This is a genomic window from Sediminibacillus sp. JSM 1682029 (assembly GCF_041366435.1).
Classification (GTDB): domain Bacteria; phylum Bacillota; class Bacilli; order Bacillales; family Amphibacillaceae; genus Sediminibacillus; species Sediminibacillus terrae.
Map to the genome: position 1 here is coordinate 57672 of NZ_JBEWYY010000005.1, position 224387 is coordinate 282058.

General features: G+C 43.0%; 225 protein-coding genes, 1 other RNA gene, 2 pseudogenes, 1 riboswitch and 1 other annotated feature (1 of these 230 only partly in view). Of the genes and pseudogenes, 108 read left to right on the forward strand and 120 right to left on the reverse strand.

The features are described 5' to 3' along the window. Window positions 1-1113: the 3' portion of a terminase large subunit gene (locus ABVF09_RS09975; protein WP_371069131.1), read on the forward strand. 606 nt of this gene lie to the left of the window's left edge; 1113 of the gene's 1719 nt are visible here — the last part of the coding sequence; its start codon lies beyond the left edge, outside the window; the stop codon is at window positions 1111-1113. 23 nt (window positions 1114-1136) lie between these two features. Here ABVF09_RS09975 and ABVF09_RS09980 read toward each other — a convergent pair whose 3' ends face one another. Next, the gene (locus ABVF09_RS09980) at window positions 1137-1517 is read right to left on the reverse strand and encodes a DUF2513 domain-containing protein (protein WP_371069132.1); all 381 of its coding nucleotides are present in this window, start codon (window positions 1515-1517) and stop codon (window positions 1137-1139) included. Window positions 1518-1573: 56 nt separating this feature from the next. Between ABVF09_RS09980 and ABVF09_RS09985 the strand changes: the two genes are divergently transcribed. From ABVF09_RS09985 to ABVF09_RS10070, 18 genes are all read left to right on the forward strand, one after another. Further along, window positions 1574-2791 (forward strand): phage portal protein, encoded by a 1218-nt coding sequence (locus ABVF09_RS09985; RefSeq protein ID WP_371069133.1) that lies wholly within the window; start codon window positions 1574-1576, stop codon window positions 2789-2791. Beyond that, the gene (locus ABVF09_RS09990; RefSeq protein WP_371069134.1) at window positions 2748-3338 is read left to right on the forward strand and encodes an HK97 family phage prohead protease; all 591 of its coding nucleotides are present in this window, start codon (window positions 2748-2750) and stop codon (window positions 3336-3338) included. Before ABVF09_RS09985 ends, ABVF09_RS09990 begins: the two co-directional genes overlap by 44 nt. 11 nt (window positions 3339-3349) lie before the next feature. After that, window positions 3350-4657, forward strand: coding sequence for a phage major capsid protein (locus ABVF09_RS09995; RefSeq protein WP_371069135.1), 1308 nt, complete (start codon window positions 3350-3352; stop codon window positions 4655-4657). Window positions 4658-4670: 13 nt separating this feature from the next. Beyond that, entirely contained in the window at window positions 4671-4946 is a 276-nt protein-coding gene (locus ABVF09_RS10000; protein ID WP_371069136.1) for a head-tail connector protein, read from the forward strand. Then, complete coding sequence (locus ABVF09_RS10005; protein WP_371069137.1) at window positions 4918-5250, forward strand: hypothetical protein; 333 nt, start codon at window positions 4918-4920, stop codon at window positions 5248-5250. The genes ABVF09_RS10000 and ABVF09_RS10005 overlap by 29 nt, the downstream gene beginning before the upstream one ends. Next, entirely contained in the window at window positions 5240-5572 is a 333-nt protein-coding gene (locus ABVF09_RS10010; protein ID WP_371069138.1) for a hypothetical protein, read from the forward strand. The genes ABVF09_RS10005 and ABVF09_RS10010 overlap by 11 nt, the downstream gene beginning before the upstream one ends. After that, window positions 5565-5945, forward strand: coding sequence for an HK97-gp10 family putative phage morphogenesis protein (locus tag ABVF09_RS10015; RefSeq protein WP_371069139.1), 381 nt, complete (start codon window positions 5565-5567; stop codon window positions 5943-5945). The genes ABVF09_RS10010 and ABVF09_RS10015 overlap by 8 nt, the downstream gene beginning before the upstream one ends. A 6-nt stretch (window positions 5946-5951) precedes the next feature. Then, the gene (locus tag ABVF09_RS10020; RefSeq protein ID WP_371069140.1) at window positions 5952-6827 is read left to right on the forward strand and encodes a major tail protein; all 876 of its coding nucleotides are present in this window, start codon (window positions 5952-5954) and stop codon (window positions 6825-6827) included. A gap of 13 nt (window positions 6828-6840) precedes the next feature. Further along, window positions 6841-7233 (forward strand): hypothetical protein, encoded by a 393-nt coding sequence (locus tag ABVF09_RS10025; RefSeq protein WP_371069141.1) that lies wholly within the window; start codon window positions 6841-6843, stop codon window positions 7231-7233. A gap of 239 nt (window positions 7234-7472) precedes the next feature. Continuing rightward, window positions 7473-10412 (forward strand): phage tail tape measure protein, encoded by a 2940-nt coding sequence (locus ABVF09_RS10030; protein ID WP_371069142.1) that lies wholly within the window; start codon window positions 7473-7475, stop codon window positions 10410-10412. Continuing rightward, window positions 10402-11115, forward strand: coding sequence for a distal tail protein Dit (locus ABVF09_RS10035; RefSeq protein ID WP_371069143.1), 714 nt, complete (start codon window positions 10402-10404; stop codon window positions 11113-11115). Before ABVF09_RS10030 ends, ABVF09_RS10035 begins: the two co-directional genes overlap by 11 nt. Before the next feature lie 26 nt (window positions 11116-11141). After that, complete coding sequence (locus ABVF09_RS10040; protein ID WP_371069144.1) at window positions 11142-14828, forward strand: phage tail spike protein; 3687 nt, start codon at window positions 11142-11144, stop codon at window positions 14826-14828. 19 nt (window positions 14829-14847) lie between these two features. Then, complete coding sequence (locus ABVF09_RS10045) at window positions 14848-15393, forward strand: DUF4376 domain-containing protein (protein ID WP_371069145.1); 546 nt, start codon at window positions 14848-14850, stop codon at window positions 15391-15393. 56 nt (window positions 15394-15449) lie between these two features. Next, the gene (locus ABVF09_RS10050) at window positions 15450-15686 is read left to right on the forward strand and encodes a hypothetical protein (protein ID WP_371069146.1); all 237 of its coding nucleotides are present in this window, start codon (window positions 15450-15452) and stop codon (window positions 15684-15686) included. Between the two features lie 89 nt (window positions 15687-15775). After that, window positions 15776-15997 (forward strand): hypothetical protein, encoded by a 222-nt coding sequence (locus ABVF09_RS10055; protein ID WP_371069147.1) that lies wholly within the window; start codon window positions 15776-15778, stop codon window positions 15995-15997. Window positions 15998-16071: 74 nt separating this feature from the next. Then, window positions 16072-16281: a BhlA/UviB family holin-like peptide gene (locus tag ABVF09_RS10060; RefSeq protein ID WP_153465151.1), complete on the forward strand. Its 210-nt coding sequence runs from the start codon at window positions 16072-16074 to the stop codon at window positions 16279-16281. Window positions 16282-16317: 36 nt separating this feature from the next. Next, window positions 16318-16578, forward strand: a complete 261-nt coding sequence (locus ABVF09_RS10065; RefSeq protein WP_371069148.1) for a holin — start codon at window positions 16318-16320, stop codon at window positions 16576-16578. Window positions 16579-16592: 14 nt separating this feature from the next. Beyond that, entirely contained in the window at window positions 16593-17603 is a 1011-nt protein-coding gene (locus ABVF09_RS10070; RefSeq protein ID WP_371069149.1) for an N-acetylmuramoyl-L-alanine amidase family protein, read from the forward strand. 214 nt (window positions 17604-17817) lie between these two features. Here ABVF09_RS10070 and ABVF09_RS10075 read toward each other — a convergent pair whose 3' ends face one another. Further along, the gene (locus tag ABVF09_RS10075) at window positions 17818-18264 is read right to left on the reverse strand and encodes a hypothetical protein (protein WP_371069150.1); all 447 of its coding nucleotides are present in this window, start codon (window positions 18262-18264) and stop codon (window positions 17818-17820) included. 460 nt (window positions 18265-18724) lie between these two features. On the opposite strand from ABVF09_RS10075, the gene ABVF09_RS10080 reads away from it, so the two are divergent. Next, entirely contained in the window at window positions 18725-18994 is a 270-nt protein-coding gene (locus tag ABVF09_RS10080) for a holin (RefSeq protein WP_026570278.1), read from the forward strand. Between the two features lie 417 nt (window positions 18995-19411). On the opposite strand, the gene lexA is transcribed toward ABVF09_RS10080, so the two are convergent. Continuing rightward, window positions 19412-20035, reverse strand: coding sequence for a transcriptional repressor LexA (lexA, locus tag ABVF09_RS10085; RefSeq protein WP_026570276.1), 624 nt, complete (start codon window positions 20033-20035; stop codon window positions 19412-19414). Window positions 20036-20329: 294 nt separating this feature from the next. Here lexA and ABVF09_RS10090 point away from each other — a divergent pair, with 294 nt between their 5' ends. From ABVF09_RS10090 to ABVF09_RS10130, 9 genes are all read left to right on the forward strand, one after another. Beyond that, window positions 20330-21001, forward strand: coding sequence for a YneB family resolvase-like protein (locus tag ABVF09_RS10090; protein ID WP_153462609.1), 672 nt, complete (start codon window positions 20330-20332; stop codon window positions 20999-21001). A 110-nt stretch (window positions 21002-21111) separates the two neighbouring features. Then, window positions 21112-21348, forward strand: a complete 237-nt coding sequence (locus tag ABVF09_RS10095; protein WP_026570274.1) for a DUF896 domain-containing protein — start codon at window positions 21112-21114, stop codon at window positions 21346-21348. Between the two features lie 134 nt (window positions 21349-21482). Beyond that, entirely contained in the window at window positions 21483-23489 is a 2007-nt protein-coding gene (tkt, locus tag ABVF09_RS10100) for a transketolase (RefSeq protein ID WP_026570273.1), read from the forward strand. Beyond that, entirely contained in the window at window positions 23489-24106 is a 618-nt protein-coding gene (gene sirA, locus ABVF09_RS10105; protein ID WP_081718100.1) for a sporulation inhibitor of replication protein SirA, read from the forward strand. The genes tkt and sirA overlap by 1 nt, the downstream gene beginning before the upstream one ends. Before the next feature lie 45 nt (window positions 24107-24151). Next, the gene (locus tag ABVF09_RS10110; RefSeq protein ID WP_026570271.1) at window positions 24152-24370 is read left to right on the forward strand and encodes a YneF family protein; all 219 of its coding nucleotides are present in this window, start codon (window positions 24152-24154) and stop codon (window positions 24368-24370) included. Window positions 24371-24782: 412 nt separating this feature from the next. Next, window positions 24783-25490, forward strand: a complete 708-nt coding sequence (locus tag ABVF09_RS10115) for a cytochrome c biogenesis CcdA family protein (RefSeq protein ID WP_026570269.1) — start codon at window positions 24783-24785, stop codon at window positions 25488-25490. A 59-nt stretch (window positions 25491-25549) separates the two neighbouring features. Continuing rightward, window positions 25550-25984, forward strand: coding sequence for a Na(+)/H(+) antiporter subunit B (locus ABVF09_RS10120; RefSeq protein ID WP_026570268.1), 435 nt, complete (start codon window positions 25550-25552; stop codon window positions 25982-25984). A 14-nt stretch (window positions 25985-25998) separates the two neighbouring features. After that, complete coding sequence (locus ABVF09_RS10125; RefSeq protein ID WP_026771319.1) at window positions 25999-26358, forward strand: response regulator; 360 nt, start codon at window positions 25999-26001, stop codon at window positions 26356-26358. Between the two features lie 45 nt (window positions 26359-26403). Continuing rightward, window positions 26404-26880 (forward strand): CcdC family protein, encoded by a 477-nt coding sequence (locus tag ABVF09_RS10130; RefSeq protein ID WP_026570266.1) that lies wholly within the window; start codon window positions 26404-26406, stop codon window positions 26878-26880. A 31-nt stretch (window positions 26881-26911) separates the two neighbouring features. Here ABVF09_RS10130 and ABVF09_RS10135 read toward each other — a convergent pair whose 3' ends face one another. Continuing rightward, window positions 26912-27379 (reverse strand): DUF2621 domain-containing protein, encoded by a 468-nt coding sequence (locus tag ABVF09_RS10135; protein ID WP_051382032.1) that lies wholly within the window; start codon window positions 27377-27379, stop codon window positions 26912-26914. Between the two features lie 329 nt (window positions 27380-27708). Between ABVF09_RS10135 and ABVF09_RS10140 the strand changes: the two genes are divergently transcribed. The 9 genes from ABVF09_RS10140 to ABVF09_RS10180 all read left to right on the forward strand — a co-directional run bounded on the left by ABVF09_RS10140 (window position 27709) and on the right by ABVF09_RS10180 (window position 36665). Continuing rightward, the gene (locus ABVF09_RS10140) at window positions 27709-28839 is read left to right on the forward strand and encodes an ATP-binding protein (protein WP_371069151.1); all 1131 of its coding nucleotides are present in this window, start codon (window positions 27709-27711) and stop codon (window positions 28837-28839) included. Between the two features lie 337 nt (window positions 28840-29176). Continuing rightward, window positions 29177-31885, forward strand: coding sequence for an aconitate hydratase AcnA (acnA, locus tag ABVF09_RS10145; RefSeq protein ID WP_026570265.1), 2709 nt, complete (start codon window positions 29177-29179; stop codon window positions 31883-31885). Between the two features lie 346 nt (window positions 31886-32231). Further along, window positions 32232-32786 (forward strand): TlpA family protein disulfide reductase, encoded by a 555-nt coding sequence (locus ABVF09_RS10150; RefSeq protein ID WP_153462611.1) that lies wholly within the window; start codon window positions 32232-32234, stop codon window positions 32784-32786. Between the two features lie 37 nt (window positions 32787-32823). Further along, window positions 32824-32991 carry an FbpB family small basic protein gene (locus ABVF09_RS10155; protein ID WP_152525537.1) on the forward strand — a complete coding sequence of 56 codons (168 nt, stop codon included), beginning with the start codon at window positions 32824-32826 and terminating at the stop codon, window positions 32989-32991. Window positions 32992-33070: 79 nt separating this feature from the next. Further along, window positions 33071-33214, forward strand: coding sequence for an acid-soluble spore protein N (locus ABVF09_RS10160; RefSeq protein ID WP_026570263.1), 144 nt, complete (start codon window positions 33071-33073; stop codon window positions 33212-33214). A 12-nt stretch (window positions 33215-33226) separates the two neighbouring features. Beyond that, window positions 33227-33460: a small acid-soluble spore protein Tlp gene (gene tlp / locus ABVF09_RS10165; RefSeq protein ID WP_026570262.1), complete on the forward strand. Its 234-nt coding sequence runs from the start codon at window positions 33227-33229 to the stop codon at window positions 33458-33460. A 184-nt stretch (window positions 33461-33644) separates the two neighbouring features. Next, entirely contained in the window at window positions 33645-35942 is a 2298-nt protein-coding gene (locus ABVF09_RS10170; RefSeq protein ID WP_051382031.1) for an AAA family ATPase, read from the forward strand. Next, window positions 35939-36361, forward strand: a complete 423-nt coding sequence (locus tag ABVF09_RS10175) for an acyl-CoA thioesterase (protein WP_026570260.1) — start codon at window positions 35939-35941, stop codon at window positions 36359-36361. The genes ABVF09_RS10170 and ABVF09_RS10175 overlap by 4 nt, the downstream gene beginning before the upstream one ends. A 4-nt stretch (window positions 36362-36365) precedes the next feature. Then, window positions 36366-36665, forward strand: a complete 300-nt coding sequence (locus ABVF09_RS10180) for a hypothetical protein (RefSeq protein ID WP_026570259.1) — start codon at window positions 36366-36368, stop codon at window positions 36663-36665. A 183-nt stretch (window positions 36666-36848) separates the two neighbouring features. On the opposite strand, the gene ABVF09_RS10185 is transcribed toward ABVF09_RS10180, so the two are convergent. Then, the gene (locus ABVF09_RS10185; RefSeq protein WP_026570258.1) at window positions 36849-37136 is read right to left on the reverse strand and encodes a HesB/YadR/YfhF family protein; all 288 of its coding nucleotides are present in this window, start codon (window positions 37134-37136) and stop codon (window positions 36849-36851) included. A 227-nt stretch (window positions 37137-37363) separates the two neighbouring features. Here ABVF09_RS10185 and ABVF09_RS10190 point away from each other — a divergent pair, with 227 nt between their 5' ends. Beyond that, complete coding sequence (locus ABVF09_RS10190; RefSeq protein WP_035426719.1) at window positions 37364-38116, forward strand: TSUP family transporter; 753 nt, start codon at window positions 37364-37366, stop codon at window positions 38114-38116. Between the two features lie 38 nt (window positions 38117-38154). Then, complete coding sequence (locus ABVF09_RS10195) at window positions 38155-39078, forward strand: alpha/beta hydrolase (RefSeq protein ID WP_081704515.1); 924 nt, start codon at window positions 38155-38157, stop codon at window positions 39076-39078. Between the two features lie 371 nt (window positions 39079-39449). Here the strand turns inward: ABVF09_RS10195 and ABVF09_RS10200 are convergent, their stop codons facing one another. The 4 genes from ABVF09_RS10200 to plsY all read right to left on the reverse strand — a co-directional run bounded on the left by ABVF09_RS10200 (window position 39450) and on the right by plsY (window position 42429). Beyond that, window positions 39450-40325 (reverse strand): manganese catalase, encoded by an 876-nt coding sequence (locus tag ABVF09_RS10200; RefSeq protein WP_026570256.1) that lies wholly within the window; start codon window positions 40323-40325, stop codon window positions 39450-39452. Window positions 40326-40495: 170 nt separating this feature from the next. Then, window positions 40496-40729 carry a membrane protein insertion efficiency factor YidD gene (yidD, locus tag ABVF09_RS10205; RefSeq protein ID WP_081704514.1) on the reverse strand — a complete coding sequence of 78 codons (234 nt, stop codon included), beginning with the start codon at window positions 40727-40729 and terminating at the stop codon, window positions 40496-40498. A gap of 9 nt (window positions 40730-40738) precedes the next feature. Beyond that, a complete protein-coding gene (gene folE2 / locus ABVF09_RS10210; protein ID WP_026771313.1) occupies window positions 40739-41668 on the reverse strand; it encodes a GTP cyclohydrolase FolE2 in 930 nt (309 codons plus the stop codon). A gap of 179 nt (window positions 41669-41847) precedes the next feature. Then, window positions 41848-42429, reverse strand: a complete 582-nt coding sequence (gene plsY, locus ABVF09_RS10215) for a glycerol-3-phosphate 1-O-acyltransferase PlsY (protein WP_026570253.1) — start codon at window positions 42427-42429, stop codon at window positions 41848-41850. 279 nt (window positions 42430-42708) lie between these two features. Between plsY and ABVF09_RS10220 the strand changes: the two genes are divergently transcribed. From ABVF09_RS10220 to ABVF09_RS10270, 11 genes are all read left to right on the forward strand, one after another. Next, complete coding sequence (locus ABVF09_RS10220; protein WP_026771312.1) at window positions 42709-43776, forward strand: ABC transporter ATP-binding protein; 1068 nt, start codon at window positions 42709-42711, stop codon at window positions 43774-43776. Beyond that, entirely contained in the window at window positions 43773-45296 is a 1524-nt protein-coding gene (locus ABVF09_RS10225) for an ABC transporter permease/substrate-binding protein (RefSeq protein ID WP_153462617.1), read from the forward strand. The genes ABVF09_RS10220 and ABVF09_RS10225 overlap by 4 nt, the downstream gene beginning before the upstream one ends. Before the next feature lie 16 nt (window positions 45297-45312). Further along, window positions 45313-45732, forward strand: coding sequence for a CoA-binding protein (locus ABVF09_RS10230; protein WP_026771311.1), 420 nt, complete (start codon window positions 45313-45315; stop codon window positions 45730-45732). 825 nt (window positions 45733-46557) lie between these two features. Continuing rightward, window positions 46558-48495, forward strand: a complete 1938-nt coding sequence (gene parE / locus ABVF09_RS10235; protein ID WP_035426810.1) for a DNA topoisomerase IV subunit B — start codon at window positions 46558-46560, stop codon at window positions 48493-48495. A gap of 30 nt (window positions 48496-48525) precedes the next feature. Beyond that, window positions 48526-50979 (forward strand): DNA topoisomerase IV subunit A, encoded by a 2454-nt coding sequence (gene parC, locus ABVF09_RS10240; protein ID WP_026771310.1) that lies wholly within the window; start codon window positions 48526-48528, stop codon window positions 50977-50979. A 410-nt stretch (window positions 50980-51389) separates the two neighbouring features. Next, complete coding sequence (locus tag ABVF09_RS10245) at window positions 51390-52532, forward strand: acyl-CoA dehydrogenase family protein (RefSeq protein WP_371069152.1); 1143 nt, start codon at window positions 51390-51392, stop codon at window positions 52530-52532. Between the two features lie 26 nt (window positions 52533-52558). Then, entirely contained in the window at window positions 52559-53926 is a 1368-nt protein-coding gene (locus ABVF09_RS10250; RefSeq protein ID WP_026771308.1) for an acetyl-CoA carboxylase biotin carboxylase subunit, read from the forward strand. After that, the gene (locus tag ABVF09_RS10255; RefSeq protein WP_026570245.1) at window positions 53923-54135 is read left to right on the forward strand and encodes an acetyl-CoA carboxylase biotin carboxyl carrier protein subunit; all 213 of its coding nucleotides are present in this window, start codon (window positions 53923-53925) and stop codon (window positions 54133-54135) included. The genes ABVF09_RS10250 and ABVF09_RS10255 overlap by 4 nt, the downstream gene beginning before the upstream one ends. Before the next feature lie 25 nt (window positions 54136-54160). Then, a complete protein-coding gene (locus ABVF09_RS10260; protein WP_153462619.1) occupies window positions 54161-55087 on the forward strand; it encodes a hydroxymethylglutaryl-CoA lyase in 927 nt (308 codons plus the stop codon). Next, window positions 55077-55862, forward strand: a complete 786-nt coding sequence (locus ABVF09_RS10265) for an enoyl-CoA hydratase-related protein (protein ID WP_268744586.1) — start codon at window positions 55077-55079, stop codon at window positions 55860-55862. Before ABVF09_RS10260 ends, ABVF09_RS10265 begins: the two co-directional genes overlap by 11 nt. 18 nt (window positions 55863-55880) lie before the next feature. Next, window positions 55881-57416 (forward strand): acyl-CoA carboxylase subunit beta, encoded by a 1536-nt coding sequence (locus ABVF09_RS10270; protein WP_371069153.1) that lies wholly within the window; start codon window positions 55881-55883, stop codon window positions 57414-57416. Window positions 57417-57601: 185 nt separating this feature from the next. On the opposite strand, the gene ABVF09_RS10275 is transcribed toward ABVF09_RS10270, so the two are convergent. Continuing rightward, the gene (locus ABVF09_RS10275) at window positions 57602-59554 is read right to left on the reverse strand and encodes an AMP-binding protein (RefSeq protein ID WP_371069154.1); all 1953 of its coding nucleotides are present in this window, start codon (window positions 59552-59554) and stop codon (window positions 57602-57604) included. A 249-nt stretch (window positions 59555-59803) separates the two neighbouring features. On the opposite strand from ABVF09_RS10275, the gene ABVF09_RS10280 reads away from it, so the two are divergent. The 4 genes and pseudogenes from ABVF09_RS10280 to ABVF09_RS10295 all read left to right on the forward strand — a co-directional run bounded on the left by ABVF09_RS10280 (window position 59804) and on the right by ABVF09_RS10295 (window position 65806). Next, window positions 59804-60271, forward strand: coding sequence for a CBS domain-containing protein (locus ABVF09_RS10280; protein WP_026570240.1), 468 nt, complete (start codon window positions 59804-59806; stop codon window positions 60269-60271). An 86-nt stretch (window positions 60272-60357) separates the two neighbouring features. Next, window positions 60358-61400, forward strand: a pseudogene (locus ABVF09_RS10285) (C45 family autoproteolytic acyltransferase/hydrolase). A gap of 491 nt (window positions 61401-61891) precedes the next feature. Beyond that, a complete protein-coding gene (locus ABVF09_RS10290; protein WP_371069155.1) occupies window positions 61892-65527 on the forward strand; it encodes a dynamin family protein in 3636 nt (1211 codons plus the stop codon). A gap of 87 nt (window positions 65528-65614) precedes the next feature. Then, window positions 65615-65806: a DUF4025 domain-containing protein gene (locus ABVF09_RS10295; protein WP_371069156.1), complete on the forward strand. Its 192-nt coding sequence runs from the start codon at window positions 65615-65617 to the stop codon at window positions 65804-65806. A 104-nt stretch (window positions 65807-65910) separates the two neighbouring features. Here ABVF09_RS10295 and hisJ read toward each other — a convergent pair whose 3' ends face one another. Further along, complete coding sequence (gene hisJ / locus ABVF09_RS10300) at window positions 65911-66744, reverse strand: histidinol-phosphatase HisJ (protein WP_371069157.1); 834 nt, start codon at window positions 66742-66744, stop codon at window positions 65911-65913. A gap of 196 nt (window positions 66745-66940) precedes the next feature. Between hisJ and ABVF09_RS10305 the strand changes: the two genes are divergently transcribed. The 10 genes from ABVF09_RS10305 to ABVF09_RS10350 all read left to right on the forward strand — a co-directional run bounded on the left by ABVF09_RS10305 (window position 66941) and on the right by ABVF09_RS10350 (window position 74849). Further along, complete coding sequence (locus ABVF09_RS10305) at window positions 66941-68071, forward strand: ATP phosphoribosyltransferase regulatory subunit (RefSeq protein WP_026771301.1); 1131 nt, start codon at window positions 66941-66943, stop codon at window positions 68069-68071. Beyond that, window positions 68068-68688, forward strand: a complete 621-nt coding sequence (gene hisG / locus ABVF09_RS10310; protein ID WP_371069158.1) for an ATP phosphoribosyltransferase — start codon at window positions 68068-68070, stop codon at window positions 68686-68688. The genes ABVF09_RS10305 and hisG overlap by 4 nt, the downstream gene beginning before the upstream one ends. Continuing rightward, window positions 68685-69998: a histidinol dehydrogenase gene (gene hisD, locus ABVF09_RS10315; RefSeq protein WP_371069159.1), complete on the forward strand. Its 1314-nt coding sequence runs from the start codon at window positions 68685-68687 to the stop codon at window positions 69996-69998. Before hisG ends, hisD begins: the two co-directional genes overlap by 4 nt. Then, on the forward strand, window positions 69982-70569 hold the full coding sequence (gene hisB / locus ABVF09_RS10320) for an imidazoleglycerol-phosphate dehydratase HisB (RefSeq protein ID WP_153462631.1): 588 nt from the start codon (window positions 69982-69984) through the stop codon (window positions 70567-70569). Before hisD ends, hisB begins: the two co-directional genes overlap by 17 nt. Next, window positions 70566-71165: an imidazole glycerol phosphate synthase subunit HisH gene (gene hisH, locus ABVF09_RS10325; RefSeq protein WP_026570231.1), complete on the forward strand. Its 600-nt coding sequence runs from the start codon at window positions 70566-70568 to the stop codon at window positions 71163-71165. Before hisB ends, hisH begins: the two co-directional genes overlap by 4 nt. Further along, window positions 71162-71866 (forward strand): 1-(5-phosphoribosyl)-5-[(5-phosphoribosylamino)methylideneamino]imidazole-4-carboxamide isomerase, encoded by a 705-nt coding sequence (gene hisA / locus ABVF09_RS10330; RefSeq protein WP_026570230.1) that lies wholly within the window; start codon window positions 71162-71164, stop codon window positions 71864-71866. The genes hisH and hisA overlap by 4 nt, the downstream gene beginning before the upstream one ends. After that, complete coding sequence (hisF, locus tag ABVF09_RS10335; protein ID WP_026570229.1) at window positions 71863-72630, forward strand: imidazole glycerol phosphate synthase subunit HisF; 768 nt, start codon at window positions 71863-71865, stop codon at window positions 72628-72630. The genes hisA and hisF overlap by 4 nt, the downstream gene beginning before the upstream one ends. Then, window positions 72611-73276, forward strand: coding sequence for a bifunctional phosphoribosyl-AMP cyclohydrolase/phosphoribosyl-ATP diphosphatase HisIE (gene hisIE, locus ABVF09_RS10340; protein ID WP_026570228.1), 666 nt, complete (start codon window positions 72611-72613; stop codon window positions 73274-73276). The genes hisF and hisIE overlap by 20 nt, the downstream gene beginning before the upstream one ends. A 122-nt stretch (window positions 73277-73398) precedes the next feature. Next, window positions 73399-73812 carry a GNAT family N-acetyltransferase gene (locus ABVF09_RS10345; protein ID WP_371069160.1) on the forward strand — a complete coding sequence of 138 codons (414 nt, stop codon included), beginning with the start codon at window positions 73399-73401 and terminating at the stop codon, window positions 73810-73812. A 35-nt stretch (window positions 73813-73847) separates the two neighbouring features. Continuing rightward, window positions 73848-74849, forward strand: coding sequence for an LLM class flavin-dependent oxidoreductase (locus ABVF09_RS10350; protein ID WP_371069161.1), 1002 nt, complete (start codon window positions 73848-73850; stop codon window positions 74847-74849). 359 nt (window positions 74850-75208) lie between these two features. Here ABVF09_RS10350 and msrA read toward each other — a convergent pair whose 3' ends face one another. Next, on the reverse strand, window positions 75209-75736 hold the full coding sequence (gene msrA, locus ABVF09_RS10355; protein WP_026570225.1) for a peptide-methionine (S)-S-oxide reductase MsrA: 528 nt from the start codon (window positions 75734-75736) through the stop codon (window positions 75209-75211). Window positions 75737-75901: 165 nt separating this feature from the next. Here msrA and ABVF09_RS10360 point away from each other — a divergent pair, with 165 nt between their 5' ends. The 3 genes from ABVF09_RS10360 to sspL are packed head-to-tail and all read left to right on the forward strand — an operon-like array spanning window position 75902 to window position 77327. Beyond that, the gene (locus tag ABVF09_RS10360; protein ID WP_026771296.1) at window positions 75902-76780 is read left to right on the forward strand and encodes a 5'-3' exonuclease; all 879 of its coding nucleotides are present in this window, start codon (window positions 75902-75904) and stop codon (window positions 76778-76780) included. A gap of 45 nt (window positions 76781-76825) precedes the next feature. Further along, window positions 76826-77146 carry a CHY zinc finger protein gene (locus tag ABVF09_RS10365; protein ID WP_371069162.1) on the forward strand — a complete coding sequence of 107 codons (321 nt, stop codon included), beginning with the start codon at window positions 76826-76828 and terminating at the stop codon, window positions 77144-77146. Window positions 77147-77189: 43 nt separating this feature from the next. Continuing rightward, window positions 77190-77327: a small, acid-soluble spore protein L gene (gene sspL / locus ABVF09_RS10370; RefSeq protein WP_081704512.1), complete on the forward strand. Its 138-nt coding sequence runs from the start codon at window positions 77190-77192 to the stop codon at window positions 77325-77327. 357 nt (window positions 77328-77684) lie between these two features. On the opposite strand, the gene gltC is transcribed toward sspL, so the two are convergent. Next, window positions 77685-78587: a glutamate biosynthesis transcriptional regulator GltC gene (gene gltC, locus ABVF09_RS10375; protein WP_026570223.1), complete on the reverse strand. Its 903-nt coding sequence runs from the start codon at window positions 78585-78587 to the stop codon at window positions 77685-77687. A gap of 132 nt (window positions 78588-78719) precedes the next feature. Here gltC and gltB point away from each other — a divergent pair, with 132 nt between their 5' ends. The 12 genes from gltB (at window position 78720) to ABVF09_RS10435 (ending at window position 96138) form a co-directional block, all read left to right on the forward strand. After that, window positions 78720-83282 (forward strand): glutamate synthase large subunit, encoded by a 4563-nt coding sequence (gltB, locus tag ABVF09_RS10380; protein WP_371069163.1) that lies wholly within the window; start codon window positions 78720-78722, stop codon window positions 83280-83282. A gap of 16 nt (window positions 83283-83298) precedes the next feature. Continuing rightward, the gene (locus ABVF09_RS10385) at window positions 83299-84795 is read left to right on the forward strand and encodes a glutamate synthase subunit beta (RefSeq protein ID WP_026570221.1); all 1497 of its coding nucleotides are present in this window, start codon (window positions 83299-83301) and stop codon (window positions 84793-84795) included. 388 nt (window positions 84796-85183) lie between these two features. Continuing rightward, window positions 85184-86251: a branched-chain amino acid aminotransferase gene (locus ABVF09_RS10390; protein ID WP_371069164.1), complete on the forward strand. Its 1068-nt coding sequence runs from the start codon at window positions 85184-85186 to the stop codon at window positions 86249-86251. A 57-nt stretch (window positions 86252-86308) separates the two neighbouring features. Beyond that, window positions 86309-87289, forward strand: coding sequence for an LLM class flavin-dependent oxidoreductase (locus ABVF09_RS10395; protein ID WP_371069165.1), 981 nt, complete (start codon window positions 86309-86311; stop codon window positions 87287-87289). A gap of 1116 nt (window positions 87290-88405) precedes the next feature. After that, complete coding sequence (locus ABVF09_RS10400; RefSeq protein ID WP_026570218.1) at window positions 88406-89167, forward strand: gluconate 2-dehydrogenase subunit 3 family protein; 762 nt, start codon at window positions 88406-88408, stop codon at window positions 89165-89167. 20 nt (window positions 89168-89187) lie between these two features. After that, on the forward strand, window positions 89188-90924 hold the full coding sequence (locus ABVF09_RS10405; protein WP_026570217.1) for a GMC family oxidoreductase: 1737 nt from the start codon (window positions 89188-89190) through the stop codon (window positions 90922-90924). Between the two features lie 42 nt (window positions 90925-90966). Then, window positions 90967-91191 carry a twin-arginine translocase TatA/TatE family subunit gene (gene tatA / locus ABVF09_RS10410; protein WP_026570216.1) on the forward strand — a complete coding sequence of 75 codons (225 nt, stop codon included), beginning with the start codon at window positions 90967-90969 and terminating at the stop codon, window positions 91189-91191. 21 nt (window positions 91192-91212) lie between these two features. Continuing rightward, window positions 91213-91947 carry a twin-arginine translocase subunit TatC gene (gene tatC, locus ABVF09_RS10415; RefSeq protein WP_026570215.1) on the forward strand — a complete coding sequence of 245 codons (735 nt, stop codon included), beginning with the start codon at window positions 91213-91215 and terminating at the stop codon, window positions 91945-91947. Between the two features lie 56 nt (window positions 91948-92003). Then, window positions 92004-92378 (forward strand): c-type cytochrome, encoded by a 375-nt coding sequence (locus tag ABVF09_RS10420; RefSeq protein ID WP_026570214.1) that lies wholly within the window; start codon window positions 92004-92006, stop codon window positions 92376-92378. Window positions 92379-92627: 249 nt separating this feature from the next. Next, window positions 92628-93824 carry an MFS transporter gene (locus ABVF09_RS10425; protein WP_152525535.1) on the forward strand — a complete coding sequence of 399 codons (1197 nt, stop codon included), beginning with the start codon at window positions 92628-92630 and terminating at the stop codon, window positions 93822-93824. A gap of 24 nt (window positions 93825-93848) precedes the next feature. After that, window positions 93849-94130 (forward strand): hypothetical protein, encoded by a 282-nt coding sequence (locus ABVF09_RS10430; RefSeq protein ID WP_026570212.1) that lies wholly within the window; start codon window positions 93849-93851, stop codon window positions 94128-94130. A gap of 58 nt (window positions 94131-94188) precedes the next feature. Beyond that, window positions 94189-96138, forward strand: coding sequence for a tripartite tricarboxylate transporter permease (locus tag ABVF09_RS10435; RefSeq protein ID WP_371069166.1), 1950 nt, complete (start codon window positions 94189-94191; stop codon window positions 96136-96138). 5 nt (window positions 96139-96143) lie between these two features. Here the strand turns inward: ABVF09_RS10435 and ABVF09_RS10440 are convergent, their stop codons facing one another. The 3 genes from ABVF09_RS10440 to ABVF09_RS10450 all read right to left on the reverse strand — a co-directional run bounded on the left by ABVF09_RS10440 (window position 96144) and on the right by ABVF09_RS10450 (window position 98503). Next, window positions 96144-97034 (reverse strand): tripartite tricarboxylate transporter substrate binding protein, encoded by an 891-nt coding sequence (locus ABVF09_RS10440; RefSeq protein ID WP_051382028.1) that lies wholly within the window; start codon window positions 97032-97034, stop codon window positions 96144-96146. Between the two features lie 280 nt (window positions 97035-97314). Further along, the gene (locus ABVF09_RS10445; RefSeq protein WP_371069167.1) at window positions 97315-97932 is read right to left on the reverse strand and encodes a YitT family protein; all 618 of its coding nucleotides are present in this window, start codon (window positions 97930-97932) and stop codon (window positions 97315-97317) included. Between the two features lie 253 nt (window positions 97933-98185). Beyond that, window positions 98186-98503, reverse strand: a complete 318-nt coding sequence (locus tag ABVF09_RS10450; RefSeq protein WP_371069168.1) for a hypothetical protein — start codon at window positions 98501-98503, stop codon at window positions 98186-98188. Between the two features lie 124 nt (window positions 98504-98627). On the opposite strand from ABVF09_RS10450, the gene uvsE reads away from it, so the two are divergent. The 10 genes from uvsE to ABVF09_RS10500 all read left to right on the forward strand — a co-directional run bounded on the left by uvsE (window position 98628) and on the right by ABVF09_RS10500 (window position 109191). After that, complete coding sequence (uvsE, locus tag ABVF09_RS10455; RefSeq protein WP_371069169.1) at window positions 98628-99593, forward strand: UV DNA damage repair endonuclease UvsE; 966 nt, start codon at window positions 98628-98630, stop codon at window positions 99591-99593. 91 nt (window positions 99594-99684) lie between these two features. Next, on the forward strand, window positions 99685-99843 hold the full coding sequence (locus tag ABVF09_RS10460; RefSeq protein WP_371069170.1) for a hypothetical protein: 159 nt from the start codon (window positions 99685-99687) through the stop codon (window positions 99841-99843). A 46-nt stretch (window positions 99844-99889) separates the two neighbouring features. Next, window positions 99890-100101, forward strand: a binding site (T-box leader). A 109-nt stretch (window positions 100102-100210) separates the two neighbouring features. Continuing rightward, on the forward strand, window positions 100211-101332 hold the full coding sequence (gene proB / locus ABVF09_RS10465) for a glutamate 5-kinase (protein WP_026771290.1): 1122 nt from the start codon (window positions 100211-100213) through the stop codon (window positions 101330-101332). After that, window positions 101325-102575, forward strand: coding sequence for a glutamate-5-semialdehyde dehydrogenase (locus tag ABVF09_RS10470; protein WP_153462655.1), 1251 nt, complete (start codon window positions 101325-101327; stop codon window positions 102573-102575). Before proB ends, ABVF09_RS10470 begins: the two co-directional genes overlap by 8 nt. Window positions 102576-102706: 131 nt before the next feature. Next, window positions 102707-103600 carry a gamma-glutamylcyclotransferase family protein gene (locus ABVF09_RS10475; protein ID WP_153462657.1) on the forward strand — a complete coding sequence of 298 codons (894 nt, stop codon included), beginning with the start codon at window positions 102707-102709 and terminating at the stop codon, window positions 103598-103600. Between the two features lie 143 nt (window positions 103601-103743). Next, window positions 103744-105348, forward strand: a complete 1605-nt coding sequence (locus ABVF09_RS10480; RefSeq protein ID WP_153462659.1) for a fatty acyl-CoA synthetase — start codon at window positions 103744-103746, stop codon at window positions 105346-105348. A 35-nt stretch (window positions 105349-105383) separates the two neighbouring features. Next, complete coding sequence (locus ABVF09_RS10485) at window positions 105384-106160, forward strand: enoyl-CoA hydratase/isomerase family protein (RefSeq protein WP_153462661.1); 777 nt, start codon at window positions 105384-105386, stop codon at window positions 106158-106160. 154 nt (window positions 106161-106314) lie between these two features. After that, window positions 106315-107235 (forward strand): DMT family transporter, encoded by a 921-nt coding sequence (locus ABVF09_RS10490; RefSeq protein ID WP_153462663.1) that lies wholly within the window; start codon window positions 106315-106317, stop codon window positions 107233-107235. 162 nt (window positions 107236-107397) lie between these two features. After that, a complete protein-coding gene (gene ilvA, locus ABVF09_RS10495; protein WP_026570202.1) occupies window positions 107398-108657 on the forward strand; it encodes a threonine ammonia-lyase IlvA in 1260 nt (419 codons plus the stop codon). 165 nt (window positions 108658-108822) lie between these two features. Beyond that, a complete protein-coding gene (locus tag ABVF09_RS10500; protein WP_153462665.1) occupies window positions 108823-109191 on the forward strand; it encodes a replication termination protein in 369 nt (122 codons plus the stop codon). A gap of 323 nt (window positions 109192-109514) precedes the next feature. Here the strand turns inward: ABVF09_RS10500 and ABVF09_RS10505 are convergent, their stop codons facing one another. After that, window positions 109515-110012 (reverse strand): hypothetical protein, encoded by a 498-nt coding sequence (locus ABVF09_RS10505; RefSeq protein WP_051382025.1) that lies wholly within the window; start codon window positions 110010-110012, stop codon window positions 109515-109517. A 23-nt stretch (window positions 110013-110035) separates the two neighbouring features. Next, the gene (locus ABVF09_RS10510) at window positions 110036-110656 is read right to left on the reverse strand and encodes a DUF4879 domain-containing protein (RefSeq protein WP_235162446.1); all 621 of its coding nucleotides are present in this window, start codon (window positions 110654-110656) and stop codon (window positions 110036-110038) included. A 376-nt stretch (window positions 110657-111032) separates the two neighbouring features. On the opposite strand from ABVF09_RS10510, the gene ABVF09_RS10515 reads away from it, so the two are divergent. Beyond that, window positions 111033-112580, forward strand: coding sequence for a UDP-N-acetylmuramoyl-L-alanyl-D-glutamate--2,6-diaminopimelate ligase (locus tag ABVF09_RS10515; RefSeq protein ID WP_371069171.1), 1548 nt, complete (start codon window positions 111033-111035; stop codon window positions 112578-112580). Between the two features lie 24 nt (window positions 112581-112604). Here the strand turns inward: ABVF09_RS10515 and dapA are convergent, their stop codons facing one another. The 4 genes from dapA to ABVF09_RS10535 all read right to left on the reverse strand — a co-directional run bounded on the left by dapA (window position 112605) and on the right by ABVF09_RS10535 (window position 115101). Beyond that, a complete protein-coding gene (dapA, locus tag ABVF09_RS10520; protein ID WP_371069172.1) occupies window positions 112605-113498 on the reverse strand; it encodes a 4-hydroxy-tetrahydrodipicolinate synthase in 894 nt (297 codons plus the stop codon). 167 nt (window positions 113499-113665) lie between these two features. Beyond that, window positions 113666-113848, reverse strand: a riboswitch (Lysine riboswitch). Window positions 113849-113949: 101 nt separating this feature from the next. Then, on the reverse strand, window positions 113950-114246 hold the full coding sequence (locus ABVF09_RS10525) for a hypothetical protein (protein WP_235162445.1): 297 nt from the start codon (window positions 114244-114246) through the stop codon (window positions 113950-113952). A 132-nt stretch (window positions 114247-114378) separates the two neighbouring features. Further along, a complete protein-coding gene (locus tag ABVF09_RS10530) occupies window positions 114379-114831 on the reverse strand; it encodes a YaiI/YqxD family protein (protein WP_371069173.1) in 453 nt (150 codons plus the stop codon). Between the two features lie 123 nt (window positions 114832-114954). Beyond that, window positions 114955-115101, reverse strand: coding sequence for a BH0509 family protein (locus ABVF09_RS10535; protein ID WP_152525512.1), 147 nt, complete (start codon window positions 115099-115101; stop codon window positions 114955-114957). Between the two features lie 261 nt (window positions 115102-115362). Between ABVF09_RS10535 and ABVF09_RS10540 the strand changes: the two genes are divergently transcribed. From ABVF09_RS10540 to ABVF09_RS10570, 7 genes and pseudogenes are all read left to right on the forward strand, one after another. After that, the gene (locus tag ABVF09_RS10540) at window positions 115363-116211 is read left to right on the forward strand and encodes a CvfB family protein (protein ID WP_371069174.1); all 849 of its coding nucleotides are present in this window, start codon (window positions 115363-115365) and stop codon (window positions 116209-116211) included. Between the two features lie 446 nt (window positions 116212-116657). Further along, on the forward strand, window positions 116658-118289 hold the full coding sequence (locus ABVF09_RS10545; protein ID WP_371069175.1) for an ATP-binding protein: 1632 nt from the start codon (window positions 116658-116660) through the stop codon (window positions 118287-118289). Continuing rightward, window positions 118282-119940: a thiamine pyrophosphate-binding protein gene (locus ABVF09_RS10550; RefSeq protein WP_371069176.1), complete on the forward strand. Its 1659-nt coding sequence runs from the start codon at window positions 118282-118284 to the stop codon at window positions 119938-119940. Before ABVF09_RS10545 ends, ABVF09_RS10550 begins: the two co-directional genes overlap by 8 nt. A gap of 203 nt (window positions 119941-120143) precedes the next feature. Continuing rightward, a pseudogene (locus ABVF09_RS10555) lies at window positions 120144-120311 on the forward strand (transposase); the annotation flags it as partial. A gap of 297 nt (window positions 120312-120608) precedes the next feature. Then, window positions 120609-122027 (forward strand): YfcC family protein, encoded by a 1419-nt coding sequence (locus ABVF09_RS10560; protein WP_371069177.1) that lies wholly within the window; start codon window positions 120609-120611, stop codon window positions 122025-122027. Between the two features lie 194 nt (window positions 122028-122221). Continuing rightward, a complete protein-coding gene (locus ABVF09_RS10565; protein ID WP_153462677.1) occupies window positions 122222-123388 on the forward strand; it encodes a TraB/GumN family protein in 1167 nt (388 codons plus the stop codon). A gap of 217 nt (window positions 123389-123605) precedes the next feature. Then, on the forward strand, window positions 123606-124592 hold the full coding sequence (locus ABVF09_RS10570; RefSeq protein WP_371069202.1) for an LAGLIDADG family homing endonuclease: 987 nt from the start codon (window positions 123606-123608) through the stop codon (window positions 124590-124592). Between the two features lie 180 nt (window positions 124593-124772). Here the strand turns inward: ABVF09_RS10570 and ABVF09_RS10575 are convergent, their stop codons facing one another. From ABVF09_RS10575 to ABVF09_RS10585, 3 genes are all read right to left on the reverse strand, one after another. Further along, window positions 124773-125933 carry a glycosyltransferase family 4 protein gene (locus tag ABVF09_RS10575; protein WP_051390409.1) on the reverse strand — a complete coding sequence of 387 codons (1161 nt, stop codon included), beginning with the start codon at window positions 125931-125933 and terminating at the stop codon, window positions 124773-124775. A 16-nt stretch (window positions 125934-125949) separates the two neighbouring features. After that, window positions 125950-127098, reverse strand: a complete 1149-nt coding sequence (locus ABVF09_RS10580) for an NAD-dependent epimerase/dehydratase family protein (protein ID WP_371069178.1) — start codon at window positions 127096-127098, stop codon at window positions 125950-125952. 217 nt (window positions 127099-127315) lie between these two features. Then, window positions 127316-128854: an FAD-dependent oxidoreductase gene (locus tag ABVF09_RS10585; protein WP_371069179.1), complete on the reverse strand. Its 1539-nt coding sequence runs from the start codon at window positions 128852-128854 to the stop codon at window positions 127316-127318. 195 nt (window positions 128855-129049) lie between these two features. On the opposite strand from ABVF09_RS10585, the gene ABVF09_RS10590 reads away from it, so the two are divergent. After that, window positions 129050-129334, forward strand: a complete 285-nt coding sequence (locus ABVF09_RS10590) for an acylphosphatase (protein WP_026570190.1) — start codon at window positions 129050-129052, stop codon at window positions 129332-129334. An 84-nt stretch (window positions 129335-129418) separates the two neighbouring features. Here the strand turns inward: ABVF09_RS10590 and ABVF09_RS10595 are convergent, their stop codons facing one another. From ABVF09_RS10595 to ABVF09_RS10690, 20 genes are all read right to left on the reverse strand, one after another. Then, the gene (locus ABVF09_RS10595; protein ID WP_026570189.1) at window positions 129419-129658 is read right to left on the reverse strand and encodes a ferredoxin family protein; all 240 of its coding nucleotides are present in this window, start codon (window positions 129656-129658) and stop codon (window positions 129419-129421) included. A gap of 388 nt (window positions 129659-130046) precedes the next feature. Further along, complete coding sequence (locus ABVF09_RS10600; protein ID WP_026771281.1) at window positions 130047-130616, reverse strand: histidine phosphatase family protein; 570 nt, start codon at window positions 130614-130616, stop codon at window positions 130047-130049. A gap of 238 nt (window positions 130617-130854) precedes the next feature. Next, the gene (locus ABVF09_RS10605) at window positions 130855-131058 is read right to left on the reverse strand and encodes a DUF6501 family protein (RefSeq protein ID WP_026771280.1); all 204 of its coding nucleotides are present in this window, start codon (window positions 131056-131058) and stop codon (window positions 130855-130857) included. Window positions 131059-131170: 112 nt separating this feature from the next. Next, on the reverse strand, window positions 131171-131542 hold the full coding sequence (locus tag ABVF09_RS10610; RefSeq protein ID WP_026570187.1) for a VOC family protein: 372 nt from the start codon (window positions 131540-131542) through the stop codon (window positions 131171-131173). Between the two features lie 83 nt (window positions 131543-131625). Further along, entirely contained in the window at window positions 131626-132231 is a 606-nt protein-coding gene (locus tag ABVF09_RS10615) for an alpha/beta hydrolase (RefSeq protein ID WP_371069203.1), read from the reverse strand. Window positions 132232-132364: 133 nt separating this feature from the next. Further along, window positions 132365-133414 (reverse strand): AbrB family transcriptional regulator, encoded by a 1050-nt coding sequence (locus ABVF09_RS10620; RefSeq protein WP_371069180.1) that lies wholly within the window; start codon window positions 133412-133414, stop codon window positions 132365-132367. A 21-nt stretch (window positions 133415-133435) separates the two neighbouring features. Then, the gene (locus ABVF09_RS10625; RefSeq protein WP_026570184.1) at window positions 133436-134209 is read right to left on the reverse strand and encodes a TerC family protein; all 774 of its coding nucleotides are present in this window, start codon (window positions 134207-134209) and stop codon (window positions 133436-133438) included. A 250-nt stretch (window positions 134210-134459) separates the two neighbouring features. After that, complete coding sequence (gene msrB / locus ABVF09_RS10630; protein WP_026570183.1) at window positions 134460-135410, reverse strand: peptide-methionine (R)-S-oxide reductase MsrB; 951 nt, start codon at window positions 135408-135410, stop codon at window positions 134460-134462. Between the two features lie 158 nt (window positions 135411-135568). Further along, a complete protein-coding gene (locus ABVF09_RS10635) occupies window positions 135569-135973 on the reverse strand; it encodes a YqfQ family protein (RefSeq protein WP_235162443.1) in 405 nt (134 codons plus the stop codon). 363 nt (window positions 135974-136336) lie between these two features. Then, window positions 136337-136585 carry a DUF2584 family protein gene (locus ABVF09_RS10640; RefSeq protein ID WP_026570182.1) on the reverse strand — a complete coding sequence of 83 codons (249 nt, stop codon included), beginning with the start codon at window positions 136583-136585 and terminating at the stop codon, window positions 136337-136339. Window positions 136586-136661: 76 nt separating this feature from the next. Then, entirely contained in the window at window positions 136662-137009 is a 348-nt protein-coding gene (locus tag ABVF09_RS10645) for a DUF5365 family protein (protein ID WP_371069181.1), read from the reverse strand. 160 nt (window positions 137010-137169) lie between these two features. Continuing rightward, window positions 137170-140280 (reverse strand): AAA family ATPase, encoded by a 3111-nt coding sequence (locus tag ABVF09_RS10650; RefSeq protein ID WP_371069182.1) that lies wholly within the window; start codon window positions 140278-140280, stop codon window positions 137170-137172. Window position 140281: 1 nt separating this feature from the next. After that, entirely contained in the window at window positions 140282-141436 is a 1155-nt protein-coding gene (locus ABVF09_RS10655) for an exonuclease SbcCD subunit D (protein ID WP_371069183.1), read from the reverse strand. A 110-nt stretch (window positions 141437-141546) separates the two neighbouring features. Continuing rightward, entirely contained in the window at window positions 141547-141765 is a 219-nt protein-coding gene (locus tag ABVF09_RS10660; protein WP_026570178.1) for a YozE family protein, read from the reverse strand. A 20-nt stretch (window positions 141766-141785) separates the two neighbouring features. Beyond that, window positions 141786-142517, reverse strand: a complete 732-nt coding sequence (gene tatC, locus ABVF09_RS10665) for a twin-arginine translocase subunit TatC (protein WP_051382111.1) — start codon at window positions 142515-142517, stop codon at window positions 141786-141788. A 164-nt stretch (window positions 142518-142681) separates the two neighbouring features. Beyond that, window positions 142682-142867: a twin-arginine translocase TatA/TatE family subunit gene (locus ABVF09_RS10670; protein WP_026570176.1), complete on the reverse strand. Its 186-nt coding sequence runs from the start codon at window positions 142865-142867 to the stop codon at window positions 142682-142684. An 18-nt stretch (window positions 142868-142885) separates the two neighbouring features. Next, window positions 142886-143086, reverse strand: coding sequence for a twin-arginine translocase TatA/TatE family subunit (gene tatA / locus ABVF09_RS10675; protein ID WP_026570175.1), 201 nt, complete (start codon window positions 143084-143086; stop codon window positions 142886-142888). 126 nt (window positions 143087-143212) lie between these two features. Then, window positions 143213-143749 (reverse strand): dihydrofolate reductase, encoded by a 537-nt coding sequence (locus ABVF09_RS10680; protein WP_371069184.1) that lies wholly within the window; start codon window positions 143747-143749, stop codon window positions 143213-143215. A gap of 18 nt (window positions 143750-143767) precedes the next feature. Beyond that, entirely contained in the window at window positions 143768-144727 is a 960-nt protein-coding gene (locus ABVF09_RS10685; RefSeq protein WP_026771274.1) for a thymidylate synthase, read from the reverse strand. 19 nt (window positions 144728-144746) lie between these two features. Further along, window positions 144747-145499 carry an anthrax toxin lethal factor-related metalloendopeptidase gene (locus tag ABVF09_RS10690; RefSeq protein WP_371069185.1) on the reverse strand — a complete coding sequence of 251 codons (753 nt, stop codon included), beginning with the start codon at window positions 145497-145499 and terminating at the stop codon, window positions 144747-144749. Window positions 145500-145662: 163 nt separating this feature from the next. Here ABVF09_RS10690 and ABVF09_RS10695 point away from each other — a divergent pair, with 163 nt between their 5' ends. After that, the gene (locus ABVF09_RS10695) at window positions 145663-146742 is read left to right on the forward strand and encodes a C40 family peptidase (RefSeq protein WP_026771273.1); all 1080 of its coding nucleotides are present in this window, start codon (window positions 145663-145665) and stop codon (window positions 146740-146742) included. A 188-nt stretch (window positions 146743-146930) separates the two neighbouring features. On the opposite strand, the gene ABVF09_RS10700 is transcribed toward ABVF09_RS10695, so the two are convergent. Further along, on the reverse strand, window positions 146931-147539 hold the full coding sequence (locus tag ABVF09_RS10700) for an HD domain-containing protein (RefSeq protein ID WP_237648620.1): 609 nt from the start codon (window positions 147537-147539) through the stop codon (window positions 146931-146933). A 17-nt stretch (window positions 147540-147556) separates the two neighbouring features. Further along, complete coding sequence (locus ABVF09_RS10705; RefSeq protein ID WP_153462689.1) at window positions 147557-148411, reverse strand: DUF72 domain-containing protein; 855 nt, start codon at window positions 148409-148411, stop codon at window positions 147557-147559. Between the two features lie 308 nt (window positions 148412-148719). Here ABVF09_RS10705 and ABVF09_RS10710 point away from each other — a divergent pair, with 308 nt between their 5' ends. The 3 genes from ABVF09_RS10710 (at window position 148720) to ABVF09_RS10720 (ending at window position 150372) form a co-directional block, all read left to right on the forward strand. After that, on the forward strand, window positions 148720-148920 hold the full coding sequence (locus ABVF09_RS10710; RefSeq protein ID WP_026570171.1) for a cold-shock protein: 201 nt from the start codon (window positions 148720-148722) through the stop codon (window positions 148918-148920). A gap of 202 nt (window positions 148921-149122) precedes the next feature. Beyond that, on the forward strand, window positions 149123-149818 hold the full coding sequence (locus tag ABVF09_RS10715; RefSeq protein ID WP_026570170.1) for a queuosine precursor transporter: 696 nt from the start codon (window positions 149123-149125) through the stop codon (window positions 149816-149818). A 164-nt stretch (window positions 149819-149982) separates the two neighbouring features. Beyond that, window positions 149983-150372, forward strand: a complete 390-nt coding sequence (locus ABVF09_RS10720; protein WP_153462691.1) for a ribonuclease HI family protein — start codon at window positions 149983-149985, stop codon at window positions 150370-150372. A 370-nt stretch (window positions 150373-150742) separates the two neighbouring features. Here ABVF09_RS10720 and ABVF09_RS10725 read toward each other — a convergent pair whose 3' ends face one another. The 4 genes from ABVF09_RS10725 to ABVF09_RS10740 all read right to left on the reverse strand — a co-directional run bounded on the left by ABVF09_RS10725 (window position 150743) and on the right by ABVF09_RS10740 (window position 153071). After that, entirely contained in the window at window positions 150743-151060 is a 318-nt protein-coding gene (locus ABVF09_RS10725; RefSeq protein WP_037329022.1) for a DUF6123 family protein, read from the reverse strand. A 96-nt stretch (window positions 151061-151156) separates the two neighbouring features. Continuing rightward, window positions 151157-151678, reverse strand: coding sequence for an isoprenylcysteine carboxyl methyltransferase family protein (locus tag ABVF09_RS10730; protein ID WP_371069186.1), 522 nt, complete (start codon window positions 151676-151678; stop codon window positions 151157-151159). Then, entirely contained in the window at window positions 151675-152763 is a 1089-nt protein-coding gene (locus tag ABVF09_RS10735) for a type III polyketide synthase (RefSeq protein ID WP_026570166.1), read from the reverse strand. The genes ABVF09_RS10730 and ABVF09_RS10735 overlap by 4 nt, the downstream gene beginning before the upstream one ends. A 101-nt stretch (window positions 152764-152864) precedes the next feature. Further along, window positions 152865-153071, reverse strand: a complete 207-nt coding sequence (locus tag ABVF09_RS10740) for an SDR family oxidoreductase (protein ID WP_371069187.1) — start codon at window positions 153069-153071, stop codon at window positions 152865-152867. 563 nt (window positions 153072-153634) lie between these two features. Here ABVF09_RS10740 and ABVF09_RS10745 point away from each other — a divergent pair. After that, window positions 153635-154195, forward strand: coding sequence for a hypothetical protein (locus tag ABVF09_RS10745; protein WP_371069188.1), 561 nt, complete (start codon window positions 153635-153637; stop codon window positions 154193-154195). A 401-nt stretch (window positions 154196-154596) separates the two neighbouring features. On the opposite strand, the gene ABVF09_RS10750 is transcribed toward ABVF09_RS10745, so the two are convergent. The 10 genes from ABVF09_RS10750 to ABVF09_RS10795 form a co-directional block, all read right to left on the reverse strand. Then, window positions 154597-156096: a carboxypeptidase M32 gene (locus ABVF09_RS10750; protein WP_371069189.1), complete on the reverse strand. Its 1500-nt coding sequence runs from the start codon at window positions 156094-156096 to the stop codon at window positions 154597-154599. Window positions 156097-156108: 12 nt separating this feature from the next. Beyond that, window positions 156109-157239, reverse strand: a complete 1131-nt coding sequence (locus ABVF09_RS10755; protein WP_026570163.1) for a THUMP domain-containing class I SAM-dependent RNA methyltransferase — start codon at window positions 157237-157239, stop codon at window positions 156109-156111. 119 nt (window positions 157240-157358) lie between these two features. After that, window positions 157359-157740, reverse strand: an RNA gene (rnpB, locus tag ABVF09_RS10760) — RNase P RNA component class B. Between the two features lie 109 nt (window positions 157741-157849). Next, window positions 157850-158161: a cell division regulator GpsB gene (gene gpsB / locus ABVF09_RS10765; protein WP_026570162.1), complete on the reverse strand. Its 312-nt coding sequence runs from the start codon at window positions 158159-158161 to the stop codon at window positions 157850-157852. 116 nt (window positions 158162-158277) lie between these two features. Next, the gene (locus ABVF09_RS10770) at window positions 158278-158838 is read right to left on the reverse strand and encodes an SLOG family protein (protein WP_026570161.1); all 561 of its coding nucleotides are present in this window, start codon (window positions 158836-158838) and stop codon (window positions 158278-158280) included. A gap of 86 nt (window positions 158839-158924) precedes the next feature. Next, a complete protein-coding gene (locus tag ABVF09_RS10775; RefSeq protein WP_026570160.1) occupies window positions 158925-159302 on the reverse strand; it encodes a spore coat protein in 378 nt (125 codons plus the stop codon). Between the two features lie 751 nt (window positions 159303-160053). Beyond that, entirely contained in the window at window positions 160054-160461 is a 408-nt protein-coding gene (locus tag ABVF09_RS10780) for a cytidine deaminase (protein ID WP_026570159.1), read from the reverse strand. 87 nt (window positions 160462-160548) lie between these two features. Next, on the reverse strand, window positions 160549-160920 hold the full coding sequence (locus ABVF09_RS10785; RefSeq protein ID WP_026570158.1) for a DUF1798 family protein: 372 nt from the start codon (window positions 160918-160920) through the stop codon (window positions 160549-160551). Between the two features lie 35 nt (window positions 160921-160955). Then, window positions 160956-161273 carry a hypothetical protein gene (locus ABVF09_RS10790; RefSeq protein ID WP_026570157.1) on the reverse strand — a complete coding sequence of 106 codons (318 nt, stop codon included), beginning with the start codon at window positions 161271-161273 and terminating at the stop codon, window positions 160956-160958. Window positions 161274-161588: 315 nt separating this feature from the next. Beyond that, on the reverse strand, window positions 161589-162545 hold the full coding sequence (locus ABVF09_RS10795; protein ID WP_371069190.1) for a DUF2515 family protein: 957 nt from the start codon (window positions 162543-162545) through the stop codon (window positions 161589-161591). A 131-nt stretch (window positions 162546-162676) separates the two neighbouring features. On the opposite strand from ABVF09_RS10795, the gene recU reads away from it, so the two are divergent. Beyond that, entirely contained in the window at window positions 162677-163264 is a 588-nt protein-coding gene (gene recU, locus ABVF09_RS10800; protein WP_026570155.1) for a Holliday junction resolvase RecU, read from the forward strand. 18 nt (window positions 163265-163282) lie between these two features. Beyond that, the gene (locus ABVF09_RS10805) at window positions 163283-166000 is read left to right on the forward strand and encodes a penicillin-binding protein 1A (RefSeq protein ID WP_153462706.1); all 2718 of its coding nucleotides are present in this window, start codon (window positions 163283-163285) and stop codon (window positions 165998-166000) included. A 401-nt stretch (window positions 166001-166401) separates the two neighbouring features. Here ABVF09_RS10805 and nth read toward each other — a convergent pair whose 3' ends face one another. From nth to ABVF09_RS10890, 17 genes are all read right to left on the reverse strand, one after another. Then, window positions 166402-167070: an endonuclease III gene (gene nth / locus ABVF09_RS10810; protein WP_153462708.1), complete on the reverse strand. Its 669-nt coding sequence runs from the start codon at window positions 167068-167070 to the stop codon at window positions 166402-166404. Between the two features lie 10 nt (window positions 167071-167080). Next, window positions 167081-167773: a DnaD domain-containing protein gene (locus ABVF09_RS10815; RefSeq protein ID WP_026570153.1), complete on the reverse strand. Its 693-nt coding sequence runs from the start codon at window positions 167771-167773 to the stop codon at window positions 167081-167083. A gap of 126 nt (window positions 167774-167899) precedes the next feature. Further along, complete coding sequence (gene asnS, locus ABVF09_RS10820) at window positions 167900-169192, reverse strand: asparagine--tRNA ligase (RefSeq protein ID WP_026771264.1); 1293 nt, start codon at window positions 169190-169192, stop codon at window positions 167900-167902. Window positions 169193-169213: 21 nt separating this feature from the next. Then, a complete protein-coding gene (locus ABVF09_RS10825; RefSeq protein WP_026570151.1) occupies window positions 169214-170395 on the reverse strand; it encodes a pyridoxal phosphate-dependent aminotransferase in 1182 nt (393 codons plus the stop codon). Between the two features lie 27 nt (window positions 170396-170422). Next, the gene (locus tag ABVF09_RS10830; protein ID WP_161993064.1) at window positions 170423-170950 is read right to left on the reverse strand and encodes a cell wall elongation regulator TseB-like domain-containing protein; all 528 of its coding nucleotides are present in this window, start codon (window positions 170948-170950) and stop codon (window positions 170423-170425) included. Then, a complete protein-coding gene (locus tag ABVF09_RS10835; RefSeq protein WP_081704507.1) occupies window positions 170913-171083 on the reverse strand; it encodes a YpmA family protein in 171 nt (56 codons plus the stop codon). The genes ABVF09_RS10830 and ABVF09_RS10835 overlap by 38 nt, the downstream gene beginning before the upstream one ends. A 416-nt stretch (window positions 171084-171499) precedes the next feature. Further along, a complete protein-coding gene (locus ABVF09_RS10840) occupies window positions 171500-172288 on the reverse strand; it encodes a ComEC/Rec2 family competence protein (protein WP_153462712.1) in 789 nt (262 codons plus the stop codon). Between the two features lie 59 nt (window positions 172289-172347). Continuing rightward, window positions 172348-175146, reverse strand: coding sequence for an ATP-dependent DNA helicase DinG (gene dinG, locus ABVF09_RS10845; RefSeq protein ID WP_371069191.1), 2799 nt, complete (start codon window positions 175144-175146; stop codon window positions 172348-172350). A gap of 342 nt (window positions 175147-175488) precedes the next feature. Next, entirely contained in the window at window positions 175489-175872 is a 384-nt protein-coding gene (gene panD, locus ABVF09_RS10850; RefSeq protein WP_026570148.1) for an aspartate 1-decarboxylase, read from the reverse strand. Between the two features lie 11 nt (window positions 175873-175883). Then, window positions 175884-176753, reverse strand: coding sequence for a pantoate--beta-alanine ligase (panC, locus tag ABVF09_RS10855; protein ID WP_371069192.1), 870 nt, complete (start codon window positions 176751-176753; stop codon window positions 175884-175886). Then, window positions 176754-177596, reverse strand: coding sequence for a 3-methyl-2-oxobutanoate hydroxymethyltransferase (gene panB, locus ABVF09_RS10860; RefSeq protein ID WP_026570146.1), 843 nt, complete (start codon window positions 177594-177596; stop codon window positions 176754-176756). A 15-nt stretch (window positions 177597-177611) separates the two neighbouring features. After that, a complete protein-coding gene (locus ABVF09_RS10865) occupies window positions 177612-178586 on the reverse strand; it encodes a biotin--[acetyl-CoA-carboxylase] ligase (protein ID WP_026771259.1) in 975 nt (324 codons plus the stop codon). Next, on the reverse strand, window positions 178558-179760 hold the full coding sequence (locus ABVF09_RS10870; protein WP_026570144.1) for a CCA tRNA nucleotidyltransferase: 1203 nt from the start codon (window positions 179758-179760) through the stop codon (window positions 178558-178560). Before ABVF09_RS10870 ends, ABVF09_RS10865 begins: the two co-directional genes overlap by 29 nt. Beyond that, a complete protein-coding gene (gene bshA / locus ABVF09_RS10875; RefSeq protein ID WP_153462720.1) occupies window positions 179757-180890 on the reverse strand; it encodes an N-acetyl-alpha-D-glucosaminyl L-malate synthase BshA in 1134 nt (377 codons plus the stop codon). The genes ABVF09_RS10870 and bshA overlap by 4 nt, the downstream gene beginning before the upstream one ends. 19 nt (window positions 180891-180909) lie before the next feature. After that, window positions 180910-181311: a methylglyoxal synthase gene (mgsA, locus tag ABVF09_RS10880; protein WP_026570142.1), complete on the reverse strand. Its 402-nt coding sequence runs from the start codon at window positions 181309-181311 to the stop codon at window positions 180910-180912. A 10-nt stretch (window positions 181312-181321) separates the two neighbouring features. Continuing rightward, window positions 181322-182122, reverse strand: coding sequence for a 4-hydroxy-tetrahydrodipicolinate reductase (gene dapB, locus ABVF09_RS10885; RefSeq protein WP_026570141.1), 801 nt, complete (start codon window positions 182120-182122; stop codon window positions 181322-181324). Then, window positions 182115-182471 carry a nucleotide pyrophosphohydrolase gene (locus ABVF09_RS10890; protein WP_371069193.1) on the reverse strand — a complete coding sequence of 119 codons (357 nt, stop codon included), beginning with the start codon at window positions 182469-182471 and terminating at the stop codon, window positions 182115-182117. Before ABVF09_RS10890 ends, dapB begins: the two co-directional genes overlap by 8 nt. A gap of 186 nt (window positions 182472-182657) precedes the next feature. Here ABVF09_RS10890 and ABVF09_RS10895 point away from each other — a divergent pair, with 186 nt between their 5' ends. Then, the gene (locus tag ABVF09_RS10895; protein WP_035426708.1) at window positions 182658-183533 is read left to right on the forward strand and encodes a YitT family protein; all 876 of its coding nucleotides are present in this window, start codon (window positions 182658-182660) and stop codon (window positions 183531-183533) included. 209 nt (window positions 183534-183742) lie between these two features. Here ABVF09_RS10895 and ABVF09_RS10900 read toward each other — a convergent pair whose 3' ends face one another. The 39 genes from ABVF09_RS10900 to prsW form a co-directional block, all read right to left on the reverse strand. Next, window positions 183743-184432 (reverse strand): zinc metallopeptidase, encoded by a 690-nt coding sequence (locus ABVF09_RS10900; RefSeq protein WP_026570138.1) that lies wholly within the window; start codon window positions 184430-184432, stop codon window positions 183743-183745. Window positions 184433-184502: 70 nt separating this feature from the next. Beyond that, complete coding sequence (locus ABVF09_RS10905) at window positions 184503-185270, reverse strand: sporulation protein YpjB (protein WP_026771254.1); 768 nt, start codon at window positions 185268-185270, stop codon at window positions 184503-184505. Between the two features lie 205 nt (window positions 185271-185475). Continuing rightward, window positions 185476-186063: a lipoprotein heptaprenylglyceryl N-acetyltransferase LhaT gene (gene lhaT / locus ABVF09_RS10910; RefSeq protein WP_026570136.1), complete on the reverse strand. Its 588-nt coding sequence runs from the start codon at window positions 186061-186063 to the stop codon at window positions 185476-185478. A 66-nt stretch (window positions 186064-186129) separates the two neighbouring features. Then, on the reverse strand, window positions 186130-186909 hold the full coding sequence (locus ABVF09_RS10915) for a menaquinol-cytochrome c reductase cytochrome b/c subunit (protein ID WP_026570135.1): 780 nt from the start codon (window positions 186907-186909) through the stop codon (window positions 186130-186132). Window positions 186910-186942: 33 nt separating this feature from the next. Beyond that, entirely contained in the window at window positions 186943-187617 is a 675-nt protein-coding gene (gene qcrB / locus ABVF09_RS10920; protein WP_026570134.1) for a menaquinol-cytochrome c reductase cytochrome b subunit, read from the reverse strand. Window positions 187618-187620: 3 nt separating this feature from the next. Beyond that, complete coding sequence (locus ABVF09_RS10925; RefSeq protein WP_026570133.1) at window positions 187621-188130, reverse strand: QcrA and Rieske domain-containing protein; 510 nt, start codon at window positions 188128-188130, stop codon at window positions 187621-187623. A gap of 245 nt (window positions 188131-188375) precedes the next feature. Next, window positions 188376-188834 carry a DUF2487 family protein gene (locus tag ABVF09_RS10930; RefSeq protein WP_026570132.1) on the reverse strand — a complete coding sequence of 153 codons (459 nt, stop codon included), beginning with the start codon at window positions 188832-188834 and terminating at the stop codon, window positions 188376-188378. Window positions 188835-188953: 119 nt separating this feature from the next. Further along, on the reverse strand, window positions 188954-189520 hold the full coding sequence (locus ABVF09_RS10935; RefSeq protein WP_026570131.1) for a ReoY family proteolytic degradation factor: 567 nt from the start codon (window positions 189518-189520) through the stop codon (window positions 188954-188956). Between the two features lie 23 nt (window positions 189521-189543). Next, window positions 189544-190806: a tetratricopeptide repeat protein gene (locus ABVF09_RS10940; RefSeq protein ID WP_153462724.1), complete on the reverse strand. Its 1263-nt coding sequence runs from the start codon at window positions 190804-190806 to the stop codon at window positions 189544-189546. Window positions 190807-190840: 34 nt separating this feature from the next. Next, entirely contained in the window at window positions 190841-191716 is an 876-nt protein-coding gene (locus ABVF09_RS10945) for a hypothetical protein (RefSeq protein WP_026771252.1), read from the reverse strand. Window positions 191717-191767: 51 nt separating this feature from the next. After that, the gene (gene aroA / locus ABVF09_RS10950) at window positions 191768-193066 is read right to left on the reverse strand and encodes a 3-phosphoshikimate 1-carboxyvinyltransferase (protein ID WP_371069194.1); all 1299 of its coding nucleotides are present in this window, start codon (window positions 193064-193066) and stop codon (window positions 191768-191770) included. Window positions 193067-193080: 14 nt separating this feature from the next. Then, window positions 193081-194181: a prephenate dehydrogenase gene (locus tag ABVF09_RS10955; protein ID WP_026570129.1), complete on the reverse strand. Its 1101-nt coding sequence runs from the start codon at window positions 194179-194181 to the stop codon at window positions 193081-193083. Next, window positions 194178-195284: a histidinol-phosphate transaminase gene (hisC, locus tag ABVF09_RS10960; protein ID WP_371069195.1), complete on the reverse strand. Its 1107-nt coding sequence runs from the start codon at window positions 195282-195284 to the stop codon at window positions 194178-194180. The genes ABVF09_RS10955 and hisC overlap by 4 nt, the downstream gene beginning before the upstream one ends. A 15-nt stretch (window positions 195285-195299) precedes the next feature. Next, complete coding sequence (aroH, locus tag ABVF09_RS10965; protein WP_026570127.1) at window positions 195300-195662, reverse strand: chorismate mutase; 363 nt, start codon at window positions 195660-195662, stop codon at window positions 195300-195302. Beyond that, window positions 195659-196738, reverse strand: a complete 1080-nt coding sequence (aroB, locus tag ABVF09_RS10970) for a 3-dehydroquinate synthase (protein WP_371069196.1) — start codon at window positions 196736-196738, stop codon at window positions 195659-195661. The genes aroH and aroB overlap by 4 nt, the downstream gene beginning before the upstream one ends. Next, window positions 196739-197905 (reverse strand): chorismate synthase, encoded by a 1167-nt coding sequence (gene aroC, locus ABVF09_RS10975; protein WP_026570126.1) that lies wholly within the window; start codon window positions 197903-197905, stop codon window positions 196739-196741. It abuts the gene before it with no gap. A 428-nt stretch (window positions 197906-198333) separates the two neighbouring features. Then, entirely contained in the window at window positions 198334-199104 is a 771-nt protein-coding gene (locus ABVF09_RS10980; RefSeq protein ID WP_026570125.1) for a CheR family methyltransferase, read from the reverse strand. A gap of 452 nt (window positions 199105-199556) precedes the next feature. Further along, on the reverse strand, window positions 199557-200003 hold the full coding sequence (ndk, locus tag ABVF09_RS10985) for a nucleoside-diphosphate kinase (RefSeq protein WP_026570124.1): 447 nt from the start codon (window positions 200001-200003) through the stop codon (window positions 199557-199559). 88 nt (window positions 200004-200091) lie between these two features. Continuing rightward, window positions 200092-201063 (reverse strand): heptaprenyl diphosphate synthase component II, encoded by a 972-nt coding sequence (hepT, locus tag ABVF09_RS10990; RefSeq protein WP_026570123.1) that lies wholly within the window; start codon window positions 201061-201063, stop codon window positions 200092-200094. Window positions 201064-201079: 16 nt separating this feature from the next. After that, window positions 201080-201796: a demethylmenaquinone methyltransferase gene (menG, locus tag ABVF09_RS10995; RefSeq protein ID WP_026771247.1), complete on the reverse strand. Its 717-nt coding sequence runs from the start codon at window positions 201794-201796 to the stop codon at window positions 201080-201082. 5 nt (window positions 201797-201801) lie between these two features. Further along, on the reverse strand, window positions 201802-202611 hold the full coding sequence (locus ABVF09_RS11000) for a heptaprenyl diphosphate synthase component 1 (protein ID WP_026570121.1): 810 nt from the start codon (window positions 202609-202611) through the stop codon (window positions 201802-201804). Window positions 202612-202785: 174 nt separating this feature from the next. Beyond that, the gene (locus tag ABVF09_RS11005; protein ID WP_035426707.1) at window positions 202786-203058 is read right to left on the reverse strand and encodes an HU family DNA-binding protein; all 273 of its coding nucleotides are present in this window, start codon (window positions 203056-203058) and stop codon (window positions 202786-202788) included. Window positions 203059-203485: 427 nt separating this feature from the next. Continuing rightward, window positions 203486-204964 (reverse strand): stage IV sporulation protein A, encoded by a 1479-nt coding sequence (gene spoIVA / locus ABVF09_RS11010; protein WP_026570119.1) that lies wholly within the window; start codon window positions 204962-204964, stop codon window positions 203486-203488. A gap of 374 nt (window positions 204965-205338) precedes the next feature. Next, window positions 205339-206070 carry a hypothetical protein gene (locus ABVF09_RS11015; protein ID WP_371069197.1) on the reverse strand — a complete coding sequence of 244 codons (732 nt, stop codon included), beginning with the start codon at window positions 206068-206070 and terminating at the stop codon, window positions 205339-205341. Window positions 206071-206132: 62 nt separating this feature from the next. Further along, window positions 206133-206330: a DUF2768 domain-containing protein gene (locus ABVF09_RS11020; RefSeq protein WP_026570117.1), complete on the reverse strand. Its 198-nt coding sequence runs from the start codon at window positions 206328-206330 to the stop codon at window positions 206133-206135. 652 nt (window positions 206331-206982) lie between these two features. Beyond that, window positions 206983-207243, reverse strand: coding sequence for a stage VI sporulation protein F (locus ABVF09_RS11025; protein ID WP_026570116.1), 261 nt, complete (start codon window positions 207241-207243; stop codon window positions 206983-206985). A gap of 58 nt (window positions 207244-207301) precedes the next feature. Beyond that, a complete protein-coding gene (locus ABVF09_RS11030) occupies window positions 207302-208342 on the reverse strand; it encodes an NAD(P)H-dependent glycerol-3-phosphate dehydrogenase (protein ID WP_026771245.1) in 1041 nt (346 codons plus the stop codon). Between the two features lie 12 nt (window positions 208343-208354). Then, complete coding sequence (gene der / locus ABVF09_RS11035; protein WP_026771244.1) at window positions 208355-209665, reverse strand: ribosome biogenesis GTPase Der; 1311 nt, start codon at window positions 209663-209665, stop codon at window positions 208355-208357. A gap of 154 nt (window positions 209666-209819) precedes the next feature. Next, window positions 209820-210005 carry a capping complex subunit for YIEGIA gene (locus ABVF09_RS11040; protein WP_026570113.1) on the reverse strand — a complete coding sequence of 62 codons (186 nt, stop codon included), beginning with the start codon at window positions 210003-210005 and terminating at the stop codon, window positions 209820-209822. Beyond that, window positions 210002-210898, reverse strand: a complete 897-nt coding sequence (locus ABVF09_RS11045; protein WP_153462738.1) for a YIEGIA family protein — start codon at window positions 210896-210898, stop codon at window positions 210002-210004. Before ABVF09_RS11045 ends, ABVF09_RS11040 begins: the two co-directional genes overlap by 4 nt. Next, window positions 210891-211499: a YphA family membrane protein gene (locus ABVF09_RS11050; protein ID WP_026771243.1), complete on the reverse strand. Its 609-nt coding sequence runs from the start codon at window positions 211497-211499 to the stop codon at window positions 210891-210893. The genes ABVF09_RS11045 and ABVF09_RS11050 overlap by 8 nt, the downstream gene beginning before the upstream one ends. A 589-nt stretch (window positions 211500-212088) precedes the next feature. Beyond that, entirely contained in the window at window positions 212089-213114 is a 1026-nt protein-coding gene (gene fni, locus ABVF09_RS11055) for a type 2 isopentenyl-diphosphate Delta-isomerase (protein ID WP_371069198.1), read from the reverse strand. A 13-nt stretch (window positions 213115-213127) separates the two neighbouring features. Further along, window positions 213128-214267 (reverse strand): 30S ribosomal protein S1, encoded by a 1140-nt coding sequence (gene rpsA, locus ABVF09_RS11060; protein WP_026570110.1) that lies wholly within the window; start codon window positions 214265-214267, stop codon window positions 213128-213130. Window positions 214268-214369: 102 nt separating this feature from the next. Beyond that, a complete protein-coding gene (locus ABVF09_RS11065; protein ID WP_026570109.1) occupies window positions 214370-214951 on the reverse strand; it encodes a lysophospholipid acyltransferase family protein in 582 nt (193 codons plus the stop codon). Between the two features lie 15 nt (window positions 214952-214966). Continuing rightward, window positions 214967-215647, reverse strand: coding sequence for a (d)CMP kinase (gene cmk / locus ABVF09_RS11070; RefSeq protein ID WP_153462742.1), 681 nt, complete (start codon window positions 215645-215647; stop codon window positions 214967-214969). A 55-nt stretch (window positions 215648-215702) separates the two neighbouring features. Beyond that, window positions 215703-216383, reverse strand: coding sequence for a flagellar brake protein (locus ABVF09_RS11075; RefSeq protein WP_026570107.1), 681 nt, complete (start codon window positions 216381-216383; stop codon window positions 215703-215705). An 82-nt stretch (window positions 216384-216465) separates the two neighbouring features. Beyond that, on the reverse strand, window positions 216466-217809 hold the full coding sequence (ypeB, locus tag ABVF09_RS11080; protein WP_026570106.1) for a germination protein YpeB: 1344 nt from the start codon (window positions 217807-217809) through the stop codon (window positions 216466-216468). Window positions 217810-217826: 17 nt separating this feature from the next. Beyond that, on the reverse strand, window positions 217827-218615 hold the full coding sequence (gene sleB / locus ABVF09_RS11085; RefSeq protein WP_235162466.1) for a spore cortex-lytic enzyme: 789 nt from the start codon (window positions 218613-218615) through the stop codon (window positions 217827-217829). Between the two features lie 279 nt (window positions 218616-218894). Next, window positions 218895-219581: a glutamic-type intramembrane protease PrsW gene (gene prsW, locus ABVF09_RS11090; RefSeq protein ID WP_035426705.1), complete on the reverse strand. Its 687-nt coding sequence runs from the start codon at window positions 219579-219581 to the stop codon at window positions 218895-218897. Window positions 219582-219668: 87 nt separating this feature from the next. On the opposite strand from prsW, the gene ABVF09_RS11095 reads away from it, so the two are divergent. Beyond that, window positions 219669-220637 (forward strand): asparaginase, encoded by a 969-nt coding sequence (locus tag ABVF09_RS11095; protein WP_371069199.1) that lies wholly within the window; start codon window positions 219669-219671, stop codon window positions 220635-220637. A 64-nt stretch (window positions 220638-220701) separates the two neighbouring features. Here the strand turns inward: ABVF09_RS11095 and ABVF09_RS11100 are convergent, their stop codons facing one another. From ABVF09_RS11100 to ABVF09_RS11110, 3 genes are all read right to left on the reverse strand, one after another. Continuing rightward, on the reverse strand, window positions 220702-221682 hold the full coding sequence (locus ABVF09_RS11100; RefSeq protein ID WP_026771238.1) for a YpdA family putative bacillithiol disulfide reductase: 981 nt from the start codon (window positions 221680-221682) through the stop codon (window positions 220702-220704). A gap of 126 nt (window positions 221683-221808) precedes the next feature. Then, window positions 221809-223092: a Glu/Leu/Phe/Val family dehydrogenase gene (locus tag ABVF09_RS11105; RefSeq protein WP_026570102.1), complete on the reverse strand. Its 1284-nt coding sequence runs from the start codon at window positions 223090-223092 to the stop codon at window positions 221809-221811. Window positions 223093-223213: 121 nt separating this feature from the next. Next, window positions 223214-224146, reverse strand: a complete 933-nt coding sequence (locus tag ABVF09_RS11110) for a D-alanine--D-alanine ligase (protein WP_153462750.1) — start codon at window positions 224144-224146, stop codon at window positions 223214-223216. Between the last annotated feature and the right edge of the window lie 241 nt (window positions 224147-224387).

Genomic DNA, 224387 nt, shown 5'->3' on the forward strand with positions numbered 1-224387 from the left:
AATGCCGGGAATGAAGGTAAAAACCCGTATATCAATTACTTTGATGAGGTCCATGCTCAAATGGACCGCGAACAATATGACAACTTACGGTCAGCGCAGATCGCCCAAGAAGAACCGTTGAATATTATTACCTCAACAGCTGGTAAACAGAGCGGATCCTTAGGTGCGCAAATTTATGGGTATGCAAAAGAAGTCGTAGAAAATGATAATGATGATTCCTGGTTTGGTATGATCTATGAGCCTAATAAGAAGTTTGATTGGGAAGACCGTAAAGTTTGGTTGATGGTCAATCCCAATATGGGCGTATCTGTTAACATGGAGTTCTTGGAGAACGCCTTTAAAGAAGCCCAAAATAATAGCTTTAATAAGGCGGAGTTTATGTCCAAGCATTTAGATGTTTTTGTTAATTATGCGGAAACCTATTTTGAGAAAGACCAACTGGACAAAATGCTTGTTGATGATTTAGGAGATGTTTTGGGTGAGACTGCAGTAATTGGAGTAGACTTATCCAGACGGACCGACTTGACCTGTGTATCTATTAATATTCCAACTTTTGATGAAAATGGGGAACCGATGTTAAAAGTTAAGCAAAAATATTTCATTCCGGAGTTTGGAATTGAGGAAAAGGAGCTGCAACGGAATGTTCCCTATCGAGCACTAGCTGAAGCTGGGTTTGTTACGTTGTGTCCTGGGAAGACAGTGGATGAGGATTTGGTAAGTGAGTATGTCGAATGGGTATTTGAGAATTTTAACCTGGTCCAAATAAATTATGACCCTGCTCTTGCTGAAAAATTAGTAGAGCGGTGGGAAATGTTAGGTATCCAGTGTATAGAAGTTCCCCAATATCCAACACATATGAATGAGCCATTCGATGATTTTGAAGTGCTTTTGTTACAGGAGAGAGTAGTGACGGATAACCCACTGCTCATTTTTTGTGCCTCCAATGCAAAAATCATCACGAACATAAACAACTTGAAAACACCATCAAAGCGAAAATCTCCAGAGCATATTGATGGCTTTGTGGCCATGCTCATCGCTCATAAAGAAACATTAAATATGATGGGTGAAAGTACGGATGGACTGGATGATTTGATTGGGGATATTTTTAGATAAGAAAAAGAGTGGATTTTATCCACTCATGATAAACCAAGTTTGGATTTTAAAAATGCACTACCTAATTCAAATAATACTGGGACAGATGCGCCTGATACTGTAGATGCGGCTTGTTTAGTATCTTTCCAGATACCTTCATCTCTGACTGTATCTAAAAATGTATGGCCGTCATAAGTTAAAGAGCTAATTGCGATATAAGGTCTATTGTCTAAGTAATAGTCTAAGCTCCCTTTCAAATAACCAGCTTCATTCAATTTTTGAGCTGTATAAATGATAGTGTCATTATCATATTGCTCTAATTCTGAGAGAGATAATAATTTATCATGGTATAGGTGATCATCTATATTAGTATGTTTTTCTACAGCCAATAGTAAATCTCTTATACAATCATGGTTTAGTTGCAAAACTTCCACCTCCCTTCTTAGGGGAATTATACCATATATTGAAAGGTGGTGATCGATTGGGATTAAGAGATAGATTCTCAAATTTTTTATACCGTCAAGTTGAAAAACGCGGCTCAACGGAAGATGTGCCCAGTGGTACTGTCCGTTTTCCTTCCATATTTTCAAATGATGAAAATATTCTGGAGTCCTCGGATGTCTATGAGTTATTGCAAGACATATCTAATCAGTTAATGTTGGCGGAAGTTGTGGTAGAGGATGGGGCCGGAAATGAAGTCAGAAACAATCGGGCATTAAGAGTTCTTCGTAATCCAAATGATTACTTAACACAATCTGAGTTTATGAAGCTCATGACAAACAGTTATTTATTGTATGGTGAGGTTTATCCGTTGCTTAATAATAATCAGCTACATCTTCCAGATGGGGTTCATACTGAACTAGATGAAAACCTGAAAGAACATTTCAAAATTGGGGAAACAGAAATTCCTTCTGCCATGATCAGACATATTAAAAATATTGGCACTAATCATCTGACTGGCGTTGGAATCTTAAATCTTGGTAAAAGAACATTGGAAGGGGTAATGAACGCGGAAAAAGTATTAACGGACAAATACATTAAAGGCGGTTTGTTAGCTTTTCTGTTGAAATTAGATGCTCATATCAATCCCCAGAATGGCGCACAATCAAAAATGATTAAAGCCATTCTTGATCAGTTGGAGCAAATTGATGATTCTAGGACCGTCAAAATGATACCACTTGGAAAAGGTTATTCGATTGATAGTTTGGATAGTCCGATTGATGATGAAAAAACACTTTCCTTTTTAAATGTCTACAAAAAGGATTTAGGTAAATTCCTAAATATTAATGTAGACACTTATCAATCGCTTGTAAAAAATGATTTTGAGAAAGCAATGATGTATTTACACAATAAAGCAGTGAAACCGATCATGCGAAACTTTGAAGACCATTTGAGTCTTCTTTTTTTCGGTCCAAATTCCAAGCAACGAATTAAATTTAAGATTAATGTCCTTGATTTTGTTACTTACAGTACGAAAACCAATATTGGATATAACATTGTGCGGACTGGAATCACCTCACCGGATAATGTGGCTGACATGCTTGGTTTCCCTAAGCAAAACAAACCTGAAACTCAAGCGGTTTATATATCAAATGACCTATCCAAAATTGGAGAGAAAAAAGCAACTGATGACTCTTTGAAAGGTGGTGATGCAAATGGACAAAATGGAAATGAGGGAAATAGTAACGGAGAAGATTGAGATCCGTGAAGACGAAGATGGAAAGAGGACTTTAAGCGGATATGCTGTAAAGTGGGAAAAGAAATCTCATGTGTTAGGTATGTTTTTTAAGTTCCGTGAACAATTCAAAAAAGGTGCTTTCGCTGATTCATTGAAAAATGACGATCAGCGTTTTTTATGGTCGCATGATGTATCGAAAGTGTTGGGAAGGACTAAAAACGAAACATTGCGCCTTAATGAAGATGATATTGGTTTGCGATTTGAACTTGACTTACCCAACACATCACTTGGAAATGACACTTATGAAAGTATTCAGCGTGGAGATGTTGACGGTGTCAGTTTCGGGTTCCGGAAAGAGGATGACGAAATTGAAGAACCTGAAGACGATTTACCTCTAAGGACAGTAAAGAAAGCCAAACTATTAGAGGTATCTGCAGTGGCATTTCCAGCTTATCCTGATTCGGAAGTTAGTGCCAGAGGTTTTGACAGAATGAAGCAATATGATGAGGAACTGAAGGAATACCGGGATGAAAAAGCAGCAAAAATAAAAATTTTAACAATATTATAGGAGTGATTTAGATGGATAGAATCAAAGAAATCGAACAAAGACTTGCAGAAATTCGTGCAATGATGGATGACGAAGAAAAACGCGGTGATGTCAAATTTACTGATTTAGAAAAGGAAGTACGTGAACTGAAGGAAGAAAAAGCTGAACTAGAAGCACGGCAGCGTATGCAGAAAGAAAATGAGGAAGAAGAGCGTGACAATGAAAATCCTGAAGAAGAGCATGAGGAAGAGGAGGAAGAAGCTCGCGGAGAAGAAATCGATGATGAAACGCGTGAGAAAGTAGATGATGCAGTTGGTAAAGGACTATCTTCCCGTGGCCATAAATCATCTAAAGCTAAGGAAAAAGAAATCCGTCAAGCGTTTGGTCGATACGTTGCTGGTCAAATAACTGAATCAGAAGCTCGTTCTCTTGGCATTGAAACTGGTAACGGGGCTGTAACTGTACCAAAGGAAATTGCAAGAGAGGTCATTGCTTATGCTCAAGAAGAGAACCCTTTACGGAGATATGGTAAGAGGCACAGAACCAAAACAACTCAAGGGTTCCCCGTCTTGGTTAAAAAGGCAGAAGCGCAAGGTCATAAAAATGAACGTACTAAAGATAATCCTATGCCAGACACAAGTATTGAGTTTGATGAAATTGAACTTGAACCGTCTGAATTTGATGCCCTTGCGACTGTCACTAAGAAACTACTAAAACGGTCTGATATCGCAATTGAAGACATTGTGATTGAAGAATTGAAAAAAGCTTATGTACGAAAAGAGGCTCAGTACTTCTTCCGTGGAGATGAGACAGGAAATATTAATGACGGTGCTCTTGCTAAAAAAGCAGTTGCATTTACACCAGCTTCGGCTCCTAATCTATCCAGTGGACAGGCAGTATATGATACATTGGTTAAGTTTAAAAACACTGTTAAAACAAGCGTTCGTAAACGTAGCATGTTCATGATCAATGACGCTGCACTAACTCTTATTGAAACTATGAAAACAGATGATGGTTTTCCTTTGTTTAAACCATTTGAACAAGCCGCAAATGGATTCGATGGTAAAATTCTTGGTTACAATGCTGTTGTAACTGAATTCGCTGATAAATCTGAGGCCGACGCAGACACGCCGATTTTATATTTTGGTGATTTCAAATCTTTCCATTATCAAGACGTAATTGGCAGTATGGAAGTTAACCGTTTGAAAGAACTGTTTGCTCAATCTAACCTTGTGGGTCTTCAAATCTACAATATAGTGGATGGACAGTTGATTTACAGCCCACTAGAACCAACAATGTATAAGTATGAGGTCGTTGGTGCTGATACTACAACCTCATAAGGAGTGATTCCACGTGACTGATCAAGAACTTGTCACCAAATTAAAAAGTCACTTGCACTGGGAAGAGGGTATGGATGATTCCATGCTCTCTTTTTATGTTACCCGTGCTAAAAAATATGTAAAAAAGGCAACTGGTGGTCAGGACGACTGGCTGATTATTATGGTTGCTGGAATTATGTACGAGTATCGTGTATCTGAAAAGGAACTTGGCGAGGCGTTAGATGCAATGACACCTTTCTTTATTCAGGAGGCGTTCGACGATGCCGAAACGACAGACGAACAATCGTAAATGGAATGCTGATTTGCTGAAGATTGGTGAAACCATTGGCCCGGATACGGACCGAGTGGTTATTGATTATTTGTTTCATCGAATCTTGAAGTATAACAACATAGGTGTCACAGCTGCAGATAAATTCACCTTCAAGGATGCCCAGGAGATCATGAAGAAAATTGAAGTTCGCTTAGATCGGGAGGTAGAAAAGAACCAGAATGATTACCGAGTGAAAATTGGCGAACGAATTTATGACATCGAGCGGATTTACGTCCGGGAAGAGGACCGTATCATGGAGGTGTCTCTATCTTATGCAGATTAACTTTCAGCAATTAAGAAGCATTATGAAAGAGTCCGGTTTGCCGGTGTATCGTGATAGTGAACCAAGCGCTGCCACTTACCCTTATATTGTGTATGAGTTTGTCAACGAGCAGCATAAAAGGTCTTCAAGCAAAGTAATTGCTGACATGCCTTTATATCAAATTGCGGTTATTACAAATGGTACCGAATCTGATTATGAACCATTAAAGGATGTGTTCAACAAATATGGTGTCTCATATAGCCAATTTGAAGGTTTTCCTTATGACGAGAACGATTCCACCATAACGCAGTTTATCACAAATGTGAGGTGTGTAAATGGCTAAAAACAACAATGGTTTTGCTGAAGCTTTAGAGGACATAAATACTTTGCTCAAAGTTGATAAAAAAGTTGAAATTGATGTCTTGGAAGAAGCTGCCGAGTACTTTGTGCAGAAATTAAAGCCCAGAATTCCCAAATCTAATTTCAATAAAGAGCACATGAGGGATAGCTTGAAAGTAGTTGTTAAAGATGATCGCGTGTCAGTTGAGTTTGATGATACGGCCTGGTATTGGTTTCTGGTCGAGCATGGGCATAAAAAGGCTAGCGGCCGCGGGCGTGTAAAAGGAGCACATTTTGTTCAAAACACTTGGGATGCAGACGCGGACAAAATCAACGATATCATGGCCGACAAAATTATCAAGAAAATGGGAGGATGAATGTAAATGACAAAAGCACAAGAACTGCTATATGTGGTTACGATTGAGTCGCTATATATGGCTTTTATGACAAATCAAAAAGACAGTAGCGATGCAATTCCGGAATATGATAGCAAAATATACACTTTCCCCAATATCGTGGAGCTTGGGATTGCCGGTAATCCGACTACCGTTACGAAGTGGGCTTCGGGGAAGATGTTCGTTAATGCTTCTAAGAACACGAACTTTACCCTGAGCTTAACTCATGTAGCGCTGCCGCAAGAGGTTAAAGACAAGATCGATGGCGTAACTCCGGAAAAAGGCGTGGCGTTTGAAACTGCAGACGCTAAAGAATATCCAATGTTTGCAATGGGATTCACAGCAAGACTATCTGACGGATCCCGAATCGCTCGTTGGTACCCACGTGTTCAGAAATCGCCTTCTGAAGAAACGTTTGCCACTTCAACAAATGAAGAAGAAGTTAGGGATGTCTCTGCAACATTTACCGCGACACCGCTATTGTTTAACAACGTAACAAAAGTTGACTTTTCGGAAGTACGTGAAAGTGCTGCAGGTATTAAAGCTTTCGACTTTATGAACCAGGTCATTGCCGACAAATCTCAACTAGCAAACTTCTTTCCTGGTGAAGGGATAACAGTTGATACGAGCCCAGCTAACGCAACAAGCCCGGCAGGAGAAACAAAACAATTTACGGCAACAGTAACCGGAGCAACTGACCAATCTGTAACTTGGTCTTCGAGTGATGAAACAGTAGCAACAATCGATGAAAATGGATTAGCGACAGTAGCGGCTGATGCTGCAGTTGATGATTCAGTGACGATCACGGCAACTTCTGTAGAAGATCCGACTGTAACGGGTACATCAACACTGACTGTAGTATAGGAGGAACAATAAAATGGCCAAACTCAGTGAATTAGTTAACGTAAATGCAAATAGGGACACCATTAAGATACAAGGCGTGGATATCCCTGTCATTTTTACTTTTAAATCTTTTCCATATGTTGAAGAAGCATATGGGAAATCCTATGAGGTATTTGAAAAAGATATTAACCGCATGCTTAAACAGGGAAAGATAACGCTTGGTAAAAAAGAAATCAAGTTAATGAACGCGCTAATCTATGCCATGGTTAAAAGTGCCGGAACGGATTGCACCCCTTATGAAATAGAAAATGCAATACCAATTGATGATTTACCGGACATATTTACAGTGGCATTTGATTTGTTTCAGGGTCAAAGCTTTCAAAATTCTGATATGGAAAAGCTAAAAACAGAAAAAAAAAATCAGTAGCAGCAACTTCTGACGAAGAGTCCCAGTCCGAGGAATTGGATTGGGACTTTTATTTTTATGTAGGCAATACCTTACTGGGATTAAGCATGGATGACTTCTTTAACATAACGCCCAACCACTTGTTAAAGCAATACATCATGCATTTGAAATATACCCAGCCTGATGCCCTAGTACAGGAAAAATCTAAGCAAGTCTATACACTTGATCAAACGCCTTTTTTATAGAAACGAGGTGAGGAAATGGCAGACAAAGAAAAGAATGTCGTTCTCAACTTTAAAATGGATGGCCAGGTGCAATATGCCCAGACACTTAAAGATATTAATAGGGTCATGAATACAGCGGCAAAAGAGTATAAAAACCATATTGCTGCTATGGGGAAGGATGCCAATGCCACTGATAAATTGAGAGCTGAGAAGAAAAAGTTAGAGATCCAGATGGAAGGTGCTCAAAAGCGTACAAAAATGTTGCGTGATGAATATGAGGCTATGTCAAAGGACACCAATACCTCTTCCAAAGAACTGGATAAAATGTATGGTAAATTGCTAGATTCTGAACGAGCTGAAATTCAGCTGCAAAAGTCTCTGGACCGTGTAAACGATGGATTATCAGATCAAGCACAGGAAGCGCGTGCTGCACAAGATAATCTGGATAAGCTGAAAGCAGAAAGTAAGCTGCTTGAGTCAGAGCAAAAATCATTAACTAGTTCATTTAAACTTCAGACCGCAGAACTAGGTGATAATGCCACAGAAGCTGAGAAGGCTGAACTTGCTCAAAAACAGCTGCAAGCTCAAATGAAATTAACCGATCGCACGGTCGAAAATTTAGAGCGGCAGCTGGAAGAAACAAAAAAGGTTTACGGTGAAAATTCTGTAGAAGTAAATCAACTAGAAACAAAAATGAATGATGCCAGAACGACGATGAAAAAGTTTGAAAAGTCTTTGGATGGCGTTGAGGATAGTACTGCCGACGCCGGGGATGGATTGGAAGAATTAAACGGCAAGATGGACTTGAACAACCTCCTGGAAGCAGTTGAACTGCTTGAAGGTGTATCGGACGCCTTGTTCGATGTAGGAAAATCCGCTACCGATTCATATTTGGAATTTGGAGACTCTCAAACGTATTTGCAAGCTAATTTGGGTTTGACTGCTGATGAAGCATCAAAGTTAAATGAGGTTGTCAATGATGTTTTTCGGCATGGTGTAGTGGGCTCCATGGAAGAAGCATCGGAAGCAGTAATGCTGGTAAAACAATCATTTGGCAATTTAAATGATGCAGAACTAGAAAAATTAACAAATAATATTACTACTATAGCAAAAAGAACAGGCACAGATGTTAATGAAAATGTACTTGCTGCTAGTAGATTAATGGAAGAGTTCGGACTTACCGGCGAAGAAGCTATGGATTTAATTGCAGCAGGTTATCAAAACGGGTTAAACAAGACAGATGATTTTTTAGAGACATTAAACGAGTTTAGTCCTCATTTTGAATCTGCAGGTTACAGTGCCAATGAAATGCTTCAAATTCTAAGTAATGGGTTAGAAAATGGATCGATGAATGCCAATAAGGCTGCAGATGCAGTTAAAGAGTTTCAAGTAAAACTTGGAGACGGATCAGTTGAAAAGATAATAGGAAATTATTCAAAAGAAACACAGGAAATGTTTAATAAATGGAAAGAGGGTAAAGCAACAACAGCAGATGTTGCCACCTCAATTTCTAAAGATCTGAATAAAATGTCCCCGAATGAACAGCAGGTTGCTATATCAGAGTTAGCAAGTCAATTTGAAGATTTAGGTGTAGACGGCGCAGCTGCTCTGTTCACTATAGGTGAAGGGTTTGACGATGTAAATGGTAAGGCTGATGAAATGTCTCAGAGAGCGCCTGGTGAGAAGTTAATAGGTGGTCTTAGAGATATAGGTATTCAACTCCTGCCTGTTGGGCAACAATTAGCTGATCTTGCTGAGGACGTACTACCACCAGTCGTGGCTGGCCTTCAAAAATTGAACGATTGGTTTACAAATTTACCTGGACCACTCCAAACGTTCATCACTGTATTTGGCGGATTGATGGCCGTAGCGATAGCATTAACACCAGTTATCATCGCTCTGGCAGTTGCTATAGGCTCACTGGAAGTGGCTTTATTACCTATCATAGCGGTTGTGCTGTTGGTGGCCGCAGCCATAGCCGGAATTGTGGTGGCCATTCAAAACTGGGGATCGATTACAGATTGGTTTAGCGAAAAGTGGAATCAATTTACCGCCTGGCTGACAGAAGTTGTGCCAAAATTAGCAGCCGACTTTATTTCCTGGTTTTTAGACATGAAAAATGGTGCTGTCCAAAAGTTCAATGAATTAAAAGATGGTGCTATTGGAAAAGTAAAGGATTTGAAAGATGGTGGAATAAAATTACTGAAAGGCTTTAAAGATGGAGCAATCGATAAAGCTAAACAGATGAAAGACGACTTTGTGAACAAAGCTAATGAACTGAAAGATGGTGCTGTAGACAAATTCAACGACCTGAAAAAACGAGGTACCGATGCAGTCATCGGCTTTAAAGATAATGTATTTGGAAAAGTGTCTGATTTGAAATCCGCTTTTGTTGATAGAGTAAGTTCTTTGAAGGATGGAGCCATAGACAAATTCAATAATTTAAAAGATAGAGCTGGCCAAGTAATGCAATCCGCGAAAGATAAAATACTGTCACCAATTGAAACAGCTCGGGATAAGGTTAGTGGAATCGTAGATAAAATAACAGGTTTCTTTTCCGACATGAGATTAAAAATCCCCAAACCTTCCCTGCCAAGTCTGCCTCATTTCAGTCTTGAATGGGGAAGCAGGACAATTATGGGCAAAACTATTTCTTACCCATCTGGAATAGATGTAGATTGGTGGGCAAAAGGCGGTATTTTCACGCAGCCGACGATTTTTGGAGCATCCGGTGGAAGATTACAAGGAGCAGGTGAAGCTGGACCGGAAGCCGTATTACCATTAAACGATAAGACGCTTGGTTCCATTGGTGAAGGTATTGCCAAAACAATGAATCAACAAGAACAAAAACAGCCTCTTATTGTACAAATGATAACACCTGATAAGCGTGTACTTGCTGAAATGGTCGTTGATGATGTATCTGATATGCAGGCTCGCAAACAAAGCCGAAAGAGGAGGAGACCTCGTGGCTCATAGAAGTATGACATTTAATGGTATAAGAAAACCCTATATTTATTTGCCGGAGGGGCGTGAAAAAGCTCCCTTTTCCCCTTTAAACCGAAATGTTGTAAAGTATCCTGGTGGATATAGATTGAAAGATACAGAAGCAGACTTACTGTCTATTACTCAACCCATTGAATATATCGTGAGGAATGACGAAGAAGATTTGGAACTTAAAGATGATATTGCATCCTGGTTAGTAACAGAAGATTTAGCTCCATTGACTTTTGATGATGAGCCTGGGCGGACTTATTATGCTGAGGTACGGCAAATAAGAAATTTTTCAAAAGAAATTGACCTGGTTAGAAGTGGGTTGATTGAATTTGTAAGCTATTACGCTAGCGGGGCAGAACATGATCTAATTATTTCCACCGAGTACTCCACTAAAAATATAGAGGGGCAAAAAAAGGTACCGTGGACTAGCAAGACCACATTTGATGTAGATGCAAGTCAATATGTATTGGAAACGAATAAAGGCGGACGGGTTGTTCTGAACTTTGACTTTATAGCTACTGATTTATTGGAATTTGATTATCATAAGCGGAAAGTAACTTTAAACGGAGAAAATTTAGCAGAGGCAATTGACCTACAGACAAACTGGTTTAAATTGGAACCAGGCGAAATGAGCATTAGAGCCAGTCATCAAACAACTATTACTTATACCGAGAGATACCATTAACGTTGAAAGAGGGAAGAGGTGAAATCATGGCAGAAATATACGTGTTCAGTCCAGACGATAAACTACTAACCGTGTTAGCACCTGAAACTGGTCTTATTTCAGCTCCATTCCGTGAAAAGATTAACCAATTGCCGGATAAACCTTTCTCTTTTACCGTTGAGGCAGACACTGCAGAAGCGCAACATGTTAAAAATGAGAACCAAGTTGTCTTTCGTGATAAAGACGGGGATTTGCGTTTATATGTGATTAAAGAGCTTGATGATATTGATAATGAAGAAGGCCCTATGACAACCGCTATATGTGAACCTGCTTTTATGGAACTTAAAGAACATCTAGTATTGGACAGGCGATTTGTTGATAAAGAAGCCCAGGAAGCACTAAATGCAGCATTAGAAGGAACACGTTGGGAAGGAATAGTGGAAGTTTCCCTTGGTTTACAAACAACTAATTTTTATCATATAACCAGTGTTGATGGAGTCTGGGAGATTATCCATACTTGGGGTGGAGAGTTCAAGGATGTTGTAGAGTTTAGTGGAAATAAAATTACTCGTCGGTTGATAAAGATTGTACAGCGGCTAGGTACCGACAATGGTCATCGCTGGGAAATTGACCATAACATAAAAGAAATACAGCGAACGGTGCTATCTTATCCGAAAACCGCCATGTATGGCTGGGGTGCATCACTTCAAACTGAAGGGGGAGGTAACACCCGGTACATTGACTTTGCTGATGTTGAATGGTCGGTAGCGAATGGAGATCCGGTTGATAAGCCGTTGGGACAAAAATGGGTTGGCGATCCGGAAGCATTAGAGCAATATGGTCGATTGTATGATGGCCGGTTGTTGCACCGAGAAGGTGAATATTCAAACCAGAATATTGATGATCCAGAAGAATTACTTAAGGCGGCGTGGCAATCAATCCAAGATAACAAAAAGCCACAAATCAATTACGGATTGACGGTCCATTTATATGAGCAGTTGGCAGGATACGAACACGAAAAAGTAAGTCTGGGTGATACATCACGAGCGATTGATAGGCGCTTTTCCCGTCCAATCGAAATTCAGGCTCGTGTTATTTATTTGGAATATGACTTGCTTGATATAGAAGGAACAGCTGATGTGGAGATCGGCGATTTCTTGGATTTTGACGATGACCGACTAGATGAAATTGAAAAGGATATTGAAAAAATTAGAAAGCGTCCTGTAGTGATATCTGACGATAGTTTTCCCGATATAGTGCCGCCAGTACCTGAAAACCTTAAAGCCACTGGATTATTCAAAACAGTTAAGGTTAGTTGGGATTACAATGCTTCAGCAAGTATTGCAAGCTACGAAGTTTACGGGAGTCAGGTTAAAAACTTCGAACCATCAGAAGCCCAGTTGATTTGGAAAGGAAAAGCTGGTGGGTTCATTCATGAAGTTGATGTCAATGAAACGTGGTATTATCGTGTCCGAGCAGTTAACTACCATGAAACTCCAAGTGACTACACTAACCAGGTACAGGCAACTACCCTTCGAATCATACCGGAAGATTTCAATCAGGACTTAGTGCCGGAATTTATTGATTCGGGCATAATTAAGCAAACAACCGAGCCAACAGGAACAGATTTCAAACCCGGACAGTTTTGGATTAAAACGACTAGTGAAGGGCCGGATGTATGGTATAGATGGACCGGTACTTCATGGAAAAAGCTAACCAGCACAAGCGCAGAAGAGGTAGGAGCGTACACCAAAACAGAAGTTAACACGGCGCTGGAAGGTAAGGTTTCTGTAACTAACTATGTAACGGATCAACAAGGGATTATAGAGAGGTTCGAGCAGAACGAATCAGCGATCGAACAAACAGAGGAAGCGATTAGCAGCACCGTTTCTAAAACGGAATTCGAAACAAGCGTGGACGAACTAACACAAAAAACATGGGGTACAATCTTATATCAAGATTTTAACGAAGAAGATCTACGCCATTGGAACCATTCGAGCATGTGGGAGCCGACGGACGACAAAAGGGCAGGGGCTAACGCGATAATAATGACTGGAGGAACCGCGGATGAGGATCCGGTGTTTGGAAAAGTACCTAAAAACGGATTGGAAAAAGCAGTTCATAAAAGTATTGCGGGGCGTAGAATTCGGATAGAATTATGGGCAAAGCAACCAGACACAAACGCAAGCCAGGAATTTGCAGTGAACTACTATAAATACGACCCCATGAACTACACCGGATGGCAAAGGTTCCAACCGACAACAGAGTGGACAAAATTCTCATTCGAATGGGACGTACCTGCGGAGATAGGACCAGACGATTCCGGAGGGGTGATGATTTGGCCCGATACCAGCGGGAATGGCGGGAGCGTAATCATAGATGAGCTAACCATTAAAGCAGACGCAGAAAACATTGATTTCCGCATGGCTGGAACTTCAGCAAAGATGACAGATATGCAGAGTCAAATATATCAACAAGCGGATGAAATCAGATTACGCGTTGAAAAAAATGGTGTCATTTCATCCATAAACCAAACAGCGGAAGAGGTAAAAATAGACGTAGCGAAACTAGCTATTAACGGAGCCCTAACAGTAATAAACGGACAACTGCAGGTTAAAGATGGCGTGATAACCAACAGCATGATAGCCGGAGACATAAGCGCAGACAAGATCCAAACAGGGAAATTAACTTCAATTGATATAGAATCAGTCAATATATATGGATCCACCATAGAAGGAACAATACTGCGGAGTTCCGATACACAAGATTATTTTGATCCCGACTTCACGCTGCGAGCGGAAATATCAAACGGCGAGCTAACTATCCAAAATCAAGTATTTGGACGTATCACGGATTTAGAATTGGGAGCAAACGGTATGAAGGTAGCGTTTGGCCCAGACGACGCCATTTATGTGCCGCCAGGGTACGAGGATAATAACAAGCATACATTTTACCAGGATGGACGAATAAGCGCCGTTGCTAATACTAACGGTGAATCTACTATGTTGATATCCGCGAGCAGAGTAGGCTTTGGCGAAGGGGGCATAGTAGGGGAATTCTACACCAACGAAGGTGCAGACAACATCATGGACCTGGGGAGATCACGTTTTAACGCATTACATGATATGGATCTATCCGGAAACGATTTAGAGATACGACGATCGGACAACAATGAGTTAGCCACTGTAAAGCTAGGAGAATTGCGATATAGCAGCATGGAATCTTCTGACGCTTCCGGAAGCTATTTCGATCATTTTGGAAATCTTCATGCCAAGTACTCCGTATCTAGTGGGGCATATTGGAATATAAAAGACTATGTCGGAGACGTAATATTGAAGGTTCCGTGGGGAAGCAACGGCGGCGACTTGGAGTACAGGGGCATGAACTTAACAGGTATAAACAAGCTATGGAGCGGGGCCATATACATGCAAGCCGGACAGGAATGCAATCCAAGCAAAAATTTGGACGAATGCGCGCACGGATGGATGCTTTTATGGTCTGACTATAATGCAGGAGACGGAGCCCAGGATTATAACTATGTAGCTACATTTATTCCGAAATCATACCATGAGACGGCTTCCAATGGATCCGGCTTGTACCAAGTAACACCACACGCTTTCGCGGCTTCGTATGCTAAATATGTTTACGTATATAACGCGTTTTTCAAAGGGAACGACGATAACAAAACATCACCGTTGGACGATGTGGTTTTAGTAGCTGTATATGAATACTAGAAAAGGAGATGTAAGGAAAATGCCTAAGATTCATATAGAAGTGGACGAGAACGGAACCATAATCGGATTTGCGAGCAGCCCTTTTTCTGAAGATAGTTTCGAGGTGGAAATAGAAAATGAAAATGAAATTCTCCATGGATCCCACCGACCGGAAATTTTCGAGTATAAGAATGGAAATATTGTAAAATCAACCGAAAAAGAACTGAAAACAGCTAAAAGATCTAAAAAGAAATGGTTATCCAATAGATGCGAGAGGGAAATATTAGGTTATTTCAATGTTGAAATAGACGGAACGGTTTATCAGTTTTCCAATGACGAAAAGGCACAGAACAACAGGAACACCGATTTAATGCTCATGGATAGAGGAGTAACCACCCAAACGGAATGGACAGCGCACTATAACGGAGAAGATGTCCGTATCACATTAAATCAAACGCAGCTTCTGCAAGTAGCCGCGGCTGCAAATTCCCACACTAAGAAAATCATTTCGCGTTTTCGTGACGAGCTAAAACCAAAAGTGGACGCTGCGGAGACATTAGAAGAAATAAACGCCATAGATTGGTAACGTTCGATAAAATAGGACGCAGCAGAATAAAAGAAACCCTAAATGGAGGTAGGAAAATGGCGGATAACGAGAAATTAAAGGTTAACTACGAGATGCAGGATGTATTAAATTTCACAGCTGATGAAGCGGCAGTCCAAACAAAGCAACTTCTTCAGCAACTTGGCCATGCGAAGGCCGCTAACAAGGCGTATGCTGCACGTCTAAAACAGCAAGTGGAAGAAAACGAAACGATTGAGAAGGAAAATAAAGAGTTACGAAAAAAGATAAAAGAATTGCAAAACAGCGCCGAATAGGCGTATTTTTATGTCGATAATTGACGAACGAAAAACATAGGAAATCCCTTCCTTTTTGTCGAAATTAATCGATGGAGGGAGGTGATAAGGTGAGCGTGGAAATATCGGAAATTGTCTCCTTGCTAGAAAGCGGTGACTACGTGATTGAGATATTTGTAGATGATCTTGTGAAGGATGATGTAGTATTGGCCGGGGCTATTTACCCGAAAAATAATAAAACTGGACTAAATCGCCAAGAATTTGCCTTCAGAAAAGAAAGTGATAAAGAAACACTTATGAATCAATTATCTAAAGTTTTCACTCAATTTTAAAAAGGAGCATCCCCGCTGGGGATGCTTTTTTATGGATTAGATAGAGATAAATGTTGGGGGGAGGGCCAATAGAAATGGAGGAGATTACAGTGGATACTGTACTACAATATTTTTTAACTCAAGGGCCTTTTGCGGCTCTTTTTGTTTGGTTGTTGATATATGTCATGAAGGCTAATCAGGCAAGAGAAATGCGATTGCAAAGCTTATTAGAAAAGTTCAGTGAGAAGTACGATGTCGTTATAAATGAATTAAAGGATATCAAAGACCGATTGCCCCCCAGGTAGTCGGTTTTTTAATAGGCTAATAAGGAGGTGAGAAACATGGAAGACGTATTGATTTTTGCAACTGTCATTTTGCCAATCGTGACAGCCTTGGTAGAACTGGCTAAACGAACAGTGACTATCCCGAAAAACATTGTCCCAGCTGTTAGCTTTGTTGTCGGAATCGCTATTGGTGCAGCTGCTTACCCGTTTACTGACTTGGAGCTTGTACTGCGACTGTGGGCCGGTGGCTTTGCAGGTCTTGCTGGTACAGGTTTGTTTGAGCTGGCGGTAAATAAACGAGAAGGAACAACAAAATAAAGGAGTGTGTAAGTATGGTAAAAGTAGCAATTGACATCGGGCATGGAGCTGACACATATGATCGTACTGGCGGCAAAGGTGTAGTCGTTGATGGCAAGGTGTACGAGGAGCACGACTTCAATTCTCTCGTCGGGCAAGAACTAGACAAGTTGCTACGAGCAAACAACATTGACACCTTGATGATCCAGGAACCATTCTCTCCAGAGGTTGGCTTAACACAGCGCACCAACTATTACAACAAGCAGGACGTTGACCTGGTGTGGTCTATTCATGCAAATGCCAGTTCATCTAAAGACGCTAGCGGCCGTTGTGCATTTTACTGGCACACTGCAGAGGACTCTAAACGATTAGCAAAGTTGTTTGTCGAAGAAGTAAAGGCTGCAGGTTATAGTACACATGGAAACGGACTACATGCATCTAAGCCGGGCAGCTGGACTAACCTTCATATATGCCGTGAAACGAACATGACAGCTGTTCTGACGGAGAACGGCTTTATGACAAACAGTAAAGAATTTAAACTGATTTTCGGCAGCAAGCAAAATGAATATGTTAAAGCGGTAGCGCGGATCCATGCGAAAGCAATCACGCGCTATTTTAATGTCGATTTTAAAGACCAGGAGACTGGCGAAGTTGTTAAGCACAAACCGGCCAAGAAGCATAAAACCAAGTCATCTAGTGTATCGAAACCGAAAAAGCAAAAATTGGTCGTTGATGGTGTATGGGGCGAGCAAACCACCAAGGCTTTGCAAGAGGTGCTAGGTACGGTTGTCGATGGTGTAATCAGCAACCAGCTGCATAACAGTGTTACCAAGATGATTGTTAGTGGCATTACCTTTGGCAAGGGTGGCAGTATGGTTATCGAGGCTCTGCAAAGACTTATCGGCGCTACAGTTGATGGTTACCTTGGACCTAACACAGTGAGGAAGCTGCAGCAATATCTTGGCACGCCGGTCGATGGTGTGATCAGTGATCCGTCCATGATGGTGAAAGCATTACAGCGGCAGCTTAATACAGGTAAGTTGTAAAAAAGGAAGTTAACTCCACAAAATAGTGGAGCGATAGCAATTAAAAAAAAGCCCCTCTAATAAGAGGGGGAGAGACTAGAGAGGTAGAATCTCTGTTGGCAATATCAGTATTTGTTACAAATCGAAAAATATACTTGAAATAAATGTAAATGTGCAATACAATTAATGTAAATCGACAAGTATTTAAAAGCCCCTCACTGATTGAGGGGCTTTTTTATTTGATTTCAAAAGACATATCATTAGGATTCTCATTTCCAACTAATACTTGCCCGTCAAAGGTATATGAAATGTTAGCAGTGGCCATTAAATCACCAAACTTCTTATCATTATCCTTTTTATGAATATAAAGCCACATACCATCCACGTCTTTTTTCTCGTATTCTTTTTTGACTTCTTCTGCAACCAACTCTAATTCCTTTTCTTTAGTTGACTCTGTAGTAACACGGATAGATAACGTATTAGTGTTTGCAGATCCCGTTTCTTCCTCTACCACTTCATAATCAACCGAGGGTGTGATAACAATCCCCACAATAAATAAGATTAACGACAGTATAGTTACAATACCACCACGATATTTCTTCTTTTTAATGAAACCTAAAATTATCAATACGATCCCAGCCACAAAACCCACTAGGCCGATCGCACCCAAAAAAGCTCCCATAAATTTATTCCCCCTTATTTTGTCCAGTTAAATATTAGCACAATTTGCCAATGTAAAAAAGCACTTACTGTTCAGGTAAGTGCTAAAAATAAGAGAGTAAATTCACCCACGAACGCACCCACGACACACCCACGGATTTTTAAAATAGTTGGTTTAAATTGATTTAAGCATTGATAATAAAGGTTGTTTTACTAATCATTTGAAGTGTTTTTACCGAGTTTCTACCTATTAAATCGTAGTCCGTACACAAGTACACCCTTGGGAACGCGAACAGTATCTGCAAACTTATTAATCTTACAGCCTTCCGGCACTTTTACGCCGGGAGGCTTTTCCTTTAAAATTCCTACGCAAAAGGGCGGCCGGCAGCATTCTCCACATTGATTACCACGGTTTAATAGTTATTTCTTCGCACTTCTAAAAGGCCTGAAACGTCATATAAATAATGATGGGGTGCTTCTAATTGGAGAATGTATTAATGTTTGCTACTGTTTTATTTCCGATTGTATCTGCCTTGGTTGAATTGGTGAAAAAGACATTTGCGCTGCCTAAAAATATCATTCCAGCCATTAGCTTGGTGATCGGCATGATAATTGGAGGAATCGCATATCCTTTTACGGAAATGGATATCGTTCTGCGCCTTTGGGCGGGAGGGATAGCAGGACTGGCAGGAACAGGTCTGTTCGAGTTAGTCAAAACAAGAGACGGGAACACCAAACAAGACGCTCCCTGAGCGTCTTGTTTGGTGTCAAATATTTCGTTTTCAAAGATGACACAATCCAGCCATTGGGGGTTGAGGTCAGGTATTAAAGGGAAAAAACTTTGGACATTTTCTTGGAAATTTAATAAAATCATAAAAGGGAGGTGTTATTTATCAAGTATGTAGGTTTTGTACTGATAGCCGCTTTGGTTTTGGCCGTCACAAAGAATTTTCAAGAAATATATGATTTTTCATCCATATGGTTATTTGTTTTCAATGTTTTACTGTTGGGGTATTTCGCATTCTTGGTAGTATTTCCGCTTCCTGAAAACAAAAAGCGAAACACTGCTAACTAAATTTATGGATATCGGTAAAAACATATAGATGGTAGTTCAAGTAGACAGAAAAAACCAAATCCTAGGATTTGGTTTTTTCTGTCTACTTGATATTTTATTGGATATGTCGATATAAACCTACCACTTTCCCTAAAATTGATACATTATTGAGGATAATCGGTTCCATTGTTGCATTTTCGGGCTGGAGTCTGATATGGTCTTTTTCTTTGAAGAAACGTTTGACGGTAGCTTCTCCTTCTTCTGTCATGGCTACGACAATTTCCCCGTTTTGAGCAGTTTGTTGTTGTTTGACTATGACCATATCTCCATCCAATATACCAGCTTCCACCATGCTTTCACCTTCGATGATCAACACGAAAATATTTTCATCTGGATTGGCTATCGTGCCAGGGAGCGGCACATATTCTTCTATGTTTTCCACAGCTGTAATAGGTATACCTGCGGTGACCTTTCCGATAACCGGGGCGAAAGTCGCTTCACCGGCAGGAATTTCAGGAGTCTCTTCTAAATTAAGCACTTCAATGGCACGGGGTTTCGTAGGATCTCTTCTGATAAATCCTTTCTTTTCCAGTCTCGATAAATGGCCGTGGACGGTTGAACTCGATGCTAGTCCTACAGCCTCTCCTATTTCCCTCACAGAAGGTGGATAACCTTTATCCAAAACCTGCTCTTTAATATATTCTAAAATTGCCTGCTGCCTTTTTGATAGTTTTGTCATTTGTGTAACACCTCGGACATAGTATTTATTGTGAATATTATATCATGGTTGACATGCAGATACAAACACTCGTTCGAAAAAAACATTGACAAGAACCTATGTTCGTATATAATAGTAATATAAAAGCGAACATAAGTTCTAATTGTTTAGGAGGCGGACAATATGTTTCAAAAACTTTCGAAACTAGACCTTTTCTATTTAACTCTATTTATTTTCACTTTAGGATTAATGTATTATGCGATGGTCACCATCTGAATAAATGGCGATGAAAAGGAACATAAGAGGTGTCAGCTTGTGAAGACAACAAAACAGCAAAAAGTAGTAATATATTGTAGAGTTAGCACGGTTAAAGAAGAGCAGGAAACCTCTTTGCAGCGACAGAAGCAGGAGTTAACAGATATGGCTGCCAATCATGAATTAGACGTTGTATCGATTATAGAAGAACAAAAAAGCGGCTACGAGATAGACCGGGAAGGCGTGTTCCAGATGCTCGATTTATTTTCCTCAAAAAAAGCCGACTGTCTTCTCGTTCAGGATGAAACACGGCTTGGGAGAGGCAATACAAAGATCGCTTTGTTTCATCAGCTCAACAAATTGCAAATCCCTGTATATTCACTGACGCATCGAGGACAGTTGGAATTATCCGAGTCCGATTCCATGGTTCTGCAAATCGTCGGCATTGTAGAGGAATATCAAAGAAAAATCCATAATTTGAAAATTAAACGCGGAATGCGTAAAGCAATGGAACGTGGGTATGATCCAGGGAAAAACCTGGCGAATCAGCATCAAGCCTCAGGAAGAGATAGAATAGAGTTCCCGATTGACGAGGTGGTCAGGCTAAGGGCGAATAAGCTGACTTTCGAAGAAATAGCGGCTACTTTGAAGGGGCTTGGATATCCTGTTTCGAAAGCGACCGTCCATCGTAGGTTTCAAGAGTATGTTTCACTTGATTCCGATCCGGAGTAGCGATAAGATATGTACAAGACAAGTTCGGTTCTGTCAGGACTTGTTTTTTTGTTTCAAAAAACTGTTTTATGGCAAAACAAGAACTATAAATTATTTTAAAGGAGTTTCTTATGCTTTCAAAAGATAAGTTGAATAGAATCAACGTCCTTGCTAAAAAAGCAAAAGAAGAAGGCTTGACGACTAATGAAAAGCAGGAGCAACAGTCATTGAGGGAGGAGTACTTGAAAAATGTACGAAAATCCTTTAAAAACCAATTTAAAAGCATGACAGTGGTTGATCCGGAAGGAAAGGACGTCACTCCCCAAAAAGTCAAAGATTTAAAACATCGGGAGAAAAACAATCATTGAGAATGAAGCCTTTTTGACAAGCATTCCAGCATGGAATTATAATGGACATGCTGAAATGCTTGTTTGATTTGTCTTTTCATTATAGGATATGAGGTGTACATAAACCGTAAATCAGAAAGGGGTTACAACAATACATGGTAAACCAAACAGAAAAACTATCCATTAATACAATTCGTACCTTGTCAATCGATGCCATTGAAAATGCGAACTCCGGTCATCCGGGATTGCCGATGGGGGCTGCTCCAATGGCATATACCCTTTGGACCGACTTCATGACTCACAATCCCAAGAACTCACACTGGTTCAACCGAGATAGATTTGTTCTATCGGCCGGACATGGGTCAATGCTGTTATACAGCCTTCTCCATCTGTCCGGTTATGGATTGACGATCGATGATTTGAAAGGCTTCCGCCAATGGGGATCCAAAACTCCCGGTCATCCAGAAGTCCACCATACAGAAGGTGTAGAAGCCACTACAGGACCGCTCGGCCAAGGCTTGGCGATGACAGTCGGCATGGCGATGGCAGAACAACATCTAGCTGCCAAGTACAACAAAGAAGGATTTCCGGTGATTGACCATCACTCTTTTGCTCTTGTCAGTGACGGAGACTTAATGGAAGGAATCTCGCACGAAGCAGCATCCCTGGCTGGCCATTTAAAACTTGGCAAGTTAGTCGCTTTGTATGATTCGAATGATATATCCCTGGATGGGGAGCTGTCCCAGTCCTTTTCTGAAAATGTAGAGGATCGGTTCAAAGCATATGGATGGCAGGTCATCCGGGTGGAAGACGGCAATGATTTATCTGCAATTCGGGATGCGATCAAAGAAGCGAAAGCAAACACGGATCAGCCTACCTTGATCGAAGTGAAAACCGTTATTGGTTATGGTTCACCGAACAAGTCTGCTTCTTCTGCTTCCCATGGCGCTCCTCTAGGGGCGGATGAAATCAAACTTACCAAACAGGCTTATGAATGGGAGCATGATGAATTTCACGTACCGGAAGAAGTCTATCAGGATTTCGATCAAAAAATCGTGCAGCAAGGCAAGCAGGCTGAAGATGAATGGAATGCTCTGTTTGAAAAGTATAAGTCTCAATATCCAGAGCTTGCCGAAGAATTAGCGAATGCAATCAAGGGAGAACTGCCGGCCGACTGGGCAGATGAGCTGCCGAGTTACGAGGCGGGAAAAGATAAGCTGGCCACTCGTGCTTCTTCTGGCGAAGTAATTAATGCTATTGCCAATAAAGTACCTTACTTTTTTGGGGGCAGCGCGGATTTAGCTGGTTCGAATAAAACGAATGTAAAAGGAGCAGGGGATTTTTCGAGAAATAACTATTCTGGCAGAAATATCTGGTTTGGTGTTCGTGAGTTTGCCATGGCTGCAGCCTTGAATGGAATGGGGCTGCATGGAGGATTGAAGGTCTATGCGGGTACTTTCTTTGTGTTTAGTGACTACTTGCGCCCGGCTGTTAGATTGTCTGCCATCATGAATCTTCCGGTAACATATGTGTTCACTCACGATTCCATCGCAGTGGGAGAAGATGGACCAACTCATGAGCCGATCGAACAGTTGGCATCTCTTCGGGCAATGCCGAATTTGTCTGTAATTCGTCCGGCTGATGGAAATGAAACCAGTGCAGCGTGGAGGCTATCGTTAGAATCCACAAAAACTCCAACAGCACTGGTTCTTACCAGACAAGGCCTTCCTACTTTGGAGGGAACCAAAGAACAGGCGTATGAAGGAGTCAAAAAAGGCGCTTATGTCATCAGCCCGGCTGACGGCGACCAAGCGGACGGTTTGCTTCTTGCTTCTGGATCGGAAGTACAACTGGCAGTAAGCGCCCAGAAAGAACTGAAAAACAAAGGCATCGATGTCAGTGTAATCAGCATGCCTTCCTGGGATCGCTTTAAACAACAGGATAAAGCATACCAGGAAGAAGTTCTCCCAACTACCGTGAAAAAACGCCTGGCAATTGAAATGGCTTCTCCTTTCGGATGGGAACGTTATGTAGGGGATGAAGGCAAAGTGTTGGGCATAGAGACTTTCGGTGCTTCTGCCAATGGAGAAAAGATTTTGGAAGAATACGGATTTACCGTTGAGAATGTGGTCAATCAGGCTGAAAACCTTATCAAAGGTTAATGTCCTTCCCCCCCAGGCTGCCGCTATCGCTGGGGGGTCTATTATGGATTCATCTTTTTCTTGTTCGACAATATTCGAAGAATTCCACTCCATCGTTTGACAACAGTTTCGCATTGGATTGTGTATACTTGTCCCTAGCAGGGAGGGACAAGCCATTGCCTAATTACTCCATATTTATAGTGAACAGTGAATTCGCGAATCATTATTTTTATCGATCAGAAATTTTATATCGATTTTTACGAAAGTTTGATGTTTATCCACGAGATAGTATCACATATAAACAATCAAGATATGTAACGTCTGAGATTCCTGTACGAGAATTGATGGACTATCTGGCATTTTCGCATTCTGGCAAATCAGAGTTCGAGAAGGACGGGAACAGATTGCGTATAAAAGATCATCGGTCGGACGTTGCTGAGTTACTGATTGACGTAAGGTGCATACATGGGTTTTCCACCAGCTTTTCTGCTATGGAAAATCTGTTGTTTCAATATCTCAGGCGATTTGACAGCCGCTTTTTTATTATCGAATGTGATTCAGACAATTATGGTTGGATCTCACCGATAGGTAAACGGCATAAGGACTTGAATACAAGGCTATTGTATTCTCTATTATGATTTACTATACTGTATTAGAGACAACTTGAAGGAGGAAGACGTGACATGGGCACGATTTGGGTAGTATTGATTGCCATTATTGCTTTGATTGCCGGTGTTGCTCTGGGGTTTTTCATTGCGAGAAAATATATGATGAATTACCTTAAGAAGAACCCGCCGATTAATGAACAAATGCTTCGCACATTGATGATGCAAATGGGACAAAAGCCATCGCAGAAAAAAATCAATCAAATGATGCGGGCGATGAACAACCAATCGAAATAATGAATGAACCCACTTATTAGCGGTCAATGGTATCTAAAATAGATTCTATTTGATAACTATACATATAAATCCCTTGTCACTTAGCGGCAAGGGATTTATATGTAAGAAAGTGAAAATTTCACTTAGTTGTCACAATGGCGGATTTATCTTCTGCTACACTAAAAAAGACGGAACTATCTGCTTTACTAATAAAATCCGCTAGAGTTAGAATAATTAGGTTGAGCAGTCGCTTTTCAAGATGTTGTGGGCTGCAGTGTTCTGGTTTCTTTTCTATTGCCGGTCCGGATTTCTTGGTCATCCGGATTTTGTACACAAGTTGAAACATAGGTATTAAGCGGTTTTCCAGTCATTATAGAAGTGAATATTTTGTATTAAGCTACAATAGAGATGACTAAATGAAGGAGGGGGAAAAATGGCGGCAGAATTAAATATATTTATTGCCTTTGGAGCAGGTTTCCTATCGTTTATCTCTCCATGCGTCCTGCCATTATATCCGGCTTTTTTATCATACATAACCGGAATGAGTGTAAACGAGATAAAGGTTGAAAACGGAATGTTGAATAGCAAAAGCATTATCCATACTGTGTTGTTTTTGCTTGGATTTTCAAGCGTTTTCGTTTTACTCGGTTTTTTCACCACATTCATAGGGGAATTTTTGTTGACCTGGCAGGATGCCATCCGCCAGCTTGGTGCGATTTTGATTGTATTTTTTGGATTGGTTATCATAGGAGTATTCAACTTTCAATTTCTGATGAAGGATCATAAAATCGTTTTTCGCAACAGGCCGGGTGGTTTCATCGGTTCCTTTCTAATCGGAATGGCTTTCTCGATGGGATGGACGCCTTGCACAGGCCCTATCCTCGGTGCCGTTATCTCGTTATCCGCAGATAATCCGGAGCTTGGAATGGTGATGATGACTGCTTATTCATTGGGCTTTTCTGCTCCATTTCTGATTTTATCCTTCTTTGTCGGAAAGATGAAATGGATAAAAAGGAATGGTCCGCGGTTGGTGAAAATCGGCGGTTATGTCATGATATTTATGGGAATCGCTTTATTCTTCGACTGGATGACGGACCTCACATCTTACCTTGCAGGCTGGTTTAACTTTTACGGGTTTTAACCAATGGAAATCGCTGCATATTTATATTATGATAGAATTACGGACATGAAAAAGGAGTTATGAAGATGCACGGAACAAATGACTTGATTTTAAGAACGGCGACAGTGTTAATATCATTCATTTTATTCGCCTTCTCTATCTATTTATTTCTTGCGGGGCATAACGCTCCTGGAGGTGGATTTGTCGGCGGTTTGATGACTGCTTCAGCGATTGTACTCATGTATATGGCTTATGGTGAGAGGGCTGTCAGCAAAATCATCCCCGTGAATTATCGTTTTTTAATACCGACTGGACTTTTAATTGCATTGTTGACAGGCGCCGGTTCTTTCGCATTTGGCGAACCGTTTTTAAATCAAACTTTTGGCCACTTCCATATTCCGTTACTTGGCGATAAAGAACTGGCCACAGCGCTTTTATTCGATTTAGGGGTATATCTTACGGTTGTAGGAATAACTATGACGATCATTCTTTCGATTGCCGGCGATCGTGAATAGTAAGGGGGAATTTGATGGCAAACATATTAGTGGTTGATGATGCAAAGTTTATCCGTGTAACTTTAGCGGGAATTCTGGAAAACGGAAACCATATCGTTGTAGGAGAAGCGGAAGATGGTGATCAAGCGGTTGAGATGTACAAACGGTTGTCACCGGATTTAGTTACCATGGATATCACCATGCCAGGTAAAAACGGCATGGAGGCAATGCAAGAAATAAAAGCTTTTGACAGTCAGGCGAAAGTAATCATGTGTTCAGCGATGGGGCAACAAAAACTGGTGGTGGAAGCCATTGAAAAAGGAGCAAAAGATTTTATTGTAAAGCCTTTCGATGAAAACAGAGTACTTGAGGCCGTAAATCGGGTACTGAGCTGACCATATTCGGTACATACATATAGACAAGATGGAAGAGTTGATATTATGCTGATAACAGCAACCACAATCGTAGGAATTCTGATGGCAGTCACCATGATATTTGTCAGGATGAAAGCTTCGAGGAGGCCGGCAAGCAAAGCAAGAATCATTTTGCCGCCTTTGTTTATGAGTACGGGTGCTTTTATGTTTTTAGTACCTGCTTTTCAAGTATCGTGGGCCCAAGTATTGGAGGCTTTTTCTGTCGGGGTGGTATTTTCTCTATTTTTGATCAAAAGCTCGAATTTCGAAGTGAAAAATGGATATATTTACTTGATTCCTTCCAAAGCGTTTGTATTTATCTTATTCGGATTATTAATCGTCCGCATCACCTTAAAGGTGATCATCGGGAAAACCGTGTCTGTTGGAGAAACGAGCGGCATGTTCTTTTTACTGGCATTCGGAATGATATTATCTTGGAGAATTGCCATGTTATGGAAATTTACCAGGATTGAAAAACGCCTGAATGGTTCTGTCACTTCATAAAAGGAAAGGATAAACCCCGCAGTTGGTTAGGTTATTGACTGCGGGGTGTTGACTTAGTGGCAGGAACTCTCTCCGACTCAAATAATTCTGCATAAGGTTCCATATCGATTTGTTTCTCATTCAGTTTTTTTTGTAAAAATTTATGATCCCGCTTAGGTGTGGCGATGATATATCCTTCGATTAATATGTCCTGCGTGATCTTTTTCCGTTTCTTTTCCAAAGCAATTTCCCCAATTTTCCCCGCTATTTTTTGTCTCGCGATATCCCGGAATAATTCGGGTACGGGAGAAACGAGTTCTTCAAGCAATGTCAATTCTTTTTTGCCCCACATATGCCGTGTTTTATTTACATAATATTCTTCCCAATCAAGTATGGATTTGCCATCCTCTTTAGGGAGCCGTTTAAGGAATTTGCGGAACATAAAGAAACCGCCAATCGCCATCAAACCTACCAGCAAGAACACCCAGGCAACGATGAAATAAGCAAAACCGCCTGTCATGTCGATCACCAATCTTTCTGTTTTTAGTCATATTGTTAAAGTAAAGAAATATAGTGGAAATGGAGAAAAAATAGTGCAAAAGTTTAATTTTTTTGATATTTATAGTAATATTACTAATAATTGTTTAATCATATTTCGGGATTGAAGGATCGCTCTGATCAAGTTTCACTAGCAAACCTTTTATCATCGGAATCAACTATGGTAATTATAAAAGGATATTTTTATAAATACAAGTTTTCATACTGGATAAATGAAAAAGATAGAAGAAAGGCGGACTTTTTGAGATAATCATCCTAGTAGTCGGTACATGAGATAGGGGGACAAAAGGAATGGATTCAGAAGAAAGAAACAATGAGACGAATATCCATCTTACGCATACTATGGAATTAAACGATCATCATCCTGCTACTGATTATTTGCTGACCAGATTGCCGGATAGCATGCTCGAATGGATTGAGAACAACGGATACGATTTAATCACTGTATGCAATCTGGATGGCCGGGTCTTATACATTTCTAAGTCAGTGTATCATATGCTCGGCTATAAAGCAGAAGAATTGATCGGAATCTCTGTGTTGGAACTCTTATCGCCGTATGACCAAAGCCTTCTGAAGTCTAAATTCAGCCAATATTCCGCTGATTCTCAAAAGGTTCATTTGAGTATCCGCAATAAAGAAGGAAAATATATTTGGGCAGAAAGTGTAATTGGCAGATTACGAGATGAAGAGCATGCAGCCGACTTAGTGGTCTCTGTAACCAAAGATATACAGGACAAAAAGGAAGCAGAAGAAATGATGATACGCTCAGAAAAAATGTCCGTGGCTGGGCAGCTGGCAGCAGGTGTCGCTCATGAGATACGTAACCCGCTGACATCCATCAAAGAGTTTCTCCAATTGCTCCAGGCTGGTATCGACCGGAAAGAGGAGTACTACAAAATTATGGTGGATGAGATAGAAAAAATAGAGACCATCACTTCCGAGTTGCTTTTCATTTCAAAACCGATGACTGATGATAAAAAAATGGAGATGATATCAGAATTGTTGAATGATGTCATTGTTTTGCTTCGTTCTCAGGCCAAGTTGAAAAATGTCGATATATACATGGACCTTGATAAAGAACAATGTGTATTTTGTGATCGTTCCCAAATTAAACAGGTTTTTATCAATTTAATCAAAAATGCAGTGGAGGCAATGAAAGACGGAGGAAGCGTCTTCGTGCATGGGAGAACGAACAAAGGATCGATTGAAATAGATATTGTCGACGAGGGCCCCGGCATACCGGAAAACATTCTCCATAAATTGAAAGAGCCTTTTTTCACGACCAAAAAAGATGGCACAGGTCTTGGTTTGATGATATCCAACCAAATCGTCGAAAAGCACCATGGCAGACTGGAAATCTATCGTAACCCCGAAAAAGGGAGCACCTTCAGGGTGATCCTGCCGACCAAACAGGAATACTGAATAAAAACCCCCTGCAAAACGTCCTGTAGAAAGTGCATATGACTAAAGAAACGACAAGACTTTCTACAGGAGATACCCGGTAGCAGCTTTCCCCGTAAGTTATGAAGCTATATTGTACATAAGGCTTGCATGTCGTTTCCTGCCTAAAATCCTTACATACTCGCAATCTTCAAAACTAAAACTTTCTAAAAATATGATCAAATGTTTTACTTATAAATCGATTTCATTTAAAATATATTGTGGATTCAATCTATAGATTTTGTCGAAGGCTGTTAAATAGGGGATTGGAGTATCCTTCGACGATTCATAATCTTTAAAGGGGGTAACATAAAGTCTTATGGTAGCAAATAATACTTATAATGCAAAAAAGCAATTCGAACTGAATGGTAAAACGTATAACTTTTATCAATTAAAAGCCCTGGAAGACGCAGGACTAGGCGATATTACCCGCCTTCCTTTTTCTATCCGCGTGTTGCTTGAATCCCTGGTTAGACAACACGATGGCTTTGTTATCAAGGATGAACATGTCGAAAGCCTTGCGAAATGGGGGAAAGCGGAAGGGAAGGATGTTCCGTTCAAACCATCTCGTGTCATCTTGCAGGACTTCACAGGTGTACCTGCAGTGGTGGATCTCGCTTCCTTGCGAAAAGCAATGGTCGACATGGGAGGAGCTCCTGATAAAATCAATCCGGAAGTCCCTGTTGACCTGGTTATCGACCATTCTGTCCAGGTAGACAAATATGGGACACCAAATGCTTTGCAAGCGAATATGGATTTGGAATTCGAACGGAACATGGAGCGATATGAATTTTTAAATTGGGCTCAAAAAGCATTCGATAACTATCGTGCTGTTCCACCTGCAACAGGTATCGTCCATCAGGTCAATCTTGAGTATATCGCGAATGTTGTCCATGCGCTTGAAAATGAAAGCGGTGAATATGACGCTTTCCCTGATACCCTTGTAGGGACGGACTCCCATACTACCATGATCAATGGATTAGGGGTTCTTGGCTGGGGTGTCGGCGGTATAGAAGCAGAAGCAGGAATGCTCGGCCAGCCTTCCTATTTCCCGGCGCCAGAGGTTATCGGTGTCAAATTCACCGGCAGCTTCCCGAATGGCACAACCGCCACCGACTTGGCTTTGAAAGTGACGCAAGTGCTAAGGGAACGCAATGTTGTCGGTAAGTTTGTAGAATACTTCGGACCTGGATTGAAGGATATGCCTTTGGCCGATCGTGCCACCATTTCCAATATGGCACCAGAATATGGGGCTACCTGCGGGTTCTTCCCTGTCGATCAGGAATCTTTGAATTACTTGCGACTGACCGGAAGAAGTGAGGACCATATCGCCCTAGTGGAGAAGTATTGTAAAGAAAACAACCTTTGGTATTCCTCTGATCAACCGGATCCGGAATTTACTGAATTGGTTGAAATAAACCTGTCAGAGCTTGAGCCGAATTTATCTGGACCAAAACGTCCTCAAGATTTAATTCCGCTCTCCAAAATGAAAGAGTCGTTTAACGAGGCAGTAACAGCACCAGCAGGCAATCAAGGTTTTGGTTTGGATGCAAAAGAATTCGAAAAAGAAGCATCGATTGATCATCCGGATGGAAAATCATCCGTGATGAAAACAGGTGCAGTGGCTATCGCGGCAATTACTTCCTGTACCAATACTTCCAATCCTTACGTCATGCTCGGGGCAGGACTACTAGCCAAAAAGGCTGTAGAAAAAGGGCTTGAAGTGCCGGCGTATGTTAAAACATCGCTTGCACCTGGTTCCAAAGTAGTTACGCGTTATCTGGAGGATTCCGGGTTAATGCCTTATCTTGAAAAATTAGGTTTCAGCCTTGTCGGCTATGGCTGTACGACTTGTATCGGTAACTCCGGTCCATTGTCCCCGGAAATTGAAGATGCGATTGTGGAAAGCGATCTCACCGTTTCTTCCGTGCTATCCGGAAACCGTAACTTTGAAGGGCGTATCCATCCACTGGTAAAAGCAAATTACTTGGCTTCTCCTCCTCTGGTGGTAGCTTATGCACTTGCCGGCAGTGTCGATGTAGACTTGTACAAAGATCCAATCGGTACGGACAATGATGGAAATGCTGTTTATTTCAATGATATATGGCCATCCATTGACGAAATTAAACAGGAAGTAGCCAATGCGGTAACACCAGAAATCTTCCGGAAAGAATATGAAAGCGTATTTGATTCCAATGAGAAGTGGAATGCAATCGAAACGACTGATGAACCACTGTATAAATGGAATGATGAATCAACCTATATCCAAAATCCGCCATTCTTTGAGGGATTATCTAAAGAAGCCGGAGAAGTCCATCAGCTAAATAACTTGCGCGCCATTGGCAAATTCGGGGATTCGGTAACCACGGACCATATTTCACCAGCTGGGGCAATCGCGAAAGACATGCCTGCTGGTAAATATCTGCAAGAAAAAGACGTTTCTCCTAGAAACTTTAACTCTTATGGTTCTCGCCGTGGTAATCACGAAGTAATGATGCGTGGGACATTTGCGAACATCCGGATCCGTAACTTGCTGGCTCCTGGTACAGAGGGCGGATATACAACTTATTGGCCGACAGAAGAAGTGATGCCGATTTATGATGCAGCAATGAAATATCAACAAGATGATACAGGGCTATTGGTCATTGCCGGCAAGGATTATGGCATGGGCAGCTCTCGTGACTGGGCAGCCAAGGGTACAAACCTGTTGGGAATTAAAACGGTCATTGCAGAAAGCTTTGAAAGGATCCATCGTTCCAACTTAGTGATGATGGGAGTGCTTCCTTTGCAGTTCGCCAAAGGTGACAGCGCTGAGTCTCTAGGATTGACTGGAAAAGAAACATTTGATGTAGATATTGATGAAACAGTCAAACCGCATGACCTTGTCAAAGTGACTGCGACCGACGAGCAAGGCAATAAAACAGAATTTGAAGTGATTGCACGCTTTGATAGTGAAGTTGAAATCGACTACTATCGTCACGGCGGTATCCTTCAGATGGTGCTTCGTAACAAATTGGAAACGAACTAATTTGAATCTAAACAGTCCGGCGATGCCGGGCTGTTTTTCGTTGGAAGACTCTCCTCAAGCACAGCACTTAATAATTACAAAATTTCTAGTCAAAGACAGAAAAGGATCAGCTACTGGGTGTTTGGTAAAGTATTCATTTTTATCTTGTCTGCCTCATTGGGAGGCAAGCGTTTTTACCAGAAGGATGAATAACTATAGTTTGAACAATTACCCGTAATCCTTTACATCTAATTAGAAACAAATTAAGATAACAGAGGAATACTGCTTCTAAATCTTGGATGCCCGACATAAACTAAGACCATAATGACCAGGTACAAGCTTCCAAATTTTTTGAGGAATGATGTAAATGATAAAAAAAGTGACTGCTGTAATTTTATTATTAACGTTAATTGTCATTTTTATCTATAATGTGACTGATAATGGAGAGAAAACAAATATGGACCAACTGGCCAATGACCACGCTTCTGCAAACAATTTGAAAGCAGGACAGGCTGCTCCCGATTTATCATTGCCGTCACTTGAAGAAAAGCAAATAAAATTATCCGATTTTAAAGGAAAAAAAATTCTGTTGAACTTTTGGGCAACCTGGTGCGGTCCTTGCAAAGAGGAAATACCTGCCTTAGAACAGTTGAAGCAAGAGTATGGAAACGAAGTGGAAATACTGGCAGTCAACGCTACTGCGACTGAACTGGAAGGAATCGAAAAAGTTAGATCATTTAAAGAGCAGGCGAACGTTTCTTTCCGAATTCTTTTGGATAAGGATTCAAAAGCCGTGGACACTTACCGTGTCTTGAATATCCCGACTTCTTATTTTATCGGCAGTGATGGCAACATCAAGGAAACAGTGACAGGGCCGATGTCTTATGAGTATATGGAAAACACACTAAAATCTTTCGATTAGCTTATATTTTTTGAAAAATTGGGCAATCCTCCTATTAATGCTATCGGAGGAGGGGTTGACCATTTCTTTAAGAAAACGAAAGTCACTCGAAGATTTGATTAAGGAAAACAGGGATGCTATTTTAAATGACAGTAAGTTACTGAACAAGATTGAGGACAGAATAGAAAATCGAAGGAACATCAATTTAGGAAAACGGGATGACTGATTTACAGGTCATCCTGTTTTTGTATAAGCGAAACTATTTAGCCAATAATAATTGTATCCTTTTGAAAGGGGGACTCAAGTTGGGTAATCCTAAAAAGGACAGCAAACATTTCCGACCCAGGCATCTAGGGACGCAGCCATTGGAGGCTGGAGGTAATAAAGGGAAACAAATGCAGGTAAAAAGTGACCAGAAGCCTCAAGTGATTCAAACCAAAGGTGAATAGGAGGACTTTGCCATGGTGAAACATCGACCACAGCCGAATCCTGATGATCGCTCAGACAATGTGGAAAAGTTGCAAGATATGGTTCAAAATACAATTGCAAATTTGGAAGCAGCTCATGAAACAATGAAGTTTGCTTCAGGAGAAGAAAAGGAACAAATCAAAGCGAAGAATGCGCGCAGAGAAGAATCAATCCGTGGTTTCAGAGAAGAAATCAAAGACGAATACCGTGACAGCCAGCATCATTAACAAAGGAAACGCTGGGACAAAAGCAGAAACCGAACGATTTCCATTCGTTCGGTTTTTGCTTTTGTGGTCATGCTTTTGTCCAGTCACTTCTTTTTTTGGACATACCCCTTTTAAAGGCACAAAAATCTACAACGACGAACCGCTGTGTTAAAATAAGGCTTGGATAGAAGGGAGCGGATACAAAGTGGCACGTACTGACAGAGATTTCACATCAATTTCCGGCCAACTTGAGCAATGGACGACTATCAGCCAAAATCCTCCATTGAGTGAATTAGAGGCACTTCGACTTATCAATGATTGGCAACAAGGAGTCATTGATATACCGGATTTTTATAAAGCAGTTGTTTATATGATCGTTGTCTTTCACCGTTTAAAACGGAACCAGGAAGATGACCACATTGTCGATTTTCTTCTGAAAGAAACCGATGAATTTACTGAGAAGCCGGAAGCCTTTCAGGATTTGAAAAATATCAAAACGTATTTGAATTTTTATTCCGATTTAGAAAAACTTCCCTTGGCGGACTGGGCTATCAGGGAAACTGACTTCGATCCTGCTAAATTGAAAAAAATACGTGAACTGGCACATGAGATAGAGGGATTTTTGGAAACAACCCATTTGACTAAGGGAGAAAACGACGACAAACCCCTTCCGCAAATAAGTTCGCAAATCATCGAGCGTTTAAATCAATTATCGGAAATGCTGAAAGATACAGGAAATGCAATTGAAAATAAAAAAACTGGACTCCCGGTTCAACAATTGAACCAGCAAGTAAAAGACATTGTAGAACGAAGATCGGAACTGTCATCGCTTTTTCCTGAAGCGTTTAAAAGAGATAAACAAGAGAATCCCTTGAAATTGCTGGATGAACTGACTGGAATGAAGGAAATCAAACAATATATTCATCAATTTTATCATTATTTAAAGTACCAAAAAGAACGAAAAGAGCTTGGATTCCATATGGTGGATGAACCCGGACTCCATATGATCATCAGCGGAAATCCCGGAACGGGTAAAACAACGATCGCCAGACTGCTGGCCGCTATCTATCATGAACTTGGACTGCTGGAAACAAACCAGGTAACCGAGGTGAACCGTTCCCATCTTGTTGGTTCTTACGTCGGACAGAGCGAAGAGAACACTGTCAATTATGTTCGACAGGCGGTAGGCGGAATATTATTTATTGACGAGGCATACAGCTTGAAACGGGATGGGCAGAGCGGGAATGATTATGGACAGGCAGTTATCGACACGTTGGTATCCAGTATGACCAGTAAAGAATATGCGGACAGGTTTGCCGTAATCCTTGCCGGTTATCCAGAGGAGATGCGACAATTTCTTTGGGCAAATCCCGGTTTGCGCAGCCGTTTTCCCGAACCAAACCATATTACACTTCCTGACTTTAAAACCGGCGAATTACTGCAAATCGCCGAGAAAACAGCATTAAATAACGATTACTTTTTTACAGAAAAAGCGTTGCATAAATTTGAAGGTTTAATAGAAAAATCCAGAGTAGATGAAACGTTTGGTAATGCCAGAACAGTCAGAGACTTGGTACTAAAGGCTATTTTTCAAAAAGGGGCATATAAACAGCATGCATCAGAAGATAACTGGCTGGATCATATGAGAATTGACGAGGAGGATTTGGAAGAGTTAAACGAATCAACGGAAGATCAAAATCCTATGGAGCGTCTAGATGAACTTATAGGATTGGAAAACGTGAAACAAGAAGTGAAAAAGTTATCCTCTTTCGTCAGGATCCAACAACAAAGAAAACTACAGGGGCTTCCTACCGTCCCGATTCAATTACATGCTGTTTTTTCAGGGAATCCCGGCACTGGTAAAACCACCGTCGCCAATATCTATTCCCGAATATTGAATGAATGTGGCTTGTTGAAAAGGGGGCATCTGGTCGTTGCTTCACGAAGCGATCTGGTCGCTGGATTTGTCGGTCAAACTTCCATTAAAACAAAGCAAAAAGTCAGGGAGGCCCTTGGCGGTGTATTGTTTATCGATGAGGCATACAGTTTATATCGCGGGGAAAAAGATTTTGGCAAAGAAGCAATTGACACCCTTGTAGACGAAATGACTAAGCACAACGAAAATTTAGTAGTGATTCTGGCAGGATATAGCAGAGAAATGGAACAGTTTATTTCCAGCAATCCAGGGCTAGAATCCCGTTTCAAAAAGTATTTTCACTTTCCGGATTATCGATCCGAGGATTTAATGAAAATTACCCGAGCACACCTTCAGGATTACCACTATATTTTGGAGGAAGACGCTGCCCGATACTTGAACGAGCAATACCAGGAACATGAAATGGATGGAAATGCAAGGTTTGCGGTCAATTTAGTTGATGAAGCTGTTCAGTTTCAGGCCCTTCGGATTATGGAAGAACAACCCGAAAACATTGAGGTGGACCAACGTTTGACAAAAGAAGACTTTGCCCAAGCATGGAGCACGATTAGGGGGAAAAGACCGTGAAAATAGCAAAAACACCGATTAAGGTAAGGTACCAGGAAACGGATCAAATGGGAGTGGTCTACCACGCCAATTATCTCGTTTGGTTTGAAATTGGAAGGACTTCATTTATCGAAGAGCTAGGATTTAAATATCATGAGATGGAGAATTTAGGTGTCGTATCCCCGGTGGTAGATGCCGATTTGTCATTCAAACAACCGATTCGTTATGGTCAAGACGCGTTTGTTGATACTTGGATAAAAGAATACGATGGATTGAGGGTTTCATACGGTTATCGGATTTATAATCAAGAAGGCAGCACAGCAGTCACAGGTTCCACCAGGCATGTTGTGGTGAAAAAGGATTCTTTCCGTCCGGTTTCCATAAGGAAATTTCTTCCGGATTGGCATCAAGCATATTTGGATGCCATGAAAGGAGAATGATTGAATGGCTTTTGGGCTGAAAAGGGAAGAGCTTAATCAATGGAAAATGGAGGTCGAAAATGGAAAAGTAGCTTTTCTTACCCACTATTGGTTAGACTCCAGATTCCCTGGTTGTGATACTGTTACGAAAGCAGGATGCAATGATTTAGATAAATTGATTAAATGGGGAAATCAGTATGGACTTGATCCGAAATGGATACATCATGATGATAAATATCCGCATTATGATTTATTCGGTGAAAGACAGAAACATATATTGATTGCCGAAAAGCAATGGAGTCAGTTGGACAGATTCGGTATATAAAAGTGCGATTTCAACCAAAAACCAAACCCCGCCGGTTTGGTTTTTGGTTTATCAAGGCAAAAATGATTTTATTAACAGAAAATAAAACCACTCAATGGCCATAAAAATGGAAGCCCCCCAAAGTATTTAATACCCTGTTGGTTGTGCTGTCCTTCTGACATGGAGCGGCCCAATCCACCTCGATCACTTGTAATTAAATTGTGGCTCCTCGGCTTCCTGTTCGATTTCGACTTCAAGGTCCGCTCCGTCGAAATACCAAGAATCATCCTCTTCGACAAAAAAGTGAATGCCATTCACCTTGGAATCAACTGTCGGATTTTCCGGCTCTTCTCTTGTCACGCCAAGTGAGAACCCAGGCTGATGACCACCCATCCCTCCATAGCGGACAAAAAAACGTACATATTCATTTTCCTCTAAGTCTAATTCCTCGGCATACCATTGTGCTGCTGTCTCTGAAATTTGCAAGTCCATCCTCTACACTCCTTTCGATTCTCTTATCCATTGTATTAACGAATCTACTTGTCCTAAAACGTCCTATCCGACTTTCGAAATTTGCAGAAATATGTAGAAATGGAAAGGTGTTTTTTATATAAAAGAAGAATTATGAAGGGGAGTATTTTATTTTTTTGTTTTTTACTGCCTCGCACTAGTGCTTTTGCTTGTCTGTCCGTTACGCTAAAGTTCAAAAGAAGGAGAGGGTGAGACCAATTTTTGATTTGTCAGTTCTGCAATGGCTGATTGTGATTTTTTGTGCAATTTTCATTGGATTTGCTAAGGCAGGAATCCCGAGTCTGGGAATATTGGTGGTTACGGTCATGATGTTCGTCTTTCCTGCCAAGCAATCTGTCGGTATTCTGGTACCAATGCTGATCATAGGAGATATATTTGCTGTTACTTACTATCGCAAGAATGTCGTTTGGAAATACTTGATTTCTTTACTTCCATGGGTAGTAATGGGCATCGTGGCCGGCTACTTCGTCTTGGATCATATAAGCAGCAGTCAACTTAAACCAATGATTGGGATCCTTGTTCTTTTCATGGTTCTATTACATGCCTTTCGCAGTAAAATGGGGGAAAAGTTCAATCAGTTACTACCCGAATCCAGCTGGTTTACAGTTTTTATGGGAATACTAGGCGGCTTCACAACCATGATGGGGAATGCGGCAGGCGGAGTGATGGCTGTCTATTTATTGGTGAAAGGATTGCCTAAACATGAATTCATTGGAACAGGGGCTTGGTTCTTCCTATGTGTAAATCTCATTAAAGTTCCCTTTTATATATCCTTAGGATTGATCACCGTGAATACTGTATTGTTCAATTTATGGATGATGACAGCGATCATCATCGGCGCTTTTCTTGGTGTCTATCTATTGAGGTTAATTCCGCAGAAGACATTTCAATTTCTTACTTTAAGCTTTGCCGCACTCGGAGCTGTTAAATTGTTGTTTTAGTTGATTTTCGAAAATGGTTTAAAGGAGTAATTAAATTTATGGAGCATTTCCAAAACGATAGGAACGACAGTAAGGTTTTTCATGTAAAGAAAGTAGGAGACGGAAAGCCTGTTGTATTTTTACCCGCGGCTGGATTTTCCGGACTCGAAGGAATGAATATTGCAGAGAGGCTCAGACCAGCCTTCCAGACCCATCTAGTCGACCTTCCCGGTTATGGACAAAGTGAAGGCATTAACAAAAAATGTACAACCCAAAGATTGGCAGACTGGTTGAAAGAATACCTTGACCAAGAAAAAATAGATTGTGCTGACATTGTTGCGCACTCTTTGGGCGGAGCGATCGCTTTGTCCCTGTCTGTTCATTATCCTGAAAGGGTAAAGCAGCTTATTCTATTGGATTCGGGCCATAAGCCTTATCCGAGAATTCCTTTTCAAGAATTTGGTCCCTTTGCCCTTTTGTTTCCTTTATTGAATGTAGGTTATCATCTTTTCGGCATTTCGTTCATGGCAAGATTGGCCGGGTTATTTTCCGGCAACAGCGCTGAGTCGGAAAACAAGGAAGAGGAAATCGAGCGTTTTTGTCATACAGTTGGAATTGATAACAGTGTTTATGTCCAGGAAGCACTGCGCCATCCTCCAAAAATGACTGCTTCGGGTATGAATCTTTTATTCGGTTATTATAATATGAACCTTCCTGAGCTTGTCAAGAAGCTGGAGCTGCCGACTTATCTAATTTATGGCACATTTGCAGACCGTGATAAGAAACAGTATAGGCTGACCAAAAAAAGTATAGAAAGATTGCAGCACCACAAACAACTCCCTGTAGAGTATTTGCCGGTGAACAGTGGACACTATGTACATTGGAGTAGTGAGGAGGTTGTCGATAAATTGGCTCGTATTTTAGACCAACCTTCAAATAGGGAAGATAAAGGAAATCAAAGAATGTTGTATGGGTCAAACTAGGGGGCATTAATCGGAATCGTATTCTTACATAGTTCCTAAATTGGAACATTTGAGCAGGAAGGAAAAAAGAATTTTTATATCACTCGTTACCTTCATAACGAGAGAATAAAAAAAGGCTGTTTTTTTTGGAGGCCACTGAAAAACTGAAGGTCTTTGAAAAGTAGAATGAAAAAAAGCGGTCTGTATGGAATTTAATTTCCATACAGACCGCTTTTTATCTAATTTCAAGTGATTTGTGCCCTCTATTCCTTCATTCGTTTAACGATTCGTTTCACATTAGCTGTGAAAATCGGCCATCGCACCTTGCATGCGCATGCCTTCGAGACCCAAAGATGTGAATATCACTCCACCACCATTTGACAGAGAACCCTTCAGTTTTTGGATGGACTTGAGTAATTTGCCTGGCTGGTTTCGGGTGGGAGAGTGTCAGGCGGTGCGGTACCATGAATATATGCTGGAGCAGGCTGCAGTTGAGGGTTTTGTCCCATCGCTTGTGGACGTGATACATATTCAAAGGAACCTTGGCCGTCCATGCTTTCTCCTTTCGCCCATCTGCCGTTCGAACTTTGTTCACCCTCCGAGAAGTTCATGAACGCATAAGAAACCTCTTGTTTTTCAAGTTCTTGCGGAAAGGTGCTCGGTACAATAGCTTTTTGATTGGCTTCCAATTCTTCAATAGCGGCCATCCATTGATTTTGATGCATTGTGTCTCTTGCGATTAAAAAGGAAAGCATATCTCTTACTCCAGGATCTGTCGTCGATTCATAAAGGCGGACGACCTGAAGGCGGCCCTGTGACTCTGCGTTCAAGTTGGCCCGGAAATCGGCAAGAAGGTTGCCGCTTGCTATTGTGTAACGCGAATTCCACGGATAACCGACGCTGTCTGTCGGAGTGGCTCCCAAGCCGGAAACAATTACATGCTGGGGATTCATACCTCCCAGTACTGCCTCGACAGCAGGATTTTTAGCTGCCGCCTCCTCTTGCTCTTTTGCTGGAGCACCGTCTAACAATTGAGCAATCATGGTTGCAATCATTTCAACATGTGCTATCTCCTCGGTTCCTATGTCGAGCAGCATATCTTTGTATTTTTGTTCTGCCCGACAATTCCAACCTTGAAACAAATATTGCATCATCACCGTTATTTCCCCGAATTGGCCACCGAGAATTTCCTGGAGCTTTTTGGCGTAAACGGGATCTGGGCTGGTCGGTTTTGCATTGTATTGCAATTCTTTTCTATGAGTAAACAACACTATCCCTCCATTCAGGTTTAACGTTATTATCCTTCACCTATTCAGAAATATTCCGGAATGAATAGTGACCAGGAAAAATGCATAATCAAAAAAGCAAAACCCGAACGGAGTATGTAAATCAACTCCGTTCGGGTTTTATTTTGGTCGAGATGCTTTTATCCCGGGCACTATCTTCGTTCATCGCTTTTTTTCTCGGGAACCGGATCAATTCCTCCCGGATGGAAAGGGTGACATTTCAACAACCTTTTGATGGTCAAAAGTCCACCTTTTAAAACTCCGAATCGTTGCAATGATTCTAATCCATATTGTGAACAAGTCGGATAAAACCTGCAAGTCGGAGGCTTCAGTGGACTAATTATTTTTTGATATAGCTTAATGAAAAGAATAAACAATCTACTCATCTGCGTTTCCTACGCTTCTTGATTTTTGTCATAGGATAACGAAGCTACCGCATCATGTAAATGGATTGATTCTTCATTTCGGCAAGAAACCTTGAATTTTTCTACAAACGGAAGCTCGTACAAGTCGGCAGCAACCAAACGGACGATATCTTCCACAAAACGCGGGTTTTCATATGCCTGTTCTGTCACCATTTTTTCATCAGGACGCTTAAGCACAGGATGAATCCTTGCGCTTGCATTGCTTTCGGCAGCTTCCAACAACGCTTCCTTCCAATCTGTTTCCTTCTCATCAAAATCTTGAGAAAGGACTGCAGTCATTTCCACTGTACCACGTTGGTTATGCGCGCTATACTCGCTTATTTCTTTTGAGCAAGGGCAAAGGGTCGTGATGGTTCCTGACAGAGTGACCTCGATTTGATGGCCCTTGTCCTGATCGTAAGTCACTTTGATGGCTGCATCGGCATGATTTAAGCCGGCCAACCCTGAGGAAGGCCCTTTTCGTTCAAAAAACCATGGAAAACCAACTTCCATTTGGGCATCCTTTTGTTTCAATCTGACGGCTAAATCCTTCGTAAACCTTTTTAAGGTGTCGATATCGATTGTATAACCATTTTGGTAATAGGCGTCAAGCTGTTCTGTAAATCGGCTCATATTCGTTCCTTTGCTATCTTTGTCAATACGGGAAGTAAAACGGAACGTACCAATGGTCGTTTGGTTATTTGGTGCTAAATGGCTTGTTATGTTTATCGGATTTTTAACGTTGGCGATGCCAACAGCGTCAATATCGAATAAAAAATCTTTTTTAGAATTTTGAAGATCTGCCATTTTTTCTTTATCGACAGGCTTTGTTTTCGGACCAGGGGCGACAGATCCGAATAATTTATGACGTTCAGCCTTGCTTGGCAATGTTTTCTTATTTTTAAGTTCTGTATTGTTCATAGCAGTGGCTCCTTTCAACCATTCAACTAATAAAAGTATAGTAAATGATAATTTATTATTCAATTTTTCAGCTTGTAAGCAAATTAATTTAAAAATTTTTATCAAGATGTAATGATTATAAAGTAAGAGGTTGAAATACAAGGGAAAAGGACCCGGCTGGAGCCTGATCCTTTGCATTTTCACATCCAGGTGATTTTGGGTTCTGTTTTATTGATGATCCGCTTAATGTTGGCTCGATGACGGTAAAAAACAAAGATAGTCATCAATGAAGTCACAATTAACAAACCGGTTTCCTGGAAAATGATAGTGAGCACAACTGTGACAATACCGGTGATCATGGAAGATAACGATACATATTTCGTTAAGAACAGACTTAAAAAGAAAGTTGCCAGCATGATGATGAACAACAGCGGGTTTACTCCGAGAATCACACCTCCGGAAGTAGCCACTGCTTTTCCGCCTTTAAACTTCGCAAACACCGGATACATGTGGCCAAAGACCGCAAACATACCAATGATCAATGCATTGACATCAGCATTGAGAACTTGGGGAAGAATAACCGCCAAGGTCCCTTTGAGAATATCGGAAGCCGTCACGAGCAAACCAGCTTTGAAACCAAGGACCCGAAAAGAGTTGGTGCCTCCAAGATTGCCGCTTCCATGTTCACGGATATCGATTTTAAATCCGAGCTTTCCGACGATTAATCCGAAAGGAATTGATCCGATAAGATATGCAATAACTGCAAAAATAATATAACCCATTTGCAAAACTCCTTTTTAACAATGCACAGCTTGTAATTTCATTTTATCATGAAGGGGAAACAGTTACATCAGAAACTTTACCTTTTGTTCCAAGAAGGGTGTTAGCGGGACTCTGTCTCAAGGTTTCAAAGCTACTTTCGGGACAGTACTCCCAACAAATTTTGTCGGAGGTGAATAATGTATTGCGCTTTTGCTGGCAGGATACAAACTATAATTGTTTTCAATTGTATCTGCCAGGGTAAAGGAAAATAATCCAAAAATTTAACAAGGGAGAATAACATGATTCAATTTGATAATGTTTCCAAAATTTATCCTGACGGCACTACTGCAGTTGAAAAGTTGAACTTGACTGTTGAAGAAGGGGAATTACTCACCTTGATCGGTCCAAGCGGCTGTGGAAAAACGACAACGATGAAGATGATCAACCGACTGATTGAACCGTCTACAGGGACGATAAGCATACATAACAAAAATATAAGTGACTATAATATTCATGAACTCCGTTGGAATATTGGGTATGTGCTTCAAGAAATAGCACTTTTTCCACACTTGACGATCGAAGAGAATATTATGATCGTGCCCGAAATGAAAAAATGGGGAAAACAAGAAATTCGGCACAGGGTAGATGAATTGATGGAAATGGTCGGCCTTGATCCGGATAACTTCAAAAAAAGAAGGCCGCATGAATTATCAGGCGGCCAACAACAGCGTGTCGGGGTTTTAAGAGCTTTGGCAGCCGACCCGGACATCCTGTTGATGGATGAACCGTTTAGCGCTCTTGACCCTATCACAAGAGAGCAGCTGCAAAGCGACATCCGCTCCCTCCAAAAGGAAATCAAAAAGACCATTGTTTTCGTCACTCATGATATCGATGAAGCGATGGCTCTCGGTGATCGAGTTTGCTTAATGAAAAATGGCGAAATTGTACAAGTTGATAAGCCGCAGAAGTTGATTCTCGAGCCACGTACTGATTTTGTGAGAAATTTTATTGGTGAAAAGAAATCACCATGGCAGACTGCTGTGGACGTAATTATGGATCAATCCAAAACCAGGATGATTTCCCGTTTGCAATATGAGCGGAAAAACTTCAACCCTAATGGCGTTTATATTATTGTAGATGAAGAAAATCAGTACATAGGAACGTACAAAGATGGTCAAAAAATGGAACATCCCGAGCTGCCCAATGACATGCAGTTGGTGCAGACAACGGAAATATTTCTCCGGAATGAAATCGACATATTGCCTGTCGTCCAGGACAACCGAGTAATCGGTACATTGTCTTACGGAGACATCGTCCATTATTTGGACAGCAAAACGAAAGTGGAAAACGGGGTGATTCATCAATGAATCATTTTTTGGATGTTTTCCAGTCACGCCAAACCATGTTATGGGAAAAAGTTTGGGAGCATTTACAAATCTCTATTATTTCCTTGTTGATTGCGGTAGTAGTAGCGGTGCCGCTCGGTATTGCACTCACCAGATCGAAAAGGCTGGCTGAGCCGATTATCGGCATCACTGCTGTTCTGCAAACCATCCCGAGCCTGGCAGTACTCGCATTTCTCATTCCGTTTTTAGGAATAGGAAGACAGCCGGCGATTGTGGCATTGATAGCCTATGGCCTTTTACCGATTTTACGAAATACATATACCGGGATAAAAGAAGTTGACCCTGCACTGAAAGAAGCAGCTACCGGTATGGGGATGAATACATTTCGCCGACTCTCGAAAGTCGAGCTGCCTTTGGCCATGCCGGTCATTATGGCGGGGATACGGACTTCGATGGTATTGATAGTGGGAACAACGACGATTGCCGCTCTCATCGGTGCAGGAGGCCTTGGAGAGCTCATATTGCTGGGAATCGACCGGGGCGGTGAGATCAATTTGATCTTACTTGGGGCTATTCCGGCTGCATTGTTAGCAGTAATACTGGATTTTATTTTAAGAATAGTAGAAAGGGCTTCTGTTAAGGCAGGTTTCCGTTCCTTGGCAGCAGTGCTTTTGGCTGCAATTTTAATCATTGTCGGTCCCTTTTTGGCAAATACGCAACAACAAACCGATTTAGTAATTGGAGGAAAATTGAACGCGGAGCCTTCCATCTTGATCAATATGTATAAAATCCTTATCGAAGAAGAGACGGATTTGAACGTGGAACTGGAAGAAGGGCTTGGTAAAACGGCATTTGTATTCAGTGCTCTGCAGGAAGGCAGTATTGATATCTATCCTGAATTCACGGGTACTGCCATTGTTACCCATCTTGAAGAACAGGCAGAGAGCAATGACGCCAGGGAAGTCTATGAACAGGCGAAAGAAGGGATGCTGGAACGGTACGACATGGCATTCTTGGAACCGATGGCATATAACAATACGTACACTCTGGCGACTACCCGGGAATTTGCGGAAGGGAATGATCTGCAAACGATAAGTGATCTGAAATCCATTGATGATGAAATCACTGCTGGATTCACGCTGGAATTCAATGATAGAGAAGATGGCTATCAAGGCATTCGTGAATTGTATGGAATTGAATTTGGCGAAGTCAGGACCATGGAGCCGGGCATCCGTCAGGGAGCTATCGAAGATGGCCAAGTAGATTTGATCGATGCCTATTCGACAGATAGCTATATGGTGGAATTGGATTTAATCGCTTTGGAAGATGATAAAAATTTGTTCCCTCCATACCAAGGCGCTCCATTGATGAGACAGGAAACGCTTGATCGTTATCCAGAGCTCGAAGACATTCTAAACCAGCTCGCCGGTAAGATTACGGATGAGCAAATGAGGGAAATGAATTACCAAGTGGATTATGAGGAGAAGAGTTACGAGGAAGTGGCAAGAAATTACCTTCAGGATGAGGGATTAATCGACTAGAGAAAGGAGAAAAAATATGGCATACCAAGCGCCAGGTAAACAGGAAATGAGAAGTATACTGGAGGAAGCGGAAACCATTGCAGTAGTCGGTCTTTCCGACAAGCCGGAAAGGACCTCTTATCAGATTGCCAAAGCTATGCAGGAAGCTGGTTACAAGATTATCCCTGTCAATCCGGAAATTGACGAAACACTGGGCGAAAAAGCATACGATACACTTGCCGAAGTGGAGGAAGACATCGATATAATCAATGTTTTTCGTCGTTCTGAATTTCTATACAGTGTTGCAGAGCAGGCTGTTGAAACAAATGCCGATGTTTTTTGGGCACAGCAAGGCATTTTTGATGAAAAAGTATATGAATTTTTAAAAGAGAAAAATTTCACCGTTATCATGGATATGTGCATCAAGGTGGCCCATTCCATAACGATTGGAAAATAAACGTTGATTAAATCCCCCTTTTTTAGGGGGATTTTTTAATCTTCACAAGTTGAAAAATGACACTTGATTTGAATTCGACTTCCTGTCTTCCTACATGTATTGTTTAGGATAACGTGTTCCCTCTCTGAGGAAAAAAATTTCTCGGAAGCTGCTCTGTCCCATGGGTATGCATTTTCCGTTCTGATAGATTTCTGAAGAAAGGTGAAGCTATACTACAACATGTCTAACATCCCGCCCTCCTGATCCAGGTGAGAACCCCCTTCTAGCAGTAGCGGAACACGGAGAAGGCCGAAGACACCGGACGATGGGTCTGCATCTCCCTGTAAGGCTCCGCAGCGGGATTCCTCGGTCCAAGGAGGCGTGTTCAAGTAGAACCCTGAGTGAGGCCGTACCCATGGAAAGGGCGAAGTGTGCTGCTGCAGCGGATATATATTGACCTATCCATCATCACAATAAAAGAGTTAGTTATCAGTTTCTTTCAAATCCGTATATATTTGTTGAACAATATCTTTTTTTAATGCTGCCAGGGAGCTTCACTTTGTTGGACATTTCACCTGTATCAGTACGCCAGGGATTGACTTTGTCGCTACTTTTTCCTTAGGATATAAAAGAGTATGGAGGGTGATTTTCCCCTTGGCGGTTTGCGAATTTGGAAAAAAAGGCTAAAATAAGAAAAGCGCTTAAAATTTCTTCGGAAGCGAGACGATCCAGAAAATCGGACCAGGGCCGTTTTCTAAGCAATTCTTTACAGTGGCAAACATTTGTTCTATTATAATGCAAAGAGAGTAGTTGAAAGGAGCCGGTGTTCGATTGGTAAAAGAATCAATGCAATACTCGGATGAATCCATACAAGTCTTAGAGGGGTTGGAGGCTGTCAGAAAAAGACCGGGAATGTACATTGGAAGTACCGATTCCCGCGGCCTTCATCATCTCGTCTATGAAATCGTCGACAATTCTGTCGACGAAGTGCTGGCGGGCTATGGAGAGCAAATCCGGGTAACCATACATCAAGACAATAGTATTTCTGTGGAAGATAAAGGGAGAGGGATGCCGACCGGTATGCATAAAACCGGGAGACCTACGCCCGAAGTCATTTTCACTGTTTTGCACGCTGGAGGAAAATTCGGCCAGGGTGGATATAAAACAAGTGGCGGACTGCATGGTGTGGGAGCTTCGGTGGTCAATGCGTTGTCGGAGTGGCTGGAAGTGACGATATATAGAGACGGCAATATTTATACCCAGCGCTTTGAAAACGGAGGTGTGCCTGTTACTTCCCTGGAGAAAAAAGGGACGACACGAAAAACAGGAACCACCATTCATTTCAAGCCAGACCCTACTGTGTTCACTTCGACGACCTATCAATTCGAAATGCTTTCAGAACGACTGCGTGAAGCAGCCTTTCTGCTAAAAGGTCTCCAAATAGATATTATCGACAAGCGCAGCGGGGAACAGGAATCCTATCAATATCCTGATGGCTTGGAATCATTTGTGGCTTATTTGAATGAAGAAAAAGATACTTTGCATCCGGTAGTGTCATTTGAAGGGGAGCAGCAGGAGATAGAAATTGATTTTGCTTTCCAATTCAATGATGGATATGCCGAAAGCATGCTGTCATTCGTCAACAATGTACGCACAAAGGATGGCGGCACACATGAGTCAGGTGCAAGAACAGCTATAACCCGGGTGGTAAACGAGTATGCTCGCAAAAACAACCTGTTAAAAGAAAAAGACAAAAATCTTGAAGGAAACGATATAAGAGAAGGCTTCACCGCCATTGTTTCGGTACGAATACCGGAGGACAAGCTGCAATTTGAAGGGCAGACAAAAGGAAAGCTGGGGACGGCCGAAGCCAGGTCCGCCGTTGATTCGGTTGTTTCAGAGAAGCTCTCCTACTTCCTGGAGGAGAACGCGGATATAGCAGGAATGTTGATTAAAAAAGCCATCCGTGCCAAAGAGGCGAGAGAAGCAGCCCGGAAGGCAAGGGAAGAAGCGAGAACCGGAAAAAAGAAAAAACGGAAAGATGCCCTGTTAAGCGGGAAATTGACGCCTGCTCAGTCTAAGAACGCTGCTAAAAATGAGTTGTACTTAGTTGAGGGAGACTCTGCAGGAGGATCGGCGAAGCAGGGTAGAGACCGTAAATTCCAAGCAGTATTGCCTTTGCGCGGAAAAGTCATCAATACTGAGAAAGCGAAACTTGAAGATGTCTTTAAAAATGAGGAAATTTCTACAATTATTCATACCATTGGCGCAGGGGTTGGCGGCGATTTCAATTTAGAAGATGTGCAATATGATAAAATTGTGATTATGACAGATGCAGATACAGACGGTGCTCATATTCAGGTACTCCTTCTGACATTTTTCTATCGATACATGCGACCGCTGATTGAAGCAGGAAAAGTTTATATTGCACTGCCTCCGCTTTATAAGATTTCCAAGGGGAAAGGCAAAAAGGAAACCGTCCGATATGCCTGGAATGAAGAGGAAATGAAAGTGGCGGCAAAAGAATTGAAAAACGGATATATTTTGCAAAGATATAAAGGACTCGGTGAAATGAATGCCGACCAGCTATGGGAAACGACGATGAACCCAGAAACCAGAACGTTGATCCGAGTCACGATCGAAGACTTGACCAGAGCGGAACGAAGGGTGACAACCCTGATGGGGGACAAAGTCGAACCGCGGCGCAAATGGATCGAGTCCCATGTCGAATTTGGATTAGAAGAAGAAACGAATATATTGGAAAACGAAAATATTCACACGTAAAACCAGTCGTTTGAAACGGGGGGAGCCTACTTGGCTGAAACAGAACAATATTTAGATTTACCCTTGGAAGATGTTATCGGGGACCGGTTTGGAAGGTATAGCAAATATATCATCCAGGATCGGGCACTTCCTGATGCCAGAGATGGATTGAAACCTGTACAAAGAAGAATTCTTTATGCCATGCATGAAGAACGGAACACCCATGACAAACCGTTCCGTAAATCCGCAAAAACGGTAGGAACGGTGATTGGTAACTATCATCCGCACGGAGACAGCTCTGTGTATGAAGCAATGGTAAGATTAAGCCAGGAGTGGAAGGTACGCAATTTATTGGTGGAAATGCATGGGAACAATGGGAGTGTCGATGGCGACCCACCTGCAGCAATGCGTTACACAGAAGCCCGCCTGTCGAGCATTGCGTCTGAGTTAATAAGAGGCATCGAAAAAGAGACGGTTGATTTTGTTCCTAATTTCGATGACACCATCAATGAACCGGTTGTATTGCCGGCAAAGTTTCCGAATTTGCTTGTCAATGGTTCAACCGGTATTTCCTCTGGTTATGCCACCGAGATACCACCGCATAATCTCGGAGAAATTATTGATGCTGTCATCCGCAAAATTGACAAACCTTCTGTCACGTTGGATGAATTGATGCAAGTAATCAAAGGGCCGGATTTCCCGACTGGTGGAATCATCCAGGGTGTAGAGGGATTGAAGAAGGCCTATGAAACAGGTAAAGGAAAAGTTATCGTTCGCGGCCGGGCAACTATCGAAAAGCTTCGGACCAGCCGCGAACAAATAGTAATCGATGAGATTCCATACGAAGTTAACAAAGCAAGTTTGGTTAAACGGATGGATGAACTGCGAATCGACAAAAAAGTCGAGGGGATCGCCGAAGTTCGAGATGAAACGGACCGAACCGGTCTTCGGATCGTGGTCGAGTTGAAAAAGGACGCCGATAGCGAAGGAATCCTGCACTATTTATATAAAAACACTGATTTACAAATTTCTTACCATTTCAACATGGTGGCAATCAAGGATAAAACCCCAAAGCAGTTAAATCTGCAAATGATGCTGGAAGCTTATATTGATCATCAAAAAGATGTGGTGACCAGGCAGTCACAGTTTGACTTGCGAAAAGCCAACGAACGTTCGCATATTGTCGAAGGTTTGATTAAAGCAATTTCCATTCTTGATGAGTTGATTGCTACGATCCGGGCCTCTAAAGACAAGCAGGACGCCAAAGCACGTATCAAGCAAGCATATGATTTTTCAGAAGCACAAGCAGAAGCAATTGTGAACTTGCAGCTTTATCGGCTGACCAATACAGATATCACATCATTGGAGAAAGAAGCTGATGAGCTGAGGGCCAGGATCAAAGAACTGGAAGAAATCCTGGGGAACGAGAAGAAACTATTAAAAGTCATCAAAGATGATTTAAAAAGCTTGAAAAAGAAATATACAGAGCCAAGACGAACAGTTATTCAGCAAGAGATCGAAGAATTGAAGATTAATTTGGAAGTGATGGTAGCCAGCGAGGATGTGCTTGTGTCCGTTACCAAAGAAGGTTATATCAAACGGACAAGTCTCCGTTCTTATGCCGCTTCGAATGGAGAGGATCTGGCAATCAAAGATGATGACCATCTCATCGCCCTGCAGGAAATCAACACGACAGACAAATTACTGGTATTTACGAACAAAGGCAGGTATTTGTATTTGCCTGTCCACGAGTTGCCTGATATCCGCTGGAAAGATCTTGGCCAGCATATATCCAATATCGTATCCATTCAAAAAGATGAAACTCTTGTCAAAGCAATACCTGTCCGGGATTTCAATACCAATCAATATCTGGTATTTTTCACGAAAAACGGTATGGTCAAACGCAGTGAGCTAAAGTTATATGAGGCACAACGTTATTCTAAGGCACTGGTTGCGGTTAATCTTAAAAAAGAAGACTCGGTACAAAGCGTCCATCTTACGGATGGCAATGCTAGCATTTTTGTTGCTTCGAACAAAGGATATGGACTCTGGTTTGAAGAACAAGATGTTTCACCAGTTGGCCAGCGTGCTGCGGGTGTTAAAGCGATGCAGTTGAAAGATGGGGAAATCGTTGTCGGGGGGGAAGTATTCACACCAGCTTCCGATCCCAACATTGTTTTATTGACACAAAGAGGCGCTTGCAAGCGAATGAAGTTGTCTGAATTCGAACCGGCCGGCAGGGCGAAAAGAGGCTCGGTGATGCTTCGTGAATTAAAGAAAAAGCCGCATCGCATTACCGGTTTTTATCTTGTGGAAGACAACGAAGAGCTCCAGTTTAAGACAGCGAATGGTTCAATCCAGTCCGTATTGCCGCTCGACCTGCCTAAAAGCGACCGGTACAGCAATGGTTCTTATGTCGTTGATTCGGACGAAAAAGGAGAAGTTGTAGAAGTTTGGCCATCTACCAACTATCAACAGCCATTCACCGAGTTAGATAAACCATAAAAAGATTATGTAAACTAATTGGTGCAATGGAACATTATATTTCCAAAAGTGGATTATCATTATTGCGTCATCGTCATGAAAAGATAAAAGAACTTGCAAAGAAATATAAATCAGATAATGGTTATGGGAGGACTGTCTTACAAGTAAGAATACTTGTAAGACAGTCCTTTTGCAGCTTCAAAGGTTCCTTATAAATGGTAATTGTATTTTTACCGATTTATGATAAAATGCTAATTATGAGGGGATGTCGTATGCCTCACCTGTTTATGTGCCGTTTCAGCGGCAACTCCTCCTCATCATTACCTCACCATAGATTAACATACCACCATTTTTTTTCATCATTTTAGTAAGCGCTTTCAAAAACAAGAAGAAACAAGGTTCACCTGATTATTGAAAAAGGGGGAAACTGGATGGATTTTGACCTAACAGAAGAACAACAAATGACACAAAAAATGGTTCGGGACTTTGCCCAGTCAGTCATAGCTCCCAGAGCAGAAGAAATCGACACTTCTGCTGCTTTTCCAGAGGATGTATTTGACGAATTAGGAAAATTGGGCCTCATGGGAATTCCTTTTCCTGAAAAGTATGGCGGGGCAGGCGGAGACACTATCACTTACACACTTGCGGTAGAGGAAATCGGAAGGGTATGCGGCAGTACTGGTTTAAGTTATGCAGCAGCAGTATCTCTGGGTGCCAGTCCAATTTTTTACTTTGGCACCGAACAACAAAAAGAGAAATACTTACCCCCTCTTGCGGCTGGTAAAAAACTAGGCTCGTTTGGATTGACAGAACCCGATGCAGGGTCTGATGCAGGCGGGACATCGACGACCGCTAAATTATCGGGTGACAGCTATATCATCAATGGAGAGAAATGCTTTATTACCAATGCTTCTTACGCCAGTACGATAATTGTGACAGCGGTGACAGGAAAGGATAAAAAAGGGAAAAATATCATCTCTGCTTTCATCGTTCCGGCAAACACCCCGGGAGTCACCATCACGAGCAACTATCAAAAGCTGGGCGTCCGCGGTTCCAATACAGCAGCGATTGTTTTGGAGGATGTGGAAATTCCAGCCGATCATTTATTGGGCGATCCAGAAAAAGGGTTTAAACAATTCTTATACACATTGGACGGCGGGAGGATTTCGATTGCAGCCTTGTCATTGGGAATTGCACAGGCATCCTTGGACAAAGCACTTGATTATGCTAAGCAGCGAAAACAATTCGGAAAACTGATTTCATCTTTTCAGGCAATCCAATTCAAGTTGGCAGATATGGCGATGGAAATAGAACTTGCAAGAGGAATGGTGCGCAAAGCGGCATGGTTGAAAGATCATAACCGTTCTTTTGCCAAGGAAGCCGCTTTTGCCAAACTGTTTGCCAGTGAAACTGCAACACGGGCGGCGAACCAGGCTATCCAAATACTTGGAGGATATGGATACATGCAGGAATATCAGGTAGAACGTTATCTTCGTGACGCAAAATTGATGGAAATCGGGGAGGGGACTTCGGAAATACAGCGCCTTGTAATTGCGCGACAGCTGGGTTGCTAAGCAAATCGTCATTAGGGAGGTCAAATATGTTCCATAAAATATTGATTGCAAATCGCGGAGAAATTGCAGCCAGAATCATCAAATCCTGCAAAAAATTAGGGATTAAAACAGTTGCGGTGTACTCTGAAGCAGACAGGCAAGGGGAATTTGTCCAAATGGCCGATGAAAGTTACTATATCGGACCATCTCCCGTCAGTAAAAGCTATATGAACATAGATCGTGTGCTGGAAGCTGCAAATCAGTCAGGCGCGGAAGCAGTACATCCCGGTTATGGGTTGTTGAGCGAGCAATCTGTTTTTGCTGAGAGGTGTGAAAAGGAGGGTCTGATTTTTATCGGTCCGAAGTCCTCCGTTATCGAAAAAATGGGCAGTAAGGTGATGGCCAGACAAACCATGCAGGCTGCTGGCATTCCGATTATTCCAGGAAGCAGCGCCCCTGTTGCCAGTGTTGAAGAAGCTGCCGCGATTGCCGGGGAAATTGGTTATCCCGTGATGATCAAAGCGTCAGCAGGTGGCGGTGGTATAGGAATGGTCTTGGCAGATAATGAAGAAACGCTGAAGGCAAAGTTCGCAGATACCAGCAAGCGGGCTTCCATGCTATTCGGAGATGGGACGATGTTCGTAGAAAAGGTTATCGACAAAGCGAGACATATAGAAGTCCAGCTGTTGGCAGATTCTTTTGGCAATGTTGTTCATTTATTTGAAAGGGAATGCTCCATCCAGCGCCGTCATCAGAAAGTTATTGAAGAAGCTCCTTCGCCTTCGGTTCAATCAGCTGTCAGGGAAGAATTGGGGAACGCGGCGATACAAGCAGCACGTGCAATCGGTTATGAAAACGCAGGGACCATTGAGTTTTTGATGGACGAATCCCAAAATTTTTATTTTCTTGAAATGAATACACGTCTTCAGGTGGAGCATCCGGTTACGGAAGAAGTAACTGGAGTGGATATCGTCGAGGAACAAATTAAAATTGCAGCCGGAAAAAGGCTTGACTTCAGTCAGGATAAATTGAAAATCTTGGGTCACGCTATCGAAACGAGAATTTATGCAGAGGACCCAAATACTTTTTATCCGTCTCCAGGACGGATCAGCAGCATGGAAGTGCCAAAAGGAAAAGGAATCAGACATGAATTGGCTGTTACAGGCGGTACGGAGGTGACCCCTTTTTACGACCCCTTGATCGGTAAACTGGTGATATCGGCACCTTCGAGAAGAGATGCTATACGGAGGTTGAAGGAAGCACTGGACCAGTACCGTGTAGAGGGTATAAAAACCAACATTCCAACATTAAAGGAAATCGTTTGTCATGCTCAATTTGAAAAAGGAAATACACTGACGAGTTTCATAGATGACTATTATCTTCATAATCGTAAAACAAAGGAGAAAAGCAAATGACAGAAATTCATGCAGCAATGGCAGGAAGTGTATGGAAAATAATCGCCGAAAAAGGAAAAACGATTAAATCGGGGGAGGATATCGCCATACTTGAATCGATGAAAATGGAAATCCCTATTTCCAGTACAACAGATGGCATCCTGAAAGAGTGGAAAGTCGCTGAGGGAGATTTTGTCGATGATGGAGATGTAATCGCTGTCATCGAATGAAAGAAAAATTCAGGAGGTTGGGTTGATGAGTGTTGTGCCCAAGAAAATAAACGTAAAGGAAGTGGGCCCGCGCGACGGTCTGCAGAACGAAAAGCTTCTGTTACCGACTGAAGACAAAATCAGTTGGATCAATGCTTTGTCCCGTACTGGTTTATCTTATATTGAAATAACCTCATTTGTTCATCCGGATTGGATTCCCCAGTTAAAAGATGCACAGGAGGTGGCTGATGGGATCAATCGCCATCCAGGTGTTACTTATGCTGCATTGGTTCCCAACCAAAGGGGGCTGGAACGGGCATTGTCGGCTGGAATCGATGAAGTGTCTGTATTTATGTCAGTAAGCGAAAGTCATAATCGGAAAAACATCAACAAATCCATTGAAGAGACCTTTCCAGTATTGCAAGACGTGGTGGACACCGCCAAATGCGAGCGAAAAAAAGTCCGGGCCTACTTGTCGACAGTTTTCGGTTGTCCTTATCAAGGCCGGGTGGAAATACAGGATGTAATGAGAATTTGCGACCGTTTGTTTACTATGGGAATCGATGAGCTATCTTTGGGGGATACGATTGGGATTGCCAATCCAAAACAAGTAGATGAATTGCTTGCAAAATTGCTGCCCCGTTTCAGGGAGGGAACCATCGCTTTACATTTTCACAATACTCGAGGGATGGCATTAGCCAATGTCTGGTCTGCCTTACAGCACGGAGTTGCGACATTCGATGCTTCTTTGGGTGGCCTGGGTGGCTGCCCTTATGCCAAGGGAGCATCCGGCAATTTAGCGACGGACGATTTGGTGTTCATGCTTGAACAAATGGGTATCAATACTGGCGTTGACGAAGCAAGGTTACAGAATGCTGCAGCCTTCATTGAAAAGCGTCTCGGAAAAACGCTTCCAAGCCAGCAAAGGCGACTGCAAACTGCCACGCAGGGAGGTGATTCGTTTGTCAGATGATTTGATAACCCTCCAAAAACGAAATGAACGAATAGCAATGCTTGTAATTAACAGGCCGAGAGCGGCTAATGCTTTTTCCAGGGAATTACTCCATCGTTTTAATGAGGTCCTGACCAAGGTGGAAAGCGATCCTGCTATACGCTGTTTATTAATATCTGGCGCTGGACAGAAAGCTTTTTGTGCTGGAGCCGACCTGAAAGAAAGGAGTCGAATGACAGAAAGTCAAACAAAAGAAACGGTCGATTTAATCGGCAGCACCACCCAGAGAGTGAGTGAACTTCCGATTCCGACCCTTGCGGTTATGAACGGAGCCGCATTTGGAGGAGGCTTGGAACTTGCCCTTGCATGTGATCTGAGAATTTCTGCTTCACACAGTAAAATGGCTTTGACCGAAACCTCCCTTGGTATCATTCCAGGAGCAGGCGGTACCCAGAGGCTAAGCCGTCTGGTAGGACTGTCCAAAGCTAAAGAACTGATATTCACGGCAAGACCAATTACAGCTGAAAGTGCAGAACGGATCGGATTGGTCGATTATGTTTATCCATCGGAAGAATTAATGACGAAGGCGGAACAGTTAGCTGAACAGATTTCCCAAAATGCGCCAGTCGCTTTAAAACAAGCCAAATTAGCAATCAACAAAGGTTTCGAGATGGGACTAGCTGAAGGGCTGGCATTTGAAGGGCAATGTTACCAGCAAACCATCAACACAAAGGATCGCCTGGAAGGACTTAAAGCCTTTAAAGAAAAACGCTCTGCTGTTTTTACCGGAGAATAGAGAATTGGAGGAATGATCATGCAAACGCACAAGGCAGAAAAAAGCTCTTCACATCAAGCCCGGATCAAAGAAGGCGGGGAAGAAAAATATCATCAAAAAAACACTGCAAAGGGCAAGCTATTTGTGAGAGATCGTCTAAAAGAACTGTTTGACGACGATATGGAATTGGAAGACGGCTTGTTTGCCAATTGCCTTGACCACACACTGCCCGCAGACGGGGTGGTTACCGGCATCGGCAGGATCCACGGCAACACGGTATGCGTCATGGCCAATGATTCTACAGTCAAGGCGGGGTCATGGGGGGCGAAGACGGTTGAAAAGATCGTAAGAATACAAGAAACTGCCGCAAAGTTGAATGTGCCGATGCTTTATTTGGTAGATTCCGCCGGAGCCAGGATAACCGATCAGGTCGAAATGTTTCCCGGTAGACGAGGTGCAGGCAGAATTTTTCATAATCAAATCAAGCTTTCCGGAAGGGTTCCGCAGATTTGTTTATTATTTGGACCATCAGCCGCAGGAGGTGCATACATACCGGCTTTTTGTGATATCGTCGTCATGGTCGCCGGAAATGCTTCCATGTATTTGGGATCGCCGCGAATGGCAGAAAAGGTGATCGGCGAAAAAGTGACCTTGGAAGAGATGGGCGGTGCTGCTATGCATTGTACAGTATCCGGGTGTGGGGATGTGTTAGCTGATTCTGAAAAGGAAGCAATCGAATTTGCCAGGGATTATCTTCGCTATTTCCCGGAAAACTATCAGGGCCAGCCCCCAAAAACAGAGGCGCTCCCACCGAAAACAAGTGAAAAAACCATCGGTCAGTTGATTCCGGAAAATCAAAATGCCCCGTTTGATATGTATGAATTAATCGATCACATCATCGATGAAGATTCCTTTTGTGAAATCAAGCGGCTGTTCGCAACAGAGTTGATAACCGGTTTCGCCAGAATGGATGGGGAGGCGATCGGGATAATTGCCAACCAGCCGAAAAGTAAAGGCGGTGTATTATTTCCTGACTCTGCAGATAAAGCGGCGAAATTCATCCAACTTTGTGATGCCTTCCATATCCCTTTGCTATTTTTGGCTGACATTCCAGGTTTTATGATAGGAACCAAAGTGGAAAGGGCGGGAATAATCAGACATGGTGCAAAAATGCTTGCTGCGATGAGTGAAGCGACAGTACCCAAAATATCAGTCGTCATACGGAAAGCATATGGCGCGGGATTATACGCCATGGCAGGTCCTGCGTTTGAACCGGATTGTACGTTGGCTTTGCCCAGTGCACAAATTGCAGTCATGGGGCCTGAAGCTGCTGTCAATGCGGTCTATGCCAACAAGATTGCAGAACTCCCGGAAGATGAGCGGTTATCTTTTATCCGCGATAAGCAGGAGGAATATAAGAAAAATATCGATATTTACCGACTGGCCTCCGAAATGGTTGTCGATGCTGTGATTGAACCGGATAGATTAAGAAGAGAACTTATTACAAGATTTGCTTTTTATCGAAGTAAAAGACTGCAGTTCACTGAACGGAAACATGGTGTATATCCAGTTTGAGGAATAAGGAAAAAGGCACTCCCCCTTCGTATCAAATTCTGATGGGGGAGTGCTTTTTTACGAAACAAACACTGGTCTACGCATCCATTCTTGTAACCTTCGATTCATCCTCCAGGAGCAATAGTATTTTCAAAACTGATTTCAAGTTTGCTCTCAAAAAGCAAAGCTGGCGGGGAAGCACAGTTTTATTCCTTTTTTCGAAGTGCAGCTATTTCTTCCAGGATGTCTGGATTAACGAGAGCGCTCAGGTCACCACTGGACTGACCGAGAAACGCTGTTTTCAAAGCACGCCGCATCACTTTGGCGTTACGCGTTTTCGGTAAATCGGAAAGAAAGTAAAGCTGCTTGGGAGCCAGCGCTTTGCCTAAGCGATTTTTCAGATGGGTGAGTATTTCTTCTTTTTTTTGTTCGGTCGGTTCCATGTAACTGTGTACTACCACGAATGCAGCAGCGGTTTCTCCCTTCAGTTCATCGGGCAATCCTATCACTCCGGCTTCAGCAACCGCAGGATGACTTACTAAACAAGATTCTATCTCAGTAGGTCCGATTCTTTTTCCAGCAATATTCAAGGTATCATCCGACCGGCCGGTTATATTGAAATAGCCATCTTCATTTTTAATCACCCAGTCTCCATGAACCCAAGTGTCTTTCCACCGGTTCCAGTAAGTCGCTTCATACCGATTGTCATCCTTGTAAAATCCCTTTGTCATCCCCACCCAAGGCTGTTGCAATACAAGCTCTCCAACTTCTCCGGTTACTGACAGTCCTTCCTGGTTGAAAACATTTGCGGCCATACCAGGGAGCGGCGCATTGAAATTAGCGGGTTGAATCGGTTTTACCAACACATTCCCCAAAATACCACCGGATGTTTCTGTTCCGCCTGAATAGTTAAAAATGGGGATTTTTTTATTTCCGATATCCTCGAAAAGCCAAGTCCATGGTTTTTCGTTCCAAGGCTCGCCAGTAGAAGCGAATAATCGCAGACTACTTAATACATATGGTTCGGCGGGCGTTGTCCCGTACTGCATTAAGCTGCGGATTAAAGTAGGAGAAACACCTAAATGGCTTAACTGGAGCTCTTCCGTCAGTTGCCAGAGTCGATCGGGTCCTGGATAATCTGGTGTACCTTCAAACAAGACGATCGCTGCCCGGTTCAACAATCCTCCATAAACCAAGAACGGACCCATCATCCATCCCATATCGGTAAGCCAAAATAATTTATCATCCGGTCTGACGTCCATACAAATTCCCGCATCGAATGCTGCTTTTATCGGAAATCCTGCATGGGTGTGTACTGTTCCTTTCGGTTTCCCGGTTGTACCAGAAGTATAAATAATCATGAAGGGTTCAGAACTGTCCATTATATCAGCTTTGAATTCCCTCCTATTTTGGGTAATGGTTTCCCAGGCCACGTCTCTGCTTGTTATCCAGGATGCCGTACCGCCGATTCTTTCCACTACGATCACTTTCTCAAGTGAGTTGGATTGATCGGCTGCTTTATCTGCTTCCTGTTTCATATTTACTACTTTTCCTCGTCGGTAGTAACCGTCTGCAGTAATTAAAAATTTTGCACCAGAAGCTTCGAGTCGCGCCGATACAGCATCTGCCATATAACCGGAAAAAGCAGGTGTGAATACAGCTCCGATTTTCGAAATCGCCAGCATTGCAATTACCGTTTCTGGAATCATCGGCATATATAAAAAAATGACGTCTCCATGCTTTGCCCCTAGTTGTTTTAGTCCGTTCGCTGCTGCATTTGCTGCCACATTCAACTGCTCATATGTATAGACCTTTTTTTCTTGATCGTCCCCTTCCCAGATGAGTGCCGTTCGGTGACGGGTCGATGGGTCGTCCGCCCACTTTTCAACAGCATTATATGCGACATTTACCTTTCCTCCCACAAACCAATCGGGATACTGGACCCCTTTTGATAAATCAAGAGTGACGCTAGGGGTGGAAAACCAGGAAATATCCAGTTCTTTTACAGCCTCCCGCCAAAACCAGTCGATTTTTTTTATTGATTCTTGATGAAAAGAATCATAATCGGTAAATCCAAGCCTCTGCATCCAATTCCCAAGCCGGGACTTTTGCAGAATATCTTTTGATGGAATCCATGCCGCCTTTGTCGTATTTGCCAAATCAACCGCCCCCTAAATGTAAGTGCTTACATAAAACATTATACATGAACGAGAAAAGTTTATCAGCGGTATTTTCCAAAGGAATGGAAGGAAAAAGCTTATGGATCGTCTGAGGAAAAAGCAATATTATTCCAACTGCGATATTTCCATGATACGCTATAAATAGAGACGTCCTTTTTTGGTCTGCTAAAGACTGAACCGTTCATCGACAAAGGAATGAAAAACAAAATAAAAACCCGAGGTGTTAAGATGAAAATCAGCGAGTTTATGATCAGAGACGTAGTGAAAATTGAAGAAAACGTAACAATAAAGGAGTTATTGGAAATCCTTGTTGCCAACAAAATCGGCGGTGTTCCCGTCGTTGATAAACAGGGAGTGCTGCAGGGAATGATCAGTGACGGAGATGTCATCCGCTTTTTGCAGCCGCAGGGAAGGACCATATATGATATTTACACACTTGTCCTAGTGAGTGAACGCCAGGATTTGAAAGATAAATTGAAAAGCTCGATTCATCTGCCAGTAGAGGATATGATGAGAAAGCAAAAGCTTTATAAGGTAAAGCCTGATGATAATCTGGAAAAGGCACTTGAGATTCTTGCGGAGAATGGTTTTAAGAAAATACCAGTTGTCAATGACGCCGGCAGAGTGGTAGGTGTGATCAGCAGGGGAGACCTAATCCGCTATATATCCAATCAGTTAATCAAGGAATTGGAATAGAACATAAAATCGATTGTTCTGCGCGGTGGTTTTACTGCTTGCAGAAAAACTGAACAAAAAATCTAACAGAAGAAAAGGAAATATAAATGAAAAAAGTCACCACAAGCTTTTTGGAGTTCAGAGGCAGCCACGCTCAGTTCGGCTTTGAACAAGGAGAAAGACTGAAAGACTCTGCTTTGCAAAAGAACTATTCACGGGTCAATCAACCCAGGAAAAGACCTCGATATATTGTCGACTTTCATAAAGCCAAGAAAACGATCAAAACATACATGCCTCACTTGTGGGAAGAGCTGGAAGGGCTTTCGGAAGGTCTTGAGCTCCCGCTGGAGGAAACTGTGCGAGATTATAGCGGTTATCAGCAGGAGTGGCACCCTTCTGGCTGTTCCATCCTGACTGGGCGTGATTACCTGGTTCGCAATTATGATTATCATCCTAAGACATATGAAGGCCGTTTCGTTTTGTTTCAACCTGTAGACGGCTATGCGACGATTGGTCCCAGTCAACGAATTACCGGGAGAGCTGACGGGATGAACGAACATGGTTTGATTATCGGCTATAACTTTGTACATCGGAGAAAACCAGGGGACGGCTTTATATGCAATACGATCACTCGCATGGTATTGGAACCTGCAAAAACAGCGAGGAAGCTGCTGATATGCTGAGACAGCTCCCTCACAGACATTCCTTCAATTATGTTTTGTTTGATCAATTCGGTACCTCCAAGGTAGTAGAAGCAACACCAAGAGGAGTCGTTGTCAAAGATGAACCTTTAAGCACCAATCATTTTGACATCTTGGAAGGGGAAAACCGCTACCATTTAGCCGACTCAAAACGGAGGAAAAAGCTGTTATTAGAAGAAAAAAGCAAGCTGACTTCTCCGTATGAAGCATTCCGGTTGTTCAATGATAAAGCCAAAGGAATTTACTCGGAAAAATATACAAACTGGGCCGGTACACTGCACACTTCTGTCTATCTCCCAACGGAACTGTCAGTATGGTTTGCGGTTGGGAGCGACCGGGAACCGTTCATTTTGTCTTTTAAGGATTGGCTGCTAGGAAAGGACACCAAAGTAAAACAGTTAATCGGACACTTAAATACTGATGAAGAGCTGCCGTTTATGGAATCATGACTCGGCAGGATTTTATTCGCTATGGTCATTTCGATTGATTGCACGTATAATATCTTTGTCAGATTTATAAGGCGTTTTTAAAATGGATTATCTAAAAGATTATGGTATGTTCAAGCTATCTATATTACGAACTCACATGGTCTCCTGCCTATCCTTTTGAGAATGATGGGTAATACAAGGTATGGCAAACATTCGCTTTCCGTGGAAGACGCTTAAGCTTCTATCCAGCGAAATCTCGCTGCTGGCTGCCTGGCTAGAATTGGATGGAGTACTAGCTGTTGAAAGTAGGATGGACTGTAACTGCGTTTAGAAAATCGGAAGTGTTTCTGACGGAGTGCCTGCAACGCCGTACTAACCCTCTTTTGTTCGAGAGTAGAGAAGACCATCGAGTTTCCATCATTTGCGCCGATAGGCAAGCAATGAGGTGTATACTCACCAGTATTACTGTGTTGTACACTTCTAAATCCAGCAAAAAGGGAGCATAAACACAAATGAACAGCACAGTAAGTCAGTCCACAACTCAGTATGTTGCAGAGTTGTATGCCAAATTCACAGAAAATGGAGAACAGGAATTAGCAGATAAAGCGCTTGACTTGTTGGAGAAGATTGATTCCCATGAGTTTGCCATTTGTTTTGCAGGGCACTTTTCGGCAGGTAAGTCAACGATGATCAACGAGTTGCTTGGAGATGACCTGTTACCCTCCAGCCCGATTCCGACCAGTGCCAATGTCGTTAAAATACAAGCCGGGGATGGGACTGCCCGTGTGTATTTTAAAGAGGGCGCCCCATTGCTGTATAAAGAGCCTTATGATTTCGAGATCATTCAAGCGCATTGCAAAAACGGGGATGAAATAACACGAGTCGAAATAGCTTCCAAGAACGAGCATCTCCCATCAGGTGTGGCCTTGCTGGATACACCAGGGATCGATTCATCCAACGATGCAGACAGAGTAATAACAGAGTCATCTTTACATTTGGTGGACGTGCTTTTTTATGTGATGGATTATAATCATGTTCAATCAGAGGTCAATTTAGCGTTTATGAAACAAATCCAGCAGTCAGGAAAGCGTTTTTATGTCGTGGTCAATCAAGTCGACAAACACCAGGAAAAAGAATTGACATTTCAACAATTTCAAAACAGTTTGCTTGGTGCTTTGGAAAAATGGTCTTTGAAGCCCGAAGCCATTTTTTATACCAGCTTAAAGGATACGGAACATGCCTTTAATCAGTCGCAGGCATTGCGGGAAGAAGTGCAGCTATTGATGAAGGATAAAGATGACTTGGTAGAGGAAACTGTGGGGGTTTCCGCTAAAAAACTGGCATCCGATTATCTGTGTTCCTACAAAGAAAAAATAGACCAAGAGAAAGCGGAATATTACGCCCAATTATATCGTTTGGACGGTAAGGGAGAGGCAAATTCGGCAGAAGAGGCCAGAAGGGAATTGAAAAGGCTGGAAGATTTGCCCGATCAGGCGGAGAAGAGCCTGAGAAATGCAGTGGATTCGACGTTGAAAAATGCTTACTTGATGCCATTCGAGCTCCGTGAACAGGCGAGGGCTTTTTTGGAATCGATGCAGCCAAAGTTTAAACCGGGGATGTTTGCCGGCAAAAACAAGATCGAGCAAGTTCGCGAGCAGCGCTTGTTTGAATTTGGCGAGTCACTTACCAAAACAATCGAAGCAGCCATCGACTGGAAAATACGTGATAAATTATTGGAAACGGCAAGACAATGGGATATAAATGACACTTCCTTCATTAATTCAATCCAGCAATTCTCGGTACACTTTCCAATAAGGCAACTGAAGGACATAATAAAGCCAGGGGCTACGTTAAATGGTGAGTACTTGCTGGTTTATACGGAAGATGTCTCTCAAGCAATCAAGCATTCGGCAAAACAGTTGGCAATGAGCATTATTGCAGAATTTTCATCCTTGGTCCGTCAACAAGTAGAAACGGATCAACGCCAACAAACCCGAATAGTCGAACGGGCGGAGGAATATCATCGTTTGGAAGAAAAGCTATTCAAACTGGATGAACGGTTCCAATCAGAGAAAAACAGCATGTATCAAATAGGGAACGACCAATCCTTTCTCCGGCAAACAATCGAGAAGATGAGGCGGCAAATTCAGGAGAAGAAAGATAGCATTCTCTTTCGGGAGCAAGAGGGAGTAACTGTCCAGCCCGAACATTCCGGGACAATCCCCGAACTTCCTTCCGTCGAAGAAGTCAGCCAGCCTGGCAATCAGTCGGTGAAGAAAACTGTCGAAATCATAGAACGGACAATGGAGCAAATCAAGGATGTAACAGGGTTCCATGCAATCTATCAGGATTTATCTCTGAAACGTGAGAAACTGGCAAAACATGATATTACGATTGCTTTATTTGGAGCGTTCAGTGCTGGTAAGTCTTCATTTGCTAACGTGCTATTGGGCGGACGTGTCCTGCCTGTTTCACCAAATCCTACCACAGCGGCAATCAACAGGATTTGTCCTCCGACGGAAGAATTCCCACATGGTAGCGTGAGAGTTAAATGTAAGAGTGAGTCGGAAGTTTTCCATGAATTGAAGGATATTTTGGAAGGATCAAACGAAAAGAAACCGGAGTTTCACACACTCTCGGAGATAATTGTCTGGCTGCAGCAAAATGGCGGAGTCAATCTGAATGGCTTGAATGAAATGCATCGATCATTTTTGACAGCGGTCGTAGAGGGATACAGAAAAGTAAAATCGCAGCTGGGTACAGTGCAGTTGGTATCGTTATCGGAATTTCCTTTGTTTGTCTCAGACGAATCGCTTGCCTGTTATGTGGAATGGATGGACTTATTCTATGATTGCCCATTGACCCGTCAAGGGATCACGTTGGTCGATACTCCGGGAGCTGATTCCATAAATTCCAGGCACTCGGATGTTGCCTTTCAATACATTAAGCAAGCAGATGCCATTTTGTTTGTAACTTATTATAACCATCCCTTTTCAAAAGCTGATCGCGATTTTTTAATTCAGCTTGGAAGAGTGAAGGATGCCTTCAGTCTTGATAAAATGTTCTTTCTCGTGAATGCAGCAGACTTAGCAAGCAGCCAACAGGAATTGCGACTTGTAACCAACTATGTTGCTGAACAGCTGCTCGATTTCGGCATTGGAAATCCTCGTTTGTTTCCTGTGTCCAGTCACCTGGGCATGAAAGAAAAGGAAGGGAAAGGGGAACGGTCAATTAATTCCGGCATGGATGAGTTTGAAGCGGCATTTTATCAATTTCTGAAAGAAGAAATGATGCAGTTGATGATCCATTCGTCGGTACATGATATAAAACGTACGGAAAATCAACTTGCAGCATACATCGAATCGGCGAATTTGGATCACCAGGAAAAGCAGCGGAAAAAGCAACATTATCAAGAAGATAGAGACGAAATGAAGAAGATCGTGGATACGGCAGATTCTCAACTTGTAAACAAAGAGATTGACCAAAAACTGAAAAAACAACTGTATTACGTGCACGAACGGATGTCCATTCAATTCACTGACCGTTTCAAAGAATCGTTCAACCCGGCGACGATTTCGGGGGATGGCAAAGCAGCAGACCATGAGTTGCAACAGGCATTGAACACATTGCTGAAAGACATAGGTTTTGAACTTGCACAGGAGTTACGGGCGGTTTCCCTGCGGATGGAGCGTTTCATGAATAAAAAAGCCGAGGAATGGAGCATGCAGTTACAGAAGGCATGTTCCACTATCCAGTCTGGTATCGTTTTTTCTGACATTACAGAATATCCATTTGAGACACCTGCTTTTTCACCCATGGAAGAGGTGGATATGGAGCAGTTTAAGCCCGCACTGGCCATGTATAAATCAGCAAAGCACTTTTTTGAGAAAAACGGGAAAGAAAAGGTCAAACAGCGTCTCCAGGAGGCGCTTGATCCAATGGTGGATCACTACCTTTTAGACAACAAGCAAAAAATTTCAGATTGGTACAACGAACAATGGGACACCTGCTTAGCGAAGATTAAAAAAGAATACTTGGAGTCGATTTCCCAATACTTCGAGGGATTGCTTTATAGTTTGGCGGATGACGTTGACGTCGATGAATTGGAAAAAAAGAAACAAAAAGTTACCGCGATGTTGCCTTGGTGATGGTCAATCTTGCTTTAAAAGGTTTAAAAATTGGAAAGAACGTAAATGTAATAAGTGGGAAAGATTATATCATCAAGGAGGCAAACCATGGCTGACAAAGATAAAGAAACAAACGACCAAAGCAAAGAACTATCAGAAAAAAATTATAAAGGAGAAACCTCCAAGGATACCGACGTAGAAAAAGGCCTGGATAAGACACATAAACAAGTCGAGAGCGGGCTTACGGACGGTACAATAGACCGCAGCGAAGAAAAAGATAAACAGGGAAGAACCAAATAAACGACCAAAAAGTGGCCGGGACAAATGCATGGTCACCAAAGCAAAAACCGAGCGGATTTGAAAGGATGATCAAATTCGTTCGGTTTTGTTTTTTGAAACAGAATTTATTTACAAAATCCTTGAGGAAGAGAGTAACTAAGGTCTGGAAGCCTCTGAAAGCCCCTCGCAATATGGTCGGCTTGGTGACTATCGGAACCTGGCACTAGGGGAATCCCTAATTCATAAGCATGGCGGATAAATTTATCGGTAGGATAAATGGATCGACAATGCTTTTTATATAAACCAGCTGTATTGATATCCAGTTCTATTCCATTTTCGGCCACTTTTTCAAGAATGTCCTTGATTTCCCGATCGTATTCCCGAGAGGTCGGAAAAGTTTGTTTGAATTTTTCCACGAGGGTGATATGGCCGAGCCGTTTTGGCTTATAACGTCCCAAATCACTGGTTATGGCCAAGACAAGTGCATGGTAGTAAGCTTCATATACGGCATCGGTGGAACCGAAAAAGGAGACGATTGCGGCAAATTCCTCGACACTGTAATCCAGACAGACAAACTTGCCCTCAGGACTACGCAGCATGTGTACCGAAAGAATCGCATCATCAATGTAGGGTCCCCATTTTTCCAGCAACATACGAGTCTCTTTTTCAAACCCGACTATAAAGTCGACTTCAAACCCGACCTGAATAATTAATTTTTCTCTGTATTTATGTTTCAGCTCCCGTGCTTCCCGCAAATAATCTTCAACAGAATTCGCCGGCATACTGCTGTCTTTCATAGGAGCAGGATCGGCAAAGGCAGCTGGAAGCGGTGCATGCTCCGTGAAAGTTAAATGAGTAAGTCCGGACTCTATCGCCTGTTTTATATAGTCTTCCATCTTATCATTGGAGCCATGCGGGCAAAATTGGGTATGGAGGTGAAAATCTCCGCGAATGTTCATTTGTTACCGCCTCTCTTGAACTTATATTATAGCTTTTTCATCCTGATAGCGTAGCGCTTGTTTGCTTTTGGTTGTCCATGCCGTCCTGTTGACGCGCCCTCATAAGTGTGATAAATTCATGTTAACAAGATACTTTACTTAAGTAAAGTGGTAGAGTGGTAAAATAATAAAGGAAATAACAGAAAGTGGTGTTCATATGTTTTTGCCTGCTGGAAGTCAGGACGAAGTCGGGCAACAAATAAACAAACGATTTCGGGCTTTTGAAGTTTTTACGGAAATTACCGAACGACGGAATTATCAACCGATTTCAACACCGGTGGTCGAATATGCCCAAACGTTTACTAACGGCTACACAGGAATGGCCTTGCAGCCGATGTTAAAATGGTTTAACCACGAGGGGGAAATCGAGGTGCTTCGGCCCGACTGGACGACCGCCGTTGCAAGGGCGTTAGTGAAGCAGTCCCATTCAGAACATAAATGGTGCTATCAGGGGTCTGTATTCCGCAGTGATAAACCAGGAATGGAAAGCAGGCAGGCGGGAATTGAAATTGTCTATGCTCCCTCATTCCTGGGGGAAAGTGAGTCCTTGCTGACAGCGGCCGATTACTTACAGGCTTTGGAGGTGGAGGACTATTTAATCGAATTGGGACATTCAGAAATTTTCGAACTGTTGGCAGCGCCTTTAAAACTTGATTCTGTACAAGCAGAGAGACTGAGACAGGCAATGCATGATAAACGAAAGGATGAAGTTTTTCAATTGGCGAATCACGCAGGTTCCCGGACGATCGCAGAACAACTGACAGAACTGGTGGATGCTTATGGGTCTGTGGAAATATTGGAAGTCTATGAAAAACACTGGAAAAACAATCAACATCTTCTCGAAATCGTAGAGCATTTGAAAAGCCTTGTGAAGCTATTGAATGACTGCGGTATAAAGGGGATTTTGGTAGACTTGGGCAGGGTAAAGAACCTTCCTTACTATTGTGGAACGATGTTCAGAGGATACCTTAGGGAGAATGGCTCCACATGCTTCTCGGGAGGCAGGTACGATAAACTATATGAGCAATTTGGTGAACGTCATTCTGCTGTGGGACTTGCGTTCGATGTGGATATATTAGCTGATCAAATAAAGCCTGCTCAAAAGCGGGAGAAAATCTGCCTCTGTGCAGAACCGGAAAGCCACGCATTTGCCGAGCAGATTCGCACCGATTTTCCTGACAAGATTGTGGATATACGCTACGACTTACCGGAAAAAGAATCAAAGAATTATGACCGTATTTGGGAGATAACAAGAAAAGGGAATGGTTGGAAGGCGGTGGAACGATGAAACCTTGCATAGCTTTAACAAAAGGACGTTTGGAAAAGCAATTTTTGGAGTTTTTTCAATCTTTAGATTACGATATAACCTCTTTGGTGGACAAAGGAAGGAAGCTAAGGGTCGAAACGGAAGAGTTCCAATTCGTATTTGCCAAAGGGGTGGATGTCACCACCTATGTAGAACATGGGATTGCCGATTTGGGAATAATCGGGGAAGACATCCTTGCCGAATTTCAGCCCGACGTCTTTAACTTGCTACCTCTTCCATTCGGTAAATGCCGGATGGCTCTTGCCGCCGAAGCGGGGATCAACTGGCCCGAGCGCAAACGGATCATTGCCAGTAAATATCCCGGCATTACGAAAGAATATTTCAGGAAAAAAGGTGAGTCGGTCGATATCGTGAAGCTGGAAGGCTCGGTTGAACTCGCTCCGATTCTCGGATTGGCAGACGGTATTGTCGATATAGTGGAAACCGGCACGACGTTGAGAGAAAACGGGCTGGTCATAAAAGACGAGTTCCATCATTATAGTGCGCGGTGCATCGCCAACCGCTCTTCTTTAAAAATAAAGAAGGAACTCCTCTCCCCTGTTGTAGAAGCTATGCAGAAAGGAGTGTCTGTTCAATGATACCCACTTATTCAGCGGAGGAATTCTCCGAACTGTTCTTGCATAGGAAGATGGGCAGTCGGCTTGATGATGGCATTTTGCAAACAGCTAAACAAGTGATTGATGATATCAGGTCGAATGGAGATGAAGCATTAAAAAGATACGTGAAAAAGTTTGACGGGGAGGTACCCGACGCTTGGCTGGTGGAAAGTGATGAAAGGCAGCGAGCGTGGGAAAAGGTATCTGACGAGGTCATCAGTTCGTTGCGAGCCGCTGCCGACAATATTAAATCCTTCCATGAAAAACAGTTGCAAAATACAAGATTCATGGACATGACAGAAGATATAATGTCCGGCCAATTGTATCGGGCCATTGAGCGGGCCGGAATTTATGTTCCTGGCGGGACAGCAAGTTATCCATCAACTGTACTGATGAATGCGATACCTGCTGTTCTGGCGGGCGTCCAACAAGTAATCATGGTAACTCCTGCAAGAAACGGGGAATCCATCTCTCCGATATTGTTGGTTGCCGCAGACATCGCCGGTGTAGATTGCATCTATAGAATCGGAGGGGTTCAGGCGATAGCAGCCCTTGCCTATGGAACAGAATCCATTCCATCTGTAGATAAGATCGTCGGTCCCGGCAATGCCTATGTGGCTGCCGCCAAGTCACTGGTGTTTGGAGATGTAGGCATTGACATGATCGCCGGACCTTCTGAAGTCTGCATAATTGCTGATGACACGGCTGATCCGGCATATGTAGCAGCAGACATGATTGCGCAAGCAGAGCATGATAAAGCGGCCAGGGCGGTATTGCTCACTACTTCGCAGAGTCTGGCCGAAAAGGCAGACATACAGGTGAAACTGCAATGTGCCAGCCTGCCAAGACGGGAAATTGCGGAAGCATCACTAAGAGAAAACGGGGCAATTGTCCTGGTGGATGATGTAGATGAGGCATTTAAACTGGCAAACCGGCTAGCCCCTGAGCATTTGGAAATCCAGACAGTTGCACCGCTTCAACAACTGGGGAAAATTCGGAATGCGGGTTCCGTATTCCTCGGCAGCTATACGCCAGAAGCGTTGGGCGATTATTACGCAGGTCCCAACCATGTATTGCCAACAGCCGGTACAGCAAGATTTTCTTCCGGCTTGTCTGTAGACGATTTTATAAAAAAAACAACCTTTCTTTATTATTCGGAAAAGGCTTTGCAATCAGCGTCCACCCATGTGTGCAATATAGCGGAAAAAGAGGAGCTCGAGGGGCATGCCCGAGCAGTGAAACAAAGAGCAGGCATGAAAGAAGGGAGCGGAAACAATGAGAACAGCCAGTAGACAAAGAAAGACCAATGAAACGGTGGTCGACGTCAGTTGCAATCTCGACGACGCGGCAGTTGTGTCCATCACAACGGGAGTCGGGTTTTTTGATCATATGCTAGAATTGTTTGCCCGTCATGGAAGAATTGGCCTACGGGTAGAAGCAGACGGTGACTTACATATTGATAGTCATCATACTGTCGAAGATGTGGGAATTGTTTTAGGGCAAACCATCCGGACAGCCCTGGGGGACAAACAAAAAATCAATCGGTATGGCCACGCTTATGTACCCATGGATGAATCGCTTGGATTTGTGGCCATTGATATTAGCGGAAGGCCGTTTCTAGTACTCGATGCAGCTTTTTCTTCTCCGAACTTAGGAAACTTTGACACAGAATTAGTGAAGGAGTTTTTACAGGCATTCGCCTTTCAAGCAGGGATAACTTTGCATGCGAAGGTACTCCATGGCTCGAATACGCATCATAAGATAGAAGCGATTTTTAAAGCACTCGGAAGAGCTTTTGCTGAAGCGATCGCCATCAATCCGGCTATTGATGGAGTGAATTCGACAAAGGGGCTTATCGAATGATTGCGATAGTAGATTACGGCATGGGGAATGTGGCAAGTGTATCGACAGCGTTCCGTAAGCTCGGATACGAAGTGACGATTACTGATGACAGGGAAACTTTGCAGAAAGCCACACACCTCATTCTTCCGGGGGTCGGGTCTTTTCAAGCGGCCATGAAAGAAATAGAAGATCGAGGTTTAAAGAATCTGCTGCAAGAAATGGCAAAGAAAAAACCTTTTTTAGGTATCTGTCTGGGAATGCAACTACTGTTTTCTGAAGGTTTTGAAGGCGGGAAAACAAAGGGGCTTTCTATCCTTCCGGGCACAATTGAAAAAATGGAAACAGAACATATTCTGCCGCATATTGGATGGAACGCCTTGAAGGCAGAAGGAAATGGTAATCCATTTTCGCAATTCAAAGGAAAACACGTTTACTTTGTCCATAGCTTCGCTGCAAAAACAAATGCAGCTTATATCGCGGCAACAGCGGAATACGGAATGACTGTGCCGGCTATTGTGAGAAGGGAGAATGTATATGGCATTCAGTTTCACCCGGAAAAAAGCGGAGAAGTCGGCGTCGACATATTAAAGACATTTCTTCAGGAGGCAGTAAGATGAAAATTATCCCGGCAATAGATTTAATCGATGGAAAATGCGTCCGTTTATATCAAGGAGATTTCTCTCGTTCCACCCAAGTAGGCCTGGACCCGGAAGCACAGCTGGCTGAATTCATCCGAGATGGTGCGGAGATGATTCATATAGTAGATTTAGAAGGCGCTCGGAACGGGAAAGGCAGCCAGCTCGACCTGATCACTCGGCTGTGTGGTTTATCTACCGTCCCAGTTGAAGTCGGCGGAGGAATCAGAACAATGGAAACGGTCGAGTGTTTAATAAAAGCAGGTGCTTCCAGATTGGTTCTAGGAACATCTGCTCTTGAAGATGATGCATTTTTGCAAGCAGTCCTGGAAGCATATCCTGAACAAATTGTTATCGGAATTGACGCGAAAGACGGGAAGGTCGCCGTAAGAGGTTGGGAAACGGTATCGGGTACCGATTTTATCGACTTTGCGGGAAGAATGGAAGAACTGGGAGTTAACACAATCGTTTTCACCGATATTTCAAAAGACGGTACATTGAGCGGTCCCAATTTACAAGCGTTACAACAACTTTCCAAAGCAGTGGACTGTAAAATAGTTGCTTCTGGAGGAATCAAGGATATGGAGGATATCCGCAACCTGGAAGCCATCGGAATAGAGGAAGCAATCGTCGGTAAAGCGATTTATGACGGGCATGTTTCTTTAAAGGGGGCTGCCGATTGATCGTCAAACGGATCATCCCATGTTTGGATGTAAAGGAAGGCAAGGTAGTGAAAGGAACTAATTTTGTTTCTCTTAGAGAGTTGGGCGACCCTGTGGATATGGCTTCTTCTTATTCTCGAGAAGGAGCGGATGAAATCATCTTTCTAGATATTTCAGCTACCAATGAAGGAAGGCAGACAATGATCGATATTGTCAAAAAGACAGCAGAAACGGTGTTTGTACCCTTTACAGTAGGGGGAGGGGTAAAGTCGATCGATGATGTTACCAGGCTTCTACAGGCCGGAGCGGACAAAGTGGGGATGAACTCAGCCGCTGTTGCGAATCCTTCTTTGATTCGTGAAGCTGCTGACCGTTTTGGTTCGCAATGTGTGGTCGTAGCCGTGGACGCGAAACGTATCGGAAATAGTTGGCATGTCATGACGCATGGTGGCAGCAGGGATAGTGGTAAAGATGCTTTGAAATGGGTAAAAGAAGCAGAACTGCAAGGTGCAGGAGAGATTTTACTGACAAGTGTCGACACGGATGGAGTGAAAGACGGCTTCGACTTGGAACTGACAAGGGCTGTAGTTGACTCTGTCCGCATCCCTGTCATAGCTTCAGGCGGTTGCGGAAAGCCCGAGCATTTTGGAGAAGTGTTTCGTAAAACCGGTGTTTCCGCCGCTTTGGCTGCATCCATCTTCCATGAACGAATATACTCGATTGATCAAGTAAAGCAAAGCTGTGCAGAACAAGGAGTGGATATACGTGAAGCCGGACTTTTCTAAAGGACTGCTTCCTGCAGTCATCGTAGATGATTTGACAGGAGATGTGTTAATGGTTGCTTATATGGATGAAACAGCTTATCAAAAAACAATAGAGACGGGGCAAACATGGTTTTATTCCCGTTCCCGTCAGGAATTATGGCATAAGGGCGCTACTTCTGGGAATTATCAGTCTGTCCGGTCGGTATTTCTGGATTGCGATGGCGATTCACTTCTGTTACGGGTTACCCCCTATGGGCCTGCTTGTCATACCGGAAAAAATAGCTGCTTTTTCTATGAAGTGACAGGTGATGAGATAAAAGAAAAGCGGAAGGAAATTAGGCAAGGAAACGTTTTTGATCAAGTAATGGCAGAAATCCAGAGTCGGAAAGAAACCCGAGTTGAAAATTCTTATACGAATTATCTTTTTGATAAAGGGATTGATAAAATCGGGAAAAAAGTAATCGAAGAGGCCGGTGAAGCGGTCATAGCAGCTAAAAACAACAATAAGCAGGAAGTCGTAAATGAAATTAGCGATTTACTGTACCACAGTCTCATTCTCCTCGCAGAACAGGATGTTTCACTTGATGCTGTAAAAGAAGAGCTGGACAGACGAACGAACAAAAAAGGGAATAGCAAAGGCGACCGTCCAGAAATTGAAAATTGGTAAGTGACAAAAAACACGTTTGGCCAGAATGGTCGACGTGTTTTTCTGTGTGGTGGATTGGCTATTTTGGATGGATGATAGTAAACTAGACACACCAAAATATAGAACAGGCAGGTGGATTCTGCATGGAGATGAAAATCGGGGAACACTCAGTATTATGTCGTAAATATAAACCGGAAGATTTCAACCAGATCCAGAACTTGAATGCAAGTGAAGGGTGGGGAAATTTAGTAGAAGATCGGGAAGCTGCAAAACGGGGATGGGAGGGTTCGCAAGTGACTTATGTACTGGAAGACAAGGAGAAAGTGGTCGGATATCTCAGAGGTTTGACGGATTCAGCAATCACATTGTACATTTGTGAATTGTTGATTTCTAAGCCATACCGCGGGAGAGGTCTTGGTAAAAAGTTGCTGGCCCACATCCACGATATTTATCCGGAGACAAGGATGGAAATGCTGGCCACAAGCAGCTCAAAGGAGTTTTATGAAAAGAATGGTTTCCGGGCGTTTTATGGATTTAGAAAAAAGATAGAGGAATAATACTATAAAGCATTTGAAAAGGGAAGGTGACAGCAATGAGGTTGAGTGTATTGGACCAATCCCCCGTTTCGCGAGGAGAATCACCGGCACGAGCATTACAACATACAATCAGGCTTGCCCAGGAAACAGAAAGTCTCGGATATACCAGGTACTGGGTTGCAGAACACCATAGTACCAGCGGGTTGGCTAGCACTTCGCCGGAAGTATTGATCGGCCAAATTGCCGCAAAAACCGATACAATCAGAGTAGGGTCTGGAGGAGTCCTCTTACCCCAATATAGTCCGCTTCATGTAGCCGAAAACTTTAAGACGTTGGAGGCTTTTTATCCTGGCAGGATCGATATTGGTCTGGGAAGGTCCCCGGGAGGTAATCAAACAACAAGATTGGCACTTACCGACGGACAGCAAAAAAGTCTTAGTTCCTTTCCAAGGCAAACTTCGGATTTATTGGGTTTTCTACATAACTCGCTGCCAGCAGAACATCCGTATAAAACTGTCAAAGCTGGTCCGCGCATCGATAGTGCACCGGATATGTGGATATTGGGTCTTTCAGAGCGGGGGGCAAAAAACGCCGCCAACCTTGGGGTTGGTTTTACGTACGGCCACTTTATCAATCCCGAAAACGGCAAATCTGCCATCAAAACATACCGGGAACGATTTAAGTCATCGACATGGCAACATGAGCCAAACGTAAATGTCTGTGTATTCGTTGTTTGCGCCGACACCGAAAGCAAGGCGGAAGAATTGGCGATCAGCCAGGACGCATGGCTATTGAATGTAGGGAAAGGAAGGGATACAAAGGTTCCTTCAATCGAGGAAGTGAAAAATAAGTCTTTTTCAAAGGAAGACCAAGAAACAATAAGAAAAAACCGAAAACGGGCGGTTATCGGGGACCAACAACAGGTAAAGCGCCAGCTGGAGAAGTTGGCAGATGAGTACCAAACAGATGAGCTGATGATCATTACCAACATCCATGATTTTCAAGCCAAACTTCATTCTTACAAACTGTTGGCAGATGCCTTTTCATTGATAGATTGATTAGAACGTGATGCAGTAAATCATAATCATATTATGTAAACTATTAGAGGAGAAAGGAATAATAGGCAATAATATGGCCACCGAAAAAATGAATCTCATCAACGTTGAATCACAAATTGTTTTGGTTACGGTTTGATACAAGCTTCTATGGCGAAGAAACTTGTTTTCGTTTTAAACGATAAAGTAACACCCTGCCATATATATTAATGAAAGGCCACACCGGTTAAAAAGAACGGTGCGGCCCTTCAAACTTTATCGCTATGGTCCAACTGGCATCTTATAAATGATCATGCCCTTCTGGTTAGAAGTTTTCAACATATAAGCTTTCTTCATCTTTTAGCTTTGCGAAAAAGACGGTATCAAGACCAGTGATTTTCGATGAATTCGTCTCTTCCGGATTTAGCCCTGTCTTCCTGGTAGTATTTTTTATTTTTCTTATAGAAGTCCTGATGATAAGTTTCTGCACGATAAAAGGTGCTGGCAGGAAGGATCTCTGTAACAACTGGCTGCTGAAACCGGCCACTGTCGATAATCGCTTGTTTCGATTGTTCTGCCAATTGCTTTTGCTTTTCATCATGGTAGAAGATGGCGGCGCGGTACTGGCTGCCCCTGTCATGGAACTGTCCTCCATCATCTGTCGGGTCAACCTGTGGCCAGTAAATATCCAGCAGTCGCTGGTAAGGAAAAATATCCGGGTCAAAGCTTATTTGAACCACTTCATAATGGCCGGTCTCGCCTGTTTTCACTTGTTCGTAGGTAGGATTTGTGACATGTCCCCCCATATATCCTGAAACAACTTGATGGATGCCCTCGAATTGGTCGAATGGTTTGACCATGCACCAAAAGCAACCACCTGCAAATGTAGCCAAAGCTGTTTGTTTAGTCATGTTCTGCCACCTTCTGTCTGCTGAATTGTAAAATTAACTATATCACAGAGAAATGAAATCTATCAATTTTGTTGTTTTTTAACCAACCTTTCTACAGGATGAGTTTTGTGTGTTAAAATATAGAATGATAAGCTTCATTTCACTGTAAATAAGGGAGTAAATGATATGGATAAACAGCATAATGTTTTATTAGTCGATGGAATGGCATTGTTATTCAGAGGTTTTTATGCCACTTCCTTCACAGGCAATTTCATGGTTAACAGCAAAGGGATACCGACGAACGGTATTTTTGGTTTTTTAAAATATTTCTTGGATGCAATTGCCACTTTTCAGCCAAGTCATGTCATCTGCTGCTGGGACATGGGGAGTAAAACTTTCCGCAATGAGCTTTACGCCCCATACAAAGCCAACCGAGGAGAGCCGCCAGTAGAGCTGATACCCCAATTCGATTTGATTAAAGAAGTAATGGAGGCTTTTGATGTTCCGAATGTCGGCACTAAAGGGTTTGAAGCTGATGATTGTATCGGTACACTCGCACGGCAGTATGGCAAGGAACATCAAGTCACCATCTTGACCGGAGACCAGGATATCCTCCAGTTGGTGGATGATCAAGTTTCCGTGGCTATCATGAAAAAGGGACAAGGTAATTACGCAGTATATAAAAAGGATACGTTTTATCAGACAAAAGGAATTTCCCCTTATCAAGTGATTGAGATGAAGGCCTTGATGGGGGATACATCAGACAATTATCCAGGAGTGAAAGGGATAGGTGAAAAAACAGCCTTGAAATTGTTGGCGGAATTTGGTTCTATTGAAGACATTCTTGCCAATCTGGAAAAACTTTCGAACGGTATCCGAAAAAAAATAGAAGAAAATTTGGACATGCTTCATTTATCCAGAAAGCTGGCGGAGATTCACTGTGAAGTACCAATTGAATGTGCACTGGAAGATGCAATCTGGAAAGTGAACACAGAATTGATTCAACATAAATTTGCAGAGCTGGAGCTCCGTGGTTTTTCCAAAATGGTTAATCAAGTCGGATAGATCAGATTCCAACCGATTGTGTGAGGGATAGGAGGGCAAACAATATTGATCGGTAATCATGAAGTCTACGGCAAAGTGATCGATACAGCCACTAGATGTGAACACTATCACTCGGAGCTTGATATCATTGCGATCAAATTTGCCTGTTGCCATGCGTATTATCCCTGTTATCGTTGCCATCAGGAAACAGCCGGACATGACGCTAAGGTATGGGCCAAAGAGGAGAACAAGAAGAAAGCTGTGTTATGCGGAAGTTGTCACAAAGAATTGACGATTGAAGCTTATAGAGCAGCCGATACTTGTCCTTACTGTCTTGCTGCTTTTAATCCTGGCTGTCATCTGCACCATCATTATTATTTTGGATAAATCGACAATACTTCTGCCAAGCTAAAGGTGGAGGTGTTTCCCAATGGCAAAAGAAAGAAAACGAGGCAGAGGGCAAGCAGCACCCAGTGTCACCCCTCAAGGTCTGACGGAAGATACTGCAGATCAAAGGCCGCATTCTGATTTGGAAGCAAAAGCGAAAAAAAGCAATACAAAAAGATAGAGCCCTATAGGGCTCTATCTTTCTGTGACTATTCACACGCATAATATAGAAGAAAGTATATGAATCAAAAGGGATGTAAAACAAACCTGCAAAAGCAAAAAAACGGATGATGGTTCGATACCAGGAGCATCATCCGTTTTTTGCCTCTTCTTTTATCAGCAGAATTTATCATGTGCTTTGTTTGAACATGAAATACTGTGACTTAGCCAGCAAAGGATGCGGAACTTCATCTTGTTCCCTGCGGGAGAGGGAATCTGTTTCAAAAGCCTTCGGCTATCTTCGCTGCAAAGTTGTTCGCTATCCCCTGTCACAGACAGTCTATTCGTGTTTTTTACCTTTTTCAAGGCTTGAACAGATTTACTGAAATTGCTCCAACACAGAAAAGAAGTCCTGAACAAACTGGTAAAAAACTTTTTCCGAAGGAGCGAGATTTCTTGTTGCTGGTTTGATGATTCCGACAGTACGACGCAAATGTGGTGTATCAATCGTTATTTTTTTCGTGAATCTTGGGGTGGATTCGGAAAAAACACTTTCCGGAAGGAGGGTGACCCCGATTCCGGCCGATACCAGCCCTTTAATTGCGTCCAAATCCTCGCCTTCTGAAGAAATTCTTGGCGTGAAGCCCGCCTGACGGCAACCGTCCATCGCTATTTTCCTCAAAATGAACCCTTCAGGGAATAGTACAAATTCTTCGTTCCTCATATCTCTTAAATGCAAGCTCTGCCTCTCGGCCAAACGATGGGAAGCAGGCACAAGGGCCGAAATGTCTTCAGAAAAAAGAATTCGTCCATCTATTTCCGGATCGTTCGTTAACACAGGCCCCAAAAAGGCTAAATCCAATTCGCGTTTCTTCACAGCATCAACCAGATAATTATAAGAGCCTTGTCTCAGCTGGAATGCGATATTGGGGTACTTCTTCTTGAATTCCGAAATCACGGCTGGCAACAAGTGGCTGGCCAAGCTGGTCGGAAATCCGATTTTGATCGTCCCCCTCTCTGGGTCAAGGTGTTCATCGATTTGTTTTTTTGCATGATCGATTGCTTTCATTGCTGTCTTGGCGTGTGTCAAAAAAACCTTGCCGATTTGAGTCAATTTTACATTTCGTCCTTCACGTTCGAACAAAGATACTCCCAGTTCCGACTCCAGATTGGCGATTTGGCGGCTGATGGCTGACTGGGCAACATGCAGGTGTACAGCAGCTTCTGATACGTGTTCTCTTTCTGCGACTTCCATAAAATAACGTAATTGTCGTAGTTCCACAGGCTCACCTTTTTTCATTAATCTCGAAATGAGATAGTTTTAATCTATATTATATATTGTTTGGATGAATAAGAAAACCTACAATAGAAATAAGACACCTTAATTGGAATAGAGTAAACGGGGGCGTATATTATGACTTTTAATCAGATGCCTGAAGCACAAGGCTTATACAATCCTGCATTTGAACGTGATGCATGTGGAATCGGATTATATGCTCATATCAAGGGATTAGCGACACATGAAATTGTAAAAAAAGGATTGCAAATGCTTTGCCAGCTTGACCATCGCGGCGGTCAGGGGAGCGACCCGATGACTGGTGACGGTGCTGGGTTGATGGTTCAAGTGCCGGATGCTTACTTCCGTAAGGTATGTACGGATATCCAGCTGCCAGAGACTGGGAAATATGGCGTAGGCATGGTCTTTTTTTCTAAAAATGTACATGAACAGGAGCAAGTGGAAGGTTATGTGAACCACATTATCGAACAAGAAGGGCAGAAGCTGCTCGGCTGGCGTGATGTACCTGTAAATGTCAGAAATATCGGAATAAAAGCACAAGAAACTTGTCCGGTGATCAGACAGGTATTCATTGGAGCCGCAGATGACTTAGTAGATAATCTGGCGTTCGAACGAAAACTTTACGTCATCCGGAAACAAGCGGAAAACTGGGCCCGAGAACAGGAGTATCGATTCTACTTTGCCAGTTTATCCAGCAGGACGATTGTCTACAAAGGTTTGTTAACACCTGAACAAGTGGATGAGTTTTATTTAGATTTACAAGATGATTCGTTTGTGTCTGCCTTTTCATTAGTCCATTCACGTTTTAGTACAAATACATTTCCGACTTGGGAAAGAGCACACCCCAATAGATATTTGATCCACAATGGAGAAATCAACACAATGCGCGGAAACGCGAATTGGATGAAAGCCCGCGAGAAACAATTCGCTTCTGAAGCATTCGGCGAAGATTTACAGAAAGTCATGCCGATTCTCAATGCCGAAGGAAGCGATTCCGCTGTTTTGGACAATGCTCTGGAATTTTTCACCCTGGCAGGTAGAAAACCGGCCCATGCAGCGATGATGCTCATTCCCGAACCCTGGAAAAACAATCCGCATATTTCGGATGAAAAACGGGCGTTTTATGAATACCACAGCACCTTGATGGAACAATGGGATGGTCCGACTTCGATCACCTTTACAGATGGTAAGCAGATCGGAGCAATCCTTGATCGAAATGGTCTGCGACCTGCCCGCTACTATGTGACGAAGGATGATTACATCATTTATTCTTCGGAGGTAGGGGTCATCGATGTCGAGGAAGAAAATGTATTATACAAAGACCGGCTGAGCCCGGGTAAAATGCTGTTATTGGACTTGGAAGAAGGGAGGATCATCTCTGATGAAGAAATCAAGTCAGAGATGGCTCAAGAGAAACCTTATCAGGAATGGTTGGATAATCAACTTGTAAAAGTATCCAATCAAGTCGAACAAACAACGACTGATCCGGAAGCCGATTTATTCATCCGTCAGCAAGCGTTCGGCTATACGTATGAGGATGTCTATAAATACCTCGTGCCAGTTGTGAAAGAAGGAAAGGATCCGATTGGATCGATGGGTAGTGATATGCCATTGGCTGTACTGTCCGACAGACCGCAGTCTTTGTTCAATTATTTCAAGCAATTGTTTGCCCAAGTAACCAATCCTCCAATCGATGCCTATCGGGAACAAATCGTGACATCGACCATGACATTCCTGGGTCCGGAAGGGAATATTTTGCATCCTGACCAAAGCAGTTGCCGTCGGATTCAATTGGAAACACCGGTGCTGTCCAATTATCAGCTGCAGGAATTCTCGGAAAATAAATATGAAGGTTTCAGAAGCAGAGTGATTCCTTCCCTCTTCGAAGATAATTTGGAGGAAGGATTGCAAAATCTTTTCCAAAAAGCAGACAAGGCAATAGCAGAAGGGATCAACCTGATTATTTTGTCAGATAGAGAAATGTCAGTACGAAATACAGCGATACCGGCACTACTTGCTGTTAGTGCCTTGCACCAATATCTGGTGAGACAAGGCAACAGGACAAAAGTGAGTATATTGATAGAGACCGGGGAAACTCGCGAGGTCCATCACTTTGCAGCATTGATCGGTTATGGCGCCGATGCGATCAACCCGTACCTTGTTTACGAAACATTCAAGCAGGTGATTGCTGAAGGGAATCTGGAGTTAAGCTACCAGGAAACAGTGGAAAAGTACATCGCAGGTGTAACGGAAGGCGTAGTCAAAGTGATGTCAAAAATGGGAATTTCCACTGTGCAAAGTTATCGTGGAGCGCAGATTTTCGAGGCTGTCGGGATTAGTAAACAAGTTATCGATGAGCATTTCACCGGAACAGCTTCCCAAATCGATGGTGTTGGACTGGGTACGATTGGTTCAGAAGCAAAAATGCGGCATGATGATGCCTTTGCTGAAACCATTGACGAAACATTGGATTCCGGAAGTGATTTTCAGTGGAGAAAAGGCGGCGAACATCACGCATTTAATCCCAAAACCATCCATACGCTGCAGTGGGCGTGCAGGCGAGGGGATTATAATTTGTTCAAGGAGTACTCCAGAGCCGCCGATGGAGAGAGACTGAACTTTTTAAGGAATTTGTTCACCTTTAAATCGGACAATAGGGCGATCCCTATCGAGGAAGTCGAATCTGTCGAGGCGATTGTCAAAAGGTTTAAGACAGGTGCCATGTCTTTTGGTTCTTTAAGTCAAGAAGCACACGAGTCACTGGCTATTGCGATGAACCGTTTAGGCGGAAAAAGCAACAGCGGGGAGGGCGGAGAAGACCCCCGGCGATTCACCCCGGATGAAAACGGAGATCTTCGCAAGAGTGCAATCAAGCAAATTGCTTCAGGTCGTTTTGGCGTAAAAAGCCATTATTTGGTGAATGCAGAAGAACTGCAAATCAAAATGGCCCAAGGGGCAAAACCGGGAGAAGGCGGCCAGCTTCCGGGAAACAAGGTTTATCCTTGGGTTGCAGATGTCCGTGGGTCTACACCAGGAGTTGGGTTGATTTCACCTCCACCACATCACGACATCTATTCAATTGAGGATTTGGCCCAACTCATCCACGATTTAAAAAATGCCAATCGGCAAGCAAGGATCAGTGTCAAATTAGTCGCCAAAGCCGGGGTGGGCACCATTGCCGCAGGTGTGGCCAAGGGTGCTGCAGATGTCATATCCGTCGTTGGATATGACGGCGGAACGGGCGCCTCTCCTAAAACAAGCATAAAACACACCGGGCTGCCTTGGGAGCTTGGACTGGCAGAGGCCCATCAAACCTTGATGCTCAATGGACTTAGAGATCGTGTAGTATTGGAAACCGATGGCAAGTTGATGACAGGAAGGGATGTCGTCATGGCTTCCCTGCTAGGTGCTGAAGAGTTTGGTTTCGCTACGGCTCCTCTTGTCGTATTGGGGTGCGTTATGATGCGTGCTTGCCATCTGGACACTTGTCCTGTAGGTGTTGCTACTCAAAACCCCGAACTTCGGAAAAAATTCATGGGCGATCCTGACCATATTGTGAACTATATGCGATTTGTCGCAGAGGAAGTACGCGAAATTATGGCGGAATTAGGTTTTCGTTCTATCGATGAAATGGTCGGAAGGACCGAAGTTTTAGAAATAAGTGAACGTGCGAATCAGCATTGGAAGGCAAGAGATCTTGATTTGTCGCGACTCATCCACCCGGTTGAAGGGGTAAGGACTGCCCAGACTGCTCAGAATCATAAATTGGAACAATCATTGGACATGACTAAAATCTTGCCAACTGTCCAACCAGCAATAGAGCGTCAGGAAAGGGTGGATGTCTCCTTCCCGATCCGCAACATCAACCGTGTTGCAGGTACAATTACCGGAAGCGAGATTTCGAAACGGTACGGAGAAAAAGGCTTGCCAGAGGACACGATTACATTGAGATTTACCGGCTCGGCCGGTCAAAGCTTCGGAGCTTTTATACCGAAAGGGATGTCCATGCTATTGACTGGCGATGCTAATGACTATGTCGGAAAAGGGTTGTCTGGTGGCAAGATCGTTGTTACAGCCCCGAAAGAATCGACAGTCTTTGCCGACAGCAATGTCATTGCCGGCAATGTGGCTTTTTATGGAGCAACGTCCGGGGAAGCCTATATCAACGGTCTCGCAGGCGAACGATTTGCAGTGCGCAACAGCGGTGCAAAAGTGGTAGTCGAAGGAATCGGAGACCACGGATGCGAATACATGACAGGCGGACGTGTCGTCGTTCTCGGGGAAGTCGGAAAGAACTTCGGAGCAGGTATGTCAGGTGGTATCGCCTATGTTTATACAGAAGACAAAGAGCGATTCGAGTACTTGACGAATAAAGAAATGATCGAATTCGACCACCTTTCTCGTTACGAAGAAATCGCAGAAGTGAAAGAGATGGTGGAAAACCATCACCATTATACTTCCAGCAGCAAAGCGGCTGCCATTCTGGCTGACTGGGATCATGCAGTCGATAAGTTTGTCAAAGTCATACCGAAAGATTACAAACAAACGTTGGAACATATCGAAGGGTTGAAAGCTTCCGGATTATCGGAAGAAGCTGCAAAAATGGAAGCATTCAATGCCAAAAAAGGCAAAAAGGTCATACCTGCACAGAAGAACAAAAAGCAAGTGGCCGTACACTAAGAAAGGAGATTAGAATATGGGAAAAGCAACTGGTTTTATCGAAATTAAGCGGGAAGAAGCAGCTGAACGTGATCCGAAAATACGCTTAAACGATTGGAAAGAATATTCTGCTCCTTTCTCGGATGAAGTAATGAGCAGACAAGGAGCGCGCTGTATGGATTGCGGAACTCCTTTCTGCCATATCGGCACTGAAATCAACGGGGCTACCTCTGGTTGTCCTGTCTACAATTTGATACCTGAATGGAATGATTTGGTTTACCGCGGAAAATGGAAAGAGGCTCTGGAACGACTGGAAAAAACTAATAATTTCCCGGAGTTCACTGGACGGGTGTGCCCTGCTCCTTGTGAAGGCTCCTGTACCGTGGCTATCTCTGATCCAGCTGTCACGATTAAAAACATCGAAAAGGCAATCATCGACAAAGGATTTGAAAATGGTTGGATCACTCCCCGCATTCCAGAGAAGCGGACTGGTAAAAAGATCGCAATAGTAGGTTCAGGACCGGCTGGAATGGCGAGCGCCGATCAACTAAACCAGGCAGGCCATACTGTTACGGTGTATGAAAAGGCTGATAGAGCAGGCGGGCTCCTGACGTATGGCATTCCTAACATGAAGCTCGAGAAAGAGGTAGTAGAACGAAGGATTGAATTGTTAAGGCAAGAAGGAATAGACTTTGTTACCAATACCGAAATTGGCAAGGATATCACGGCTGATGAACTGAATGCCCAATATGATGCAGTCATCGTCTGTACAGGTGCTCAGAAGCAGCGTGACTTGCCATTACAAGGAAGAGAAGCTGAAGGGGTACACTTTGCGATGGACTATTTGACGGCTTCCACAAAGAGGCTGCTCGGTACAGAATTGGAAGATGGAGAATGGATTGATGCAGAAGGAAAAGATGTCATTGTGATTGGTGGAGGTGATACAGGAGCTGATTGTATCGCCACCGCATTAAGGCAAAATTGCAATAGTATTGTGCAATTTGGCAAGCATCCGCAACTTCCTTTGGCTAGGACAGAAGATAATGCGTGGCCGGAATTTCCAAAGGTTTTCAGCGTGGATTACGCCCACAAAGAAGCAGAAGCGAAATTCGGTGAAGATCCTCGACAATATTCCATTCAAACGAAGAAATTCGTCAAGGACGAGAATGGCAATTTGAAGGAATTGCATACGATTCAAATGAAGAAAGTGACCGATGAGACCGGCATGTTTGTCTACGAAGAAATTCCTGGAACAGAAAAAGTATGGCCAGCTCAGCTTGTACTGATTGCAATCGGATTTGAAGGGCCGGAACAATCAGTGATACAGCAGTTTGGCATTGATACGGATAATCGGAAAGTCAAAGCTGCTTATGGTGACTTTTCAACGAATGTGGAAGGTGTTTTTGCTGCCGGAGATGCACGCAGAGGACAAAGCTTAATCGTTTGGGCAATCAATGAAGGCCGTGAAGTGGCCCGGCAGGTTGATCGCTTTTTGATGGGAGCTTCCTCGCTTCCAACTGTAGCAGCTATGTAAAATGGCACAACATTGAATCAAGGCCTTGTCTCCTGCTGTGGAGCAAGGTCTTTTCTTACATAGATGACGCTTATAAAGGATCCAGCAAGAAAGCGCTTGATTAAAAAAAGAATAGATTTCGGTTGTTTTTCCCATCCATTTCGTACTAAAATGTTTTTTACAAACTATTTTGAAAAAGGTTCTTTTTGAATAGGTTGTTAAAGTCGGCTGAAATGATCTGCGACCAGAACAAGATAGCTTTTCTCTCTTTTTTCTTTTGCAAGTGAGCGTAAAAAAATGACAATTGGTTATCACACATATAGTCGCATTTTTTCTCAAGATGGCAACAATACAAACCGAACAAAAATTGCCTTGAACAATAACTACATACAAGCGGGGAGTCTTGAACATGGAAAAAATTAAAATTACTAAATCTGAAACAAGCAAATCAAAACCAACGACTGATCAGTTGGAGTTTGGAAGAATTTTCACAGATCACATGTTTATCATGGATTACTCTGCAGATAAAGGGTGGCATGAGCCGAGGATCATTCCTTATCAGCCTCTTACATTGGATCCGGCATCTATCATTTTCCATTATGGCCAGACGGTATTCGAAGGGTTGAAGGCCTATTTGACTCCTGAAGGTAAGGTGAAACTGTTTCGCCCGGGGAAAAATATGCAGCGTTTGAACCGTTCGAACGATCGAATGTGCATGCCCGCCATTGATGAAACGTTAGCCTTGGAGGCGATCACTACGTTAGTCTCGTTGGATAAAGAGTGGGTGCCTTCGGCTGAAGGTACATCCTTGTATATCAGACCGTTTGTCATTGCTACGGAACCATATTTAGGAGTGGCTCCGTCGAAAAATTATCAATTTATCATCATACTTTCTCCTGTAGGTGCTTATTACAAGGAAGGAATCAACCCAGTAAAAATCGCCGTAGAAAATACATTCGTCCGGGCAGTGGCCGGAGGAACGGGAGAAGCAAAAACGGCAGGGAATTATGCTTCGAGTTTGAAAGCACAGGAAATGGTAGCAGATAAAGGCTTTGCTCAAGTTCTGTGGCTCGATGGAGTCGAAAAGAAATATATTGAAGAAGTCGGCAGCATGAATGTCTTCTTCAAGATTGACGGGGAATTGATCACGCCTGCTTTGAACGGCAGCATACTGGAAGGTGTCACTAGAAGTTCGGTCATCGATTTGTTGAAGCATTGGGACTATCCCGTAAGTGAACGGCGAGTTTCGATGGAAGAAGTCTTTGAGGCTGCAAAACACGGTAAACTGGAGGAGGCCTTCGGGTCAGGTACTGCCGCCGTCATTTCTCCAATAGGTGAACTATCTTGGAACGGAGAAAGCATTGAAGTAAACGGGGGAGCAACAGGCCCTGTTGCCAGAAAGCTTTATACAACATTGACCGGGATACAGACTGGAAAACAGTCAGATCCGTTTAATTGGACGATAGATATCGATTAACGCTAAAATGCCTTTATAAAGGTTGAAAGGAAATATAGACAAGGAAGAAGGACAACAATGAAATTAAGCATATTGGACCAAGCGCCTGTATTCCCCGGCCATACAGCAAATGAAGCTTTACAGGCTGCCGGTGAGCTTGCGAAGCTGGCGGAGCAATGGGGATATAGCCGTTATTGGATGGCAGAGCACCATGATATGAAAAACATTGCTTGTTCTGCCCCGGAATCGATGCTGGGATTTTTGGGGGCTGTCACGAACAATATACGGGTTGGCTGCGGGGCTGTTCTGCTTCCTCACTACCAGCCATACAAGGTAGCGGAAAACTACAATCTGCTTGCCTCTTTATTTCCGGGAAGAGTAGACATTGGCATCGGCCGTGCACCTGGTGGATCTACGGAGGCATCTATCGCTCTTTCTGGAAATTTTTTAGAAAATGTCAAAAAGATGCCAGAAAAAATTGTTGAACTGCTGCACTTTTTACGGGATGATTTTCCTGAAAATGCTTTTTATGCCGGAACGAAAGCAACCCCTGTTCCAGAAAAGCCTCCGGTACCGTGGATGCTTGGAACAAGCATAAAAAGCGCCGAATTGGCAGGCAGGAACGGTACAGGGTATGTCTTTGGTCAATTCATGAGCGATAACGATGGACAGGCAGCCGTCAGACAATATTTGAATCATTTTGAACCGGGACCCGAATTCAGCTATCCATATGCCATCGTTACCGTGAATGCCCTGTGCGCAAAAACTCAGGAAAAGGCGGAAGAGATCGCCTACTCTGTCTTGCAAAATAAAGTGATTGCAGAAAAACAGCTGGTAAACAAGAAAGCTGCTTTGGAAATCGAAGACGAGCAGAGGATAAAAAAAGAGTTGAAGAAAATCATAGCTGGAACGCCGGAAATGGTAAAAGATAAACTGAAAGAAGTTCAATCGTCTTTTCAAGCAGATGAAATCATGGTGGTCACTTATGCTAGTAACTATCAACAGCGTTTAGATTCCTACCGGCTCTTGTATGAAAGTATATTGAAAATTGACGGATAACGATTGAAACAGAAGATACTCGGACAAAAGCATTGTGGCCGAAACAAAAACCGAACGAGTTTGAGGCCACTGAAGAACTGACAGTCTATGTAAAGTATAAGTATAAAAAACGGTCTGTGTAGAATTTAACTTCCATAGACCGTTTTTGTCTAATTCAAGAGGTTTGTTTGCACCGTCTATTCCTTCATTAGTTTAACTATTTGCTTCACATTAGCTGTGAAAATGACTTCGACAAGACGTTCCGAATAATCCAGCTCAGCTTCAAGCGTAACTTCGGTTTGTTTCTCAGAAACTTTTTCTTCATGGATTCATCGATAGAATAAATCATTTTACGGACGTTCTTGGAACGGTTACGCTTGAGGGGATGTTTGATTGTATCGAGCCTTGGTATGCGTCGTATCAAGGATGAGAGACTTCGATTGTATCACGCCTTTCTCAAGAGCAACCTCTTTTATGTATTCCTTTCATTGTACAAGAAAAAAGAGTGATTTTCTTTTAGAAATCAAAGAAAATCACTTCTTTTTCGTTTACCCTCTGTTGATTCCGCGATGAGCGTTCGGTGGTGGCGCCGTGCCCGCGGCAAGCATCCACCGATAAGCGATTCATGAGAATCAACAAAAAACTTTAAAATCTCTTCTAGATTAGAAAGGATTTTTTCAGTGGCTTGTTCGGATTTTGGTTAAAAATGCCAATGATTCTACCCTTCTCTAACGAATTGTGCAAGGCTCCACTCGTGTGAGACGAAACATGCATCAAACAACTGACAAAAGAAGTTCATCTAAGAAACATACACATAAAAACCGTGCGAATTCGATTAGCGATTAGAGTTCGTTCGGTTTTTGCTTTGGTGGCAGGCTATTGTCACCACCTCATCCTTTTTGTTTGCTTTCCATTATAACACGGACAAGTTAAAGTCTATCTTTCCACAAGGGCTTCAAATGTTAAAGACATAGTTGAAAATCCAAATTTTCTGTTCCTGTCATGGCAGTTTTTCAAACAAATCAGGAAGGTTTTTTTCTTTCTATATGTTTAACAAGTTTAATCAGTGGTAACTAGTATTTAAGGTTACTTTTACTAGAGTGACCGCCAACTACATATTTTGGAAGGAGGAACAAGATGGCGGAAAATAACAGCAATACAAAGATGTCACGCCGGAAATTCATTAAAAACTCCGGCTATGTAGCAGGAGGTGCTATCGGGGGCGGTTTGCTGGGGACATTGGTCACGACCAGCGTCACCAACAACGGAAGCCAGACAGCGTCCAATACAACGGATGGAGGTTCGAATAAAACGAACTTCAATAAAGCCTTGATGTACTTTGCCAGACAAAAAGATTTCAACATACTTAGTGCAGCAACGGAAAGGATCTTCCCGGAAGATGATAATGGACCAGGCGCCATTGAATTGGGAGTTCCTTACTTCATTGACCACCAATTGGCTGGTGCATATGGACATAACGATAAAGAGTACATGCAAGGGCCATTTTATGAAGGCAGCAATTTTCAGGGTTATCAAACCAGACTGAAACGCCATGAAGTTTTTGATGTAGGAATAAAAGCAATTGAACAGCAGAGTCAAAAAGACTTTGACGCATCCTTTGTCGATTTGGAAGGGAAACAACAGGACGAAATCCTACAAAAATTCCAGGATGGAGATGTGGATTTAAAAGGGGTCACCCCAACCACATTTTTCGAGTTGCTTCGCTCGGCAACCATTGAAGGAGCCTATTCTGATCCGTTATATGGCGGAAATGGAAACATGGCGGCCTGGGAAATGAAACAATTCCCGGGAAGTCAAATGAGCTACCTCGATGAAATCAAGAAGGAGGAGTTCATCGAGAAAGAGCCTAAAGCATTAAGAGCGCATATTTCATCATAATGAGCATAGGGGGATGAACAATGGCAAAAAAATTGGACAAAGTTGAAGTAGTAACTGTCGGAGTAGGCTGGACAGGCGGCATTATCGCAGCCGAACTGGCAAAGGAGGGTGTGAAAGTAGTCGGTCTTGAGCGCGGGAAAGAACGATCCACGGAAGACTTCCAAATGGTGCATGATGAATACAGATATGCCATTCGGTATGATTTGATGCAGGATTTGTCCAAAGAGACACTTACATTCCGAAACAACAGAGATGAACGAGCATTGCCGATGCGGCAGTTGGGTTCCTTCCTGTTGGGAGAAGGTTTGGGAGGAGCCGGCGTACACTGGAATGGGCAAACATGGCGCTTCTTGCCGTATGATTTGCAAATTAAGTCGATGACTGAAGAAAAATACGGGAATAAACTGGGTGATGATTATACCTTGCAAGATTGGGGCATTACCTATGAAGAATTGGAACCGTATTTCTATAAATTTGAACAAACGGCAGGAATCGGCGGGGAAGAGAACCCGATGGGCGCTCCCAGAAGCAACCCTTATCCGAATCCGCCAATGGTAGATACGCCGATTACGAAAAAGTTTAAAGAAGCTGCAAAAAACTTGGATTTACATCCTTTTCAACTGCCTTCCGCCAATATGACAGAGAACTATGAAAACCCTGACGGACAGAAAATGTATAAATGTCAATATTGCGGTTTCTGCGAACGGTTCGGATGTGAATATGGTGCCAAAGCCTCGCCTAACGTAACGGTTATTCCTACTGCCCAAGCTACAGGGAATTTTGAATTGAGAACCGACGCAAATGTCACAGAAATCCTGCATGACGGAAATCGCGCCACAGGAGTTAAATATGTCGATGTTCAAACAGGAGAAGAATTTGAACAACCAGCAGATATCGTTGTTTTGACCAGTTATGTAATGAACAATACTCGATTGTTATTACAGTCCGAGCTCGGTCAGCCTTATGATCCGGAGACAGGGAATGGCGTAATCGGCAAGAACTATTGCTATCAAATCCTTCCTGGGGCTACAGGCTTCTTTGAAGAAGAGAAATTCAATACGTATATGGGTGCAGGAGCACTCGGGGCTTCTGTCGATGACTACAATGGCGACAATTTTGATCATTCTGATCTTGATTTCATTCACGGAGCTTCCGTTTCTATCACACAGACCGGTAAACGGCCGATCAACAATAATACCGTACCGAGCGGGACACCGAACTGGGGACAGGAGTTCAAATCCCAATCGATTAAGTACTATCACCGTACCCTTTCTGTAGGGGGACAGGGAGCATCCATGCCGCACAGGGAAAACTATTTAAGTCTTGATCCAGATTACACGGACGCTTATGGCAACCCATTGCTTCGATTGACATACGACTATACGGAGCAAGATCGAAAACTCCATGAGTATATATCTGAAAAATGTGCCGAAATAATGAAAGAAATGGGTGCTGACAACGTAGAGCCCCGTTCTATCAGCGATCATTATAACATTGTGCCATATCAAACAACACACAATACAGGCGGAGTTATCATGGGGGATGACCCAGAAACGTCAGCAGTCAACAATTACTTGCAAATGTGGGATGCAGACAATGTTTTCGTCGTAGGGGCTTCAGCCTTTGCTCATAATGGCGGTTACAATCCGACCGGGACTGTCGGAGCGCTTGCATATCGTGCCGCTGAAGGTATCCTCAAATTCAGAGATGAAGATGGTCAGTTAGTACAAGCAAAGAAAACCAGCCAGTTAGCATAAGAGAGTAAGCTCGAATAAAGCAATCAAAAGGAGAGATGGACAATGGGTTTCACAAATATCGGAATACCCGGTTTGATTATTATTTTGGTTGTCACCTTGATCATTTTCGGACCGAAGAAATTACCGGAAATCGGTGCAGCTTTTGGACAGACTTTATCGGAATTTAAAAAGTCTGCCAGCCACCTGATGAGCGACAATGATGAATCCACTAACAGCAAAAAAACGGTTGATGCCCCCGAGGAAGAAAAGAAAGACTTACCATCTTAATGAATCAAGGGGAGAATGACCATGCAAGAGGCTCAGATTGAAGAACAAACGCTCGTCGAGCATATTTCTGATTTACGAAAAGCAATCATAAGCTCTGTCGTTTTTTTCGCTGTATGTTTTGTTGCGATCCTGCTATCCATCAATCAAGTTGTTCCGCTTTTGACCGATCAGGAAAAGCTTGTCATGCTTGGACCGCTGGATGTGGTCCGGTTTTATACTGGGATTGCCGGGAGTCTTAGTCTCGGCTTTTCCGCTCCGTTTATCGGATATCAAATTTGGAAATTTGTAAAGCCGGCCCTTACGGAAGAAGAGAGCAAAACAGCGATAACATTTATTCCCGGGATTTTTCTGAGTTTTGTTGCTGGACTTGCTTTCGGATTTTTTGTTATATTCCCTACCGTATTCGGATTTTTAATGAATTTGGGGACGCAAAATTTCGATATGATGATCACCGCAAAAGAGTATTTTTCTTTTATGCTGATGACCTCCATACCGCTCGGGTTTTTATTTGAAGTCCCGTTGGTATTGATGTTTTTGACGGCTGTAGGGCTGGTCACACCGGACAAGCTCGGAAAAGTCCGTAAATATGGTTACCTGCTGATGGCAGTGGTTTCTGCTTTGATCACTCCACCGGATGTTATATCGCAGATTATCGTATTAGGTCCGTTGATTGCCCTTTATGAACTGGGGGTAGTACTGTCCAAAGTGATGTATAAGCGCAGACTACGGACAGAAGCAGAAAAGGAAGCATCTTGATTATCGCTAAGTTAATTCATTAACTTATAAATGATTCACAAGGAGGAAGAGCTAACATGATGAAAAACAAAAAGTTTCTACTGATGGCTTCACTATTCGCATTAGCATTGCTGCTGGCAGCCTGCGGAGGCGGCGGTGGCGAGGACAGCTCCGGAGGTTCAGACTCGGGCGGCGGGTCAGAAACAGCTGAATCCGGAGATCCTTCAAATGGTAAGACCGTTTTTGAAAATAACTGTTTATCTTGCCATGGTGAACAAGGCCAAGGAGCCAGCGGACCGAACTTGCAGGAATCTGAAGTAGCACAAGACCAAGGAAAAGTCGAAGATAAGGTACGCAACGGCGGAAACGGCATGCCTTCCTTTGAAGGAGATCTTTCCGACTCTGAAATAGCCGATGTGGCAGCTTACATTACGGAAGAAGTCGCACAATAAAGTAAATTTAGAAATTAATGAAGCTTGTAGGGGGAGATCATAAATCTCCCCCTACAAGCTTTTTTGTTCAAGTGAATACGAGTGGGGTGGGATTTATGCCGAGTCTTACCTGGTAATTTTTTTTACTCATAATAAAAGCTCCAGTCCCCATAATAGATAGCAAAGTAGAAAAGGAGTGTGTCAAGCCCAGTGGCAACTAAATTACACAAAGGCCCGGCCATTTTGGCAATCAGTTCCATTCCGCTTATTATGACGCTTGGCAATTCAATGCTTATCCCGATATTGCCCAAAATGGAATCGGAACTTGGCATCAACAGTTTTCAAGCAAGTTTGACCATAACGATTTTTTCCATCGCTGCGGCTATTTCGATTCCAGTCCTTGGCTATTTATCCGACCGCTTTACAAGGAAAAGTATCATTTTACCGGCATTGACGCTTTACGGTCTTGGCGGTCTCCTCGCAGGTATGGCAAGTGCCTGGTTCGACAATGCCTATATGTGGGTGTTGATCGGGAGAGCATTACAGGGAATCGGCGCTGCCGGAACCGCACCTATCGCTATGGCTTTGACAGGCGATTTATTCAAGGGAGGAGAACAAAGCAAAGTGTTAGGCCTAGTAGAAGCATCCAACGGATTTGGCAAAGTGCTGTCTCCGATTGTCGGATCCCTACTTGCTTTGGTTGTGTGGTATGGGCCTTTCTTTGGCTTCCCTGTATTTTGTATCATATCGGTTTTATTACTGTTGTTTTTCGTGAGAGAAAAAAAGAAAAAGCAAAAGCCACCGACTCTCGGTAATTATTTGAAAGGGTTATTCACCGTGTTCAAGCATGAAGGCCGCTGGTTATTTACTGCCTATCTAGCAGGAGCAACCGGGTTATTTACATTGTTCGGCCTGCTATTTTATCTTTCCGATGTCCTGGAAAGTGAATACAACATCAACGGTGTGCTTAAAGGCTGTGTACTGGCAATTCCGTTATTGTTCCTGATGTCCACCTCCTTTACAACCGGTAGTAAAATAGGGAAAAACCATCGGGTCATGAAAATGCTGATCGTATTGGGGTTATTGCTGATGACAGCTTCCTTTGCATCACTCGTATTCTTCACCAAACTTATTCCATTTATTGCCGTGCTGGTAGTCAGCAGTATCGGTACGGGGCTCGTCCTGCCATGCCTGAACAGTTTTATCACTGGATCTGTCGGTAAAGCGAGAAGGGGGTTTGTCACATCCCTGTATGGTTCTGTTCGTTTTCTCGGCGTTGCAGCCGGCCCGCCGGTATATGGCTGGCTGATGAACTGGTCGAGGAATGGCATGTTCTTAACGACAGCTGGATTGACATTACTGGTCGCTTTGTTATGTCTGTTGCTTATTCATGTAAAAAAGAAAAAATCGGACGAGGATCAAACCGCTCATACCTTGTTCAAAAAGCTACAATTAACGGCGGAATGAAAGAAACCGAAGGAGGAGTCAGATTTGCAACTTTACTTTTCACCTGAATTTTTAAAAGAAGAGGCACAGGTTTTGAATATTGTCGATGACAGCGAAAAAGCTGTCGGTTACTTAGCGTTTTTACTGGAAAACGAGAAAATGTATGTTTATGGGCAATTGGAGCATGAAGGGGTTACGGAAGATTTCAAGGATTTGGTGAAACCATACTTACAAGGACTCAGTAAATTAAAGCCGAATTTAGAGGTGTATTCCTATTTGACGATAGGCGGCAAGAAAGTCGAATTGGATGAAGAAAAGGACAGTTAGCACAAACTGCTGACTGGGTGAATATCATATCCTATCTCGAAACGGGGGGATAGGATTCATGGCTTTTATCGGAGAGATCTTCGAACTGCATCATCTATTGTACTTGGCTGCAGGCTTATTGACCGGTATCATTGTTGGCGCACTGCCAGGCTTGACCCCGACGATGGGTGTTGCCTTGACGATTCCCTTCACTTTTACACTGGGACCGACAGAAGGGTTGATCCTGTTAGGAGGGATTTATTGCGGAAGTGTCTTCGGGGGCTCGATTCCCGCGATTCTGTTTAATGTGCCAGGTGCTCCGGCTTCTGTTGCGACTACTTTCGACGGATATCCCATGGCCCAAAAAGGACAAGGGCGAAAAGCGCTTGAATTGACTACGATCGCTTCAGTGATCGGCGGATTACTCGGAATGTTGTTGCTTGTTTTTTTCGCCCCGGTTTTTGCTGATATCTCCTTGCAATTTGGTCCAGCCCAGACTTTCTGGGTTGCTGTATTCGGAATCACTGCGATTGCTGCCATTTCAGATGGAACAGTCATCAAAAATTTGATCGGCGGCGGAATCGGAATCGGACTTGCATTTGTTGGTATCCATACGGTAACTGGATTACCAAGATTCACTTTTGGAATAGACAGTTTTGTCGGGGGCTTTCATATTGTCGCTGTATTAATTGGCTTATTTGCACTTCCACAGGCGTTTCGTCTGGTAGAAAAGCTGACCGAGCCTGACAATCGCCATCAATCGCCATTACCAATGAAACCTTCGACTATCGGACAGTCTTTCAAGGATGTATTGCTCCGCCCGAAGTCTGTTTTGATCGGGAGTGGGGTTGGGTCATTTATCGGCATGATACCTGGAGCCGGAGGAAATATAGCCAGCATCCTTGCTTACAATGAAGTGAAACGTTTTTCAAAGAAAAAAAACAATTTCGGAAAGGGAGAAAAAAAGGGCATTATCGCCTCTGAAAGCGCGAACAATGCCATGGTGGGCGGTTCATTGATCCCTTTGCTGACGTTAGGTATCCCAGGCTCGCCTACAGCCGCCATTTTTCTCGGAGGGTTGTTGATTCATGGAATTTGGCCGGGAAGGAATTTATTTGTAGACCATGCAGATGTTGCATATACTTTTCTTTTCAGCATGGTAGCAGCTCAAATTTTGTTATTGTTTCTCGGCTTGGGACTGATCAAGTACATGACAAAGTTGGCCCTGATCCCCACTTTCTTGATGGCGCCTGTTATACTGTCTTTCTCTATTATCGGCGCCTATACGACTCAGAACAACGTATTCGATGTGTATACTGCTGTCGTTATTGGCTCTGTCATGTATTTTCTGCAAAGATATGACTTTTCGGCGGCTCCGATTGCACTTGGATTTATTCTGGGGAGTATTGCTGAAGAAGGGCTGCTTACTGGTATTCAAGTAGGCATTGCAGAGGGTGGAGCCTGGCATTATTTCTTTTCAGGAGGTTGGAACCTTGCCCTGATTCTATTAATTTTCGGAACAATCGCTGCTTCAACCTTTCAGGGAATCAGCAGCCACAGGAAGAAAGAAAGCCCCTCTCGAAACACAGAATTCGGTGTGAAGCTTAAACGTCGAATTCTTTGGATCTTATGCGCTGCTTTTTGTTTGCTCGCTGCTTTTTTGGTGAACACTCTTCAGTTCGAATTACGGATCATGCCGCAATTCACCCTGATTATTCTGTCCTTGCTTTCCATGATAGAAGCAGCGAAAAAAAATATAAACGTACCGAATAACCAATATATCCTGCCGAAGAAAATGGTACCACTGCTGCTGCTTATCCTGTTTATCCTTTTTTCCGTCCAGTTGATCGGTTTTTACTTTCAGGTGTTGCTGCTTATGCTGCTCATACCCGGATATGCAATTAAAAAAAGATGGCAAACATTTTCTTATAAACAATTACTCGCCGTATCGGTGGTTTTCACGGGGATTCTTTACCTTGTCTTTTCGTTGATATTTCAGGTACCGCTTCCTGCTTTAAGCTGGCTATAGAACCGTCAATCAACAATGTCAATCGATTTCAAAAGCTCCTTGTAATCCTTGGATCGACGATCTATTTCTTCTTTTATTTGCTGCCGGTCCATCACCAGCATGTCGGCACCGGCTTTCTCCATTTCGTCCAAAAATTCCTGATCCTCCAATAGTGCAAGGAATGATTTTTCCAGTTTTTCAATAATTTCTTCGGGAGTTCCTTCCCTTGCCGCGATTCCACGGTCCGTACTCATGATGACTTGCGGAAAACCAAGTTCTTTGAAAGTGGGAACATCCGGAGCAAAAGGATGCCTTTCCTCAGAAGCGATTGCTAATGGTCTTACCTCACTTCCCAGTCGGTAAATATCGGATAAATTTCCGGCAAGTATATCCGTGTGACCGCCAAGTAAGGAAGAAATCGCTTCGGAAGAACCTTTGAACGGAATGTCCTCCACGTCGATTTCAGCAGCGTTTTCCAAAAGCAGGATAGCGAGATGCTGGCCGACAAACTTTCCGGCATTACCGATCGTCATGGTCCCTGGCGATTCTTTCGCAGCATTTATTAAATCATCGAGTGTTTTCATTTGGCTGTCATTTCGCACTGCAAACACAGTAGGATCGCCACCCCAGTTAACAATCGGTTCAAAGGTATCTATGTCGTAGGAAGTATTTCCTACCAACGGCTGGGTGATGATATGAGGTAGATTATATGCAGAGAGAATATATCCATCAGGCTTAACCGATGAAAAATAGTTCCAGCCGACTTGCCCTCCGCCCCCTGGTTTGTTTACAATCACGACTTCCTGTCCCAAATATTCCTTTGCATACTTGGCAATAATCCTCGCTTGTGTATCCGTGGCAGCCCCGGGTGAATAGGCAACAACCATCTGGACACTTTTGTCCGGGTACTTATCCACGTTGCTTTTACTACTACAGCCTGTGAGTAAAACAGGACATATACAAAAGAGTAATAACAGGCAAGTGCTTTTCATATTGTGCGCTCCTTTCTTCTTCAAGAAAGCATATGCGCGACTAAAACAGTTTAAAAATTGTCCCAACAGATAAATGCGGGCTTTTACTTCCGGATTCTTCCTTATTGCCTGAATTTTCGTGTTCAGTGAGTAAGGGGTCTTGCCGGATCATTGACCTACGTTTCCACCCTTAACACAAAGGATGACGGGAAGCCATGCAAAGTGGTTACTTCTTCTTTCTGATTGACAATAAGCCTGGCAGAAAGGAAAGCCTGGTGGTAAACAGGAGATCCACCATTTTTGTAGATACCCATTGGCAAACGATGGCTTGGATAACGATTCGCCAGTCGATGATCGATGCGGTCAATAAAAAAACAGAACCATTAAGAAACAACAGAGGTTTGCCAGGAGGAATGTTCCGATATTTTGCCGTGATCAGGGCAATGACTCCCATTCCGCCATTGGAAACACCTTGTTTTAACAGGATTCCGATTCCGAAACCCAGAATCAGCGATCCGAGCAAAAGGTCGAGCCATGTGTTCCCGGCATGCAAAAATAGGGGATTATCAAAAAATTGGACAGCCAGCGAGGTGATTGTGATGGCATACATCGTCCCGAGCGCGCTTGCATTTCCAAGCCAGTGAATTGCCGCAGCCAACAAAGAGAAATTGACAATCCATAATGCAAGGCTGAGAGGCATTTCGAACCAGTAGTTAAACAAAACAGCTATCCCGCCAGCTCCTCCCGATGGAATGAAATGGGGAAATAAAAACACGGACATCGCATAGCCTTGAACAATGGCTCCTATTGTAACCAAAGCGAGCACTGCACCTTTATGCGCCATGATTGCTATTTTCCTTCTGAGCTTGTAGGAAATTTGTTTGTTCCTTCATGAAAAAAATCCACACATTCATTGCCGTGCTCCTCGATTCTTTTTATAAGGCTTGTCAACCTCATTCTATTTTCTTGCGGCTCGTTTTATGTTTAGAAGAAGCGAAAAGAGAACAAGCCTCAAGGAGTGGATGAACCGTCACAGAAGAAAACGAAGCGGCCTGCAAAATGCAGGCCGCTTGCTTGGAGAAAATAACGAACGTTTTTTAATGGGCGACAGTTTGTTTTCGGTCACTGTTTGCGGCAAACAGTTCCTTATACATACCAGGTATTTCCTTGACTGTTTGAATGGTTTCTTGTACATCGCTTTTCGATTTTTCAATGGAGTGTTGAATGGACGATTGGTTTTCCGATAAAAGGGATGTTTGCCGCTGCATTTCATTCACTTCTTGCTGGAGGGGAGCCATTGTTTGACTCATCTTATTTAACTCAGATTGAATCCCTTTTCTGGCCTGGTTTCCCATTATCGCACCTATAACCAAGGCAATCAGGACGATAGCCAGACAGATAACCATAATTGCCAATTGAATCAACTCCTTTGTGTTTCATCTACCCGGACAGACATCTTGTAAATCTCTTTTTTCCTTGATTAAACAAATGGGGGATTAACCATACTAACTACAAAACGATTGAAGTGGAGGCATGATGATGACTATTTTCCGGCTTGGTTACGTAGCCATGAGTAAGCAGGTGACAAACAGCTCTCCATCTCAAACAATGACATTCAAAACCTTCAGCCAGCTGAACGACCGGGAAGCGGCAAAGCGGAAACTCGAGCGGATTGCCAGAAGCAACATCCATAACTGCCTGCGGTTTCTCAAACATAATAAAGCGCTTGATATTTCATTTTTCCGGTTAAGCTCCCGATTAATACCCCTTGCCACCCACGAGGATTTATCGGAGTGGCACTACTATGAGTCATTAGAGGAAGATCTTCAGCAACTCGGTGCATATGCCCTTGCAAATGATATGCGCCTTGATTTCCACCCTGATCATTTTGTGGTTCTCAATTCCCCTAAGGAAGAAATTTTGAAAGCTTCGGTCAAAACATTGAGATACCATCATCGGTTGTTATCGGCGATGAAGATTCCAGTAAAGCACCGTTGCGTTCTGCATGTCGGAGGCTTATATGGTGATAAAGAAAAAGCACTTGAAAAGTTTATTGATAACTGGAGCAGAATGAACGAAGAATTACAGCAAATGATTATGCTTGAAAATGATGATAAGACATTTACACTTAAAGATGTGCTGTATCTTTCGGAAAAACTTGGAGTTCCGACTGTATTTGATTTGCATCATCACATAGCCAATCATGAAGAATCGGACTGGTGTTTGGATTGGCCAAGGGTATTGGAAACTTGGAGAACGTCTGATCTGCCGGTCAAGATTCACCTTTCCAGTCCGAAAAATAAAAAGAACTTTCGCCACCATGCAGACTTTTTGGATGTAAATATGGTTGTCGAGTTTGCACGGAAAGTAAGTGGAACGACTGAGCAAATCGACTGTATGCTTGAAGCTAAACAAAAAGATGACGCCCTTATCCAGTTGGTTGAAGAATTAAAAGAAATTCCTCAAATAAATTGGATCAATAAGAGCACTTTTGAATTGAAGTAAACGAATATATTTTCTTCTGCTTCCGTTTTTTTTATACTGTTATAGAAAGAGATAAGAATAAGAATCAAACGTAAAAAGGAGTAGAGGAAATATGGTATCTGTAAAAATGAAGGTGCAAACCGCTTTCCATGGAGAATTATTCCGAGCCGGAAAAACCTATGAAGTCGATGAGAACACGGCAAAACGCTGGGAATCCAGCAACATTGCCGAAATAATAAGACAGGAGCAAGAAACTCCTGATAAGCAATAAAATGATTGACAATTCTGATATTTTGTTCGATAATAATACAAATATGTAAAAAGCAAGGAAAAAGACCAGTAGGTTGATCTTCCGTGGAAAGAGAAAAGAAACCACCGGCTGAAAGTTTCTTACACATCGAGCCAACCGAACCTATCTTTCGAGCTGTCGGACAATAGACCGTTTTCCTCGTTACGGAAGAGAGAGGGCATACGCACGTGTATGCCAACAAAGGTGGTACCGCGGAAACATACCCACTTCGTCCTTTGCATGGTTATCCATGCAGGATGGAGTGGTTTTTTGTATTGGTCACTTAAACAGGCATTGACCAAAGATAGCGGCCAATATGGCGGTCGCTTTCAGAAAGGAGGGAAGAGAGATGAAAAAGAGGGTGATTGTCAAGATAGGGAGTAGTTCACTAGCCAAAACAAACGGTGGGTTGAGTGAAATAAAGCTGAGTAAACACGTAGCTGCAATAAACCGGTTAGTTCGAAGCGGACATCAAGTCATTTTGATTTCTTCCGGAGCCGTGGCTGCCGGTTTCCGCGCACTTGGATATAAAACAAGGCCGGAAACCATCAAGGGAAAACAGGCTGCTGCCGCTGTAGGACAAGGGAAATTACTGCATGCTTACGAAGAAGCTTTTGATCGGTATGACATTGTTACAGCACAGCTGTTACTAACACGTAACGTCTTTTCAGATATAAATCAGTATTCTAATGTTTTCCATACGCTTGAAGAATTGCTGAAACGCTCGGTGATTCCGATTATCAACGAGAATGATTCCGTGTCTGTGGATGAACTTACCTTTGGTGATAACGATATGCTCGCTGCGCTAGTAAGCGGTTTGTTGAACGCCGACCTGTTAGTCTTGTTCACCGATATGGATGGTATCTACACGGCAAATCCTTCTTGCCATCCTGCTGCTGAAAAAATTTCTTATATACCGAAAATAACAGATTCTCATTTAAGAAAAATGGATCATTCTTCTGGATCCAAATGGGGGACCGGAGGCATCAAATCCAAATTACTTGCTGCAAAGACTGCCCTCGATCTTGGAGTGCCCGTCTTTATCGGAAGAAATACAGGGGAGGGAATACTCGAAACAATTGTCGTCGGTAAAGGGGAAGGGACATATATAGGAAAAGAAGGATTGGTCAGCTGGAGGAAGCCAAAACAATGGATTGCCTATCATTCCAATATATCTGGCCAGATAACGATCGATAAAGGGGCGGAACAAGCGATCGTGCATGGCCGTAAAAGCTTGCTGCCTGCAGGGATCACCGATATAGCAGGAGATTTCTCACCAGGGAACGTCATTGAAATTCTCAATCAGGACCGACTCATCATCGGGAAAGGGCAAGTCAATTACTCTTTCTCATCTCTTGACAAAGTGGCAGGTATGTCCAGCACGCAAGCCATGGAGGTAACAGGAAGTAAGCATCCGGAAGTCGTGCACCGCGATAAAATGGTAATAGAAAAGGGGATTTTGAATGAGTGAACTACTGCAAAAAGCAACTCTTGCCAAACAAGCAACACGACAGCTGTCTGCTGCCACAACGAAACAAAAAAATGAGGCATTGCTAAAAGTCGCTGATCAAGTAAAGAAAGATAAAGAATTGATCTTGGAAGCAAACAAAAAGGATTTGGCAGCTGCCCGCAACAGAAATTTGTCTGAATCCATTGTCGACCGGATTTTGCTGACGGAAGAACGGCTTATGTACATGGCGGATGCTGTTAAAAACTTGATCGATTTAACGGATCCAGTCGGACAGTGTTTGTCAGAATGGTCAAGGCCGAACGGACTGAAAATCAAAAGGGTTTCTGTACCGATAGGTGTAGTCGGGATGATTTATGAAGCAAGGCCGAATGTCACATTGGATGCTGCTTGCTTATGTTTGAAAACTGGAAACGCCATTTTGTTGCGAGGCAGTTCTTCTGCTTCTTTTTCCAACCTAGCCATCGTAAAATCAATCCGTTCCGCTTTGGAAAATACGGAGCTTTCTTTCCAATCCGTACAACTACTGGAGAATAATAGCCATGACACTGTCCGGCAAATGCTTCGGCTTAACGAGTACCTTGATGTGTTAATACCGCGCGGAGGAAGTGAACTAATCGAAACGGTCGTCCAAGAGGCAACAGTACCGGTGATTGAAACAGGGGCTGGGAACTGCCATTTATATATTGACGCAACAGCGAATCCAGAAATGGCCGTTTCCATTGCGGTAAATGCGAAAACACAACGGCCCTCGGTCTGTAATGCTATCGAAACGATTGTCGTCCAAAGAGATTGGGCCAATTCGCATCTGGATTTGTTAATTGAATCCCTACAAGAAGAAAGTGTGATGATCAAAGGGGATAGGAATGCGCTGGAACTGAGTGATCTTGCCATAGAACCAGCAGATGCTGCAGATTGGGCAGAGGAATACCTGGACAACATGGTGGCTTTGAAAATAGTAGAGGATGTATGGGAAGCCATTAAACATATCAACCTTTATAGCTCCAAACACAGCGAGGCCATTATTAGCGAATCGGCTCCGAGTGTAGAAGCGTTTTTTCAATCTGTCGATGCCGCCGCTCTCTATCACAATGCCTCGACACGATTTACAGACGGTTTTGAATTCGGTTTTGGCGCCGAGATTGGCATAAGTACTCAAAAGCTTCATGCCAGGGGACCAATGGGACTTTCGACATTGACTTCTTATAAATACTTGATTGAAGGAGGAGGTCAAGTGAAATGCTGAAGCAGATCAGGAAACTGCCGCAATTATCCAATTCTCTGTTGAAATAACTGGTATAACTTGCTATAATAATTAGCTGTATAATAATTATTCTTAAATGATAATAATTCAAATAAATTTCAGGGAGAGTCATGATGTCTAGCAATCATTTAGTCTTTGTGTATGGCACCTTGAGGGAAAATGAACCAAACCATCATTTACTGGAAAATGCCGACTGCATCGCAAGACAAAGTTGGACAGAAGGTGTATTATACGATACTGGTAACGGTTATCCTGTAATGGGAGTTAGCTCTTTTCACCGAGTATATGGGGAAGTGTATGAAGTATCGTCGGACTTACTAAACCAGTTGAGTGAATTGGAAAGTTTTCCAGAAAAGACGAATCGGTATGAAAAAGTCGTTCAGACCATTTACAGCGATGCCGGAGAGATGGAAGCAATTGTTTATGTCAATGGAACTTTTTCGCTTGCACAACTGCAAGAAGTGAAATTCGGTGATTGGAAATGCCATCTCCATTTGGATAAGGCCGTGTTCCGTTATTTCGCGTATGGTTCCTGTATGGATTCGGAGCGTTTTACCACTGCCGGCGTAGCGGAATACTTTACCAAAGTGATCGGTTGCGGAAAAGCTAATAACTTTTCGCTTGCATATACCCGCGCTGCGAAAGATGGAGGCAGGGCAGATATTATCGAATCCGATGGGTATGTAGAAGGTAAAGTGTACGAATTGAAAAAAGAAGCGTTAGATTACTTGTTTATGCGGGAAGGTGTACATGGCAACCATTACCGTCCGGCATTTGTTTCCGTGGAAGTAGACGGGAATGTACTCGAAAATGTATTGACCTTTATCGTGATTGATAAGTCGGAAGAATTGGCGCCGCCGCTTCACTATGCTACAGAAATCTTAAGAGGCGCCAACGGTGTTGTCAGTGAGCAGTATTATCACCAGCTCGAAGAGGATTTGTTTCATAAATTCCGGCTTAAAATCGATATACAGAAAGACTTGGAACTTGCAAGTCCCGGAAAATAAGCAGAAGCCACAGCTTTCTGCTTATTTTTTTTCGGTCATGACGAGAAAGCTTTTATGATGAACATGTTGTAATTCTGAAAATTTAAATTATAATAAATGAAAACCCTTTCATTTATAGGGCAAGGGAAAAGGAGTGACTGAACATGGGCGAAGAGTTGCGTGAATTGAAATCCGCTCCAGCTTTATTGGAACGCGCAAGGAGAAACACTTTATCCGATTTATTGGTCCGGACAAGCAGCCGATATCCTGACAAACCAGCTATCCAGTACCTTGGCAAACGATTCACTTACCAACAGTTGGAAGATGTGGTCAACCGGACGGCAGCCGGGATGAGGAAAGATGGACTTCAAAAAGGAACCATGGTCGCTGTTTTATCCAACAACAGCCTCGATTTCGTCGTGTTGAATTTTGCACTGGCAAGAATAGGTGCTGTTATGGTGCCGCTCAATTATATGCTTCATGTAGAAGACATTCAGTATATTCTCGACCATGCCGGTATCGAAGGCATGGCCGCACCTGCCGAGTATGCAGATCGAATGGATGAAGCCGTTCTGCGTAGTGGTTCCAATATATCATGGAGGTATTTGATGGATACCGACATTTCCATGAAAAAGCGGCAAAATTGGAAACCGTTCTCTGAATTGAAAGAAGATATAGAATCTGACCTGGTAGAGGAGGATATTCGGGATGATGACCTTGCCCATGTTCTTTATACAAGCGGAACTGAGTCAAAACCGAAAGGGGTCATGCTTACCCATAAAAGCTTGATAGCAGAATATGTAAGCAGCATCATAGAAGGGAAAATGGAGGCTTCGGATGTCGCCGTCCATGCATTGCCTTTCTACCACAGTGCACAGCTTCATGTATTTCTCGGTCCCGGCATCTATGTCGGCTCAACCGGTATCATACTTCCTCAGGCAAGCCCTGAAGCTATCCTTGAAACCATAGAAAGAGAGCGAGCCACTCAACTTTTTTGTCCTCCAACCGTTTGGATAGCGATGTTAAGGCATCCTGATTTCGGACAAAGGGACCTTTCCTCTTTGCAAAAATGCTATTATGGTGCTGCCATCATGCCCAGGGAGATACTCAAAGAATTAATGGAAAAACTTCCGCAGGCTAGGTTTTGGAATTTCTATGGACAAACAGAAGTCGCTCCGCTTGCTGCAGCCCTGCAGCCAGAAGATCAGTTGCGCAAACTGGGTGCTGCCGGGAGAGCTGTCTTGCATGTCGAAACGAAGATAGTGGATGAATATGATAAGGAAGTGGCAAGGAATCAAGTTGGCGAAATCGTCCATCGTACCCCGCATGCTATGAAAGGCTACCTGCATGACCCAGAAAAAACCGCGGAAGTTTTTCGTGGAGGATGGTTCCATAGCGGAGATTTAGGAGTCATGGACGAAGAAGGTTATATAACGATCATTGATAGAAAGAAAGACATGATCAATACAGGCGGCGTGAATGTATCCAGCAGAGAAGTGGAAGAAACACTTTATGAAATGGAAGGGGTATCTGAAGCAGCTGTCATCGGAATTCCGGATTCCTACTGGATTGAAGCTGTCACGGCGATCATCGTAGCAAAAGAGGGAAGCACGATAAGCAGGGAAGAAATTTTGCGATTCTGTAAAGCAAAGCTTGCCAAATATAAGGTACCTAAGTATATCGAGTTTGCAGACACGCTGCCGAAAAATCCCAGCGGAAAATTGTTGAAGCGCAATCTTCGCGAAACATACAAAAACATTGGAAGTTGAAATGGCATGTGTTAATTTATCATGGGAGGTAGCAAATGGCTAAACAACTAATCGAAACAACTATAACGGAAGGTATTGGACATATACGTTTAAATGATCCGCAAAGAAGAAATTGTTTGTCTCTGGAGCTTATGAAACAATTGACGGACCAGCTTTCCGAATGGGAATCGGACGATAGGGTTAAATTGATAGTCTTAACTGGAAAAGGGAAGTCGTTTTGTGCAGGCGGAGATATTCGCGCCATGCAAAATCTTCAGAGTCAAGCGGATGTATCTGCATACATGGAGGCTGCTTCTCGTCTTCCCCGATTGTTGACTGAGCTGGACAAAATAGTCATTGCCGCTGTACAAGGTTATGCGGCAGGAGCCGGTTTCAGCCTGGCTCTTGCTGCTGACTTTATAGTGGCGGATAAATCTGCTGTGTTTGCTCTTAGTTTCCGGCAAATAGGATTGATACCTGATTTGGGGCTGATGAAATTTCTCTCGCAGAGAATTTCTGTGCCATTGGTTAAACAATGGATCCTGGAAGGAAAGGAATTGGAAGCAAAAGAAGCGGAGGAGCTTGGAATCATCAGTCTCTTATCGGAACACAAGGCAGAAGAAGTCGCCCATTCCTGGGCAGTTCAATTGGCTTCCGGACCAATCGGAACACATAAATACGTCAAACGCATGTTAAATCAAGCATCAGCAGAAATGGATGATTTTCTGAGGAAAGAATCGAAAATTCAACAGGTATTGTCGCAGACAAAAGACCATAAAGAAGGTGTGCAAGCTTTTCTGGAAAAAAGGAAGCCGGTTTTTTTAGGTCAATAACCTTGTTTTATTCCTGGTGGAACGACCTTTACGTTTAGCGTAATGTCTATGCCATGACTACCAGCTTATGCTCCCTGACATAATCCTGATAAACCAACCAAAATTCGTTGTTATATATATCCTTGTAGAAAGAGAGAATAGGAGGTAGATAGCAATGAGATTCAACATGAACTCATCTACTGCATATGCTTTTATCATAATTGGAGCAGCTTTCTGGGGGAGCACAGGATTGTTTGTCACCTACCTGTATCGTTTCGGGTTCACTCCCTGGGAGGTTGTTGCTGTTCGGCTGGCTTCGTCGAGCCTGGTGCTTTTTGGTTTAATAGCTACTATGGCCAGAAAATACTTACGGATAAAATGGAGACACGTTCCTTACTTTTTTGTCTTGGGAATCATCAGCATTGCCTTGTTTAACTGGTGTTACTTTGAAGTGATTGAAAGGGCGTCCCTTTCGATTGCGGTCATTTTTGTTTATACTTCGCCGGTATTTGCGGCCTTGACTGCCTATGCTTTTTTTAAAGAAGAAATGACCTGGAAAAAAGGAATGGCAATCTTTTTCACTATCATAGGTTGCGCCCTCGTTATCGGTTATTTTCCTGGTGGAAATGCGGGCCTGGGGTTTGTCACCACTATACTTGGCCTGGCTGCGGGGTTGTTCTGTTCGTTGTTCAGTGTGATTGGTAAACTGGTAAGCCGCTATTATCACCCACTTACTGTCACCTTCTATGCAATGCTGTGCGGAAGCTTTTTCATGTTGCCAACCAGCGGCATATGGAGAAAAGGACAGCTTTTTTTCATCATAGAGGTCTGGGAAGTAATTGCCGGAATCACCTTGATTTCCACGATTGCAGCATATCTGTTATATACGATGGGGCTTACCTATGTAGAGTCCAGCAAAGCGGCAATTCTGTCTTCTGTGGAATTGATTGTATCTGTTTTGATTGGGGTTACTGTTTTTCATGATGCAATCGATCAATGGCAATGGATCGGTTTTTTATTCGTCTTTTGTTCATTGTTTTTAACGGTATTGCCCAACAGGAAGGCAATCCGTGTTTCTTTAAACAAGAAAATATGAAGGCACTTGCCAATAAAACTGCAGAGAAAAGCAGACGTTCCGTTCGTACTGCTTTTTTCTCTTGTCTAAATTTTAAGAAAATATAAAAAATAATGTTTACAATTCGCTTGTTTATGGTAGTATTGTGCTAACAATTTTTTCAGCAGGAAGGATATGTGGGACATGAGTACAAAGCTAAATACCGTTGAAGTAAAAGATATTATCATCGCACATCAAATGCTTAAGGACGTTGTGGTAAAAACTCCTTTACAAAAAGATTCCATTTTATCCGAGCGATATCAATGCAATGTTTATTTAAAAAGAGAGGACTTACAGGTAGTCAGGTCTTTTAAAATCAGAGGTGCCTATCATTTTATGCAAAGCCTGAACAGTGAGGAACTGCAAAACGGTGTGGTATGTGCCAGTGCCGGAAATCATGCCCAGGGTGTTGCCTATTCATGCAAGGCCTTGGGCGTTAAAGGTAGAGTTTTCATGCCGGCTACGACACCGCGTCAAAAAGTGGACAGGGTGGAGTTTTTTGGCGGACCGTTTGTGGAAATTGTATTGACTGGAGATACTTTTGATGATTCATACCAGGAAGCAACCGCTTTTTGTGAAGCAAATGCCATGGCGTTTATCCATCCATTCGACGACTATCGAACCATAACGGGGCAAGGAACAATCGGCTTGGAGGTATTGGAAGAGATTGACGAGCCCGTTTCCCATGTGTTTATGGGAGTCGGCGGTGGTGGTTTGATTTCTGGTGTCGGATCCTATATAAAAAATATCAGTCCTTCCACCCAGGTAATCGGGGTGGAACCAGAAGGGGCACCGGGAATGAAGCTTTCCCTTGATCATGACCGGGTTTATCCTTTGGATAATATCGATAAATTTGTAGATGGAGCAAGTGTCAAGCAGGTGGGCAAGTTGTCATTTGAAATCGGGAAAGAAGTGATTGATGATATTGTTTTGGTTCCCGAAGGCAAAATAAGCACTACTTTGGTTGATTTGTATAGTGAAAATGCAATAGTTGCAGAGCCTGCCGGCGCTTTACCTGTCTCGGCACTTGATTATTACAAGGACCAAATCAAAGGGAAGAACATCGTCTGCATCATCAGCGGAGGAAACAATGATATTGACCGGATGCAAGAAATCAAAGAACGTTCCTTGATTTATGAAGGGTTCAAGCATTATTTCATCGTTAGTTTTCCTCAGCGTGCAGGTGCTTTAAGAGAATTTATGGAAGACGTGTTAGGAAAAGACGATGATATCACACGCTTTGAATACACAAAGAAAAATAATCGTGATAAGGGGCCGGTGCTTGTCGGCATCGAACTGAAACATAAAAAAGATTATGAGCCCTTGATCGACAGAATGAACAAAAAAGGGTTCGCTTATATAGAAATTAACAAAGATCAAGATTTGTTCAATCTGCTGATTTAAAAACGGGGAGTTGAAAAGCTCCTTTGTTTTTCACCTATTAAATTCTAATTAAACTATGTTCTAAATAAACACTATGAACCCTTTATACTCGCCCCAATAAAAGATGATACCCTTCTAAACAAACACACGTCCAATCAACAAGGATTTCCTAAAGGAGGTAGTCAAATGGAGAGACAACCAAGTGGATTTTTAGTGAAACAGCGGGCCTTTTTAAAATTATACTTAATTACATTAATAGAAAACAACCATTTGTATGGATTGAAACTTCGTGACTTGCTGAAAGAAGAGTTTCGGGATTTAGGATACAGACCAAACCATCCGGAAATATATAAAGCACTGCATGATCTAATTGAAAAAGGCATCCTTTTTCAGCAAAAAGAGAAGAAAGAGGGAGCAGTCTACCAGGAGGTTGTTTATTATCAATTCACCGAGGAAGGAAAAGAGAAGGCCAAGGCATATAAAAAACAATTAAAAATTGAGCTGGAACGTTGCCTCCAGTTATTGGAAAAGGCATTAAAGGATAATTTTCAATAGCTTCCTGAGAAACAAGACAACCGAAAATGTTGGTTTGTTTACGGAGTCCATGAATTGATTGCAGAGTAGCAACACCCTAAAGAAGAAATCCATTTCAACAGGTTTTCAATGTAACGACGAACCAACAAGCATTCAGCCATCAAAAAGACAAGAGCACCTTGAGAGTATTTTAACAGCAACTATGAACATTGAGGAGTCTTAGGAGTACAATAGGACAGAGACAGAATCTAAAATCGTATAAAAATAGAGTAAAGCCCCCTGCGAATTACATGCTTGGAGGGCTTTACTCTTGTTAAAGAGTGTCCAGTCTCTATCCTTATCGTTTACATAGAATCCAATTTATGAAGGATGTTAAGAACTTTCTTGCTGTTTTGAAAACCGATTAAATTTCCATACTCAAAATCTTTTTGGGCTCTTGCTTCCATCTCCGCGATCCAGTCTCTGGCTCCTTCGCTACTCACTGAATGTTGGTACATCGTAAATTCCTCGGAAGTTAAACCCGGTACTTTTTGTTTCAGATAATCTGTAGCTTTTTTCTGATCAAAAGTTAAAATAGCTACATCTTTTAAGGAAATCTCTCCATTATCATACAAGGTTTTCGAAATGGAGTTAATTTCGTCGAAAGTGGCATTCCGAACATCGTATTTTGTTGCGAGTTCTCCCCACACACTTGATGAATTACTTTTTTTCAAACGGAAATCCTGGTTATTAGCCGAAGTATCATCGTGAGAAGTTGTTTTGGTTATTTCATTTTTTCTACTAGTTGTAGCTTGTGAATACGTAGAATATCCTTGTGCTGGAGATACGGTACCTACAATCATTTTTCAACGCCTTTCAAAATGTATTATTTAATGTTCATTCTATCAAACATAGTGTTCCAAGGTGAATTGGTTGAAGTATTTTCGTAAGTGAATAAACCATTTTCATTACCGCTTGCATCCCACCAAATGAACCAACCATCTACAATGGAGTCACCTTCCAAATCAATATTTTCTCTATCTATTTCCGATAATTGACTTCCATTGAATGCAGCATTTCTTTGGAAACCGTATCCAAGTTCGGCAGTCACAATGTATAATTCTTCTCCTCCATGATCTTGAACGGAAGATAATTGGTTTGAACTAAAGTATTCATACTCTGGATAGTTAGATGATATAGCCGCATATACCTCAAGTGAGGTAAGAGGGGGGGCTGGAGCAGCGATAGTAAAATCGGAACCTCCCAATATCATCTCTTGTTTCTGATATCGTTCACCTTCTCTGAAGTTTTTATCAAGAAATTGTGCATTGGGATAATCGTCTTTGAGGTTTTCTAGTACATGTTGCTTGAACGATTCTTTTTTTGATAATTCTGATGGGGGATTTATTATTTTACCCTGTCGCGAAGCTGCAGAAGCTGTATCAGTTCCTATGAACAAAGGGATAAATAATAAAGCTGTCAAAGTGATGCTTATCATTTTCCTCATCATTTCGCCTCCTAAGAATTTTTAATAAATAGAGACTTAATTGGACACTCATATCTTCTATCGGTTTATCTTTCGTTATATTTAGCATTTATTACAAAAAATTGTATATTTCAGGTTGATTTGGAAATTGGTCGAGAATGGCGTAAGGCTTTTTAAGGTACGATATCTTTTTATGAAGGTAGCATGAAAAGGAAAGACGAATGAAATAGTCAGCCTGCTATAGTGAAAAGATGTAATGTCTGGAAGAGGGGAAAAGGGTACTATTCTATAGGTATATAAGTTAGGATATTTCTTCAAAAACAAAAGAGTAATCAGTCTTATTATCGGGAATCGTAAGAAGCAAATAAATTGTATTCACTAATAAGGGTTGTGAAACATGGAGATTAACCTCGGCATCGAGAAAATGACAAACGTGAAAAGGATTCATGGTCCGTTATTGGTTGAAATCAACTCCCTGCGCTATGATTCCCGGAAGGTTGAAAAAGATGCAGCATTTTTCTGTATGCAAGGGGAACAGCAGGATGGGCATGTCTATATAGAAGAGGCGGTTGAAAATGGGGCTTCGGCCATCGTCGGCAGTAATGAATCAATATTGTCACAGCTCGCAGCAATTCATCCGGATAGAACCTTTGTAGTGGTGAAAGATTCCAGGGCAGCACTCGCTCATTTTTCTATATTATTTTATCAGCATGCCTACAAACAGCTTACGACGATTGGCGTTACAGGCACCAACGGTAAGACTACAGTAGTCGCTTATATCCATTCCTTGCTTAATCAAGTCGGAATACCAACAGGTTCTATCGGTACAATCGGCACGATGTCTGCTTCAGGCCCACTGCCTATCGAAACCACCACACCTACGACGCCGGAATCACCGGAACTCCACTATATTTTCCATCAATTCCTTCGAAGGAATGAAAAGGCAGTGGTGATGGAAGTGACTTCTATAGCGATCGAACAAAAAAGGGTAGAGGGCATGATGTTCCAGATAGGGGTCCATACCAATATATCCAGTGAACATTTGGAATTCCATAAAACCTTCGAAAATTATAAAAAGGCGAAACTAAAATTATTTAAACAAGCAGAAAAAGCTGTCGTAAACCTGGACGATAAGGGTATGGCAGATGACATCCTCGATATGTACCAAGGTCCATTGCTGACATATAGCATAAACGGACATCCAGACGCCGATGTTTTTGCTTGCAATATCAGTACAAAAAAGGAGGGATCAACTTTTCTGCTTACCATCAATGGCAAGTCTTCCCTTGTCCAAACTCCGTTGATCGGCGGGTATAACATCTCCAATTTATTGGCTGCTGTTTGTACTGCTGTCCACGTAGGTGTACCTTACCAAAAAATCCTGGAGGCCATGCCAACCATAAATGGGCCGAAAGGGAGGTTTCAGCTAGTCGAAACGCCAATCCAAGCTACCATATTGCTGGATTACGCTCATACCCCGGAAGCACTCCGCAACCTGGTGAATGAAGTAAAGAAACTCGCCTTCCGCAGATTCATTTTAATGGTGACGGGAGTGGGTATCCGGGATGAAGATAAAATGCCGAAAATGGGAGAAGCGGCGGATGGACAAGCCGATAAGTATGTCATATCCGTTGATCATCCCGGCTATAAAGAACCAGAAGAAATTGTTGCAAACGTACTGTCTGGATTCTCAGAAACAGAGCAAACACATATTACCTATACCTATTCAAGAGAAGAAGGAATTATCGCTGCGCTAAATCTCGCTGAAGAAGGGGATTTAATCATTTTAACCGGAGGATGTATCAATGGATGCCAGATGATTAGAGGAGAAGCCATTCCTCACTCGGATGAAAACATTATCAAGCAATACTTCTCTAAATCAACTGCGATAACTAAACGGGCCATAGGGTCTACAGCAAAAAAACCCCCTGTTAATTTCTCGTAACAGGAGGGTTTTTATTAGGCTTATTTAAGCATTGGCAGCCTGGTCATCGATATAATATTGAAGCTGCCGGTATAATAATTGCTTTTCGTCCGCTTCGAGCGGAACCATCGGCAGACGTACAGGACCTGTGTCAATGCCCATATAAGACAAAGCTGCTTTAACTGGCGCAGGGCTTGGAGCCATGAATAAGGTTTTCATCAATGGCAGCAGGCTTTGATGAAGCAGGGCTGCTCTTCGGTGATCACCGTTGAAAAAGCTATCGGCCATTTCTTTCATTTCATTGCCGATTATGTGAGATGCAACAGAAACTACTCCATTTCCGCCTATAGCCAAAACAGGCAGAGAAAGTCCGTCATCTCCACTATATAAATGAAAGTTTTCATCCGTTCCACTGATGATGGCCGTCATGTCATCTAAGTTGCCGCCAGCTTCTTTAATAGCGACAATATTTTCTTCCTTCGATAGTTGAATGACCGTTTCCGGTATCATGCCTGCTGCACTTCTTCCAGGAATATTGTATAGCATGATAGGCTTTTTCACCGCCCTTGCTATAGAGCGAAAATGCTGATACATTCCTTCCTGGTTCGGTTTGTTGTAATAAGGAGTCACCAACATAGTCGCATCGACACCGACAGCTTCGGCAGCCCGAGTAAAATCGATGGAATCACGGGTGTTATTTGACCCTGTTCCCGCAATGACAGGCACTCGGTTGTTCACTGTTTGCACTGTAAATCGCAGCAAATTCAATTTTTCTTCTTTCGTCAATGTTGGGGACTCACCTGTAGTACCTGCAACAACCAATCCTTCGGTACCATTGGCAATTAAATAGTTGATCAGTTTTTCAGTCTTTTGATAATCAATGTCACCGTTCTGATCAAAAGGAGTAACCATTGCTGTTAAAATTCGCCCAAAATCCATTTTTCTGCACCTCTATTCATGATTTTAAAAGGAAGGCTTGAAGCCTTCTGGTGAATAGAGGCTATCCCACGAGAGCAAAGCGCGGTTTTGAATGATAATCAACATGTATCACACAAAAAAACAGCAACGAGGGCATCGCTGCTGCATCACTATGACATCGTTCTGATGCGTGAGATAGCCCTCCATATAACAATAGGTTATATGACAGCCCTGTATTTATTGAATACAGAACCAGCGAATCGAAACGATGAGTTTCCGTCCACTTCGGCAAATCCCCCTTTCGGCTGCCCTCTTCAGACCTCATCATCTTACGGCAGCGTACTATTGGTTTTTGCACCTCTATCCTCACTCCAAAAAATTTGAAGTAAAGCATATAAAAATTGTATCTAAAATATAGCAAAGTTTTATCAGGTTTGCAATGCTCCAAATTCACATGAAAGAACTTTTTTGATTAAGGGCGTGGATATCCATAATAAGGAGGTCTTCCATAGAATGGGGGACGTCCGCCACCCGGATAGCCATATCCGCCATAATACGGCCCGCCGGGATAACCATATGGTCCCGGACGAGGATAACCGATTGCAGGATTTCCGAAAAGTTCACCGCCTAAATATCCCAGCCCGAATCCAACCAATCCTGCTCCCAGCGGACCGAAGAAGAAGTTTCTCTCCATTTCATTCCCTTCGACTGGGTAACGATAAAAGGTTGGATCGTTATATTGGTGGACAGGCACATGATGAGGTTCCATTATATTCTACTCCTCTCCGCAATTGTTCGTGAGCAATTCGTCTACTCCTTTACATATTCAGCATATGGTTGAGAGCGGAAAGTGAAATGGATAAACACCTATTTTGGCGAAAGGAAAAGAGGGAAAGGAGCACTAGGGGATAGTTCGTTCGCTTAAAACTCTGTCAAGTAAAACTTGATACTTTTCCTTATCTTCTACTGTTAGCGGTTTTGGTCCTTTTGTCCGTTTACCGCTTCTTCGCGCTTTGGCATTGGCGTGTCGCATGAGGAGCATTTCATCTATCGTTGTTGGGTGATAAGCAAATCCTTTATGATGAAGGACAATGCAAACTTTACCCAAAGCGAGGGATGCCAAGCCATAATCTTGTGTGATAATGATGTCTTTTTCATTGGCAATCTGCATGATACGATAGTCCACCGAATCCGCACCTGTATCCACGTAAATGTTTTCCGCTTTGCTTAACTCATCTTGTGCGGAAAAATGGGAAAAGCTTTTCACAAGAATTACAGGAATGCCATATTTTTCTGCAATATTTATCGTGATTTCTTTTACGGGGCAAGCATCTGCGTCTACTAATATTTTCATTAAAGCACCTCTTAGACTTTGACTTTCCATCCACTGAGCCAATGATACCAAAAATTCACACAACCAAAAAGCAGCCCGCGGTTGAACGCAGGCTGCGAGGAATACAATCGCATCTATTTATCGTTACATAAGGTCGTAAACCGATTCTTCAAGATAGAGCCAATGATAATATTCGACTTCTTCATCGGTCATTTTCAATACATCATCTTTGTTCAAGGTCGTCAAGTCGCATAATTGTTCCATCAGATTTTCTCTCACTGGTTGGCTCATGACAAATCCCCCTTAGGATTAGGTTGGATGATAAAGCGTTTTCTTCTCTTGTTACTTTGATTATATATCTCAATTCGAGATAAAAACAATATCAAATTTAGATATATTGATTTGAAGCAATATATAGTTGATATACTTGAGGACAAATGACTTTATCATGAGTAAAAAAAGCTGGAATGTGCCCTTTTCATTTTTATTTCCTTAGGGCTCGGTTATAATGATAGGTAGCAAAAATTCTCCATAAAAGAAAGAGGTTACAAAATGAGCGAGCTTCAACCAGGAACCATCCAACGAGCAAAAATCACAAATTCCGTGACAGACGGATTTTTAGTTAGTATAGGAACAGAAACCTTATTGCTTCCGGAAATAAATACCGATCTGCAACCAGGGAAAGAAAGAAAGGTGTTTGTTTACCAGGATAGAAAAGGGAAACTTCTTGCAACCGAGACTATTCCCGAGGCCAGTCTAGACTCTTATGGCTGGGCGAAAGTAGTTGAGGTTGTAGAGAATCTTGGTGTTTTCGTGGATATAGGGATTCCAAAAGAAATCCTTGTCTCCAGTGATGACCTGCCTTTATTAAAGAAAGTCTGGCCTATTAGCGGGGATTATTTGTTTGTCAGCCTAGATTTCGATAAAAAAGGACGGTTACTGGCAAAACCAATCAATGAAGCGGATGTAATGGCAGACTTGGTACCTGCTTCGCCTGATTTCTTACAGCACCGTATTACCGGACGCGTGTATCGCTCTACAAAAGCGGGTTCCTTTATTCTATCTGAAGAAGGATACAGAGGATTTATCCATCCCCATGAACGAAAAAAAGAGCCCAGGATAGGAGAGACAGTAACCGGTCGCATTATCGACGTGAAGGATGACGGCACTATAAATGTAACATTGTTGCCGCTTAAGCAAGAAGGTATGAAAGATGATGCCGAATCCATTTTGGAATATTTGGAAAAAAGGGGAGGGGCAATGGAATTCGGAGATAAAAGCGACGCCGAGGCAATCAGGGAAACCTTCCACATAAGCAAGTCAGCGTTCAAAAGGGCACTCGGGAACCTGATAAAAGAGAATAAAGTATACCAACAAGATGGTAAAACATATTTGAAATAGTGATATGTTCTATTCCCAGAAACAGGCACAAATCGAATTGTGCCTGTTTTTTTTGACAGAGAAAAAGCTTGCGCTCGGCTCGATAAAAGGCTGTTTGTTCGATTTGTTCGCAATCATCCTGTGCATCGTACATGTCAAGAAAAGATAGCGTTCGCCAAATGTATAAATATGGTATTATGAAAAAGTATAAGGAATTCAGTTACATGCTGTCGAAAGAAGGTGGACTAGTCGCTCGCCGCTAAACAATCTGTGTGACAGGAAAAGATGCAAATCTTTTTACACAGTGGTCCTTCAACTAAGCAAATAGGAACTTGAAATTGCTTGATCACCAATAAAATGTTGAAAAATGATAGCCATTTCCTCCATAACCACTTATCATGGAAAAAGATTAATGGAATTCGTCAAAGTAGTAAATGGCTTTGTTCAGGGTTTAAAGGAGGATTATTGTGAAAGATTTTACTCAATATATACAGGACTCGAAAGAAGCCTGTGCAAACATATACGGGATGTCTCCTGAAGAAATCCCTTTTTTGAAAGTAGGACTTACAAGAGAGCAATTGCAGCAAAAGCAGCTTACATATGCAAAAGTGTTAACTATTGTAAAGGAATTCATGAAAAAGCTTATTGAATATATGGACGGGGTGCCGACTCTTATTGTCACAACTGACGCCGAGGGCTATGTACTGGAGATTTTTGGTGATACAGGCATCAAGCAAATGGTCGATTCTTTAGGAATTACAATAGGAGTCCGTTTTAGTGAAACGGATGTAGGGACTAATTCTGTATCACTTGCTTTAAAACATGGAGAACCGATCGGTCTCATAGGAAATGATCATTTTCATGAATGTCTTGCGGGAGTCGCATGCTACTCTGCTCCTTTTTCATACTCAGACAGTAATCAGCTGGCAGGTACTGTTTCGATTATGACCTTGGTGGACTATGCTAATCAATTTCACTTAGGATTATTGTCTTCTGCTGTGGATACCATTGAAGGAGAAATCCGTTTGCAAGAGCAAAATCATAAGCTGTACTTGCTTAATCAAGTATTGATCAACTCAGCCCCTCTTGGCATTATCATGACCGATGAGAGTGGAGGAATACTCGAGTACAATCCAGGAGCAGAAGAAATACTGGGAATACCCAAGGGGGAGGCAATCCATCAGGGGATAGACAGCATTACTGGATTAAGTGAGTATGTAATGAGGGCATTACAGAAGCAAGAAAAAATAGAAAATACCGAAACAACTTTAATCGATCACCAAAAAGAGCTTGAAAGAATATGTTTAGTGGATGTTCTTCCATTATATGACAGCTTCCAGCAATTAACTGGTGCATTTGCTCAATTTAGAGATATGACCAGCTATCACGAACTGCAAAAACAAGTCATACAATCGGAGAAACTGTCTGCAGTAGGAAAGCTCGGAGCAGGCTTTGCTCACGAAATACGAAATCCTCTTTCAAGCATCATCGGTCTGGTGCAGCTCTTAAAGGAAAATAATGAACACAATAAATATTTACAAATTATTACGGATGAACTCGAAAGAATGAAAACACTGGTCAATCAATTTGTCCTTCTAGGCAAGCCTACCAAGTTACAAAAAACAAACAGCGATGTCGTTCAATTAATCAGAAATACCATAGAACTGATGAACAGCAACGCCCGGCTCAGTAAAGTTCAAATTGAATTTGCCTCCTCAGTGGAAAATGAACTGTTTGTACCAATAGATAAGTCGCAAATCAAGCAAGTGTTGATCAATTTTATAAAAAATGCTGTTGAAGCCATGCCGGAGGGTGGATCGGTATTTGTAGAGCTGCAGGTTTATAAAGAAGAAAAGCAATTTCAAATTACCATCCGGGATGAAGGGAAAGGCATGACTCCCGCAGAGGTCGAAAATTTGGGGACTCCCTTTTTTACAACAAAAGAAAGCGGATTAGGTATGGGAATCCCGATTTGTTTCGACATTGTAAAAGCACATAATGGATCCATAAACGTAGAGTCCTCCAAAGGACAAGGTACCAGCATCCATTTAATTTTGCCGTTACAAAACGGGATGAGGAGGAAAAAAGAGGATGACTGAATCAGCAGCTTCTTTGTTAGTGAAGAACATGAAAGATTGGGGGATTCAATATGTATTCGGAATCCCCGGTAAACCGCTTGTCCCTTTATTGGCCGAATGCGAAAAACAAAACCTGCCTTTTGTATTATCAAGACACGAGTCAGGAGCTGGATTTGCTGCCGCTGGTTACGCTTTGCTCAGTGAGAAACTGGGAATCGCCGTTGCCACTTCAGGCCCTGGTGGCACCAATTTATTGACTGCAGCGGCTCAAGCGAAAGCATATCATGCACCGGTTTTATTTCTTACGGCTCAGCCCCCCACAGATCTGATAGGAAAGCCGGTGGGGCAGGATTCTTCTATTTTCGGGACTGACTTGCTGAAAATGTTTGAATCAGTGACATTATTCAATGCAAAAGTAGAGAGAGCCAGGCATTTGGAGATAATGCTTAAACATGCCGTGGAATCAGCCCTAAAGGGGAAGAAAGGTCCAGTTCATTTGTCCATTCCAATGGATATATGGGATACAGCCACTAACCCGTTTTCCTTTCTACTTCCAGATGGGCGGAGTGATGTTCTTTCCAACAACCTTCACCATTTAGTCGAAAGGTTGAACAGAGCGGAAAAGGCAGTGTTATTTCTCGGTAAAGGTGTCCATCGTTCCCGTGCTTATGAAGAAATCAGATGGTTGGCGGAAACCTGGAACATCCCGGTGATGACCACTCCTGGCGGCAAGGGAACGTTTCCGACAAACCACCCGTTATCACTCGGCTCCTACGGACTAGGTGGCAATGAATCAACCAAAGATTATTTGCAAACCGGGATTGACGAAATGGTTGTCATAGGCAGCAAACTTTCGGATATGTCAATAGCAGGGATGTCAGAAGCAATCTTTCCGTCACATGTCATTCAGTTCGATATTGATAACCAGTTCATAGAAAAGTCTCTACCTATACCTACCCTTCCGGTGATTGGTGATATCAAGGAGAACATCACCGGATTAAAAAGATTGATGGATACTTTCCATTTATCGATCAAGCCTCAATCATATGAAGTCGATGCTGGATTCCCTCATGAAGAAAAAATGCCCGTAGAAATTTCTCACTCGTCAAGTTATGTATCAGCAAAAGAAGCGATAAAAACGATGCGGGGCCTTTTACCTGATGATACCATCCTGTTTGGTGACGATGGGAGCCATTCTTTCTATGCTATTAAACACCTCTGTTTAGAACGTCCTGGCACTTTCTATTTTGATGATGTCTTTGGGGCGATGGGCCATGCTATAGGATATGCTATCGGAGCGAAGCTGGCTCAACCTGCCAATACAGTCGCTTGTCTAACGGGAGACGGATGTGTATTCATGCATGGAGCAGAAATAGCTATGGCGGTAGATCAAAGGTTACCTGTATTGTTCATCGTTTTAAACAATGGGCGACTGGACATGGTTGAGAAAGGGATGACGAAAATGCTTGGGTATAGTGTAGGGGCTGTGTATAACCAAGGGGTGGATATAAAAGAATACACGGCTTCATTCGGCGCCCGATCCTTCCAGTGCAGGACGATAGGAGAAATGAAGGATGCATTCGAGCAATCTTTGGAATATACAAATGGACCTTCTGTCATAGAAATATTAGTAGATCCAGATGAGATCCCGCCCATATTGGATAGAGCGTAAAGAATAAAACTTTTTCTAAATAGAGTACGTGCTAATAAAAAGACTGAATATCGTCATCTCACCATGCATGCGCATGCCTTCGAGACACGGATATGAGGCGACCTCATATCCGTGTCTGTGTTTCCATTCGCTATTCTTCGCTTCAATCGTTTATAACACCCTTCCTGTAGAGGACAACGTTTACGACGGAAGTAAGCTAATAATGTCATGATAATGGGCGAAACGCAGTTTATCCCATTCGTATGTTCAAATACCTCCTTCTAAAAACCATCTATACGTTGTCAGACGTAGATCTCGTGGAACGAGCTCAGGTCGACATGTCCTTCAAATATTTTCTTGAAATAGCATCAGAAGATGACGTCATTGATCCCAGACTTTCAAAGAAAATCACTTCTTTTTCGTTTACCCTCTGTTGATTCCGCGATAAGCGATTCGTGAGAATCAACAACAAACTTTAAAATCTCTTCTAGATTTGAAAGGACTTTTTCAGATTACATGAAATCCATGAAACGCCAAGCGAAATTGATTTTCTTTTTGCTTGATTGTATGCTAAGTTAATATATATGCAAAAATGAAAATATTCTAATTTTTTAGAAGACAGCGGAAAAAATTGAGAGCAGGCTATCACCTTCTCAATTTAAATAAACAACATGGGGGTTAAATGGTTAATGGCATTATCAAAAGGCGAAAAGGAGAAAGCAATAAACAACGAGAGAAAGCGATGGGAAATGCCAGATACTTATGTGATTTTGTTTTTGGTCTTATTAGCTGGTGTACTTGCTACATATCTGGTTCCATCCGGAACTTTTGAAAGGGAAACAGTGGAAGGTGTAACAAGAGTCATTCCAGATACATACACCCAGACAGACAGCTCCTGGCTGAGCCCGATGGATATTTTCACCGCAATTCAGATGGGGATGGTTCAATCAGCTGATATTATATTCATGGTTTTATTCACCGGAGGGGCATTTGAAATTATTGAACGTTCCGGTGCTTTGCGCGGCGCGATCAATAGCGCAGTCCGTCTCACTCGAGGAAGGGAATTTTGGATGATTGCCATTGTTTCCACTTTATTCGCTGTCGGGGGTGCAGTAGGGGCGGTGGCTAATGCGGTCATCGCTTTCGTAGCAATCGGGGTGATTATTGCAAGAACCCTCAAGCTTGATCCAATCATCGCAGTGGCTATCACATTCGGTGCCAACTTTGCTGGTTTCAATGTCGGGTTCATCAATCCTTATACAGTGGGCATTGCCCAAAACATAGCCGATTTACCGATGTTTTCAGGAGCCTTGTTCCGAATCGTTGTGTTTGTTGTCATTTTATCCCTTACCATCTGGTACACATGGCGGTATGCGAAGAAAATAATGAAAGATCCTACAAAAAGTATCGTGGGAATCTATCAAGACGACGAAGAAGTTCAAACCTTGACAGAGGAATTCACGCTTCGTCACAAATTCCTCTTAAGTTTTGTAGGATTGGGGTTAGCATTCTTTGTATATGCATCGATAGAAATGGGATGGACCATCAATCATATGGCTGCATTCTTCGTGCTTATCGGCATTGTTTCAGGAGTCATTGCGGGCATGCATTACAATACAATCGCCATTACTTTCTTACAAGGGACGCAAAAGTTGGTCTACGGAGCATTGGTTGTCGGGTTGGCTAGAGCAGTCATTGTCGTACTTGAAGAGGGACAAGTACTAGACACAATCGTCCTTGCATTGTCCGTTCCCTTGGAAAGCCTTCCTTCCGTATTGGCTGCGATAGGCATGTTCATTTCCAGCGCCTTTCTTAACTTTTTAGTAAACTCCGGAAGTGGTCAGGCGATGATTTCCATGCCGATGCTTGCACCGCTCGCAGATATGGTGGGAGTGACGAGACAGGTCGCTGTTCAGGCCTTTCAGTTCGGAGATGGTTTAACGAACAGTATCTTCCCGACTTCCGGGATTCTGATGGCCAGTCTTGCAGTGGCAGGTGTACCATGGACAAAGTGGTTGAAATTCATCTTTCCTTTGTTTATTGCCTGGGTGGTCATTGCCGTCATCATGTTAACAATAGGCGTGATGATCAATTGGGGACCATTCTGATTGTCCAACTAAAAAACATGCGGGGTGAAATACGGATTTTGTCTCGCATGTTTTTTATGTAAGCAGGAAAGGATGGAGGAATCTTCTTTTTCTTCTATTTAAAAACGTTTATAATAGAAAGAGTCATGTAACATTTTTAATTGACGACCTGTTACTAAGCATTTCTATTGCGGGAAAGTAAAGGAAGGTAGTTTATGGAAGAACAAAATATCACGAGAGTCCAGGTTAACGACAAAGAAATCATTTTGATCGGTACAGCACACGTTTCGAAACACAGTGCTGAACAAGTAAAAGAAGTAATAGAAGCAGAGAGGCCTGATGCTGTTTGCATCGAACTTGATGACCAAAGATATCAATCGATCAGCGAAGGCAGTAAATGGACGGAAACCAATATATTCCATATCATAAAAGAGAAAAAAGCAACTCTATTGTTAATGAATTTGGCCATTTCTTCCTTTCAAAAGCGTATGGCCAAGCAATTTGGTATAAATGCCGGGCAGGAGATGATACAGGGCATCGAATCGGCAAAAGAAATCGATGCAGAGCTTGTTTTAGCAGACAGAAATATACAAACAACCTTCTCGCGTATTTGGCATGGTGTGGGGTTCTGGGGAAAGGCAAAACTGATGATGCAGGTTGTCTATAGTATTTTCAGTAATGAATCCATTACAGAGGAAGAGCTGGAGAAAATGAAGTCGCAGGATATGCTCGATTCCATGCTCAATGACTTTACAGAAAATTTTCCGCGTTTAAAGGTGCCATTGATAGATGAACGTGACCAATATCTTTCTCAAAAAATAAAAGAGGCACCAGGTAAAAAGATTGTCGCGGTTCTTGGAGCTGCTCATGTTCCAGGCATAACCAAGGAAATACACCAAGAGCATGATTTAAACCAGCTAAGGAAGCAGCCGCCTAAGTCGAAGCTTCCGAAACTAATCGGCTGGATGATACCCGTCTTGATCATCGCCTTAATCGCTTATACTTTCTACGCTAATCCTTCTGCTGGCGCCCAGCAAACCATTAGCTGGGTATTATGGAACGGGTCCTTTTCTGCTTTGGGTACGGCCCTGGCGCTTGGCCATCCGCTTGCAGTTTTGACTGCTTTCGTGGCTGCACCGATCACCTCATTGAATCCATTGATTGCCGCCGGCTGGTTTGCAGGATTCGTACAGGCGCTTATACGAAAGCCAAAAGTGGGGGATTTTGAAACGCTATCGGAAGATGTACTTCATGTAAAAGGATTTTGGAACAATAAAGTCACGAGAATACTGCTGATTGTCGTTTTAGCCAACATCGGAAGTTCATTGGGCACCGTGATCGGAGGCGCCGACGTCATCCGCTTATTCTTCGAAAACATCTAATCAAAAGGCACCCGTTACAGGGTGTTTTTTTATGGAAATAAGAACTTATGTTCGGTATAATCGAAAGAGGCAAACCAATACAGCTGCAGTGGACAAGGCAGGAGGGGGCAGGTGTTGCTTTTTCATAATTGAAAGCGATTTCTGAAGCTTGAAAACCATCGAAAAGGGGGATATTTTGTTGTCGAAAAAACGAAAACGTTTGTTAGATGTAAAAGAAATGGTCGCCATGTATAAAGAGGGATATAGCACATCTGAGATAGGGAAAGCAGCCAATGTTACACCAAGATATGTCCGAACAATTCTTCATGCGAACGATGTATCTCTTAGGCCAAGAGGGAGCTGGAAACGGAAGTACACGCTCAATGAAGATTATTTCAAAACCTGGTCAAATAATATGGCCTATATTTTAGGATTCTTCGCCGCAGACGGAAATCTTCCGAAAGATAACCAAACAGTAAGCTTTTCACAAAAAGATCCCGACATTTTGGAAAAGATAAAAAAAGAAATAAACTCCAATCAACCTCTTTATCAAAATGCCAAAACCGGTGTATATGTCTTGAATCTGAACAGCAAAATATTGAAGCATGACTTAATGGAGCTACATGGATTCAGACCGAATAAATCCGCTGTATTGGAGTTTCCCGAAATACCAGAACCGTATCTGCATCACTTTATTAGAGGTTATTTTGACGGGGATGGCTACGTAAACTACGAACAATTCGAGGTTGTGTTTGTAGGAGGTTCGATAGCATTTATGGAAAGGCTAAGAAAAATACTAACCAAACAAAATCTGAACACTACTATCCGTTATTATAGCAATTATACAAGAGTCTATTTAAGAGGAAGGAAAACGATCAAGCTTTTTGCTGAATGGATCTATAGAAGAGAAGGAGAAATTTTCTTACAAAGAAAATTTCAGGTGTTTTCCAATGAATATAAACACTCTAGCGTGTTACAGGACAGAATCAAGAAAAACACCAAGCAAGCAGTGAAAAAGAGAAAACAATTATTTCTGGACAAATACCAACAATCAAATAATCTTGAACAAGCTTGTCATTATACTAGGATAGTAAAAGCGACTTATTATAACTGGTTGAAAAGTGATTCCATTTTCCGAAATAAAATCCAGGAAATCAAAAGTAAAAACAACTTCTTAAAAGAGGACATCGTTTACTACAGAATATATATACTTAACAATAGTTAGGATAGAGTACCGAGCATTATTTATAATGTTCAGTTTTTCTTTTTTTGTTTCTTGTTTACATAACATATATTATAGGAAGTTATACTCGAAACAATATCTCAAGTCTCAAAAACGAAGTATTCTTGAGATATTGAGATATTGAAAATTTTTCGGTATCCATGTCGAGCATTCAATTACCGCTTATAAATTTTCTTCCTGAGATTCCCTGAATGATATGGTTCCGATTTGATGCAATTGCAGAGTTTGTTCATAGAACTGCATCAATTGCTGAGAAGGCTTTTCCCAACTGAACTTTTCAGCTTCCAGTCTGGCGTTCCTTTTCATTTGCTTCAGTTCTTCCGGTTTTTCCAAATGATTTAGTGTTTGGATCATACTGTCTGTATTCTCGTTTTCAAACAATAAACCAGTTCTGCCATGATCGATTTGCTCCATCGTCGGGCCGCTTTCTGCAGCTATCACCGGCAATCCTGAAGCCATGGATTCCAGTATAACCAATCCAAGCGTTTCCGTTATGGATGGAAACACGAACGCATCTGCACTGGCAAAAGCTTCTGATAGTTCTTGACCATGCATAAAGCCGGTGAACAATGTATTTGTTCCCTTGAACACCTGCTCCAGCTCTTCTCTGGCAGGACCATCTCCCACAATAGCCAGACAGACGTCCTCTCGCGTTTCGAGTAAAGGTTTTAACTTATGGATTTCTTTTTCGATTGCCAGTCGTCCAACAAAAAGTAACAACTTCTTATCTTTTTGGTTATTCGTCAATCTACTGCGCATTGCTTCACTGTAATGGTCGGGATGGTATTTTTCAATATCCACCCCTCTCTTCCACACATGCACGTTGAAAAATTCTTTTTCCTGAAGCTCTTTTTGGATTGTCACCGAAGTACACAGGTTTAACTCCGCTTTATTGTGCAATTTCCTGAAATAACTCCAAAAAATCGGCTTTAGAGGCCGGTACAATTTATAATAGTCCAAATATTTCGGTACATGTGTGTGGTAAGAAGCAATTAATGGAAAACCTAATTTTTCCGCATAGTGTACTCCGGCAGCTCCCACCAATGCAGGATTGACAACATGTACTAAATCTGGCTGGTGTTTTTCCAGTATTCTTTTTACCTTTTTTTGCGGCAGTGAAAATGGACGATAACGATAAAAAGGCATAGTGGTGGTTTTAACTCCTTCCACCACCGCCCCTTTGTACTCGTATACTCCCAAATCAGGCGCTATCACTACTACTTCGTGGTTCAGTTTCCGAAGATATTTAATTGCCTCTGTCAGCCTGGTAACCACGCCATCAGTGGATGGTAAAAAGGTTTCTGTAATGATTGCTATTTTCAAGGTGAAGCTCCTTTGTCTATTTCCAAGAGATTGATGGTAGTACGTTTTCTTTTATCACGCGGCCTTTGTGATCAAGCGCCGCAGTCAGAATTCCTTTGATAACTTCATCTGTCAGTAAATTGGGTTCTAATCCCAAATCACGAAGCTTGGTATTGACAGCATGGTAATAATGCTCCTCCGCTTCTACCCGCGGATTATCAATATGGGAAATTTCCGGTGTCAAACCGGTTTCCCCAGCCACTTTCTGAACCTTTTCCGCCAAGTCTTGCACGGAGAAGTACTCCGTGAATTGATTGAACACTCGGAATTCTCCCTTATCCGCAGGAGTTTCAGTAGCGATTTCCACACATCTCACGGTGTCTTTAATATTCAAAAAAGCTCGGGTTTGTCCACCGGTTCCATAAACGGTTAAGTCATGACCGGTCGCCGCTTGGATGATGAAGCGATTTAGCGCCGTACCATATACGCCATCGTAATCAAGCCGGTTGGCGAGTACAGGATCCATTTCTGTCTCATCTGTATGTAAACCGTAAACTACTCCCTGGTTTAAGTCAGTAGCCCTAATACCCCAAATTTTGCAGGCAAACATGATGTTATGGCTGTCATGTACCTTTGACAAATGATAGAAAGAACCCGGTTGTTTAGGGTAAGGAAGCTTGTCTTTCCGTCCATTGTGTTCGATTTCCAAATACCCTTCTTCAATGTCAATATTCGGCGTGCCATACTCTCCCATTGTGCCAAGCTTAATCAAGTGGCATTCCGGTGCGAACTCTTTTATAGCATACAAAACATTCAAATTGCCGATCACGTTGTTCGATTGTGTGTAAACAGCATGCTCTCTATCTATCATGGAATAAGGAGCAGAGCGTTGTTCTGCAAAATGCACAAACGCATCCGGTTTGGTCTGTTTAAATACTTCCGCCAGAAAATCATAGTGGTTCAAGTCACCGACAAACGTTTTTATTTCTTTCCCGGTCAACTCTTTCCACTTTGCAACCCGTTGTTCCAATGTGGCAATCGGGGTGACGGAATTAGAGCGTAACTCTTCGTCTATTTTTCTCCTCACCAAGTTATCAACAATCGATACTTCGTGGCCTTGTTTCGAAAGATATAAAGCAGTCGGCCAACCACAAAAGCCGTCTCCTCCAGCTACTATAATTCTCATAGTTCCCCTCCTGTTACAATTTCATTACACAACTAACCATCATTATAAAACATAACAGCACGCAAGAGAAATATAAACCTTTATATCAGTACGAATTTCTCAAACACTTTGTATATTTTACATTATATTTACCAGACCAAGAAAATCCATACTTTTTTTGTCAGATATTTCATTATCGGGAGCCGGTAAAGGTGGAAAAGCAATACTATAGATCAAATTATCGGTTGTCTTTTTGTTTTAAAGGCTTTTTAGCCGGACCTTCCAGCACTTCGCCTGTTACGGAAAATCTTGAACCATGACAGGGGCAGTCCCACGTCTTTTCTGCTTGATTCCAATTCACTTCACACCCCAAATGGGTACAAGTGGTGTCTATCATATGAACCGTTCCTTTATGATCTCGATAAACACCAGTGCGTTCTCCTTTAATCCGAACAATGCCCGCTTGAGTGGCAGGGATATTTTCTATGTCGGTCGAATTTTTGTCCAACTTCCCTTTCACCAATTCTTTCAGAGAGTCGGCGTTGTACTCACCGAATGCTTTCAACTGAGTTGCAGGGTGAAAACGATCTGGGGCAAACATTTTTTGAAAACGGTTCTTTTTACCGCTTACCATATCCGTAATCAGTAGGGCTGCTCCTGCTGCCAGCGTCATTCCCCATTTCCGGAAACCGGTAACCACGAGAATATTCGGCTGTGTAGCAGAAAGCGGACCGATATAAGGCAATTTGTCCAGCGTTGTTAAATCCTGGGAGGACCAGCAATACGGTACTTCCTCAGCAGAAAAATGCTCCCGGGCATAGTCGATCAGTGATTTATAACGCTTTTCCGTTTCACCCCCTTGCCCGGTTTTATGGGACTCTCCGCCGATTAACCACAACATTCCATCTTGATTAGGAACAGCGCGGATCGATCGCATTGGTGAGTCGACACTGGCATACATTCCGCCAGGGTATGCAGCTTTTGTCCGCACCGCTGTGACATAGGATCGTTCCGGGTATAGTCTGGTCGAAAAACCTCCTCTTGCATCCGTGAATGGAAAATGAGAAGCTTCCACGATCTTTTGACAGCGGACCTGATGACCTTCTCTTGTCTGGATGGCTGGATATTCGAGATTCTCCACTCCAGTAGCCATCGTATTTTCAAATATTTGGACCCCGAGGGCTTGCACGTCTTCAAGGAGTCTGGCTAGAAATTTCAGCGGGTGGAACTGATATTGCCGGTCCATCCTCAATGCGGCTTTTACAGGTATATTCAATGGCACCTTCTCGAGGTAATCATGATTTATCCCCAGCTGCTTGTAAGCATTTTTTTCATCCATGAGAAATTTGACGCCTTCCCCGGAATTAGTAAACAGATAAGCGTCTTCTTCAGAAAAATCGCATGAAATCTGCTTCTGTTCGATGATTTGCTTGATCCATTCCATAGCTTGCATATTAAACTGATAATAAGCAGAAGCGGTTGCGGGATCGAAACGTTTTATCAATTCGTCATAAATCAATCCGTGCTGTGCAGTCACTTTGGCAGTCGTATTACCGGTGGTTCCGTTTAACAAACTTTCGGCCTCCAGCAATGCTACAGCATAGCCTTCTTCAGCCAGCAAATAGGCAGAAAGGATGCCTGTAATGCCTCCCCCAACTATTCCTACATCCACATCCAAATCCTCTTCCAACTTCGGAAAAGAAGGGATTTGGACTGTGTCCCGCCAGTATGATTCTGTATTGGGCATTGTATGTGAGTCCGCCTTTTTGCCTTTCATCCAGTTTTCCTCCTCTGTCTCTTGGTAATACTGCTCCCTTGTGTTTTTCCTTCTGCTTCAATCAATAAACCTACTATTTTTCCCCTCCAAGCGCATTTCGTTTATTTTGGCTGCTGACACGCCTTCGTTATAATGTAAGAGAATATGTTTTGTCTATCGGCCTTCAGGCAATGGAAAACAAAATAGGAATTTGAGGTGAATGAAGTGACAAACGCACATATGATTGCCAAAGGAAATGTTCAAGGTGTTGGATTCCGGGCAACTGCCCAACAAAAAGCAATGGAAATCGGGGTGAAAGGCTGGGTAAGGAATCTGCCAAACGGCGATGTCGAGTTGGAAGCAGAGGGAACGGATAGACAGGTGGACCAATTTATTGAAACAATCAGGAAAGGTCCTCACCGTTTTATAAAAGTAGAAAATTTAGACGTCGAAAGGTCTCAAACGGATAAAGGCTATGGCTCATTTGAAGTCCATTACTGAATCAATTGAACATAACAAAAAAGCCGCTGAAAACTACAGCGGCTTTTTTAAGTATAAAAACAACATTTTCTTTTTTATCACACGTTAATTTTCCTGGAAAAATTTACGGTTCAGGGCGATATATTCATTTTCCTCTTCCGGAACTTCATCCTCCATATAGATGGCTTCAACCGGACATACCGCTTCACATGCACCACAGTCGATGCAAATGTCGGGATCAATATAGAACATATCTTTTCCTTCTTCTATACAATCTACTGGACAAACCTCCATGCATTCGCCAGCTTTTTCTGTTTTACAAGGTGATGTAATCACAAATGCCAAGTTTATCTCCTCCTTCTTAAAATCGGCCTTCTGCTAGAAATAGGTGGTCACAGCACCGCTTAACCGCCTTACTAGATTATTTATTATACCAAATTATTGGATACTTAACAGTATTGCATGCCAAACAGGCTTTTGGCAAAACAGTACCAACAAAGCATTCTGTTAGAGTATACTATATCTTTTTTCATTTTTCTACCTTTACCGACAAACATTGCTGACACGGTAATTATTTGGAGAAATCTTGAAGAGTTATCGGACAACGAGTGTTATTCGGGGAAATGACAGGAGAGAATAAAACCGGCATTGCTTGTCCATATCAAATAGATATAAAGCGCCGACAGCCCCTATGACTTAGATAAGGGGCTGTGATGGATGGTAATGGAAAGGATTAACTCACAACAGGCTCGTCATCTGACCAAATCCGCTCCACTATATATTCTCCGCCCGTTTTTTGAATTAGATACACATCCGGATTTGTAAACCCCTTCCATTGGGAGAAACCGATATCCGCTTGATAGCTGTTCAGCAGCAAAGCGAGTAAATTCCCATGCGTTACAATACCGATGTTCTCGCATGTATCATCCGCCATTATTTCATCGATCAACTGACCAGCCCGTAAACTGGCGTCGTTCGACGACTCTCCTCCAGGGAGTCTGAAATCTCTATCTGTAAATGATTCTTCTAAAACGTCGAGCCAATCATCGATTGGTTCTTCACTTAGCAATCGTTCTTCCAGCCTTTCATCTATCTCGATGGATAAATTGTGCCGCTCAGCATATGGTTTGATACTCTCGACCGCCCGCAAAAAAGGGCTGGATATAATCCGGTCCAGTTGATAGCCATAGTTTTGCAAGAATGCAGAAACAACCTGGGCTTGCTTCACACCGTCCCTTGTTAAGGGGGAATCTTTATGCTGTCCTTCTGCGCTACAATGACGGATCATAAACAGTCTTTTCAAACCAACCATCTCCTCCAAGGGAATTAACTCTATTATCAGACAACTTCTCTTTAAAAACAAGGGTCAAAATGGAATTATCGAAGTTTTCGATCTGCGCTACTGTTCATTTTCGCCATAGATTATACATTCTATTCACAAATACCGAAAGGAAAAAAATCCGGAAATTTTTTCGCCCACAAGTAAATTCACGCAGATTCAACCAAAAAAACTAACCGTACGATGACGGTTAGTTTTTTGGTTACATTTCTTCAAAATATTCTTTATGGAATCCACCGATTCTGTTGGTGTTATCAATGATAAAATAAAATTCTTCTGTTTCGTTTTTTACATCATACACTTTCCCTGGAGTAAGTGTCTTATCTACTACGAATTTTTTTGCATCATTATGGATGCATTTAATTTGCTTCACTGTTACATTATTTTCCCAGTTTTTATGGATCACTTCGCTCACCTTCCTTCCATTTTGCATTTTCCCATAATTTATTTTTCGATTCCAAAGTAAAAAACTTAGTAACTTCGCCGGTTTCCATTGCTAACCCTATCCGAAATCATTTTCAACTAAGCCTTTCCAAAAACTCCAAGCGATTGCCAAAGGGATCTTCCAAATAAAAACGCTTATATCCAGGAAGCCGATCATCGTCTTCCACTTCGATATGTCTGCTTCTCAACGCAGCTTTCAATCCTTCCAAATTCCCAACATAAAAAGCAGGATGTGCTTTTCTGGCTGGTTCAAATGGCTCCTCGATGCCGACGTGGAGCTGGTGGTCCCCGCACATAAACCAGACGCCGCCATTTTTCTTTAACTCCTCAGGTTTTTCGATTTCTTCCATTCCTAACAAATCAGAAAAAAATTCTCTCGCCTTTTGTTCGCTACCATTAGGAGCTGCAAGCTGTACATGATCAATTCCTTGAAAGTGATAAACCATCATACTATCCCCCTGCGACGATTGGAAGGTTCGGATGACATAGGAGACAGCCAACAATGCCTTGCCTCCCAAATCGTTATTTACTACCTCTCCTCACTATACCATGATTTTGCTTGTAACACTTCTCTTTGAGATAATTGATGTCCCATGCTTTCCCAGTGAACCGTTACCTGTGCACCAGCATTCTTTAGCATTTGCTCCAGCTCTTCGGTTTCCTTGCTGTCAATCAATGGATCGTTTGTACCTGCACCTATGAACACCCTGTTTCCCGTCAAAGAAGGAAGGTCAATTCCTCTTATGGGAACCATTGGATGGAACAAGATAGCACTGGCAAGGGAAGAAGGGTGATGGAACAACAGGCTTCCGGCAATGTTGGCACCATTCGAATAACCGACAGCTACGATATTATTTCTGTCAAAGTGGTAAGCAGAAGCGGCTTCATCGAGGAAGACATGAAGCTCATTAGTACGGGCAACCAAATCTTCCTCATCAAATACACCTTCCCGCAATCGACGGAAAAAACGTGCCATTCCATTCTCTGATACGTTTCCTTTCACTCCTAACACAGAAGCTTCTGGATCTATCATATCCGCTACTGGTTCAAGGTCTTTTTCTGTTCCTCCTGTTCCGTGAAGCAGTAACAGCACAGGGGCTTCTGGATTTGTACCTTCGCGGTAAAAATGTTTCATTTCCAATTTGCATCCTCCTTAGGTTCGCTTACTGATTAAAATATAGTTTACATATTATTATTATTATCACCCGATAATATCTCGGATTCAAGATTATTTTATCATATTTCTTTCTCCTGGCAAATGGAGACAATTAAGAATGTATTTTTTTCAACAGCCATTTCAGAAAAAATGGCAGCACCAACACGATCGTTAGCAGACGTATCATCTGCAGCGAGCTGACAATCGACGGATCACCGTTCACTGCTTGCGCTGTCAGAGCCATTTCGATTAACCCGCCTGGCGCCAGGCTAAGTACTGCTGTAGCAGTATTCAAGTTGGTCAAAGAACTAAAAAGGAAACCGAACATAAACGAGGTAATGATCAACAAAATAGCGAGACAGAAAAAATAAACACAATACTTTCCAGCCGTTTTCAGGTCTTTGACCGAAATCGAGTCCCCGAGATAAACGCCGATCGTTAGCTGTGCAAATAAATAAGCACTAGTCGGCAGTAGGAATAAGGAGATACCATTGATTTGCAAAGCAGCTGTTATCAACATCGGCATCAAAACCAGCGATGCCGGCACCCACCTTTGCAGCAAGAAACCGATCAAAAATGCAGCAATAAAAAGGATGATGGTCCATGCCGGGCCATTACCTGCCTGCTGCACCACTGCACCTTGTGCAGCAGGTTGTGTTTGGTGGAAAAACAAATGGGTAGCCGAGAACGGGATGATGAACAATACAGCAACTAGGCGAATGGTTTGAAAAATGGTGACCAACACCGTATTGCCATAGAACGAGTCACTCAATGCTAAAACAGTCGACAAACCACCTGGAATGCTGCCAAGTAAACTTGTTGTCACATCTAAATTCACCCATTTTGTTATTAAATAAGCACTAACCAGGCTTAAAGCAATCAGGAGCAGAGTCATGGCTGTGTAAGGAATGAGATACGGAACGACAGTAGACAGTGTTGCAGCAGTGAATGTGGCACCAATCTGGATACCCAAAATAGAAAAACTGACTTTCCTCAGCCGTAACGAAGCTGCTGTGCTTGCAAAAGGAAAAAGTTTAAAGATGAGCAGGCTGGCAACCGGACCGAGAATCCAAGGCAGCGGTAGATGTAACCAATTAAATAAAAATCCACCGACAATTCCAATGAAATATGTGATAAATAATCGGACCAAGAAATTCTCCATACCAGCCACCTGCTTTCCAGCTTAATACTTTTGATTGCTTTCTTGATTGGCAGAAGGTTTCCAAAACCAACCGAGCAATGCGATGCTCACCATTACCACCCAGAAAATCGTTTTCCACAAAGTCGTTTCAGGAAATTCAGCCGGGATGATCGCTAACTGAGGATGGGCCAGGGTATGGACCGCTAGCTTGACAGCCACCCAACCGACTATCACATAGGCGGCTGCTTCCAGACCTGGTCTTTTCTTCAATAACTTCACGATATAAGAGGCGGCAATCCTGATCAGGATCAAACCTATCATTCCGCCGGCAAGAATGACAACAAACTGAGCACCATCCATCCCTCCGATAGCCGGAATGGCAGTCGGCGGGAGCGTGGTCGCCAATGCGACGGCTGCCAAAATGGAATCCACGGCAAAAGCGATGTCCGCCAACTCTACTTTGACAACCGTTGTCCAAAAACCAGAGCCCTTGGCTGGCTTTGCAACGGCACCTTCCGCCTCTTCTTTTTTAAAAAAGATTTTCAATAAATTATTTATCGAGATAAATAACAAGTATAAAGCACCTAAAGCCTGAACCTGCCAGATATCAATCAGAAAAGAAATGAAAAATAAAGAACCGAATCGAAAAACAAAGGCCCCTCCCAATCCATAGAGGAGTGCTTTTCTTTGTTTTTCTTCCGGTAAATGTTTGACAATCAATGCCATCACCAAAGCATTATCCGCAGCCAACAGCCCCTCGAGGCCGATCAACGCAAGCAAAGTCCATCCATACTCAAGTAAAATACCTGTATCCATCTTGAGACCTTCTTTCTTTCTGTGTATCTATAATCGTTGCCTTCCTAAAATCGAGCCTTGTCCAACTGGCAGAGAATATGTACCGATGAGCCAGGCAGACAAAGAAAATTCATATGCCTGCATCCTTCTTCCACTGGATATTTTGCAAGCACAAGCTACCTTTTCCACTAACTCTACTTCTGGTATTGAAAAACGTGATAAACGAAAAAAATCCGGAACAGGAAACATCCTTATTCCGGAACGGTTTTACTTAGCTGAACAAATAGGATAAATATCCATATCCTTCTTGTTCCATCTTTTGTTTAGGAACAAACCGCATAGCAGCTGAATTCATGCAATAACGCATGCCGCCTTTTTCCTCTGGTCCATCTTCAAAAACATGGCCCAGGTGAGAATCTGCCTGGCTGCTCCGTATCTCCGTACGAATCATTCCATGAGAGGTATCCGTATTTTCTTTCACTTGATGTTTGTCAATCGGCTTCGTGAAGCTTGGCCACCCGCAACCCGCATCGTACTTGTCTTTGGATGAAAACAAGGGTTCTCCGGATACCACATCCACGTAAATGCCTTCTTCCTCATTATCAAAATATTCATTTTGAAACGGAGTTTCCGTACCGTTTTCCTGCGTTACATGGTACTGCAACGGTGTCAGCTGACGGCGAAGTTCTTCTGTGTTCTTCTCAGGCTTCCAGGTTTTCTCGATAAAATCTTGCCGGCCTGATCCTTTTTTATACAATTTGTAATGGAAAGACTGCTTTTTATAATAATCTTGGTGCTTCTCTTCCGCCTCATAGAAAGGCGCAGCCGGCAAAATCTTCGTTACTATCGGCTCAGAGAATTTACCGCTTTGCTCCAGTTGTCGTTTCGATTTTTCAGCTAATTGCTTTTGCTCTTCATTGTGATAGAAAATGGCTGTCTGGTAAGATTCTCCCCTGTCATTAAACTGCCCGCCGGGGTCAGTGGGGTCAATCTGCCGCCAAAAAACGTCCAATAGCCGTTCGTAAGAAAAAATATCCGGATCAAAAGTAATTTGTACAGCTTCGACATGTCCTGTCGTATCCGAACAAACTTCTTCATAAGTCGGGTTTTCCGTTCTTCCGCCGGTATAGCCGGAAACGACTCTTTCGATTCCCGGCCGTTCATCAAACGGTTCCACCATACACCAAAAACAGCCACCAGCAAAAGTTGCCTTTTCAGCCATTATGTTACCTCCTTTAAAACGAAAAACGGAAACAATTCCTTTGCATTCCCGTTTTTTGATCACATTTCATTTTCTGAGCCGAAGTGCTCTGAGGAATGAATGTGTATAGTTACTATTCTTTCCTTTTTCATCGGAAAAATCAAGCAGTCTGCATTTATCTATATATATAGCTTGGGAACGGAATTGCCCGATTGAGTACTGCGCGTTTTTTGGGGCGCCTTTCTCTTTGGTTTATCTGCCGCTTCTATTTTATATAAATTTTCTTGTTCAATTTCTATTTTATCCTCTTCTTCTTCCGGTGAAACACTTTGGGATGCAGATTTTCCCGTTTCTTCATCACCCTCGCTGTCATCGTCTTCATTGAAAGCCTTCAGCATATTGATCATCATCGGGATGTTTTTCACCATCGGACCATATTGTTGGATGACGGGCATAGCTGACTGCGCCATCTTTATGGCTTGCTGCACGTTCCCCAGTGTACTGGTCAACTTCGAACCCCCTGCAGCTGCCGGAAACTGGGAGACGGCAGCTGGCTGGGTGAAACGCTGCAACAAACCCGCCAATCCCCTCCCTCCTCCAGGGGCCGGTCCTCCTCCCTGAAATGGAGTTGGAAAATTTGGCGGAAATCCACCCGGCGGCCTTACTCCTTGGGAAAAAGGGAATGAACCGATGCCCGATGGTCCTTGGTTTGGATTGAACATACAAAAACCCCTCTTTTCAAAAAATGATTTGCTTTATTGTACGTTACATGCCTAAAAGAAGTGTAGGCATTAATCGAGTATTCCGGGGATTGCTGTCATATATAAAAAAAGAGCTTCCATAAGCCGCTGAAGACTTCATGGAACGCTCCTTTATCGTTTTGCATTATTTCCCGGGCAAGCGCAGTATACGACACTCGCCCTTCTTTTTCTCCAAATCGGTTGTCGCTAATTGACGCTATATAAAGAAAGCAGCTGATACGTGCAAACCGTCCGTTCTTCTTTCCAGGAAATCTCGACAATCTTCCCGCTTCCTATTTGATCGGAATCGTGGTGCCGTTTAATCTCGATTGTCTGGTTTATGGGAAATAATTTATATCCTGTAAACTCGATTTCAAACATATTTTGCTGGTGCTGCAAACGTTTTTCTCTACCGTGAGTCAGCAGTTTCCATTCAATTGACATAGGCATTGACATTCAACACCCACCTCCCGATATCATTTACCTATCATGGTACGTCATGGTTGTTTGCTTGACAAGCAAAATTTGCTGTTCAGGATGATTCATCACAAAAATCACGTAGATTGAATGGAAAATTAATATGATAACCGTCAAGCATCCGGATATTTTTTTGGAATGTGTCCTCGTATTCCTTTATCTCCGCCCCTCGCTGTAAGTGGGTGTCCAGAATGGACATAATAGTCTGTAAAGCTGTGGTTACTTCGAATATTTCCGTCAATGATAATTCCTGCAAAGAGGGGATATCCATTAATTGAAAGTTCTTCAACTTGGCTATGTAGCCTTTGGAAAAGTATTCTGGCAATATTCGGTTATAAATTTCATCCATCAGAGAACGGACATATTCCTGTTGCTCTGAAGTGGAAGCGGTGATCACTCTCATGCGAATCCTCCTGTGTATCTATATAGCAAAAGCAACAGAGCCTCCACAGTGTTTTTTCTCACCTTCAGGCAAAATTGCATCTGTGCTATTAGGTCCTCTTCCTATACTATATCATGAGCCTCTTTCGATATTTAAGGAGCAATTATTGGCAATCTGGTATTCAAGCAAACTGGAAGGAGGCTTTCGAACCCTTTTGAGAGGGCGTTATTTGCAATTTAACCGGTATTTCTTCTTTCAACTGAGGTACGTGTGAAATGATACCCAACAATCGGTTGCTTTGTTGCAATCCCTTCAAGCATTCTATCGCTTGCTCCAGTGACAATTCATCAAGCGTGCCAAATCCTTCATCAATAAATAATGTTTCTAACTGTACTCCTCCGGCATGGGCTTGAACCACATCTGCCATTCCAAGCGCCAGACTGAGAGCCGCCTTGAATCCTTCTCCTCCGGATAACGTCTTGACAGAGCGCTGCAAACCTGTGTGGTGATCGAGAACTTCCAGATCCAATCCGCTTTGTGCCCCCCGCTTGGCTATTTGATCACTTCGAATCAATTGATAACGATGGTCCGTCATTTGGTCAAAACGAATGTTTGCCTGTAAAAGAATTTCATCCAGAAATGCCGACAATACATACCGTTCAAACGATAGACGTAAATGATTTTCCCCACGGGCCAAGTCAGCTAATTCTCCGATATCGTAATATTGGTTCGCTTTCATTTGTTTTTCTTCCAGCAATTCAAGCATCGACTTTCTTATTTGTTCATATCCCTTCAAAGTCAGTTTCAAATTTTGTATGTTCTGATTGACCTCCTCCAGCTTTTGCGAACGCTCCCGGACTGTTGCTTCCAATTCTTCGATATCTGGTTTTTCCTGCCCGTCTAATTGTTTGTTGATGGTTTGGAGACGTTCCTCGACGGTATGTTTTTGTTTGTTGAATTCCTCGATTTCTTTCCGGAGTTTTAAACTGTCGTCCTCTGTAATTCTGGCAGATTGATAGGCTTCCAAAGAAGTAAAATGGCTGTGCTCGATTTTTTCCTCTAAGTCTGCTTGTTCAGCAGCAAGTTTTTGCTCCGTATCTTTTGCAAAGAAACGCTGTTGCTCGATTATTGTATTCATTTCTTGCAGCTTTTCTTTTCCATTTTGATACCTGGTTTGGATGTTTTCCCATCTCTCCAGCCATTCTGACAAGTATTTCTCTCTGTTGTTCACCTTCTCCTCAATGACTGAGGGATCCTGGTCTTCCTCTGTGAGTTGCTGTTTAGCTTGTTCTACCTGCGTTTTGATCCGCATCCATGACTCTGTGATGCTTTCTTTTGACTGTTTGAATTCTTCCATCTCTGCTTCCAGCTGTCGGAGTTTTTTTGTCAATTTCTCCGACTGTCGACTGGCTTGTTCAATCTTCTCTATTTCTTTGTGAAGAAGGTCCATCTTGCTTTTCTCGTCAAGAACGGTTTGCTTCCAGCTTGTCAAAAGAGTCTTGATTGCCTGTTGTTCCAGCGTATCGATGGTGTCCTTGAATTCCGCATGGTTCTGATCCACTAACGATCTTTGAGCTTGTCCATCCGATTTCACCTGTATATAGTACTTCTGCCAATCTTCAAATTCCTTTTTAGCGGTTTCAAGTTGCTCTCTCTTTTCCTCCAAGGTATGATCGGAAATCTCCTCTGTTTTACCTATCGCAGGATTAGGATGCCGTTCCGAACCGCATACCGGACAAGCGCAGCCTTCTTTCAAATGCTGCGCCAGTAATAACGCTTGATTGTTCGCTTGTTTTGCTTCGAGTTCATTTATCTTTGTTTGCAGCTGCTCAATGAATTCCTGTTTTTCGTTATATTTCCGGTGGACTTGTTGAAACTGGTGGCGAAGTTCTTGAAGCTTTTCAAATTGCTTGAGCAAGTCCTCCAACTTTTTAGTTTGTTCTTCTGCTTTTTTTGCTCTTTGCTCTGCTTGATAATAGTTTTTTGTTTTTTCATGATGCCGTTGTCCATGATCCTGCAACTTTTCCAGTTGGTGGCGGATTTTTTCCCTGTCGCCCATTATCCGCTTAATGTTTGTTTCTGCAGCTTGTTTCTGTTGCTCAGCTTGCTTTTCGTCCTGTTTAAGCTTGACAAGCTGCTTAGCCTGTTCCAATTGCTTTTTTGCCGTATCCAATTGTTCTTGCAGTTGTTTCCGTTCTTTCTCTTTGTCCAACTCCGCTTCATATTCAGCTTCCACTGATCGGAACCATTCCTGTGTTTCTTCCTTTTTCGCTTTCTGATTGTTCAGTCTGGCAATTTGGTTTTCCCATTCTTTTCTGCGCCTGTTTACCTGCTCTTCGAATGGGATGATTTTAGCTGCTGCTTCCGCCAATGTGAGTTTTTCTTGCTTTTTAGTTATAGAAGATTGCAGGTCTTTCAGCCTGGCTGAAGTTTCTTTCAATTGATCAAATTCCGCAAACAATTCCGAAAGCTGCTTCCCTTTGTAATACGTCTCCTGAGCCGCATTCAATGCATTCTTTTCTTTGCCCAACTGTTCTTCTTCGCTTTTCAGGTCCTCGCGTGCTTCGTGAATCTCGCCGCTTAATTTTTCCAAAATCATTTCAACGGAGTCTGCTTCTTCCGTTTCACTCTTCCTCCACTGTATTTTTACAGCTTCCTGTTCCAATCGTTCTTCAAGCTGTTCGATAGACTCTCGCAGCTGTTTGGATTGTTTCTTCAATTCCTCGGTGATTTGTGCGTAAAAGTACGTATGAAAAATCTTTTGCAAAATTTCTTCTCGTTCCTTACTGTTTTCAGAAATAAGCCTTCGAAATTCCCCTTGAGGAATCATGATCATTTTTCGGAATTGCTCATAATCCAAACCCAGCTGTTCTTCGAGCATTTCGTTTACATCTTTTATTTTTGAAGCCGCCAATACTGTCTTTCCATCATTTATTTCATATAATTCCGCTCTCGCGGGGTCTTCTGTGAACCCGTCTCCCCGTTCTTTACGTTTCTTTTGTTTTGGAAATCGATTTACTTGATACGTTTTCCCCCTCAAAGCAAATTCAAAGCTTACTTCGGTTGGCTGATCGATTTCCGCAAAATGACTGCGGAGGGAGTCATGGTCTCTATCATTACCGCTCGCCCTCCCGTAAAGTGCATAACAAATAGCATCGAAGATAGTCGTCTTCCCAGCTCCGGTCGGGCCGGTAATCAAAAATATCGATTCATTGCCAATCTCCTGAAAATCGATCATTTGAGTTTCCTTATAAGGACCAAAAGCTGTCATCGATAATTTCTTTGCGCGCATGTTACTTCCCCCTTTCCTGATCCATCAACAGTTGGACAACGTGATTCATTTGCTCCTTGCGTGCATCCGGTATAGTTTCGCCTTTCATCTCCCGATAGAACGATTCAAATAGTTCCGTGTGGGACATTTTTTGTTTTTGACGGATTTTGTTCAAGTCATTCAGCTGCATCTGAGATGTCAAAACCTGGCGTTCCAGGCGGAGGATGTTCGGATATCGTTTTCTTAATTTACCCATCGGATCGACCAGCTGGCCATCATCCAAAAGTCGGATATGCAGGTAATCTTCTTCAGGAAAATCTTTGTTTCCTTCCATTAGTTCATCAAAATAGCCTTCCACCACCCGCATATCCCTTTTCGGTTTGAGTGGAAGGTACTGTCTATCCACGATTCCCTCTTTATCCATCTCCAAAAGAGTGATCGACTTTTTCTGATTTGCTTCGGAAAAAGAGTATTTAAGCAATGATCCACTATAGCGGATGTTATCGTCTGTAACCCGCTGAGGCTGATGTAGGTGACCGAGCGCCACATAAGCGAATTTTTTGAATAAACCGGCATCGATATAGGGACTTCCGCCAATCATGGACAACCGTTCTTCCGATTCGGACTCCATGCCGCCTGCTAAAAAGGCATGTCCGATGAACACATGCCGTTCTTCCATGTCATGCCTGCTTTCAATGTGGTCAACAACCGCTTCCATCGCTTTCTGATGGCTTTGGATGCTATCATCTTGAAAATAATCCCGGGCATCGGCTGGTTCTATATAAGGGATCAAATGAAAATGAATCGGACCATGTTCGTCCTGTAAGGTAACAGGATCTAATGCCCCTCTTAGTTTCGTTTCAATAAACAACTGCTGGGAACGGAATATACTGCTGCCGAAATCGAGTCTATCTGGGCTGTCATGATTGCCTGACACTGCCAAAACAGGTGTTTTCAACTCTGTGATAATGGTAGTCAATACCCTGTTCAATAATTCGACAGCTTCCTTGGGTGGAACGGAGCGGTCATATAAATCTCCAGCAATAATCACCACGTCCGGTTTTTCTGTTCGTATCATCTCTATCATTCTATCAAGCATATAAGCTTGATCTTCTGTCATATGCACACTATTCACAATTTTACCCAAATGCCAATCAGCGGTATGTAATATTTTCACGTGTATCCCTCCATAGTTGTCATTTTAGCATGTTCTTGTCAGCCAGGCATGCGAAAAATTTGCTTTTGTCGACGAAAAAAAGCCCTGTTTAGCAGGGCTTTTAGTAACAATCAACCTTCATTGATCAAATAATCTTCCCATAGCCTGTCGAAGACTTGGGTCGCTTCCGTAAACGGAATATTCCATTCTAAATAGCGGCTGACTTCGTCATAAGAGGTAGATTGTTTTGGAAAATCGTGAGCCTCGAACATCCAGTCGGCCAGGCGGCGTTCATCAGTCTTCGGTCCGGAGCCGCGGTACCGCATCATATAATGATAAAAGGAACGCAATCCTGTCACCTCCATTCCCGTTAATCGGATTGATCCTCGTTGTCCATGAATGCATCGTGCTTCCTTTGCCTTTTGCGATAAGTAAAAGCGGAAAGGAAAATGCTGATTTCATATAATACAATTAGTGGGACCGCTACGACAATTTGTAAAACAAAATCAGGCGGCGAAATCATCGTACCGATAATAACCAGGATCAAATATGCGTATTTTCTCGTCTTCCTCATAAAATCCGGCGTCAAAATCCCGAGACTGGTCAAAAACATCGTAATAATCGGGATCTCGAACAAAACAGCAAATGGCAGTGTTACCCGCAGTAAAAAACGAAAATATTTGTCTACTGTGAATATCTCATTGAACATTCCTTCGTTTAGCGACAACAAAAACGGTAGTATCAAATCAATAAATACATAATAACCGAAAGCGAGCCCGCCGATGAACAACAAAAAAGTTGCCGGTATATAAGATAAAGAAACTTTTCTTTCTTTCGGCGTAAGTCCAGGACGCACAAAAAGCCACGCTTGAAGGCAAAAAAACGGAATCGTGCCGACGACCGCCACCACCGAAGCCATGGTGAAATATATCCAGATAATTTCCCCTGGACTGATTACATTCAAAGTGAAATCAAGGTCCTTGACAAAAAAGCCGTAAATATCACGGACGAACACAAAACCGACAACAAAAAAAGCAACAAAAACCACCGCTGTCCAAATCAATCGTTTGCGTAGTTCCGTTAAATGATCTGTCATATTCATTTCTTTTTCATAACCAGCTGAACCGGACAAAAAACAGCCCCCTTTCTCAAAAAGAAGATGTAAGGAACTTGTCCCTACACCTTCATCGCACGGAAACCGGCGATTCTACACCTATCCATTTTCTGGTTTCAGAAAAAAGAGAAGCACTCATACCTTATCAGTTACTACTTTTGATTCTCTTCCACTTTTTTAGGATCATCATCCGAGATGATATCCCTGGTGGCTTTTTTGAATTCTCTCAAAGAGCTGCCCACCGCCTTGCCGATTTCCGGAAGTTTGGAAGGGCCGAAAACGATCAGCGCAATTACCAAAATGAGTATTAGCCCTGGAAAACCAATATTACTGAACATATGGAATCACTCCATTTCTTATTTTCTCTCACCGTTGTCTGAAGAATCTTTTTTTGTATTTTCTTCGAAAGGTTCGGTTAAGTCTTTGGTGGAATTCTTGAATTCTTTTAACGTCTGCCCGGTTGCTTTTCCTATTTCCGGAAGTTTTTTCGGTCCGAAAATGATCAAAACGATGATCAAAATCAAAATCAACCCGGGTATGCCGATGCTCGTCAACATCTATCATCACCTACTCATTGTAAATTAACCTATTTGCGACTGTCATCTCTTCTCCAATCAATACGTTTAACTTTTCACGTACATCTTACCACTTTTTTCTCTGCCTGTCCTCCACCGACGCCGATTTCACTTCATTTTATCGGATTGAAATACAATTGGAGCTTGTTTGTCACGCTCATTCCGGTCGAACTGAAGGAAATAGTAGTCATATGGATTGCGTTCATTTCTTTCCCCTTGCACTTTTTTTGACAGTTTCCAGTCCCTTTCGTCATACGCAGGAAAAAAGGTGTCTCCAGGAAACGTTTCGTCTATGAAAGTCATGTACATCCGGTCGGCAAAGGGCAATATCTGACGGAATATTTCGCTTCCGCCTATTACAAATAGTTCAATTTCAGGCTCTTTTTCACTCCATGTGAGAATTTCCTCAACAGAGTGAAGGATAAGGCAGCCATCCGCCTGAAAACTTCGATCCTTTGTCAAAATGACATTTTCGCGGTTAGGAAGGGGGCCGACCATGGATGTGAACGTTTTTCTCCCCATGATAATCGTGTTGCCGGTGGTCATCTGTTTAAAAAACTTCAAATCATTCGGCAGCCTCCAAGGTAAATCGTTTTGATATCCTATCACTCGATTCCGGTCCATAGCGTAAAGAAGTGAAATCATCCTGTCCTTCCTCCCGTTCTATACCGCCACTGGTGCTTTTATCGGCGGATGTGACTCATAGTTTTTTATTTGCAAGTCTTCCATCTCTACATCGAAAATGGAACCCGCTTCCGGATTGATTTCTAGTTCCGGGAACTGGTAAGGAGTGCGTGCCAATTGCGTGTTTACTTGCTCGATATGATTGCTGTAGATATGGGCATCACCAAGTGTATGGATGAATTCTCCTGCTTCCAGCCCGCATTCAAACGCAATCAAGTGCGTCAAGAGAGCATAACTGGCGATATTGAAAGGCACGCCTAAGAAGATGTCGCCGCTTCGCTGATAAAGCTGGCAGGACAGTTTCCCGTCCGCAACATAAAATTGAAACATAGTGTGACACGGAGGCAGCGCCATATTCCCGGGCACATCCTCCGGGTTCCAAGCCGTCACGATGTGCCGTCTGGAATCGGGGTTGTTTTTGATTGCTTCTATCACTTGTTTTAGTTGATCAATCGTTTCTCCTCTGGAGGTTGTCCAGGCACGCCACTGACGTCCATAAACCGATCCTAAATCGCCATATTTCGCTGCAAAGGCATCATCTGTTAAAATTTTTTGTTTGAAAGAGTCCATTTGCTCGTTGTATATGGCACGGAATTGTTCATCCTGTTGACTTCGATGCCCGAAATCCCTCATGTCAGGTCCCTGGTAGTCATCGCTTTCAACCCATGTTTTAAAAGCCCATTCATTCCAGATATTGTTGTTATGCTCCAACAGGTAACGGATATTCGTGTCCCCTTTGATGAACCACAAAAGTTCACTGGCAATGAGGCGGAAGGGGACGCGCTTTGTCGTAAGCAAAGGAAAGCCTTCCTTCAAATCAAAACGCATTTGGTGACCAAACACCGAAAAAGTCCCTGTATTGGTTCTGTCCTGTTTTTTGTTCCCTTTTTCCAACACTGTTTTACATAAATCCAGATAAGCTAGTTCTCCATTATTCATCTATAACAAATTCCTTTCATCAATTGAAATAATATGGTGGGATCGAAGAGGAATCCAATTGCTTTAACCTAGTAAAAAAACGATAAGTCTTCGGCGCTTTTTCCGAAACCGTCTGCTTTGAAGCTTTACCTGCATAATAATAAGCAAACACTTCGGAAAAATATTCGGAAGGATATGTAAGAAAATAATCGTCACCAGGAAACAGCTTGGCTGCTTCTTCCTTCCAATTTTGCTCCATTTGCTCCGCCAGTCGAGGCACCGTGCCCAGCAATCGATAAATGGTGTGTCCTGTTTCATGCAATTCCAAGTTGAATGCCCCATGACCATTCCCCGGCAGGCTGGCACCTATTTTGGCAGACACGAGCCATCCTCCCCCGGCACCCGGAACTTCTTCCCACGTTGTATCCTGTCGCCATCCCCTCGGTTGCTTCCATTTCAAATGGTAAAGCAACGGTTCATCTGTCAACCGGCCTTCAAACAAACGAACCTTTACCTGCTGTGCAGCCATAAGCTGCAGCAGACTCCGATCAATATGATTGAGCCTTGTCACCATTCTTGTCACAGCAGCAGGATTCTCCGGGCTTTCTGGCACAACGACGATTTCATCGAGCAAATCATAATTGTCCAGCTTCTCAAGCATCCGGATATAATCACTTCCGTTCGCCTTGTTTAGCGTTATTCCGTGAAATGGGCTGGTGATATCGATAAACGGAAAAATCAAAAAAATAAAAATGACTAAAGCAGGTTTTGTAAGTCGGTTTATTCGTCCCATATTTAGTGATCAGGATGATCACTCTCCGACGATCATGCTTTCATCATAAGTGGTAACTCTATTTTAACATATTACAATTGTATTTCGATTACGAATTACAATCATATTCCCGTCCATTCTACATACATCTTGTTAAGAGCACAAATCGGAAAGGGGTTTTGGCATGCTTACTGAAGCAAGTGTTCAACATGTCGTCAAGCATTCAATGTCTTATGGTTTTGTGCTGACCCAGCCATTTGCCTTTTATGTAGACGCATATCCGGTTTTAGAAAATGAAATGATAAAAGAATCCAATACACTCTATTATGGACAGCATAATCAATCCGTGAAAATTTTACAGCATAAATTATCCAATCTCTCGTTTTTTTCTCAGCCAATCGACGGGGATTTCGGTATATATACCGAATATGCCCTGAAAAAATTTCAAAAAGAATATGATTTGATGGTCTCAGGGAGAGCAGACAAACAGACGGTAGAGAAATTGATCGTAGAAGAAAGAAACGAACAGCTGGCACCTTTAAGAGAAATTGACGCCGCCCTTTATCCTGGAGAAACCGGCAAAGATATCAAAAAAATCCAAAATGCCCTTCACTACTTCGGTTACTATGAAATGGAAGTGGATGGAATTTTCGGTCCGATGACAGCCCAAGCGTTGCTTGCTTTCCAAAAAGATAACGGAGTGGCACCTAAGGAAAGAATCGACAAAACCACCATCGATGCATTTTTTGCTAAAGAGAAAGAAACGGCAAAGGAAGTTTTGCCGGCCCATGCCAAACCAGAGCCCGAACAAACAGCTCATTCTGCTACAGAGAGAAAGGATACAGCAGAACAGAAGGAAACAATTCCTAAACCGGCCAAAAAACCATCAGTAGCTGCCGAACCTGCAGCCGTCATTCAGACTGCGAAGCAATTGGTCGGCTCCCCGTATGCCTGGGGAGGAACATCCCCGGACGGTTTCGATTGCAGCGGTTTGATTCAATATATTTATCAAACTTATGGAATCAAACTTCCGCGGACCGTCAATGAATTATGGAATGTTAGTAAACCAGTCGATTCTCCCTCGGTAGGCGATTTTGTTTTTTTTCAAACGTATAAACAAGGGCCGTCACACATGGGAATATATGTCGGCGACAATCAATTCATTCATGCCGGCGAATCACGCGGTGTCGAAATAAGTGACATGGATAATCCCTACTGGAACCCTCGTTATCTCGGCGCAAAACGTATAAACATACAACCTTGACAGCCGTCTTTTTTAAAATAGAAGCAGGATGGACCCCGACTAGATGCTGTCCAGCTACAGCGTCTGCGCCCTTCATGCTTAAGGCAATCCACCGTGTGGCCGTTACTTCCGCTCCGAGGCTCTGCTTAAGCATGAAGGGGGCGCTTCCCTTTCTCTTATTATCATAATATCATTACTATAATAGTCGCTTAGAAGGGCCCACGCCTGGCATCCCATTCCAGATAGAATTGACGCAGAAATCCTTCCATGAACCGATGGCGCTCCTCGGCAATCCTTGCTGCAGCCTCGGTATTCATTAAATCCTTCAATAACAATAATTTTTCATAAAAATGCTGGATGGTTGTCTGGTCATTCCCTTCTTCATGGATCAGCCGGCCGCGCGCTCCCCCAAAAGCAAAAGCTCTGGCTATTCCAATTGCTCCGATTGCGTCAAGTCTGTCTGCATCCTGGACAATCTTTCCCTCCAGCGTTTCTGGTTGCTTATGGCCGTCTCGAAAAGAAACATCAGCGATAGCTTTGTCAATCGCCCTCCACTCTTCCTCCCTGATCCCAATATCCTGTATAAACTGGACAAGTTCCTGCTTGGCAGCTCCCTGGTCGCACGTTAATTTGGCATCCGTTATATCGTGGAGCCAGCCAGCTGCTTCCGCAATCAGTTTGTCTGCATTTTCCAGAACTGCAAGCTCACATGCCATAAGGGCGACCCTTCTCATGTGTGCATAATCATGGCCGGTCCCCTCCTTGCAGAATTTTTCATAGACATATGTTTCAATTTGATGCAACTGTACAGAATTCACATATACCCACCCTTCCGCTAGAAGTTAAAAAAGTCAAGCTGACGAGGATTTAATTGTTCGTATTTAATACCCAACAGTTCAATCAGCTGCCTTGCATTATCGGCTGCATCCCCACCAGAGTTGTTGTTAAACAGTACAGTTATTTGCTTCGTTTTTTCGGCGAGATTTTCAATATGCCGCTTCCATTCAGCCAGCTCTTGCTCGTTGTATCGATACAAGAATCGGACGGCACGCCAGTCGCTTCTCCCATTTCGGTTCCAACCATGGACATTCCTCCCATGAAAACGAATCAAGGTTTTGTCGGGATTAGTCGGTTCCAAAATGGTCGGTACTGATGCTTCCCCGGCCTGCGGCTCATCGCAAATGGTATGTATCCACCCTTCCTCTCGCATGAAACTCAAGGTGTTTGCGCGATACTTGTCACTAAACCAGGAACGATTTCGGAACTCCAGCGCAAGTGGCAAATCGGGCAGCAATTCTTTTATTTTCCGAAGTTTGGCGATATGTTCTTTGCTGACATCGAACCAAGGCGGAAACTGAAACAGCAAGGCATTCAGCTTGCCTGCATTAATTACGGGCTCGATGGATTCCCGATAACCCTCGAATAATTCCTTTGCTTCCTGAACACTTATTGGTTGGCGGTCGTGACCGGTCATGCGCTGGTAAGCTTTTATTACAAAAGAGAAGCCTTCTGGTGTATCCTTCACCCATTTGCGATAATTACGCTGGGGCTGAATTGCATAAAATGCAGAGTCTACTTCTACAACCGGGAAATGGGAAGCATACACAGCAAGCTTATCCTGCTGATGTATCTTATCGGGATACAACGATTCATGGTCCCCCCATCCAGTCACTCCTATATTGATCGACATTTTCTTCTCCCTCCGCTGTAGTTGGTTACATTTATGGTAGTACACATTCGGTTTATTATCTACCGCGACCCATTCTGGACAGCATCTCCCCGTCAGGCGAATTGTCGATAAATTGTACCTTGACAAACAGCGTCCGCCATGCCTGATTTCCTTGACTAGTTTTAAAATATGCGCTATATTTGATTCAGGCAAACAAGGTGGGAGAGCTATCCTGACAGATGTTGCTTACTTCATTTTCATGGGGTGGATTCCATCTTTTTGTAAAATTTCCACGTTTGACGTGCAGGTTTTTAGGAGGATTAATTTACATGCAAAATGGTGTAGTAAAATGGTTCAATGCAGAAAAAGGTTATGGTTTTATCCAGCTAGAGGATGGAAATGACGTGTTTGTCCATTACTCTGCTATCCAAGAGGAAGGCTTCAAGACATTAGAAGAAGGCCAAGAAGTAACTTTCGAAGTTGTCGAAGGCGAACGCGGACCTCAAGCTGCTAATGTAACAAAACAATAAATTTTAATAATTCCAACGGTGATCCCGGCGATCACCGTTTTTTTACTACCTGCATACTTGGGTGCCAGACTCCTCGGACTCCTTTGCAGGATCGTAAGAAGCCGATTGCATAATCGTCCGCTTGGCAGTATAATATATTTTTGTTGCTTTTATGCACGCGGTTCGCAATCTCCCGCGTTATCAAAACTAAGGAGGATAAGTGATGCAAAACGAATTGTTATGGATTTTATTCGCACTGATAAACTTTTGCATGTTGCTTGTTGTTTATCGTATTTTCGGAAAACCCGGGTTATTTGTCTGGATCGGGATGTCTACCGTAGTAGCCAATATCCAAGTCGTCAAAACGGTCGAACTCTTTGGCCTTACGGCGACACTTGGCAATATCATTTACGGGACAGCCTTTCTGGCTACCGACATACTGAACGAAAAATATGGGAAACGAGATGCGAAGAAAGCCGTCTGGATGGGATTTTTCACATTGATCGCCATGACCATCATGATGCAGGTGGCTCTACTGTTTAAGCCGGGTGTGGATGACATCGCTCAAGCTGCGATGGAAACCCTTTTCGGTCTGGCTCCAAAAATTGCTGCCGGAAGTTTAGCGGCTTATATAATCAGTCAATACTTCGATGTATGGATTTACGCACAACTGAAACGCCTTTTCCCGGGTTCAAGGTACCTTTGGCTGCGTAACAACGGCAGTACGATGGTCAGTCAACTGCTGGACAGTGCTGTCTTTTGCGGAATTGCCTTTTTCGGCGAGTATCCTATCGGGGTATGGATGGAAATTTTCTTCACTACGTATATAATCAAGTTCATCGTAGCAGCTATCGATACACCGTTCTTATATTGGGCGAAACGCATGCATGGCAATCATGCAGTCGAGGAAGCAGAATAGGCTGGGCACGGACTTTTTTCTTTGTAGTCAGTATCTGTGGCGTCGGGCATTAACTTTTCAACTGATGCTTCCACGCGCTTGAGAATATAGAAAAAGTTTGAAATAAAGAGGCGCAAACCCAGAAGGGGAACTGTGCCTCTTTGTTACAGAAAGGAGGAAAAGAATTGATCGAAGTTTATACCGATGGAGCCGCAAGCGGCGACCCGGGGTTGAGCGGAGCAGGTATTTTTATAAAAGACGGCAAGAAAACCTATGAATATAAAATCCCGCTAGGCTCCATGTCCAACCACCAAGCTGAATTCCAAGCCGTCATAAAGGGATTGGAAGTATGCCGGGACAACTTCCGGGATGAGATACTTTCCTTCCGTTCAGATTCCAAGCTAGTCGTCGACGTAATTGAAAAAGATTTTACAAAAAATCAAACTTTCCTGCCGTACTTACAAGAAATAAGAAATCAGGTAGAAGCTTTCCCCCACTTTTTTATTAAATGGATTCCCGAAAAGCAAAATAAACATGCAGACAAGCTGGCACGCCAAGCTATCCACCTTAATTAGAGACAGGCAGACTCCAGAAAAGTAAGTGCATAAACAAACTACTGACTCGGTTGCCTTCAATACTAAAGAGACAAGGAATTTCATGTCATAAATAAGAAGGAACAAGCCTGTCTCCTTAAGGCTTGTCCCCCCCTCGAAAGGCGCTTTCTTTCCACCCGCAGTACTAATTATTACAATTGCTATCCATCCTCCTCCACAATCGGACGAGAAAATCTAAAGCAGCTTCTAGTTATAAAATTCTAAGGAAGTCACTGTATTAAAAGGCAATTGTGCTCCATGCAACCGAAAACCGATAAGTTCATCGAACTGTTTTAAACGACAACATGATTAGCATATCGTACAAAAAGCACATCTCTCCGGACGGACCCTTCTAAAAGCCCGGCTTCTCAACGTTTTCTTTATTTACAGAAAATCCTTTTTCCCTAAGCAGCCGATCTGCTTGACTGTATGTTTTAACTCGTTCACCTGCCAAAAGTTCCAAAACGCTTAGAAAGAAGCTGCCATCAAAGTGAAGCTGGAATTGCAAGGTCACTTTCAATGCTTTGATTGTCATCCAATCCGGAGCATTGGTCGTGTTTTTTCCTAAGTAAATAAAGTGAATGTCTTTATCTGACAATTTAAATCCTTGCGACCATAAGTCTTCTATAAAGTATCCCAACGGATGCCTTTTTTCTAACTCCTTTGCCATTTTCATCACTCCTGCTAACGTTGCTCCCTGAAAAAATCACTTACCCAGTGTAACATGTTTCGTTAAGCTCATTATACAGAACACTTGTTCCGTTGTCTAATCCTGCCCTTCTTCCAGCTTGTCCAGCGCTCTTTCCTCTTCAGGGATTCGTACGCGCAACAATAAGAGATGGAAGAGCGGAAACACGATTGCAGTAATATATGTATGGAACATCATCGGTATGATAATCAGTTCCAGCAAGACGACCAAATAATTAGGGTGGTTGATAAAGCGATAAGGACCTTTTTTAACAAGGCTTGCTCCGGGAAGAATGATTATTTTTGTGTTCCAAAACCTTCCGAGCGAAGCAATGCACCATACGCGCAGTAGTTGAGTTAAGACGAACAAAACAAAAAGGGATACGTTCAGACCAAGTCCATATAAATCTTTCCATTCAGCTTCCGCCCATAAACTGATGAAAAACAAACTGTGGGTCAAGACAAACCATTTGTAATGTCCTGCACCAGATTCAATAGCACCCTGCTTTTTCATCCAGTTTTCGTTGCTGCGTGCTATTACTAACTCGATCAAACGCTGCAGTATCAAAAATACGAACAAGATTCCCATCCACCAATTCATGAAGACCACACCAATTCCACCAATTCGGAGCTGAATCCAGGGCCTAAAGCAGAAAGTAAACTTCTTTCGCCAATCCCGATATCTTCCTCCATCCATTTTTTCAGAATATAGAGGACTGTTGCAGAAGACATATTACCATGACGCTTTAATACTTCATAAGAGTAGTACAGTTTCTTATCATTTATTTGGAGCACTTCCTCTATGGATTGAAGAACTTTTTTCCCGCCAGGATGCGCGACATAGAATGCGTAATCGCTTTCTTCGGTTTTTTGCCTTTTTAAAAATGAAAAAACGTGGTCCTTCCAGAATGTGTCGACTAACCGGGGAATGCTTTTGGCAAAAATCACTTCAAAGCCATGGTGGGCAATTTCCCACCCCATTACATCCAATGACGCTTTCTTTATTCGCGAGTCAACTTTGACTATCCGCGGGGCAGCCTTTTTCCGATAAGCCTGGTATGGGGAATCTTCGCCTATTAATATGGCGGCGGCAATCCCATCCCCGAATAAAGCCGTGCCGATGAAATTGCTTTTGCGGTCATCATCTTTCTGAAATGTCAGGCTGCATAACTCTACACTTACTACAAGTGCAACACAAGCAGGATTTGCAGTAAGCCATTCGTGGGCACGCGCCAAACCGCTGGCACCTCCCGCGCAGCCAAGTCCCCACAAGGGGATACGCCGGATATCTTCCCGGAATTCTCGTTCGTTGATAATACGGGCATCTAGTGATGGAGTGGCGATACCGGTACTGGATACGAAAAAAATCGAATCGATTGCTTCATAAGGGATCGACCTTCCTAAAAAATCCTCGCTATTCAAGCAAGCATCGATGGCAGAAACACTATGTTTTAGCGCTTCTTCTTGATAAACATGGTTTCGCTCGACAAAAGAGTGCTGTTCAGTAAACCACGTTTTCGGCACCACGAACTGGCGTTGTTCCACTGCCGCATTTTCAAACACAGGAAGCAGCCGTTTTAATTCTCTTTCCGGACGCGGAAAGATGTGTTCAACCAATGTTTGGATTTCCTTTTGGTTCATGGCGAACTGCGGTAGGCTTGTCCCGACTGACCCGATAACTGACATGTAAGCACCTCTTCTATTATTTATTTTTACCTTCTGTATCTATCTACCCTCAAAAGAATCCAATGAACACACGTTTTCTGTATCCGTATTCCGTAAAATGGTTATCCCCTATCTGCATCGGTTAAAAATTTATGGATGGTCATTTCTTTATCCACTAACAACGTCTGCCCAATTATATAATCACTTACAGCTACAGTCAGAAAAACCGCAACGCCTGCCAACTCTTCCAATTTCCCAATACGCTTCAAAGAAGTTCTCTCCAATATTCGGAAACATAACTGTTCATCCTTCGGCAACTCCTCAATCAAAGCAGTCGGAATATCATGATCCGACCGAAGACGTATTGATTATTTTGCCACCACTCCGCTTCTTCATTCGTTTGGTTGCAGCTTAGACAAGAAAAAAGAACTTTTCCTATTGTTATTGATGACTTGGTCCATTTCTTCCGTAGTGAATTCGTGCTTGGCTGTGTTTTGGGAAGAACGTGGTGATAATCTGTGAGACGTGAAAAATTATTTGAACATCATCCGGCAACTGTGACGACGCAAAAATAGACCGTAACTTGGATATCTGGGTAATAATGCCGGTATCAAAATTACGCTGCTTCTTTTGGACTACATGTAGCGGCACCATACCCTGACTGTTAGTACAGGTCTGAAGGACAAAGCCATATCCCTTTGCTAGACCTGTATGACAGCTAATTTCCTTTACAAGTGAAAGAATGGGCAAATTACATTTCCTTTTTCTTTATTAGAAATCTAAATTTTAAGACAATTAAAACATTTCTTCAAATTATTTACTTTTTGTCGATTCAGTACTAAACTACTATTTGTCACAAAGAATTCAAACAATTTTAACAGGGGGTTTTCAAATGAAAAAGTTTTTACTATCACTAGGTCTTATTTCGGCATTAACCATCGCAGGCTGCTCCCAATCTGACAGCGAGGATGATACAGCTGACGACAGCGCAGCTGAACAGCAAGATGAGGATACTCAATCGGATGATTCGTCCGACAATTCGGAGGTAAAGAAAGAATTACTTAGTGCCCAGATGGATTTTACAAGCACCATCAGTCCTTATCAACAAAAAATCAACGCCTATCAGGCCAACTTAGAAGATGAGGAAGCTTCTGACGAAGATATTGAAGCATCCGCTGAAGAAGCTTTGACTGCTGCAAAAGATGCTCAGGCTGAATTGGAGGACTATCAATTCGAAGCAGACGTTCCAGATGATGTAAAAAAAAGCTACCAGCAGGCTATCTCATCTCTTGGTGACTATTATAGTGAAATGGAAACTGCTATCGATACATCTGCACTTGAACCCGACTTTTCTGCAGCACAAGAAAAGTGGGATCAATTCCAAGAACAAATCACTTCGATTTATGAAGGGCAGGATATGTTCGCTCCTAATATGGCAGATGCTTTAAGTTAAGTATTATCACCTTGAAAAGTGAATGTGCTTTTTTACGGAGTACAGGCTAAATCCGCCACGTCCTGTGGCAACGCCTGTATGACCCACATCGTGTGGTCCTTAAAAAGATACCGGGACAACGGCATCTCTTGTGAATCCTGCCATAACTAATGTGAAGCACGCTTCAAACAACAGGATAATAAGAAGCCTATCTAAGGAACACAACAATTAAAAAACGGAACGAATTCGATTAGCATTCAGAATTCGTTCCGTTTTTGCTTTGGTTCCCAAGCTTTTGTGCCGATCACATTTGTGATCTTCCTTTTTAGTACATCTTCCTCCGCCTCAACCGATATTCCCTACTCCATTATGAATGAGTTGGATTATGGATGGACGGCATGATTTATCATAAAAGACCCTCTTCAAAATTGATAAATTCTTGCATACTTGCTTTGCAAGTGTTCCACAAGAAATTCCGGATTTAAGCCTTCACCGGTAACATCTTGCAAAATCTCCAACGGTTTTTTCAACTTCCCGTACTGATGAATATTCTCTCCAAGCCAGTTTTTGATAGCTGCAAAATTTCCCGATTTGATAGCGGATTCTACATCTAGCGTTGTTTCAAGCTTTTGATGAAATTGTGCGGCATACATATATCCCAGCGCATAAGAAGGGAAATAACCAAAATCTCCTGCAGCCCAATGGATATCTTGAAGTACGCCTTCCCTGTCGGATTGCGGTCTGATTCCCAAGTAATCTTCCATTTTCTGATTCCAAAGCTCTGGAAGATCTCTTACTTCTATTTCATCATTGATTAAAGCTTTTTCTAACTCATAGCGCACCATAATGTGAAGGCAATATGTAAGCTCATCCGCTTCAATCCGAATCAGGGAAGGTTTCACTTCATTTACTGCACGGTAAAAGTCGGAGAAAGGAATATCGTCAAATTCATCGGGTGCTATGTGTTTGAATAACGAATAATGGTTTTCCCAGAACGCTTCGCTCCTAGCCACAAAATTTTCCCAAAATAGCGACTGGGACTCATGTATTCCCATTGAAGTGCCATCAGCAAGTGGCGTCTGTGCCATTGCCTGATCAATATTTTGCTCATACAGGGCATGGCCGCCTTCATGAATGGTGCCGAAGATCGCCATGCGGAAGTCACTTTCATCATATCTGGTCGTTACTCGGACGTCACGTGGATTGATGGCGATGGCAAATGGATGAATCGTTTCATCAAGACGTCCGGCTGCAAAGTCATAGCCCATCCTTTTCAGAATCTCCAGGCTGAATGTTTCTTGAGCCTGTTTTGGAAAATGTTTCTGAAGAATGGTCGAATCCGGCTTTCGTTCTGATGCGGTTATTTTCTTTAACAATCCGGCCAGTGACCTTCTTAAGGCAGGAAAAACTTCGTCAAGAAGTTCGGTTGTCACGCCCGGTTCATAAACATGCAACAAGGCATCATAGCGGTTCTTTTCATAACCCCAATATTCCGCAAACTTCTTATTGTACTCGATCAGCTTCTCCAAATATGGCTGCAGCTGCGCAAAATCTCCTTTTTCCCTTGCTTCCTGCCATAACGTTTCCGATTTGGACTGCAGCATCGTAAACTCTTTGAATTCGACTTCAGGGATCTTTCGGTTCCGGTTGTACTCTTCTTCGCACTCTTCCAGAGAACGCTGGATGATAGGATTGGATGCCTTACCTTTTAATGAATCGATGTACATCTTCATTTTTTCCGAGGTAGTAATTTGGAACACTTTTTGAGAAAGAAAACCAATGACTTCTGAACGTTGGTCCACGCCTTTGGGAGGGATCTTGGTGCGTAAATCCCATTGGATTAGCGCCAAAGCCTCTTGATAAGCTTTTTGTTCTTTCAATAATTCTAAAAAATCTTTCTCTAATTGTCTGTAATCCGGCAAATCGATCTCCCCCTATTTACCTCCAAAATATTGGTAATAATCTGTTTTGATATAACCATTGAACAATTTTCTTTTCTTTGTAGCTTTTTTTCCATATAAGGTTTCAAAACGTTCGTTGGAAGTAAGGATATAGACACTCCATCCGGGCAACTGCTTCATGACTTCGCCAAAATCTCGATACATTTTTTCCACTTCCGCTTTGTCGCCGATCCGTTCTCCGTATGGCGGATTTCCGACAAGGTATCCGGTCGACTGCCGCGGATGAAAATCTTTCGCCTGCATTTGTTTCCATGAGACAAGGTCCCCGAGTCCCGCTTCCATCGCATTGTCCTTCGCTACTTCGACCATCCGGTGATCTATATCAGATCCGGTGATATCCAGCGGTTGATCGTAGTCAGCCAAGTCCTCCGCTTCCTCATGCGCTCTTTCCCACAGCACGTTTCCGACAAGCTCCCAGGATTCCGAAGCAAATTCGCGATTGAAACCGGGAGCTATATTCTGTCCAATAAGGGCTGCCTCAATCGGTATGGTCCCAGAGCCACAGAAAGGATCGACGAACGGTTGATCTGCTTTCCAGTTGGTAAGCTTCACTAATGCAGCTGCCAAAGTTTCCTTTAAAGGTGCCTCTCCCTGCCCTATCCGGTAACCACGTTTATGCAATCCGGTACCCGAAGCATCGATAGACAATGTTACCTGGTCTTTATGCAAAGCGACTTCAATTCGATAAAATCCTCCGGTTTCTTCCAGCCAGGAAGCAACTCCATACTTCTGCTTCAAACGTTCTGCAACTGACTTTTTCACTATCGCCTGACAATCGGAAACACTATAGAGCGTGGACTTCACCGATTTGCCGATGACCGGAAATTCTCCATCCTCGGGAATATACTGTTCCCAAGGAAGATCCTTTGTCTGCTCGAAGAGGGCATCAAACGTTTTGGCCTCAAACTGTCCCACTAAAACCTTAATTCTGTCAGCCGTCCTCAGCCAGAGGTTGCACCTTGGAATAGCAGCTGCATCTGCCGTAAAAAGCACTCTCCCGTTTTCAACGGTTGTATCCTGGTACCCTAACGCACGTACTTCTTGGGCGACTATTGCTTCCAACCCCATTGCTGCTGTAGCGATCAATGTAACTTGCTGCTTCATAAATGAATTCCTTTCCTGTACCTATTTTGAAAATTATGTAAACAAAAAGCCCTTTCTAACGCTGGACTCCTGTTAGAAAGGGCTGCTTATATCCTGATTATAGCAACGACCAATGGATGTTTTATAAGCCATGTTCTGTACTATTGTACTGCAGACGGCGGTCAACCTCGTACGCAAGTAGTAATCATCTATCTCCGGACGTCTGCCCGGCTCTCGTTCGGTTCGTTTCCCTACTAAAGAATGCCCCTACCAATATTTGGGTTGCTCACTCGCGGGGTTTACCTCGTTCCACTCAAGCAGTTTCCCGCCTGACTACGTCACTGTGGCACTTTCAAGGTTGCAATACCATATCCAAACGACTTAGGTATCTTCCCTGCCGTTAATCCCAAAAGGATTACCTTGACTTATGAATTCGTCAAGCACGAACACTACAAGCATCGCAGCTTGTGTGAGCATGGACTTTCCTCTACACATATTCATGTGCAGCGATTACTCAAACATCCATTCATTGCTTATCTATTGTAATATCATCTTTGTTTCAAGTCAATGCGACAATGCTTAGTATAACACATTTCGCTATGGCATCGCATTGGTAATGATAGCCAAAAGATCAGGAGTCAGCATCTGCGAATTTCTTTCCGAATACAGCTTTTTCTAAATTGGAGACCCTTTTCAAAATGTCGTAATTAACCTGGTGATTGCTTGCTGCAGTTGCTGTACGGGTCCTTGTTTGGTCGGATTGTCTTTTCAACCGGTCGTTTTCCTGGCGAAGTCGATCTAATTCCTGTTGAAAAGCTTCATAGTCTTGAATGATGGCATCAAGAAATTCGTCTACTTCTTCCTGGTTATACCCGCGCATTGCAGTTTTAAAATTCTTTTCCAATATATCTTTCCCTGTCAATTGAATACGATCTAAGCTCATCCATATCACCTCATATCTCGTACAACTTATCTCTTATTTTTTCAAAACATTGACCGAATGTCAATTTTTACTGACGTATGTACCTCAAATTAATGAGTCCTGCTGAAAACAGTCGGTCAAGACCAGTAATCCGGGTCTTCCATTTGCATTTCCTGCACAATGTCGTCTAAATCCATCGGTGTGATGGTGTAGATTGGATAATTCTGATGTTCATTTGCTTTCTTGGCTTCTTCATGGAAAAAACGACTGCTTCCGGGGAATTCTTCATCCAACAAAATCAGACATCCATCACTCTTGTCAATCATCCATTTGTTCTTTGCTTTAAATTGAAAAGGACCTTTATAGTCACTTTCATAAATCGGCTGATGAAAATCGGCCAGCATGAGAAGTTCCTGATAAGTTTGCTGCATATGCTCTGGCCAGCGGCTTTCCTGGTTTGCGAACGGCGGGAAAATACCAAGCTTTACATCATATGTATCTTTTAGATCGATAATGACTTCTCCCGTCCATATCTCCACACCCATTTGACCGGAAATCAACACCCATTCCAAGCCTTCTTCGATAAAACCGACAATCTTTTTTTGAATGGCCGCTTTTATAAAATGGATTTTGGGATCGTCCTGCTTAAAGATATTCATTTCCATTGGCTTATAACCGGTTACGGCTAGTACATCCATATGTTGACCTCCTTTTAATTATGTATAAGAGTGATTGAAAAAACAAAGAGCCGGCCGAAATCGGCAACCGGCTCTTCCGTTTTAAATCAGCACCACTTATTCGGTTTCTTCCAACCTTTCATGCCAAAAGGTTGTTGGTATCCTGGTCCCATGTTTGGTCCCGGACTCATGGCACCTGCTACCTGATTGCCCGGTCCTCCAGGAGGTGTCGCTGCACCTGCTACCTGGTTAGGCGGCACATTAAAAGAGCCTCCGTATTGATCTACACTATCTACAGTGTTGCCTACAGATGTGGAATGAGGATAAATATGCTGATTTTTCACCAAGTGATGGTTCATGATGGTCGTATGGGATGGATGAATATGCTCGACCGTCTCCTCGGTGCAATGATGCACGACATTCTCTTGTGTCGGGTACACGATCTGTTTCGGACAGCCGCAATGCGGGCCGTGATGATGTCTCATTTTTAGTCTCCTTTCTTTATGTTTAGGTTCACTAATAATCTATGATAGGAGGCTAAGACATGTCTGAGACAGAAACCTAAATTTTGTTATAAATGTCATTCCGGCAAACGACCAGTTGTTTTTTTCTTATTTATTGCTTACAACGAAACGCATTACTGGTGAGCTTCCTCGAGCTAACGCTCTGCGGGATCTCACCGAGGCCTTTCCTCCCGCTGGAGTCTCCGGGTATTTTCTTCGCTAGGAACAGCTTCCTGTTTATAACCCCGTGTACTAGACATTTTTTATTTTTCGGTACTCCATGTACCGTATCATCAAAAGACATAGCTCGGAAAACAAGCAGAAAGTCCAAGAACAGGAGAAAAGACGGGAATTACAACTGTCTTTTATGAAAAGAAGTAGACATTTCCTGACAAACGTTTTTAAGATGGCTTATTGGTTCTCAAAGAAAAAGTCTCTAGGCGATAGTCAGCATGTTTCTTAGCGCAGGTAGCATGCGCAGACTCCTGCGGGAACAGCACGAGCTGAAGATCCACTTGGTAAAGCGGTTTTCTTTACCAAGTTAGCTGAAGCCGTGCCCGCGGAAAGCGAAGTATGCTACCGTAGCGGGGTTAACACACTTTTTGAGTGGGCAATGGAACTTCCCAATTACCGTTAATGCGTTATTTCTTTCCTTGGCACATTAAAATAAGCTTTCAGGAAACAGCCATCAACAAAAACGAAACCCTGTTCAGCAACAGGGTCGATTCCATACTTATTCATCTTCTACAGGCAGGTCAGCGGATTCAAACGAAAAAGGCAGCAACTCCTCCATTGACATCGTTTTTCGCTCATCTTCCAGATTTCCGATATGTATCGGCATGTTTTTATCAAAGAACTCGCTCATAACCTGACGACAGGATCCACACGGCGACACGGGCCGTCCTGTATCAGCTACAACGGCCATTTCCGCGAAATCGGTTACACCATCCGATATTGCTTTAAAAATAGCTACCCTTTCAGCACAAAGGCTAACAGGATAAGCGGCATTTTCGATATTGCAGCCTTGGTAAACCTTACCGGACTTCGTCAGCAAAGCAGCCCCCACTGGGAATTTGGAATATGGCGTATAAGCCCTTTTTCTAATTTCTTTCGCTTTCTCGAATAGTTGGTTTTCATCCATTCAACTTTGCACCCTTTCTTCTAGCGGGAAAATAATTATAAAAGAAAAACCTGGTTCTGTAAAGGTTTGCATGCAACCATTCTCCCACTATTCGGGTCTGTCACCGATTCTTTTTATATCAGCAAGCAGCTGGTCTAAAACAAAAAGAATCGATTGATACATTTCCATATAACGCGTTTTCGGTGTATCTATATAATAACTGTTCAATAAGATGATTTGCAGATTGTCACTTGTAGACGCGATTTGTTGTGGGTGTACTGTCACTTCTTTATTTTTCACGAATTGGAGAGCCTTTTCTTCCCATTCTTTTACCATCTCGAAGAATGGAGTTGTTTCTTCTTTGACAAACAGAAAAAATTCCTTATCTCTTCTGTTCTCTGGTTTATCGCTCTCTTCAAACCGCTGCTTCAACGGAATTAAATCCTGTTTAAGTTGATTGGTCAATGCGGTTAACTCCATTGTGTATCGCCCGCCTTTCTTACCTTACTGTATCATTATTTGCGGGCGAATTGCACTTTTTTAAACATCTGGTGCCAAATAGACGTTTTTCTGCCAACATACCGATTCAGTCTTTGTTCTTCTTTTTTGCTTTTCAACTGTTTAATTTCCTTTCGCAGATTTACAACCTCTCCTTGAAGTTCTTCGATTTCCTGACGATGGGATAGTGCCAAGGTGAGCACGACGTCATCGGCTTTCGTAGCAAGCTTCTGGTCGATCAATCTCACTCTGTCGGAAAGTTCTACATAAGCCTTCTCAAATACCTGTTTTGACACCCCGTTTTGTGCGTTAGTTGCATTACCGGAAAAATCCACTTGTCATCTCTCCCCTTTATGGCTTGTTACGGCATTCATTCTGCATGGACCCTGCTGTCCCCTGCCTTGCCGACAAAACTAGAAGCAAGAAGACAAATTATCCCTGAAATCTGTATGTTTTGCATATGGTTGACAACAATACAAATAAGGAGGGTATTGTTATGACCGATAAATCGAAAGACCAGTTGAAAAAAGATCATAAAAATGAAAAAAAGCAGCATGATGAGTACAAAAACAAAAAGCTGGATGGTCCCGACCGTCCATCTGTGTAACAACATGAAAAAATCCGGGCCAAGAATGCTTGCCCGGATTTTTTCATGCCCAAATGGTCTGCTTGACTTGCCAAATACGGGCAAGCATTTTTCTCTTACGATAAAAATGTTCGAAAGTTCTATCGTTTTCTGTCACTTCTAGAGGATGCAGCCATTCTGTCTTTACACCCCCATTTACGCTCCAATCCACTCGAATAGTATCCTGGTGCTTGATTGGATTGGAAACCGCCCGTAGATTAGGAGCTCGGAGTGAAGGCTGGCTTATCTTCAGAAAATCTTCATATTCGCTTCTCGAGCCAGTAGGTTCGACTGTATTGGCAAACTCCAGGACAGTCGAGAAATTACTTGGATCGAAGAGCTTTGCGGCCAACGTTTTTCCCAGCAAAATCCGCTTGCTTAAATTAGAAAAATCATACACATAGGAACCGATAACATTCCCTTCAAGCTTCGGAAACAATACCGCGCTCAGCAGAAGAAAATCTTCCAGTAAAAATGGAAGTCTCCTGAAAACATTTTTCTGATAGTAAGGATGCTCGATAACCGGACGCTGGATGATATTTTGTTCATTGATGATCTGCGCTTGCATTAACCGGCCGCAGTTATCATTGGCCCAAAAACGCTGCCATTCACGGCGCATATATAACGAAACATTAAATTGCTGCAACAAATGGAATAACGGAACGCCTTGTTCTTTAGAGAATTGGTAGATAAGCAGTTGTGGGTAAGCATCCGAAAAAATAAGCCAATTAGCCCGTTCATAAGTGGAAAACAACCTTTTTCTTGTTCTTTTAGGCAGTAAACCGGCCATTACAGGTGTATATAAATCGGTGATATTCCAACCTGCGTTGCGTGACACCATACTTGCAAGAAACGACCAAGATATCTCTGGATGGCGATTAAAATAAGCAAGGTACGCTTTTGTTCTTGACACATTGTCCATATTGGCTCTTTTGGTCATTGCATCAATGTATTGCACGAGCTCTTGCTGTTCATTCCACATTTTCACCGCCTCCGGGTATAGCTTGTGCAAAAACTGGAAAAATAACGTGCTTTGTCACTGTTTTTTTGATTTTTGGTTCTCATTTGCCGTGAATTTCTGGTATGATACTCTCATGTATGGGAGGAATACACATGAATTACCCAAACGGAAAGAAGAAATCTTTTCGTACTTCAGGAAAAAACTTGCAAGAGCCAGCCTTTGGCAACCGGGGGATGACACTAGAAGAAGACATCAATGATACGAACGAACATTACCTCGTGATGAACAAAGCGGTCATCCATAAAAAACCGACTCCTGTTCAAATTGTCAAGGTGGATTATCCGAAACGTAGTGCGGCGACTATCAAGGAAGCTTATTTTAAGCAAGCATCGACAACGGACTATAATGGAATTTATAAAGGAAAATATATTGATTTTGAAGCGAAAGAGACAAAAAACAAAACGTCTTTTCCCCTCTCCAACCTGCATGATCATCAAGTGAAACATATGAAGCAGGTTAATGAACACGGAGGGATAAGCTTTTTGATTGTCCGTTTTTCTATGTTGGATGAAACTTTTTTATTTCCTTCCATGAAACTTTTCTCTTACTGGGAAAGTCAATATAATGGAGGGAGAAAGTCCATTCCCTATTCAGACATTAAAGAAGCTGGTCACCTTATCCCGTTTAAGTTTCAGGCAAAGGTAGATTATTTAGATGTCTTAGACCAGCTTTATTTTTAGATCGGAGGAAGATGCGTGATGGCAAATACAAGCCAATCTCGTTCAGCAAGACGCAAGCAATTAAAACAGCAGAAAAAACAAAAGAAGTCACTTTTCAAAAAGATTGTCAGAACGATTTTAATCGTCGTGTTACTAATCGGTATTGGTATTGGTGGTTTATTCACCTATTATATAGCAACAGCCCCAAAACTTGATGCAGATAGCCTGGCCGTACCGGCTTCAACGAAGCTGCTGGATGTCAATGGAGAAGAATTCGCCAATCTGGGTGAAGAGAAAAGGACGAAGATTGACTATGAAGATCTTCCGCCTCTGTTGGTCGATGCGGTTACCGCTACGGAAGACTCCCGTTTTTTTGATCATATAGGGATAGATTTCCGCAGAATCGCCGGTGCCATACTGGCAAATATCACCGGAGGATTCGGTGCTGAAGGTGCAAGTACGATTGATCAACAGGTGATTAAGGGAGCATTTCTGACTCCGGAAAAAACATTGAAGCGGAAAGTACAGGAACAATGGCTCGCCCTTCGCCTTGATGCAAAGTATTCCAAAGAAGAAATTCTGGAAATGTATTTAAACCGAATTTATTACGGAAATGTCTACGGTGTAGCCGAGGCAGCAGACTTTTATTTTGGCAAGGAAGATTTAAGTGAATTAACCCTGCCGGAAGCTGCTGTCTTGGCAGGTCTGCCGCAACGTCCGTCTGCATATGACCCGACGAGAAATCCGGAGTTGACCCAAGAACGAATGAACACAGTTTTAAGTTTAATGGTTCAACACGGTAAAATCTCACAGGAAGAAGCCGATGAAGCAAGTGAGGTTTCGGTGGAATCCTTACTTGTGGAAAGCCGTCAGGAGTCAACTCCATACCAGGCTTTCATTCAGCAGGTGCAGGACGAAGTGAGCGAAAAGTTGGATGCAGATATCTATAGTGATGGTCTGGAAATACAGACCACATTAGATCCCGAAGCCCAAAAACATGTTGAATTTTTGCTTAGCGAGGATGACAGCAATCCCATCAGTTATCCTAACGACGAATTCAGGGCAGGAATGACCGTTCTGGATACCACGTCAGGAGCAATCCGTGCAATCGGCGGAGGTAGAAACCTTGATGATACACAGGGAGGATGGAATTATGCCATCGACAATGAAAATCGTCAGGCTGGCTCTACCTTCAAACCGATCATCGATTACGGTCCGGCCATCGAATACGAACAATGGTCCACCTATCACCAAATCAATGATGATGGTCGTTATCCTATTGCAGGGACCGACTCCTATATCGACAACTGGAACGGACAGCATAAAGGGTGGATGTCGGCCCGTTCGGCTTTAGCCCAATCACTGAACGTACCTGCAGTCAAAACATTCGAGGAAGTCGGCGCAGAGCGCGCACAAGAATTTGCTGAAGGTCTCGGAATAAAATTCCATGAAGATTCTATCGCATTAACCGATGCCATTGGTGGTTCTTCCACCGGGGTCACAACCCTGCAGATGGCTGGTGCTTACAGTGCTTTCGGGAACAAAGGAATTTACAATGAGCCCTACTCGGTTACAAAAGTGACATATAGCGATGGACGTACCGTCGATCTAAAACCAGAACCAAAATCTGCCATGCATGAATATACCGCTTATATGATCACGGACATGTTAAAATCTGTTGTCAACGATCCTTCCGGAACCGGCACAGCTGCAAAAGTTTCTGGTCTGCCGATGGCCGGAAAAACCGGTACCACGAACCTGAAAGGAAAAGATGGAAGCCCGGATTCATGGTTTAGCGGTTATACTACCAATTATACAATCGCTGTATGGACGGGATACGATGATCAGAAGAAAACACTAAACGGACATTCAGAAACGGTGATCGCACAAAATCTTTTCCGGGAAACGATGTCCTATTTGTCAGATGGAATAGAGACAGCTGATTTTACCAAACCAGATTCCGTCGTAGAGGTACAAGTGGAAAAAGGATCCAATCCGGCCAAGCTGCCAAGTGAATATACACCGCAATCGAACATCGTGACCGAACTTTTTGTAAAAGGAAACGAACCAAGCAAGACTTCTCAGAAGTTTGATCGAATTGACGCGGTTAGCGGGTTGAAAGCAAGCTTTAACGAAGAAAGTCAATCCATTGATGTGACTTGGGATTACGATCAGGATGACGACCGCCCTGTCACCTTTAATGTAAAGGCCGGTACAGATGGCGGCTCCTTGAAAGATTTGGCAGATACGAAAGAAACCAGTCTGGAAATCAGCAGCGTAGACCTTGGCTCTTCTTATACGATTGAAGTCACCGCTGTCAGTGATCAAGACTCTGGAAATACGAGCGATCCAGCCACAGTGACAGTAGAAGTACCGGATGAAGAAGCTGAAGAAGAAGAGGAACAACAAGAAGAAGAACAGAACCAAGAAAATCCTGAAGACGAAGAGAACCCTGATGCCGGCAATGGGAATGAAAATGGCAATGACGACAATCAGGGTGATAACGGTAATGGCGGTAATGAAGGCGATAATGGCGGTGGTAACGGAAACGGTAACGGTAACGAGGACGATCAAGGAAATGACAACGGAGGAAATGGAAATGAGGGTAATGAGGGCAATAATCCTCCGGATGATGACAATCCTCCTTCAAATGGCGAGGATACTGGAAATACCGGTGATCCCGAAGCCAATACCTCTTCTTCCGAAAATGCATCTAGTTATTCGGTGCACGCATTTCGAGAAGAAGAGATTGCCTGACATGTAATAAGATTTTAGCCTGACACTTTCAAGCTATACAGAATAAAAATCATCAGCGTTAAGTTAAAACGCTGATGATTTTTTCTTTTACCCGCATATTTTATTCCAGTCCTAGTTATAGGCTCCTTAGAACACTGTTCCAATACTTTTTAACAACAGTTCTCTGCCAAATGTCCCGTACGGGAATTTTTCACGCCCTCTCCTCTTTGTCAACGCCCTAGACCCTATCCCATTAAAACTTTGTCTTATACATGGTATAAATCCATTTTTTATTTATAATCCCCAGTAATTTATTGAAAAGGGCGTCGTATTCCCTTTTTTCCCTTAAAGAAGCCTGTTTATGACAAAGGAGCTGTCCATGTGATCAATCATACATGAGACAGCTCCTCTTTTATTCCTCTTTAATCAACTTCAATACCCAGGTTCCTTGCTTTCATTCGTTTTTGTCCTTCCCTGCAAATATTCAGCAGCGGGCATTCCGGACAGTTTGGACTTTTCGCCTTGCAATGGTATCTTCCGAAAAAAATCATCCGATGGTGGGTTTGGCTCCATTCTTGTTTTGGCACCTTCCGCATCAACGTTTTTTCCACTTCCAATACAGAATCTTTCCATCGGCATATCCCCAGACGTTTCGATACCCTTTCTACATGGGTGTCCACAGCAATGGCCGGTTCGTCAAATGCGACAGAAGCGACCACATTTGCCGTTTTCCTACCCACTCCAGCTAACTTGACAAGCTCTTCCTGGGTCGAAGGGACTTCCCCGTCATACTCATCTATCAGCATTTGGCAAAGTTTGCGGATGTTTTTTGCTTTGTTGCGATATAAACCGATGGAACGAATATCTTCTTGCAATTCTTCCAGTGACACAGCCAAATAATCTTCAGGTGTTTTATATTTTTTAAATAAGTCCTTGGTCACTTTATTGACTAATGCATCTGTGCATTGAGCAGATAAAACAACCGCTATTACCAATTCAAAAGGATTGTCATGGACAAGCTCGCATTCAGCGTCGGGAAACATTTTTTCCCAAGCCTCCAGACATTGTTTCACTTGCGCCTTATTCAACATTCCTATCCCCCTATTCCTCCAACCAATTATAGTACAACGATACATCCCGTTTTTGCTGCTGTTGTTCCTGTTGATTATTTTGATTGACGTGGAATTGCCTGCTCTGATTTCTCGCCTGTTCAACCGATTTGATGCCTTTCTTTTTCCACTCACGTAAAATCCGGTCAATATAACGGAAATTCAATTTTCCCATCAACACCGCTTCCCTTAAAGCTGCCTTGATCAAAGCCGGGGTTTGTTGTTCTTCATCAAGCCATATGTTGACCGTTTCGATTTCAAAAGGGGACAATGGGCGGCCAAACTCCTGTTCAAATAAAATGAAAATATTGGTTTGCTGCTGTTCTGATTCACGGTTTGATTTCGATGCAGAATAATCCGCTTTATATATTGTGACCCATAAAGGCTCCAAAGAATAGCATTCAGTTAAAACCTGCTTATCATCCTCTTCCTGCTCAATCAACAAAATATTCTTCCGGATCAACTGACGGAGTATCTTCGTACAGTCTTCAGACGAAACGCTCGTAAATTGAGCAATCTCTTCAGGAGTAGGAAAATTGTTTCCTTCCATTTGAAAACGATGGATATGTAAAATAACCATAACTTCCGTTTCAGACAACTTTAATTGATGGTACCTTTTTAATAGCAGCGAGGGTATCACCATTTGATCTTTCACAATTTGTTGATAGTTGAAATCACTTGTCACAGAAAACCACCTCTAACCTATTATAGCATGGATGATAAAATGAGAAATTTCCAATTATAAACATAACAATCCCTTGTCGCCGAAGGCGGCAAGGGATCTTTGACAAATTAACACAGCTTGGGAGGATCATGGATATAGACGGTTGAGCAAACGCGGGAACGGGATAGTCTCCCTTACATGCTCAACGCCGGCAAACCAAGCCACTGTCCGTTCCAAGCCAAGACCAAACCCGGAATGGGGTACGCTTCCGTACTTTCTTAATTCGAGATACCATTGGTAAGCATCCCCTGTCAGATTATGTTCCTGATAACGCTGCTCCATCAGAGCCAAATCATCGATTCTTTGCGAACCGCCAATCACTTCCCCATATCCTTCAGGTGCAATCAAGTCTGCACAAAGAACCACGTCTGGACGTTCAGGATCAGGCTTCATATAAAATGCTTTGATTTCGGCCGGATAATGCGTGATAAAAACTGGCTTGTCGAAACTTTCAGCGATAGCCGTTTCATGAGGTGCACCGAAGTCTTCGCCCCATTCAATATCATCAAAGCCTTTTTCCTTCAACAGATCAATCGCTTCATCATAGGTAATTCGAGGAAAAGGAGCCTGGATTTTTGCCAATTTATCCGTATCTCTTTCCAGAATACCGAGTTCAAGCTTACAATTTTCCAATACGCTTTGTGCGATGAAGCTAACATACTGTTCTTGGATTTCCAAGCTTTCTTCATGTTCTACAAAAGCCATTTCCGGCTCGATCATCCAGAATTCAATCAAATGGCGGCGAGTTTTCGATTTTTCAGCTCGGAAAGTCGGGCCAAAGGAAAAAACCTTTCCAAAAGCCATTGCAGCGGCTTCCATGTACAATTGCCCACTTTGAGACAGATAGGCCTCTTCATCAAAATACTTCGTATGGAACAATTCAGTGGTTCCTTCAGCAGAAGATCCAGTCAGGATCGGCGGGTCGATCTTTACATAATCATGATCGTTGAAGAACTGATAGGTAGACCGAATAATTTCATTACGGATTTTCATCACGGCATGCTGCTTCTTGGAACGCAGCCATAGATGGCGGTGATCCATCAAAAACTCCGTGCCGTGTTCTTTGGGAGTGATTGGAAAATCTGTCGATTCATGAATGATTTCCAATCCATTTACTTGCAACTCATAGCCAAACGGAGAGCGGGTGTCCTCTGCCACTGTTCCCGTTACGTATAGGGAGGTTTCCTGGGTGATGTTTTTCGCTGCCTGAAAAATTTCTTCCTCCACTTCTGCTTTAACGACTACTCCTTGAATAAAACCAGTGCCGTCACGGAGCTGCAAAAAAGCGATTTTGCCGCTGGACCGTTTGTTGGCCAGCCAGGCACCGATGGTTACTTCTTCTCCTACATGTTTTGCTACTTGTGAAATCGTCGTTTTCAAAATATAATACCTCCGAACACATTATTGATGGTTTTGTACAAATCGTTTTATTCTATTGGCTGCTTCTTCCAATTGTGGTAAGGAAATAGCGTAAGATAAACGAATATTTTCTGGAGCGCCAAAACCCGAACCCGGAACAAGCGCAACCTTTTCCTCTTCAAGCAATGCCGCTACCCAGTCGTCTACATCGGAAAAACCGTTCGCTTCAACAGCCTCGCGTACATTCGGGAACAAATAGAAGGCGCCTTTGGGTTTGACACAGGATATTCCTGGAATGTCAGTGATTAATTGATAAAGAGTCTCCAGCCGTTCTTGAAATGACCTTCTCATTTCCTCCACTTTTTCCTGAGAACCTTGGTAGGCTTCCAATGCAGCGTATTGAGCGATGGAATTCGGATTGGATGTCGAGTGGGATGCCAACCCGGTCATGGCTTTGATGATTCTGCTGTCGCCTGCTGCATAACCGATTCTCCAGCCTGTCATGGAATGGGATTTGGATACGCCGTTTATGATTATTGTTTGTTTTTTCAACGCGTCGGATAGTTGCGCGATCGATACATGGTGTTGTTCTGTATAAATCAATTTTTCATAAATTTCATCCGACACGATCAATAGGTCATGATCGAGGCATACGTCACCAATTGCATTAAGTTCCTCTGAGGTATACATCACACCTGTCGGATTGCTTGGCGAATTCAGTATAACCGCTTTTGTTTTATCCGTAATTGCCTTTTTCAATTGATCAGGAGTTATTTTAAACTGATTCGCTTCTTCGGATTCTACGACAACCGGTTTCCCTTGTGCCAGTTTGACCTGTTCTGGATAGCTGACCCAATAAGGAGCAGGAATGATTACTTCATCTCCTGGGTTAAGAAGAACTTGAAATAGAGTATAGAGTCCGTGCTTTGCCCCGTTGGTCACGATGATTTCTTCCGGCGTAAACTCCAACTGCTGATCCTGCTTGAGTTTATTTATAATTGCTTCTTTCAATGCCGGAAGCCCGCCAGATGGTGTGTATTTCGTATGACCCTCCCGCATGGCTTTTTCCGCTGCATCCAAAATGTTTTCAGGCGTGTTGAAGTCCGGCTCCCCAGCGCCGAGCCCGATTACATCATGACCCTGATTTTTCAGTTCTTTCGCTTTGGCAGTAATCGCCAAGGTCGAAGAAGGGGTCAGTGTTTTAACTCTGTTTGCTAAATCCATCATTTACATCACCTTTCCGAAAAATGGTCAGGATCGATTAAACCTGAAATGGTCTCCGGAACTGCCATCTGTCAGGGAATAATAATGCAATACATATCGATCCCTGTCATCTATGTATTTTAGTTCCAATAGTGGCTGGCCTTTTTCGATAGCTAAATTCGTTTCCAAAAGCTCACAACTTGAGCAGTCATTATTCCATGCTTGGAGAATGGATTGTTCAGAAACTAAATCCTCTGAATGGAACAATACTATCTTGCCATCCTGCTGTTCAGCTGGCACATAGGCAATTGCCTCCGATCCATCAGCGGTAGTTCCTGTTACAACATGATAAAGTACCTTACCATGATAACGGGAAACATCTTCTGCTTGCTCGAGATCCGTTTCGGCGACTGCGCGTTCCGCCGAAGCTTGAAAACCTGCTTCCTTATCCTGCTGGATACTGTTATATAAATAAATGCTATATCCCAAAGCAATGCAAAAGACTAAAATAAATAGAACAACTGCCCATTTTACCCAATTAGGTACGGTAAATGGTAAAGATAGCTTTTCCATCATCTTCATCATCCAGTGCTAATCCAAACATTAAATCATCTTCTTTCAATGTTCTGTTCAAATTATCGACTATTTTATATAAATCATCAGAATGCGCAATTTTCACAGTCGACAGCGTTTCAATTTTTTTATCCATTGGCCACACCTCCACAATTCCCTAAAACACCGGGAATAGTGCATAAGTTTTTGCAGTTATTGTGCACTTACTCATCATAACTTATTTTTGTCCATTCTTGAAGCGGTTTGGCATAAAATGACGAAGAAGTTGAGAAGTCAGCGTGCGCAACAATTGTTTGTTTCCTTCACCATAGGCAGAATTGTCATTGCTATCAATATTTGTAACACATAGCTGGGCCGATTTAACCCACAATATAGTTAGAGTTGAAAAACAAATTCCTTCTTCATTTAAATGAACAATTTATCGCTGTTTAATGATTTGTATTTTTTCAACCAAATTCCCTAACCCATACACCAATCGTGCGCTGCTTGCAGCGCACTTTTTTTGATTGATTGGTTAATCCATAAGCGGCAGATGGATGCCGCATGGCTTATTCATGATAATACTTCATAATCCCTCTCGTTTAAACGGATAATGGTGGTTCCGACTTGGTCAAGCTGGTACACATCTATCCACGATTCATTGAGACGCTCCATCAATCCCTCGTTCGGATGCTTCTCTTTGCTGTTGAAAATGATACCGATATGGGGATCGATTTTTTCCAACAGATAACCGCTCGGCGACTTACCACTTGCATAATCGCCAATTTTGATGATCTGGGGATCCAGTTCATGCTGCAACAGTTCATCTTCATCCTCTATCGAGCTGTTACTGAAATAAAGCATGGATATATTTCCATAAACAATATCGAGGGTCATTTCCCCAGATTCTTCTGCTTTCAGAACAGTCAATGAACCACCCATCGGTAAATCGACGAGTTTATCGGAATCCCATTTCACACTTTTGTTGTCTTCTACTTCCTTCCCGCATGTCTTACTCAATTTACCGGAATATGCAATTTTTTCAGGATGGAAGCGATCAATCAGCTCGGCGGTATTTCCACAGTAGTCGGACATCTGTTTTGTCAAAATGATTGTATTGATTTCCTCGACTTCCAATTCTTCGAGCTGTTCAAACAAAGCACTTGTGCTTGCAGGAGCACCTGTATTAATTAATATCGCCCCGTTGAAACCCTTTATCAAAGTAGCTTCTCCATCTGGAAGATGGAAAAACGCATAATATATTTCCCCATCCTTCAGGTCGACCAACGCCTCACCTTGTAACGAAGGTAACAAAAGAATAAAGATCAACCACAGACAAAATGCACAAGATACCTTTTTCACTTTTCCATCACCTATCCTAGATTAAACTAGTTATAGGGTATGTAGAAAAACGATTCATATCATAACCACGCTTCAGCTTTTTCAATTATCTTCGAAGTGGAATCGTAGGTTATCGGTACTTCTGGAATAGAATCAGTAAAATATTTTCCATATCTCGCTTTGACTATCCGTTCATCACAAATCATGACAATACCTCGGTCTGTGCTGGATCTGATCAAGCGGCCAAATCCCTGTTTAAAGCGGATAACCGCATTGGGAAGCGCCAACTCCATGAACGGATTCTTTCCTGTTTCTTTTAACTGTGCCGATTTAGCTTGGTATACTGGATGATCCGGTGGCTGAAAAGGCAAACGGACAATCACGAGAGAAGACAGGTCGCTTCCCGGTATATCAACTCCCTCCCAGAAGGAACTGGTTCCTAACAGAATCGACCGCTCGAAAGCCTGGAAATTCTTTTTCAAACGCGCCCGGCTCCCACTCGATATTCCTTGTGCAATGAGGATGAAATCTTTTTCCTCTGTAAGCTCCTTCAATACCTGGTGGGCTTTACGGAGCATATCATAAGAAGTGAACAATACAAGCATTCTTCCCTCCGAAATTTCGGCCAAAGAATAAACAGCCTCACAAACGGCCAAAATATACGCTTCTGGGTTGCCATATTTCATATCAGGGAAATCGTTCGGTACCATTAACTGAACCTGTTGATTGTATTGGTAAGGAGATTGTATTTTTTTCTCTATGGTCGTTTCAGAAGGCAGGCCCAACCTTTCTCGTATATAATTGAATGATTTATTCATGCTCAAAGTTGCACTGGTGAGCACAATACTGTCTTTTTTGGAAAACAGATCTTCAAATAATGCACTTGCCACCTCTACTGGTTCGCTATACAAATAAACAGCATTTTTTGCTCCATGTGCTTCGATTTCTGCCCACTTCACTTGATTAGGATCAGCAGAAAAGAAAAAATGTTCCAGTTCGTCGATGAGATTTTGCAACAATTCGATAAAGCTCTGCACCTCGTCCATCAAGTCGGTTGCTTGGGAACCAGTTTCCGTTCCGCCTTCTGCTTTTTTGATTTGCGACAATATATGGATCAGATCTCTGATCAAGAAGCTTAACCTGCCAGCCATTTCCTTAATTGCATTCCAAGATTGGGTATCCTCGTTATCTTTATCAAATCGAAATTGCATCCTTCCAATATCATTCAGGGCAGTATTTCGCCTGTTTTGTTCCAAAACGTAGTGAAAAACATAACGAAATAACTCATCCGCTTCCACTTTAGACTGCTGCCACAAGTCATCCCAATTTCCGGATGCCTCTGGTATTTCCTCTGATGCGGCTAGAGCACGGTGAAACCAATCGCCTGGATCCGTGGTTCCGATGCGATTGAATAAATGCTGAATACCCACATAGTCCAATTTCAATCCAAAATGTTTTGCGGCCGTGGCTTCCAGATGATGTGCTTCATCAATGATTGCCATTTTATAGGAAGGCAACAATTGGAAATCACTAGTCAAATCGGTACAGAACAAGGAATGGTTGGTAATGACCAGATTGGCATGTTGCACCTTGTTCCTCACCCGTTGGTAAAAGGATCGGCTGAACCAGGGCGAACGGGGATCAAGATACCCTTCTGACTCTGTAGAGATACTGCGGAAAAAATTTTTTCCGCTTGAAGGCAGCTGGACTTCATCGATATCTCCTGTATCCGTTTCGGTCAGCCATACTAGAAGGATTGCTTTCGTAAGGGTAATATCATAATTATCCTGCTGTTCCGAAAAAATTTCTTTTTCAAATTTACTAAGGCTTATGTAATGTTGCTTTCCTTTGATCAACGCTGCCTGGAAAGGTAACTCCACCATTGCTTGGAGCAGCGGTATTTCTTTTTCAAGCAGTTGGGACTGCAGTTGCGTCAAGTGCGTACTGATGACGACTCTCTGCCCTTTTGCCAACGATTGATAAATTGCCGGCAGCAAATAAGCCATCGACTTTCCCGTGCCGGTTTCCGCTTCTATCAATGCATGTTGCTTGCTTTCAAAAGCATCGAAGACCGTCTCTGACATTTCTCGCTGCCCTGGTCTTTTTTCATACCCTGCCATAAAACCTGACAGCTTTCCACCTTGTTCATAAATAAGGTCCAAAAAATCTGCGTAAGCTGGCAAGGGCTGCCCCTCGGAAGCTTCACGGTCGGGAATTTGCTTCAGTGCAATCCCACGGAAAATCTCAAGGTCCTCTCTCTCTTGCTCGGTAAAAGCGGCCGCATCCATATACGCTTGAAGGATTGCGAACAGATCACTCTTCAGCCTTGTTTCCAAGGACTGCAGCTGTGTCAATGTTTCAAGTGGCAGCAACTCCAACCTGGCAAATAAACATAACAGCAATTTTGCCGTTACATCTGCGTCGGACAACGCCCGGTGCGGATCAGCATGTCTTAAGGATAAATATTCAGAAAGCTGCCCTAACTTAAATCCGGGAGCCTGCGGCAATAAAATCCTTGCAAGCTCGACAGTATCCAGCACAGGGTGTTGTAAAGCCTTCCTGCCAGCAGTCTGTATTTCATAATTAAGGAAGCCAAGGTCGAAGGGTACATTATGGGCCACTACGTAAGCATCCGCGAAACAAGTAATCACCTCGTCGACTATATCAGGAAACACGGGAGCATCCTCTACGTCTTCATCCCGTATACCGGTCAAATTGGTGATGAACGGGGGAATGGTTGTTCCTGGATTCACCAAGCTGGAAAACTCTTTAACAACCGTTCCGTTTTGTAATACCACTATTCCAATTTCAATTATTTTATCCCCTTTAGATGGTGTGTGACCGGTAGTTTCCAAATCGACTACTGCAAAAGTTTGCATTTTCTCACCTCCATGACTATCAAATTACTATGTACGGTCAAAAGCGAAACGCAGGTTTGTAAGTGTACAGGCTAAATTCGCCACCTCCTGTGGCGACACCTGCATGACCCACATCGTATGGGCCTCCGACAAGCTTAAGAACAAATTCGGTGTGGTGCTTTTGCCACACTGAGTTTGTTCTTAAGACCTCAAGGGGGCAGGCGCTGAAGCTGGATGAACAAAAGGACCAGCTTCATCCGGCTACTTATATTGCTAAGATAAAAAAACCCTTATCACACACCACGTTGATAAGAGTTTCAAACTAGGGATGTCCCTTATGGTATTCATTTCATCGTTTAATGTTCAGATGACTGTCAACGGCGGTTCTTCTTCTATAAGCTCTACTATTTGGTTATATTCATTCATCAAGGCAATTTTTGGAGAGAAATCTGCTAACTCTTCTTCTGCAACCATTGCATAAGAAACAATGATTACCACATCATTTTTTTGCACCAACCGTGCTGCCGCGCCATTCAGACAGATGACGCCACTTCCCGGTTCTCCGGGAATGACATACGTTTCCAGGCGTTCCCCATTGTTGTTATTTACAATCTGCACTTTCTCGTTTGGCAAAATGCCCACCCGTTTGAGAATATCAGAATCAATGGTAACACTGCCAACATAATCCAGGTTGGCCTCTGTCACACGAGCACGATGAATTTTCGCTTTCATCATGGTACGTAACATATTTTTTCCTCCTATAACCCTTCGGATAGAAGACCGTTCTGGTCAAGCACCAAATTGTCGATCAACCTTGCCTTTTCAAAGTGGACAGCTGCTGCGAGAATCACCTGCCGCTGCACGACATTCATTGGAGTCAATTCCGGATAAGTTAATAATTCCACATAATCTATTTTACCATGGGTACGTTTTTTTATGAAATCTTCGACCTCTTTTACAATCGTATCAGGATTTTTCGTTCCGTCAACAATTAATTGCCTTCCGTGCATCAGAGCTTGATATATTTCTTTTGCTTCCTGTCGTTCTTGATCGGAAAGATAGACATTCCGGCTGCTTTTTGCCAAACCGTCTTCCTCTCTGACTGTCGAAACCGGAACGATATCGAGCGGAAAATTAAAGTCTTTCACCAAAGCATCGACTACTGCAACTTGCTGGGCATCCTTCATGCCGAAGTATACGCGGTGCGGTTGTGCAAGATGAAATAGTTTCGTAAGCACTGCAACAACACCATCAAAGTGACCTTCCCGTGATTTTCCGCACAATACATCCGCTCTGCGGACGACCCGCATAGTAATGGCCTGTTCTTTCGGATACATTTCTTCCGTACTTGGAAGAAATAAAATATCAACGTGTTGGGTTTTGGCAATTTGTGCATCCCGTTCCTGATTTCGCGGATATGTGTCAAAGTCCTCGCCAGGTCCAAACTGCAAGGGATTGACAAAAATACTGACGATCAAAATGTCGTTTTCGTTTCTCGCTTTTTCCATCAGCGCCTGATGGCCTTCATGCAAATACCCCATGGTAGGCACAAAACCAATCCGTTTGCCTGATTGCCGCAATTTCTCTGCTTGTTGCCGGAGCTGCTTAACTGACCTGATTATTTCCATCTACTTTTCTTCCTCCCGATTCACTTCAGGCAAAAACTCCTGGTTCATGGTGAAGGAATGATCATCGTCTGGAAATCTGGATGATTTAACCTCTTCGATGTACCTTTTCAATGAATCCGTAATATCCTCATTAGCATCCATATAAGCTTTTACGAATTTAGGCAAACGAGCGACACCATACTGAAGTACATCATGGTAGACAAGCACTTGCCCATCACAAGCTTTTCCTGCACCAATCCCGATAGTGGGAATGGATAAAGAACCGGTAATGGTTTCCGCAAGCTCTTTCGGAACACATTCCAGGACAAGGGCAACTGCTCCGCTCATTTCTACAGCTTTTGCCTCTTCCCAAATCTTTTGAGCTGTGTGCCGATCTTTTCCTTGTACCCGGTAGCCTCCCAACACATTTACAGACTGTGGAGTCAATCCTAAATGGGCGACCACTGGTACTCCCGCTGCTGTCAGTCTTTCAATCAACCTTAAGTTTTCCGATGAAGCCCCTTCAATTTTCAATGCATGGGCATTTGTCTCCTGGAAAAGATGTTTAGCATTGTTCAACGAATCCTCTAACGATACGTGATAAGACATGAATGGCATATCCACAACTAAAAAAGTATCACGGGCCCCTCTGGCAACCGCTTTACCGTGATGTATCATATCGTCGGTGGTAACCTGTACAGTAGAAGCATAACCGAGTACGACCATCCCCAAAGAATCTCCGACAAGAAGCATGTCAATACCTGCCTGCTCCGCAAGCCTAGCGGACGGGTAGTCATAAGCAGTGAGCATTGTTATTCTCTCGCCCTTTTCTTTCATGCTTTGCAAATGAGAAACAGTCAACATTATGTTTTCCCCTTTTCACCAATGGATTTCTGCGGAATACAGATTTTCTTCACAACCATCTGGTTTGCGAACCTTCAATGCGCCATCTTCTGCAAGCCCTATAATTTCTGCTTTATACTTTTGCTTATTTGCAGATACGCTTACCTGATCACCAATTTTATAGCCATAATGTTCCCATTTCTCTTTTACAGCTTTAAAACCATGATGAAGATAATTTTCATAGTGCATTTCAAAAGCAGCTAATATTTGTTGTATGATAGGAGCTAAATCCCAATCAGTGCCAGTCTCATGCTTTAGTGATGTCGCCGTCTTCTGAATGTCTTCAGGAAGGTCGGTTATTGACTGATTGACATTCATGCCTATCCCCAAAACTATGTATTGAATTTCATCTTGCTCGGCCTGCATTTCCGTTAAAATTCCGGCAGCCTTGCGATCTTGAAAGAATATGTCGTTCGGCCACTTTATTGCAGGTTTGGATTTCGTCAATGACTCGATGGTTTCAGCAAGGGCTACTGCTGTCAGCAACGTAATCTGCGGTGCCTTGTAAGGCAGGATTGGAGGACGAAGGATCATACTCATCCAAATTCCTTCCGTTTTTGCTGAGTGCCACTTCCGGCCCATTCTTCCTTTACCTGCTGTTTGTTCATCGGCAAGGATGACTGTACCTTCTTCAGATCCTTTCTGGGCAAGTTGATGTCCGATTGCTTGAGTGGATTCAACAACTGGATAATGAAACAGTTGTTTTCCTGCCCATGTGGTCCTCAACCCCCATTTCACGGAACTTGCACTTAGCTTATCAGGCTGGCCGCTTATGCGATATCCTTTTCTGGGGATGGCCTGCACTTGGTATCCTTCTTTCTCCAACTCTTTCATATGCTTCCATACTGCTGTGCGGGAAATCCCCAGATTTTCTGAAAGCTCCTGGCCAGAAATAAATGACTGATTATTTCTTTTCAGAAGTTCAATCAGTTGATTGCGGGTGGTATTCACGTATCAACCACTCCTTCAATGCTTTTTTTTGATTTGGCAGCTCACCGATTACCACCATTTTCTCCAAAGTGGTCAGCGCTTGATTGATCCAAGGGCCTTTTTCTCGTTTTGGGAACCATTCGATGAGATCTGCTCCTGTAATGGACAGGTCTTTTTTGTGCCTGATTGGTAGTGAATTGATCAGCTTGTTGATTTCTTCCCGGCTTATCGGTGATATATAGCTGGTATGCAATCGGATAAAACTGTCTAAGAGATGGCTGGGCAACCGATAAACAAGCCAGGCATCGATTTGTTTTTGACTGCTGCAGGAAATCGCTTCTAACAAGTGTTCAGCATCTTTTTTTGTTCGATTGGATAGCTTCCATGCTTTGATCCATTCTGATATTGTGATTCGCTTCTCCCAGTATACCAGCATGCAAATTAGCTCTGCCAACTGTCCAAACGGCACCTTTATATTCCACAAAAATGCTTGTAAACGCTGATTTCCTTCAAATACAGGCAGACAATCGATAAGGTTTGACTTGTTCAATAACTCGATACCGTTGCTGACAAACGGACCGGCAAACAATTTCTCCAATTCCATGGCAATACGCTCGATCGATATTTCCTTTATCATTTCCACTCCACCGGCTAATGCAAAAAATGTCGCTGAATCTAATTGATAATCCAGCTGACTGGCAAAACGAAGCGCGCGCAGCATCCGAAGCGGATCTTCTGCAAAACGTTCCGCAGGGACTCCGACCGTACGAATCACTTTGTTCTTGATGGAGTTTTCCCCATCGTATGGATCAATCACCTTCCCCCGTCTATCCATGGCAATGGCGTTCATCGTGAAATCACGGCGCGCGAGATCTTGTTCCAAGTCATCGACGAATTCTACTTCATCCGGGTGGCGAAAATCAGAATACCCTTCTTCTACGCGAAAAGTTGTCACTTCGAATGACTCCCCGACATGGCGCACGATAACAGTTCCATGTTCGATTCCAACCGGTATCACTTTCGGAAAAATCTCCATTACCTGTTCCGGCTTTGCCGATGTCGTAATATCGATGTCGCCGACCGGTCGACCAATCAAAAAGTCGCGAACTGCTCCACCGACAAAGAAGGCAGAATGACCATGCCGCTCTAGTTTTTCCAATATATCCATTCCATTAGAAAATGCCGGAAACATCATTTATGATCACCTGTCATCACACCTTCGTAAACTTGCTCATATGCTGCCAATATTTTTTCAGCGCGAAACCGTCCATGAGCCGACTGTACGGCCTTTTCTGAAAAAACCTGCCACAAATCCCCGTCCGTGAGCAGTTGGACAGCTCGTTCCGCTACACTCTTTACGTCACCCAGCTCGGTGATAAAACCAGTGCGCCCATGCTCGATGACTTCCGGGATACCGCCGACATTGGTTCCGATGCAAGGAACACCGCAGGCCATCGCTTCCAAGAGCACCAGCCCGAAGCTTTCCTTTTCCGATAAAAGCAACTTTAAATCGGCGATTGAAAACAAATCACTGACGTTTATCTGTCGTCCCAGGAACAGGACACGATTTTCTATACCAAGCCGCTTAACTAACTGGCACATTTCGGAATATTCTGGTCCATCGCCTACAAGCAGTAGTTTCGCCGGCACCTTTTCCTGGATTTCATGAAAGGCAGCGATCACATCTGCTACACGTTTAACTTTCCTGAAATTAGAGACATGGATGATGACTTTTTCCTCATCAGTGATGCCATAATCCTGTCTTAGGCGTTGATTTTCCCGTTGATGATATTCTCGTTCATCGATGAAGTTGTAGATTACTTCTATATTTCTCTCCACTCCAAGCATTTCTTTAGTCTGGGCGACAAGGCTCCGGGAAACTGCTGTAACGGCATCGGATTGATCGATGCCGTGTTTGATCATCTTGGTCAAACTATTATCGATCCCCAATACTGTAATATCCGTTCCATGCAAGGTGGTGACGATTTTCACATCATGCTCAGCGATATCCCTTGCCAATATGGCACAAACGGCATGCGGCATTGCATAGTGAACATGAAGAATGTCAAGCTTTTCCTGATCGATAACTTCTGCCATCTTATTGGCAAGCGCCAAGTCATATGGCGGGTATTGAAAAACGGGGTAGTGATTCAATTCGACTTCGTGGAAATAGATATTGGAATCCACTCCCTGTAGGCGGAACGGCAAACTGGAAGTGATAAAGTGGATTTCGTTCCCTTGTTTTGCCAGCAGTTTGCCCAATTCTGTCGCAATGACTCCTGATCCACCAACCGATGGATAACAGGTTATACCGATTTTTTTCATGATTGACTTCCTTAACTTATTATTTTCCTTTGACAATTTCTCTCCACTGAAAATCCCCGTGCTCCAAAGCCCGTACGACAATTTCCGCTGCTCCGAGGTTGGTAGCCAAAGGAATTTGGTAAACATCGCACAGTCTCATCAAGGCACTGACATCAGGCTCATGCGGCTGCGCAGTAAGCGGGTCTCGAAAAAAAATGACTACATCCATGTCATTTTGCGCAATCATCGCCCCGATTTGCTGATCACCGCCAAGTGGCCCTGATTGAAAACGGTGGATATCCATATTGGTTGCTTCAGCTATTTTGGATCCGGTTGTTCCGGTTGCGTATAGCTGATGTTTCTCCAAGATATGTGTATAAGCAATGGTGAATTCTATCATGTCTGATTTCTTCTTATCATGTGCTATAAGAGCAATGTTCACCTTAATCCCCTCATTCCAGTAAATTTTCCAAGCCGTAAACCAATAAATCCAGTTTCATTACATGATCAATCGCCAGTTTCACTCCCGACATAAAGGATTCCCGGTGGAAAGAATCATGTTTAATGGTCAAATTCTGGCCGGAAGCTCCGAAAACGACTTCCTGATGTGCCACGAGTCCAGGCAGCCTGACACTGTGGATTTTCATGCCATCGACATCGGCCCCTCTTGCTCCATCGATGGTTTCCTTTTCATCCTGGTGGCCCTGCCGCTTGCTTTCCCTCACTTCCTGAATCAACCGGGCGGTTTTTACAGCTGTGCCTGATGGGGCATCAAGCTTGTTATCATGATGACGTTCGATGATTTCGACGTCGGGAAAATATTTCGCCGCCCATTTGGAAAACTGCATCATCAAAACAGCTCCCAATGCGAAGTTTGGAGCGATGACCGCTCCTAATTGTTTTTCGTCTGCCAATTTCGTTAATTCTTCGAGTTGGTCCTCCGTGAAACCGGTTGTCCCGACAACCGGACGGATGCCATGCTCCAAAGCCGTCTTTGTATGCAAGTATCCGTATTCAGGGGTAGTCAAGTCCACCAGTACATCTGCTTCCACATCGCGGAAACACTCTTCCACGTTCTCATAAATACGAGCATCAAAAGCAGGCAGTCCATCTATATCCTTCACGAGCATACCGTCGTTCTTACGATCAAGACAAGCGGCAAGTTCCAGGTCATCCTGTCTGGCAATCATGCGAAGCGCTTCACTACCCATTTTCCCGCGTGGTCCTGCTACAATCACCTTTGTTTTACTCATCATCGTTCCCCTCTCCGTCTTTTCTTGTCCAACGATTTTTGTCTCTTGTCTCTATTTTGCTCATCGACCGTTCAAATGCCTCGGAAAGATCGATACCCAATGAATTGGCAAAGCATATGGCGACAAATAACACGTCACCTAATTCGTCTTCCATCGTTTTTTCCTGTTCAGAAGCTTTTTTCGGTTTTTCTCCATGATGATGGTTCACTTCCCGTGCCAGTTCCCCGACTTCTTCCGTGAGCCTCGCCATCAGGCTCAATGGAGAAAAATATCCTTCTTTGAATTGTCCTATGTAATCATCCACTCTTTTTTGCATGTCGACGGTGGTATATCTTAATTCGTTATCCATCTCCGATACTCCTTTTTACTGCAACCCCATGCGGAGGAGAGCTTGGCTTTTTTATGTTCAATCAATTAATATGTTAGCTAAAAGGAGGTCGTTTGACAAATTTTTAATACAGGAACGGTTAGGATTGTTACCTAGTCGGGGATTGTCTATAATGGTTAAGGTAATTCTATTAGAAGAGGTGATGGAATGAGTTTTTTCGGCATCAAATTAAAAAATACACTGTTCATCCTGTTCGGGTCTGCTGTATTTGCTTTCGGAATCGTTCATTTTAATATGCAAAATGAACTGGGTGAAGGTGGTTTTACCGGTATAACCTTGCTGTTTTATTTCTTGTGGGGATGGGACCCCGCCATTATGAATATTGTATTGAATGTACCGGCATTCATCGTCGGCTGGCGATTTTTAAGCCGCAATACTTTTATTTATACAGTTATAGGAACGTTGGCCGTGTCCTTGTTTTTAAGTATCTTTCAAGCCCACCAATTTTATCTTCATTTGGAATCCGACATGACGCTGGTTGCGCTTTTTGCCGGAGTGTCAATCGGAATCGGGCTTGGTATCATTTTTCGATACGGCGGAACGACAGGCGGGGTCGACATCATTGCCAGAATCGTTCACAAGTATGCCGGATGGAGTATGGGCAAAACCATGTTTCTATTCGACGCCATTGTCATCTCCACTTCAATCATCGCTTATTTAGAGCTTGTCGAAGGGATGTACACGCTTGTAGCTGTCTATGTAGCCGCTCGAGTCATCGATTTCATCCAGGAAGGGGCGTATGCGGCTAGAGGTGCGACCATCATATCCAATCACAGCCACGAAGTTTCTGAAGAAATCATGCGCAGGATGGATAGAGGAGTCACGGTCTTGCAAGGTAAAGGCAGATATACAGGAGAAAACCGTGAAGTATTGTATTGTGTGGTGGGGAGAAATGAAATCGTACGACTGCAAAATATCATCAACAGTGTTGACCCGCATGCATTTGTAGCCGTCACTTCTGTACATGATGTTCTCGGCGAGGGATTTACGCTCGACGAAAATAAACAACCGCTCCAAGACTGATCTCGAGAACAGCAATGAACCGCTTTGTCTTTCCGACCGGCTGCCATGAGCTCGGCAAACTCGTAAGAAACCCTACAGAAAGAAGGGAATGCTTCAGGGTATTTCCATAAAAAAACCGAACGAGTTCGAATCCTTAGTTCGAATCACCGTTCGGTTTTAGCTTGTTAACTATGCTATGCTCTTGGCCCTGACCATGTTTGTCTTATCTTTTAGTCTTCATTTGACACTACAAACATCAAAATAAAGCGGATTAACTCTGCCACAGCAACCATCGCAGCAGCCACATAAGTCAAAGCGGCAGCATTCAACACTTTCTTCGTTTTCCGCTCTTCATTATTGCGGATGATGCCGCTGGAAACCAGCTGCCCCATCGCCCGGCTCGAAGCATTGAACTCGACCGGAAGCGTCACCAGCTGGAACAATACAGCAAACGACATGAACACAATACCTACGAATACAAGGTTCATCATACCCATAATCGCACCGGCAATGATCAAGATAAAAGACAAATTGGAACCTAGATTGGCCAGCGGAAACAGTGAATGCCGGAAACGGAGAAACGCATAAGACTCTGCATCCTGGATTGCATGCCCCACTTCGTGCGCTGCAATCGCAGAAGCAGCCATCGAATGACCATGGTAATTGTCTGTGGACAACCGGACAACTTTTTTCCTCGGATCATAGTGATCGGAAAGTGTGCCGCGCGTCTCCTCAACCTGCACATCGAAAATGCCGTTGTCATCTAATATTTTCCGGGCTACCTGTGCCCCTGTCATATAGGAAGAAGTTGCAACTTGCGAGTATTTTTTGTAGGTGCTTTTCACTTTTGATTGAGCCCATAAAGGGATGATCATCAAAAGCGCAATATAAATTAAGTAGCCGCCTAAAGAAGCGAACATGCCCATTCCTCCATCGTTTTAATTTCATTGCTTTCATTAAGGTCAATTTTAGTCAAAAATGAGCAAATAGTCAACTATTTTCTCTTTTGTTCTCCTGGCTCTTTCTTTCCCCTTTATACTTTTTCCAGGCTACATAGGAAAGGGTGATGATAATGAAACCACCGACAGCAGCCACCATGAAAATCAAAGTTAAATTCCGTTTCAATGTGTCATCATTTCCTGTTTCTATTTTATGCAATTGATCAGCAGCTTTTATCAAGTTCTCCTGCCCCTTGGGACTGTCCATCGAAGCAAGCAAATACCGGATAGCTGCACTCGTCTGAATATACTCATCCTCTTCGACAGCCAGCTTTAATGCCGGCTCCATAATATTCCAATGTGTCGTAAAACGATTTTTATCTTGTAAGGAAACCTGTTCGTCCCTTGTTGACAGTTGTTCCATTTCATTTTGGAGTTCCTGCTTCCAAGACATCCAAAGTGGTTCCGGTTCATTTTTTAAAGCATCATATACAAGAAGCAATGACATTGCATTGGTATACAGCTGCGAACCTTTTTCCTCCGGGACCGCGACAGCTTGCAGGTTTCGTTGCAGAACATCGGCAGCAATTTTTTCCTTTTCAGCGTCGGTATGTTCGGAAGCATATTGGGTGAATTCGTCTGAATGGTGCTGCAGCAAGGCTTCGGCCTCTTCATATCTTTCCTCCTGTACAAAGCGGACATACTGGTAGATGGAGGAATGAACATCCTGGTGGTGTGCCAAGACGGCCTTCCCTGATAAAAATGTACCGACGCTCAGCAAAAAACAAAGAAATAATCGTGCAAAACTTGTCCTATTCATCGAGATCCCCTCTCTAACCTATTCCTCTTTCAATGTATGAGAAAGGGGACAAGATTAGACCAGAAAGATAATGTTTCTAATCGAACATAGCTTAGTACTGTGTGTGCAAGGTGCTCGAATAGTTATCTCCCTGAAAAAGGGGCCATGCTGGTACAGGTCGGTTCGTGAATCCTGTTGGATAACGAACAGAGATCATGTGAACTTATCATTGGTAAAGATTTCTTTTTCGTTTCTTGTGAACGGTTAAGTAATAAGCAATAGCGACCGAAACAATGCTCAGCCAGAAAGTAAAGTAGCCGATTTCATTCATGTAATCTGTTAACGAGGAGTAAACCGGCATCATGCCGAAGACGTAATCAATAATATCATTATGTAAAGTCCATATGGCTGCCACCATGAGGTGCCGCAGCTTTATTTTATAAAAAGGGGCATATAATAAACCTTGAACAGCCATCGCTCCATGTGAAACCATCAGCATATACCCCTGCCAGACCAAATCGCCAGTTGTGTACAAAGTAAGCAGGTTCATTATTACTGCCCATACACCATACTTGAATAAGGTGATGATGGCCAAAGCTTCTACATACGGCGCATTCCTTCCAATTATGAAGAACGCCAGAAAAATACAAAAAAACAGACTTGCCGTCGGACTATCCGGTACAAATGGCAGAAAAATTGCAGGTGTAACCGCCAATTGGCTTCCATACCAAAAGTAGCCGTAAATCGTACCTATTATATTGACGACGAACAGTGTCCAAAGAAACGGTTTATTGGTTAATAAATAGTTATACATTTCTTCTCCCTTTCATCCTCAAAAAACCCTCGCCTGTAAATGTCGGCGAGGGTTTTGTAAATTGACTTATTCTCCACTTTCATTGACTTCGACAATAAACTCAGCCAATTGCTGCAATTCTTCATCGGTACCTTCGAATTGCCCAGGAGGCATATCTCCAATACCGTTTTGAGCTATATCTTTGATTTCATCTACTGAATGGTCAATGTCTGTTAACGGAGGAGCTGCTGCCCCACCTTCCAGGCTTTCGCCGTGACATTGTATACAGCTGTTGTTTTGATAAACTTCATAACCTGGATGATCTTCGTCAATTTCCACTTCCGTTGGCAATTCAGGCGTGTTTTCCTCTGCTCTTTGTTCCCAGTTCACGTGCTCTGCAGCTTCATAAGTAAGCCAGAAAACACTTGCCATACCCAATAACATCAGCGATACGGCAATTGGACGCTGGGAAACTTTTCTTCCTGGCCTGTTGTCCAGGAACGGCGCCAGCAAAAGTCCGCCAAAAGCCAAACCTGGTGCTACGATGGCCCCTATGACAAAATATGGGCCACTGGCAAATTCATACTTCAAGAATTGGTATAAAAATAAGAAATACCAGTCTGGCAATGGTATATAACCTGCAGCAGTCGGATCGGCGATTCCTTCAAGTGGCGCCGGATGAGCGGCAGTCAGACATAAGAAACCAACAAGAAATACCGCCCCAACCAACCATTCTTTCAATAGGAAGTTCGGCCAAAATGCTTCTGTTCTCCCTGGATACTCTGAATAGTCCTTCGGTATATTAGGCTTTCGTTCAGCAGTGATCCGAGAATCACCGACAAACTTCATCCCTTTCCCTTTATGCACAGCTTTCCCTCCTTTTTACGATGTCATCGTTGCTTACAGTGGTCCAGAAATACCTTGCTTTCGGATCAAGATAAAGTGGACAGCCATCAGGGCGAATAACGCAGCCGGCAGGAAAAATACATGAATGGCAAAGAATCGGGTCAAGGTTTGTGCACCGACTATGTTTGGATCCCCTGCCAGTAATGTCTTGGTGGCTTCACCGATGAACGGTACTTTCTCGGCTATTTCCAGTGTTACCTGGGTTGCGAAATAAGCTTTGTTATCCCATGGAAGCAGATAACCAGTCAAGCCTAGGCCGAGCATGATGAAGAACAACAATACACCGACCATCCAATTTAATTCACGCGGCTTTTTATACGCTCCCTGGAAAAATACACGTAAAGTATGTAGGAACAACATGACGATTACGACACTGGCACCCCAGTGATGCATTCCTCTAACGATTTGTCCGTGGGCGACTTCCGTCTGCAAATAGTATACAGATCTCCACGCGTTTTCAATATCCGGTACATAATACATGGTCAAAAACATACCCGACAGGATTTGGATGACTGTCACAAAAAATGTCAGTCCGCCAAAACAATATACAAACGCCGAAAAGTGATGTGCAGGATTAACGTGTTCCGGCACCTCATGGTCGGCAATATCCCGCCACAAAGGCGTAATATCAACGCGCTCGTCTACCCAGTCATAAAGTTTTTGCAGCATAGATTACGCCTCCCCTCTCGGTTTTGTAGGTCCAAGCAATAAGGTCCCATCTTCAATTTTATATTCGTAGTAATCCAAACCTTCCGGCGGCGGTGTATTGGGTACATTTTCACCGCTCTTGTAATAACGGCCATCATGACACGGGCAATAAAACTGATCAGGATAATCGTCATTGCCAGCCCATGTAACCATACAGCCAAGGTGCTTACAAATCGGAGACAGTGCCACTATATCACCATTTTCATCTTTGTAGACCCAGGCAGTTTTTGTTACGGTTGACTCATACCAGGCATCGACCTGATCAATTTCCCAGTCAACCCTTGTAGGTTCTTCCGTGATGTTTTCCACGTCTTCAACAGCTTTAAATTCGCCAGTACTAGAAGCCTGCAACGCAGGGTCGATAGCGAAACGCACCATCGGCGCAAGCATTCCGGCAGCCATAAACCCACCCACGCCTGTAAGCGTATAATTCAAGAACTGGCGACGGGACACTTGTTGTCTCTTTTCACTCATGGTTTACCCCCCTCTATGCTAAAATCCAACACATGATAATATCAAGTTTACTAGGACATATCCATGATAGCGCAATCTGTTTGTCCGGTCAATAAATTATGAGCAGGCGGACAAAGTTTCTATTAAGATGAGCTGATTGGCTATGTGCCGCAAATCGGTGATAGCCATTTCCTTTTGATGCAGGCTACTGCAACTTCCTACCGCATTTTGCTTTCTAGTTCACAATAGTCCGGTCATGAATTGATTTACCAGTAGGTCTTAATCAGGTCGGTCAGCTGGGCGACCTGGTTTTTGATAATGGACTGCGTTTCTTTTGACTGTGTGTCTCCGGATTGGATGGCCGGCATCCATAACAAGTTCCCTTCCAAGTTCCGTTCCTGTTTCTTCCAATGAGGATCGAAACTGAAAAAGAACACATGCTTGAACGACCTCTCGCCTGCTTTAGCCGCCCATTCATTCAACCGCGTTACTTCTGCTGACAGGTCCTCTGAAGCAAGATAATGATAAGCTGGCATTAAAAAGATTCTTCCTTTAAATTGCTTTTCCATTTCTCTTACAAATATCATTCCTGTTTCCTGTTGGACCGCACTCTTTTCCATTTCCTTCTGATCTTTGAATGTAACTTGCATCAGCGGAATGAGTAATGTATCAATATACTCTTCTGCGGTAAAATACTGACCCAAGTCTTGTTTGTTCCATTGCATGGCCTGTCACCTTTCCTATTCTTTGTCACTTTACTAAAAATATCATAAAAAAGAGCGAATTTCATCCAATAAAAATGAAATTCGCTCTCTTGCTTCTGAAGACCATACTGAGTTTTCAGCTACTTCACCTGTACATATCTATCTTCCAGTTCCCTCAGTTCTTTGATCAACCGGTCAAAAGTTGCCTGGTCCCGGTTATCCAATGCCAAATCAATACCTTCTTGCAATCTTTGTTTTTGGGTTTGATAAATGGATTTTTCCAACATGTCTTTCGCAACCCTACGGTCTTTCTTCGTAATAAAATAGTCATCCGGGAGGTAAGGATTATCTTCCAAAACTGCCACATAAGAAGCTGATTGATTAGAATTTTTAAAATTGAGCTGAATATATACCGGGTCTTTTCGATTCAACCGGATATCATGAAATGATTTTTCTGCATCCGTCGTGACAATATGGTTTTTATAAAAGCGAAATGGAGCTTCCTCTGAGCAGAAGGTAGAGATGACAATTCCCCGCGGACAATATCTTGCTTCCCTGATAAAATGGACGCGTTCTAATAGGGTTTCATGGTTAATTAAATAGTTCAGAATCCAGACACTTTCTCTTCTTTTCAGTTGATAATTCCTTAAAAACCAACGTATAAATTCTTTTTTGTCCTTAATCGAAATTGGCGTGTTCAACGTCATTGCTCCCTCCTTCTTAAAGAGAGTTAAAAATCCTCCGTCTCGGTCAAACGGCTGAGATATTCCTCGATTTCTGTATCGCTTGGCTCCACCTTCAGATACTTGGCAAACACCTCTTTCGCTTCCTGCATCCTCCCTTCCTCTACAAGAAAATATCCATATTCTTTGAGGAAGTCTGAGTCTTCTGTAAAGTTATTATATGCAGTTTGATATTGAATTAATGCATCCTGATAGGATTCTGTTTCCTGGTATGCCCGAGCAAGTTCCCAACGGTAATTGGCATCCTCTTCCCCGTTTTCCAAAAGTCCCGACAACAGCTCTACGATCGCTTCGTAATCACTGTTCCCTTTGTAAGTTTCAATTAAAAACAGCACAGCTTCTTTGAATCCCGGATCCATTGCAACTGCCTTTTCGACAAGTTGATAGCTTTCTTCCTGATGCCCCAGTTTAAGTGCAAGAACACCGGCTAGATGATAAAGTTCCTTGTTGAACTCATCTGCTTTCAAGCCTTTCTTCGCAGTTTCATATGCTTCTTCTATCATCCCTTCGGACTCATATGTTTGTGCTAAATATAAATAAACAGATTGATAGTATGGATCATTTTTGACCACCTGTTCCCAGACATTGATGGCGATGTCCGGCCTTTGTGCCCGGTATGCAGTAAACCCGTATTTAAATAAGTTGTCAGGATTTTCATTTTCCATCTCCTGATAATGCTCGATCGCCTTTTCGAACTCTCCTGTAGCGGCATATGCCTCTGCCAGCCTTGCTGCAATTTCGATATCACCGATCACCGGTTGTACTTCCGCCACTTTTTCATAGTAAGGAATCGACTTCTGGTATTCACCAGTAGAAAAAGCCAATTCTCCCAACGCAAAGTCGATTACCGGCTCTGTAGGATCAAAGTTTTTCGCTTCCAGCAGTTTCTGTTCGGATACCTCGAACAGCCCTTGTGCCTGGTATAGATCTGCCAATTGAACGAGCGCTTCCATGTATTCTTCGTCTTCAGGAGAAAAACGGTTCAAGACATCGATTGCCTCTTCATCCTCATCAAGATCGATATGGATTTCCGCCAGCATGATTTTCAATTCTGCTTCCTTAGGGTATTGGTCGGAAAGGGCTTGAAAAATAAACTTTGCTTCCTCCAGCATCCCCCATTGCATATAAAGTTCGCCGATTGTGTATTTTTCTTCTTCATTTGCCACAGGGAGATAGGTTTCCAGTCTATCGATCGCTTCCTCTGTTTTATTTTGCTCCATCAATTTTATCGCTTCATGAATTTCCTGCATGCTAGGACATCCTTTCTCATTACCGCACAACGCTTTATACAAAGTGACCAGGTATGGACACTTTCTTATACATGCCGTTACCTTTCCGGCATTTAACGATATGGTTTACTTTGATTACTTTTCCTTTGGCGACTGTAACCTCGGGAATAGCTTTATGATATCTGAAATTGTGCGGTTCATCAATGGATTGGTTTTCTTGGAAGAGGAACAAATTGTAGTCAGCACTGGCATGCGGTATTAATTCGCCTTTATATGGAGAAATTCCTGTCTTTCTTAACAGTTTTTTTGACAAGGGCAGTTCTAACTCTGATGGTTCGACGAGGGTAAGATCAAGTTCAGAAGCAATGTTCGTCAGGTCCAAGGTTTGTTGCCTGTTGGCCCGTTTGGAGGAAGAAAGCATGATGAGCGGTATTTTTGTGAGACTTTGAGCCTGATGAATCCATTCCCATTTTATCTCTTGTCCATTCTTGACAGAAGTCTGTTCAACAAGGATGAACGGGACTTTCTGCCTTCCGAAAAAACGAACCATTTCCGGATGTACTTGCGACAAAGGTATCCTTGGGACAATCATATAATCAATCGGAGACTCTGCCAGCTTCTTCCGGAAAGAGATGAAATTTCTTTTATAATCGCTATGAGTGAGGATCGGCAGTTGACAGAGCAGCAAAGTACATCCTCGATAGATAAACTTTTTTAAATTCGTCCCCAAGGATGCCTGTTGATAAAAAGGCTCTTCTATATCTAAGTACACCTTTCCAGGACCTACCCAAAATTGTCTGGTATTCATTTCCCTTGCCGATGTATTGCCATTGATTCGGCGGATGAATCTATCATTTTCTATCATCATGCTTTTTGACTGCCACCCATCTTCGTCATAGACATGTTCATTATAAAAATAGTAAGCCCCCATGTTTGTACACCTCCAACAGGATTTATACACACTATGAGGGCAATTGGACAACTATGAATGATCTTTTGTAACTTTTTCTAGGTGATCAAAAAAAGCGGGATAGGAGATATTGATACAGTCGGGGTCGTTCAACGTTACTGCCCCTTTTGTCACAAGTGAAGCTATTCCGGCCATCATTCCGATACGGTGGTCTCCATATGAATCGACCGTTCCGCCGTGCAGGGGCGTACTCCCTTTAATGATCAATCCGTCTTCTGTAGCATCCACTTTCGCTCCCAATTCCTGCAGTGTTTTGGCAACAGCTGCAATTCTGTCCGTTTCTTTATAGCGCAATTCTTCTGCATCACGAATATGTGTTTCCCCTTCTGCCTGAGTAGCCAGCAAAGCCACGATCGGCAACTCATCAATCAAACGCGGTATTAATTCTCCGGAAATGACAGTACCACGGAGCGGGGCATACTCGATTCGTATATCACCCAATGCCTCCCCGCCGTTCACTTTTTCATCCAGAATAGTAAGTTTCGTCCCCATTTTCGAAAGGACATCCAGTATCCCGGTTCTCGTCTGATTAAGGCCGACCCGTTTGAGAAGGAGAGAACTTCCAGGCACCATGGCTGCCGCCACGGCAAAGAAAGCAGCAGATGAAATGTCACCGGGTACTTCCACGTTTGTACCTGTCAGCTTCTGTCCCCCGTCGATCGATATCCGTTCCCCATCGATGTCGAGTGTGGCACCGAACCCGCGCAGCATGGTTTCGGTATGGTTTCTGGTTTCGGTTTTTTCCGTAACAGTGGTTCTGCCATCCGCCAACAAACCTGCCAACAAGACACAGGATTTCACCTGGGCACTTTTTACAGGCGGTTCATAATCTATAGAATGAAGCTTTCCACCTCTTACTGCCAAGGGGAGCAATCTTCCGCCTGATCTCCCATCGATTTCTGTTCCCATTTGTTTTAAGGGGACCGTCACACGATCCATCGGGCGCCGAGACAATGAATCATCTCCATATAAAACAAAATGATGAGGCAACCCGGCCAGAACTCCCAACAATAGGCGGGCAGTTGTTCCCGAGTTCCCCAGGTTGATAGGCTGGGAAGGCTCTTTAAGAGCACTTTTCCCCTTTCCATATACAGTGATTTTCCCCTCTTCCACCTCAATGTGTACACCCATCGCACGAAAAGCATCAATAGTCCTGAAACAATCTTCTCCACGCAAGAAGTTTGTAATTTCTGTAACCCCTTCTGCTAGTGCACCGAAAATCACAGCACGATGAGAGATCGATTTATCTCCTGGAACTGCCAATTCTCCAGACAGTGGAGAATTGGCAGAATGGAAAGTTCGCTGAGCCATTTTCTCTTCTCCTTTTACTCTTGTATGGTGGTTTCGTATCCTTTTCCTGTTAAAATCCGATCACTGTCTTGCTGAGAAATTTTATCAGGGAAACTTAAGCGGAGAACGCCTGTTATTCCTTCACGAATCTCCAGTATTTCGATATTGTTTATACTGATTTGACTGGAGGCCAAAAGTTGTACTACCTTAAGCAAGGCTCCCGGTTGGTCGCGAATATCGACATAAAGATCGTAAAAGGCCGGAATCGCCCCTTTTTTCTTTGGTGCCAGTCCATCCCGGTACTCCTTTGCCTGTTCTAAATAATCATACATCATTTTCCGATCCCCGTTATCGAGCAGTTCCTTCAACGAGCTCATTTCAGAAATCCAATCCTCCAGCAAACCGGCCATACCCTGACGATTGTGAAAAAAGATGTCCTGCCACATTTCGGGATTGCTGGACGCAATCCGAGTGATATCCCGGAAACCGCCGGCAGCAAGTTTTGGTATATACGGATGCGTTTCCTGCCAGTTCTTGGCCTGATGGACAAGCGAAGATGCAATCAAGTGAGGAAAATGCGAGATAACACTGGTCATTTCATCGTGTTCTACCGGATCCAATGTCATGAACTTGCTTTTTGTTCCCATCAGCAAGCCTTTCAGTTCTTCCACCTCATCATCTGTACAGTTATACATTGGCGACAAGACATAAATGGCATTTTCAAACAGATGGACTCTGGCAGCTTCAATCCCTTTCTTATGCGAACCGGCCATCGGGTGACCGCCAATGAATCGGATAAACGGTGAAGTCAGCGATTGGGCCGCTTCCATAATCGGTCGTTTGACAGAAGAAACATCGGATACAATCACTTCTTTATCCAGCGAAATAGTGTCTAGCCGCTGAATAAGCCGGATGGTCGTCGATACGGGAGCCGCCAGGATGATATAATCCGCCATGCGGGCTGCCTTTGCAAAATCCTCCTGTCCTTCCTCTATAATCCCATTCAGCAGGCAATACTCTAGTACGGAAGAATCGATGTCATAGCCAATTATACGGTGTTTGCCTGATTGTTTGATTGATAGTGCGATAGAACCGCCGATCAATCCAAGACCGGCGACCAAGACCGTTTTATTCACTGTTTCTTCCCTTCCTTTAAAGAGGTCAAATATTCACTTATATGCGTCTCAAGTTCTATCATATCTTCCCGATCGCCGATGGTGACACGGATTCCTTTTGGATGGCCCAGAGCATCTCCTGAACGGACGATGAATCCTTTACTGAGTAAATGTTCAAACATTTCATCGCCGCTTACAGGCAACTTGACAAAAAGAAAATTCGTCTGTGAATCATAGTAATCCAGCCCTTCTTGATCACAGAAAGCCATAAATTGTTGCTTGTTTTCAATGTTTTTTTCTACAGATTCCTGCAAGAACCGCTCGTCCTCCAACGCAATCAGAGCTGCTTTTTGAGCGGTGGATGTAGTATTGAAAGGACCACGGGTAATATTGAGCAGTGTGGCGATCTCCTTGCTTGCAATTCCATATCCGATACGTAATCCGGCCAGCCCGAATGCCTTGGAAAAAGTTCTCAGCACAATCAGATTTGCGTACGTTTCCAGCTCTTTGACCGTATCTGGAGCATCGTCTGTTTCGATATATTCATAGTAGGCTTCATCCACTACGACCAGTACATGGTCTGGACAATTCTCCATTATATAACGGAAACCTTCCTTATTAATCAAAGAACCAGTCGGGTTATTCGGAGAACAAAGCCACAATATTTTGGTCTCGTCATCGATTTGGTTCAGCATTTCCTTAAGGTCATGATATCCATCCACTAAAGGCACCTCCCGGACTACAGCACCTTCAATCAATGCATTGTGTTTATATTGCGGGAATGTCGGATGAGCCATCACTGTATTTGTTCCTTCATCCAGATAGGTCCGGCTGATGATTTCCACTATTTCATCAGAGCCGCATCCAAAAATCAGCTGTTCACCATCAATTCCGAGCCTCTCGGCCAGTCTTGCACGGAGAACGGTGGAGTAACCATCAGGATATATTTCCAGACTTTTGATCAGTTCAGGCAAGGCCTGTTCAACATTTGGTGAATAGCCAAATGGATTTTCATTGGAAGCAAGCTTGATTATTTTCTCGAGTCCGTATTCCGCCTTCACATCTTCTATTTGTTTACCTGGTTTGTAGGGCCCCATCCCTTTGAATACTTTTTTCGCTAACATTACTCCGTCTCCTCTCTAACGCAACAAATCCGGTCTAAGCTGGACCGCCTGGTTATGATAGATATGCTGAACTTCTTCCTGTCGCGCATGACTGTTAACAGTCATCATAACACGAATACATTTTGGAAGACTATTTGGAACCTCTATTTCTTTCATACACATGACAGGTACATACTTCCATCCACTTATCTCACGAAGGGCCTTGGCGGGAAAACCAGCATTGATGTCTGCTGTAGCAGATATCAGGACGGTTGCAATCTCGCCCGGTGATATCTTATTGGTCTCCGCCATCTCCATGACCAGTTCCTTTGTGGCAGCGACGATTTCCTGCGCATCATTTTCCGATACAGTCGTAGCTCCTCTGATTCCTCTAATCAATTCGTCACCAACTCTCTGAAAAAGTCACTTGCAATCTTGAGCAGTAATTCATCATCTACTTCCTGTACGTCAAGCTGACCTATTTTTTTTAACAATACCATTTGTATCCGTTGGTTTCTTGATTTTTTGTCTATCTTCATTCGTTCAATCAATTTTACAATGTCTAATCCGGAAAACTCCATCGGATAGTTGTTTTTCTTCAGCCAATCATACAGCTTGTTTATCGGCAATGATACTCCGTAAACAAGCTCACTCACTTTCATGGCAAACAGCATTCCGACAGCAACAGCTTCTCCATGGGTGATGCGGCCATATCCCAATTCTGCTTCCAATGCATGGCCGAGTGTATGGCCAAAATTCAAGTATTGCCTGATCCCGTTTTCCTTTTCGTCTTTTTCGACAATTTTAGCTTTTACTTTTATTCCTTTAACCAGATGCTCCATCAAAATGGAACTAGAAAGCTTATGAATTCCTCCATGCGCCAGGACACTCTCAAAATAATCTATATCGCTAATCAGTCCATGCTTGACAACTTCTGCATAACCGGAACGGATTTCCTGTTCAGGAAGAGTATAGAGCGTTTCTACATCATAAATCACTGCCTGAGGTGGATAAAAGCTGCCGATCAAATTCTTCCCTTCCGGGTGGTTGATGGCTACCTTTCCACCCACACTGCTGTCATGCGCCAGAATGGTCGTCGGTACCTGTACATAATCAATCCCTCTCATATAAGTAGCAGCAACGAAACCAGCCAAGTCTCCAACAACACCACCGCCAAGCGCTACGATTAAAGAATGGCGGTCAAGCTGACGCTGAACGCAGTCGGTTATCAAATCGAAATAAACTTCTTTGCTTTTTGATGCTTCTCCAGCTGGGACAATCGAAGTAAAAACTCTTTGTTCCGCTGCAAAAGCCTCTCTTACATCCTCCAAGTAAAGATCGGCGACAGAGCTATCCGTCACAATCATGATGGTCCGGTATTCTTTCGGGAGAAAGGAAGGAAGCTCATGCCTGATTTTCTCTCCAATGTGCACATCATATTGATTGGTGTTTGTTTCAATGGTGAATGAATTCATTTAAAACTCCCTGATTTCTTTCCTGTAAGATTCGAGCGCTTCTTTCAGTTTAGGAAACTGATCGTGAGGAAACTGTTCCAACAGCCCTTTCGCCAGTTCGAATGCGACGACATGTTCCATTACGACAGAGGCGGCAGGCACTGCACAAGCATCCGACCGCTCGATGCTTGCAGAAAAAGGTTCTTTTGAATCGATATCCACGCTCTGCAACGGCTTATAAAGCGTAGGAATCGGCTTCATCACCCCTTTTACGACGATTGGCATCCCGGTCGTCATTCCTCCTTCAAAACCTCCCAATCGGTTAGTCTTGCGGAAATATCCCCTATCTTTCTCCCAGCCAATTTCATCGTGTACCTCACTTCCATTTCTTCGCGCAGCCTCGAATCCGATACCGAATTCGACTCCTTTGAATGCGTTAATGCTGGCTACACTACCGGCGATTCGCCCGTCGAGTTTGCGATCATAATGTACGTAGGAACCGACGCCAGCCGGCATTCCTTCCACGTATACTTCACATATACCTCCGATGGAATCGCCCTCTTTTTTTGCCTGATCGATTGCATCCATCATTTCCCGTCCTGCATCTTCATCCAGACAGTGCACAGGTGATTGTTCTGAGATTTGCTTCCGTTCTTCCATTGTTAGTTCAGGTTTGTCTTGAGCTTTGATACCCGCTATTTCCTTTACGTAGCCAACCACTTGGATATCCAACTGAGCGAGCAGCGTCTTTGCCACTGCACCCGCTGCCACTCTGGCCGCTGTTTCCCGGGCAGAGGACCGTTCCAGGACGTTCCTGATATCCCGGTGGCCATACTTCATGGCACCGTTTAAATCTGCATGCCCCGGCCTCGGTCTGGTTACTGTCCGGCGTATTTTCTGACCTGCCGGAAACGGATCTTCTCCCATAATATCTTCCCAATGCTTAAAATCGTCATTATGTATCACCATTGCTATTGGGGAACCCAGGGTATACCCGTGGCGCACGCCGCCTGCTATTTCAACCAGGTCTTTTTCAATCTGCATTCGTTTTCCTCTGCCATGCCCTTTTTGTCTGCGCAGTAACGACTCATTTATATTTTCTTTCGTTAAAGGAAGCTGGGCAGGAAGACCTTCAATAATGGTGGTTAATTGTTTGCCATGTGATTCTCCGGCGGTTAAATAGCGCATGAATATACCTCCATATACATTTTAATTTTGTACTACTATATCATACCTTGTAATTCTTGTGGACAGTAAAATATTCAGAAAACGCTTACAATTCTGAGTTTATCTTCCCTCTTGATGCCAGAAGAGATTGAGACAAACCATAAATCTTTTCATTAGAACTGAATGATACAGGATAGGATCCATAAAAAAACTTCCGCTGTCTGTGAAAGATGGCAAGCATACAACTCAGACAAGGCATTTCGCTTCCACTATATCGGTCATAAAATCCACCAAAGTACTCATCAAAAAACAGCCTGAAAGGAAGACTTTTCAGCAACCTTATCTTATAGGAAAAAAACCGAACAAATTCGAATCATTAAGATTTCGAATTTTGTCCGGTTTTTCCTTTGGTCCGCTATGCTTTTGTCCCAACTGCTCCGCCAGAACCGTTACTGCTTTTGATAAAAGAAATTGTCGACGACCTGTAAACCGTATTGTTGGGGCTGAAAAATCTGCTCTGTACTGCCAACAAAAAACAAGCCATCCTTATTCAGTGAATTGCTGAAATTTTGATAAACAGTTTGTTTTGCTTCCTCGGTGAAATAAATTAACACATTTCTGCATACAATCAAATCCAGATTTTGTTCAAATCGATCAGACAGAAGATTATGCTTTTTAAATTGAACCAATCGCTTTATGGAATCGTCTACCCGGTACAAAGGTCCATCCTGATGGAAGTATTGTTTCTTCACTGCTTGTGGAACTTCCTTCAACGACCTTTCCGGATAAATGCCTTTTCTCGCTCTTTCTAATACAGCTTCATCCAAGTCGGTTGCAAGAATGGAAATATTGGCAGGGTCCATATATTGACTTAGAATCATGGCAATCGTGTAAGGCTCTTCCCCTGTCGAGCAAGCAGCACTCCAAACCTTGAGTTTTCTTTTCTTGTTCAAGAGAGACGGCAATAATTTTTTCTCTAAGACATCCCATCTTGAATAGTTCCTGTAAAACTCTGAAACATTAATCGTGACCCTGTCCAGAAATTCCTTAAGCATCGTTTGATCTGCGGACATGGCATGATAATAGGAGACAAAATTATTAAAGCCTCGCTTCTCCCTTAGCGTGTTCAAACGTCTCTTCATCTGTACTTCTTTATAAAGATGTAAATCCAAACCGGTTTTCTTATGTATTAAAGCAGTGAACTCCTGATAGTCTGTCATTCAACTTTCTCCTCTTCTTCCACCCATGATAATTATTATCCTAATGAAATTTAGTAGATAAGTAAACAAAAAATAGAAAATTTTACAGAAAAACCGGAAATTTCAGCGATGAAAGGTAGAAATATGAGCAATGAAAACGGACATATAGTGAAAATGAATGTGTAAATTCAGTCCGCATTCATGGAGCGAGGGCAAGATGTGGAAACACCGCCAGGAACAGTACGAGTTGAATATCCCGCAAAAAAAGCGGTTGGTGCTTTCGGAGGAATAAGCTGAAGCAGTGCCCTTGGAGTGTGTAGTATCTTGCCATGGGGTTTTGAAGCAAGCATCATATAACAGGGTAAGGGAAGTATCGTTTAAAAAACCGAGCGGATCCGCTCGGTTTTGATTTACAGGCCTTGCTTTTGTCCCGGCTACTTTTCGTTATTACTCGATCAGTTCTGCGAGTCAAACTAATACAACCAGCTTTTATTAATTTTTTCATATTGTAATAGTTCCCGTTCCTCGAAAAACAAATTGATTTCACGTTCGGCGCTTTCAGGAGAATCCGAACCATGGATGATATTTTTACCGACCGTAACCCCGTAATCTCCTCTGATTGTCCCAGGTAATGCTTCTTGCGGGTTCGTCTTTCCCATCATTTGCCGGGCCGCAGAGATCACTTCATCGCCTTCCCACACCATCGCAAATACAGGAGATGATGTGATGAAGGAAACCAGTTCATCGTAAAACGGTTTTCCCTTGTGTTCTCCATAATGCTCTCCGGCTAACTCTTCACTGATTTGCATTAATTTCGCAGCCTTCAATTGATAACCTTTCTTTTCAAACCTTTCGACAATGGCGCCGATTAAATTTCGCTGTACTCCATCAGGTTTAACCATAACAAAAGTTTTTTCCATTACTTCCACCTCTTCGCGATAATTTGGTATGTATGAAAGCGCTAACCTAGTAAAGTCTATCAAATTATTGCAAAAATTACAATCGCAATTAAGATTTCCGCTTGCCGATATATTTTGCTATATCCTTCAGCGTCTGCTTGGCTTTGATATCCGGAAGTTCATCAAGTGATTGATAGGCTTTCCTTAAATATTTCTCACTCAACTCATACGACTTATCAATGGCTCCTGAAGCTTTGATCCTTTCGATAAACGGGCGTATGTCATGATTGGTCAATCTTGAAGGGTCATCAAACAAGGTTGTCAAATCTGACCGAAAAACCGGATTTTCCATCGCATAAAACACCGGCAAGGTGAGGTTTCCTTGCAGCAGATCGCTGCCAGCTGGCTTTCCAAGCTCTTTTTCTGTTGCAGTGAAATCAAGTATGTCATCGATAATCTGATAGGACATACCAATGTTGTATCCATAGCGATAAAGTGCTTTTTCATAGTGTTCCGGAACTTCTGCCGCGATGGCGCCGAGCCGGCAGCTTGAAGAAATCAACAACGCGGTCTTTCGCTTGATCCGGCGCAAATAATTCCGCACGTTCTGGTTCACGACATATTTATCTCGTATTTGTTCAACCTCTCCTATGCATAGTTCCACAATCGTTTCAGATAGCTGCTTATGAGCACGGGGTTTTTCCAAAGAGGTCAAATATTCGAGCGAACGGGCGAAAATATAGTCGCCTGTGTACATAGCCACGCGGTTATCCCACCTTGCTTTAACGGTCGGCTCCCCCCGGCGCAATTCAGATTCATCGATAACATCGTCATGGACAAGAGAGGCCATATGTATTAATTCCATCGAAACGGCGATTGTCTTCATTCGCTCGATATCATAGTTCCCGAATTTAGCGGCCAACAATACGAATACAGGGCGGAGACGTTTACCCCCGGCCTGTAATAACTGCTGGGATGCATCCCTCAGAACAGGATGTTTAGCGTGGATGGTCTTGTCGAGAGCTTTTTCGATTTGATCCAAATCTTGTTTTAAATAAGAATAGGTCATTGCTAATTTCATGTTGGTCACCTTTGCATTAAGTTTGAGATGGCTTTTCTCCCATATGCATAGCGGCTACTCCACCTGTATAGCCTTTCATTTGCACATTGGTCATACCAGAATCCAGAAACATGGTCCGCAGTTCCTGTTTTCCCGGAAAATCTTTTGCTGATTCATGAAGCCAGGAGTACTCATCATAGCTTTTGGCAAACATCCTGCCGAACAATGGCATGATAAAGCGGAAATAAAAATAATAGACTTGCCGGAATCCAGGTGCAGTGGGTTGTGATGTTTCCAGGCAAACCACCTTGCCGCCAGGCTTCACAACTCTCGTCATCTCTTTCAGCACTTGCATGTAGTCCGGGACATTGCGCAAACCAAAACCGATTGTTACAAAATCAAAGCTGTTATCGTCAAAAGGAAGCTCCATGGCATTTCCGTGAACAAATTCCAATTGCTCGATACGTTGTTCCTGTTGTTTAGTCCGGCCGACTGACAACATGTTTTTGCTGAAATCCAAACCGACAACTTTGCCCGATGTTCCTACAGCGTCGGCCAAAGCCAAGGACCAATCTCCCGTACCGCAACAGACATCCAGTGCTGAGTCTCCTTTTCGGACATCCATCCGCTTCATAACATCCTTCCGCCATGCTTTGTGCCTTTGAAAAGAAATGATGGAATTCATGACATCATAACGGTTATATATTTTTTCAAAAACGTGGTGGACACGCTCTTCTTTTGTTTGTTGATTCATTGCGGTCAACCTTCCTCCACAATTTGTGAATTGTTTCCCAAATATTCGTAAATGATTTTATTCGTATATGTTTTCAATGACTGAAAGTGGACCGGAAGCTGGGACAGTGTTTCTTCCACTCTGGAAAAACTCAGCTGGATGAATTGCTCGACCGTATTGACGATTTGATTATAGTGAACATTGTGTGCAGGCCCTTTAGTCAACAAGTCGAAAACAGGTGAATGTTCCTGTTGAAGATAACTATGTTTTTCCTTTATCAGCTTTCTCGTCAGGAGCCAATTACTCGTAAATTCATTGACCGCAGAGCGTTCAAAGTATTCAGCTACACGCCGGATCAGCAATGACTCAATTTGCTTCAAGGCATCCATGAATTCCTCAATCGATTCAAATTCTTTATAATAGACTGTCATCTTGAGTTCATTGATTTCTTTAATTGCAGATGCCAGAGTGTGAATCATCGCTATATCATCAAGCTGGGATAAAAAATAATAATATAAACCGCTGAAATAATCGCCGGCAAGGACTGTGAGCTGCCTTTGCTTCTTCGTGTGGTCGGTTTCGTTTCTTTCCTCATGCTTGGCCACCAAATCATGTGTGTCCAATGCTATTTGGACTAACATGACAGTTATTATGTAATTTTTCTTCTTTGTCTCCGAATATGTAGTGTTTTTGACGATAGAGGAAAGAATATATAATTTATCTTCATCGATGACGGGCTTTTGAATATACTTCTCCAAATAGGAATGTTGTATCTTCTTTTCAATCGCTTCTTTTATTTCCCCAAGCGGCATATTCGATATTTTCAAAGTGATCACCCAAGCCCTTTCATGCATATTCCCAATCTTGTCTAATCTATAGTATAACATAACTCCAGCAGGTTATCGCCTAAAGTACCTCGGCAATTTGTCTGAGATGGAAGGGCAAGTGCAGGAGAAAATAGACAAAAATAAAAAGGGTGCTTAAATCGCACCCTTTTGCCCTTATGTAAATTATTTTACATTATCTTTCAGGGCTTTACCCGGTTTGAAAGCCGGAACCTTGCTTGCAGGGATTTCAATTTCATCACCTGTTTGAGGGTTGCGTCCTTTACGTGCAGCACGTTCGCGCACCTCGAAGTTTCCGAAACCAATCAATTGTACTTTCTCACCGTCTTTAAGTGAATCCATGATAGATTCAAAAACTGCATCAACAGCTTTTGTAGCATCTTTTTTAGAAAGATCGCTTTTTTCTGCGACTGTGTTAATTAGTTCAGTTTTGTTCATGACATTCACCTCCTCCCAATGTTTACTTACCTGTTTCGAACAATGAAGTCATACTTCCATTTGTTCACAATAATTAAGTATTTTATACCTCCGTCATCTGTTAAAAAGATGACATGGCTTATAATAAACGAGTTTTAGAGGAAATTCAACAAAAAACAGCAACTTTATTCAATTTTTGTGCGCATTTCCTTTATTTATTAAGCCCGGGCATATTTGGATAGTATCACAGTTGAATACTGTCAGCAAGCAGTTTTATGGCTATTGAAGAAAAAAATCAAAAAATAGATGAAATTTGTTGCAATTTAAAGCAATAAATTCTCATCAGGTTTCCTTTTGGATGTATGAAGAAGTTTCTTTTCTCAGCCGCTTTTTCCTGATTAGACATTTTTCGCCCTGAGCATACAAAAAAGCGGCCTTGAGCAAGCCGCTAAAGAATGATTGCTATTAGTCCGCCGGAACCTTCATTGATGATCCGTTCCAGCGTTTCTTTTAATTTATACCGGGCATTCTCCGGCATAAGGGACAACTTCGCTTGTATTCCCTCTCGGACAATAGAGCTCAGTGATCTTCCGAAGATGTCCGATTCCCAAATAGACAAAGGGTCTTCCTCGAAATCCTGCATGAGATAACGTACCAATTCCTCGCTTTGTTTTTCTGTTCCGATGATTGGGGCAAACTCTGATTCTACATCCACCTTGATCATGTGGATGGATGGCGCAACAGCTTTTAGTCTTACACCGAAACGGGAACCCTGTCGGATGATTTCCGGTTCATCAAGCACCATATCTTGCAGGGTCGGAGCCGCAACACCATACCCGGTTTGTTTGACCATTTGCAGGGCTTCTGCAACCTGATCGTATTCCCGCTTGGCATTGGCGAAATCCTGCATCAATTGCAAGAGATGGTCCTTTCCTCTGATTTCCTCGCCAACAATTTCTTTTAACACCTGGTCATACAAGTAATCCGGGGCCTGCAAATCGATTTCTGCTACCCCTTCGCCCATTTCCATTCCTGCCAGCTTCGCTTCGTCGATATAGTCATATTCACTGAAATTCCCGACAACTCGGTCGACATCCCTCAATCTTTTGATATCCCTGACTGTTTCCTGTATAGCTGATTGGTAATTTTCCCGTAGCCAGTGTTCTTCATTCAATACCATCACCCAGCTCGGAAGGTTGACATTGACTTCAAGTACAGGAAATTCATACAGAGCTTCGCGCAGCACATTATACACATCGTGCTCTTCCATGCTCTCCACACTCATTGCCAAAACCGGTATATCATATTTTTCTGTTAATTCCTGTCGCAATAGTTCTGTATCCTGCTTATATGGCTGGACAGAGTTGATGACCATGATAAACGGTTTGCCTACTTCTTTTAATTCTTCCACTACTCTCGCTTCAGACTCTAAATAATCTTCACGGGGAATTTCACCAATCGTTCCGTCGGTAGTGACGACTACACCGATAGTTGAATGTTCTTGAATGACTTTTCTGGTACCGATTTCGGCCGCATCATGAAACGGAATCGGCTCCTCATACCAAGGTGTGTTGATCATTCGCGGGCCATTCTCGTCTTCAAAACCTTTGGCTCCCTTGACCGTATATCCGACGCAATCGACGACCCGGACATTCACATCAAGACCTTCATCCACTTGGATGGACACAGCCTGATTCGGTACAAACTTAGGTTCGGTAGTCATAATGGTTTTCCCTGCCGCGCTTTGCGGCAATTCATCCTGTGCCCTTGCCCTTTCCCCTTCATCCTGGATGTTCGGCAAAACGACGAGTTCCATAAACTTTTTGATGAAGGTCGACTTACCTGTACGTACAGCACCCACTACTCCCAGGTAAATATCTCCATTGGTCCGTTTCGAGATATCCTTAAAAATATCTACTCTTTCCAAAAAATCCCCTCCCGGTCTACTTCGCCATAGAACGTTACGAATCTTTGACATTTAAATTCTATGACGTTGTCCTATCAAAATATGACTTGTTTAATTGAAAAAGTTGAAAATAAAAAGAAAGGAAAGCGCAAGGGATGGTTGCAGACATTTCTCTCGACTGAAGGCCAAACAATTTATCAGATAAAAACACTCGGCCTCGTCTTCCAAGCTTCTGATCAATCCTCACAACAACGCTGGACAGGCTGGTGACATGGATGCTTGCAAAATAAATGTCGCTGCCTTACACAGCCACGAAGTTGCTGCCTCCTTTATGTAACATACAAAATCCCTTGCCACATTATATGCAGCAAGGGATAAAGTATTCGAAGACAGTTTCACTCCGCAGTCGTTAATTCAGTTGCGAACACAGGCTCTTCTCCTTCAATCGTGTATGGTAGCGAATAAGCCGGAACGAAAGGCTTGTTCTCGGGCAGAATATAGCGTATATCCTCCCCATTTTCATAGTTATGTTCATACGATTTCATCGCTTCATACAGATCCGGGCGGTAATCGACATATACTTCTCCGTCTACGTTCATCACGAGAGACAGATTCTTCTGTGAATAAGGACTTTGAATCTGCGGGGTTTCCTCCAGGCCAATTTTATCATAATTGATTTGGTATATCCCATCGGCTATCTGTTCGCCAAACGGAGGATACAGATGTTCATCACGATACAAATCGACTTGCCTCCTGACAGTCCGTACCTGCTGGGCAATTCGCAAATCGATAAGTTTGACCTCTGGATTTTCTTCCGGATTAATCAACACATACTGATAAATGCCGCCATTTTCGAAAGCTGTTCCAGGAATACTGGAGATATATCCTCCTTGTTTTAGGGCGGTGAAATCGAGCAGGTATTTTTGAAAAATCGGGGTATCACTCGGTTTTGTTTTTATTGGGACAAGCCCATTGTTATCTTCTCTATACTGCGTGACAGCATGCTGTATCGTTTCAAGTTGCACCTCATTGGGCACTTGATTCTTCGTAAGTTGATCATTTGGATACAAGCAGCCGCTAAGTAAAAGCGTCATAACCATCAAGCCTACAGCCATGAACCATTTCATTTCTAAATCCTCCTAAACAGCAAAGCGCTAAAATAGCTGAGACGCTCTGTTTCCTTATTCAATCAGCCAGTCGGCCCGCTAAAGACAATATAAAAAATAATCAATCCGCCGACAATTAAAAATATATAAGCAAGAAGGGCCACGATGCCGGCCAAAACACCCTTCAGTTTATATCTGCTAAGTAAAATCAGACCAATAGCCAAAAACAAAAAAATAATTCCACCGAAGGAAATATACATATTCAACATGGATTCTGACAAAATTCCCACTCCTCTTCATACATTCGGACAAGACAAATATGCATTAGATATTATAACATAATCCATTTTCAGCAGTTATGTAAAAAAGTAAAAATTTTTGGTTCCCTGTCAAATGTGGTGGTATGATTCTTCTTCCACCCTCTCTTTATCGAAAGGCTCATTCTAAAAAAGCCATTTTACTCAGACTGCAGAGGAAAAAAATCGCTTTCCTTGGACGAACACCCGAGCCTCCTGGCAAAGCCCGCTGCGGGGTCTCGGCCGCCCGTTTTTCCGCGGGAGTCTCGCTTATTTCCTCTGCTACGCTATTTCGCTCTATAGATCCATTTCAACCGCTTGCTGCCATGAAATTTTAAGCTTTAATCGTTGGTGTCAGCAACTTTAGGGGAACAAAGAGAGAGAAAATGGGTGCATTTCTTTGCACCATACAGGAACACCCATCACGACAGCGGACACCAACACATTCAGTATAGAGCCAAATTTTTGCTGGCAAAAATGTACTTAACCCTGAAAAAACACAAAAAACCGAGGTAGAAGGGGCAGATCTACCTCGGTGCGACTAAATAATACCCATTGCGGCTCTAAAATGAATGCTTGTGCGATTTATATTATGCGAGCCTTATCCACTTTGTATCATCACTTTGCCCAGTGTCTGCTACTTTTTAAACAGCTTCCCAAGCGAGTTCATATCAGCTGGCATTTTGTTGCCTGTAATAGACTTGACGATTTTATCCTCTTTTTCTTTCGAAATAGGCTTATCTGCCATTTTGGCTAATTGCTTGACCAGCCTTCGAACCGTTTTTTCATCTGAAAAGTCCGCGTTTTTCACAGATTCTGCCACTTTGAAAATTTGATCAGGCTTGATATTGGAATTTTTCTGGATCTGGTCAAACATATTTTTTTGAAAGTCGCTCACGTTCATTCCTCCTTGCCTTCGTCTTCCCAACATTATATGCAAGGGGAGGAACAGCGTGTTAACCAGAAATACGATTATTCAAGATTGCCGAAAGATCTTCCATTTCCTGACGCCTTACACGCGTCATCAGTTGGTCCACTACATCTCTTGGAGCGGCGTCTTCAAACAGGATACGGAACAACCCATCGGTGATCGGCATGTCGATGCCATGTGACTCTGCAAGCTGGTGTGCAGCCTGTGTGGTCCGTACTCCTTCGACCACCATGCCCATATGCTCCAAAACATCATCAAGTTTTTTTCCTTTACCCAGCAGATTTCCAGCCTTCCAATTTCTGCTGTGTACACTGGTACACGTGACGATCAAATCCCCTACACCTGTCAAACCTAGAAAAGTGAGTGGATTTGCTCCCATGGATGTACCGAGTCTGGCAATTTCAGCAAGACCCCTGGTTATCAAGGCTGCTTTGGCATTGTCTCCATATCCCAGACCATCGGAAATCCCTGCACCTAGTGCAATAATATTTTTCAACGCTCCGCCTAACTCCACTCCAATCATATCCGGGCTTGTGTACACTCGTAAATTGCCATTAATGAACAAATCCTGAACCTTTTTCGCTTCTTCGAGATTCTCTGATGACGCTGTCAGCGTCGTCGGCTGTCGTTGACTTACTTCTTCCGCATGGCTGGGGCCTGACAGAACGACGACTTTATCGTATAGATGATCCGATAACTCCTCGTCGATCATTTCTGATACCCGTTTAAAACTGCCCGGTTCTATGCCCTTGGTTCCATGTGCGATCGTGACCTGCCGATCCAGAACCTTGTTCAGTTGACGGCATACGTCTCTTATTGCTTTGGTCGGAACCACAAGGAGCACGGTAGAAACCCCCTGCACAGTTTCACCTAAGTCATGAAAAGCTGTAATTCCTGACGGCAGCTGCACTCCTGGCAGGTAACGTTCGTTTTGTCCTGTTTCATTGATTGTAGCTGCCTGGCTTTTTTTATGAGACCACAAGCGTACTTCATGTTCATTGTCGGCAAGCACCATGGCGAGCGCCGTCCCCCAGCTTCCCGCTCCTAATACTGCGATTTTTTCCACGGAATCTCCTCCTTATTTTCTACGTCTTGCGAAAATTTTTATTGGGGTGCCTTCAAATCCAAAGGCTTCTCTGATTCTGTTTTCCAAAAAGCGCTCATAAGAGAAGTGCATTAATTCCGGATCATTTACAAATACAACAAAACTGGGTGGTTTGACAGCGACCTGAGTCGCATACAAAATCTTCAGTCGCTGTCCTTTGACAGTCGGAGTCGGATTCATTGCCAAAGCATCCATGATGACATCGTTCAAGACATTGGTCTCGACACGCTTAGCATGGTTTTCACTTGCCTCCAGAACGCGCGGAAGCAAGGTGTGAATCCGTTTTTTTGTTTTCGCCGACAAGAATACAATCGGTGCATAGTCGAGAAATTGGAAATGCGCTCTGATTTGATCTTCAAATTCTTTCATCGCCTTTTCGCTTTTCTCCACAGTATCCCACTTGTTGACGACGATCACAACGGCTTTCCCCGCTTCATGTGCGTAACCGGCTATCTTTTTGTCTTGCTCGATGATACCGGTTTCGGCATCGATCAAGGTTAAAACAACATCTGAACGTTCAATTGCCTTCAATGCTCGCAAAATACTGTATTTTTCAGTAGTTTCGTAAATTTTTCCGCGTTTTCGCATTCCTGCTGTATCGATGATGACGTAATCCCTGCCATCCTTTGTAAACGGTGTGTCGACAGCGTCCCGTGTCGTCCCGGCTATATCACTGACAATGACACGCTCTTGATTGAGCAGTGCATTCACCAAGGAAGACTTGCCGACGTTCGGACGGCCGATAAGACTGAAGTGGATGGTTAAATCGTCTTCTTCCGCTTGTTCAAGTTCTGGGAAGTGTTTCACCACTTCATCAAGCAAATCACCCAAACCCAAACCGTGTGTTCCAGAAATCGGGAAAGGTTCGCCAAATCCAAGCGAATAAAATTCATAAATTTGATCACGCATTTCCGGATTATCTACTTTGTTGACTGCCAGTACGACAGGTTTATTCGATTTAAACAGCAACTTGGCCACTTCCTCATCAGCTGCTGTAATTCCTTCCCGGCCATTCACCATGAAGATGATCACGTCAGCTTCATTGATGGCCACTTCCGCCTGCTCGCGCATTTGTACAAGCAGTGGTTCATCCCCGATTTCGATTCCTCCGGTATCAATCAGGTTAAAGTTGGTGGTCAACCACTCCGCCTGTGAATAGATACGATCTCTGGTTACGCCGGGTATATCTTCGACTATGGAAATTCTCTCTCCGACCAGCCGGTTGAAAATGGTCGATTTACCAACATTCGGACGGCCGACTATTGCTACAATTGATTTTCTCATGAAAGGTTCATCCTTTCTTTCTACTATAACTTCTATCATTTTGTATAAAACCGAAGGCTCTAACTTTTCTATTTTAGCAAAAGAGGAATTTTTAAACAACGCTTTTCGGTACAGCAAGGTCAAGCTGGTTTCTATTATGCAAAAAAGTTGTATATCAATGTTTGACAATGATATACAACTGATCACTTAGTGCATGGCTGATCCCGTCCAGAATCGCTTCTAAATTAGCTGCCACTTTTTCCATCTCTTCCTGTGTGTCGCACAGAAAGATGGGTGCTCCCCCGTCGATTTTTTCTTTGTTAAGGGTGATGACTGCCAATATCGCTTTTTCCATTTTCATTCGTTGTCATCCCCCTTTTTGTTCGCTTTTGATTCGGAGGGCATCCGGATTGCATTTTCCAAAACCGGAACTGCGCCGATTATTCGTTTAGCCTTGTCGATATCCTTATCCTGCGGCAAAATAAAAACTCCGATACGGCCATCATCCAAATCCCGCTTTATCAAGGGAACCAGCGCCGGCGTACCGGAATCCCGAAATACTCCCAGAGACACAGAGGCATCGTGAAGAATGGCCTGACGCTGTCCTAAATTGGCGATCGTCGAACGTACATTGAAATTTTTCGGAGTGAGGATAAATCCCATTCCGTACTTCAAAATTTCTTCCTGCCGTTTGGGCAGACCGATATTCATAATGTAGATATTATCGACATATAATCCCGCACCTTCGAAATGAAGCTCATGATGCTCGATGTCGACCAATTTTTTCAAAGTAGCTCCGCTCATGAATTTCCTGATGATGAGATAGCAGACAAGAGAAGCAAGAATGGCGATCCAAACATTCCATACTAAATAGGTTAACGTAGCAATAAAGGATGTGAAAATGACCAGATAATTTCTCCCTTCAAATGCAACTGCTATTCCTTCTATGTATGTATTTCCCCTGGGCACCAATTCGTAAGCGTCCAATTCCGTCAACGTATTTCGCTCCATATTCCGAACTTCACGAAATTGCGATGCAGCAATGGTCAGAAACGTGACAGCCGTAAACTCTTTTTCCATAATGGCGGGAACAGCTACGGTGCCGAGCGATGCAGCGATAAATCCTAACGATATATGGATGACCTTGCCATGCAAATATGTCGGGTATTGCCGATAGTCTGTCCGCAACATGACTAGTCTGGCCATGGTCCCGACCACTACACCAAATAAAATCGGATAGGTATATTCATTCATGATTCCACCTCATTTTGAGCTTTCTTTCTATAGTTTGAGCAACTTGATCCAACTTTTGCTTTGCAACTAGGGTTAGTCTGAGTAGAATGATGAAAGCTATACCTACAAACAACAAATCAAAAAATGAGTGTTCGCCGATCGATGGATGAAAACCATAACTGTTCATGATCAACCCATGGAGTATTTCACCACTGGTAATACCAAGGCACCAAACCATACACTTCTCGATCAATGTTTCAGTCAAGAAAAAAAGCAAGACAAGTCCTATAACCGGAATCATTAACAACCGGGGCACAAACAGCCAAATCGGACTGATCATTTCCCAAAGCAGAATACCGACATAACAAAATGTCATGCACAAGCTGCCAAACAATAGCAAAATCCAATCCTTTTTCTTTGCGAGATAAAGAATCCCGGCAAAAAAAGAAACCACTGTAGCGAGGTTCAACTTACTATCCCATACAGTTATGTTGGTGTTTGAACAGGTTAAAAGCAAAAGAATCACAAAAGAAACATAAAATCTTGTACGATTCTTTTTCAGTAAAAAAGTTGTGGTTATCCATAACAACCAGCAAATCCAATAAAACAACAATCCTTCCACGGGCTTCACCTTCCATTAGCATTATGGCTTTCCGAAAGTATTTTTAAACCCGCAATCTATCAAGCACAAAAGAAAAGCGAGGCGTCATGCTCAGCCCCCGGACAAACTCAAGTAAACTTTCAGAAGCTTTATGCCACGCAGTGGATGGATTAGTCCCTCGAGGGAGTATGCTGGAGCTGGAAGTTTCTGCATTTGTACTTTCTTAAGAAGTGGCCGGGACAAAAGCATGGCCATCAAAGCAAAAAACCGAGCGAATTCGAAATGTCATTCCAATTCACTCGGTTTTTGACCTTGATATTCCTAGACAGACTTCTTATTATCCTGTTATTTGATGGTGTTTCTTATCGCTACGGTAGATATTATGTGTTCCACGCGCACGGCTACCACTTCCTCAGAAAGCACCAACCGCTTTCTTGCGGGATTTTCAGCTCGTACTATTCCCGTTGGAATCTCCGTTGCGAAGTACCTCGCCGTAGTGGAGATTCGCCCTTTAGAACGGTTTTTACTAACAAAAACCCGAACGAATGGTGAAATCGTTCGGGTTGCTTTTTGGTCACGATACTTTTGGTTACTAAGCTTTTCTACCGCTTTATGTTGCTCTTTTTTCTAGCCATTCCTTTAAATATCCTGTGACGACATAGGGTTTGCCAGCCAGTTGTTTCGGCTGCCTGCAATTCAAAAGCATCATGATGATCCGCAATTCCTCATGAACGGCACCGATGCGATTCAACAGCGCATCCATCCCATCCTCCATCAGCACTTTGAGCAAGCTGCCGGCCATACCAAACCCTTCGGCTCCAAGTATCAATGATTTAGCACCGTCCATCCCGTTCCGTATGCCCCCCGAAGCAAATAGATGAGTATCAGGCAGCACTTCCCGGATTTCTTTGACGGATGCTGGTGTAGGAATCCCCCAACCATCAAAAACGGATAGAGGGTCTTTCCTACGACGGTTTTCCACCTTGGAAAAACTGGTTCCTCCCTTTCCGGCAGAATCCAAATATCGAACCCCTAGTTCCCGCAATTTCCTGGCAGTCTCTTTTGATAATCCGTGCCCTACCTCTTTCACAATAACAGGAACAGAAATGCCTTGCACAATAGATTCGATCCTACTTTCCATGTTGCGGAAATTCCGATCCCCTTCTGGCATGATCAATTCTTGCAAAACATTTAGATGGATTTGCAATGCATCCGCTTCCAGCATATCCACAGCACGTTGAGCTTGCTCTACTGTCGACTCAGTTCCGACATTTGCGAAGATGATTCCATGGGGATTCTCTTTTCGGACAATACGGTAAGAAGGCTCTTCTGAAGGATCTTTTAACGCCGACATCTGGGAACCGACAGACATGCCTATACCAGTCACGGCAGCTGCGGCGGCTAATTGGCCATTTATTTTTTCCGTTTTGCTGCCGCCACCCCCAGTCATGGCATTAACAAAAAGGGGCGAACTTAAAGCAAGTCCGCCCACATTCGTCTGAAGATCGATATCTTCCCAATGGAGAGAAGTGACACTTTGATGGACAATCTCCATGTCATCAAAAGGACTCCAGCCCTCTTGATTTGATTCTAACGCATATTTAATATGCTCTAATTTTCTTTGTTGTCTGCTCATCCATTTTTCACCATCACTTATACTTGTCGAGCTTATCTCCGATCATATCCCCTAATTGAAAGCCAGAGTGATCTTCTTCTTTTTCATATTGTTTCAGTTCAGCTTGATCCTGATCGCGCTCCAGTTCTTTGATACTTAAAGACATGCGTTGATCCTGTTCATTCACATCAAGCACCTTTACTTGAACCTCTTGTCCCACATCCAGTACTTCCTGTGGAGTACCGATATGCTGGTTCGAAATTTGGGAAATATGGACAAGTCCTTCTACTCCCGGGAACACTTCGACAAATGCGCCAAAGTTCACGAGCCTCTTCACTGTCCCTGAAACTACAGAACCAGGTTGTACCTTTTCTTCGATACCATCCCACGGTCCGGGCAATGTTTCTTTCAAGGATAGAGAGATGCGCTCATTGTCCCTGTCGACAGAAAGCACTTTGACATTGATTTTTTGTCCTTCTTCAACGACATCCGAAGCTTTTTCCACGTGCTGATAAGATAACTGAGAAATGTGGACAAGTCCATCGATACCTCCGATATCCACGAACACACCAAAATCAGTCAGCCGTTGAACAGTGCCTTCCAGTACTTGCCCTTCTTCAAGAGACTGAAGTATCTCCTGTTTGCGGTTCGCTTGTTCAGCTTCAGAAACTGCGCGGTGGGAAAGTATCACCCTGTTTTGCTCGCGATCAAGCTCCACCACTTTCAGGCTTAATGCTTTATTTTTGTAGTCAGAGAAATCTTCCACATAATATGTTTCTACAAGAGAGGCCGGGATAAACCCGCGCAGTCCCACATCGACTACTAAACCACCCTTAACCACATCTTTCACTTCTGCTTCGAAAATTTCGCCGCTGTTGAATTTTTCTTCTAAGTCTTCCCATGCTTTGTCAGCATCGACTGCACGTTTGGAAAGTACAACTTCATCATCTTCTACTTTTTTCACTTGTAGTGTCAACTCATCGCCTTCAGCCACTGCATCTGAAGCTTTTTCCACATGCAGGCTGGAAAGCTCACTGATAGGTACAATCCCTTCCACTTTATAACCGATGTCAACGAGCACTTGTTTTTCCTCTACTTTAACTACCTTTCCTGTCACCTGATCACCGGTAGATAGCTGTTGTAAATCTGAAAATTCATTGTTCATTTCATCCATAAAGAGACCTCCTTCAATTTCCGACACAACCAATCTTATGAAATGCCTTTTTTCTAACTTCTAATATTTACCCATTTTTGTCAAGCGATAGACAGTGAACGCTTACCGATTTTCATCAATCAGTTTTTGGATTTCCTGCATAATCACTTGGGTAACATCCTTTGCTGATATTTTATTTTCCCGATATTGTTCCATTTCAATCGGTTTTCCGTAAACAACTTTTAATTGTTTGAATGGTTTATAAGGGCCGATGATGGCACAAGGAACAATGTATGCCTTCGATCGGAGGGCAAAAAATCCCGCCCCCGCCAAACCTTTTCCGACTTCGCCGGTCTTGTTCCGCGTCCCTTCAGGAAAAAGTCCTAGAGTGTTTCCTTCTTCCAGAATGTTCAAAGCCTGACGCAAAGCGTTCCGGTCTTTCATACCCCGCTTGATTGGAAAAGCATGCAGCCTGGTCAACAATCCTCCTAAAAATGAATTATTGAATAATTCCTCTTTAGCCATGAAATAAATATCCCGCGGGGACGTAATGCCAACCACCGGCGGATCAAAATTAGAAATATGGTTGGAGCAGATGATCACCGGGCCTTCATCGGGAACATTTTCTGCACCGACTACTTTAATCCGATATATCGGGTAAAGTATAGCAGCTACAACGTTCTTAGCAAAAGTATATAGACTCATAGTTCAAAATCCTCTCTAGCTTTTTCTCGCATTCCCTACCACTTCCAAAATTCGATCCGCAACCCCCTGAATGGAAAGAGAAGTAGTGTCGATTTCCACCGCGTCCTCCGCTTTGATCAATGGAGATGCTTCACGCTCTGAATCCAGTTGATCTCTTTTTTCAATTTCTCTTTTTAATTGCTCCAGGTCGGAAGCAAACCCTTTTTCCTTATTTTCTTTATGTCGTCTTTCCGCTCTCTCTTGTACCGAAGCCACTAAAAATATTTTGACCTCGGCGTCCGGAAGTACATGGGTGCCAATATCTCTTCCGTCCATCACTACGCCGCGTTTGGCTGCAAGTGCTTTCTGTCTTGAAACCATTTCGGTACGTACTGCAGGGTGTTTCGCCACCACCGAAACCTGTCCGGTAACCTGCTGCCCCCTGATTTCGCGGGAAACATCCTTACCATCCAAAAGAACGCTTTGACCATTGTTTGATTGCTGTAAATCAATCGTTGTTTTTTGCAACAATTTCAACAGGGCTTGTTCATCTTCCAGATCAGTGCCTTTTTGGATTGCCTTATAGGTAAGGGCCCGATACATCGCTCCTGTATCAATATATACGTAAGATAATTCTTCAGCGATTAATTTTGCAACTGTACTTTTCCCTGCTGCTGCGGGGCCGTCGATTGCTATGGCTAGTTGATTTTGTTCCATTTGTTACTACATTCCTCTCTTGCTATGATATATGTATGATTTCTTTAGCTGTCAATTAATTACGAATTCCCTTTCTCGTATCCAGTCCGCGTCTTCTTGCTTCAAGCTGCTTCTCGAAACAATATCGGATAATGGACTGTCGATTCTGTTCATCTATTTCTTCGAATCGGACAGATAAGAGTGGGCGTTGTCCATCCGGCCGGTCGTGGGTGCGGATAGCCTCCGCTTTTACCTTAACATACGAAATTTCCGTCGATTCCATTGGTAAGACAATCAATAATTCCAATCGTTTCTCCGGAAGAATCTCTCTTCCGGGCGGCAGTACAAGTGACAATCCGCCTCCACTTATATTTTGTGTGATGGTGGTAAAAGGAAGCAGTTCCTTTTCTGGATCATGTACAGAAACATCCACAGCTGATTCAATCCGCACATACTCTCGCCGCTGAACCTTTTTCAATTGACCTGCTCCTGGATAGTTTAACACAAGTGTCGGGATTTTTAACTTCTTCTTGTCTTTTAACTCGGTTTCAAAACTATACACCGTATTTTCCTCACCGACGAAACTTGCCGTGAAAATGGTCCCTCGTTCAAAAAGATTCGTTCTTCCGGAAACTTGATGAACCGGATAATCCACATATAAAAAACTTCCTTGTTGTTCAACTACCTTGCATCGATAACGCTCTACTTCATTAGCCTTCTCTATCTCTAACGTGAGCGGTGTGCCGATTTTTATCAAAGGATCCGCCTCTCTTTATCTTTTATTTAGTCTATTTATTATCTCAAAAAACAAGGAAAAGGGAAAGGAGTAAATCCCTTCCCTAAACTGCATCATCAAATTTCGCTTCTGCCCCTTGTAATTTTTCCACTTTTTCTTCGGCACCGTTCGAAGCATTGATGAAAATTCTGTACGTATCGTCCCCCAGTACACCTAAAAATTCATGGGTGAGCACTTCTTCACCAGAATCGTTTTCTATGACCGCCAGACGATTTTCCTGTATTTTCACGTTGTGGTTTACTTTATCCTTCGCTTCTTCCGCTGTAAGCTCAGGATCCGGCAAGTCGCGCTCCTTGTGGTTCAAGTAGTAATCCCGGGACGTAAAGCCCAGAACATCTCCATTGTCAAGCGCCACTTTCACTTGAACAGAGTCGGGATACATACGTACATCTTCTTGGGTGTACAAGAAATTATACACGCCGACATTGTTGTATTGACTGCTTTGGAAGAGTTCCATGTCTTCCATCTTAAGATCCTTCAGATAATCTTCCGCTTTGTTCATTCCTTCGTTGAGACTGATGCCCGGATCCTTGACCTCTCGATTGATAATCAACGACAAGGGATGACCGCCTTTAACCGACATGTCCATATAGCCGTCCCTTCCCGCTTTATGGAAAGAAGCACTATAGGTTGCTACTTCGGCACCATCCCCTGACTTCGTTATCTTGATGTCCGAAGCATCTCTCACTTCAAACAATGCTTGTGCTTTTTTCAAAGCCTGTTTCTTGTTGATGTTTTCACCATTCAGGAATTGATACTCGTGTTTCTTGTTCGAAGTTCCTGTCATACTGACACCAAGGTTTCCCTCTGTATATCCTTCTACTGTTTTTTCCACTGTTTTAAATCCATCGACGATGGTATTGTCCGCTTGTTTATCATTGGTAGCCAGGGCGAGCTGCACATCCATCCAACGTAAGTTGTTCTCCAACACAAGGTGTTGGACTTTCCGCAGTTCGTCTCGTATTTCCCCGGATTTATCGTAGAGGGATTCCAGGTTATTCACCTCTCCGTCAGTCAATGGATCTTTTTCCAAATCCCTGATGGCTGTATTATAACTAAAGTCTCCGATATCGGATAAAAACTCTTCTGTTTTGTTGAATGGCAGCAAAGCCAACGGAAGCTGACCGACATCATTATGCGCTTCTGATGTAAGCCGCCATATATCTGCCAGTTGGGGGGATAAACGTTCCTTTGTATTCATCGCCAGTGTCGTTCCGATTTGGTCATGCAGTAAGTCCATATGATAGGATAAATCATGGAACGATCGCTGATACGTATTTTCCGCCTGGACAAGAATAGCGTTTTTCTCTTGATGTTCTTGATAGCCCCATATTCCTGTCGCTCCCACCGCCAAAGCCAGTACTGCGATTAATATCCATCTTATCATTTTGCGCGCCACCTTTCTTACATACAGAATATGTGCTTGCCGATTTGTTTAATTTGCGGTCTTGACCAAATCCAGTCAGATGTAGCTGTATTTGGATTAAAATAGTAAGTAGCCTCACCAGTTGGATCCCAGCCATTTATCGCATCCAGTACTGCTTGTTCGGCAGATTCATTCGGTGTCAGCCAAATCTGCCCATCTGCAACAGCGGTAAAAGCCCTCGGCTCAAATATTACTCCTGATACAGTATTGGGAAATGTAGGACTTTCAACACGGTTGAGAATGACTGCCGCTACAGCAACCTTCCCTTCATACGGTTCTCCTCGGGCTTCGCCGTGGACGGCATTTGCCATTAAACGTATATCGTTTTGTGAAAAACCTCCAGGTACATTGACAGCCGTCGGTTCAGCTGGTGTACCTTCATCCTTTTGCTGATTTTCTTTCTTGCCGGTCTGCTCCTTACCGCCGTTTTTCACTTGCTGTTCTTTTGGTGTTCCCCCATAATGAGTGAACTTTTTGCCTTTTCTTATTTGCTCCTGAACAAACCCTTTATCATACTCACTTGCTTTTTCAAGCTTCTGTTTTGTTTTCGTGCCGGCCATTCCGTCGATTTCCAAACCAAATTCATACTGGAAATTACGGAGCGCCCAATACGTACCCCAACCGAATACACCGTCAATCTTCCCATTATAAAAACCCAAATATTGTAACCTTGCTTGTAATTCGATGACATCTTCACCTGAAGCTCCATGCTGGATGACTTGCGGGCTGAACGCCTCTACAGGACGAAGCCCATCCGCAGATGGCATTCCAGCCACCAAGAGAACCGTAAAAAACAAGAGAATAACTGTTCGTTTGAACCGCATACCATTTCCTCCTAAGAGTATCAAAGTCTTCGTTGTTGGCTTATTTTTTGAAAGCATGCTATTTTTATACATGGGAAGCAGGAGAATAAGATACGGTTCTGGATTGGCGAAATCTCGAGCGAGGTCCGAAAGAAAAACTGGTACTGTCACATCCACTCGTCCTATATCGTTTCAGATGATAAAAAAGCTACCCATGCCTTGGCATGGATAGCTTTGATTAGCTTATTGAATTTGTGACTTTTTTTCCGTCAGTACGACAACGTTTTTATATTCGTGCTGGTTCGCCAATTTGACTTTACGGAGTGCAAACATCCACAAAAGAATCATAAAGGGTGTCATGACATAGATCCAGGAGGGAACTGCTTCTAAGATGAAGTCATAAAAACCGTGAAGACTTACAGGAATCAACAGTGCTAATACTTGGGAACGTCTGACGTTTTTCGTCAAAAATTTCGCTCTTCCAAGATAATAACCCATAATCACACCGAACAATGCGTGAGACGATACAGGAAAAATCGCTCTGCTAAATGCGTATTCCACACCATGTGCAAGGAGGTAAAGCAAGTTTTCCACTGTCGCAAAACCAAGGCTGATGGCGACACCATATATAATGCCGTCGTAAAGAGAATCAAAGTCGGTATATTTATAAACCGTATAAAGAAAGATGAACCATTTAAAGAACTCTTCCATTAACCCGGTCAGTAAAAAAGATCGAATCAGCGGCGTCTGGCCGATTCCTTCTTCCATAAAAGCATACTGGATAAACATCAAAGGAAACACCAAAAGAGCCCCGTACAAAAAAGTCCGGAACACAGTGGTCAACGGTTCTGAATCCAATCGGTCTTTTAAATAAAAAAATGACATAAGCGCCAGTGTCGGTGCAATCCCGGCAGAGAGGACAGCAAACATGTCGACACCCTCTTTCAATCTAATATCATTCATCGTATCATGAAGTTGGAGCAAATAAAATAGTCCTAATAAAAGTAGGTGAAAAACTTGAAAAAAATACTAATCATCCATACAGGCGGCACTATTTCCATGCAAGAAGATAAAAGAAGCGGCACCGTTTCGACATCCAACGAGCACCCGCTTTCTAATTCAGCATCATTGTTCCATCATGATGCGCATATTGAAGAAGATTTTTTATTTAATTTACCGTCCCCGCATATAACGCCTGCCCACATGCTCGAATTAGGCAGACGAATCCACGACAAGCTTGCAGCCGGGAATTTTGACGGGGTTGTCGTAACGCACGGGACCGACACATTGGAAGAAACAGCTTACTTTCTCGACTTGTTTTTACAAACCAGAAAACCAGTTGTCGTCACTGGGGCTATGCGCTCCAGCAACGAGGTCGGCTCAGATGGATTGTATAACCTAATCAGCTCCATCCGCGTCGCCAACACAGATGAAGCCCAGGATAAAGGTGTACTCGTGGTAATGAACGATGAAATCCACACAGCAAAAAATGTCACCAAAACATCTACAAGTAATGTAGCGACATTTCAAAGTCCTCAGTACGGACCAATCGGGATTATTACAAAGCAGGAGATCTTGTTCCATCAAAAACTCATCTCTTATGAATCTTATCCTATCCAGCAATTGACCAAGAATGTGGCGTTAGTAAAAGCGTATGCCGGGATGGACGGCAGTCTTATCAGCGCCATTCACAGCACAGGCATTTCCGGCCTGATCATCGAAGCGCTCGGCCAAGGAAATGTTCCAAAGGGGATCATTCCCGCCCTTCAGCAAATACTTGATGACGACATTCCGATCATACTCGTTTCCAGGTGCTATCAGGGAATAGTCCAAGCCACCTATATGTATGAGGGAGGCGGAAGACAATTAAGGGATATGGGAATCATCTTCGCCAATGGGCTGACCGGACCGAAAGCCAGAATAAAATTGATGGTTGCGTTGGAATTGACAAACAATTTGACAGAGCTGGCTCCGATGTTCGAATGATTTGCCGAATCGCAAGATAGAAGAAAAGCTGCAGGAGCCATTTTCACTCCTGCAGCTTTTTGAATCATCGGGATTTAGCCATAATAGCTTCGGCAATCAGTCCGCCATGATATCGCCCGTTCTCTATAAAAATCTTGTTATTGTTATACCCCGCGGCGATCACGCCTGCAATGTAAATACCGGGAATGTTCGTTTCCATTGTTTCTTCATCATATACAGGCTCTCCGGTTTCTTTATCAAGTTCGATCCCCATTTCCTGCAGGAATTGGTTGTCTGGCTGATAGCCTGTCATGGCAAATACATAATCATTTTCTATCACGCATTGCTTACCGCCCACTTGATAGTGCACTTCATCTTCCGTAATGCGATTGATTTCCGCAGTGAATTCCATCTTGACGATTTCTTTTCGAACAAGGGAGGCAAACTCAGGTAAAATCCATGGTTTGATACTTGGCGAATATTCGCTCCCCCGGTATAAAACAGTGATATTCGCTCCTGCTTTATGTAGCTCCAACGCTGCATCGACAGCTGAGTTTTTTCCGCCGATGATGGCTACATTTTGACCAAAGTAAGGATGCGCCTCCTTGAAGTAGTGCATGACTTTAGGAAGGTCCTCCCCTGGCACACCCATATATCGAGGCTGATCATAATAGCCCGTCGCCACGATAACGTGGTCCGCCTGATATTTCCGCTCTTTCCCGTTGGCAGTTCGAGTGCGTAGTTGAAAGACATTTTCCTGTTTGGTGACTTTTTCTACTCGTTCAAAAGGATTTATCCGGAGCTCGCTCCGTTCTGCCACGGTGCGATAGTAAGCCATTGCCTGGTTCCGCACCGGTTTTTTCTTTTCTGTGATAAAAGGGATTTCCCCAATCTCCAATCGATCGCTGGAACTGAAAAACGTTTGATGCGTAGGGTAATGATAAATAGAATTCACGACATTCCCTTTTTCAATCAACAGCGGGTCCACCCCTCGTTTCTTCAGTTCCAAGGCAGCCGACATGCCACATGGTCCCGCTCCAATAATGATTGTATTTTCTTTTTGCATCTCTTCCACTCCTTTTCGCCAAACCAAAAGACTGCCCGGAAGCAGCCTTAACCTTTTAACCCATGACAGAGAAGGAAAACAGAAACGGCACTTATCAAATCTGCGCTGATAAGTACCGCCCTATCATTATATCCAGCCTCTGAATCTTGCTGCTTCAGCCATTTTTCTGACTCCGACCATATATGCGGCCAGACGCATATCTATTTTTCTGGTTTCCGCTGTATTATAGACATTGTTAAAGCCCTTAACCATGACTTTATACAATTTCTCTTCAATTTCTTCTTCTGTCCAATAATAGCCCTGGTTGTTCTGTACCCATTCGAAATAGGAGACAGTAACCCCTCCGGCAGAAGCCAATACATCCGGTACAAGCAGGATGCCCCGCTCCGATAAAATCCTTGTAGCTTCCAGGGTGGTCGGTCCGTTGGCTGCTTCAACTATAATAGAAGCGTTGATTTTCTCGGCATTTTCTTCGGTTATTTGGTTCTCCACTGCTGCAGGAACCAAAATGTCGCAATCCAATTCCAACAGTTCTTCGTTGGAGATCGTGTCTTCAAACAGTTTGGTGACCGTTCCGAAACTGTCTCTTCTATCTAATAAATAATCGATATCCAAGCCATCTGGATCATGGAGTCCTCCGTATGCGTCAGAAATACCGACGATTTTGGCTCCTTGGTCATTCAAAAACTTCGCTAAAAAGCTGCCAGCATTTCCAAAGCCTTGAATGACCACTTTTGAATCTTTAACAGATATACCTTTTTTCTTGACCGCTTCATCAATACAAATGGTAACGCCTTTTGCTGTGGCGGATTCACGTCCGTGCGAGCCACCTAGTACTATCGGTTTCCCTGTAATAAAACCAGGGTTATTGAATTCGTCTATACGACTGTATTCATCCATCATCCAAGCCATGATTTGCGGATTGGTAAATACATCTGGTGCCGGTATATCCTTTGTGGGTCCGACTATTTGGCTGATCGCCCGTACATATCCACGGCTAAGCCCTTCAAGTTCCCGGAAAGACATTTCCCGCGGATCACAAACAATACCGCCTTTTCCTCCGCCATACGGCAAATCGACAATGCCCGCTTTCAGACTCATCCATATCGATAGCGCCTTTACTTCTTTCTCTGTTACATTCGGGTGAAACCTTACCCCGCCTTTTGTTGGTCCTACTGCATCATTATGCTGCGCTCGGTATCCTGTGAATATCTTGATGGAATCATCATCCATTCGTACAGGTATCCGGACAGTCATCATCCTCACCGGTTCTTTTAATAAATCAAAGACTTCTTCTGGATAGCCCAGTTTATCAAGTGCTGTTTGTACTACCGTTTGGGTTGATTTTAATACGTCCAGTTTGTCTTCATTTTGTTCATTTGGAGAATCTGATGCTTTATCGGCTACCATGAACTTACCTCCCAATCGTTTTCAGTTCATCACTTAAAAGATTTACGCAATTTCTTTCAGACAATAGTATACACGCTAGATAGCATTATGCAATACGTTATCGGCATTTAATAAATAATTTCTATTGCTTGTTTTTCGATGAAAGAGATACAAACTTTTCGACCATTTGTTCATAGGACCAGCCGACGACTTTTGCGGCATCTGGAAACAGGCTCGTCGGTGTCATCCCAGGCAATGTATTCACCTCTAATACTATCGGTTCGCCCGCTTCCGATACAATAAAATCGACTCTGGAATATACGTCGCAACCCAAAAGTTGATGGGCACGGACAGCGAAAGTTTGCAATTGTCCGGTCAACGAATCACTGATACGCGCCGGGATGATATGTTCACTTCCGCCTGGCTTATATTTAGAATCGAAGTCATAGTATTCATTTTTAGGGATGATTTCAATAACCGGCAACGCTTGTTCTTCCCCTTGCGGACCGATCACTGCGACAGTGAATTCCCTTCCAGGGATAAATTCTTCCACTAGCAGCGTATTGTCGCTTTGCACAGCATTTTTCACTGCTTCCGGCAACTGTTCCGTCTCTTTGACAATCGTCAAACCAAGCGTCGAACCTTCTTGGTTTGGTTTCACTACATATGGAGGAGTGAATTTTCCTTGTATCAAATCAATGATTTCCTGTTGAGTATGTCTCTTTACAGGTATGGCTATACCTTTGGCAACAGGCAATTGGTTTTTTTCAAAAATTTGCTTGGCCTTTGCCTTATCCATCGCTAATGCGGAAGCCAACACGCCTGACCCAACATAAGGGATGTCCAGTATATCCAGCAGCCCCTGTATTCTTCCATCCTCTCCGAATTTTCCATGAAGTCCGATGAAAACCAAGTCTACTTTAAGCTCCAGCAACTCGTCCAGACGTTCTGGGTGGAAATCGATCCCTGTCACCTCATGTCCGTTTTCTCTTAATGCTTGTATGATTCCCTTCCCAGTAGAAAGGGAAACTTCTCTCTCGCCAGATGTTCCTCCATAAAGGACCGCTATTTTCACTCCATTCACTCCCTAAACCTAAACTCCGTTATCATTCTTTAGTTGACTGTTTCTTTATTTAACTCACTACGTACATATAGTAACATGTTCCCATACCTTCATCTACAAAAACAATCCAGAAAAGTGTGGTCCGACTTGGTCGCACGATTATCAACAATTGGAATGGAGGATTTTCAAGATGGAAAGTCCTTTCGTATTCCCCATACCTGAATATTTCGACAGCTGAGATCCCCTCTCTTAA

Coding starts and splice junctions, on each gene's coding strand:
- ABVF09_RS11040 (WP_026570113.1), bottom strand. CDS start 210,005: ATGAAAATGGAAAAAGCGATATTGGCAGTCATCACCCTTAACAAAGAA.
- ABVF09_RS10890 (WP_371069193.1), bottom strand. CDS start 182,471: ATGGATAACGAATTAAGATATACCACCGTCGACATGCAAAAAAGAGTG.
- ABVF09_RS10115 (WP_026570269.1), top strand. CDS start 24,783: ATGGCGGCAGAATTAAATATATTTATTGCCTTTGGAGCAGGTTTCCTA.
- ABVF09_RS10640 (WP_026570182.1), bottom strand. CDS start 136,585: ATGTCAATGCCTATGTCAATTGAATGGAAACTGCTGACTCACGGTAGA.
- ABVF09_RS10400 (WP_026570218.1), top strand. CDS start 88,406: ATGGCGGAAAATAACAGCAATACAAAGATGTCACGCCGGAAATTCATT.
- ABVF09_RS11105 (WP_026570102.1), bottom strand. CDS start 223,092: ATGGTAGCCGATAAAGCATCAGATTCTCCAAATGAACAAAATGAAGAC.
- ABVF09_RS10125 (WP_026771319.1), top strand. CDS start 25,999: ATGGCAAACATATTAGTGGTTGATGATGCAAAGTTTATCCGTGTAACT.
- ABVF09_RS10255 (WP_026570245.1), top strand. CDS start 53,923: ATGACAGAAATTCATGCAGCAATGGCAGGAAGTGTATGGAAAATAATC.
- ABVF09_RS10505 (WP_051382025.1), bottom strand. CDS start 110,012: ATGATTGTAGGTACCGTATCTCCAGCACAAGGATATTCTACGTATTCA.
- ABVF09_RS10570 (WP_371069202.1), top strand. CDS start 123,606: ATGGTCGCCATGTATAAAGAGGGATATAGCACATCTGAGATAGGGAAA.
- tkt (WP_026570273.1), top strand. CDS start 21,483: ATGGTAAACCAAACAGAAAAACTATCCATTAATACAATTCGTACCTTG.
- gpsB (WP_026570162.1), bottom strand. CDS start 158,161: ATGAGCTTAGATCGTATTCAATTGACAGGGAAAGATATATTGGAAAAG.
- bshA (WP_153462720.1), bottom strand. CDS start 180,890: ATGAAAAAAATCGGTATAACCTGTTATCCATCGGTTGGTGGATCAGGA.
- prsW (WP_035426705.1), bottom strand. CDS start 219,581: ATGTTTGCTGTCCTCTCTGCCGGGATTGCACCGACACTGGCGCTTATG.
- ABVF09_RS10395 (WP_371069165.1), top strand. CDS start 86,309: ATGAAATTAAGCATATTGGACCAAGCGCCTGTATTCCCCGGCCATACA.
- hisB (WP_153462631.1), top strand. CDS start 69,982: ATGAGAACAGCCAGTAGACAAAGAAAGACCAATGAAACGGTGGTCGAC.
- ABVF09_RS10060 (WP_153465151.1), top strand. CDS start 16,072: ATGGAGGAGATTACAGTGGATACTGTACTACAATATTTTTTAACTCAA.
- ABVF09_RS10935 (WP_026570131.1), bottom strand. CDS start 189,520: ATGACGTTGAACACGCCAATTTCGATTAAGGACAAAAAAGAATTTATA.
- tatA (WP_026570216.1), top strand. CDS start 90,967: ATGGGTTTCACAAATATCGGAATACCCGGTTTGATTATTATTTTGGTT.
- ABVF09_RS10390 (WP_371069164.1), top strand. CDS start 85,184: ATGGAAAAAATTAAAATTACTAAATCTGAAACAAGCAAATCAAAACCA.
- aroC (WP_026570126.1), bottom strand. CDS start 197,905: ATGCGCTATTTAACCGCCGGAGAATCACATGGCAAACAATTAACCACC.
- lhaT (WP_026570136.1), bottom strand. CDS start 186,063: ATGTATAACTATTTATTAACCAATAAACCGTTTCTTTGGACACTGTTC.
- hisJ (WP_371069157.1), bottom strand. CDS start 66,744: ATGAACATTCGCGGAGATTTTCACCTCCATACCCAATTTTGCCCGCAT.
- qcrB (WP_026570134.1), bottom strand. CDS start 187,617: ATGCTGCAAAAACTTTATGACTGGGTAGACGAGCGCGTTGATATTACG.
- ABVF09_RS10305 (WP_026771301.1), top strand. CDS start 66,941: ATGTTTTTGCCTGCTGGAAGTCAGGACGAAGTCGGGCAACAAATAAAC.
- gltB (WP_371069163.1), top strand. CDS start 78,720: ATGACTTTTAATCAGATGCCTGAAGCACAAGGCTTATACAATCCTGCA.
- lexA (WP_026570276.1), bottom strand. CDS start 20,035: ATGACAAAACTATCAAAAAGGCAGCAGGCAATTTTAGAATATATTAAA.
- acnA (WP_026570265.1), top strand. CDS start 29,177: ATGGTAGCAAATAATACTTATAATGCAAAAAAGCAATTCGAACTGAAT.
- ABVF09_RS10825 (WP_026570151.1), bottom strand. CDS start 170,395: ATGGATTTAGCAAACAGAGTTAAAACACTGACCCCTTCTTCGACCTTG.
- ABVF09_RS11015 (WP_371069197.1), bottom strand. CDS start 206,070: ATGAAATGGTTCATGGCTGTAGGCTTGATGGTTATGACGCTTTTACTT.
- ABVF09_RS10110 (WP_026570271.1), top strand. CDS start 24,152: ATGGGCACGATTTGGGTAGTATTGATTGCCATTATTGCTTTGATTGCC.
- ABVF09_RS10045 (WP_371069145.1), top strand. CDS start 14,848: ATGCCTAAGATTCATATAGAAGTGGACGAGAACGGAACCATAATCGGA.
- ABVF09_RS10795 (WP_371069190.1), bottom strand. CDS start 162,545: ATGTGGAATGAACAGCAAGAGCTCGTGCAATACATTGATGCAATGACC.
- ABVF09_RS10685 (WP_026771274.1), bottom strand. CDS start 144,727: ATGAATAATGGAGAACTAGCTTATCTGGATTTATGTAAAACAGTGTTG.
- aroA (WP_371069194.1), bottom strand. CDS start 193,066: ATGGCTCAGCGAACTTTCCATTCTGCCAATTCTCCACTGTCTGGAGAA.
- ABVF09_RS10670 (WP_026570176.1), bottom strand. CDS start 142,867: ATGTTCAGTAATATTGGTTTTCCAGGGCTAATACTCATTTTGGTAATT.
- ABVF09_RS10185 (WP_026570258.1), bottom strand. CDS start 37,136: ATGGACTTGCAAATTTCAGAGACAGCAGCACAATGGTATGCCGAGGAA.
- ABVF09_RS10120 (WP_026570268.1), top strand. CDS start 25,550: ATGAAGATGCACGGAACAAATGACTTGATTTTAAGAACGGCGACAGTG.
- ABVF09_RS10220 (WP_026771312.1), top strand. CDS start 42,709: ATGATTCAATTTGATAATGTTTCCAAAATTTATCCTGACGGCACTACT.
- hisC (WP_371069195.1), bottom strand. CDS start 195,284: ATGTTAGCGAAAAAAGTATTCAAAGGGATGGGGCCCTACAAACCAGGT.
- ABVF09_RS10460 (WP_371069170.1), top strand. CDS start 99,685: ATGGTATCTGTAAAAATGAAGGTGCAAACCGCTTTCCATGGAGAATTA.
- dinG (WP_371069191.1), bottom strand. CDS start 175,146: ATGCAAACTTTTGCAGTAGTCGATTTGGAAACTACCGGTCACACACCA.
- ABVF09_RS11100 (WP_026771238.1), bottom strand. CDS start 221,682: ATGCAAAAAGAAAATACAATCATTATTGGAGCGGGACCATGTGGCATG.
- ypeB (WP_026570106.1), bottom strand. CDS start 217,809: ATGATAAGATGGATATTAATCGCAGTACTGGCTTTGGCGGTGGGAGCG.
- ABVF09_RS10480 (WP_153462659.1), top strand. CDS start 103,744: ATGGGCGAAGAGTTGCGTGAATTGAAATCCGCTCCAGCTTTATTGGAA.
- ABVF09_RS10445 (WP_371069167.1), bottom strand. CDS start 97,932: ATGGCGCATAAAGGTGCAGTGCTCGCTTTGGTTACAATAGGAGCCATT.
- ABVF09_RS10650 (WP_371069182.1), bottom strand. CDS start 140,280: ATGCGCGCAAAGAAATTATCGATGACAGCTTTTGGTCCTTATAAGGAA.
- ABVF09_RS10735 (WP_026570166.1), bottom strand. CDS start 152,763: ATGTCAGTTATCGGGTCAGTCGGGACAAGCCTACCGCAGTTCGCCATG.
- ABVF09_RS10610 (WP_026570187.1), bottom strand. CDS start 131,542: ATGGTTTATCACTTTCAAGGAATTGATCATGTACAGCTTGCAGCTCCT.
- ABVF09_RS10525 (WP_235162445.1), bottom strand. CDS start 114,246: ATGGAACCTCATCATGTGCCTGTCCACCAATATAACGATCCAACCTTT.
- ABVF09_RS10135 (WP_051382032.1), bottom strand. CDS start 27,379: ATGACAGGCGGTTTTGCTTATTTCATCGTTGCCTGGGTGTTCTTGCTG.
- ABVF09_RS10745 (WP_371069188.1), top strand. CDS start 153,635: ATGAAAAAGTTTTTACTATCACTAGGTCTTATTTCGGCATTAACCATC.
- ABVF09_RS10230 (WP_026771311.1), top strand. CDS start 45,313: ATGGCATACCAAGCGCCAGGTAAACAGGAAATGAGAAGTATACTGGAG.
- ABVF09_RS10290 (WP_371069155.1), top strand. CDS start 61,892: ATGAACAGCACAGTAAGTCAGTCCACAACTCAGTATGTTGCAGAGTTG.
- ABVF09_RS10835 (WP_081704507.1), bottom strand. CDS start 171,083: ATGGATAAAAAAATTGAAACGCTGTCGACTGTGAAAATTGCGCATTCT.
- ABVF09_RS10715 (WP_026570170.1), top strand. CDS start 149,123: ATGCAAAACGAATTGTTATGGATTTTATTCGCACTGATAAACTTTTGC.
- rpsA (WP_026570110.1), bottom strand. CDS start 214,267: ATGGATGAAATGAACAATGAATTTTCAGATTTACAACAGCTATCTACC.
- ABVF09_RS10025 (WP_371069141.1), top strand. CDS start 6,841: ATGGCCAAACTCAGTGAATTAGTTAACGTAAATGCAAATAGGGACACC.
- ABVF09_RS10710 (WP_026570171.1), top strand. CDS start 148,720: ATGCAAAATGGTGTAGTAAAATGGTTCAATGCAGAAAAAGGTTATGGT.
- ABVF09_RS10470 (WP_153462655.1), top strand. CDS start 101,325: ATGAGTGAACTACTGCAAAAAGCAACTCTTGCCAAACAAGCAACACGA.
- ABVF09_RS11065 (WP_026570109.1), bottom strand. CDS start 214,951: ATGAGTCTATATACTTTTGCTAAGAACGTTGTAGCTGCTATACTTTAC.
- sleB (WP_235162466.1), bottom strand. CDS start 218,615: ATGCCATCTGCGGATGGGCTTCGTCCTGTAGAGGCGTTCAGCCCGCAA.
- ABVF09_RS10895 (WP_035426708.1), top strand. CDS start 182,658: ATGAGTTTTTTCGGCATCAAATTAAAAAATACACTGTTCATCCTGTTC.
- ilvA (WP_026570202.1), top strand. CDS start 107,398: ATGAGTACAAAGCTAAATACCGTTGAAGTAAAAGATATTATCATCGCA.
- ABVF09_RS10785 (WP_026570158.1), bottom strand. CDS start 160,920: ATGGAGTTAACCGCATTGACCAATCAACTTAAACAGGATTTAATTCCG.
- ABVF09_RS10900 (WP_026570138.1), bottom strand. CDS start 184,432: ATGTTCGCTTCTTTAGGCGGCTACTTAATTTATATTGCGCTTTTGATG.
- ABVF09_RS11005 (WP_035426707.1), bottom strand. CDS start 203,058: ATGAACAAAACTGAACTAATTAACACAGTCGCAGAAAAAAGCGATCTT.
- ABVF09_RS10770 (WP_026570161.1), bottom strand. CDS start 158,838: ATGGATGTACTAGCCGTAACCGGTTATAAGCCAATGGAAATGAATATC.
- hisA (WP_026570230.1), top strand. CDS start 71,162: ATGAAAATTATCCCGGCAATAGATTTAATCGATGGAAAATGCGTCCGT.
- ABVF09_RS10250 (WP_026771308.1), top strand. CDS start 52,559: ATGTTCCATAAAATATTGATTGCAAATCGCGGAGAAATTGCAGCCAGA.
- hepT (WP_026570123.1), bottom strand. CDS start 201,063: ATGAAATTAGCAATGACCTATTCTTATTTAAAACAAGATTTGGATCAA.
- ABVF09_RS10625 (WP_026570184.1), bottom strand. CDS start 134,209: ATGGATACAGGTATTTTACTTGAGTATGGATGGACTTTGCTTGCGTTG.
- tatA (WP_026570175.1), bottom strand. CDS start 143,086: ATGTTGACGAGCATCGGCATACCCGGGTTGATTTTGATTTTGATCATC.
- ABVF09_RS10585 (WP_371069179.1), bottom strand. CDS start 128,854: ATGAAAGGCAAAAAGGCGGACTCACATACAATGCCCAATACAGAATCA.
- hisD (WP_371069159.1), top strand. CDS start 68,685: ATGATACCCACTTATTCAGCGGAGGAATTCTCCGAACTGTTCTTGCAT.
- msrA (WP_026570225.1), bottom strand. CDS start 75,736: ATGACTAAACAAACAGCTTTGGCTACATTTGCAGGTGGTTGCTTTTGG.
- ABVF09_RS10475 (WP_153462657.1), top strand. CDS start 102,707: ATGTCTAGCAATCATTTAGTCTTTGTGTATGGCACCTTGAGGGAAAAT.
- ABVF09_RS10015 (WP_371069139.1), top strand. CDS start 5,565: ATGGCTAAAAACAACAATGGTTTTGCTGAAGCTTTAGAGGACATAAAT.
- ABVF09_RS10500 (WP_153462665.1), top strand. CDS start 108,823: ATGGAGAGACAACCAAGTGGATTTTTAGTGAAACAGCGGGCCTTTTTA.
- ABVF09_RS10485 (WP_153462661.1), top strand. CDS start 105,384: ATGGCTAAACAACTAATCGAAACAACTATAACGGAAGGTATTGGACAT.
- ABVF09_RS10405 (WP_026570217.1), top strand. CDS start 89,188: ATGGCAAAAAAATTGGACAAAGTTGAAGTAGTAACTGTCGGAGTAGGC.
- dapA (WP_371069172.1), bottom strand. CDS start 113,498: ATGGATTTTGGGCGAATTTTAACAGCAATGGTTACTCCTTTTGATCAG.
- ABVF09_RS10180 (WP_026570259.1), top strand. CDS start 36,366: ATGGCTTTTGGGCTGAAAAGGGAAGAGCTTAATCAATGGAAAATGGAG.
- ABVF09_RS10130 (WP_026570266.1), top strand. CDS start 26,404: ATGCTGATAACAGCAACCACAATCGTAGGAATTCTGATGGCAGTCACC.
- ABVF09_RS10195 (WP_081704515.1), top strand. CDS start 38,155: ATGGAGCATTTCCAAAACGATAGGAACGACAGTAAGGTTTTTCATGTA.
- ABVF09_RS10280 (WP_026570240.1), top strand. CDS start 59,804: ATGAAAATCAGCGAGTTTATGATCAGAGACGTAGTGAAAATTGAAGAA.
- ABVF09_RS10050 (WP_371069146.1), top strand. CDS start 15,450: ATGGCGGATAACGAGAAATTAAAGGTTAACTACGAGATGCAGGATGTA.
- ABVF09_RS10550 (WP_371069176.1), top strand. CDS start 118,282: ATGACTGAATCAGCAGCTTCTTTGTTAGTGAAGAACATGAAAGATTGG.
- ABVF09_RS10065 (WP_371069148.1), top strand. CDS start 16,318: ATGGAAGACGTATTGATTTTTGCAACTGTCATTTTGCCAATCGTGACA.
- ABVF09_RS10870 (WP_026570144.1), bottom strand. CDS start 179,760: ATGATGTTTCCGGCATTTTCTAATGGAATGGATATATTGGAAAAACTA.
- ABVF09_RS10980 (WP_026570125.1), bottom strand. CDS start 199,104: ATGACAGACTATCAGGAGTTCACTGCTTTAATACATAAGAAAACCGGT.
- ABVF09_RS10030 (WP_371069142.1), top strand. CDS start 7,473: ATGGCAGACAAAGAAAAGAATGTCGTTCTCAACTTTAAAATGGATGGC.
- recU (WP_026570155.1), top strand. CDS start 162,677: ATGAATTACCCAAACGGAAAGAAGAAATCTTTTCGTACTTCAGGAAAA.
- ABVF09_RS10140 (WP_371069151.1), top strand. CDS start 27,709: ATGGATTCAGAAGAAAGAAACAATGAGACGAATATCCATCTTACGCAT.
- tlp (WP_026570262.1), top strand. CDS start 33,227: ATGGTGAAACATCGACCACAGCCGAATCCTGATGATCGCTCAGACAAT.
- ABVF09_RS10075 (WP_371069150.1), bottom strand. CDS start 18,264: ATGGGAGCTTTTTTGGGTGCGATCGGCCTAGTGGGTTTTGTGGCTGGG.
- ABVF09_RS10040 (WP_371069144.1), top strand. CDS start 11,142: ATGGCAGAAATATACGTGTTCAGTCCAGACGATAAACTACTAACCGTG.
- ABVF09_RS10095 (WP_026570274.1), top strand. CDS start 21,112: ATGCTTTCAAAAGATAAGTTGAATAGAATCAACGTCCTTGCTAAAAAA.
- ABVF09_RS10565 (WP_153462677.1), top strand. CDS start 122,222: ATGGAAGAACAAAATATCACGAGAGTCCAGGTTAACGACAAAGAAATC.
- menG (WP_026771247.1), bottom strand. CDS start 201,796: ATGAATCAACAAACAAAAGAAGAGCGTGTCCACCACGTTTTTGAAAAA.
- parE (WP_035426810.1), top strand. CDS start 46,558: ATGCAATACTCGGATGAATCCATACAAGTCTTAGAGGGGTTGGAGGCT.
- ABVF09_RS10270 (WP_371069153.1), top strand. CDS start 55,881: ATGCAAACGCACAAGGCAGAAAAAAGCTCTTCACATCAAGCCCGGATC.
- ABVF09_RS10725 (WP_037329022.1), bottom strand. CDS start 151,060: ATGGCAAAGGAGTTAGAAAAAAGGCATCCGTTGGGATACTTTATAGAA.
- cmk (WP_153462742.1), bottom strand. CDS start 215,647: ATGGAACAAAATCAACTAGCCATAGCAATCGACGGCCCCGCAGCAGCA.
- yidD (WP_081704514.1), bottom strand. CDS start 40,729: ATGAGTAGATTGTTTATTCTTTTCATTAAGCTATATCAAAAAATAATT.
- proB (WP_026771290.1), top strand. CDS start 100,211: ATGAAAAAGAGGGTGATTGTCAAGATAGGGAGTAGTTCACTAGCCAAA.
- ABVF09_RS10755 (WP_026570163.1), bottom strand. CDS start 157,239: ATGAAGCAGCAAGTTACATTGATCGCTACAGCAGCAATGGGGTTGGAA.
- ABVF09_RS10350 (WP_371069161.1), top strand. CDS start 73,848: ATGAGGTTGAGTGTATTGGACCAATCCCCCGTTTCGCGAGGAGAATCA.
- ABVF09_RS10705 (WP_153462689.1), bottom strand. CDS start 148,411: ATGTCGATCAATATAGGAGTGACTGGATGGGGGGACCATGAATCGTTG.
- nth (WP_153462708.1), bottom strand. CDS start 167,070: ATGTTGAATAAGGCGCAAGTGAAACAATGTCTGGAGGCTTGGGAAAAA.
- ABVF09_RS10940 (WP_153462724.1), bottom strand. CDS start 190,806: ATGCAGGAAATTCATGAAGCGATAAAATTGATGGAGCAAAATAAAACA.
- ABVF09_RS10020 (WP_371069140.1), top strand. CDS start 5,952: ATGACAAAAGCACAAGAACTGCTATATGTGGTTACGATTGAGTCGCTA.
- ABVF09_RS10070 (WP_371069149.1), top strand. CDS start 16,593: ATGGTAAAAGTAGCAATTGACATCGGGCATGGAGCTGACACATATGAT.
- ABVF09_RS10535 (WP_152525512.1), bottom strand. CDS start 115,101: ATGAGCCAACCAGTGAGAGAAAATCTGATGGAACAATTATGCGACTTG.
- ABVF09_RS10680 (WP_371069184.1), bottom strand. CDS start 143,749: ATGATTTCACTTCTTTACGCTATGGACCGGAATCGAGTGATAGGATAT.
- hisG (WP_371069158.1), top strand. CDS start 68,068: ATGAAACCTTGCATAGCTTTAACAAAAGGACGTTTGGAAAAGCAATTT.
- ABVF09_RS10260 (WP_153462619.1), top strand. CDS start 54,161: ATGAGTGTTGTGCCCAAGAAAATAAACGTAAAGGAAGTGGGCCCGCGC.
- ABVF09_RS10010 (WP_371069138.1), top strand. CDS start 5,240: ATGCAGATTAACTTTCAGCAATTAAGAAGCATTATGAAAGAGTCCGGT.
- msrB (WP_026570183.1), bottom strand. CDS start 135,410: ATGGCTGAAAAGGCAACTTTTGCTGGTGGCTGTTTTTGGTGTATGGTG.
- ABVF09_RS10615 (WP_371069203.1), bottom strand. CDS start 132,231: ATGAAACATTTTTACCGCGAAGGTACAAATCCAGAAGCCCCTGTGCTG.
- ABVF09_RS10385 (WP_026570221.1), top strand. CDS start 83,299: ATGGGAAAAGCAACTGGTTTTATCGAAATTAAGCGGGAAGAAGCAGCT.
- aroB (WP_371069196.1), bottom strand. CDS start 196,738: ATGAATTCATTCACCATTGAAACAAACACCAATCAATATGATGTGCAC.
- ABVF09_RS11045 (WP_153462738.1), bottom strand. CDS start 210,898: ATGAATGAATATACCTATCCGATTTTATTTGGTGTAGTGGTCGGGACC.
- panD (WP_026570148.1), bottom strand. CDS start 175,872: ATGTTACGTACCATGATGAAAGCGAAAATTCATCGTGCTCGTGTGACA.
- ABVF09_RS10905 (WP_026771254.1), bottom strand. CDS start 185,270: ATGAATAGGACAAGTTTTGCACGATTATTTCTTTGTTTTTTGCTGAGC.
- ABVF09_RS10805 (WP_153462706.1), top strand. CDS start 163,283: ATGGCAAATACAAGCCAATCTCGTTCAGCAAGACGCAAGCAATTAAAA.
- ABVF09_RS10580 (WP_371069178.1), bottom strand. CDS start 127,098: ATGAGAATTATAGTAGCTGGAGGAGACGGCTTTTGTGGTTGGCCGACT.
- ABVF09_RS10005 (WP_371069137.1), top strand. CDS start 4,918: ATGCCGAAACGACAGACGAACAATCGTAAATGGAATGCTGATTTGCTG.
- ndk (WP_026570124.1), bottom strand. CDS start 200,003: ATGGAAAAAACTTTTGTTATGGTTAAACCTGATGGAGTACAGCGAAAT.
- ABVF09_RS10690 (WP_371069185.1), bottom strand. CDS start 145,499: ATGGGACGAATAAACCGACTTACAAAACCTGCTTTAGTCATTTTTATT.
- ABVF09_RS10295 (WP_371069156.1), top strand. CDS start 65,615: ATGGCTGACAAAGATAAAGAAACAAACGACCAAAGCAAAGAACTATCA.
- ABVF09_RS10775 (WP_026570160.1), bottom strand. CDS start 159,302: ATGAGACATCATCACGGCCCGCATTGCGGCTGTCCGAAACAGATCGTG.
- ABVF09_RS09990 (WP_371069134.1), top strand. CDS start 2,748: ATGGACAAAATGGAAATGAGGGAAATAGTAACGGAGAAGATTGAGATC.
- ABVF09_RS10540 (WP_371069174.1), top strand. CDS start 115,363: ATGAGCGAGCTTCAACCAGGAACCATCCAACGAGCAAAAATCACAAAT.
- tatC (WP_026570215.1), top strand. CDS start 91,213: ATGCAAGAGGCTCAGATTGAAGAACAAACGCTCGTCGAGCATATTTCT.
- uvsE (WP_371069169.1), top strand. CDS start 98,628: ATGACTATTTTCCGGCTTGGTTACGTAGCCATGAGTAAGCAGGTGACA.
- der (WP_026771244.1), bottom strand. CDS start 209,665: ATGAGAAAATCAATTGTAGCAATAGTCGGCCGTCCGAATGTTGGTAAA.
- ABVF09_RS10945 (WP_026771252.1), bottom strand. CDS start 191,716: ATGGGGGCTTACTATTTTTATAATGAACATGTCTATGACGAAGATGGG.
- sspL (WP_081704512.1), top strand. CDS start 77,190: ATGGCAAAAGAAAGAAAACGAGGCAGAGGGCAAGCAGCACCCAGTGTC.
- ABVF09_RS10150 (WP_153462611.1), top strand. CDS start 32,232: ATGATAAAAAAAGTGACTGCTGTAATTTTATTATTAACGTTAATTGTC.
- ABVF09_RS10225 (WP_153462617.1), top strand. CDS start 43,773: ATGAATCATTTTTTGGATGTTTTCCAGTCACGCCAAACCATGTTATGG.
- ABVF09_RS10930 (WP_026570132.1), bottom strand. CDS start 188,834: ATGCAATGGAACAAACAAGACTTGGGTCAGTATTTTACCGCAGAAGAG.
- ABVF09_RS10420 (WP_026570214.1), top strand. CDS start 92,004: ATGATGAAAAACAAAAAGTTTCTACTGATGGCTTCACTATTCGCATTA.
- ABVF09_RS10730 (WP_371069186.1), bottom strand. CDS start 151,678: ATGAATTGGTGGATGGGAATCTTGTTCGTATTTTTGATACTGCAGCGT.
- ABVF09_RS10510 (WP_235162446.1), bottom strand. CDS start 110,656: ATGAGGAAAATGATAAGCATCACTTTGACAGCTTTATTATTTATCCCT.
- ABVF09_RS10695 (WP_026771273.1), top strand. CDS start 145,663: ATGCTTACTGAAGCAAGTGTTCAACATGTCGTCAAGCATTCAATGTCT.
- ABVF09_RS10490 (WP_153462663.1), top strand. CDS start 106,315: ATGAGATTCAACATGAACTCATCTACTGCATATGCTTTTATCATAATT.
- fni (WP_371069198.1), bottom strand. CDS start 213,114: ATGAGCAGACAACAAAGAAAATTAGAGCATATTAAATATGCGTTAGAA.
- ABVF09_RS09995 (WP_371069135.1), top strand. CDS start 3,350: ATGGATAGAATCAAAGAAATCGAACAAAGACTTGCAGAAATTCGTGCA.
- ABVF09_RS10560 (WP_371069177.1), top strand. CDS start 120,609: ATGGCATTATCAAAAGGCGAAAAGGAGAAAGCAATAAACAACGAGAGA.
- ABVF09_RS10155 (WP_152525537.1), top strand. CDS start 32,824: ATGCTATCGGAGGAGGGGTTGACCATTTCTTTAAGAAAACGAAAGTCA.
- ABVF09_RS10530 (WP_371069173.1), bottom strand. CDS start 114,831: ATGAAAATATTAGTAGACGCAGATGCTTGCCCCGTAAAAGAAATCACG.
- ABVF09_RS10830 (WP_161993064.1), bottom strand. CDS start 170,950: ATGATGGAAAAGCTATCTTTACCATTTACCGTACCTAATTGGGTAAAA.
- ABVF09_RS10425 (WP_152525535.1), top strand. CDS start 92,628: ATGACGCTTGGCAATTCAATGCTTATCCCGATATTGCCCAAAATGGAA.
- ABVF09_RS10645 (WP_371069181.1), bottom strand. CDS start 137,009: ATGAGAGTGATCACCGCTTCCACTTCAGAGCAACAGGAATATGTCCGT.
- plsY (WP_026570253.1), bottom strand. CDS start 42,429: ATGGGTTATATTATTTTTGCAGTTATTGCATATCTTATCGGATCAATT.
- ABVF09_RS10780 (WP_026570159.1), bottom strand. CDS start 160,461: ATGGATGAAAACCAACTATTCGAGAAAGCGAAAGAAATTAGAAAAAGG.
- ABVF09_RS10620 (WP_371069180.1), bottom strand. CDS start 133,414: ATGGAGAATTTCTTGGTCCGATTATTTATCACATATTTCATTGGAATT.
- ABVF09_RS10360 (WP_026771296.1), top strand. CDS start 75,902: ATGGATAAACAGCATAATGTTTTATTAGTCGATGGAATGGCATTGTTA.
- ABVF09_RS10435 (WP_371069166.1), top strand. CDS start 94,189: ATGGCTTTTATCGGAGAGATCTTCGAACTGCATCATCTATTGTACTTG.
- hisH (WP_026570231.1), top strand. CDS start 70,566: ATGATTGCGATAGTAGATTACGGCATGGGGAATGTGGCAAGTGTATCG.
- ABVF09_RS10925 (WP_026570133.1), bottom strand. CDS start 188,130: ATGAGTGAAAAGAGACAACAAGTGTCCCGTCGCCAGTTCTTGAATTAT.
- sirA (WP_081718100.1), top strand. CDS start 23,489: ATGTCCTTCCCCCCCAGGCTGCCGCTATCGCTGGGGGGTCTATTATGG.
- ABVF09_RS10515 (WP_371069171.1), top strand. CDS start 111,033: ATGGAGATTAACCTCGGCATCGAGAAAATGACAAACGTGAAAAGGATT.
- tatC (WP_051382111.1), bottom strand. CDS start 142,517: ATGAATATGACAGATCATTTAACGGAACTACGCAAACGATTGATTTGG.
- ABVF09_RS10345 (WP_371069160.1), top strand. CDS start 73,399: ATGGAGATGAAAATCGGGGAACACTCAGTATTATGTCGTAAATATAAA.
- ABVF09_RS10245 (WP_371069152.1), top strand. CDS start 51,390: ATGGATTTTGACCTAACAGAAGAACAACAAATGACACAAAAAATGGTT.
- folE2 (WP_026771313.1), bottom strand. CDS start 41,668: ATGAACAATACAGAACTTAAAAATAAGAAAACATTGCCAAGCAAGGCT.
- dapB (WP_026570141.1), bottom strand. CDS start 182,122: ATGAGTAAAACAAAGGTGATTGTAGCAGGACCACGCGGGAAAATGGGT.
- panC (WP_371069192.1), bottom strand. CDS start 176,753: ATGGAAATAATCAGGTCAGTTAAGCAGCTCCGGCAACAAGCAGAGAAA.
- panB (WP_026570146.1), bottom strand. CDS start 177,596: ATGTTGACTGTTTCTCATTTGCAAAGCATGAAAGAAAAGGGCGAGAGA.